The organism is Clostridium cavendishii DSM 21758 (assembly GCF_900141845.1).
In the GTDB taxonomy this organism is placed as follows: domain Bacteria; phylum Bacillota; class Clostridia; order Clostridiales; family Clostridiaceae; genus Clostridium_AG; species Clostridium_AG cavendishii.
The window spans coordinates 173,014-348,272 of sequence record NZ_FQZB01000006.1; the positions used below are offsets into that span (position 1 = coordinate 173,014).

Genomic DNA, 175,259 nt, shown 5'->3' on the forward strand with positions numbered 1-175,259 from the left:
TGCATTTAAAATTGTAAACCCAAATAAAGATACTAAGCCAATTAAGGTTATATTATCAATTTCAGGCTGTATGGTAGTAGGTATGGTACTATTTATGTCTATGTATGGTGCTATTAAAGCTGTTGGTTTTAGCAGTATGGCATTAAAAATTTATCCATCTTGTGTTATTAGAAACTTTATTATGGCATTACCACTTAACTTACTTATTGTGTCTCCTTTAGTAAGATTCTCATTTGGTAAAATGTTCGATAATTAAGCTTCGATAAAAATTATTCTTAATAAAAATATTACACTCAAAAAAAGGATCCACATTAATTTGTGAATCCTCTCTTTTATCTCTAGGAGATATCTTACTTATATATTTTAACTTGCTTTATATTGAACTGTAAATTTAGCCTTTTTGCTACCTAAGAATACTATTTTTCCGTCTTTAGGTAATGTAACTTTATTGCTACCTGTTACTAAAGAATCATTTATTAATGCACCATTGCTATCGTAAGCTACAAATGCAGCATTTTTAGGAATATCTACAGTGATTTCTTTGCCTGCTGACTCATCACTAATTTTGTACCATTCAGCATATCCATCTTTGTTGATTTGACATGTAAATTTATTATCTTTTGGTAAAGTTTTTATTGCAGCTTCTTCTACATAAATTTGATTATTAGAGCTTATATACTCAAAGTTATCCTTATTATAAAATTTATAATCGTGTTGATCTCTTGAAAGTGAACCAGGCCCATCTAATAAAGACAGTGCTAAATCTTTGTCTACTATTTTATCCATACCTAAGTATCCTTCAAATCCTTTTGCAAAGGTATTTTGTAATACTGGACTTTCAAGTATATACATGACTGAAGAGTACTTTTCATTTACTAAGTAATATCTTTTTCCTTCCCTTTTCTGCCAATCTTTAGCGATATTATCTTTTAATTTATTTAGTTCTTCTTTTTGACCTACATATGAATTCATTGCTGCTTGACCTAAATAAGGTAATGTTAAATAGGCAATCTGCTGCATATAAGTTTTTCCATTTGATTGCTTTACAAATTTTATGCCTTGTGAACCATCACTAGTTCTAAAAGTTCCATCTTTTGTATAAGCAAGAGTTTTTGTACCGCTTTGTGGCTCTTGAGGATTTGATATAATTAATCCTTCTGATTCATCAATTTTAGCATTAATGAATCCTGTACTCAATGCATACAAACCTTCATAGTTTTTAAGTTCTGAAGGAACAGCTACTTTTTCTGGTGCTGTAAAAGTTTTATCTGGTAAAATATCCTTAATCTCACCTTTTTCTTTTAATGCAGTAAGAAGAACTTGGCTAGCCATTACTTCATCGTAGAAACTACTTCCTCCAGAACTCACTACTGCCATTGCCATATTTTTTTCTGGTAAAACAACTAAATTGCTATGATAAAAAACAGAATCTCCACCTTTTGCTACTGCCTTAATATTATATTGGTTAAAAGGATAAAGATTTACACTATCCCAGCCTAATCCATAAGCTAGAGTATTGTCGCTATCCTCTGTCCAAATACCTCTTAAATATTCCTTATTTTCCATTGCTTTTATAGATTTTTTTGAAACAATTCCATTTGAATCTTTAGTAAATGTTTTTGCAAAATTACATAAGTCTTCTGCTGTTGAATAAAGGCCAGCAGCACCAAGAGCATTAAAGTTTTCTGCAGGTAAAGCATTAGATATTCCATTATGATATGCCTTAGCTAATTTATTTCTATCAAATTCATTAATAGGTGTCTTGGTGTTATTCATTTTCAAAGTATTTGTAATATTTTCAGCTACATAATCTGTATAACTAATACCTGTTACACGTTCTACTAATATTTCAGCAAGTGTAAATCCATCATTACAGTACACTGAATGTGCACCTGGGTCTGCCTTTAGACGTTGTGTTCTTAATTGCTTTATAAAAGTATCATGGGCATATGAAGAATTGTCGCCAAAAAGAAGTGTATTTGAAAAACTAGACCCCATTAAACCTGAAGAATGATTTAATAACATTCTAACTGTAATCTTTTTATACCTGTCATCTGCCATTTTAAAATCATCAACATATTCTGTAACTGGAGTATCAAGAAAAACTTGTCCCTCATCTACAAGTCTCATTATTGCTGTTGTTACAAACATTTTGCTTATCGAAGCTATAGAATACATATTGTCAGCCGTTACTGGCTTATTGTCTTCCCTTGAATATACACCAGAATTACCAGACAATACTATCTTGCCATTATCTATTAAAGCATATTGCACGCTTGTACATCCATAACCATTAGTTAAAAGCGAAGCTTTTTGTTCTGCAACTGCTTTTGTTTGATTATAATTAGATTCTAGACCATTTTTAAATTCGTTAATGCTTTTCTTATTTGATTTTTTATTTTTTTCTTCACCTTGTACATTAACATTTGATTGTTTAATTTTATTCGCATCGGGTATAATTATATCTTGTCCATCTACAGTTTTAAGTGGAAAGTTTAATATGTTTGATGGTTTCGCTTGTCCTGTTCCCAATGGCTTTTGATTTACAGCAAAAGCTTGCATTGATGACATACTCATTAAGATTGTCAACGTTACTGCAACTATACGTCTTTTCATTTTAATCTCCCTCTTTTCATAAAATATTTGGTTTTTTTATACATTTTATACATCTTATGTTATCATATATTATGTAAAGTTAAAAGAAAAAAACTATAATAAAAAAATAAGATAGACTTGAAGTCTATCTTATGAGTACTATATTCATTAAATTTTCTGAGTCAAAATTTGAGACTTTTTTGTTTTTGTTTAATACCTTTGCTAGTCTTTCTGCATAGCCTTTATAAAGCAAGCCAAATACTGAAAATACCTTACTACGAAATCCATAGTAAGGAGTTTTTCATCTTTTTTTATTAAATATTTAAGTCTTTGTCGTAAAACTCCTTAATAATACTTCTTGTTAAAACTCTTGACTATTTATTAGTGTGATTCCATTATCTTCGAATTTTTTCAAAACGCTATCCCATTTCTTTTCTTCAAGTAACACAATACCATCTTTAATAATTGAGACGTTATATCCACGTTTTAAAGCACCTTTTGCTGTAAAGTAAACGCATGCTGCGGCATCTAGTCCAACAAGATATAGTTCGTTAATTTGATGTTCATCCAAAAACATTTCAAGTTTATGATTAGTAAATGCATCTGGCATATTCTTTGTAAAACAATGATTGGATATGATGTTGATTCGCTTGTCAAACTCAGCTCCTGAATTTCCTTTGATTGCTGTACCATGACCAAAAAGTTTAGATATTGTCTTACCAACAAAACCATCAAATTCTTGACTAATATATACAACAACTATATCCTTTTTAGAAGCCTCATCTATCATATTATTGACTATTTTAATAAGTCTTTCTGAATCTTTATAAGGGAACGGAGGTTTTGCCTCCAATCCAGTATAGTCCTCTTGTATATCAATTACTAATAATGCCTTTTGTGGATTATCAAACTTTCTATTTTCCACGCTCATAATCTTCCCCCTTCTTATATATAACACAATATTTAACTGTATTATTTCTGCCTTTATTTATATTACTTGTGTTTAAAATATTTTATTCCTACTAATATTATCCCACGAATTTCCATTAATATAAATCTATTAACTCTTACAGAAGTAAAAATTATACAAACTTATTAAAAAAAACAAAACTCCTTACTACGAAATTCGTAGTAAGGAGTTTTTTATATTTTTAATATTAATTATCTAACCCATTAATCTTTTCTCTAAAATTTTGAAGTTCTTCTGCTACTTAAAAATTATTCAACAAACAAGCTTTCACGTTTATAGTCTGTGTATTCTGTACCCAGTCTTTCAAATAATTCTATTACTTTTAATTTTTTATCAATAATTGCTTTTAATTCTGAATCTGTTACACCAATAAGTTCTACAAACTGAACCTTTCCGTTTGGTGTTTCAATTTCTCCAAGCTTGTCTAACTTAGTAATAAATCCTGTAATCAATGACTTCCCTTCTGGATCCATACCAGTAGTTTGTCCTGTATATATGTATTCATTTGGATTAAAAATTTCACCCTCATTATAAGTTAATCTTGCTATTGCTTGTAAAATCCCACACATTCCTCTAATTCCTGCTTCTTCATCTTCTAAGCAGTCTTTTTTAATCTTTACAGTTAATTCAAATCCATATCCACTATATTCCTTATTTTCACTTTCTTTCTCATAAAGTTCTGATAAACCAAAAGTAACAAAGTGATAATATTCTCCACCATCATAAATACTTATACCATCCAAAGGATCATTCCCTCCAAGCATCCATGAAACAACAGTTCCATAATGTTTAGGATTAGTCTGTCCTGGATACATTTTTAGGCACGCATCTTCAATAGCCTTCCAGCCATCCATTACTATCTCATCAACCTCAGGTTCCTTCTCTTTTTCTTTTTTCGTGAACTTATCTAAAAATCCCATATTTATCTTCCTTTCAAATTATAATTTAATCCTATAAGTAAATTACACTTTCCTTTGAATCTTCAAGTATTTTATCAGCTATCTCTTCTGGTTCAGCGTTAATCATTACATACTGCAAAATATCACTTAATGGTAAACTTCTATGTAAAAGTTCAGTGTAATATTCAAATTCTACATCTTCACAATTTTTAAGGTGATTTTTTATAATACTTATAATTTCTATAATTTCATTTTTACTTAAATCTTTAATAAATGGAGGATTAGGAGTCAGTGCTTTTCTTGAAATAATATCTAACGATGTCCAGCCCCAATATTCAGCAAACTCAATCCCCTTATAATTTTTTCCTGTAATATGATTAAGTTCTAACAATTCATTTTGATAATCAGCTTCACCATTTTCAGCAATAAAATCAATTAATTGACTAACATATGCTATTTTACTTTCATCAAATCCTGGAAATTCTAATTCTTTTCGCATTTATTCTCCTCCCAAAATAGTCCTAGTATTCTATTAGATTATTGTCCCTTCAAAATGATCCATTTCATGTTGAATTATTTGTGCTGTAAATCCAGTAAATACTTGCTTCTGCTTTTTAAAATTTCTATCCAGATACTCCACTTCTATAACTTCATATCTCTTTGTTTTTCTAAAACCAATTAAAGATAAACAGCTCTCTTCTGTTTCATAAGCCTTTTCCTTCTTTAATATAACTGGATTCACCATAGGTACAATAAGGCTACCTACAGCAAATACCAATATACGCTTTCTTACTCCAATCATGTTTCCAGCAAGCCCAACACAATGCTCTAAATTTGCTCTTAATGTATCTATTAAATCGTCAATTACTCCTATATCAGCCTTAGTTGCCTCTTCTGATTTTTGTCTTAAAAACAATACATCTTTTACAATCGGTTTTATCATAATTTTTCCTCTTTTCTGCTTATATTTCCATAAAATAAGATATAATTTTAAAACTTACCCTATTAACTACTCTATCCCTAATTTGATTTAATACTTTAAAGAAAGTATTATTTATATTATTAACATTAACCCTTTCTTCACTATTGTACACATTTCTAACTTAAAAAAATTATAACATAACCTAATACTCGTTTTGAATTAATATTATTGATTGACACAAATAAAATTTAAAAAGTGTATTGCATAAAGTTATTATTCTTCTTAAACCCAAAATCTGTGTAAAGAAAAACTCCCATATCAGATGCAGTGATTTGAACTGTTCCACAACCATATTCTTTAGCTTCATTAACTACCTTGTTTAATAGTTCTTTTGCAATACCTTTTCTTCTATAGTCCATTAATATATACATACTAGATAAAAGTCCAATCTTTCCAGTTGGATTACTATAATATGGTGGTTTTTGAACAAATGACATTCCACTTGTTCCTATTATCTTGTCACCATCTACTGCAAGCCAAGAAACAAATGTACCATCTGCTAAGTGTCTTATATAATACTCTTTTAAATTTGGTTCTAAGTCTATAGTTGGTTCTGCCCCCTCTTCTTGTAGTTGAGCCATTCTCATTTTAATAAATTTAGGTAAATCATCCTGTGTCAATTTCCTATATTGTATTTTCAACTCCATCACCCCTATGAATTTTTTATTTCAAGTTTTAAGAATATATTTTTATGCGAAAATAGCTAGTAAAACTTTTATGATTTTACTAGCTGCTTTCACAATATATTATTCACCTTTTAAAAAATGCTCTTAATAAAATTGATACTCAGCTTTTTAAAAGACATTAGAATTTCCTATTATTTTTACCTTAACATATTCTGATTCTGCTATTTTCCCATTATATATTCATCAAATCCAGAATCTTCATTTTGCTCTTCTCTAATGACTTTAAAACCTTTCTTTTTATAAAACTTAACAGCCCTTTCATTTTCTTTATAAACCGCTAATTCTATTTTTTTATATTTATCACTTACATAATCAATTAATGTACTACCTATTCCCAAACCTTGATAATCAATATCTATAAATACTGCACCTATAAATTCATTATTTATTATACTTATAAATCCCCTAATATCTTTTCCATCATCATATACAAAGGTATCAGCCATAGGTATATACACATTTTTTACGACATTATAATTATTCTCCCAATATTTCTTATCAATAAAATCATGCGCTTTAATTGTACTTAACTTCCATATTTCCATGACTTTATCTATTTCTTCTTTCTTTAACTTTCTAACTATACACATAAAAACCCCTTATTTTCTACTATTTATTATTTTTCTGATAGTATGTTCTGATAAATAATATTTTTTAGATATATATTTTATATTATAACCATTTTGGTACATTGAAATTATTTGATTATTCCTTTCAAAGATAATTTTTTTTGCACCAGTCTTTTCTCCCCATTTTTCCCTATTATCATACTTTGGTATATATATTAAATTACCTTGTACATATTGTTGAATTTGGCATACCAACTCTTTAGGTAATACTTCTTCTGCATTTATATATTTCATATTTTAATTCTCCTCATAACAAGATTTATAGTAACTCTTTATGAGGTCACTTCTTTTTATAGCTATTCTTTTAAAGAGTACTACAATTTAAGGAAACTCCTTCTCATATTAATTCGAATAAGTATGTTAGCATTAGCCAAATTAAAATTTGTATGCTTACTTAAACGAAACTAAATATTACAAACATCAATTCACCTCCTAATTTATAAATCTACGACTATATTATATATTACTTTGGTCAAATTTAGTTAGTCTAAAACAATTATAATCATTTTCAACTTAACATTTTTTAGTTTTAATAGAATTACTTAATTATACGGAGCTTTAACCTATAGAAATAACCTTAGCTAAATGAAAATCAATAGCCAAGGTTAAAAACATCATTTATTTATGATATGGTTCATCGTATAGAAAATGTAAAACCTTTAAATTTATCTATTCTCTCAATGCTATAGTTGTTTTTCCAATATTCACATGTACAACGATTGTTATATTAATTGCTATCCTCATAATTACCATCTCCAACTCTATCAATCACCCTTTTATCCATTATCATAGAAACAATATATAACACTAATACTGGTGTTACTAATAACGAAGTATATGCTATACCAATACTTACTGAAATATTGGTAGCTATGACTCCTATAATGGGTCCACCTAAAATTTGACCTAATGCATTTATTTGTCCATTTATAGAAAGTATAGTAGCTCTGGCTTTATCATCTATATGTCCATTAAGCCATGCACTAAATATAGGTTCATTTATAGTTCTAAAGGTATTTGTGGCTAAATAAGCTGTTAACATTAAGCTAAAGTTTTTTGTAATAGCAAATATGAACATAAATGCTATATAAAATATATTTATACATAATAATAACTTTCCATTTTGATTTTTATCATCATCCTTAAGTCTCTTTGCCATAAAATGCATTACTATAGTACTCAATATCATTCCTGCAATTCCAAAGATTCCGAACCAAGTCACTGGTTTAAGGTTCCCAAGTTTAGGAAGCGTAGTGTCTTGCAAAAAATGTGCATTAGAAAGTCTATCGTAACCCTCACTTGATAATCCATAAAATAAAGTTACAGAAAGTAAAATCATAATTATAGATTTACTTTTTATAAATTTAAGACCAGATTTAAATGTATATCCCATCTTTTTGAATGTATTTAAATCCTCTGGCGCAGATGGTTTAAAATTATTTTCTGGCATATATAACACTAAAAATAATGCAAAAATTATAAATAAAACTCCACTAACTATAATAGGCAGTCTTACAGAAAAATTAGCTATTAAAGTGCTTAGTACTATTCCAATAACAGACCCTATCTGCCCTATTTGTGCTCCCTTTATATAAATTTCATCCAAATCTTTAGCTTTCTCTTCTTCCGCTATCCAAGCTTCAACAGCCCCACTGATAAAAGTAGAACCTAATCCCCATACAATCTGTGCTACAAGTACGAAAACGAAACTAGAAATAGCACCTTCTAAAATAAATCCTGCTCCTGTTAAAACTACACCAATAATAATAGATAGTTTACGGCTATATACATCTGCAACTATGCCTGTAGGAATTTCAAATATAAAGCATGCTGCCTCTAAAGTAGTTCCAACAAGTATAAGTTGAAGTGGATTTAAATGAACCTTTTCAATGTGATACACTATCATAACTGTAGCTGCTAACGAAAAACACATTGCTATAATTGCTGAAAATAATAAATAAATTTTATATGCTGAAAGTTTATTAACCATTAATCATCACTCTCCATTTTCTTAAAAGATTTTTTTGTTTCTCATAATTTTCAATTTCAAATATATAAATCATCATAATACTCTCCTTAAGTAAAAAAAGGCTATAAATGAACATAATAATTCATTTACAACCTTATAATCATATAACCTAAATACAAACACGAAATATAGAACTTTAATTTATATAGCTTGTCATTAAACTATTCAAATTAAGCTCTCATATCATATCTATAAGTAAAGCAAAATAGGCAAAAAAATACCGTGTTAAGAACACGGCTTTCCTATTATACAAATAAAGATGTAACATGCTCATTATAATACTGATTATTTTGAAGTACACAAATAAACATGGTAATATCAATATTTTTAATAATTGCTTCTACCATAAATAAACCTTGAATAACTCAAGATTCTCTAACGTACTTTTTAAAATAATCCTTATTCAGTTAGTTTAATTTAAAACTACCTCTTTTTGCATATTTACAACACCTTTACATTTATATTTTTCATGTTTATATTTTAGTATAATTACATTATATATAAATTTAACTTTTTTTCAATACTTTTATTTTTATATCCATTCAAATTTAAATGAAGATAATAAAATTGCTTAATGGTTGACAATTATGTTAATTTCATTAGTAGTTATGCAAATGGCTTCTATGATGGTTAAACAACTCATTATCATAAAACTTTTTAAATATAAAACTCCTTCCCACAAAAATTCGCAGGAAGGAGTTTCATAAGAATCTTAAAAAAATATACTTTTTAACCTAAACTTTCTCCATTTGTTTCTATAACATTTTTGTACCAATAAAAAGACTTTTTCTTGTATCTTTTTAGAGTGCCTTTTCCTTCATTATCTTTGTCTACATAGATAAATCCGTAACGTTTTTTCATTTCTCCAGTAGATGCACTAATTAAATCTATACATCCCCAAGTTGTGTATCCAATAACTTCTACTCCATCTATATTGATGGCATCTCTCATAGCTTTTATGTGTTCGTCTAAATAGCTTATACGATAATCATCATTTATATTTCCGTTTTCATCTATAACATCTTGTGCACCTAGTCCATTTTCTGCTACAAATAATGGCTTTTGATAGCGATCATATAAATTATTTAATGTGATTCTAAAGCCTAGTGGGTCTATCTGCCATCCCCATTCACTTGCTTCTAAATAAGGATTTCTTAATGTAGGGAATACATTTCCTTCTGTTAGCTTGCTTATTTCTGGATCTGCGCTTGTTAATTGGCTATTGTAGTAAGATAAAGATATAAAATCAACAGTGTGTGTTTTTAGTAATTCTTTATCTCCCTCTTCCATCTTAGGAGTTATTCCTTTGCGCTCCATTTCTTTTAAAGCGTAATTAGGATAGTAGCCTCTTGCTTGCACATCTATAAAGAAATACCCTTCTCTATCATTTTTATAAGCTTTCCAAAAATCATTTGGATTGCATGTGTTCGGATAGGTAGTTCCAGCTGCAATCATGCATCCAACCTTGTTGTTTGGATCAATTTCATGGGCAATCTTAGTTGCTATAGCACTAGCCACAAGTTCATGGTGTATTGCTTGATACTGAGCTTTTTCAAAGTCTTCCCCTTCTTCTGCTAGTACCCCTGCTCCCATAAATGGTAGATGTAAGATCATATTAATTTCATTAAAGGTTATCCAATGCTTTACTAGCCCTTTATAACGAGTAAATAATACCTTGCATAAATTTTCATAAAAACCTATAAGCTTTCTATTTTTCCATCCACCATATTCTTTTATTAAATGTATTGGACAATCAAAATGAGTTATTGTTACTAATGGCTCTATGCCATATTTCTTACATTCTTTAAATATATCTTCATAAAATTTTAGCCCTTCTTCATTTGGCTTATCTTCATCACCTTTTGAGAAAATACGGCTCCATCCTATGCTCATACGATAAACCTTAAAGCCCATTTCTGCAAATAAAGCAATATCCTCTTTAAATTTATGATACATATCAATTCCTTCTTTTGCTGGATAATAATATTTATCATTAAACTCTAACATTTTTATAGCTCCACTCATTACAGAAAAACGATCTTCTCCATAAGGAATTACATCAACATTTGCAAGACCTCTGCCTCCTTCATTGTATCCACCTTCACATTGATTGGCAGCAGTAGCTCCACCCCATAAAAAGTTTTCTGGAAATCTATTATTCTTCATTTAACTTCCCCACCTTCTAAAATATAATCGTAAGTAAATCTTTGCTATCTTTAGTTAATCCACTTTCTATAACATCAAAATATTGATCATGGTTTGTAACTATTACAGGTGTAACAGTTGAATAACCTGCTTCCTCTATTGCTTTAATATCAAACTCAAGTAATTCATCACCTATGTTAATATTATCTCCTTGTTTTATTTTAGGATTAAAATATTGACCTTGTAAGTTAACAGTGTCCATACCAACATGAATTAAGATTTCTACTCCCATGTCACTAGTTATTCCTATAGCATGATAAGTTGGAAATAAAGTTGTGACAATTCCTTTTACAGGTGATTTAACTAAACCTTTAGATGGTTTAATAGCCAATCCTTTTCCGATTATTCCTTGTGCAAATGCATCATCTGATACTTCACTTAGCTTAATAATTTCTCCCTCGATAGGCATTTTTAATGCTTCTTTTTCTTTGTTTACTTTTATTACTTCTTTTTTATCTTCTACTTTTTCTATTTCATCTTCTTTATCTTTATAGAATATTAATGTTAAAACAAATGCTATTACCATAGCTATAACTACACCAATTGCTCCTACAATAACACTATCCATATTTTTAGTTGCAGGGTTTATCATTGCTGGAAACTCAAATATTCCTAAACCACCAATTATAAATTCCTTTAAATCAGCATATCCATAGTATGCACCTGCTATACCTGAAGCAATACAGCTTATGATAAGAGGCTTTTTAAGTGGTAATAGTATTCCGTAGATAGCTGGTTCTGTAACACCGAAAACTCCTGAAATAGCAGATGGAATACATAATCTTTTTAATTTTTTGTCCTTTGTTTTAATCATTATTGCCACAACAACAGCAGTTGTTGCAAAAGTTGTTCCAAAGAACGGCATCATAACATTGTCATAACCTAAAGTTGATATATTGTTTATATAAACCGGAAGGAATCCCCAATGTATACCAAAGATAACTAGTATTTGCCATGTAAGACCTACTATAGCTCCTGCTATTAATGGTGAGAAACCACGTACAGCTATTATGCCATTAGTTACTATTGTAGATGCATAAGTAGCTACTGGTCCTATAACAATAAATCCTAATACTAATGAGAATAATAATGTTAACATTGGAACAAAGAAAAACTTAACTAACTCTGGTACAAGTTTATCAAATAATTTTTCAAATTTACTTGCAACAAAACATATTAAAATTACAGGTATTACTGTTGATGTATAATTCATAGAAATAATAGGTAATCCTAAAAACTCTAAATATACTGGTGAAGCAAAATTTGTGCCTTCAAATAATGTATATAAAGGTTTAAGTGCTACCGATAATGTGCCTTGTTGAATAGCTGGATAGCACAATACTATTCCTATTAATAATCCAACAAAAGGCTTTAAGCCAAATTTCTTTGCAGATGTATAACCTAATATAACAGGTAAATACATGAAAATTCCATCACCAATGGCATTTAAAATCATATAAGTTCCACTCTCAGCGCTGACCCAGCCTAATGCACTAAATAGAGCTAAAAATCCTTTTATCATTCCTGCTGCTGTTAAAACTCCAAGAATTGGTTGAAAAATTCCTGAAATAACATCTATAATTTTATCTAGTGGCTTATTACTCTTATTTTCACTATTCTTACTTGCACTTTCTGAAGAAATACCTGCAATCTCACAAACATCTTCATAAACCTTAGCTACGTGATTTCCAATAACAACCTGATATTGTCCTGCTGATTTTAATACTGTAACAACACCATCCATGCTTTTTAAGATATCATCTTTCGCCTTTGATTGATCTTCCAATTGAAAACGCAATCTAGTTACGCAGTGAGTTAAGCTTTGAATATTTTCCTTTCCTCCAACATTTTTAACGATCTCTTTTGCTAATTGTTCATACTTTCCCATTATTAATACCTCCATCAATTCATTTTTAGTAATTATGAAATATGAAGGTTTGGCCAACCTAATGTCACCATCCAAACTAAATAGTTATCTTTAATATACCTCCTTCTTGTATTTTTATTTATATTAATTGGTTTGTTTACTTAAAATTCTAGCAATGTGAATAGTTAAGTATAATTTCTCTTCATCAGAAATTATATAGCTATACTTTTTATAAATAAACTCACCAATTTTATTAACACATTTATATGACTCTTGATATTTTTCCTTGATGATATTAAGTAAACTATCATCACTTTCCTCATCAAAGGTCTTGCCAGTTACAAGCCTTTGTGCAAAGAACTTTATATGAGTTACAAATCTATAAAAATATACTGACTCTTCATCAAAAGTAATGTTTAAAGTATACTTAACAATGTTTAGTATCTCTTGAATAACCTTTGTTATGTCATACATATTTGTTATAGTTTCATCCATTAAACTATTTGCAATATGGATAGCTATAAATCCAGCCTCATCTTCTGGCAAATCAACCTTTAATTTGTCTGAAATTATTTTTAGTCCTTCTAACCCAACTGCAAACTCATCTTTATAAAATCTTTTTATGTCCCATAATAGAACATTCTTCATGTTGATACCTTCTAGATGTCTCTCTACTGCAGTCTGTATATGATCACTTAATGAAATAATCAAATTATCACTTAACCTTTTTTCTAATTTAAGCTTTGCATATTTAATAATTTCATCACTTAATTCAACATACTCTAAAGGCATATCCTTTAATAATTCTTGTAGCTTATTTGTCATGTTTTTATCGGATAAAGAAAAGACCTTATCTACAATCCCCTCATCTATTTCATCTCCAACACGCTTTTTGAATGCAAGACCTCTTCCCATGACAACTTGCTCCTCTTTATTTTCATCTAATATTACAACAACATTGTTATTTAGTATTTTGTGAATTATCATAAAACACCTCCTATGTAAAAAAACCTACGCACTATTAATTATAGTACCCCTGTACTATGATTAATATTACGTAGGTTTAGCTTGCTCAAACAATTACTATCCTATCTACTATTTATTTATATTATTATGATATCATATACAAAATTAAATTGCAAAGGTTTTCTCATATTAATTGTCAAGGTAACTTATACCATTATGTTTTTCTAAAATAAGTCATTAAGTAAACTCTTTTATAGTAAAACTCCTTACTACCAAATCCGTAGAGAGGAGTTTAGCACCTAAACCAGTATTCTTTTGCAATTCTTCTATTAAAGATTTTACTGTTAATGAAACACTATTTTGTTCCTTTTTAAGAAATTTGTACATATGCTATTCTCATAATCTACTCCAAACAAGATTTCACATAATCAACTGATACATCCATTCTTATAGCAGTTTCTTCAATTGATAGACCACTATTTAAGAATCGTTTGACAACCATTATAATATTTTCTCCAACTTCAATAATATGCTTATCAGGGTCATAGAAACGAATAACACGCTGTCCCCAAGAATGTTCTACCATAGTATGCACATAGTTAATACCCTCAATATTATTTATCTTTTTAATAAAATTATCAAAATCATCCTCTTCAAAATATAACTCTGTTACATTTCCACCAAAAGAAATTTCACTATCTTGCTTTTGAATAAAAGCTAACCAAGTATCTTTTGTTTGTAATGCAATTCCACCTGTTAAAGTTACATTTGCACCAAAATCAACGACAACCTCTAATCCAAGTACTTCATAGTAAAATTGCTTTGACTTTTCCATATTAGAAACAATTATCATTGGACTTAAAAATTTCATTGTAATCCTCCTTATTTTTAACCCAACTTAAATATGAATTTTTTCCAAAAAATTCAAATATCATTTTCATTACAATGCCCTAAAAATTAGAATATATCCCTACAATTCAAAAAGAGCATTTTCATAGTTTTGAACGTAATATTTAATATTCTTCCTTCCCTTTTTAATAACTGTATGCCCCTCTGATTCCAATTTTTTCTTCTGTTCTTCCACACCACCAGGATACTTTGGATTCAATTCTCCATTTGCTTTTAATGTTCTCCAATATGGTGTCTCATCGTCACTTCTTTGGTAACTTGCCCACGCTACTATAGAAGTAAATATACCTGCTGTTATAGGTTCGGTAAAGTCAGCACCACTTAACTTTGCGAAATATTCTCTAATACTTCCTACCGTAATCACTTTGCCATATGGTACTAATTTCATTACCTTATCATACTCAATAGGTGGAGCAAAATACATTTTGTTCCCACCATATTTTTCAATACTTTTAACATCAGAAATAATTTGAAACTTAGGCATATCCTTACTATCATTTAACATTGCATTAAAATCTTTTTTATCTTCATTTGCCATATTTAACACCTCCTAACTAAAGCATAATATATATAATTTTCCCATGCAATGAGACGATTAACTTTAAAATTTCTTTTCCTTTATTACTTTATTAATAAATATATTTACTAAGTTAACATCAAATTGAATACCAGCATTTTTTATATTTCTTCTCTCTTTAATCCTTTTGCATATCCCTCTTTCATGATGAGCTAAAATAAATTAGGAGATGTGTGAGAACTCATTTGAAGATTTTAATGCACCATTTATTACATACGATTCTTTATTTATATTCATTGCTACTAATCTACTCCAAACAAAATTTCACACTATCAACTAATATATCTATCCTAATAGGAGTTTTTTAATATCAAATATTAAACTTACTCTTTCCTCTAAAAATCCATAGTTCCTCTGAATCCTTCAAATGCTCTTCTATCAAACATTCACTTCCTTTATCTTCTGCATATTTCTTTTCCTCAATTGTTAAAGGAACCATCCATAAAATATTAACCTCATCTTCTCTATATAAAGGCAATTTAATATCAGGTACATACTCAAAACCCTTATTGTTTACTAAAAGAACATAAGGAAATTCAGCTAAATCAGATGATATTTGATTACATGGAATAGTATGACCATGTCCTAACCAAGTTAGATAAGTCCAAGGAAGCGTTGTTTGTGCGCTTATATAACTCAAAATACCATTTCTATTTTTATTTAAAAGTTCAGTTTCTATAACAAATCCAAGTTCAAAGCGCCTATGATATTTTGGTTCCTCAAAGTACATTTCAACCTTAGGTTGTGGTATTACTGATACACCCATTGTAATTATATATGTTAGATCATCTTTTTCAATTGTTACCATAGCTTTTGGTGGCCAATGTCCTCCATCAATAGCATAATACTTTTCATATTTTCCAATACTTTTTTCTATAGTGGCAAGGTACTCTGTTTGAATTTCTCCCCACGATTCATCATTCCAATTATCCCAAAACTCTTTCGCCTTGCGAACTCTCTCATATAACACATTTTCTGAAGAATTTCCAAGGGGCCAAGCAAATTGTGATTCTTCAACGCAATCTCTTGAATATCCTGAAAATTGCGGTCCTGCCCACCCTGGAATAACACTTAATATCTCATTATTATACAATAAAGCAGCTCCATCTCCCTCTTCAAACCACACTATCTCAAGTTTAGATGCATCTAATTTTTCTGCTCCATTTGGATGTGCACAATAATCACTTGGGAGCATAGGAGCATAGCCATTTTGCATAGCCTGAACATCCACTTCTTTTGGAGCCTTTTCATAGTTTCTAACCCAACAAGGATTCATAAACCTATCATTGGAATCAGATTGTCCAAATAAATAAAAATACACACATCTATTATCCTCTTCAACAATAGCTTGTATATTACAATTGGGAGAATTTGATTCTATTAAAACCTTAGGTTCTACTTTCTCCTTGCTAAATAAGTCCTTAATACCCATTTTACTCCTCCTTATATCACTAAAAATTATTCTTTTGTTTGTAATCTTTATATTCTAAAATAAACCTCATATACACCTTCTAATATAAACTAGTTCTTTATTCTATTTTTGTACTACTTTTAAATATACTCACTAAAGTAATTTGTATAATACTCCACAAAACTTTTTATTATATCTTCTCTATCCCTTGTATACTCATTTATCTCTCCATTTAAACTATGTATCCATTCAACATCAACCATACATCCTACATCCATATTGATACCATATTTAGCATCCTTTATTAAATTGCTATCTTCACTATCTCCTATGCAAAATAACATGCCACATAATACTCTTATATATTCACTACTTCCCTCTTGGTAATTCTGAATTTCTTCTAGTAGTAATCTTCTAATGTCATCCCTATCTATTTTTTGTGGTTGTAAACCATATTTCTGAATTAATTCAAACGCCCTTATTTCGTTAAAATCCATATCTTCCAAGACTCTTCCCCCTTATTTGTATTCCTATAAATAAATTCTACTTTTATCAAAAGTCTATAACTTTAATAAATTTTCTAATACCATCTACAGAAATTGTTTGTTTTCATTTTAATAACTATTTTTTGCTTTTAATAACCATTAATGTACAAACTACCAAAGTAGATGCCAAAAATAATATACTAATTAAATCTAAATAATTACAATATAATAACCAAGTAAAAAACTAAAAATTCCGTAGATGATAGCTATGGTGCTTGTACATTTTCCTGCCGCTATTCTCTAAAACTCATACCTTACATATTCACATTCACATGGATTACCAGCAGCTATATATATAGCTCCATCCTCTGGTATCATTATAAATGATGCTAATGTGACTGATGATACTTGATCCTTAGGATCAACGTGACGGCATATGGATTTTGGATTTTTCTCGTGATTTTCTAGGATTTTCTTAACTATTTCAATATTTATGTGTCCATAATTCTGATCCATTAATTTGCTAATCGTATCTAAACGATGGTAACTGTCTGGCTGTAATTCTGGTGCAGTATCCTCTTCCTTGAAACGTTCTGTAATATAATGATTTGAGTGCACCATCATATCCCTTTCTGGATACATAAGTTCAAAATCATTATGAATACTCTCAATCCCAAGCATATGTCCATTTATATCAGCTAAATGATAGTAGCCAAGACCACGGGCAACTTGTTTAAGTATCTCCATGGCATCATTGATGTTTCTCTCTCTCATTACTTTTGGAAGGTAACAGCCTACTGGAATATTAAATGAGTAATTTTTGCCTATAGTAGCATTTGCACACATACCCATTCCGGCAGATGAAAATATGAATTCACTAGAATTTGAAAAACTTAATATAAATTGCTTAATACCATTTTCATGATGAATTTTTAATAAATCTATTGGTGCTTCGGGAAGAAAATCTATATTTTGTCCTAAGATTGTTTTTCCATCTTGTGTTGCCTTTCCTGTTGCTGCAAATGAAGTACATAGCCCTGAAATATTATTATAAGCAAAGGTAAGCTCATTAAAGCACTTCTGAGTAAATATTTCTTCAAAACTAAGCCCAGTAGCATCAGCCTGCCCCCTCATTATTTCAACTAGATAAGGATCAAACTTTTGAACCGCAGGAAAAAACTTCATAGCACTTGTGACAATCTCTTCCTGTGAAGCTTTGTAGTAAAACTCCATAAAATTACTAATGTTTTCTGAAACTTTTAGGATACTCTCTTTACAGCCCTCACCCCATTGTGTGCCAATTTCATATGGAGTACCCTGACACTCAATAAGTTTAAACTCTTTAATATTCTTCATTATATTCTCTCCTTCCATATTTATATAATTTAGTTATGTATATAGTTTACTACTACTACCATAAAATGTATAACAAAAAATATTCTCCTAATTTAAATTCTAGAATCTTTTTCTATATTCTTACGTGATTATTAAATATTCTATTATAGAATAGGTTATCTCATCATCTTAATATCAATTAAAACTATTTATATCAATGTACTTAGCACTTTTTAATATGAAAAAGCCCCCAAATGATTCATAACTTATATAAATCACTTGGAGACTTATTATATTATCATTTCAACTTTCAACATTACCAAATTAAAGGAATCAAACGATAACGTATTTTTGAGCTATACTCTTTATATCCATTAAGCTCTTTTAAAAGAGTTTCTTCTTCATTTTTTATTCTAATAACAATTATAGGCATGATTAGAGCCATAGGTATTATAGAAAAATAGGAACCAAGTGCAAGTGGCATAAATAACATCATTATTATCATTCCTAAATACATAGGATGTCTAACTACTTTGTATGGACCAGATGAGATAACTTTCTGCTCATTTTCTACTTGTATAACAGTGGATGCATAACTATTTTCTTTGAAGACATAGAATATAAAAATATATGCTAAAAAAGCAATAATATTTGATAATATTACAAGCCATAATGGCTCATTTGACCAATGAAATCTAAAATCTATACCAGGTAAGATAAATCCAAGATAATATGCCTTAAAAAATAAAGGGGTTTTTTTACTTTCTTTTGCTTGCTTGGTATTTGTTCTCCTAGCTAGAAATTCAGGATTCCTTTTTATGAAATAGCCTGTAATAAAAAAAGTTATTATAGAAAACCCTAACCAAAAAATCCATGCTTGCCAAAATTTCATTGTGCCTGCTGGAAGAAATAAAATAATCCACATAATAATAGTAAGTATAATCGGAACTGTGAATATTTTCTTTTTTGATACATTATTATTCTCCAATGATATTACCTCCTGTAAATAAGTATATAAATTTTAGTTTGATTAGTACGAACTTACCCCTATGGATTTAGTGAGTAGGAGTTTCTTTTATTTATTATTTTCTGGTTCATAATTAAGATATTTTTGTATAAGCTTCTTATGTTTTATTTGAGCAGGTGAAAGAAATCTATTTGACATTTCATTAAATAAATTCTCATTAGTCTCTCCAAATCCACTCTTACCATATAACATTTCTTTTAGAAGAGGTTCCTTTTTTATAAATTCTGCACCTTCTCTTGCTAAAGCTTCAACTTCTTCATCATCTTCAGACATTTCTTTTAATTTAGAAAGACGTTTGCCAAACTCTAACGCTATTTTATATTGTTCTGGGTGCTCTTTGAAATGTTCTGCTATCTTTTTAAAATTTTCTTTATAATCTTTTTCCCACTTAAAATCATCCATAACACCAAAAACATTTCGTTGCTGATTATATAGTTCTGGAGAGGATTCTCTATACTCTTTAACTTGATTTGTATTTAATGTTTCTGTAATTACTTTAAACGATTCAGACGCAAAGGATGTTTCTTTAAGCTCTTCAACTTCTTGATTTAATAATGTTTCTATCTTAGATAACTGCTCCTCTATATTTCTTTTTTCAATTAGAAGTTCAGATTGTAATGATTTAAGCACTTCAACAATACTTCTACTATTTTGTGTATCTCCTAATATTTCTTTTATTTGCTTCAAATCTAGTCCTAAATGTTTTAAATGCTTTATGACTCTCATACGTTCAAGTTCTTCTGCACCATATAAACGATAACCACTTGTAGATCTTTTAGGCTCTTTCAATAAACCAATTTTATGATAATATAGAACAGTTTTTAATGTACTTCCCGTTAATTTAACAAAATCACTTATTAAAATTTTATTATTCATTATATAACCTCCATGAATTTATTTTAAACCCAACCCTAAGGGTTGAGTCAAAATAAATTTTATCAGTAATTTTTATCATTTTATGATTTGTTTTCTTTTTAATATAATTTTAATGGTTATAATTTTTTGAGATAAAACACACTAATATATTTATATTATTAACTTTTATATAAGGTTATATAATATTAGATAGATATACAAATATAAAAAAAATGAGAAGGATTATATCATCAAATGATAACCCTTCTACATCAATACACTTATATTTATATATTTTATCTTTTCCTTTTTTAGCTAGTCTTTTCTCTATAGCTTATCCAAAACACTAATTCCTTAATTTACTGCTATTCAGTTCATCTAGTATGTTTTAGCATAAACTACATTTGTAAAGTCACTACATACTTTTGTTTGGCCAACTACTCTATATGCTTTCACTTTGTAATAATAAGTGTTACCCTTTATTAATCCCGTATTTACAAAGCTTAAAGATGTTGTAACTTTCACTAAACTATACACTCCATTACTTGAAGTAGCTCTGTATACATCATATGCAGTTGCTCCTACTACTGGATTCCATGAAGTAGTTATACTAGTTGAATTTGTCCTTACTGCTTTACAATTTGCTGGTATTAATGGGACTACCTTTGCACTTACTATAGTTGCATAATTTCCATATATTTTTGTTTGTCCAACTAATCTATATGCTCTTATTTTATAATAGTAAGTTGTTCCTGTTACCAATCCTACATTATTATAACTTAATACAGTTCCTGTCACTGTACCTACTAATGAATATATTCCTGTATCTGATGTTGATCTCCAAATTTCATATCCACTTGCTCCTGGTACTAATCCCCAACTTGTATTAATACTATTATATGATGATGACACTGCCGGAACTACTTTAGGTACTCCTAATATTGGTTTTGCACCTACTATAGATGTAAAGTTACTGTATGCTTTAACATTTCCAACCATAGTATACGCTCTTACCTTATAGTAATAAGAAGTTCCTACAACTAACCCTGTATCACTATAATTTGTTGATGTTGTTTTTGATATTAAATTATAAGTTCCTGTACTAGATGTTGATCTCCAAATCTCATATCCACTTGCTAATGTTACTTGATTCCAGCTTGTACTAATAGCATCATATCCTGTAGATATTGCCTTTATATTTGTAGGTATAGCTGGATTAGTAATCCATTTTGCAAATAAAGTCATATTATTTGTAACTTTATCAGTTGTAAAATTCCATGGTGTTATACAAGCTAATTCCTTATACCATCCTCCAAAAGTATAACCTGTCTTTGTAGGTGATGTTGGTGCTGTTATTAAATTATTATTATCAACTTGTAAATTTCCTACAATACTTCCACCTTGGCTGTTAAATGCTACTGTATTTTTCGTTATATACAATTCTTGAAATGGTATAGAATTACTAACTGCATAACCTTGTGCATAAGAACTTGGTATTCCCTTTATCTTAAAATCTGAATTACAACTATTAAATGTTAAAAAACCAATACTAGTAACACTTTGAGGAATTGTTACTCCTGTTAAGGATGTACAATAATAAAATGCATAATCACCAATACTAGTAACACTATCTGGAATTGTTATATTTGTAAAAGAATAACAATGAGCAAATGCATTAAAATCTATGGTTTTAACAGTGTTTGGGATTGTTATATTTTGGAGAACCTTGCACATAATAAAGGCACGATATCCAATTCTAACTACACCATTTGGGATTGTTATATTAGTAAGAGCTGTGCAATTTTCAAATGAACTGTTACCAATATTTTTAAGATTACTTGGAAGTGTAACCCCTGTAAGAGCAAAACAATTGTAAAATATAAAAGTACCTGTATCAGTAAGATTATTTGACAATCTTACAATTGATAAAAGTTGACAATTATAAAACAAATAATTCCCTACACTTGTTACACTATCAGGCATTATTACAGACTTAAGAGATTTACAATCCTTAAATGCACCTTCACCGATGCTTGTTACACCACTTGGAATTGTTATACTTGCAAGAGAATTACACTCCAAAAATGCATAAATTCCAATACTTTTTACACTATCAGGAATTGTTATTCCTGTGAATGCTTTGCAATCTTGAAAAGTACAATTTCCTATATTACTAAGATTCGTTGGAAGTGTTATGCTTGGAAGCGATGTACAATATGCAAAAGCACTATCCCCTATACTTGTAACACTATTTGGTATTGATATGTTTACAAGAGACGAACAATAATAAAATGCAAAACCACCTATACTTGTAACAGTATCTGGTATAATTACATTAGTTAATGCCTTATTTTTAAAAGCATTATTTGCTATACTCGTGACAGTATGCCCATCTATTGAGCTAGGTATGGTAATATTTGTATCACTACCATTGTAACCTGTTATGGAATATGTTATTCCATCATCAGACTGCCAAGTAAAACCCTTTGCATCTGTACCTGTTGTCGTTGCAAGTGCAGGCATGACATTAAAGCTTAAAAATAAGCTTATAAAAACAAGAATTACTGATAGCATCCTTAATCTTTTGTTTTTCATATCTCTCCTCCCACCACAAAATAATAAATTTTTATTCTTTTACTTATAAATAAAATTATTACTATTATCGTATTTTCTATTTACTATTTGAAAATTTTCTCTTACCAATAGATAAAAATTATTCCAAATAAAATTTCATTTCAAATTAAACTCTTAACTTAATAATTATTTCATCATCACTTTTCCTTCTATATTTAAAATACTAGTTTTTCATCCAAAATGATTACCTACCAAAATTTTCATTGTTATTTACACCTTTAAGTTAGTTTTAAAATATATCTATTCTTTATTTCATCGAATTCATTAATTCAAAGAAATATTTAGGGTCTTGAGTTTTATAAACATTAAACCAAGCCTGTAATGTTTCTTCTTTAAATACATCTAACAATCTCAATACTTGCATAGTAAATTCTAATGGTGCTAGTCCAGATGAAGTAATTAAGTTTTCATCTGTAACTACTGATTCAAATCTATAATATTTTTCTCCAATATAATTAGGTACTACCATTTTAAGATATTCTAAATCGTTGCTTGTATGGCTTCTAGAATTTAATATTCCTCTCTTTGCAAGTCCTAATGTTGCTCCACAGATAGCTGCAACTAGATTTCCTTGCATTAAGGCTACTTTAACTTTTTCAAGCATATTATCATGGATTGATTCTGTCCATGTAAATCCACCTGGTAGAACTAAAACATCCTCATCTTTAAGGTTACATTCATCAATAGAGATTTCCGGTAATACTTTTAGTCCTCCCATTGTGGTGATAAAATTTTTATTATTTCCTACCGTAATTACTTGTACAGGTGGTATCCCCTTTTTAAAATATCTTCCTGAATTTAATTCTGCAGTTAAATAACCTATCTCCCAGTCTGCCATAGTATCAAAAACATAAAGATAAACCTTTCTTGTATTCATCAATATACGCTCCTTTTATATATTTTTTAAAATAACTTTACTAATTTCATATCTTATTATAAAAAAACTTCACTGACAGTCTTAGTCAGTGAAGTTTTTAAACTTTATAATATTCAATTAATCCTAGCAAATCTTCAATAATTTTTCCCTTTAAACTACTAGGTTCAATTACCTGAATCGATTTGCCATATGGTAAAAGTAATTGCGGTACATATTTATAAATTATTTCATCTTCAAGTAAAAACGTAACTTGATTTAAAGTTCGCTCTTTAAAATAATGTCCTAAAAACCAATGCCTACATAAATTATCTAATGCACTTGCTTTGCCACCAATAACTAAATAACTAAACTTTTTCTTCTCTTCTACTGATCCCATCAGATTTTGCATAAAGAATTTACTTGCTGAAAAATCTTGTAATTTATTGAACTTAAGCTTTGTCTGATTTATATTATAAATTCGATCTACTCTAAAACTACGGATTTCATTTCTCATATGGCAAAAACCTACTATATACCAATTATTACTCCAGTAAACTAGTCCATATGGATCAATAGTTCTACCCTTTGATTGTTCTTCCTTTTTTGTATGATATTCAATTTCTATAGACAAGTCATTTACTATGCTATCCTCTAGCTCTCTTAATAATGACTCTATATTAGGTTTCCCAACTGAACTTATTACTTCAACACCTTCTAAATACTGCTTGACTATCATTTCCTGCTCTTCATTTGAATACATTTTTAGCTTCGATGCTGCTCTTTCTAATGCCTCATCAAAAAAATATCCTGCCTCTTTTGCAAAAATAGTAGCTTGAAGTAGTGCTATTTGCTCTTCAACATCAAAAAACAGAGGTGCTTCAATAAAATTATTAAGCAAAGTGTATCCACCATTATGACCTGCATCTGCTATAATTGGTACTCCACTAGCTGAAAGTGTATCAATATAACGATAAACAGTTCTTATATTAATCTCTAACTTTTCAGATATTTGCTTTGCAGTAATTCTCTCTCCTGATTTAAGCATCCAAATAATTGCCATCATATTATCAATTTTGGCCATAGAATTTCACATCCCCATTCTATAATCTAGAATTTATTCATTATAATCTCCACTCTTATCACTTGATTTTTTAAATTTATTTCAGTTTACTACAATTCATTCAAGTCCATCATATATCTATACTGGTTATTTTCAAATATCTCTTTTACTGATTTCATCTGTTATTAGTGATTTTGAAATATACATGGCTTGTATTATATTCTTAAAACGATTGTAATGAGAGGTGCCTTCCACAAATTTTAGCTGTGCTTTTTCACATTTGCTAATAATTGAAGATACAGGGCGTAATGCTTCTATCAATTCTTCTTTTGTATATTTATCCGTAACATTTTCATCTGTAATTAATGATTTTGAAATATACATAGATTTTATCCTGTTCTTAAGAAGTGTGTGCTGAGAGGTCCCCTCTGCAAACTTGGGCTGTATTTTTTCACACTTACTGATAGTTGAGGATACAACTCGTAGCGCTTCTTCCAATTCTTCTTTTGTATATTTATCCATAACATTTCACCTCAAATTCATAATTTATATAGCTTGTATTATAATACAACTATCTCTAACCGAAAATAACTTACTGTCAAATTTCTATTTAGCAGTGAGTTTTACCACTAATTAATCTATATTTACACAAATCAATTAATAATTATTGTATATAATTATATCTTATACAAAATCTACTGTTTACTATAACATTTTTGGTTAATATTGTATACTAAGATTGTTCTTCCATTCTTATATTTGGTTTTATCATTTTAAGATTCAAGCTACTCCTTTTGAAGCAGCAAATCAAATTTTGACATGAAGTCCTTATATGCTTCCTTAGCTTCTCTTGGGTTATTTCCAAACATGCTTAGCACAAAATCACCCTCTATCATTTATGAATAAAAAAAACATTTGTTTTATATTATTTATATAAATAAAGGCGATTATTCTATTAATTATTAATCGTCCCCTCATTTTATAACAATTTAATATTTTGATAATATTGGGATAATAAGTATATTTTTATAAAATTACTATAATTATTTACCAAAAATGTACGAATATATAATTAAGCAAATTGTAAAACAAAAATCTTTTAAACAAGGAGGCAGTAATATGTCATTAGATATTCCATCATATTATTATACGGATGTTTCTAAACGGGTGAAGGATGAGAGCTGGGAGAGCATAAATGCTAAACTTTCTAAATCTGATTCTAATTGTATAAATGATATAAGTACTCGTTTAGATAGTTCAAAATGTATTGATTTACGCTCAAATAGAGGACAATCAAATAATCAGTTATCAGATGAAACAATTAAAAGAATAGAAGCTACTAAGAAAAATGTAGGCAAAATAGATTTAGCTGCCATTCAAAAAATCTGTCCTGAATATGAAACTACGGTTATGAATAAATCAGGTAAAGCACTTGATTATTACAACTTCAAAGACTGTATAAATAGTATGACGGAACTTAATGCTGAACAAAAAACTACACTTAGAAATGCCATAATTACTTCAACAGAATCTGTAGATGGCCAGCAACAAGATAGTACTACTTTTGGTATGCGTATTAGTCAAACTGATATGGAACTAAAATATATATCTAAAAAACTTGTACCTGAAAAATACCAGGATCAGTTTAACTCAATGGTGGATAAATATACAGATGAGTTAACTGACAGATATGCAAATCTCTTAGAAACTTTTGATACAGCCATTATGAAGACAACAGATCAAAGTCTTATAGCGAGTGGTTGGAAGGAAAAAGCAAAAGAATCCTTAGAAGCACTGAAGAATGGAACGGATTCATTTCATACATCTAAAAAATTCTATGATGACATTTATAAAAACGTAGATATAACAAACGATGATAAACTTAAAGAAGGATTATCATCAGTATATGATAATTTCATAAAAAATAATACTTCTTATATCAAAGCCACAGGGCCAGTAGATCAAGTTAGTTTAGTAAGAGAAGTTAAATATCTTAGTGAAAAATGGAATGCTGTGGTTGATGAAATGAATGGTTCTAGTAGCTTAAAATTTACAACTTCTTTAGATTGTGTTAGATAATGTAATTTTAATAAATGAATTAACTATTCAGTTATTAATAATTAAATTTATATCCATGATAAATTCGTGGATATAAATTTAATTGCTTTAACTGTGGGATAAAATGTATTATTAATAATCTCCCCATTAAGCCATAGTTTATGGCTTAATGGAGAAATAAATAAGAATCTTACCCTTAATAATTTTTTTAATTTTTTTAGCACACTCAATATTTCTCACTTACCATCCTCTAAAGCTGCTTAATAAACTTTAGATTTTAATATAATTACACTTATCAACTTAGTCAACTTGTTTACTAATGAAACCTATTACTTAATTGGTGAATATTGGTATAAAATCTTTCCACTACTATTTATAACTTTTACATAATTATCAAGTGAATAAATGGAAATTACATTACAATTTTTTACATCTACACATATTTTAGAATCTTTTATATAAATTTCTAAGTCCCAGGTTGGATATCCTACTAGTTCAGTCCAAGTAGGGTAAGGTGCAACACTTACATCTAAATTTCCCTCACTATTAGTCTTATAAAGTAACTTATAGTTCGGATCTTGTGTTACTTTATTAGATGGCGCTTTTGTACTTGTCGCTGGTTTTGCATTTGTAGCTGGTTTTATATTTACTGCTGGCTTTGTATTTGCATCTGCTACTGTTTTTTTATTTACCACTGGTTTTTCTTTTACTACTGGTTTTTCTTTTGTCACTGTTTTTTCATCTACCACTGGTTTCTCATCCGCCACTGGTTTTTCATCCGCCACTGGTTTTGTATCTACTACTGATTTTTCATCTACTACTGCCACTTTCTTTTGTTCTTCAACCTTATCTAGCTCTTGTTGTCTTAATTTTTCTTTATTTATGTCTTCCTGTTTTTGAATAAAAAGTTTCTTTTGTTTTATATCATTTTGTTGATATAAATTATATAGCCCAACCAAAGCTACTATAATTGTAAAAAATATTATTCCTAAAATAGATGTTTTTTTGTTAAACTTTAATCTTTTGTTCAAATTTAATCCCCCTTGGTAATCTATTTATACACTAACTATTAGTTATAATAACATCTATACTATTACTAGAACAACATATTTACCACTAAAATGCCAAGGTAATATTTGTACACCAATTAATTTTAATATATAAAATTTATTTTACTTCAATAATGGTGATACATTCCCTAAATAAAATATATCCAAAGTATGAAGAGCTCTTGTGCAGGCTGTATAGAGTAACAATCTATCCTCTGCATTCTTATACCTTAAGTCACTAGCATTATATATCATAACCACATCAAATTCTAACCCCTTAGCAAGATATGCAGGAATAACTAAAATATCAGAAGTATACTCATCATCCTCACTTACAATCATCTTAACATTAATTCTATCTTTCAAATAATTGTAGACCCTCTGTGCTTCGCAAGCATTTTTTGTTATTATTCCTATGGAATTATGCCCATTATCCTTATGGATTTTTACCTCTTCAACTATTCTTTCATTTATAGCTTCTTCATCTAGAAAACCAGTTAGTTTAGGACACTCACCACTTCTTTCCACGTATTCATCATGAATTTCCGCGCTTAATATTTTTCGTGAAAATTTAGTTATTTCCATTGTTGACCTATAACTTTTAGTTAAATTTATTATAGAAGTATCCTCAGCCTTTAGTATATTTACAACATTGTTATAACTTCCAACATTCATATAAGGGTTAATAGATTGAGATATATCACCAAGAATTGTTTTATTTGCTTTGTTAAATAATTGGTTGAAAATTTCATACTGTAATGGTGAATAGTCTTGAGCCTCATCAATAATTACGTACTTTACTTCTTCTGTTTTTGGAATGCCACCTACAGCCCCTTTTATAAATAATAAAGCTATCTGATCTTCATAATTTATCTTTTTAGCCTTTAAATTCTCTAGGGTATATCTTTTAATTTTCCTAATACTTTCATTATCATATTTAATATTCGCTATCTTTAAGAAGTCCTCTAATTTTTCATAAAAGGTTTTATAACAATCCATTAAATCAAATTTGGTTTTTTCCTCCACTTCATTAACTATAGCTTTAATTTCACCACCTACTAAAGCTTTACTTACTTTAATTATTTCATTCTTCTCTAAATATTCACCAGATTTTTGTACTTCTTCCACTGTCTTATCAACTAATCTTTTTTCATAAGGTTCTATAAGATATAAAATCCTTTGCTTTAGCTTTTCTAATTTTCTCTTAAGAGGTAAATTCTTATAGTCGTTATAAAATAATTCCTGTATTTCCACTTCCGAAATTATAACTTCACCTCTTAAAGTAATATCCCCAAAATCCCTACTCATTTTTTTTAAATGTTCTATATATACTTTTAATAAATCAACAAATTCCACAGAAGACTTAAATTTTAAGCTTTTAATCCTAACATCATAAAGTATCTCACTTTTATCACCAAAAATATTCTCCATCATTTCACAATAATCTTCCTTACCATCTACATCTTCTAGAACTTTATGCATATATTCTTTAAATGTAGTTTGCAACATATTATCTTCCCCAAGCTGAGGTAAAACGCTAGAAATATAATCATTAAAAATATTATTTGGAGAAAATATCACGATGTTTTTAGATGTTATAATATCACGATGCTTATATAATAAATAGGCAATCCTATGAAGAGCAACAGAAGTTTTCCCACTTCCAGCTGGTCCCTGAACAATTAAATTTTTATATTTCTCATTACGAATTGCCTTGTTTTGCTCCTTTTGAATTGTAGTTATAATAGCCTTCATTTTATTGTCACTACTTTTACTTAATATATCTTGAAGCACCTCATCATCTATTTTTATATTACTGTCAAACATATAATCAATCTTGCCATTACTAATTTTATATTGCCTTTTCATTGATATTTTTCCATTTATAATTCCTTCAGGACACTTATAATAAGCATCTCCAATTTCATAATCATAATACATACTAGAAATTGGAGCTCTCCAATCATATATAAGAAAATCAAAATCTTCATTAATTAAATTAGAAATTCCAATATAACATTTTTCAACTTTTTCTTCTCCCTCTTCCTTAAAATCCATCCTTGCAAAATAAGGAGATGAAATCATATTCTCATATTTGTCAACTAGTTTTCTTTCAAACTCATGGCTCCTTTTTTGAATTTTCATAGTATTAATAAATTGCATGAAATCTACAACATGTTGTAACCCATTTTCCACCGAAACAGCTCCAACATCTTCCCATAATTCTCTTTGTGCCTCAATAGCATCTTTTCTAAAATTATCCCTAGAATTTCTCTTTTCTTCTAATTGTCTTTTTACCTCCCTAAGTATCTTATCTAACCATTCTATTTCTACTAGCCATTCAGATTTATTTATTGACAAAATATCTCCTCCTTGTAATGAGCATTAGTATTGCTATTTTAGCATATACACCTGAAATTACTAGTCTATAATTATTGGGTTATATATGATATAATTAAAGTGTAGAGATAGTATTTTCACTTAAATACACATAAAAATAAGATAGACTCTTTAAAGTCTATCTATAATATTAAATCTCTTCAATTTTCCATCTACATCTTCATTCTTTGAAACATATGATCTCTGTATTAATAATACCTTTATAAATTTTTATAAGATAGAAATATTAATTAATTCAATAGCACCTGCTTTCTGTTTTCGATATTCCATCGGTGTCATATCGTATATCCTTTTAAACAGTCTATTAAAATGTTCCACACTTTGATAACCAACTTTCTCTGCCACAAGCTCTATGCTACTGTTATCATTTTTTAATAAAGAACATGCTTTATTCATACGAGCATTCATTACAACATCTTGAAAGGTCATGCCCGTATTATCCTTTATATATTTTGATAAATAAGGCTTTGACAAGAAAAATACCTTTGATAAATCATCCATTGTCACTCTACTATAATTTTTTTGGATATAATTCATTATATCAACTATTCGTTGTTCTTTTGCCTGTGGCATCTTTCTAATTTCTACAAGTTTATTTGTTGCTGAAACAAGAGCATTTACAGAAGCCTTTATAATATCTTCATCTATGCCTACACCCCAATACATAACATCATTTGAACAAATTCCTACATAAGCAACTGCCTTTGAAGAAGAACCTGTTGAAAGTGCATGTTCCTCATAAGAAGATACCTCATAAGAAGCACCAAAATACTGTTTGATAGCATTACTTACGGCATCTAAACGTCCATTTCCACTTGCTATAATTTTCTTCTCATCATCACCATATCTAATGGTAACCGTAGCTGTAATTCCATCAACTTGTTTATAATGAAATTCTGGAATTGAAAATACAGAAGCTTTATTTATATAGTTCTCTTCAAATATTTGATATATAAAATTTGGCTTTAACTCTTTATGTTGCCTATCTGAAATTCCCTTCATCATATAGCCAACATCTTCCCTCATTTTGTACGGAATAGACAACCCATAATTTTGTTTTAAGATATAAGCAACTCCACCTTTTCCTGATTGACTATTGATTCTTATTACATCTGACTCATATTCTCTTCCTACATCCCTTGGATCTATTGGCAAATATGGTACTGTCCAATTTCCACTACTCTTGCCTTCATCCCACCATGCCATTCCTTTTGCAATAGCATCTTGGTGAGAACCAGAAAATGCAGTAAACACCAAATCTCCTGCATATGGGGTACGCTCATGTACTTGCATACCTGTAAGCTTTTCATACTTATCACGTATTTCTCTAATATTGCTAAAATCAAGTTCTGGATCTACTCCATGTGTATATAAATTCATTGCTACTGTTACCAAATCAACATTTCCAGTTCTTTCTCCATTTCCAAATAATGTTCCCTCAACCCTTTGGGCACCTGCAAGCATACTTAATTCTGCATCACTAACTCCACTTCCTCTATCGTTATGAGGGTGTACGCTTAAAATTACAGAATCTCTATATTTTAAATGCTTATGAATATATTCTACTTGTGTAGCAAAAACATGAGGCATTGCTACTTGAACTGTTGTTGGAATATTAATAATTGCCTTATGGTTTTTTGTAGGTTTCCATACATCTAATATTGCATTACATACCTCAAGTGTATAATCAATTTCTGTACCATGAAAACTCTCAGGACTATATTCAAACGTAAAATCTCCTTCTGTTTCTTTAGCAAGTTTATTTAGTAATTTTGCTCCATCTACAGCTAAGTTCAAGATTTCTTCCTTACTCTTTTTAAAGACTTGTTCTCTTTGAGCTACTGAGGTTGAATTATACAAATGCACAATTGCATGAGGTACACCTTCTAATGCTTCAAATGTCTTTTTAATTATGTGCTCCCTTGCTTGTGTTAATACCTGCACTGTTACATCTTCTGGAATCATATTTTTCTCAATTAATGCTCTAAGAAAATTATATTCAGTATCTGATGCAGCTGGAAAACCAACTTCAATCTCTTTCATACCTATATCCACTAACATATTAAAAAATTCTAACTTTTCCTCTAAACTCATCGGCTCACATAATGCTTGATTTCCATCTCTCAAATCTACACTACACCATTGTGGAGCCTCATTTATATAATCTTTTTGTACCCAATCATAAGTTGCTTCAAGTGGCATAAAATATTGTCTTTGATACTTCTCTGCATTTTTCATAATTTCTTTCCCCCTAATATTAAATAATCTTTTAACATGAAAAAAATAATTTCACTTAAGGAACTAAAAAATACCTAGATAACCACAAAAAAAACGCCCCTATATGAAACCTTCCATGTTTCATATAGAGACGTAAATTTCTTACGCGGTACCACTCTACTTCATGACAACCGTCATGCACTCATCAGCACTAACATGCCTATCCCTTGTAACGGAGGGCCTCCGTCTTCACCTACACAACATTTCTGCCTTCGATTAAGATGCTCCAAGGCTAGTTCACTGCTTACCATCCACTATTTCACACCATCCAATAGCTCTCTGAATTCTGCCATGCAGCTACTACCCCTTTTCAACGCATTTTCTAACCTATGATTATTATAACAATTATTCAAAATACTTACAATGATTATATTTAATCATTTTTCTTGATGTATTTTAATATTCTCATATTTTAAGCCTTTAAAAATTAAATTTTTTATAAACTTCTACTAATTTCTCCATACATTTTTTTAATGCAAGCAATAAAACCACTTATTATATGTTACTATTATTTTTTGAACTTTATTTTAAATACATCATTTTTACATGTATTTAAACATTCACCACATTCAATACACTCATTTGTATTCCACTTATTATGCTTTACCATGTCAGCTACATCAAGACCCATTAAACAGCTCTTATTACACCTCTTACATTGAGTACATTTTTCACTTTTACACTCTATTTTAAAAGAAGGTAATTTAAGAAGGCTTCTTAACTTTATTCCTAGATAATTAAATATATACATTGGACAAATGTATCTACACCAAGTTCTCTTGCCTAATCCTATTGTTATTAAACTAATGAATCCAACTATTATATAATATCTAACTAAATCATGAAAGCTAGATACTGAGACTTTAGTATCTACCATATGATAAAATATTGATATTTTTTGAAACCCATACATTATTAGTGGTGCAAATATTAAAATTAAAAAAATACTTCCTGTCACCCATTTTAAATTAGGTAATTTACGCTTTAGCCTAGTAGTATTAGGAATCAATTCTTGGAGTGCTCCAAATGGACATATATAACTGCACCATACTCCTCCAAAAAATATTGCAATCAAAAACATTACTCCATAAATAATGTGCATACTTGTAAATGTATTTTCCAAACTTGATTGTACTATTAAAACTGGTGCAAAATAATTTAATGTAATTGGTAATAAAATAAAAGATAAAAAATTAATACTCTTTCTTAATTTCATCTAACCCCATCTCCTACTATTTTACTTTTTAATCATATCAGCACGTGCTCTCAAAAACATTAAATCATTAAGAATGATGAATTAATATAGGTAAAACTCCCTTAATTTTCGAAAAATTAAGGATAGGGAATATCCCCTATCCTTGTTAAACTCTCAATTGCATAACTTTTAGTTTTAACATCTACTAAAACCCTATTTTATATATAATAATTACTAAATTTAAAATATTGCATTACAATCTTTTCTACTTTATACTAAATATTGTATATATTGAAATTCATTTTATAACTCTGATGAATCATTTTATAAAAGCAATAAATATGAAAGGATGTTTACTAATGAAAGATATTTATTTAATATTTTGTGTTATTTCATTATTTGCAGGTGTATCATCTATTTCAATTTCTAGCTTTATATATAGCACCAATAAAAAGAAATCCCTAAAATTTTTTATAGCATTAAATATTTCTTTTTTTGCTATTCAGGCTGCAATAACATTAGGTTTATATTCAAAATGTGTAGAGGAAGTACGTCCTTCTGTAACTTTCCTATATAAAATTTTAGATTTAATTGGTACATCCTTTAGCTCTTTATTAGGTTTATTTTTTATACACTATCTCTTTGGTCTAAAAATAACAGATTTTAAAAAGAAAATATTTATTTCTATTTTTTTATTGCAATTTATAGGAATCTCTATATATTTTTTATTTACCATACACTACATTTTTATATTCCTAATACGAATTTTAATTACTTTAACAATCATCTATGAGATATTTATTGGCATAAAAAATTATGAGTATATTACAAATAAAGATTTAAAGCATGCTATAAAATCCTTTATCCTAATAACTCTAATATTTTTACCTTTTATAATATTTGAATCATATAAGCCATATATTAAAATTGCTCAAAATATAGATTTTTTAAAGATACTAGCTCTTCCTTCTTATTTTTTAGTAATTAATATTTTCACCCTTATATTTGTATTAAGATACTTTAATACTCCAGTGTTTATAGAAAATAATACGCTTACTGATTACTTTAAAAATAAATATAATATTACAGAAAAACAAAGTGAAATCATAGAGCTTATACTTGAAGGAGTAACCTATAAACAAATTGCCGAAAAACTTTTTATATCACCAAAAACTGTTGATAATCATATACAAAATATTTATAAAAAATTAAATGTTAATAGTAAAATGCAATTATCACATTTAATACGTTCAAATGAAAAATAAAATTCACAAAAAAATCTTACATTCTAAATTATTAATGTAAGATTTTATTTTTTACATTTATTTTGTTATTATCTTTTATAATACCCTTAGATAAAAAAAACATTAATTAAAAATATTACGTTCTCCTTATAAAAGCTGAAAAACATTGCTATCAGTTCTCTTTCCTTGATTTCATCATCAAATACTCTGTTATTCCATGCCTATATAAACTAGGTATCTCCCCTACTTGAACGTATCCAATCTTTTCATACAATATTTTTGCTTCTGGATTAAAGTCTGCAACTACTAAAAATAGTTTACTATAATCTTTAAAACACCTATCCTCAAAGAATTTTAATAATTCTTTACCTATTCCTTGATTGCGACTTTCCTTATTTACTGCAATGATATGAAGATAGGGGAATGAATGAAAGATTCCATCTAAAATGAACCATATGAATCCTTTACAATTCTGATCACCATCCATAGCAATATATATTTCTTTCTTAGCAAATCCTTCTTTTAATGCATTTCTAGCACTTTCTTTTTCAGAAAAATACCTTATCCCTAGTTCAGAATTTACTAATGCATCTTCACAATCATTTATATATTCTATACTTCCCTGCACTATTGTTATCTTCATATGACACCCCTACCCCAAATTTCGTTTAATTTATTAAATATATTTTACTGAATAAAAATCCAAATATATACTTGTATTATATTTCAACTATATTTCAAATACAAATATTACCTAAAACTGTAAACAAAAAACAGCATTAATACTTATTAATGCTGTTTTCACCTATTATTTATGATTTTTTATTATTTTTCGCCCTAAAACGAAACCCTTTTATACTAGTGATTTCTATTTTTTTATCTAATAGTAATAAATTTAGTTGGACATCCCCTATAATTAAATATTCTCTTTTTAATTATTTAATCCTACTCTCTTTAGTTCTCCTAAAAAACTTGCCCCATTCTGAGGCTTATCAACATTAAAATATTCAGCTATAGTTTGAGAAACATCTGATAATGTTTCCCTAGTGCCTACATTGCAGCCTTCAACACCTTTACTATATATTAAAAGTGGCACCCTTTCTCTAGTATGCTTACTATGTCCTATTGTTGGATCATTTCCGTGATCAGCCATAACTAATAAAATTTCCTCTTCCTTAAGTTCTTCAATTATCTTTTCTAAATAACTATCTACAATCTCAAGTTTAGATGCATACTTCTCTACATTTTCTTCATGTCCTGACAAATCAGTTTCTTGGATATTTGTACAAATAAATCCTCCGCTTTGCTGTTTTACTCTATTTAAAGTAATTTCCATAGCTTCCTTTGTATCTACTATTGGAATACTTTTGCCCAACGGATTCATTACTATGTCTGCAACCTTTCCTATTAAGCAAACCTCTATATTATTTTTTCCTAAGATATAAGGTATTTGCTCCTCATAATTTACCTTGTATCCTAAATGTACACAGCTATACTCTTTCTTGTATACCCCTGACTTTGGTGCATTTACTCCAATATATTTATCACCCTTTATTTCTATTGCATCAATTAAATCTTGCCTACTCACATTATGTCCACCAAATACTATAACTCTTGAAACATCTACAAGGCTTCTTACTATCTTCCCGATTTCAACTACTTCTTCAAATGTAATTAAATCTAATGCTGATGTAACATTATAAGCCTGTCCTAAATCCGTTTCAATATTATCAGCTATAGTTACAGCACCATTTACTAATAATAGTTTTCTTCCTTCTATAACTATATCCTCAACCTTATACATATTTTCTAAAAGTGTCCTCTTAATCTCATCTATTTTTTCACATATTGGCTCCATCTTTGGTTTCACAGGTTTACTTCCCATTATCTCTTGATGTCCCCAAAAAGTATCTGCTCCAAAATGAGTTAAATTTGAAGTTCCATAGTTAGCTTCACTATTCCTCTTCATTTTTAATGAATCTTTATTTATAATATTCATCAAACCTAACTTTTCTAAATTTTGAAGTTTTAGTTCTTTCTTATTTTCTAATATATGCAGGAAAGTATTTGAACCAACATCATTAGGTCTAACCTCTTTACAATCCTCCATATATCCTACACCAAACCCATCTAAGATCAATACTATAAATTTTTTATTCATAATTACACCACACTCTCTCCTAATGAATTATAAATACCTGTAATAGTAGGGTTATTCTTTGAAAGCCCCTCTATAATTGCAACCTTGCTTCTAGTTACAAAAATTTGGGTTCTAAAAGCCATAATGACAGTATCACCTATATTACACTCTTTACTCAATCCAATGTGATAATCAATACTTTCGAGAGATGGTAAGCTTGCACCACAAACTTCATAGTTTTCAGCACTAGTTCCAACTAATGCCTTCTGTAGATGTCCTCTTCTATAACATCCTCCTCCATAGCAATAAGCTAATCCTTCAAAATTATGAGATATTTCACTTACATATATTATAGAAGGAACCTCTTCAGAATTAATATTTGGTGTTGTTCCAGTTAAAGCATGCCCTGGCTCCCCCTGTGTTCCACCATATTTTTTAATACTTTCCATAGTTTCAATTGATGTAGCTGATGGCATATTTATTTCTCTTATATCTATATTTTTAGCTCTAAAAATCTCCTTACTCTTTAACAAAGTTTCTATATTACTTGTTGGTTTTACCTTTTTCTCATTTTCATTAAATAAGAAACATGGAAAACTAGTTATTCCAGCAATATCTATATTGGACAAATCCTTTGTTTCTTCTATTAATTCATTTATAGAATTGATTTTAAAACCACCTAATTGACCTGAATATAAAACATCATTTTCCCCAACAACCTTTATTAATATTTTCTGTACCTTCCCCAAATTTTTTGCTACTTCATTTATTTCTTTAATTTTTTCTAAAGAATATACTGTAACAAATTCAACTCCGTAGCTTAAAACCTTTCTTACTAAGGATTTTGGTATTTGAACTAAATGTCCTATATTATTTATAGGTATATTATTCTTCATCATAACTTCTGCTTCTTCAAAATCTACAACAACTGCTCCCTTATATCCAATCTCTAATAATTTTTTTGCGATATATGGATTTCTTCCAAACTGCTTTGTCATAAAAAATATATCTAACCCATTTTCATCAGCCTTCTCTTTAATTTTCTTAGCATTATCTAACAAAGTATCTAAATCAATTAAATATGTGTTTGGAAGAATGAGACCTTCTCTGTGATAATAAAAGCCTGCTTTAATTAATTCTGCGTTTCTTTTTCTTATACTTTCTATAAAAATTCTAATCACTTCCTCTCAAATAACAGTTACAAATAAATCATATTCAACATACATTTTTTTGTACATTGACTATAAATTTTTTTATCCTAATATTCGTTTAGGATTATCTACCATGAATTTATTTATTAATTTTTCACTAAGTCCTCCTTCTCTTAATAATGGTATAAATTTATTCATAACCTCAACATAACCAAATCCATTATTTCTCTTTAAATATGATACCCTCGTCACATCTTGAGATAACATTATTTTATCCTCATATCCTAATTTAACTAATTCAAATAATAACTTTGCCTTTGATTGATTTGATACATAACTTTCTTTTCCTATTGTATCAAATCCAATATTAGCCCCTGTTTCTAGTATTTTAACTATATAATCAAGATCTTTTACTAAGTCTACGTGTCCTATAAGTAATTTGTCCATGTCCATCTTTAAATTCTTAAAATACATAGCTTGCTCATATCCCATTGTTCCCATTTCACAATGAGTAAATATAGGAACACCTGTCTCTTTATGTGCTAAAAAAGCAGCTTCATAGACTTTTAAAGATACAGGGCTTATCTCATTTAAACTTGTACCAATTTCTCCAATAACACCAGCTTTAATTGATGTATCATCGATTCCCTCTACTATTTCCTTAATCATAATTTGAGATAATTCTTCAGCTGTTTTTGTAAACACGTATTCTGGATAATAAGGAATCGTATAAAAACCTGTACTTGCTATAATATTTATTCCAGTTTTTTTAGACACTTCTTCTAACTTTTTAACATCTCTACCCATTCCAATATTAGTAACTTCTATTATTGAATCTATACCAGAATCCTTAGCTAAAGCTAATTCAGAAGCCATAGTGCAAGTATCTGTTAAAGCTGAATCAATATCACCTCTAACACCTGTCAAATCAATAATTACATGTTCATGACAAAGTACATTACCTAATTCAAATTTATCTATTTTCCCTAAAACTGTATTAATCATATTCTCCTCCTATGCTACTGGTGGAACAAATAACCCTACATAATATAATAAATTTAATAGTACCCCTGCACCAATTGCGGCTGTTGGTCCAATTGCTAATTTCATAATTGGTCTTCCCATTGCCTCATTTGCAAAATATACTGCAGCTCCTATAAAGAATCCTGTTGTTCCTCCCATTTTCATAACTGCCATTATTGATCCAATTAACAGTGCAAATTCCATAACTGTAGTCATTGATGACCTTATATTATCAGATGCATCTCTTATTGATGGGAATTTTTCTAGTTGCTTTCCTATGATACCTAATGCATATACTTCTACAAAAATTATCAATGCTCCAAGTATACCTGCTACAATCCAGTTTGGAGAAAGATATGCTACTGGATAAACAAATGTTAAACCAGCTACTCCATATACTCCTGTAGCTATTGCAGTTGTTGCTATAAGTGGAATAAAACTTAATCCTCTCATAAACTCTGCAAAAGATGCTTGCTTTATTAATGTATTTGCAACTGATGGGTCTGTCGCTTTTAATGCATCAGCCATTGTATATATCGATACCTCTGAACCTGCAAGAAAATGTAGGTTACAAGCTATAGAAATTACAGCACCACTAAGAGCTAACCATATAACATTCTTTTTAATCCTTAAAATTCTTTCAGAGAATATATTATCCATCATCTCTTCATCTGTTTTATTTTTTCTATCCTTTGCTATTGCAAAACCTAAAAGTAACACTATACCAACAAATAATTCAATTGATTCTGGAAATATTTTTGTATTAACTGCAATTAATTGTCTTATAACTAAAGTAATAATTAAAGATATTATACCTTTTTTCTTCCCAAATTGAGTAAATATTGCTAGTACAGGAAATAAAGCAAAACCTGAAACAACTGGAGTAGACAATTCTCCCATTGCTCCTATAAAATCAACTGGTAATGATGTAAGTAATGTATTTACACCACCTAAACTAGTAACCACAAGAGCTCCCCAAGCAGCTCCAAATAATGGTGCAAGCCACTTTTTAGGTGCCATTATTCCTAAAATGTCAGTTGGTAAGAATAATAACCACGGATTTAAAATTCCAGTTGCTATAGTATGTGCAATACCTACAGAAGTTATAAATCCTACACTCAATCCAAAAGCTATTGATGATAATTCTGACCTTTTCATCCTCCCTTCTATATATTCTGGAATAATAGGCCTAACTCCATCATGGAACACGGCCATCCCCATATGCGATACAAATGCTGTCACTCCACACAAAATTGAAATTACTAAAAGTTGTGTAAAATTAATACCCATTTAGAATTCCTCCCCTTTTTTTATTTATTATTTAATAATATATCTACTAACATAGGTGCTCCTATGTCTATAGCCTCAATTGCCATCCCAAATACAATTTTTCCTGCCTTAACATGCTTTTCTATCTCTTCTTTCTTTGGTTGCTGACCATTTTTTGCAATAGTTACACACTTTGAAAATCCTATCATTCCAATTAAAATTGATATTGCAGCTCCTCCTCCACTATTGCATGCTCCAAAATAATAGTCTGCTTCCCCTGATTTTAGCATCTTAGCCCCAGCCATATCATTTGTTACAATTACTTGTACCTTATCTCCCCCAGCAGCTTTTATAGCTCTTTCCATTTCATTTTTGTTTAATCCACCTACAGCAATTTTAATCATTTTTTTAACCCTCCATTATTAATTTAGTATTGAACATAAATGTGTTACTATAAATGTCTCCTCCTCTAAAGGAAATTCTATATCTATAACACTGTTTAACGTTTTCATTATTTTCATAGCTTCACCATAATTTTTATCTTGTTTAACTTGTTCTATTATAATTTCGTCTAAAGATTCAATTGGTTCACCTTTATCCATTCTTGTAATAGCTGCTGATAAATGTGTAATAAACATCCCCCCATTTTCTTCATTAATCTCTATTCCATGCTTAGCTTTTAGTTCATCCACTGTCCTTATTAACTTATAATACACCTCCTTTGTTATTACTCCACTTTCTAAAAGAATATCTAGTCTTTGACTAATTTCCATATCTTCCTCCCATTGTACATTATTTTGTATATTGATTTTAAAAAATTAACCCTAATAGCTAGGGACAATTTTCTTATTAATAACTTTACTTTGTATACTTAATACTTCCTCAACATCTAAAAACTTAGATATAAATTTAATCATAGCCTTATTTTCTTTCCTCGAAATTATTACTGCTTCTCTATCTAAAAGGTTTCTCTCATGTAAATCTAATTCTACAGTCTTTAAGTCATCTTCTTTATTTATAACTTCATCAACACTCCAAATAGCTGCATCTATATAATTATTTTTTATATGTTCAACTATATGACTATACTTTACTTCTACAAACTCTACATCTTTATCCTTAAAGAACTCTTTAGTTAAATATTTCTGGTCATATGAGGTACTATCTAAACCAACCCTCATTCCCTTAGTGAATCCCTGAAAATCGTTTTTCACAATTAACGCATGACTATCAACATAGGATTCTTTTCCTAAACAAGCTACGATTTCAATTTCTTCGCCTTGATTTATATAATGATTTGCAGTAAGTTTTGATGTTATAGATAAATCATACCTACCTTCTTTAAGGAACTTTAATCTATTATCTGAGCCCCTCATAAAAGCTAAACTAAATGATACATGCTTATTTATAACATTATAAAGTCCAGTTGCCATACCTTCATACTTCTTTGTATATGGAAGTGGCATTACACAAACAATATTTTCTATTCCTGAAATCTTTAAAAGCTTTTTATGATCTATGAATCTAATAAATGTACCTAAATGTCCCCTAGGTTCTAATGTAATAGCTCCATTTTCTTGCAATGTCTTTAAAGCTGTTTGCACTGTCCCTCTAGCCATATTATACTTTTCAGACATATTCTTTACAGTCTCTATTCTGTCGCCAACATCTTTCTCCAAAAAATCTTTTGAAATTAGCATAAGCATAATACCCTGTTTTTGCATCAAATCTTCTTTATTTATCATCTTACCACCTTAATGTACATTTATTTGTACTTTCATATTATCATATCATTCTTACTAATACAATATCTTTTTAGAAAAATTTAATTATTATTTTTATATTTTATCTCTACATTTCTAATACCTGTTCTTTAATATATTAGATAACCTAAATGTTTTATTTACTATAGAGATATTCTTATATATTCTATATGTACACTAATTTAAATGTATAACTTCATTAATTATAATATAAGAACTAACTTCTTATATTATTTAAGGTTCCCTCTTATAAAATTGAGTATTTACAATTTTACTAAAAGAGAACCTATAATATCTAAACATCAATTAATTTGAGTTTACAATAATTTATGACCTTAACTATAGTTATAAAATTTTATCTAACCCATCTTCCTGTAAACAAGTCATTATAAGTTGACGCTATTTTTTCCCAAGTTTCTCTATTTACTATACCTGTCTTTCTTAAAGCAAAAATCTTTTGAAGTCTTCTAACATTTATTTCTGTTGCTTTATCAAAAATATTATCTATAGGAAGTATATTTATATTATAATTATTTTTAGCTAATACATTCATATATTCTTTTAATACACCTACATAACCGTTATTATCCCCAAGCCTTAATTCAAATGGGAATGGTAATAATATATCTGATGTGTTTATATCTCTTCCTGAATTTAAATTTAGATATACAAATACAATATTTCTCCATGTATTTATATCTACTCTCCCGGTTTGAGCTAATCTAAAGTTCTTTTGAAATATCAAAACTACATTTTGAGTTCTTCCATCATAGTTGCCATCAACATTTATTTCTGGTATCTGCTTATATGCTTGTGCTATTTTCATTATCATACTTTGCAGCCTTTTAACATCCTTATTAGACATTCCTTTTCTTAAAACATAGCCTGGATATTTAGTTAAATCCTCTACTGTATAGAGCTTAGTCAAATCCTGATAAGCCTCATATAAAGCATTCCAAACTTTTTCGTCTACTATTTCTTTAGGTTCTAAATTAAATTCTTTTTCAAACTCTAATAAAGCATCTATTGTTTTTTCATCGAATACACCATTGGTAGGATTATATTTTAATCCATATGCATTTCCTACTTCCCTTAAATACACTTGGAATTCCTTTACCTTGCTACCTTTAGATCCATACATTAATACTTCTGAAGGATATCTTCCATCATATAAGGTTTCTAATACATCACCTATAAATGCCTTTTCTTCTACTTCTTGATCTAATTCTGCCAGATTTTTCACTGCTGTATATATTGCTGATAATTTGTACCAAGTTGCTCTACCAACTATTCCATCTTGAACTAAATTAAATACCCTTTGAAATGTTTTGACTGAAGCTTCAGTTTGCCTTCCAAAGATTCCATCAACAGGATTAACTTTAGGTATTGCTGGATAATTTCTAGATATTCTATTTAATTGCTGCTGAACAATTGTTACATTTGAATTTATATCATATAGCCTTACTGCTGTTCCTGGATAAGATTCTACCATACCTGCAACAATTGTAGCTGTCTTCAGTATCTTATCATTTCCATAATAATATTGTAATATTTCAAATGCTGATTTACCTGCATTTGCTAAATCTACGGTACCCCATTGAGATAATCCAGGACATTTTACTGTTGTTCCATTACAATATTGAGTAAAATAAGGAGCTGTACTATTTACTATAGAAAAATACTCTGTGAACATAGTATCCACAATTTTACTTATGTTTTCAAATATATTTCTTCCATTAACAAAATATTGATCATAAGCTGTTGAATTTGTTATTTGGAAGGAGTACCCCTTACTTCTATACCATTCGGTATATACTCTATTCAATGCAAAAGTTATTTGAGCGTAGATATTTGCTCTTAAAGATTGCTCTGGCCATGTTGGATAAATCTCACTAGATGCAACATTTTTAATATAATCCACAAATCTAACAGTAACATTTTGTGCTGATGAAGTTGGTGGTCCTAAATGAACTGTAATATACTCTGGTATATAAACCTCTCTTAACACAAAAGGTTGAACTATAACACCAGTTTTTTGATCCCTATTTACATCTAATAATAATTGATGTGGTGGTATTACTATTTTTTCTTCTGAGGGATTAAAAAATGCCTGCACCTCATCTGGAGTCCTTTCATTTAAAGAAATATTTTGAATAGAAGTAGTTTCATCAAATATATTTACGCCAACTATTTGAACATCATTAAACCCATCTGCCTGTACTGATACATTATATCTTGCATAAGGTATTTTATCTTTAGGCATGGGTTCTAATGATAACTCTATATCTGGCGCCCATAATTTAACAATTGGACTTCTTCCACTTTGATCTACACCACTCTTGCTTTCAAATACAATTTCATCTGTACTAGTATCAGTAACAACTAATCTTGCATTTGTTACAGGTAATGCTTGCTGAGCAGTTGAAAGTTGAATTAATAAATATCCTGTTCCCATTTTTTTCTCACATTTTATTACTCTAATCATATTATATTCTTTTATGATTAGCCTGTTACTCTAAAAACATATCACTCCCTAAGGCTATATAATATGGCCATCTGACTACAACCTGGTTTAAGATATGACATTACATAATATATTGCCTGAAATTTATCTAATCCTAATACATCTGTAAAACCTTCAATTTCTTCATTAATTCCTGGACAATATTCATCAAACATCTTTACAATTTGTACCTTCTAATTCATAATAACAAGCTTTTAAGTTTTTCATAACTACATTTCTCCTTAACCTTATTTTGTAATATAAAGTTATCATTTTTGGAAAATGTATTCTTGATATTTTCTGCTATTAGTAATTTATATGTATAAATAATCTCTCTATAAATATATAAAAATTAACCATTAGTTAATTTAATCAACCTTAAAGAATATAAATCAATTATTATATGTAATTATGTACATATTATTAAAATAAATGTTATAATAGCATATATCTACATTGTAATCAATTACAATGTACTGATAATTTATACAATATAGGGAGGACTCTTATATGAACGAAAGGATTAATTCTCTTGTTGTAAAGAACTGTTTTGAAAAATAAGTGGAAAATTTTTGCGACACTCCCTAATAACTATTATCTAAAATTATTAAAAATTAACTTCATTCTCAAACTTCCATATTCTTCTCCATACCCCATTCTCCAACCAATACTTCCCTGTGGTATATTGGGATATTTTAACCACAAAGGTGCCCTTACTTTAAACTCCATACTACTTTCTCCTCAAAATAATTTATATATAAATTTTATCTATAATTTCGTATATCTTTGTTTTTATTACAACTTGCTTTCCAATTTAATGTCTTTAATAATTTAATGATAATTCAGTTTTAAATACTATCATAGCATTTCCAGAGATCTTAATTTCTACAGGTTCTTTATCCTCTATCTTTACTTCAACTTCAATAATACCTGATCGTTCTATAGCTTCACCTTGTTTTGCCTTAAATTTAAATAAAGAATTATTATGCTTAACATAATTATGATGAACAAGATATGCCCCTAAAGGACCATTAGCATTACCAGTTACAGGATCTTCATTAATACCTATTGCAGGTGCAAACATTCTGCCATCTATTAAAATATCACTATCCTGTGAGTTAACAGTAAAAATATAATATCCATTACATTTAATAATTTTGCTCAAATTAGAAAGTGCATCATAATTTGGTTGTAACTCATTTAAAGTTTTAATGCTTCTTATACCAACCATAACCTTAGAATGACCTGTTGAAACAATTTGTATTTTATAATTTTCAAGCAAATCATCATCTTTTATATTAAGTGCTGCTAGAAGTTCTGTTTTATTTTCACCCTCAATAATAGTTCCAAACTCAATTTTGCCCTGTGTCATAATAATTTTATAATCATTATTCTCTTTTACTATATCAACAGGCAAAATTCCGGCACCTGTCTTATGGTAAACCCTTGAAGAATCCAAATTATTTTCAATAGCACGTGCATAATGTGCGGCAACAGTAGCATGTCCACAGATTGGTACTTCAGTTGTTGGAGTAAAAAAACGTGTTTGAATCTCATACTCATTATTATCTGAAGAAAAAATAAAAGCTGTCTCAGAATTATTGAGTTCTCTAGCTATTTTCTGCATTTCATAATCTGTTAACCCATCAGCATTTGTTATAACCCCTGCTGGATTTCCTTCGAATTTTTCTTTTGTAAATGAATCAACTTGATATAACATATATTTTCTTGTCATAATCTGCCCCCTAGATATATTGTAAATTTATAGATTACCATTCATTTCATTAGTTTTTATTGATTGGCATCCAGCTATTGTATAATTAATTATAGTTTTGTTTGCTTCCATATACAAGTACACACTTTTTCAATAAGTTAGTCTTATATAATGCTCATATAATCTATTACAAATTCTTATTTAATTCTGTTACTTTCTTCTTCATATAGATTTTCTAAATAATAATGATCCTGTAACTTTCTTGTTAAACTATCCCATAAGTATATCCTTCTCTGAAGTTCTTTTCCAAACTCTACTGTCATTTTAGTTTTTAATTCACCTAGATGGTTTTCTCTTTCAAATTCTTCAAGACTTTTCATCTTTTTCGTTCTATAATCTGTCAACATAGAAATAACGTGCCTTCCATGTTCTTGCGACTTTTCTTCTAATTCAAATCTTATAACATTAATGAGCCCACATATTACAAAATGCTCTTCATAAATTCCTTTGCTACTATATGCCCTTAACTGTTTATAAAATTCACTTTTTAATTCCATCAGATACTGAACCCTATCTATGTCTTCAGATGGCGCATATTTTTTCACTAACCTATAGCCCCTCGCAATCCCTCCAATGCTTCTTATAGAAGTATTGATTAATTCAATAGCATCTGAAATATAATCTTTATTCTCAAATTCACTTATAAATTCCTCAAATTCTTTGATAAAATTTTCTATAAGTAAACCTTCCATTAATGAATCCTCTTCACTTATATTTTCACTTACCTCTCTTCTTAACTCCTCTCTCATTATAAAAAAATTGTATAACATATCTAATTCATCATCAGATATATTATCATCATTTATATTTAACACAAGTTCATTAACTTTTCTTATTAAATTTGGTTTTAGCTCTTCAATATTTTCACTATTTAGTTTATTTAATAAATCTTTTATTTCTCTATAGAACATAATCTCCTCCATGAAATTCCTTTATTTTGAGTTTTATTTTAATAAAAAGCTACTTTTTTCAAAATGTTTTTTTAATATTATATATTTCACAACATTTTAAAAGTGAAAATTAAGGGCACTTCATAATGAAGTCCCCTTAAAATATATCAAATTATCAATGCTGTTCTTTAGCATAGCCTATATTATTAATTATTTGATAACTATATTGAACGCAAGATTTGAAACCCAATGTGGAATTATTGCTCCATATAATGAATTTGTTTTAGCATAGATAAAATTTAATATGGTATGTGTAACAAAAAGGTCTATAAACCAAAAAATATTATTCGCTGTAAATTCTTTTAATGACATTCCCGAAACTATCATCCTATAAGGAAAGTGCATAATTACAAATAATAAACCTGTTACCACAATAGAAAGCCATTGCCTTTTCATAATTCCATAAATCCTAGTACTAATATATCCCCTAAAAACAACCTCCTCACACAATGCTACAAAAAAAAACTCAATAACATAAGTAAAAATTCTGTTTATATTAATTAATTCTTTCCCCTGTAGTAAATATGAACCACAGTTATTAAAAAAAAGAATACCAGCAAATAATGTACCTATACAAAAACTCTTTTTCCACTTGCCGTTATAAAGCCCTATGGTATCTAAACTTTGCTTTCTTAGCTTTACAAAAAGTATTGTTATAAGTACTAACAAACAATTGAGTATGCATCCTACTATCACAAAATTATCTTTTATATATTTCACTTTCATATCTACTACAGCAAGTATAGAATACATAAATATAAAAATTCCAAAAAGGCACAAAGCAAGTAAACCATCTTTTATATCATACTGATTTAAATTATTTTTATAAGTTTTATCATTTCTAAAAAAGTTCTTCATCTTAACTCAAATCTCCCATAAAAATTCCCCTTCACCTATTAATTTAAAATTAGTTTCCCATTCCATTATAACATATTTTGTAAATTTTTTATCATTTATGATAAGTTATTTTTATATATAAAAATAATCTTAACCAAGTAATATAAATGGTTAAGACTATAAAATTCATTTATTTATGATACACTTCACACTATCACTTACAAATACAAAAGTTTTATATTATTCTTCCATTAAGCTATATATAATATAGTAATATACAAAATATATTATATAATCTTTATCTTGAAATCACCTCTACACCTTCTTCAGTTACAAGAACTGTATGCTCCCATTGTGCTGAAAGAGAGCCATCTTCTGTAATAGCAGTCCATCCATTATCTTCATCTATAAATACCTCATAACTTCCTGCATTTATCATAGGTTCAATTGTAAATACCATCCCTGGAACTAAAATCATATCGGTTCCTCTTTTCCCAAAGTGATTTACAAATGGCTCCTCGTGAATATCTAATCCAACCCCATGACCTCCAAAATCTCTAACTACTGAATATCCTTTACTCTCTGCATATTCTTGAATTGAAGCCCCTATATCTCCTAAAAATCCCCAAGGTTTAACTGCTTCCAATCCTATTTCTAAGCATTCCTTAGCTACATTAACCAATTTTTTAGCCTCTTCACTTACCTCCCCAATCATAAACATTCTTGATGCATCTGAGTAATATCCATTAAATATTGTTGTTGCATCTACATTTATAATATCTCCGCTTTTAAGTATTACATCTTTACTTGGTATTCCATGACATACCTCATTATTTATTGATGTACAAATACTTTTAGGAAATCCATCATAATTGAGAGTCGCTGGTATTCCTCCATTAGATACTGTATAATTATATGCTAAATCATCTATTTCCTGTGTTGTCATACCCTCTCTAATGTTCTCGCTAATTAAATCTAGAAGGCCATTATTAATCTTTGCACTTTCCCTTATTCCTTCAATTTGTTTCTTAGATTTTATGAGTTTTCTGTTTGGTGTAATATATCCTTTGTTCCTTAAACTTATTAACTTTTCATCAAATTCTAAATGGCATTTCTTATATTTTAAACCACTTCCACACCAACAAATATCATTTCTACTTAACATCATAATAGCTTCTCCATTCATCTATGATTTGACTGCTCCACCATGAAAAAAGCATTCATAAACTTTGATATTATTAAAATAAATTTCCTCATACCCTTGGAACCACTCAAATTCTCCATTAATAATGCAATGATATTTATATTGACCTTTTTCATACATAATTGGTCCACGATAAGGATTCTCTTTAGGTACTAAACTTAAAACTTCCTTTAAAAATTTCCCTGAGAATGCATCATCTAAGATTCTACCTACATAATTCATTGACCATAATGGAATATCATTTTTCCACACAGCCTCTTCTCCTGAAAATTGTTCTCCCCCTAAATATGTGTCAATATACTTAAACTCATCTTCTACATATTCAAGATCATGTGAACTAGGCCTTGAAGCTTTACATTCTGAACCATTTCCAGCATATGTGGATTTCTTAGCCCTGCACAAAAAATCTATCAATTCTTCATTTATAATATTGACCTTACTAGATTCTATACACAAATGGCAATTTTCTTCATAATCATTAACTAATTTATCAATACTAACACTAAAAAAATCACTCAATGTAATTAGTTTTGCAATATCCGGATATGATTGTCCAATTTCCCACTTTGCAACTGCCTGCCTTGAAATCCCCATGATTTCAGCTAATTTCTCTTGTGATAATCCCCTTGATTTTCTTAATACTTGCAATTGTTCCTGAAAACTCATTCTCACTCACCTCTAAAATCAGTATACTATCATTATTAGTATACTTCTACCAACTGAATGTAGCAAAGTTGACAACTATAAGTAGCTTGCAAATAAAAGGGCATAATCTGACCTCTTATTTTATTAATTCTTTTTAATTTATTCAAAATATTATTAAATAGATAAGAGTTCATCAGTACAATACACCATCATCCCCACCCTTGTTTCAACTAATTATGCTTAACTTTACAAAAAAGCCAACGATATAACCTATGTATCATAATAAAATTTGTAAAGTATTAGATATATTGCAACTTTATGATATAATTCCACAGAATATACTTATTTTTAAGGGGGATGTTATAATGAAAACGTGGGAAATTGAAGCAGATGGAATAAAACATGAAATAAAATATAAGAAAGGTTTTACTAATAAAATTATTGTAGATGGAGAAACTCACAAAGTAAAATCTTCAAATATGTTTCTTAATGTAATTGATTATGAAATTTCTTTTGGTAGTACAAATTGTAATTTAGTTGTAGTTGGTACTAAAATTGACCTAGCAGTAAATGGTTCATTTCTTGGAAGCCATGAAGAATATAAGCCACTAAATGGTGTATCATCTTGGATTTGGATACTTGTAGGAATCAGTACATTAGGTGGTATGATACTTTCTGGAATAATTAGCCTTCTCATAGGACTTTTAATGAGTACACTTTATATTCAATTTGATTTAAGTAAAAAGAAAGGTGCTGTAATTGCAAGCTTTATTGCTTGTTCCATTCTACAAATAATACTTTTATTTGCTTTAGTTATTTTAAGAAGTTAGTTTTGGGAGTATAGAATTATGGATTCAAATAATATTACTAAATCAAATAAAGCAGTAGTAACTAATCAATTTCCAAGGAAAGGGAATGGTTTATCAATAACCTCCCTAGTCTTTGGCATTCTTTCTTTGCTATTTTGCTGGGCAGTTATATGTCCTATAATTACTGGAATTATAGGTATAATTATAGGAATTATTAGCCTTGTAAAAAAACGTGATGGTTCAAATCTTGCTATTGCTGGAATAATCACATCTATATTAGGTTTATTGATTGGTACACTTCTTTTACTACTAATAATACTTAGTGAAAAATTAATTTAACGTTATCTAACACATTTTGTAGTAAATGGTTATATATACTCAAAAAGAAATCATTTTTTCAAATTTATATACTCTTTCACTAAAAACAATTTTATTATTTTAAAAACCTACTGTAAAAAGAGTATATTAATTTGAATGATTTCTTATATGTTTTGCACCTAATATATTATATTTCTCATAAAAATGCTATAAGTTATTATAAAACTTCATCGCAAAACTATTTAGATATATCAATAACTGTAGAGTTTTTAGGTATTGATACATTTAAATATTCAGTACTTTTTATTGTAATTTAATATATAAGGAAACTGTATATTGGACATTTAATTGTGTTAAACTATAATTTGAGGTGATATAAGTGTCTATTCAAAAAAAAGATGAAAAATCAGAAAAGGAACTATTAGATGAAATTTATAACATTATAGGTGAATTATCAAATATAGAAATTAATTATTGTTCTTGGGATGAATTATCAAAAAGCGAAGTTGTTTTTAAAGCAAGAGAAATGCTTTTAGAGGGCTTTGTAAAAGAATTTAATGAAAAACAATAAACATATTTAATATTAAATATGTTTATTGTCTTATACAGGTAATCTTATAAATAACTCACCTATGAAAAACTCTTCTCTACTTTCCTCAAATATAAATCTAATATTATCAAAGAGTTGTTTCATATTAATAAAACCATATCCCCAATTAGGATTGGGATATTCGGTTTCCTCAAGTTTTATTGTTCCAGATATTAAATAAGTTTTTACTTTTGTTGCATATAAAGCTGTGTCATTTCCATTAACTATTCCCCATTGAAATAGAAGTGCTGTACAACCAGCCACAACAGCAGCAGCCACACTTGAACCACTTATAACTCTACTTTTACTATATATAGAAGCTGTAACAGCATTTATTCCTCCTGCAACTAAATCTGGCTTAACCTTATTATCCCTTGTGTATCCTTTTCCAGACTCAGGTACAACAGAATTATTGTTTTGATTATAAAATCCAACTGATATAGCATAAGATGAAGTTGATGGTATGGTCAATGTTCTATATGGATCTGGATTTAGAAATTTAGTATCTGGAGCTAAAAGCTCTCTTTGAAGCAGATAAGCATTATATTCTCCTGTTACAACAAGTTCCCCTATAAGCTTAAAAATCCAAATCCCCTCTTTTATATTTCTAGCATCAATGGTAATTTTTTCATCACCATTTAATACTTCTGGAATATCATATTTTATATTAATTACAGTCTCTTCATATAGGAACTTAATTGGATTTACTTTATTTAAACTAGGTGGTATTCTCTCAATTATTTCTCCTGATGGTGAAATAATTGATAAGGAAAATTTATCTGGCTTGTTAACCCAAATTTGAAAATTTATATTTTTTTGATCTTTAGATATCTTTAATTCAATATTTTTAGTATCACCCTTTTTTAATATTCGCCCTGATACATGTATATCTGTATTTCCCTGATTACCAGTTGGTACAACTACTGTTATTCCCTTAAATTTTGAAATTTCATCTATGTATCTTTCATTGACTGTTAATCCATCGTGTCCACCTTCATTTCCGGATAAAGGTATGAGTATTACTATAGGTTTCTTTACTCTAACTGAAAGATCATACAAATATTTTATTGCTAGAAATATAACAGTATTCGAGTAAGTAGGCACATCACCATATACCCCATAGCTATTCCTTAATGCTTCTGGACTAGGCCCAAGCTTTACCATAGCTAAATCACATCTTGGTGCTACTCCTGTAAGTTCTGGATTTACCCCTCTTGCTCCTATTATTGATGCCATACTAGTGCCATGACCTATTTGATCTCTTGAAGGAACTATATCATAAGGATTTTTTCCTTCACTTTTAGCTTTAATTGCAGCATTTATTTCCTCCCTAGTATATTCCGTTCCTACAAATTGACCCGCTGGTTTCTTATTACTTACAATATTTTGATCCCATATGGATATAATCTTTGAAGTCCCATCCTCATTAATAAACTCTTCATTTAAATAATCTATTCCAACATCTATTATACCTACAATAACCCCTGAACCATCTAAAGGCAGGTAAAAACTGTTATGAAAAATAGATGCCCCTGATGCATCTATTGGTGAGATATCACATAATGTATAAAGCGAATTAGGATTTACATAAACTATTACATCAAAAAGTTTATCAGTTACTTCATCTCTATCTCCTAATACTGCTAATATTGCATGATTTTTGTCTATAATAGCTACTCTCGCATTAGGAATTTTCTTTACTTCGCTAACTATATCTCCTTTATAATCAACTATTGTGTAAACTACATCTAACAATGCGAAAAATTGCTCATCTGATAAACTTTGTAGATTTATTTCTCCTCTATTATTAATATTAAAATCTTTTTTATTGTTTATATTAATCTCCTCCGAATAAATGTTTATTCATCATTTATAATATATTCTTTTACTAATATATATATTAGTTTGTAATATTCAAAAACACTATTACTTTTTAACTCGATATACCTATACATCTTCCTGCTCTTTAACTTTCATTAATAATATTGTTATATTATTATCTATAAATCTTTGCTCTTTACAATAGAAAAATTTAGTCTTTATATCCGTATTTGTTCTTATTATAGTTACTTCATTCTTATTACTTTCCATTAAATATTTTATATTAGCCTTATGTTCTCCTCCGTAAGTTATAATGAAGATATATTTATCTATTCCTTTAACTCCTTTAAGCTTAGCTATATCTGCTTTTATGTTGTTATCATTATTTTGAACCCATATTTTGAATTCAATTAAAGCCACTAAATCATTGTCTCTAAATAAACCTATATCTGAATGTAGATATCTAGCATTAGGATACGGTTCTTCCCAGGACACTCTCAAATCAAAGCTCTTTGAAAGCAATTTTTTAAATATTATATATACATATGTAGTTTCGTACATTATGCATATGCCGTTATGTTCTTTTTTATATAACTTTTGATTCTTTTCAAAAAGCTGATTTAGGATATCCTCTTCCTCTTTTATTGCCTCGCATGCATAATTAAAAAAATCGTCTATATACATAGCTATGCCCCCTATATTCTTTCACGATTAATTGTGTCACCTAGTAATGGTGTCCTCAATTTAGTTTGAAAATCAGAAGCGTATATATCCATTTTGGAAATATTACCCTTATTAGATATATTCTTCATTAATTTTCTTAGTCCTCTATTTGTCAATATAAAATCCATAAATTAATATTTTGGTAAATAAAATATCACACCTTCCTACGAATTTCCTAGGAAGGTGGACCTATCTTCTATCTACACTTATCAGGCTTAAAAAATTTACTTACTTTTCTAGCTGTGATTCTACCTTTACGTTTAAGCATACTTTTAATTATTATGGGCTTAAGTTTTTCTAGCTCTACACCCTCTTCGTCATATTTTCTAACAAGTGATATAGCACCAAATTTACATCTAGTTGTGCATGCCCCACAACCTATGCACATATATTCATCTCTAATAGTAGCTCCACAACCCAAACAACGTTCTGTTTCTTTTTTCATTTGCTCTTCTGTGAAAGTAGGTCTTAAATCTTTGAAGGTTTTTTTTGATTTCTTTCCATCTACATTAAGCAATCTTTGTCGCGGCATATTATTACAAATTTCAAGTTTTAAGTTTTCTTTGTCTAATTCATGATAAGCTCTTCTGTCACGGCCATTTACCAAGCTTTGTCCTGGTTGAACATAACGATGTATTGAAACTGCTGCTTCCTTACCCATGGCAATTGCATCTATTGCAAATCTTGGCCCCGTCATAGCATCTCCACCTGCAAATACATCTTTTTCTCCTGTTTGCAGAGTAAATGAATCTGCTTTAATCGTTTTATTTGGATTTAATTCTGCCTGACTTCCTTCTAAAAGCTTGCCCCAGTCTATTCCTTGTCCAACAGAAATTAATATATAGCTTGCTTTAACAACCTTAACTTCATTTTCATCAAACTTTGGACTGAATCGCTTGTTTTCATCAAAAACAGCGATACATTTCTTAAATTCAATTCCAACTACTTTACCATTTTCAGTTAGAATTCTCTTTGGTCCCCAAGAATTATTTATTTCTATATCTTCAACTAAAGCTTCTTCTATTTCTTCTCCTAAAGCAGGCATTTCTTCTCTTGATTCAAGGCAGAACATAGATGTTTTAGATGCTCCAACCCTTGTAGCAGTTCTTGCAACGTCTATAGCTACGTTACCTCCACCTATTACAACTACTTGTCCATCTAACTTAATGTTATTTCCTAAATTAACTTCACGTAAGAAATCAACTCCAGTCATAGCACCTTCTCCATTCTCTCCTTCTATACCAAGCATTCTTCCAACTTGTGCACCTATTGCAAAATAGAAGGCTTTAAAACCCTGAACTCTTAAATCATTTATACTTATATCTTCACCTACTTCTATACCAGTTTTGAATTCTACACCTAGTTCTCTTAATATATCTATTTCAGCATTTATTACATTCTTCTCTAATCTATAAGATGGAATGCCTAATGTTAACATGCCACCAAGCACTTTTTGTTTTTCAAATACAGTTACCTTATATCCATCAATAGCTAAATAATAAGCACAAGATAACCCTGACGGTCCTGCTCCAACAATAGCTATCTTTTTACCATATTCATGTCGCTTCTTTGGAATATAACGATGTTCAATTTTTAAATCCTGCTCTGCTATAAACTTTTTAATTTCATCTACAGCAACCGGTTCATCAATATCACCTCTTGTGCAAGCTGATTCACATTTTCTTGGACAAATACGACCACATACTGCTGGAAATGGGTTTTCATGCTTTATTAGCTCAAGTGCTTCTTTGTATCTTCCTTGAGAAGCAAGCTTAATATATCCTTGAACAGCTATATGAGCTGGACAATTAGTTTTGCAAGGACTTGTACCAGTCTTAACAACATTCTCTCTGTTAGTTCTATAATCAACATTCCATTTATCTGGGCCCCATTCAATATTGTATGGAAAGTCTTCTCTTTTCTCTTCTATAATTGGCGTTTTAGTACATAACTTTTGACCTAATTTTAAGGCATTAACAGGACATACTTCAACACATTCTCCACAGGCAACACATTTTTCTGTATCTATTTGTGAGATATAATTTGAACGTACAAAATCATTGTGTAAGAACATTCCTGCATTTCTAGTAGCTAGGCAAGAACAACCACAACAGTTACAAATTGCATGAGTTTTTCCTGAACCATCTGTGTTTGGTATTTGATGCATAAGTCCATTTTCTTCAGCCCTTCTTATAATTTCAAAAGCCTCTTCTCTTGTAATCTTGCGACCTCTCTCTGTACGTATATAATATTCAGCAGCATCTCCAAGTTGTATACACATATCTTCTTTTAAATGTCCACAACCTTCTCCCATGGCTTCTCTTGCTGTACGACAAGAACAATCTGAAACTGAAAAAACTGTATTTTCATTTAAGTATTTAGATATCTCTTCATAAGATGCCCTTCTTGTTTCTCCCTCAATAGCTGTTTCTATAGGAATTACACGCATAGGACCTTTTCCTACAGGAAAAATACCTGCAGCCATAGGTGCTTTTCTTCTTCCATATTCATCAAAAGCCTTGCCTATTTGAGTGAAATTCTCAATATTTTCTTTGTGTGGATGATTAACTATAAGTTCCATATGGCCTGGAACCCAAATTTCAAGCCAATATTTATCAACACCATCTTTGTTACCTACTAGGCAAGCACCTGCAATAGATAAATCCCATAGAATTTTTGATGTTTCTTCTAAAGACTTACCGCAAAGAGCTGCTATTTCCTCTGCGCTTTGTGGTTTACGAAATTCAAGACAAAGTGCTACTTCTGCCATTTCTTCTGTCACAACAGGTTCTAGCACTTTATATTCCGGATGGTTCTCAGTAATTTCTGACTTTGAACCACGTTTTGTCTTACTAATCTTATTTGCAAGTTCCAGTACTCTTTCTTTTGCCATATTTATTCCCCCTCAAGTAAAGTTATTATTCTAATACCTTCTCACATTTCATTCCCCTAACTGTCTTATATCATTTAACATTGTTTATTATCTGTAATCTTATATATTTTTATAGGAAGATTTGTTTTTTTATACTTATTAATTTTATATATAATTTAAAATAATACCTACATTGCTTTGATTTTACCTCTACTGAAACTTTGTTCAGCCCTACCAGTGTGTAATTGCCAAATATACCAGAAAGTATAAGGAATTATTAGTATAGCATTAACTATTCCCCATACATATAATACATCTTGATTCATCCATGTTGATGCATCCATTACGGCTGGGAATAAGTTAGGAAAACAAGCTCTAATTAATACATGAGCTGATAATGTATAAATACGAGCTGATATATATAATTCAGGCTTTCTCTTAATAATTGGATATATTTCTGCTGCCATTAGTATACATATAGAACTTGCAAAGTATTTACCAGTTTCACCATATACAAAGCATAGGTTCCAAGTTGTATATAAGAAATTCCACGCTGCAGTGGTATAAGCTATATACATACTCTTATCTTCTGAGCTTAACTTAAAGAACTTTCTTCCATTTGGAAATGGAATAGTAACACATAATAATAAGCCACAAAGTGCATTTGCATAATTTCCTAAAACAACATCTTTTAATGTAGCTTCAACAATATTTAAAAATAATACACAATATACAAACCAAACTATCCAGTCCTTCCTCATAAAGTCCCAAAACTTTCCTTGATACTGCTCTTGATTTGCTAAACGGAAGAATCCACCTATTGCAAGTGGAAGTATAGCACTAAAGGTTTTTGCCCATCGAAACCATCCTGTAACCCCTCCCATAAGCCAGATTGGGAAAGTAAATAATGCTGCAACCCAGAAGACAGCCGAAAACTTATAATGTTCCTTCATAAATTCAATCATAACTAATAGAAAAATAAAATAAACAAACATTGAAACTACATAATGCCAAACAGGAATATTCATAATATAAGTCCTCTCTTTCAAATCGTATTAACAAAATCTTCCTATGTTAATAGAATATTACATACGTTTATCAAAAACAACTAAATAATTAATCGTTTACAATATCTATCTTACATTTTCTTTCAATTTCTTCTAAATGTTAAGTTATATTCAATAGATTATATATCTAGAAATAATTTATATTTATTTAAATTTCATCAAAAGAAACCCTCCTACAAAACCAGTAGGAAGGTTTTCTATAATTTTATTTATATTCATTAATAATCATCCCTATAAATAACTCTTCATAGACTAAGATTATCTTTTGCAAACTGTTCTATGGTCCTAGACTAATAATTTTATGATATTAACTGCTTTCCTTATGTCTTCATCACTTGCATTAGATACACATAATCTTATGCCTTCATTATATTTAAAATCCTTAAGATAGCAATTTCTTGTACTACTTACTAATACCCTTTTATTTAAAAGACTTTTTTCAAGAATTTCTGAGGCTACTTCTTTTGTCTCTATATACGCATATAGACCAGTTTCAGGTATATAACAACTTACTTTATCCCTCAACTCTTTATCACATAACTTTTTTAAAACTTCCATTTTATTTCTATAAAATTCTCTTGTCCTTCTTACATGAAACTTATACATATTACTTTTTAAATAGATTTCAAGTGCCCCTTGTGTAAGTATAGATGTATTTAAATCTATACTGTATTTAAAATCTATAAATTTTTGTTGTAATTCCTTCGGAAGTATTATCATTCCTAATCTCAAGCCTGGAAGCAAGGTTTTAGAAAAACTTCTAATATATATACATCTTCCACCATTTGCCATTGCATACACTGAATCTGATTTTTTATTTAGTTCAAGATCTAGCAGATAATCATCTTCTAAAATATATACATCATATTTTTCTGCTAACCTAATAATCTCTTTTTTCTGTACATTACTGTAAGAAAAGCCAGTAGGATTTTGATATCTTGGCATTATATAAAAAAACTTTATATCACCTTGCTTAAATATTGTTTCTAGTTCATTTAAGTCTATACCTTCCTGAGTTCTCTTAATGCCAATAGCAGGTATTTTAGCATTTTCTAATATTTTTAGCATTACAGAGTAAGTAGGTTGTTCAAGTAGAACCTTTGATTTGCCTCCTGGAAAAGACATGGCACCAAGAATATATAAAGCCTGCTGAGAGCCATTTGTTATGAATATATTTTCTGAGTTAGTAAATATTTGAAAGTCCATTAAGTGTTTAACTAAAACATTAATAAGCTCAGGCATGCCTTTTGGTGAAGAATATTCAAAAAGTTTCTTTCCATAGATTGAGATTGCTTTATCCATACAATGATAAAAATCCTTATATGGATTAATTTTATCAGGTAGGTATATATTTAACATATCTATAATCTTTTTATCTTTATCTATCTTATCTTCATTTTTCATTACATAATAACCACTTTTGGAAACTACATAAATTAAGTGCTCTTCTTCTAGCTGCTTATAAGCTTTTACTATCGTATCAGTATTATAATTTAATTCTTTCGATAATTTTTGGATTGATGGCAATTTTTCTCCCGGTTTATAATTTCCAGAATAAATATTTTCTTTTATTAAATCAATAACCTCTTCATATTTATATCTCATGTCTTCCCCCACCTATACCGGTATACATTCAAATTTCTATAATAGTTTCTTCATTTTGTTTCCATTAAAATTATTATATCACAAACAAAAAGGAGTAATATAAAATGAACAAAATTCCATTTTCATATGATGAACTTAAAAATATTATATCAAAATTTCCAACCCCCTTTTATATTTATGATGAAAAGGCAATTCGTAAAAACGTTAGAAATTTAAAAAAGGCTTTTTCTTGGAATAAGGGTTATCATGAATATTTTTCAGTTAAAACTAACCCAAACCCATCTCTCTTAAAGATTTTTAAAGAAGAAGGATGTGGAGTGGATTGTGCATCCCTAGCAGAACTAATGTTAGCTGATTTATGCAAATTTTCAAATGAGGATATAATGTTTACCTCTAATGTAACAACCTCTGAGGAATATAAGTTAGCTAAAAATCTAGGTGCTGTCATTAATTTAGATGATACCTCGCATATTGACTTTTTAAATAATTGTGCAGGTATACCTGAAACTATATGTTGTAGAGTTAACCTTGGTGAGTCCATAAAATATCAAGATAAAGTTATTTTGAATCTTAAAGATAGCAAATTTGGCTCTACAAAAGAACAAATTTATGAAGGCTTTAAATCTCTTCAAAAATTAGGAGTAAAACATTTTGGAATACATTATCAATTTGGCTGTCATAAGAAGGATCCTAAATATTTTGAAATTAACACTCATAAGTTTTTTGAATATGTAGTAGAATTGTACAAAAACACTGGAATAAAAGTTGATTTTATAAACTTAGCTGGTGGCCTTGGTATTCCATTTCTAGAAGAAGATTCTCCTGCTGATATTGAAGAAATAAGTTATTCCATAAAAAAGTCCTATGATGAAACTATTGTAAGAGCTGGACTCGATCCAATTTCATTAGTCACTGAACTTGGAATATATATGACAGGCCCTTATGGATATTTTGTTTCCTCGGTTTTGCATATAAAAAACACCTATAAAACCTTTATAGGCCTTGATGCTTCTACTAATAGTTTCATGAGTCCTTTAAGATATAATAATTATTATCATATTTCTGTAATGGGCAAAGAAAATAACGAATGTAATCATATATATGATTTAACAGGCGCATTATGTGAAGACAGAGATAGATTTGCTACTGATAGACCTCTTCCTTATATTGAAAAAGGTGACATATTAGTATTTCATGATACTGGTGCATACAATTATTCTCATAGCCATAATTTCAATGGAAAACTTCGACCTGCCGAACTTTTGCTTTGTACAAACGGTTCAGTAAAAATGATTCGCCGTTCAGAAACACCAGATGATTATTTTTCCACTTTAAGATTTTGATACCATTTAGAATAAAGTTTTTAAAAATTTTATTGAACTTTCTGGTAGATATTTAACAAAACTTGAAAATATCATCCTTGTAACTCCCTTTGAAAGTTTATATATTAATATTGTCATATGATGTTTTAATAAAAAACGAAAGGGATGATAAAATGAAATCAACAGGAATTGTAAGAAAAGTTGATGAATTAGGGAGAATAGTAATCCCTAAAGAAACAAGAAAATTACTTTTTATTAATGAAGGTGATTCTTTAGAAATTTTTAAGGACGAAAATACTTTATTCTTAAAAAAGTATTCTCCTGGATGTAATTTTTGTGGAAATATGAAAAACCTTACTTTGTTTAAAGAAATTTATATTTGTGAGGAATGTAATAAAAATTTAAAATCATATTAAAGATTAAATTTTTAATAATTAATTTATATCATATTTTCTTTACTATAACATTCTAATACAGTTATAAAAGGCTAACTTAATATGAAATTCATAGTAAGTTAGCCTATCTGCTTTATTATACGCAAATTTGTGAATAACTACAATTGAACCATAATATGTTTCTAATGTAAAATGTAATAGTATACTTATATAATAAAACTTTAGTAAAAATAAACTATAGTATACAAAAATTGCATATATGGAGGATTTATAACATGTGTTTTAATATAATTGATATGAATACTTGGGAAAGAAAGGATTGCTTTAATCACTTTTTTAATAATGCAAAATGTACATACAGTATAACTGCTAATGTTGATATCACAAATCTTTATAATTACATAAAAACTAATAAATTAAGATTTTATCCTACCTTTACATGGATTGTTTCAAGAGCTATAAATAATCATCAAGAATTTAAAATGGCCTTTGATGAAGATGGAAGATTAGGCTTTTTTGATGAAATTGGACCGAGCTATTCTGTATTAAATGATAAAACTAAAGTAATGGCTGATTTGTATACATCCTTTAATAATATATTTTTAAACTTCTATGAAGATATATCAAATTCCTTAGATACCTATAAAAAAAATACTAATTTTACTACACAATTTCAAAATAACTTTTTCATTGTTTCTTGCTTACCTTGGTTTAGTTATACATCTTTTAATGTAAATAATGAAGGTAGTACTCCATTTTTATTTCCGATGGTAACATGGGGAAAATTCTTTGAAGAAGATGATAAGGTTATTATCCCATTAACTATTCAAGTTCATCATGCAGTTGCTGATGGATATCATTGTTCCTTATTCTTTTCAGATATAGCAAAAATAGTATCAAATCCAGAACTATATTTAAAATAAAATTATGTCTTATTTTATATTTTCAGAAAGCTTATCTCTTAAAATACTACTGCATATCAGTATAAAACACTTAATAAACAATAAGAAGTATATAAAAACAAACGGAATTTGCCTTCCTAAACAAAAAGTAGGAAGGCAAATTTTTAATATTTTTATTTATTATGATTTTCTCTTTCTAACTACAAAAAGTCCTGCTAATATTAGGATTAATCCTGTACCTAGTAATACATTTGTATCTATACGTGATCCTGTTTGTAATAAATTGTTTATTTTATCTTTATTATCTGATGAAGCAACTGTTTGTTTTTCCATTATAGCAAACTTAGTAAAATGTGGTGTGTAGTAAACAAATTCCATTGAATTTTTATCAAAACTTCCACCTAATTCTACCCATTCTCTTTTCTCTTCATCATAATAGTACATAGAAAGTTTGCCAGTATCTAAGTTTTTAAGCTCTTCACTTGTTAATTTTATACCTATCTTTACTTTTTGATTGTTGGCAAATGTGTGTATGTCTTTAATAAAATTATCTTTATTATCAAATAGTTTTACATTTAGTTCAAGTACTCTTAATATGTTACCTATATCATTTGGTAATTTTTGAAGCAATACTTTTTTAGTTTTTTCATCTATATTACTTTGTAATATCTTAACAGAATCTACTCCTTGCATATCTTGTGGAGTTATTATATTAGTTGGAACTACTAAATTAGCTATTTCATTTTTTATTACTATTGTATTTTTTCCACTAGTAAAATATCCAATATCACATTTAGTTTCTTTTTTACCTTTAGCCTCTGTAGCTACTGGAATATCATAAGTATATCCGGTATCGTATTTTGCAGTGACTACTAAATCACTTGTAATATTATCAAACTTTTTATCCCATGCTGAGAATTTATAGCCTATTCTCTTAGGATTTTCTGGAGCTACTGCTGGTTTTCCATATTCTATATTATCTTGATCACTGATTATTCTTCCATCAAAATCTTTAAATGTCACTTTATAATGATTAATTTGATATTTCGCATTAATCACCAAATCTTCTGTTACATTACTAGAATCCTTATCCCAACCTATAAAAGTATAGCCTTCTCTTTTTGGAGCTTCAGGTACAACTACCGATTTACCATACTCTACCCTTTGCTCTTCGCCTATTAAATTACCCTTATCATCTTTAAACTTTACTGTATAATAATTAATTCCGTATATAGCATTTACTATTAGGTCTTCTTTGACAACATTAAAAGCTTTATCCCACATAATAAAACTATATCCTTCTTTAATTGGTGCTGTAATCGCAGCTGCTGATTTTCCGTAATCTACTGTTTGCTCTTTACCTATTTGTCTTCCATCATAATCTTTAAATATTACTTTATAATGGTTTATTTCATATTTAGCTTTTACTTCTAAATTTTCTGTTATTACATTTAATTCTTTATCCCAACCTATAAAAGTATATCCTTCTTTAGTTGGTGCCGTAGGTGCAGTAACATTTTTACCATATTCCACTGTTTGCTCTTTACCTATTACATTTCCATCAAAATCTTTAAACGTTACTGTATATTTATTTATGGCATACATAGCTTTTACTTCTAAATCTTCTTTTACCTCATTAAATTCTTTATCCCATCCAATAAAACTATAATTTATTTTTATTGGTACTGTAGGTGCTACAGCTGCTTTTTTATAATCTACTGTTTGAGGTGTATCTATTATATTCCCAGCATCATCCTTAAAAGTTACTTTATAATGGTTGATATCATATTTAGCTGTTACCTCTAAGTTTTCCTTTATATCTTTAAAATCCTTATCCCAGCCTACAAAAGTATATCCTTCCCTTATTGGATTTGTTGGTGCAACTGCTTCTTTTCCGTATTCTATATTCTCTTGGGTACTAATTGTTTTTCCATCAAAATCTTTAAATGTTACTTTATAATGATTAATTTCATATTTAGCAGTAACTACTAAATCTTCTGATACATTGCTAAAATTCCTATCCCAGCCTACAAAAGTATATCCCTCTCTTGCTATTGATGTCGGTGCAACTGCCCCTTTGCCGTAATCTATACTTTGCTCAGTACCTAACTGCCTTCCATCATAATCTTTAAAAATTACCTTATAGTGATTAATTTCATATTGAGCATTTATTACTAAATCTTCTTTTACACTATCAAAAGCCTTATCCCAGCCTGTAAAAGTATAGCCTTCCCTTACTGGATTTGTCGGTGCAGTTGCTGATTTTTCGTATTCTATATTTTCTTGGGTACTAATTATTCTCCCATCAAAATCTTTAAATGTCACTATACAATGTTTTTCAACCTTTATTGCCAGATTTTGACTAACTCCTGCACTAAAATTAAATGTTAAATTAGTTGTTCCTACTTCTTGTTTTGCAAGATATTCTTTCTTTATAATTACTTTATTTCCACTTAGTTCGTAATCTATACCGCTTATTAATTTAGTTTGTCCATTTTGTATATCACTTAAATCATTTCCATTTAAAGTCATTACTGTTTCTACATCTTCTTGTGCTGAAAGCTTCTTATCAAAACTAGCAGTATTTGGACTTATTGTACTATTTAATGCTGCTGGTGTTGTATCATTAATATTAACTGAAATTGTCTGAGGCGTACATTTACTTAAATTCACTGTAAAATTAGTTTGTCCAGTAGGTAGTGTTTTTAAATATTCTTTTTTAAATGTAATTGTATTTCCACTAACAATATAATCAGTATTTTCTTTTAATGATATATCTCCATTTTTTATATTACTTAACACATCATCTACTATAATTTGAGTTGGAATATCAATCGCATTTGCAACATTTTTATCAAAATTTATCGTTGTTTTATCAATTGCAGGAATTCGTATATAAAGATATGGTCTATCCGATACATCATTTGACATTCCATATATGCACATATACTGCCCTACTAAAGATGAACTCATAACAAAACTACATAGCCTATCAGGCGTATAACTTTGCATTCTCACAAAGTCCTTTACATCAAAACTTTTCCAGTAATCTGATGTTCTATCGTCAAAGTAATTCCCAAAGATAGGAAAGTCTCTATTTATTGGCTTTGTATATCCAACCGTCCATGAATTATCCCTTGAACCATATAAATTATAATTAAATGCTACTCCTGGTGTTATAGCACTCCATGACATATTTGTTTTTATATTTAATGATGCATCAAGTATTTCGTATGGAATTACATTAAGGTTAAACTTCAAAGAACTTTCTGCACCATCACCCACATATAATTCATTATTTTGTGGACCATCTAAATAAAATCCTCCATCACTAAGTTTAACTATCCTCCTGTCCGGTGGTATAGTTGTTCTAACTATTACATTATAAAACTTTTCCTCTCCATTTTCTGATGTTACTGTTATTTTAATCGGATTATCACCTAAACCAACTGTAAAAGCCTTAGCTGTACCACTTGTATGAGGGATATCATTTATTTTAATTGTAGCAGTTGAGTCCTCAACTGTTGGCGTTAAATTTATACTTTTAGTGTCTTCACTTACATTAACTGTATAATCAGTTGTAGCTTTATTAAATACAGGATTTAAAGCTTGACCATCTATTGTAAGTGAACTTAAATTATTATTTATACTTGCAAGTCTAGACTTAACAATTTTATCTCCCATAGTAACATACATATCTCCATTACTATCCATATAAAAACCATAAGGTATACCTTGCATAGGACTCCATGAATATTTAAGTGAAAGATCTGGCCCATATTTATATATTTTATTATCTCTACAACCAATATATATATTTTTAGAAGAATCTACATATATAGCCGTTACACCATCCACTGTATCAATACTACCTTGAGCAACCCCATTAGTATCATACATATATACTTTCTTTAAATATTGCTCACCTACATATATTTTGTTATCACTCTTGTCCACAAAAATTGTAGCAGGATTATCACCACACTGCCATGATTTATTATAGTTTAAATCTGAAGTTAACTTTACAACAGATTTTCCACCTGTATTAGCAATATATACAGCTCCTGATGAATCAACAGCTACGCTATTAGGACTTGATAATTGGTTTGGAAATGAACCCCATGAATTAAAAGATGCTAAAAATGTACCATCACTTTTGAACTTCTGTATTCTATGCCCATTAAGCTCTGTAACATAAATATTATCTGAATCATCTACTGCGATTCCACTTGGAGAAATAAATTGTCCATTATTAGTTCCCTTGGAGCCCCATACTGCAATATGAGTTCCTGTAGGACTTATTTTATGTACTCTACTACTTGAATCCCACTGCTCCACAGTATAGAGATTTCCTAATGAATCCTTAGCAAGTCCATGAGGAGAAACAATATAATCATCCCCTGGTGCTTTTGTTGAGTTATGGTCATAGTCACTTTTCCCAAAAAATGTTTTATCAAATTTAGTTCTACTATCATTAGGATCTGCTACAGCATACACTTTGCTAGCTTCAAGATTAAATCCTGGTATAATTCCAATACACATATTAAATGTCAATAAAAATGCCATAATCTTTTTAAACACATTTTTCTTCATTTAATGCCCCCTTGTTAATATAAAATATTTTTTAAACAATATAAGTTTAAAATTCAAATTTAAAAGTCGATTTTTTGTTTTTTACAAAAAAACTTATGTTTCGACAAAATCGTTATAACCAATTATACTATGCCAAAAATTCAAAGTCTATAGTTTCTAAGACAACTTACTTTATTTATTCTACAAGTCCACTGAGCCATTGTAAATATTTACAGATTTTTATATAATAAAAACATTTTTTGCTATTTATAACTTTTCGATCCATGTTAATATAGCATATTTTTAATTATTTTTTATAAATAATTTCATGTAATTATCACTAAATATTTTTTTCATTTTTTGTTTTTTTATTAGTTTATTATAACTAAATAATATATGTAAAAAGTATCTATGTAGGAACTACAATATCTTTATAAAATCAAAATTACTATACCTTATAAACTTAATAATATTTTCTAACTAAATTTTATATAATTCCATATTAAATACATCCTATTTCTATAAAAACTCCATTGAAATGCTTTACTATAAATGCTAATATTTGTGTGAAAATTGGTATTTTAGATATTACTTTTAATGTTAGAAAGGGGGATAGATTTAATGAGAGATTGATGATTGTAATTCACCCTCATTAAAGATAGATAATGAATAATATTAATGCAGCATTAAAAAACATTCCTGAATGGAGGGATATTGATGGAATCACATATGAACCTTTAAATGGTGGTTTATCAAATGTTACCTATAAAGTAAAAGTAAACAATAAATTTTATGTATTAAGAATTAATGGTAATCAAAATGAATATCTAGATTTAAGCAGAGAAGAAGAACAAAATGCAATTATTAAAGCATCAAGATTAGGAATAGCTCCTAGTGTTCTTTCAACAATAGACAAAAAGAACTTTTTGATTACTGAGTTTATTGAAGGAAAACCTTTGAAATCAGAAGAAATACACAATACGTGCCTAATAGAAAAAGTTACGTCAACTCTTCAAAAAATACACTCGTTAAAAGGTATTGAAAGAAAATGTTCTCCTTTTGACTTAATCAGAAAATATTTAAGTGGTGCACAAGATTTAAAAGTAACTTTTCCAGATAACTTATATACACATTTAAAACGCATGGAAAAAATAGAGCTTCAAAGAAGTAAAGATAAAGAGAATATAAACAAGTATTGCCATAATGATTATCATACAGGATATAACATGTTATTAAACAAAGAAAAACTTACCGTCATTGACTGGGAGCTATCTGGTATTGGAGATGTATTTTTTGACTTAGCAACTATTTCTTCAGATAATAGATTTAGTATTGAAGAGGATAAAATTTTATTGAAGAGTTATTTTGGTGTTTTTGACAAAGAGCAACTTAGTATACTAAATGATATGAAGTTTATTTGTATGTTGAGGGAAGTAGCATGGGCACTAATTCATGAAGGAATGGACATTGAAAGAGTCAACCATAATATGAACTATTATGAATTTGCTAAAGGTGTTTTAGATAGATTATACCAAGGTATAGTAACATTATAGTGTCTAATTATTAATAATTAAGCTATTTTCCTTGCAAATGATATTTTATGTGATTAGAGTACTTGTCTTTTAAAATACTATTGCACAATATTATTATAAATCAATTAATAATTTAGAAAGTATATAAAAAATTAAATTTGCCTTCCTACACAATTCGTAGGAAGGCATCTTTCTTATTACCCTTATCTTAAATTATTTAACCCTTTTTCTTTTTCCATAAACTACAGCTAAAGTACCTATAGCCATTAGTCCAAGACCTGTTACAACTATAACTTTTGTAGCTACAGGACTTCCTGTTTTAATTATATTTCCACTATTTGATGTATTAGCTGTACTTGCTCCAGCCACATTACCATTAGAAGTACCATTTCCACCATTACTTGTAGATTCCTTAACACCTATTGTATACTTACTAAAATGAACTACATCAAAGCTATAAATTAAGGTATCTTTATCAAAGTTTCCATTATTTAAAGCAACCCATGTTTTATTTGACTCATCGTAATAAAATGCATTTAGCTTAGACACATCTAAATTCTTAGCTTCTTCTGGTGTTAATTTAAAGCTAAGTCTAACTGGTGTATCTCCAAAAGTTTTTATATTCTTTGTTGAGCCGTCTTTCATATTAGCTGTTAAATCAAAGTTGTATACTTTTCCTAAGAATTTAAATCCTTTATTTGCATCTTTTAAGTCTGTAACTTCTTTAACCTCTAAAGTTGTAGCCTTTATATTCTGATCATTTATTATTGAAATAGGCAATACTACTCCTACATTCTTTGAATTTAAAATTAGATTTTTATTATCTTTACTTAAGCTTTCAGAATTTATAATAACTTTAGAATTTGTAGCATCTTGTGCTTCAATTAATATATTTTCATAAACACTTTTTATTCCATCTATTTTAGCTTCTGCATCTTGTCCATTAGTGTTTACTACTATTAGTTGTTTTACCTCAAAATTGACTGTCTTAGTTGATACATTCTCAGCTTTATCCTTAACTGTTATTTCCAATTTATATTTATTGGCTACATCTATAGCAGAACCATCATATTTTTGACCATTCAACTTCATTTCTATAGTTGCGTCCTTGTCATCAGTAGTTACTATTGGTGTTACTTTAGCTTTATATATTCCACCATCTTCAACTCCTGAAATCTTTATTTCTGGTGCTACTGTATCTATTTCTACCTTAGAAATTGCTTCTTCACTCACATTTCCAGCATAATCTATAGCCCTTGCATGAATATCTGTTGAAGCCGCTACTTTTAATGGTTCAGTATATTTAAAGTAGTTCTTTCCATCAAAGCTATATTCTATTGAATCTAATTTAGTTTCATCAGAGGCTATAGTAGCTATTACTTCCCTGTTAGTTACTGTCTCTGGATTTAACTTTATAGTTGGTTTATTAGGTACTACCTTATCAAGAATTACATTTAAATCTTCTACATTAGTATTTCCAAAAAAATCTGTAAGTTCTATCTTAACCTTTGTCTGCTCTCCACTTAAGTTTATTGTCTTTTCAAAGTCTTTCTTTAATACGCTAGGATCTTGTGATGGATATCTATTATAATTAAAAATAATATCTCCATTTATTTTTAAAGTAAATCCATAAAGATTATCACTAGCTTCACCTTTTATAGTTATTGAATCATTATTAGTATAGATGTTTCCATCCTTCCTTATATTTACATTATTCAATTTTATATTCGGTAATTTAGAGTCAAACATTACTCTACTTAAGCTTTCATAAACTTCACCTGTTTCAGCTTTTGCATATATAGTTATTCTATTTGAACCTTGTACTAATTTAATGTCCTTTGAGAATGTTAAATCATCATTTACAGTTACATTCTCACCTGCTATCTTTAATTCCACTACCTTTTTATTAACAGTTCCTTTTACTGTATAAATATCATTTCTAGTATCTGTAGCAGGTACTACTTGAAATGCTGATAAGTTACTAAATTTTATAGCAAAAGGTTCTTGTACCTTTTCTTTAGTAGTTATTATATAGCTTTTCTTTGTAATATTTATGGCTTTATCTGCAGCTAGTACAGTTATAGTATCTAAATCATTAGTAAGATTTATAGTTGCTTCAAAACTTCCATCCTCTTTTACTTGTGGCTGACTTAAAACTTTTCCTGCAGCATTAACTATCTGAACTGCTAATAAATTTGTATCCTTAGCTGTACCTTTAAAAGTTAAGGTTTTTTCCTTTAAATAGTTATATTCGTTTTCTACAAGTTTAGGCTCATTTATTGTAAGTTCTGGGCTTACATTATCATAAGTGAATTTATAATCCTTTTTATAAATTTCCTTATCATCCTTACCTAAAGCCTTAACTTCCAAAGTATTTTCTCCAACCTTTGGTTCGCAAGAATAATTAAAATATTTCCCTTCTAGACTTATAGCTTCGCTGTTTATATATAGCTTTTCTACTGAATCAGCTACACCACCAAATATATTTAGCTTATTATCTATTAAAGCTTTTGAGCTTATGAATTGACCATCCTTTAAATTATTTATAAAGACATTTTCTATAGTACCTACTTTTAAATCTTTAGAATCCTTTCCTATATTGAAAGCATTATCTAAAGTTGATACCAATACATTATTTACTCCATTTTCAACAACATTTGTAACCTCTTGACTGTAAAGATCTTCTGCTTCTGCCACAGGTTTTCCTTTTATAACCTTTCCATTTATAAATACTACATTTGAGTTTACTCCACTAAAATCATCATTAGATTTCCATTTTAAAATATACTTATTATTAGCATCTTTATTAAGACTTACTATTTCCACTTTTGGAGCTACCGTATCTATTTTTATTGGTAACTTTATTGTCTGTTCTTTTGCATTTGGTAAGTCTACCTTTGTTTTTATTGTGTAATAATATTGACCATCTTTAACAGGTTCATAATTACCAGTAGCCTTGTTGTATATAGTTCCATTCCAAGATGCTAAGCTAAGTATTTTATTCCGCTTAGTTCCCTTAATAAATTCTTCAAATGCATTCTTCTTTATATTATTTTCTTTATAAAGATCCCTTATAGAATTTCCATTAGCATCTACTATATCTACATCTAATTCTTTAGCATTTCTTAAAAAATATAACGATGGTACAATTTTATCAAAATAATCATCACCATTTGGAGATATAGCTGCTATACCTGAATTAAAGAATGGTACTACATTGTCAGGATAAGTTGTAAGCAATAATGTTTGTCTAACCTTAGAATTAATATCATATGCTGGTGCATCTACTATTTGTTCTTTTGACCAGTCTCCATAATACCCCACAAATGGTATTGATAAATTTGGATTCTTATCATCCTTTGAATTAAATTTTACAAACCCTTCTATGAAATTATCAATCTTAACATTATCAGAAAGATTTAATTTAACTGTAACTTTAGCTTCTTCTCCTGCCTTAACTGTAACTTCTTTGTTACTAAAATCTAGATCTGCTCCATCAACTGTTATACCCTTTATAGCTCCTTTTTCATTTGTAATTTCACTTAAAATAGGTTCTTTATCTAATACATAGCTTGCATCTGTACTGCCATAATTTCTAAGAGTTAAAGTAAAGGTACTATTCTTACCTATTTCCCTAAGGGCCGCCGTAGGCTTTCCATCTGAATTTGTTAATATAACATTGTTGGTAACAGCCTTATCGAGCTGTAATAACCCCGCTCCTTGTCTTCTTGGCGAATAAGGTATTGTATTATTAAATTTATCCTTCATTGGAACTGCTGTATTTATAGCAGTATTTTTTGCAAAAGTTACAAGATTTCTCTTATCAACCTTAAGACCTCTCTTTTTGATAGACTGTATTATTAACGCTTCTCCACCTGCTGTATGTGGCGATGCCATGGAAGTACCACTCATATATTGGTAGCCATTATTATATGCAAGAGAATATATATCTCCACCTGGAGCTGTAATTTCTGGTTTTATGTCTAAACTAGGTGTTAATCCCCATGAACTATATTGAGACATATCATTTATATCTGCATTGTCAAAACTAGAAAGTCCTCCTTCTAATTCAAACTTGATTTTATTTTTTCCTGATTTCACAAGCTTAAATATTTCATTTCCATCACTCAACCCTACCATAAATCCAGGTACTTTTTCAGTTCCAAATGTACCTGCTACAGGCACATCACCCCCTGTTTCATGATTATAAAATACAATTCCTATAGCACCACATTTTTCTGCGGTTTTTGATTTATCGTCAAAGGTTATTCCACCACCTCTTTTTATAAGGGCAATCTTTCCTTTTAAATCCTTACCTTCAAAGCCTTTGCTATCACCTATTCCACAATCAACAAGTTCATTATAATTTTTAAATACATCTAATGAAGTCATTAAACCTTTTGCAGCACGTACAACTTTGGTATCTCCTTCTGCTGTGGTATATTTTATAGAATTAAATATAACCTTTGAATTTTCCATAGATGCTACTGTAAGTGCATCTTCACTTGTACCAGGAGTCCCAACAATACCTGTATCTTTCAGTCCTAGTAAATTTGCAGGCTGTCCCCATCCATCGCTAGTAGCTGCAGTTTGTGCATTTCCTGCTGATATAACACAAAGCACTCCATTATCAGTAGCATTTTTTACTGCTACTTGTACTGGCTCATCTTTGTCCATAAAACCACCAGATGAACCTAAACTCATATTTACAATATCAGCTCCGAGTTTAACAGAATCCTCTATTGCAGTAATCGTATCTTCATCATTAGCTCCATGATTTTCAGGATTACTTGAAAATACCTTCATAGCTAAAAGTTGTGCTTCTGGTGCTACTCCTTTTATAGCATTAAAAGCATCTATATCTTCATCATTTCCATTAGCCCCAACTATACCTGCAACATGCATGCCGTGTTGATTACCACTATCTGAAACCTCATTATTTCCATCCGCATAATTATATCCAAAAGGGATTTTATCTGTAAAATACTTTCCCTTTTTAATTTGCTTAGCTAATTTTTCTGTATCTTCTTTATGAAGTTTAATAGTATTTGTATTAATATTCTTAAAATCTTTGTGAGTATAATCTATACCTGTGTCTATTATTGATACTACTAAACCTTCACCTTTATAGTTATTATTCTTCCACACATTTACGGCTTTAGTTATTTGATCTGCAGAAGTCATATCTGGATAATAAACTCTAGCTTCTTTTACATTTTTAACACCTGAAAGTAGCCCTATTTTTTCTAAATCTCCCCTAGTTGCTTCTATAGAAAATCCATTTACTAAATAACCAAAGTTCTTTCTGACTTTAGTTCCAGTTATCAATTCAACCTGAGCTATTATATTAGCCTGAGCTGCTTTGACAGCTTCTTCTGATTGTCCAGATTTTATAGCAGGAGCATCTTCCAATTGAACTATAGCCTTTATCTTTTCTGAAACATTTAACTTTGTTTCATTAATGTCAGTAGGTGCTTTTACCCCCAAACTTTCAAGCACCTTATTATAATTTTCCCTCTCTTCTGCTTTCACTTGTTCACTTAAATTCTTAGTAAAAGCTTGTCTGATTTCTTCATCAGATATTGTTTTTTCAGTTGTAGTTACAGCCCCCGCTGCTACTGAAGAACAAAAACTGAAAGCAGTCATTAACGTTACGATTTTTAATTTTTGTTTTTTCATAACTCTCCCCCTTATACATTTTTTGGATATTAAACCTATATTATACTATTATTGTTTTTTTATCAATATGTATTTCATATTTTGTTTTTATTTATACTTGTTATATTTTTTTGTAATATTATCAAAATTTTATTGTTATTTTTATTTTATTGTTAAAATTATTTTTAACGCAATACAAGTTAGAAAATGTATAATTACATGGAATTTATCTCCATAAAAACAAAAAAATAGACACTAAAAACTCTAGTGTCTTATTTTGTATTCATAAAATATTATTAACCCATTTTGGTACTATATTGACATATTCTCACTATAATATAGATGCTTCTCAAAAAAATCACCATACTAACCTAAAAGTAAATCTTAATTATTGGGAATTACTATATTTACTTTGAAGCTTTTCTCATTAAAATCTATTCTTAAAGTTCCTTCATATTTTTCTATTACCAAATTATAACAATCCCATTTGTATAAGGTACAGTTTTTTATGCTTAAGATACATATATCTATATTTTTTAATTCTCAATTATAAAAGCATTAATTATAACACAAAAAAATCATATTATCTTTTCATAATATTTTTATTGTTATTTAATAATTATATATTGTTTTTCATTGTTATAAATGATACTATATAGTAAAAAGTAAAGGAGTGGTTGTTAAAGTGAAGGTAAAAAGACGCATAAGAATTATTATAGTTATCGCAGTTATAATAACTACATTTACAAACTTCTGTATATGCTATGGTAAACAATTCTTCGATAAATTAGACTTAGCAATAAATTGGAGTATTAATATACCTATGCCTCAAAATTCTACTACCATTTTTGCTTTTGATTTTAAAGAAGGTCAAGATTTTAAGATTTGGACTCTAAATGAAAAATCTATTAAGAAAATTATAAAAAACCCTTTATGGAATGAGATTAATAATTCTAATATAAAAGATATTAATAATAAATGTTTGAAATTTTCAAATCTACTAGATGAAAAAGAACAAGAAAAATATAAAAGTGCTGTTGGTATGGATGTTCTAAATGTTAAGACTGGACAATACTTCTTATATAAATCTCAAAAAAACAAGCCTGACAATTATATTTTTTTAATTTTAGATAAAGATAGAAATAAAGTATATTATATGTTGAACATATTTTAATAATTGCATTTGTTATTAGCATAAACCTGTAGGGTTCCTCCCTATGCCTACGATTACAAAATGAGCTGTATCTTTAGATACAGCTCATTTAAATTACTTTAAATAATGAAAATTTTAACCTCTACGATTTTTTCTTAATATAACTGCTCCCGAAATTATTGAGGCTAAAATTATAAAACCTATTGCTCCTTTTGCAGTCCCTGTTTGAGGTAATTTATTTATATTTTTTGATTTATCTCCTGTATTTTGTTTTTGAGTTCCTTCAGTTTTAGTGTCTGTTTGATTCTTTACCTCATTTTTATTTTTGTCATTTTGTTCACTATTTGCTCCATTATTCTCTGTATTTGGATTTTGCTCATTTGGTTTATTTTGTCCACCATTTTGATTTTCATTTGGCTTACTTTCTTCTCCAGGTTTTTGTTCGCCCTGATTATTATTGCTATTTTCATTACTTATAACTTCTACAGGAGGTTCTCCTTGTAGTGTAGCTGCTATAAAGGTGTTGTTTCCACTTGATATATATTTTTCATCTATAGTACTCTTAACATATAGCTTTTGTCCATCATTTTTAGCCTTATATCTTATTTCAAATACTTTGTATTCTGATTTAGCTTTATTTTCAAGTGAATCTATTTTTATCTCTGCACTATTATCACTTAAATAAGCACTTATAGATGCTTTAGCTTTATATACACTTGTGTATATTCTTAATACCCTTTCTTTAGTATCGGCTGGTACTGTTAAAAGATAACCATCACCTTTTCCTTCTAAAGATTTATCTTCTCCATTAAATACTAGTCCATATCGTGATTCATCACATTTAGTTTCATTAGTTCCATCTGACCATATAAAGTTTATCGGAGAATCTTTAAATATTGATATAGCATTCTTTTGCAAAGAGTCTAAGGTAATGTAATTTTTAGTATTTGCTTTTCTTTCTACTCTAATATTTTGTACCTTACCTGCTCTTATCCAATCTAAAGTTCCCTCTTTTGTAAGATCTACTACAGGTTCTGGAGCGTCAACCTTCATCTCTATATCTCCACCAGTTATACTCTTTGGTAATTCTATTTTTAAGTTTATAGGATTTGATTTTTCACTTTCTTTGTTACCTGCATAAGCATATACCTTAAATTCATAATTTACATTTGGATATAGCTTATCAAGACCTATAGTATATTTATTTGATTTTTTAGCATCTATTCTATTAGTTTTGTAGTTATTAGTTTTGTATTCTATTACATATCCTTCTGCATCTTTAACTTCATCCCAAACTACTTCTACCCCATTATCTTTTTGAGTAACTTCTTTTAATGTAGGTTTTGATAATTCTTGTGATGCAGCATCTTTTGTAGCTTCATTCTTTAGCTTTATTGTTACTTCTTTTGTATCTTTTGATACTTCTACAGTTCCTTTTTCGTTATCTAATTTACCTGTACTAACACTTTCTATATTTCTCTTTAAAAATGGCATTTCTAGACTTATATTATTTTCTGGATTATCTCCTGAAATAGAAACTTTTATTTCTTTTCCTTGTGAAGTCATATTGAAACCAATATGCTTATTGTTTCCTAGACCATAGTTAGATATTTTTATGTTTTGACCTTTTTCTAACCATTCTGTAGGAACTCCTCTTCCGATTATTACTTTTCCATCTACTTTTTCTGCTATTAGTGAATCAAATAATACTTTAGTATTTACAGCTTGTCCCCACATATGTTGGCAAGAACCACCACCACCTGGTGCATGCGATCTATCCCAAGGAGAAGAATCTTTTTTGTAGTTTATTCCTTCCCACCAACCAAAAGGACCACTCATTGTGTTATTTATCATAAACTCATAAGCTTTTATCCCTAGGTCTCTATATTTTTCACCAGCCAATCCTGCACTTCCGTAACCTGCATTATAAGCACTACTATAGATTCCATGAGGGTAACCCCCGAAGTTATATTTTTCTAATAAACCTTTAGTTCTATTAAATCCGTAAGTATAAGTGTCATCTATTTTTTCAAAACTTACACCTTCTTGATGTCCATTAAATAGATAGCCATCCCAAGCCCATCTTCCAAATAAGAACATTGAAGCCCAGTTAGCATCTCTAGGATCATCACAACGGTTGTAGTCGTTTGGTTCTACCATAGATACTGGAATATAGTTTAGTGAATATTTATTTATAGTTTCTGATAATGTTTTGTTTACTACATTTAATAGGTCATCATATTGTTCTGTTGCCCATTTTAATTCTTCTTTTTCGTCTAACTGTTCACAAACATATCTATAAGATAATAGACCAAAAAGTGCTGCCCAGTTATCTATAGTCCAATGACCTGTAGAGTCTATTGCATAAGTTTGCTTTATTATACCTTTTCCATTGTCTATTCTATCTGTTTCTATCTTATGTGTATTAGTTTTTATTTCATTGAATTTACTCTTTATATAATCTTTGTCACCTGTTTTTCTAAGGTAAATTGCAAATGGCCAACTATATTTCCATTTTGCATCATCAAATTGTAGTTGAGCTGGTAATGTTTCTAATAAATCTTTTGCTTCACTAAAATCTCCTAATGTAAATAATGTAGATACTATTCCTATGGTATCATGGTCATATACTTTATCGTAACCGTTTTCTCCGACATGAACAGCCTTACCATCCTTTATTATTTGTGTATAAATATACCCTGCTTTATATGCATTTATTAAGTCTTTATTTGGTAAGCTTTCTATTTTAGCTATCTTGTCTAACTTTCCATTCCAATAATTTTTCATATTGTCAAAGTGACTATCATATGAGCCTGCACTTGCTATTTCAGAATCCTGTGGCCATTCATAAGTTTTTCCAAATCTATCTGCACCTATTGCATAGTCTCTTACTATAGTTTCTCCAACTTTGATTTCTACTTTGTTTTTTGCATCATCATTTAAAGGTATCAATTCTTTAGATACTTCTGGTAGAGGTCTTGTTTGATTTGAAATATTTGTAACTGTATATCTTGAATAAGCTATTTCGTAATCATTACTTTTAATGTTTACCTTATCAGCAAAATTTTCAACCTTTACTTTGAAAGAGTCATTAGAATATTCACTTACAAAGCAAGGAAGATATTCTGAATGATTGTACCATTTAATTTTACTTGTTATATCTGTAAGACCAAATCTTACTATTAGGTTATTTTTATCTCTTAGTTTATAACTTCCATCTATAAAAGCTATTGGTGCGTGCTTGTCACCTTCCCATCCAAAGCTTGATACAAGTCCTGGATATTTTTTATCTGTATAATCTCCAGTAGTTGTTTCCGCTGCCATCGCTAAAACAGGTGGCACTTGAGTTATTAAAAATATAACTCCCATAATTAATGATAAAAAAGTTTTAATATTTTTCTTCATTGGATCACTCCCTTAAATGAATTTTTTTGCAAAAAATACTACAACATATTGATTAATTATTTAATTCTAAATCAACATGCTGTAGTAAAACAAAAGGATAATTGTGTTAGTTTGATGAATTGATTTTATTTGCTTTTTGCTGCTGCTTCTGTCATTTTTTCAGCCATTTTTTCTGGTGTTATGTTACCTAATGCTAGGTCTGGATATAATTTTGCAAATACATCCATTACAGTTGGATTTGCAGTATTATCTAAGTTTGAGTATTTGTGTTTAGCTTCTGAGCTAAGTTTTATTAAATCTACTATTAGAGGATTTTTCTTTTTGTAATCTTCACTCATTTCTACCTTATCAGTAAGTGGAAGAGCACCTGCTTTTTCAAGCATAACCTTTTGTGCATAAGCTCCAGTTTTGAACTTTAAGAACTTCATAGCTGCATCAGATTTAGCTTTATCGCTTGTACATACCATATAACCTATTTCATATTGTGAAACGATTCCGTCTTCTGGGTAAAGAGCAACTCCTACTCTATCAGCTAATCCTTCTTTTGATTTATCTTTATCTGAAAAATCTGGAGTCATCCATGGTCCATTTGCTATTATTGCTGCCTTTTCTTGAGAGAAGTTATTTGCAGCATTTGCATACATAGCTCCTATAGCATCTTTTGTAGTGTATTCTTTTAACATTTTTTGCATCATTGTAAGACCTTTGATTACAGATGGATTACTATAGTCAGCTGGTTTCATTGTATTCATAAATTTATTTCCAGATTCTCCATCAGTACCTATTATAGAACCTAATATAAGATTTGATGTCCAAGCATTTTCACCTGTCATTAATGCAAGTGGTGCTACGCCACTATCTTTAAGTTTTTGATTGTTTGACATGAATTCATCCCAAGTTTTTGCTGGATTAATTCCCGCCTTTTTAAACATTTCTTTGTTATAGAAATATCCTATAAGTTGGCGAGCATTAGCTATTGAATAAAGTTTTCCATCTCTCATATTTGCTTTAATAGCTTCTTCTCCGATTTCAGCTTTATAAGCTTCATCTCCATTTACAGTTGAAAGTAAATCTACTGCTTGACCATTTTTAATAGCCAAATCAATTATTCCATTTTTACCTTCTACTATGTCTGGTAATTGTTTTGAAGCTGCTAAGACTTTCATTTTTTCCACATAAGCTTGGTCACTTGGCAGTTCTTCTACTACCACTTCAATTTCATCACCATACTTTTTGTTAAATTCGTCTATTATTTCTTTTTCCGCAGCTGCTGAAGCATGTGCACCAACTCTATATGTTGGGTAAGTTATTTTTACTTTGTCCTTTTTTCCTGAAGCTTGTTCTGTTTTAGAACATGCTATAAAGCCAGATGATATAATACCAACAAGTACTAAAGATAATATTTTTCTGTATCCTTTTCCCTTCATTTTAAGATTCCTCCTTAAATGTTTTATTAAGCACAATCCTATTGTAAACCTTTTAATAAATAGCTTGAATGTAAAATCCGTACCTGTTATTGTATTAATTTTGCCTTTTTACAAGGTGCTTTCTTTAAAATTTCCTAAAATACTTAATTTCTTTTAATATTTTTTCTTTTCTTGTACTTCTTTGATTTTTATTATGATATATAAATTTTATTCAAAGAACATATTAGATTATAAAAAACTCCACATACTTTAATCTAAATCTTTATCCTACTTATTATAATCTAAAGGTATTATTACTTTAATATTAGTTCCTTTATTTATAACACTATCAATCTTTAACCCGTAATCTTGACCATATATGAGTTTTAATCTTTGATCAGTATTTTTAAGTCCTACTTTATCTCTTTGTGTGTTTCTTTTAGTAACATCATCTTCTGTTTCATTTATAACTTTATTTACATCAAAACCAATTCCATTATCTTTGATTTCAATGCATATACTATCCTTAACCCTGAATACATTAACTTCTACTATAAGTGTACCTATTGTCTCCTCTAAGCCATGTATTATAGCATTTTCAACTATTGGCTCTATTGTGAGCTTTGGAATACTTAATTCTAACATATCCTCTTCTTCAATATTTATTTTATATTCCAATCTTTCTTCAAATCTTACTTGTTGAAGATAAAGATAAAACTCTACATACTCTAGTTCTTGCTTTAATTTTACCTTAGCTGTTGAATCTGTGTATATACCTGCTCTTAAGAGAATAGTTAATGCATTTACCATCTTATATATACTTTCATCCTTGCACATTTTTGCCTTCATTTGTATTGTAATTAACACGTTGAAAAGAAAATGAGGATTCATCTGATATTGTAAAAACTTTATGTTCATTTCTTTTATTAATAGCTGCTTTTCATAAGTTTCTTTAATAAGATAATTAAGCTCATCAGTCATTGAATTAACTGCGCTACTAAGTTCATTTAATGAATCATCTTTATATGTAGGCATTTTTGTATTATATTTCTTATTTTTTATGTTATTTATACAAACTAATAAATCTTTAATAAATTTTGTAGACCTCAACATAAACATAACTACTATTGTTGTTAAAATTATTATTAAAAATAATGAAAAAGTAATAAAATAATTCATACTTTCAAAGATATTACTAACTACTTTTTCCCTAGGTACTGCCATCACAAGAGTTAGGCCATTACTTTCAATAGTTTTATATCCTACTATATAGTTTTTCTTTTCTATATTTACTTCTTTTATTTCCTTAAAATCAGCATTTTTTATAATATTATCATTTATCCTTTTACCTAAAATACTCTTATCCGTACTAGATAAAACTATACCACTTTTGTCGTAAATATATATATTAGAATTATTATAAGCTTTAAGATCTTCAAATTTATCTGCAATTAAATCTTCACTTGTAGCCACAATAAAGGTTATACTTTCCTTTTTATTATGTGGATTTTTAAGTCTTCTTATATGATATATATTGTTATCACATATCGTAGGTGGTACATCAAATATATATTCACCTGCTTTATCTTTTATATTTTCAAAAATCTTATCTGAAGTTATTTTAAACTTTTCAATAGGCATTTCTTTTGTAAATATATAACTTACACCCTTTTCATTTACATATGTAGATACTGTAGATATTAGCTTTAAATTCCACGCATTATTAAACAAAAGACTCCTTCTAAGTTCACTATCAAACATATTATCTTTTAGGTAAGCTTCTTCACTATTCTCATGAAAATATTCTGGATCTGTAATCCATTCTTTTACTGTATTGCTAGAAGTTAAACCTAACGTTGTGTAATTGATTATATTAAAAGAATCATTTAAATTTTTTGATGTATTGTTAATCATTAGAGATATATTGGAATAAGTATTTTCTAGCATTTTATTGTACATCCTAACGTACATAAAACTTCCAAATATAGTTAAAGACATTAGCATACTAGCAAATATATATATTATTATTTTATTTCTTACAGACATTTCTTTTAAGTAAGGTATATTTCTTTTTATCTTATTTTTAATTTTAGATACTCTTCTCATGTAATCACATCCAAACTTATTCTGAATTTTAAAATACTATTGCTTTAACTTATATTCCTTTGGACTACAACCACAATATTTTGTAAATACATGCGTAAAATAGGCTGGGTCATCTATACCAACCTGGCTCCCTACTTCAAATATTTTTACTGAAGGACGTTTTAGAAGTTTCTTAGCTATTTCAATCCTATATCTATTTAATGCATCTATTAAAGTGTCACCAGTTTCCTTTTTATAAAGTCTACTTAAATAGCTACTGTTAACATGAAGATGATTAGCTATTATATTTAGATTTATATTATTATTATAATTTTCTCTTATATATTTATTTGCTTCTCTTACTAATAAGCTTTTATTACTTTCACTATTTTTTACTATATCTAAAATATACTCAACTATAAAATAGCTTGTCTCAAATAAAGTTTGCATTGATTTACTTTCATTTACTTTTTTGTACATTATAGTTTCTTGCTCTTTTAAATCTTTATTTGCAATATTATTATTTTGGAAAGTACTTAGGTAAGAAGAGAACTGCACTATAATTTTTGTTTTAGCCTGCTCTAAAGATAAATTGGCTTTATTAAAACTATCAAAGATACTACTTAGTTCCTTCTTTATTTTTTCTAAATCCCCAGATATAATAATATCTTTTATATATTCAATATCATTAATATCTTTAACCGCAAAAGAAGCTTTCTTACTTCCCTTATAAATTTTATTTTCATAAACTTTAGAAAGGAACTCTAAAGCTTCTTTATAGGCTTCTGAAAGTTTATTAATTTGAACATATTTTTTACTTAATGCAAATTTTATACTGTAATTAGTGAATTGTTCCACCATGTTATTTACTTCTTTACATAGATTTTCTATATAATTTTGCCTAGTGAACTCATCATTATAATATAAAACTATTAAACCTAAATTCTTTTTAAAAATTATGTTTTCATATTCATAATCCTTAAAAACCATATTAATAAAGTTTTGTATTCCCCTAATTTCTTTGTATTCCTTTTCATTATCCTTATAAAAAAAACTAGTTAAACTAGTAAATTCATATGCTATTGCATAATAGCTCTTATTATTAAGGTTATACTCTACTAATTTTTCTTCTATTTCTTTTGCATCATGAATAATATCTTTAGCTAAATCCGCTAAAAATTTATATCTAAGATTTTCTTCATTCTCATTAACTATGCTTTTTAACGCTTCTATATTACTTTCCTTTCTTATCTCCTCTATAAGAAGCTTTTTTACTTTTTCTATAGCTCTTGGCAGTTCCTCTATAAAATCAGTTTTAACCACATATTCTGAGACATTGTGCTTAATAGCTAAATGAGCATTCGTAAAATCAGAATAAGCTGTAAGAAGTATAACCTTTGTTTTATCTTTGTTTAAATTAATATACTCCGCTAATTCTATTCCATTCATACCTGGCATTTTTATGTCTGATATTACTATATCTACCTCATTATTTTCTAAATAGTCTACAGCCTCTACTCCATTAGCACAATCTTTTACAATCCTACACCCTATTAACTCCCAATCAATAACTGATATTATTCCATTTCTTATATGTCTTTCATCATCTACTACTAGCACTTTAAACATTTACATTCCTCCTTTGCATAAAACTATCTGAATTTAGAATCGTTTGATAGCAAAACCTCCTATAGCAAATATTATACTATAGGAGTCCACTTTTTTATATCTATATAAATAGTTTTATGGAGTATTATGCTTCTTTTATAAATACATTATCTTTTAAAGCTTCAACTTTATAAGTTTTTTCTTGCCATCTTAATTTAAATTCTACTTTTGTCCAATCCTTTGGTAATTTAACCCTTGAACTTTTTACAGTTCCTTCATTTATAGCTGTATCTATCCCAGCTATTCCATTCATTATAAGTTGCCATAAGCAACCACAATTTGCAATATGAATTCCTTCTTCTGCCCCTTTAAGATCTGAATTAAAATCAAGATTTAAGGCATATTCAGTAAATTTATCTAAATGTTCCTTATCCTCTATCCAAGCCGCTACTATTGCATGGTTTACTGGTGATAATGAAGAATCGTGCGTTGTTATCGGCTCATATTTTCTATAAGTATTTAGAATTTGTTCCTCTGTAAATTCCCTTTTGAATAACATAGCTAAAGCCAATGCATCTGCTTGCTTTAAACATTTAGAACGATATAATTTTTCTTGTGTTACAAAAAATCCAAATGGCTTATTCTTATCCTTCCATAAACCATCTATATCTATCTCCGCATAATCTTCAAAATCTTCACTTTGTACTATATAATTTTCTTCTTTATCCACTATAACTTTCAGTTTACTAGCTATAATATTCATAACCTCTATTTCATCTTTTGATATATTTAACTTACAATTAAGCTTTTCATAAGCCAATTTATCCTTTTCCTTTACTATTTCTAAAGCTTCAATAGCTTTTTCTAGATTTAATTTTACCATTCTATTAGTAAAAGAATTATTTCTTGTCATAGCTGAATATTCATCTGGTCCCATGACATTTAACAAATCATATCCCCCAAATTTATTTTTATCAACTCTACTACACCAGAATCTTGCCGTTTCAAAAAGTATTTCCGTTCCGTAGTTTATTAAAAATTCATAATCATTCGTTGCTTTGAAGTAATGCCATATTCCATAAGCTATATCAGCAGTTATATGAATTTCATTATCTGCATATTCCCATAAAGAGCATTGCTCATCTCCTCTTATAGCTGATTGCCATGGATACCTAGCCCCTGGGCTATTATATTTTTTAGCATTTTCTTTTGCTCCTTGTAAGGTATTATATCTATACATAAGCAGATTTTTTGCAGCCTTAGGATTTGTATATATATAAAATGGAAGCAAGAATATTTCTGTATCCCAAAAGTATCTTCCATAATATGCTTCTCCTGCAAAGCCCTTTGCACATATTGCCATCCTAGGATCCTCTTCGTTATTACTTCTTAAAAGATGATATATTGAAAATCTTATAGCTAATTGATCTTTTATATTTCCTTCTATCTTGACATCACTTTCATTCCATTTTTTATTCCAAATCTCTTTATTTTCCCTATATAAAGATTCATAAGAAATATCTGCTGCATCTATTAAAATTAAAGCCCTTTTTTCTAAATCACCTTCTTCTAAATCTCTACTTGTTACTATTATTGAACGTTTTTCAAAACTATATCTCTCACCTTTTTTTATTTGTTTTATTCCTTTATATCTAATATCTTTTTCACCTTTTACTATAGAAAAATTCACATTATCACTACTTAATTTGCAAAGTTCCATAACATAATTTTCCACATCTGTCTTACACCTTAAAGAAATCATATCTGATATTATTTTGGTATTCATATCTACAAAGTGATTATATCCATTAGTAGTTACCTTACCATCTATTCCAGATAAAATCTCTAAATTAGAAGTTCCCTCTAATACCTCAACCTCTATCTTTTGAACAAATAGATGTTTTTGCTCCATACTAGGAAATCTATTATATCTGAATTTCAACTTACAACTATCAGCTTTATTAGTCCAAATAAATTCTCTTGTAAGTACCCCATCTTGTAAATCAAGTATTCTTTCGTATTCACTTATATTAGATAAATCCATATCAAGCTTTTCTCCATCCATTCTAAAAGAAAACTCCATAAAATATGGTAGATTTATTATAACTTCATTAAGCGCTGGATGATTTCCCATTATAGTAGGTATATAAGTCCCCCATTTAGATATTGGATTTTTTTGTATCTCTGTAGTTACGCTTTTAAAACTTCTTTCGTATAGCTCATCTTGTGTGGCTTTACTTAAGCCCTCTTCAAAACTTGCTCTAAGATTAAGGTATCCATTTCCTTGACAAAAAGCTCCTTCATAATATTTGTTTTTGTCTATATTAAAGCTCTTTTCATTTATAATCCAATTACTATTCATAATCTACCTCCCACTTTAACCCTTTACTGCTCCAGCTGATAAACCTGATACAACTTGTTCTTGTAGCGTAATATATACTAATATACTTGGTATGGTTACCAATACTACTGCTGCAAACATTGCACCATAATCACTAGCAAAAGCGCTCTTAAAGTAATATAGTGCTAATGGAAGTGTTCTATTTTCATTACCTGTAGTTAATGTCAATGCAAATTGGAATTCATTCCATGCTAATAAAAATTGTAATACTCCTGCTGTAGCAAATGCTGGTTTAGCTACTGGTAAAATAACACTTGAAAAAGTTTTAAAGAAACCTGCTCCATCTAAATATGCTGATTCTTCTAATTCCTTTGGTATTGTACGGAAATAACTCATCATTATAAATAATGTAGTTGGTAATCCAAATCCTGCATATACAATAATTAATCCAGTTAATGTATCATATAGTCCTGTCTTATTTACTGTTAAATAAAGAGGTTGTAAAAGTGCTGCACTTGGTATTAATAATGCTAGAGAGAACATAATCTTGAAAAATTTCTTTCCTTTGAAATTATGTCTTGCTATAACATATGCTGCCATACTAACAGTAACAAGGTTTAAAATAGTGCTTCCTATTGCTACTACGATACTATTAATATAGAATCTGCCAAGTGGAGCTATCTTAAAAGCTGTTATATAGTTAGACAACTTTAAACCATTTTTAAATCCACTAGTTGAAGATAAAATATCTGCATTTCCTTTAAATGAAGATATTAATACCCATATAAAAGGTCCTATAGACATCGCTATAATTGTAACTAAAAATATCCCTATAAGTGTTTTCTTTAAATGTTTCATTATATCCACCACCTTATTAGACTGCTTCGTCTGTTTTGTATATCTTGCTTATTATTCCTACTGCGATTAAACCTAATATTATAAGGTATACACCACCAGTATTTGCAAGACCAAAATTATTCTCTTTAAGAGCTGTTTGATAAATAAACATAGGCATATTTAATGTTTTATTTCCAGGCCCGCCTGAAGTAGTCATCATTATTATATCTAGCTTCTGAAGCATACTTGTTGCTGAAAGTATAGTTGCTGTTCCTATAATATTTTTAAGTAATGGTAGAGTTATCATTTTAATTATCTCAAATTCTGTCGCACCATCTACTCTAGCTGCCTCATAAATATCTTCTGGTATGGCTGCCATTTCAGCTAATACAAGTATTGCAACAACTGCTGCAAAAGGTAGCCAAGTTATAGTTACTGTAAAAAAAGATGTCTTAGGATCCATAAACCAATTTTGAGAGAAATCCGTAAACCCTAAAGCTTTTATAAGACTATTTACAGCTCCAAATTGTGGGTTAAATATACATAAAAAAAGTAAACCTAACGCTGCACTAGATATTATATTAGGTATCATAAAGGCTGTTCTTGCAAATTTAAAGTACCATTTCTTTCTTGCTAGTATTAGGGCAAATATAACCCCTATAGCCACATGAACTGTTGATTGTAATAGAATCCATATTACTGTATTTATAAGACTCTTAATAAAATCCTCATTTTTAAATAGTTCTATATAATTCTTAAGGCCTACAAAGTTAAGCTTAGATCCTATACTCCAATCTGTGAAAGAAGTTACTGCTAGTACTCCTATTGAAAAGGCGTATACAAATATGAATATAAGTGTTGCAGGAAGTAAGAATGCTGCTATCCATTTCTTGTTGTTCTTCATAAAACCACTCCTCTTATAATTATCTTCAAACTTATTGTAAACCTTTTAATTTTTTGTTTGAATGTAAAATCCATACCTGTTGTTGTATTAATTTTGCTTATTTAACCAATGTACTTTTTTATATAAAACATATAATAAATTTCTTATAATATTTTTTCTTTTCTTGTAAAATCTGTACTTCAAAAAAATATGCCTTCCTACGAACTTCGTAGGAAGGCATATTTTTCATTATGTAAAGTATGTTTTTATTCATATTTACATTTATTTTGAATTTATCTTTTCTAAATCCTTAGCTATCTTTTCTATATTTGCTATCTGTGTTTTAGTAAATTCATTTACTTCAGCTGTTTTATAATTTATACTACTAATTTCATTTTTTATATCCGCTAAAACTGATGGAATTCTCTCCGCAAGTATTTCACTATTTCTAGATAATTTTCTAATTTCACTTGCAACTACTGAAAAGCCTTTTCCAGCATCCCCAACTCTAGCAGCTTCAATAGATGCATTAAGTCCAAGCATATTTGATTGTGCTGATATATTTTTTATATCACCTATTATTGAATCTATTTCAGAAAGCTTCATTTGTGAGTCTTCTGCAGCCTTTGAAATATCTAAAATTTTTGCACTTAGATCTTGAGCTCCTAAACCTATTTCTTGCAAATTGTTTAATACATTTTTAACCGCTTGTATTACTTGTTCTTCCATATCAATCTAATTCTCCTTATGCTTTTTTACTTTTAAATATGTACTTATATTTTCGTACCTTTTCTTAATATATTTACTATTAGAGTCTCCATTATAATTATTTTTAATTCTTTAAAAAATAAGCCTATAAAAATTTCTTGTTTTCAAGGCATATTATTCATCGTTAAAGCTTCTATAACCTCATTTGCATAAGGAAATTTATATTAATTAGGACATTATATTAATTTTTACTACCTATCTATTAAATTTTCATCTGAATATTCATCTTTTAATATCATATATTGCTGCTTTATTTTTCTTATTATACTAAACGCAAACCAAATAAACAATAGAATTGATAAAAAAACTAATACTATTAATGCTATACGTGATTTTTCTGCTGGTATTACTTCTAATATAATAGAGATAGAAGTTATTAATCCAAAGCAACCAATTATTGATACTAATACCCCTCTTTTTATTGTGTTTCTCACTATAAGCGCTCCTTAGAAATTGATATGATTCTTTATTATAGTAGTATTTTCGTTATCTTTTTTACAATCTAAACCTTTTTATACTATTTTTAAGTTTTTTTCAAACATTTAATATAATACCATAATTTATTCACCTTTACTATCAACTTACCAATTAAATTTAAAACATATTTTTAATTATATTGTATTAATTAAATATTCATAAGTTCAATGTTTAATTAATACAATATAATATAAGGCTAAAAAACTATAATTTTTCTATTTAAAATAAAAAACTCTTGACTTTTTATCTTTATAGAGTTATAGTTAGCCCTAGAGAGAAATAGTATATCGACGCGGGGTGGAGCAGTTGGTAGCTCGTCGGGCTCATAACCCGAAGGTCGTAGGTTCAAGTCCTATCCCCGCAACCATAAAACACCTATACATTATGTATAGGTGTTTATTTTAATTATTTATTATATAACATATTTACTTGATATATGTCTCTTCTAATATATTTAATGTTCTATAAGCCTCGGCTTTTACCTCTTTGATTTTGTGTTTTTTTAAATCTTCTAAAATGTATATAACAGAACCGCCTTGCTCACCTAATCTTTTTATAACATTTGTTAATACTGAATCTATATTTTCTTCATATTTATCTAATATATGTTTATAATATGGAATTAAACTTTCATCTTTTATACCTTTTAATCCTTGCAAAGAACTATTTACTAATTTTATATTTTCAGATTTTAAAACAAATTTAAATTCTTCTAAGTATTTATATCTGTCTTTTGCTTTTCCTAGGAAATAAATAGCCAAGCCACTAAGCTCATCATTATCACTATATACCAATTTTTTATATTCTTCTGAATAATCCTTTTCTACTCTACTTAAAACATAATTCATATACTTCAAAAGTTCTTTATCTATAATATCTTGTTTTAAGAAGCAATTTTCTACTGCCTCTATAAAGCTCGAACTATCTTCTTTATAATACCAGTTGATTAATTTTAAAGCTATTAATACATCACCATAATCTCCTTCTAAATCTCTTATTATATATTTCTTAGCCTTCCCCTTTTTATGCTTTGCTAACATTTGAAGTGCAGACTTTGCTTCAGCATTATCTTCATTTAAATATATATTTTCTAAAAATGTTACAGTCTCATCAGTTATTTCTCTTAACTTTCCCATGCCATAAATAGCTGATACTCTTGTACTTTTATCTTTAGTACTATTATAAATACCTATTAATTCTTTCTCATTGCCACCCATGTTCGTTCCAAACCAAAAAATTTCATAGCCATTTATTATTTCATCTAACCATCTTTCATACCAGTCTATAAAATTACTTTCATAGGTAAAAAACGGTTTATTTCCATCATCATCTGTATATATTACTTTACCCTTATATGGCCCATTTAAAACTAACATCATATTATAAGTACAACCTTGAGTTCCTAAATAAAGAAGTCCTCCATAAACTTTATCATAACATTCATCTGAAAATTCATCATAATCTTCATCTGATACATCTTCACCATAAATAATATTAGTTATTTCTTTCCATTCCTCAGTTGTCATATCAGGTCTTAAAATACATTCTTTAGAAAGATTTTTATCAATCTTAGAAACATCCAATTTCTTTATACCATAATAAGGTCCTACCCCACCATTACCAACCTTAAGTATAAAGTTTCTATAATCTTTTGGTAATATAATGTTATTATTTTTTTCAAACCTTTCAACTTCTTCTAATGAAGCTACTTCTTTTAGTTTGAATTTATGCGCCTCAGCTCCAAAAATATCTATATTATATGGATTTTTTGAAGCCTTAATTATTTTATTTTTAATCCTTTGAGCCATATCCCAAGTTGTATCATACTTAACCTTATCTATGTCCCCTCTTCTAAAAAACTTACCAAATCTCTTTACCAAACTCTCCACCCCAAATATAAGTACTAATTATATATTTATATGATTTCTACCTAGTTTTAGTATTTTTTGTACAAACCATTTCCTTTTTGGAAGCATATTCAACATATTCTTCTATTTCATTTTCTTTATAAGCTCTTTTTATCTCTTGCTCATAAAATAATATTTCACCATAAATTGAATCTTCAATACTATTTATAATATACTCATCTTCTTTTTTAGTAAGATCTACTTTAATATGAAATACCTTGTCCTTTTTAGAATCTAAAATATATTTATCAAGCATTTCTTTTATCTTATTTTCAGATGGATTAATAATACTATTTCCGCTAGGTGTTTCTAGCTTTAAAATTTTAAAAATACTTTTTATATCTGAAGCTTTAAAACTACTATTACCATAATATTTTATTGCTTCTATAAAATACAATATAATTCCTATTTTAACTGGAGTACAAGATAATTCTGCTCTACTTCTTGTACTTAAGCAAAAGAATCCAAATTCATCATAATCAATACTTTCTAATATACTCATAAAATATCACCTTTCTTAACTTAGCTACTTAAATATAATTTTTTAACCTTTCCATCAAGGAAGACATTTGTTTAAAATAATATTTTTTTCATCAACTTTATATATATATAAATTTCTATCAATATATAGACTACACTATAAATTATAGGAATAATAAGTGCATTTAATGAAAAATATTTAAGACCTATATTAGAATTTATTATGTTATATGCAGGAGGTAGCATCCAAGTAATTACTTTAAAAATAGAATATTCTTTTATTAATGGCCCTTTAATAACTGCTATAAATGAAAGAAAAGACAAAATAAGTATTGCTTTATTTCTATTCCCAATAACTTTTGTTTGTATTATCATAGCTAATAATACTCCCATAAGCGCTACTAATGTTTGAATTATGAAACCTAAAATAACATCACTTGCTATAATACCATTTTGAAATTCAGTTCCACCCTTTGATATATTAATAATTATTGGCCAAATAGTACCTACTAAAGATAATATAATTCCTATAATCCACATAAATAAAATTTTTGAAAACCAATATATATTGTTGTTTTTTACTTTAAGAAATACTACTTGTTCTGTAATAGTATCTTGCATCTCACAGTAAACAAATCCTATCCAAGCCATTGTACAAAATACTAAATTAGCACTTAAACCTATCCCTGCTACAAAATATACTGAATCTGTACTATAAAAAATTACATGAATTAAAAGAAAAGTTGCGATTGGAACCATTAATTTATTACATTTTTTATTAAGCTTATAATTATATTTTAATAAAGCTATCAAAATACCCCTCCTTCAACTATTTAAAATATTTAAGTGTGTACCCGTCTTTTAGCATCTTTAAAAGTATTTCATTACTTTTACCTTCTTTTACTTCTAATTTTAAAGCATCATCTTCTTCATAACACTTTCCAATATCCTTAAGCTCTGATTGAAGGTTAATATTGATACTTTGCTTTTTGTCAAATATCATCAAATTATATTTACAAGCTTCTAATTTAATATTTTTGTCTTCAACTATTGTTTGATTTTCAATTCTAAGTATTCTAGTAGCTAATTGTTCTACTAAAAACATTTCATGACATGACATAATAACTGTAACACCTTGTTCTATTAAATCTTTAACAATACGAATGAAGTTTTTTTGTGAATTGATATCTTGCCCAGATAAAGGCTCGTCCAGCAATAATACATCAGGTTTTGTAATTAATGCTTGAAGCACATCTACTTTTTGTAATGTTCCCTTAGATAAATGCTTCATAGGAATATCCTTCATTGTTTCTAAATAAAACTTTGCATAAAGATCTTTAACCTTTGTATCATATTCCTCTTTACTTACTTTATCTATTTCTCCCATAGATCTCATATACTCTTCTATTGTTAAATCAAGCTTGGAATAATTTTCAGGTATGTAATTAAATTTTATATATCTATCTGCAATTATTTTTCCACCACTTATAGTTGTAAGTCCACATAGCATACGAAGAAAAGTGCTTTTCCCCATTCCATTATTACCTAAAATAGCTACACTTTCTCCTTGTTTGAATTCAACATTAACATTATTTAAAATTACTTTGCTTCCAAACTTCTTACTTAAGTTTTCCACCCTAATAATAGAATTCGTCATACTTTCCCCCTTAATTTACTGCTATAATATTTTAATCTTTCTTTTTTATCCTATACTTTCACTATATAATCACTCTTTAATACACCATAATTATACAACATTTACTAAAACCGAACAAAACTATTTAACCGCTTTTGTATCTATTGTTAAACTAATTTTGAAATTAATATTATGTAGTAAAAATATATTTCTTGACTTCCTACCTTTATTACGTTATAGTTAACCCCTAGACAAAATTAATATAATATCGCGGGATGGAGCAGTTGGTAGCTCGTCGGGCTCATAACCCGAAGGTCGTAGGTTCAAGTCCTGCTCCCGCAACCATAAAACACCTATACATATGTATAGGTGTTTTTATTACTTTTACAGATTACTTTAACGACTTATTATATATTTAATAAGAAATTCTAAACTATAAAAGTGCCTTCCTAAAAAATCAGTAGGAAGACACTAAAAATATATTAATCTAATCTTATTTAGTTGTAGCTTTTATTGCATAAAGACTTCCATCTGTACTTCCAAAATAAATAGTATCATCAACAATTATAGGTGTAGTATATATTGGTTTTTTCACTTCAAATTCAAATACTTTCTTTTTATCATTATTTATATCATATCCAAATATATGACCCGATGAGGAACTATAAACATCTCCATCTGCAAAATATAAAATGTTATCCTTTATAACTGGCTTTGAAAATATACTTACAGTTCCTATAAACTTAGAAACCTTATCACCACTATCATATTTAAATGAATAAACTTTATGATTATCAGAGCCTCCAACATAAATTATATCATCTTTAACTATCATATCTGCGGTTAACCAAGAGCCTTCTTCATCTGAAAAACTCCATTTTTCACTACCGTCCTTTAGACTATATGCAACCATCTTTGCATCTCTTCCTGAAAAATAAACATAATCCTTGTAAATAAATGATGCATGAACCATCTTTGAACCCATACTTTTATTCAATATGGTTTTTTGTGTATTTAAATCCATAGCAAAGCAATTTCCTTTAGAATCTCCAAAACATAACACATCTCCTTGAAGCGATGGTGTTGTTGTTATTTCTGAACAATTGCTTTCTTTGTATTCCCACACTAGCTTCCCATCTGTCTTATTAATACCATAAATAGTTCCTGCCTTACTAGTAAATATAATTAAATCCTTGTAATTAACAGCAGCGGGTGAATGATAATCATAAGTATCTATACGCTCTTTAACATCAAGCTTACTTGTATAATGCCAAATTTCTTTTCCAGTTGATGCATCTAACAAATAGCAAGTATTAGGTGTTGAAACTATAACATTTTTCTCACTAATAACAATATCTGAATTTATTATATTGTCAGTTTTAAACTTCCACTTTTCTTCATGTGTTTTTAAATCAACAGAATAGACTGTCTTAGCATTATTCCCAAATATAATATTATTATCTAAAATAACTGGTGATGACATAATAGCTGCATCTGTTTTAAAACTCCACAGTATATCTTTACTTGAATCTTTTGAACATCCTTGCAAGAATAAAATAGCTACAAATGATAAAACCAAAATAGACATTTTTCCTAATAAATTTTTCATTATCTTCCTCCAATTTATATATTTTTTCTAGATAATAAAATAATATAATAAAAGGAAACTCTATTCAATATTTTATCTATTCTGTAAACATTTTGTAATTTATTCGTTTCTTTTTTGTAACTTATCAAAAACTTAAAATTAAAAATAAAATATATTTTTTTTTAATTTTAATCCTTTATAAAAAAACTCCCCTATTGTTTAAAATAGAGGAATTTTTATATTTTTCAAATTTAAACTAAAAACAGCTATCAAAAGCTTTTTGTAATTCATTAATTGGATGTGCATGTTTAAAATACTTTGAGTTAATTGACGTAGCCATTATTCCACCAACTTTAGTTTCTACATCATACTCACCTAAAGCTTCATCTAAAAATAAATATGTTATTTGTCCCCAAAGATCTAATTCTTCCTCTTTATATTCCTTAAAAAATAATATTATACCTACTTTACTCGGATTATCCTCATAAAAAATAGCATAATAAACATCTTCAGGTTTTACTTTTTTCCCTTGAAAATCTAGCTCACTTAAAGTATCCCTTCTAGGACGATATTTTATAAATTCCCAGCTTCTAAGCTTTGGAGCTACATCAACCAAGTTTTCTACCTCATCAAAAGCCGATTTTATTCCTCCAGCACTTATTACTAACTCTCTCTTACCATTCTCTTTAATACAACTAATTTCAAAAGTTAAATTAGGATCTATCTCTTCCAATTCATAAGACAATTCATCAAATAATTCCTCCTGATGCTTCTCAAAATTGAATAACCTATCTTCATTCTCATAAAACCAACTCCAAAATCTTTCATATTTATCTTTAAAAAATGAAGTCATCTCTACTTAATCATCCTTTCTAATTTAAAAATTGTATTTTATGCTAATGTAAGCTTAATACAATAATTTTTTTCTAAATTATAAAATTTAATATAACATCATTTATTGTTATACAATTATAAAATAATATCCCTTTTTTAATAAATTAATACCTATTATCTATATTACCTCAATTAGTAAATGATGTTAGTACCAAAAATTAAAATATCTTTCTACAAAATTCTTAAGATGTCATTTTTAAGATTTAGAATTTATCATTACATATAATATTTTATTTTTTTATAAAGTAATTAATAACTTTATATTATATTAAACACTTTACACTATTTTACTTTTAAAGTAAATTTTATAATGAATAAAGATAAATTTTTAAAAGGGGTCAATATATTGAAAAAAACTGGTTTTAAATATTTTTTATGTATTTTATCAATTATTTCTATGGTAGCTAGTGGAATAGTTACGTTGTTGCTACCAGTTTTAAGTGGAATGTATAGTAAAATATTTAACACTCAAATAACTATGGATATAATCATTTTTATTTGGATTACTATAGTTCCTCTATATGCTATTTTAATTAGTTTTTACAGAATAAGCATACTACTATTAACAATGAAAGGTTTTGAAAATAGCACTATTAAACAAATTCAAATTGTAAAAATTGCTTCTGCTATCGAATTTATCCTATATATTTATGCTTGTATTAGATATAAGAATATATTACCGTTTATTATTCTTTGCGGAACTATTATTATATATCTTCTCTCTGCATTAATTAAAGAAATACTAGTCGATGGACAAAAGTATTATGAAGATAGTAATTTAGCTATTTAGGAGAGATTATGATTATTGTAAATTTAGATGTTATGATGGCCAAAAGAAAAATAAAGATGTGATAAATTATACTTAGAACTGAAAACAAGAGTAATATTATAATGGTAATTATTCCAATTTTGTATGTTATTCATATTGCTATATTTATAGTTCTTGGTTCAATGGGCAACCCTAATACTGGTAAATGGTTGGATTATTCAAATTTTGGAACTCAATCTGCTATTTCTATAGTATGCCTTATCTTAAATATATGGTTACTTCTTCCTTCCTCTAATTGTGAATCAGATTTCAAAATAGTATTGCTTATAATAAATATCATAGAGATAGTAGGTGTAATTACTATATTTTTATTACCAATGTGGGGAGAACCTCCTACAATTCAATTTTAAATACTTATTATTAATATCCTAAAAGGGCTTATTTTGTAAGGATACCTCTTATCAATAATAATAGGTAAGATTCTCCTTTACAAAATAAGTCCTTTTGTTATTATAAATTTTCTAGTAAAAATAAATTATATAATATTTTTTAACTCTTTTTTATTAATAAAAAAATATTCTATAACTTTAAAATATTATATTTAATTTAAGTTCCTATTTTGACTCGTTTATAACTTGAATAGCCTTTTCTAAAACTTCATCTCTGCCTTCTTTTATACCCTTTATTGTAGGATTAACTCCAATATCAGGCTTTACTCCAACCCTTTGAGTCTGTGTTCCATCAGCTTTACAAGCCCCCATAAGTGACATTGAAATAGAAACGCCAGGAAGTGGTATATATACAAATTGTCCAGTTACTCCACCTGAGTTACTGCCTATTATTACTGAATTTGGTGCAGTTCTTAATGTCATAGCTGTGAATTCTCCTTTACTTTCACAACCTTTATTCACTAAGATTGTAACCTTGCCTTTATAATAATTAGGATTTTCTTTTCCATTCATAGGAGGAGTCTTATACTCAATAAATTCTCCTGGATTCTTAAAATTAGGAGAAATCATATTACAAGGAAAATCAAATTTCGGTAAAAGATATTCATAAAGCATAAACACAGGAAATGCTGGATAATATCTTAAGTCTATTATTAACCCTTTTGTATTTTTAACATCTTGCATCATTTTATCAACTTCATTCTCTTCTAATGAAAATGGACAAATATAAGCTATACTGTCATTGTTCAATTTGTAAAATTTATCTTTAGGAGCCTTTACAGCCCTAAAGTCTTCAGTGCAATTAAGCTTATCTTTTAAAGTTTCATTCCCTCTTTTAAATTCTATCTGCACTTTATTTTTAGGTGATCTTAATATATATTCTGATACTACAGAAAAATTATCTTTTGTTCTTGAATAAGATAAATATTTTTCTTTTTCTTTTATTAATGCACTTATATCCTTATTATCTATTTTTGTTATTATATCCCCTTGTTTTACTACTGGGTTACTATCTATACATTTTACCACTTCTGTTACAACTACTTTATTTTCAATAAAATCAAGCTTTAATGGAAGCATATATTTACCAAAATAATTATATAAAAAATTATTATCGTCATTAAACATTACATGTGTATCATTAATATTGTGCATTAGTTCTAGAACATTTAATTTATAACTTTCTTCATTATTACATTTTATAAATTTAGGTATATATTCCTTAAGAACATCATCCCAATTTCTATCCATTATATCTCTATAAGCAAAAAAATACTCTACTATATTCCAACATCTAAATAAAGACATTAACTTATATCCATCATCTGTATATTTCATATTAGGATAATTTTTTTCGCCTTGAAACAGACCTTTTTCTATATTGCCATCAATATATTTGTGTGTTTTATAATTTCTTTCGCTTTTAGATACCTTAACTAACAAATCACTTAATTTATCACCTAATAATTCTTTATTTTCTATCCATTTTATATCTGGTTTTAATACAATTTTTCCATCTAATGGAGTTTGTCCTTCTGATATTTTTACATCACCTAATTTATTTATCCATTCATAAATAATATCATTAAATTCTTTATCATTCTTTGAAGTTAAAGCTTTTGGCATTATTCTAAATAATTCATCATCCCAATCCACATCCCCTGTTGCTATTTTCGGATGATAATACTTTACAAATCCCCATACCTTGCAAAGCTTGTACAAATCATTTTCTTGCTGCTTGGTAACCTTTTCAATTTTGATATTAGATCCATTGTCATAATTTTTATCATCCGCAAAAACATTAATAGTTGGTATACATGTAAATAACAATACCATTGTCATAATGAATGCTATAATCTTTTGTTTATTATGAGATTTAGAGTTTTTAATTAATTTCCTATTCATTAGAATTCCCCCTTAATCTATAAATATTTGGATTATATCTTAATCACTATTTTACCATATAAGTATTTTTATTCTATAGTTTTTTATCTAAATGTCAGAATGTTCTCTTAAAAACCTCTTTTTTTATAATTAAATATCAAACTCTCTCTAGAATTATCATAAAATATATTGTATAATTTAACTTGAGAGAAGTATATATTTACATATTTGGGGGTTATATGAAATCTTTTAGAATAATAGACCTACTTTTGAAATCATTATTTCTTCTATTATTTTTAATAATCTTGGTACCATTTCTTCCATATAAGTTTCAGCAAATACATAATACTAATCCAGATCAAACTAAGCTAAAATTACAACATAATCAAGCTATTGGTGGTCTAAGTGTTATTGAAGGTAATGATAAAATACAAGCTTATGTAAAAACTCAAAATCTTTCACCTACTAATAATAGGATTTACTTAACTGGCAACACGCCTTATAATGATTTATCTTTTTCTAAAAATGGTGTTCCTCTTGATACTACATTTATTGTTTATGGTAATTTTACGGATAATGCTCCAAATCATGAGACTGTCATTTTTGACGTAAAAGAATGGTTTCCAAATAGCGGCTACATATCTATAAAATATAGTAAATGGTGGAAAAATGTTAATATGGATTTTAACATTTTCATTAGCACAATAATATTAGTATTTCTTATATTAGTAGCATTTATTTCAAAACTAGTTATAAAAACTAAGCTAAAAAAGCACTAATCTTCAGAAAAGATTAGTGCTTTTTTGAATAAATAATAAACTTCCTGCTAACAATCTTATATCTGGTTATGACACTTCAGCGTAGCACCACTACTGTCGACAAACCGTAGGATAGATTTTAAAGTCGCACAGTAGTGGTAGCGTAGCGAATTGCGCGTAACCTGGTGATGTATGGCATATAAATCTCGACCTCGACGAAACATCGAAGCATAAAGGCCAGGAAGTTTACTACTAATATTCTATTATATATATATTATATATAATCCAATACTCTATTTCAATAATTTCCAATACAAAAATTTATACAAATTTCTTTATTTTATTACCTCCATAGCTTTTTCAATAATAGCTTTATACCTTTCGCCATTAACTGATCTTAACCACGCTACCTTACCTGATATTTCATTTACCAATTCATCTGGTATGTCTCCATTAATCTTAAGTTTACTTGCATTATGAATAGTAGCTCTTAAGTTTCTAACCCATTTTTTAGGTACACCAATTTCCTTATTATTTATAACAATACCAGTTATATATTGTCTATTATTTTTCCGTAAAAACTTTGTTTTTGATTTATTTATTTTAAAGCCTTCTTCAATTATTATTTTTGAGGCTAAGCCTAAAAACTTATTAATTTCTTTATTTTCACTCTCTTTATCTACTTTTTCTTCCTTAAATAATAATAATTTACTCTTATCCTCTAAACTAAAACTCATATCATCAGCATATCTAGTATATAAAAATCCATATTTAGAAGCTAAACCCTCTAGCCTCTTATCTAATCTCAAACAAAGAATATTAGTTATCATAGGGCTTGCAGGAGATCCTTGCGGCAGTACCCTTCTTGAAGTAGCAACATATTTCTTTTCACCTTTTACTTCTATCTCCATACGCTCACAATAAGTACAAAGAATTGCTAATAATGATGAAATATAACCTGAATAACCAAAACTCTTAAACATTCCTCTAACCCTCTCAAAGGTTATAGTTTGGAAAAAATCCTCAAGATCCATATTTATCAATAAATCTATTCCTGTACCATGAGCTAAAGCTCCAGTAATAACGGATTTCTCTTTTAGAAATCCATGAGCATTTTTGGATACTTCTAATTTACCTAAAATATCTTCTAAAATTCTCTTTTGAGAAAATTTTAATACACTCTTTGGAGCTGCAATATTACGAAGTTTACCATTTCTTTTTGGAACAATGTATCTATAATAATTATCACAAGTAGTTACATCCCTGTGATATGCTAAAAATCTTAATTGACTATAATCAAGCCTTAAAAACTCTGCCAACGCTTTATCATCTTCTATTATAGGCAATCCATTCTTTAATAATTTATCCTTATTGCTTTCTTTATCTTTAAGAAGATTAGAATATCCCTTACCTATAAATACAATATTTTCACTCTTTTTTTGTTTCCATATATTACTTCTTTTAATTCTTTCTTCTTCTTTTAACCTCTTTCTATTTTCTCTTCTTTCAATAGATTCCTTAAAAATTTGCTGTGCAACATCTAAACGAATTTTTTCATAATCCCAAGTTTCATCATATTTTTTCTTTAGCTCTTTAAGCTTATCATTAATAGTATCTTTTTCTTCATAAACCTTTGCTATATTATCTATTATTTTTTCATATTCCTTTAAAAGCTTTTTTCTTTTAGCATAAGATTCTGGCGATTCATTTTTCTGTATTTCATAAGGTGTTGGTAAATCCTTGGGCCAAAAACCATATTCCTGCATTTTTAAAAGTGTAAATTCCTTTTTACCTAATTTCCCTACCATGTCTCTATAATTTTCTCTCTTAGCACTACTACTATCCATCATAACAACATCTCCATAATATCCTCAATTCTATAATCTTTATTTGGTTCTAACTCTAATTTCAGGATTTTTGAAGCTGTTAAATATAACGCTAATATATGTGAACATGGTGCTGATATATTTCTAGGTCCTCTATTAAACTCACTACATTTACACTTTAAACTATTTATCTGACCATCTAAATCAATAATTATTTCTGTATTGGAAAGCTCATATCTTTTATTATATTCAGGCGTCCCCTGATAACGCCAATTTTGATACTTGCTATTTGGAATATTAAAAGATTGCTTAATTATAAATTCTTTATTTTCTGTAACACTTATGACTAAGTTTCTCATTCCTTGCTTTAACTTCTCATCAACTTCTAACTCCATAGATGTTGTTTCATATAATTCCTCATTAATAGGAATATTGCATAACTTTCTAAATCTAACAAGATTATTAGCTGCATCAAAATATCCTTCTCCACGCTTAAATAACATACCTATACCAGCTTTATTATTTACCTTTGAATTAGACTGTAATTTCTCATTTATAGATTCTATTGTTAATGCTCTCTCAGTTTTCATTAGCTTATAAACTTCACCATAGCTTCCATTACCAACAAAGCCAGCTAATATATTAAAAGCTGTTCCTTTTACCCAGTCATTTGCAGACCATGAAGAAAAACCAATGGTCATTTGCATACTTCCTAAATCCCCTATAATAAATTGAGGCATACCAAATCCTAATAATCTAATAGTAAAAACCTTCGCAATAGGTATTATTTTCTCAATAACAAGCCATCGTCTTCTTCCCCAAATCTTTTCTTCTCTTTTCTTCTTACCATTATATACAGCTCCAAGGATGATTTCTTTGCCAAAGGGTTCAAAAAGAATCCTAACTTGCTTCCCTGGTTCTAATATCCACTTCATATATCTAGGGCTTGATTTTTCCTTATTTCTTCTCAAGAATGAGCATATATCATACATATCTGTAGGTGATATTTCAATATCTATTCCTTCTAAACTTGAAGCTGATGAAACCTGATTAAAGCCTTTTATCCAAGTCTCAGGTAATTCTATTTTTTTCTCTACATACTCTGGCATTACCCCTGTATCTACTGTAAAACCTCCTGGATTTATAGCAAGCTCAACATTTGTATAAGTACGAAACCTTTCCATTTCTTTAGCTAATTTAGCTGAAAAATCTATATTGGTTGTTCCAAGCTTTGGCTCACCGACCAGATCAAACTCATCCATATCAATAGACAAACATCCATAAGTAGATTCATCTAATGAAAAAGCTTCAAAGGAAACCTGGTCTTTATGCACTGTTATGACTGGGTCTAGTACAAACCAAAGTGAAGTATCCCTATCTCTTATAAATTTCCAAAAATCTCTTTCTAACTTGTAATAATTCCTCCAAACATCATGCTCATCAATCTCTTTTTTAAGCTTACTTTTTACATCTATAAGCTTTCGAATTTCACTATCCTTTTCTTCTATTTCTTGCATAATTTCATTAATGCTCTGCTCCAAATTTTTTCTTACTTCTGGTAAATACTCTTGATGCAAAAGAACCCTTCTTTCAATTTCTTGATCAAGCCATGCAAAAAATTCAACCCGTTCTTTTTTCTGCTGTCTTGAATCTGAAACTACTATTTCCCTAAGCATAAGCATTGCATCTCTAAAAATTAGAGGATTCTTTAGTTTACCTACAAAAGATACTTGCTCTTCTCTAGATAGATCTGAACTAAAGCCCAAAACCATTCCATTCTCTTTTGGTACACACATTGATGGACTTGCATATTTATAATTAACCTTCAATTAAAGCTTCCTCCTTTCTAATCTTAGCTAAGGTAACTAATGCTTTTTCAGAATCCTTTATAATATTCGAGCCTCCAATATCCATAAGCATAGCTTTAATCTCGCCTGAATTTTCTCTATGGCTTATAACAAATTTAGGAAGTATATTATATATATTATCCTTACCTTTTGAAACTTTGTTAGGCAATAGTAACATTGTCTTTACATAATATATAAAAAGTTTTTGATTCTTATCTCCTAAATTCTTTAAAACCTTGTTGACCTTGTCTGATATATATTCTTTAACTTCTGTAGAGTTACTTTCAAGCATTTGAACTATAAATTCCTCTGGTATAACTTCTCCATATATTTCTTCTAACTTTCTAAGTCCAAAAGAATAAGCTCTTTTAACTGGAGAATCAATAATTAGCAGATGTAGCTTCTTCTTATCTTCCCCTTCTATTCTGTCGAATACCTTATAAGCTACATCATTAAGGTAAGCTACTTCTGATTCAAACATTATTAGTAGAGTCTTCTCCCTATCTTTTAATGTATTAATATTCCTATTTATAATGTTAAATAAAATATTAATAGTTGATGCTGTACCTCTTTCCAAAATACTTATTATCTCTGCATCAGTAGGTATTTTGTTATTCTTTATAGCATTTAAAAGAGAAAGTACTTCCTTACTTCTTGATGGGATAGTTTTATTAAAAAAAGTAATACTTATTTCTTCAATATTTTGCTTTAACATATCATAATCTACTGCAAATATAATAGCTTCTATAAATGAGCTTATCCACTTTGTCATTTTCACCCCATTTGCTAATATATCTACTAAGTTTGATAATACTTTTATTTGTTGTTCTTTTCCTAATTCCTTTACTTTATAACTTGAACTTAAGAGTATATCCATAGCCCCTTTTGAAATCTCTACTTTAGCTTTTCTATACTTATCTATACTACTTATAACGTAATCCACAAATTCCAAATAAGTAGCTCCTTCTAAATAATTTATACTACTTTCAAATATCTCTAGCCAATTATCAAGATTATCTAAAAATAATAAATCCGCTGTATCCTTTGCTGAAAAAGCTCCATTTGTATTTTTAAAATACTCCATTGCAACCTTGTTAAGTTCTTCATTTGATGCTCCAATTAAAGCAATCATCAAACTTGAATCAAAACTTTCAACTTTATTTAATTTATCTTTTAAAATTTTATTAAACATATTTGCAAGAGGCTTATAATAAACTAAACTTAACTCTATTAAATTTTTATACCCCATATTTTCTATGAATTCTGGCGCTTTAGGAGAATCCTTTAAAATATAATAGCAAGCTTTAACTATTACATCTAACTTTGAAATTGTAGCAATCTCAGCTACCACTTCTAAATTATCATCCCATATTTCTTTCTTAAACTCATATCTTCCTTTAAGTTTCATTAATTGATCATTATGAATAAATTCATATCTTTCTGACCAATTATTCCAACCTGTAGGTGCCTTTTCCTTAAAATCATCATATAAATAATGTTTTATAAACTCGTTAAATTGAAAATTCTTTGGAAACTTACAAAGATAATCATAATTATTATAACTACATAAAAGTAACTTCATTGCTTCCATAAACTTTTGAGGATCATTTATGCTATAATCATCAATTGCTCTTCTTACATATCTCTTAAAGTATCTTAAAGCTTTCCCTTTTTCACTGCCTTTAAAATAATAGTTAAGCCTTGGAGCATCTAGAAAATAAGCTATTTTACCCATTACATCAGCTAGTCCATAAATATCTGCCTCTTGTATGGTATCTTTAAACTCTATAAGCTTCACTTTTACACCATCATTATATTGACTTTTTTTATATCTTTGAGGAGCATCCGACCAAATATACTTCCTCTTTTCATAATCATAGTTGTAATAATAATCTTGTAATATCCCACTAGAAGCATACTTTCTATATGTCGCTCCATTAAGTATCTTCCCATCTGGCACTTCAGTACCATTTACTTTCATAAGATGAAAATCCATTTTTGACATATTATCATGTATCCATTTTATTCTTTCAGTTCTTAAATTATCATCCACAGAAGTTATATATATATCTACACATCGTTTCACTCCCTGTGCATAACTTTCTGAATCATACACAGCAAAATTTCTAGCCTCTTCCATTAAGGAATCATCTCTTCTTTTTGCAAATTCGAGAAACAACCCTGCTATGACTTCAGAACTTCCTATCTCTAAAATCTTATTATATACCTCCTTTGATGGATTCATATCCAAAAGCGCTTTTAAAGATTTCTTTCTAAGATAGAGGCTTGTATTACTTAAAATATTTATTATAAATTGTGAATAAGTTTCTAACTCTCCAGCAAGTTTTAAAATATCATCAGGATTACCTACTAATCTAAAATCAGAAAAATTTATATTCTTTTCTTTAACCCTTTGTACAATTTCATAATAAGATAGCTTTTCATAATAAGGCAAAACAATTTGCTTTTCCTCAGGTAAATTAACAAATTCCTTAACCTTATAAGCTTCATCTCTTTTCCAATAATAATAACAAAACTTTAAACCCTTTTTAAGATACATCTCTGCACCATTGTTATATGATTCATCTGAATTCAAATCCGCATCTTCATCCCATAGTATTTTTACAGCTTGAAAGGAAGTAAAATGTCCATTTTTTCCTCTAAATATAGCATAGCTTACATATCTAATCTCTTCTTCAAGTAAGTTATTCTTCGCTATTCCTTTACTATTCATATCTTTAAATGCATGCAATCCATAAAAAATAATTACGCTAGGATTATTATTCTTATCAACACCCCACAAAAGTTTTTTTCTAAATGGTCTATACTCTTTTTTCCATATTCTTTTTATAGACTTAGGCATTTTATATGAATACTCTTTATGTTCATCTGAAGTTACATCTATTTCTGCTTCTTTTCGAAATTTTATTAATGAAGAAATAAATTTAAAAAAGTTTTTTCCTGTTGAATTTGGCATATTCACAACCCACCCTTTAATATCTAGTGCTGATATAAATGCACCGATTTATTTTAATTATTATATATATTCTATATAGTTTATATATAATTCAAGAACACTCATAATTTCATTTCTTATTAGATAACCCATGTATAAAATAACACTTTTCACATATCATAAAATTGAAAGGTCGTGATATAATGAAAAAGTTAGTTATTTTCCTTACTTGTTTATGCTTATCATTTAATATTTATAACGTAGCTCCTTTAGCTCAACCTGCTACAAACACGATTAAAGAAGGTATTTATAATACCTCAAACTTAAATCTTATACAGGATAAAATTTATACTGTTCAAAACGTTTCAAAAGATCAAAATGCTCATATAATACTTTTTAACGACCATCAAGAAATAATACAATATATGAAATTATTACCTAATTCAGAAAAACAAAACTTATTACCTATAAAAGCAAACTACAGAATTGTGATAATAGGTAATGCAGATGTATTCTTGGCATAAGAGGTACTCTTTAAAGTACCTCTTAATTTATTTCTTATATAAAATCCCAACTTAAATATATTCTACCTCCTGATTGTATTATATATATTATCGCTACATAATGTACTATTCTTTATAAATATGTAAATTCCTTCAATAATATTTTAATTTAGACTAACCCTTATATTATATTAATAAGCAAATAAAAACTTCTATAAATTCTTTATATTTTTTAAGTTAAACAAGTTCTAATATTTAATATTAACAACCTCCAAATTCATCAATAAATAAGTGAAAATGCCCCTCTACATATTAATAGAAAGGCATTTCTTAATTTATATTTCACTATTAAAATAGTTATTTTTTTGACTGACTTATTACTTCAATGGCCTTTTCTAAAAGTTCATCCCTACCTTCTTTTATTCCATTTATTGTAGGTGTAACTCTAATATCAGGTTTTATTCCTATCTTTTGAGTTTGTCTGCCATCAGGATAATATATCCCTATTCCTGTCATACTAATATTAAGTCCTCCAGGTAATCTCATCCAAATAATATCTCCATCTGCTCCTACAGAATCACTACCTATGATTACAGAATTGGGTGCACACCTTAATGCCATAGCTGTAAACTCTGGCCTGCTTTGACTTTCTCCATTAAGTAGTATTGTAACTTTTCCTTTATAATAATCAGGATTATTATATCCTACAGTAAGGCTTTCTGGTAATGCTCTAAATTCTCCTGGATTTTTCAAACTAGCTACAGTTATATTGGTAAAAGGTTCTGCTTTTGGCATAAGATATGCGCCTAAGGTATATACTATAAAATCTAAAGGATAATATCTTAAATCTATTATTAATCCTTTTGTATCTTTAAATTTTTTCATAACATCATGAATTTCATTTATTTTTAATGAACCAGGACAAATATAACCTATATTATTGTCTATAAATTTATGAGATTTTTCTTTAACTTCAGTTTTACTATAATCATCAGTATATTGAAGTTTTTCTTTGAAAATCTCGCCATTTCTTTCTATTTCGAATTCAACTTCCTTTTTGTTACTTCTTAATAGGTAACTTGATAATTTTGAAAAATTATTCTTACTATTTGAAAAACTTATATATTCCTCCTTCTCTTTCATCAATTGAAATATATCTTTATTATCTATTTTAAGTACTATATCTCCATTTTTTACTTTTGTATTGCTATCTATATCTTTATTTACATTTGTTATAACCACTTTATTTTCTATTAAATCAATTTTTATTGGAGATATATATTCACCAAAATATTTATACAACATTCCCTTTTGATCTCCATGAAATACATGAGAATCTTGAATATATTTAGAAACCTTAACCATGCTTAACTTGTAACTCTTTTCATCATTTCCTTCTAATATTCGAGGTATAAATTTTTTCAAAACCTCATCCCAATCTTCATCCATTATGTCTCTATATGGGAAAAAATAATCCACCATATTCCAGAATCTGAATAGAGCTAATAATCTATATCCTGAATCTGCATAATTCATATTAGAGTAACTGTTCTCCGATTTAAAATTAGCATTTCCTAAATTCGGATTAATCTCCACATATCTATGTTTTTCATAATTTCTATCGCATTTAGATATTTTGACTAACAGATTACTTAAATCATCACCCAAAAATTCTCTACTCTCTATCCAAGAGGTATCTGGACTTAAGTAAATCTCCCCTTCTGTAGATTCATTTTGGGCAAAAATCTTTACATCACCAAACTTATTTATCCACTCATAAAGAACTTTATTTAATTCTTTATCATCCTTTGTATTCAATACTATTGGCATTATTCTAAATAATTCATAATCCCAATTTATATCTTCAGTTGCTATCTTAGGATGATAATATTTCACAAATCCCCAAACCTTACAAAGCTTGTACAAATTGTGAGATTGAATATTTGTGATTTTTTCAATTTTTACATTTGAACCATTATCAAACTCTTTATCTGTCGCTAAAACATTTAAATTAGGTATTGATAGAAACAGAAATACTAAACTTATAATAAATGCTATTATCCTTTGTCCTTTATTGAATCTTATTTTTTTATCCATAAAGATTACCTCCTTATTATAAAAATTATATTTCCTTCTTTAAGGTTAACACTAACAAACCTCAATTACAATATATATTACATTTATGTATGTTTATGGATATTAATAAGGCAATTTATTTTTTTAAAATATAAAATAAGTTTATTTTAATAATAAAATTGCTTATATATTATACTAAAAAGTTCAAATAATTAGATTAGTTTTTAATTATCATAATATATTTGTTCATATAAAAAGCATAAAAAATAGTGAGTAACTAATTACCCACTATTTTCTTATACTTAATTAAATTTTCTACTCTTTAATAACCAAATCCACATATGATTTTAATACATCCGGCTTATTAATTGCAATCTTCTTATTCCTATATTCTATAATACCTTCTTTTAAGAATTCGTTTAAACATCTAGTAACCGTTATTCTTGAACATCCTATGTTATTTGCTAATTCCTCATGAGTATATATATATTTTAATATAATAACTCCCTCACTATTAGGCTCTGTCATAGAAGCTAATCTCAATAATGCATCTGAAATTTGACCTCTTGAGTCATTAAAGACTGAATTTGTAAGTTGTAGCATAACTATTCTAAACTTTCTTGTCATACTATGCATGAAATATCTATATATTTCTGGCTCTAAGCTCAATTCTCTTTCTAAAACTTCTTTACTTATAATTGAAATTTCCACAGATTCTTTAGCCTTTGAAATTATTGAATCTACACCACCACAGAAATGAATCATTTCATTTAATATTTCTCCACTTCTAATATAATATAAAAACTTTTCATGACCCTTTAAACTAATAATACTTTGTGAAACCATACCACTTACTACAATTCCTAAATACTTTTCATAGTTTATATCTATTATCTCATTTCTTTTGTATTCCTTTACTTGCCCAAGTTTACTAAGTGTATTTAAAAAGTAATCTCTCATCATTTCTTGTCTTTCACAATTAAAGAACTGCTGATACATAGATTTCCTCCCACCCTATTTTATCTTAATGTAAATTTTAAATTATAGTCTAATTATATCACAAAAATTCAATACTCCTCATATACAACAAACTTATTTTTCTTCCTTATAATCATTTCCTAAAAAAAATGAATCACTTCTATAATATTTATTATAGAAATGATTCATTTATATTTTAACTTAAAATTCTTTTAAATTAGAATATCTTTCCCATAGCAACTTTTAAATCGTCTTTATTTGTAACTGCTGCCTTTATTGCCATTGTAAGCGCTTCTGTAATTTTTTCTAATTCCATAAATGGAGTATTAGGTTTATTCATTACTTGCATTGGTATGAAAGGTACATGTATAAAAGTTCCCCTTATATTCTTATATTTTGTATTAATTAAGTAAAGTAACCCATACATTAAATGATTGCATACAAAAGTTCCTGCTGTATTTGAAACAGATGCTGGTATATCTACTTTTTTAATTTCTTCAACCATTGCTTTAATAGGAAGATTTGCAAAATAAGCATTTTCTCCATCTTCAAAAACAGGTTTATCAATAGGACTATTTCCTTCGTTATCTGCAATCCTTGCATCATCAACATTTATTGCAACTCTTTCTATTGTTATATCAAATCTACCGCCAGCTTGACCTACACAAATTACTACATCTGGATTTTCTTTAACTATTGCTTTTTCTAATTCTATAATAGATTTATTAAATACTGTTGGTATTTCAACTTTTACTATTTCAGCACCTGAAATTACATCATCTAATCTCTTTACTGCCTCAAAGGAAGGATTAATTGCTTCTCCTCCAAATGGATTGAATCCTGTTATTAATACTTTCACGTTAATCACCTCATTATATTTATTATTTTCAAATTTTTTTATTAAAACGCCCAGAAATACATTAAAGCAATATGAGCTACAAGCATTACTAAAGCTACTGGCAATTGATATTTAATAATACCATTCTTTTTATCCTTCATTTCCAAAATAGCTGTTGGAACGATATTAAAGTTAGCTGCCATTGGCGTAATTAATGTTCCACAGAAACCAGCTGTAAGAGCAAGTGCAGATGCAATTACTGGATTTCCTCCTTGTGCAAATACGAAAGGTACCCCTACTCCAGCAGTGATTACCGCAAACGCTGCAAAAGCATTCCCCATAATCATAGTAAATATAGCCATACCAACACAATATGCTACTACTCCAAGGAATATATTGCCTTTTGGTATTGTGCTAGAAATTCCATTTGCAATTATGTTCCCAACTCCAGCAGCTGTAAATAACGAACCTAAAGCTGCTAGAATTTGTGGTAGGATACTAGCTGGACCCATTAATTCAAGGAATCTTCTTCCATCTTCTGCCATTTCAGTAGTTTTTCCTTTGGTTGCCCAAAGCCCTGCGACAGTTGATACAATTGTGGCTATTCCAAGAGCTACGAATGGTCCAAGTTCCTGTGACCAAAATTGAGCTACAATAAATGCTACAAAGCCCAATAATAAAGCTGGTATAAATATTTTATTTCCTATCTTTTGTGACATTTTTTCTTTAAATTCACTAGTTGATTCTTTAAACTTATTGAATTTTACTAGTTTAAAGGCAGAAAGTATTGCCATTATTAAAACTAAATATCCTATAACAGTATCATTTACAAAAATATTTTTATTACCCCATACCATTCCAATTCTACTAAAACTAAAAATAAAACCTACTATTCCCCAGAATAAAGCTGTTGGTATCCTTGAAGGATGATTTTTATCCTTTAAAGTTATGTACATTGAATAAAAACAAACAAGCCCACATGCAACATATAATAATTCTGTCATTGAATCCTTAAACATAAAAACCCTCCTTTATTTATTTTCTTTAGCCCTTTTATATTTTTTATTAAACTTTTTATCATAATAAAGAAATTGTATTGTACCTATTACCATTATAAGTATTGCCACAGGTAATGATGCCTTAGCAACACTAAGAGCGTCAACATTATAACCTTGCTCCTTCATAACTCCAACTATTAAAAGTACACCACCTGAACCAAAAAAGAAATTTTGTCCAAAGAAGTTACCATAGTTCTCAACAGCACCTTCTAAACCTTTTATAGTTTCATCATCCTCTTCATCAATTTCTCCATATTGATTCTTTGCAGCACCCTGTGCCATAGGAAGTATAAGTGGTCTAATAAATTGAACATGTCCACCTATTCTAATACTAGCCATAGCAGCTAAAGTTCTTATTACTAAATAAGCAGAAGTTAATTTTCCTACTGTTGCAGATTTGATTTTACCAATAAGATATGCAGCCCTTTCACGAAGACCATATCTCTCTAAAAGTCCAATTACAGGAAGAGAAATTATAAACAAAGACATATATCTATTGGTTACAAAAGATTTCCCTAGTATTGTCATAATCTCATTAAAAGACATTCCTGATACAAGTCCAGTTGTGATACCTGCAAAAACAACAACTGCAATTGTATCAAGTTTAAGTATAAACCCTATAACTATAATAGCTATTCCAATTAGTTTTATCATAAAACTACCCCCTTAAAATATACTTTTTAAATAATATATCAATTTTTTATCTTTTTATCTGTATCACAGGCTACAAAATATCAAAAGTTTATTTAATTTATAAAATAAATAAACTTTTGATAAAACTTAGTATGTATATTATGAGATTTATTACTAACAAATAAATGGTAATAATAATGTTTTCACTATAAATAAAAGATTCAAATAAGTGATGGAACTAGAACAAATAAAACTGTTACTTTAGTATCATTATTATTAATAAATCTATGATTAATTCTGGCTGGTATTCTAACAACATCTCCTTCTTCAAGTGGATAAATTTCATTTTCTAATTGAACAGATACTTTTCCATAAATAACCACAGCAATTTCTTCCTTATCCTCGTGTTCATAATGATTATCGGTAGTTGCTGAATTTCCATTGAGCTCCATAGTCAATAATTGAATATGACTTTTCATAAAATCAGGAGTGAGTATATCTTGAACAATATGGGATTTATCTTTCCTAAATATCTTTTTTCTATCATTTTTATGGGAAATTAATGTATTAGAATCAATATCATTCACAAACAGAGTATATAATGGAACATTCAAAGCTGTAGCTAGCAATTCTAAAACTGTTAATGATGGATTCCCATGCCCACGCTCTAATTGACTAATTAAAGAAGTACTAATACCTGAATACTCAGCAAATTCTCTTATTGTCATATTAGTATTTTTTCTATAATTTCGTATTGTTCGTCCTATTAATCTTAACTTCATTCTTTTAAATCCTTTCTGTTTATTAAAATAATCATTTATAAATAAAATATTTAATCCACTAAACTTTATAGACACCATATAAATACTGATTATAATATATATTATATTGTACAAATTTTATTATATTGTACAATATTAAAATATTTTATAATAGAGGTGAGAAAAATTTATAATTTTAAAAAATATCTTATTTTAATCATCGCAGTTTTTGCAGTATCAAGTTCAGCTATATTTGTTAAGCTAGCCCAAGCCCCTTCTATAATTATAGCTTTTTATCGATTATTTTTTACTACATTGATATTTTTACCTTTTCTAATACTAAATAAAAAATATATAAAAGAATTAAAAGAACTTTCAAAAAAAAATTGGATTGCATCAATATTATCAGGAATTATACTTTCAATACACTATTATCTATGGTTTGAATCACTTAATTATACTTCAATCGGAAGTTCTACTGTTATAGTTACTCTCCAACCACTTTTTGCAGTTTTAGGAGGTTTTATTTTTTTCAAAGAAAATTTTAATCGTAAATCAATAATTGGATGCTTTATTGCTGTTTTAGGAAGTATAATTGTTGGATTTAATGATTTTCAGGCTGGAGGAATAGCTTTATATGGAGATTTACTAGCTTTTATTGCTGCTGGAATTATTACTGTATACTTTTTTATTAGTCAATCGATTAGAAAAGATTTATCCTTAATACCATACTCTGTTATAAGTTATTTGAGCAGTTCTATTTTTTTAGGAATTATAAGTTATCAAAGTAAAAAAGCATTTTTAGGATATTCATTAAATACATGGCTTGCATTATTAGGATTAAGTATTTTTGCAACAATTCTTGGTCAATCAATATTTAATTGGTTACTAAAATGGTTATCTACTTCAATTATATCCATGAGTATTTTGGGCGAACCTATTGGTACCTTATTTCTTGCATTTATTATATTTAATGAAACTATTACTTCTAGGCAAGGAATCGGTATACTACTTATACTATGTGGACTATCATCATTTTTATTAGGAAAATCTAACTTCAAAATAAAAAAAACTTATACAAGAATTAATTCTGAATGATTACCTTTATTTTGTTTCTAATAATCTTATTAAAATAAATTTAGATTTTAAATTACAACATATACATTAGCTTTTTAAACTAATTAAATTATTATATAAGAAAATTCAATTCTTTTAATTTTATAATTATTAAAATAATGCAAATAATTCAAATAAATTAACAATTTATAAATTTATTTGAATTATATATATCCATCTTCCAATTCGAGTATTTTGTACAAAATACTATTGACTTTTACAATAAATGTTATAGAATATATTAAAGGGATAAAATTGGTTTACAAAAACCCTTTAGATTATATTGTAACGAAATTTTAATTATTAGTATAGAAATTTCAATAAAAACATAATATATTATAGACCTAACATTAGGTAGTTAAAAAATGTTTGTTTATTCAATCGAAAATATTAAATAACTTGTTTAAGATAATGACTTTTGAAGAGTTAGACAAAGAAGCAAAGTAGTATTGTAGGTATTTAAACAAGGTATTTATTATTAAATAAATATTTAATAGGAGGGTGTTTAAAATGACAAAGTTTTGGGCACAAGGTAGTTTAGTTAGGACAAAGGATAATGTAATTCTTAAAGTTGAGAATTCAGAAACACAAAGAATGTTTTTCACAGTAGTAGACAACAATGTAGAAGTTTGCGAACCTGTTGAAGAAAGTGATATCATGCAAGTATTAGGAACATTTAAAAGATACGCATTTCATAATCACATCACTTGTAATAGTCAAGTAGCTAGAGTGATTAGAAATAATTACGATAAACTAATTAAACATTGCGTAGCAAATTAATTTTTAGAAAATGTAGATGATATAGAGTAAAGTACATTAATACTTACTCTATATTTTTTTATACCACAAAAAAGCTTCCTACGAATTCGTAGGAAGCAATTAACCTTATTCTTTATTATATTTCCATCTAAATATTGCCTAGATTGAACTCAAAGTTAAGCTTATATAGTTAATATTATCTATAAAAAAAGCTCGTTTCAATATTAAATTAATTACTTTACAAATAGTTATGCTGAATACAAATTTATTCTCCTTATTTCAGAAAAGCCTTTTCATAGTCTTCAACAAACTTTTTTATCCCTGCATCAGTTAATGGATGCTTTATCATTTGAATTATTACTGAATAAGGAATTGTAGCTATATGACAGCCTGCTGTAGCAACATCTAATACATGCATAGGATTTCTAACACTAGCTGATATTATTTCAGTCTCTATTCCATGTACTTTAAATATTGTAACTATTTGCTCAACTAAATTTATTCCTGGATTTCCTATATCATCTAATCTTCCTAAGAACGGACTTACATAAGTAGCTCCGGATCTAGCTGCTAATAAAGCTTGAGTTGGTGAAAATATTAATGTAATATTTGTTTTTATTCCTTCTTGTGATAACCTTTTGGTTGCCTTCAATCCTTCTTCACACATTGGAATTTTTATAACTATATTTTTATGAAGTTTAGCTAATTCTCTTCCTTCTTTAACCATACCATCAGCATCTAAACTCATAACTTCAGCACTTATAGGACCATCTACAATCGAACATATTTCATTAATAACTTCTTGTAAATCTCTTCCCTCTTTCGCTATTAATGATGGATTGGTTGTAACTCCACATATAACACCTAATTCATTAGCTTTTTTTATTTCTTCTATATTTGCAGTATCCACAAAAATTTTCATAATTATATTCATTCCTTTACTAATATATTTTTTGTAAAAATAAATTTATTAACTCCTATTTTAAAGCTTTTTTAAATTTTTCATCTATAAATCTCTTAGATTCTTTTATTACTTCTTTCCAATCATCATTTCCTACATACCAAAATTCTAATGTATACTTTCTAACTCCAATATCCCATGAAGTTTTTATTATATTCTCAAAATCTACATGGCCTGTACCAAAAGGTATTTCACGAAACTTCCCTGGAACTGTTTCTTTTAAATGTACAGCTGCAGTATGTCCTTTTCCTGCTTTAAAGTCTTCTACTGTACTTGTATTATATGTTAAGGTTGCATTAGTTACATTTCCACTATCAGGATACACTTGTAGATAAGGTGAATCTATCATATCAACGTATTCCATAGCCTTTTTTACTGTATTCAAAAACTCTGTTTCCATCGTTTCGAATGCTAAAATCACACCTTTTTTTGCTGCCATTTCAGTAGATTTTTTAAGATTTTCTATGAAATATTGCTTTGTTTTTTCATCGCCCTCTTCATAGTAAACATCGTATCCTGCAATTTGGATTATTCTAATGCCCAAATCATACGCAAGATCTATAGCTTTTTCCATTATTTCTATGCCTCTTGCTCTTACTGTTTCATTTTTACTACCTAAAGGATATTTTCTATGTCCACTTAAACACATAGTTCTTATATGAACTCCACTTTCAAACATGGTTTTAATTAGTTCTAATCTTTCTTCTTTAGACATATATAATCTCGATAGTTTTTCTTCTGTCTCATCTATACTCATTTCAACATAAGCAAAACCACATTCCTTAGCACATAATAATTTTTCTCTCCAAGTAAGATGGTTTGGCATAGATTTTTCATATAATCCTAGCATATATCCATTCATAGCTGCACCTCTCTTTATCTATTGTCCATAATAAGCATTTGGCCCATGTTTTCTCATAAAGTGTTTATTCTTTAATACATCTGGCATAGGATTTACTTCATATCTTGTTAGTATTTCTGTATTCCAAGCCATCATTGCTATCTCTTCTAAAACCACTGCATTATGCACTGCATCATGAGGATCTTTTCCCCATGTAAAAGGTCCATGATTCTTAACTAATACTCCTGGTACATACCCTGGATTTAACTCTTTAAAACTATCTACTATAACTTCACCTGTGTTATATTCATAATTTGTTTCAATTTCTTCTTTTGTCATATCTCTTGTACATGGAATTTCACCATAAAAATAATCTGCTTGAGTTGTTCCATATGGCTTAATTCCTCTTCCTGATTGAGAAAATATTGTTGCCCATCTTGAATGCGTGTGTACTACTCCACCTATTTCATTAAACTCCTTATAAAGTCTTATATGAGTTGGTGTATCTGAAGAAGGTTTATATTTCCCTTCCACAACATTTCCTTCTAAATCAACTACAACCATATCTTCAGCTTTCATTTTTTCATATTCTACACCAGATGGCTTTATAACTATTAATCCTTTTTCTCTATCTATTCCTGAAACATTTCCCCATGTAAAAGTTACTAAATTATATTTTGGTAATAACATATTTGCTTCATACACTTCTTTTTTTAAATTCTCCAGCATTTTTTTCATCTCCTTTAATATATCTTTAGTTTTTGAATTTTTACTTAATAATTAAGAGTATGGAGTAATTTAACTATTTCCCCCATACTCCTTTAATTAATTATTAATCTGTTACAAGATATAGGGCTGCCTGTCCTATTTCTCTATTTGCTGATATTATAATATCCTTGTCTTTATCATTTATAACTGCAACATTACTTGGTCCAACTCCAGCTTCTATTACTTCTGTCTTGAATGTTAGCTTTTCTTTATCATCACATTGAATAATAAATAATTCTTTTTCATTTCTTCTATATCCACCTATTATTGTTGGAATCCCTCTAAGTTCTCCACCCCAAACAACATGTCCAAAATCCATTTCTTTGGGATATTTATATATAACTTTATATTCCCCATCAATTTTTTTATTTATTAAAAAATTGCTGCCATGAAACTCTTCTATTGTAATAAGTTCCACTTCACCATCACCATCTATATCTACAACTGCAATATCACTTGTTGGTCTGTTTAATATTTGCTCTACCTTCCACTCTTCATTATCTTCTTGTGGTGGTGTTACAACAAATACTCCCTCTGCAGAAGTTACAAGACCTGCCATAACTCCATTCCAAGTAGTTCTGCAATATCCATGGTTTTTGGTTAAACCTTCTTTTATAACTTTTAATTCAAATGGCTTATTTAAATCTTCTGGTATTTCTCCTATATATATTTTTCCTGGATCTGACCAATCATCTTTAAAAGCCTTAGTTGTACACAGTGTTGCTCCTAAAAAATAATTCTTACCATTAGCTTGTAATATATCAAATCTATGAACATAAGGTAATTTAAATAATTCTTTAGTTTCCCATTTTTCTTCTTCTGTATATCTTGTCCAAACTATAGTTGCATTCTCTGATTGAAATGTTGGGAAGAAGTTTTGAACTGATAAAAAGTCTCCATTCTTTCCAGGTACAGGGATCATAGACATGGTTCCTCCTGGTCCATCCCAAACAGTGCTTTGCTCAAAATCTGCTGATTCTTTGTAGCTATAGCAAGCTCCTTCACCTTCTGTTGCTAATAATATATATCTTTCACCATTTACTACAGTGCTACTTGTTGCGTAGCACCTGTGTAAATCTGTTAAAAACTTCTTTTCAAATTTCATACTATCGTCTCCTATAAGTTATTTTTTATCTATTACAAGTTCTTTTATTTTTGTTTCAATTTCTTGTTCTGATAAAAGATTCTTTAACCCAACAACTATTGTTCCACCTTCTTCTGCCCTAGCAAAGTTTTTCTTTAATGCTTCTGAACAAAATACTACATCGTACCCTGAAGCTTGAGTTTTTGCTTCTCCAATACTGCTATGGTGAATTGAAACTTGAACTCCTAATTTTTTAAATACCTTTTCTATCTTCATCTTTATTATTTGACTTGACCCCATTCCATTTCCACACGCTGCTATTACCTTTAACATTTTAAATTCCTCCTCTAATTTCCCCATAATTTTTATATTTCTACTTTCAACTTACTTTATTATGCTTCACTTATTTCTGACATATATGCATCATAGTCTTCTGCTATTTTGAAATATCCTTTTTTATTCTTCATATATTGAATTTGTGGTATAGCTAGTAATACTATTATTGATATTGCAACACCTACATATTGCATATTTTTCATAAGAACTCCTACAACTGGCCATACTGTTGCAAAATCAAAGTTTCCATGCCATCCACCATATTTAGCTAATCCAAAATAATATGCTGCAAAAGCTCCTCCTAAAACTTGTATTAAACCTGATACAAAAGGAATTATCATTGCTGCCCTTAATCCACCTTTTTTATTAGCAAATACTGCAAATGTTGCATTATCAAAAAATACTGGAACGAAACCTGTTATTATTAAAACTGGACTCTTAAATACTACTAATCCTATTATTGCTATAAATTGTCCTACTGCCCCAAATAAGAATCCTATTGTTACTGCATTTGGATGTCCGAATCCATAAACTGCAGCACAGTCTACTGCTGGCATTGAACCTGGTAATATTTTATTTGAAATCCCTTGGAATGATTCTGTTAATTCTGCAACGAACATTCTAACTCCAAGTTGTAATATACTTAAATAAACTGCAAAGTTTAATGATTTTTCCATTATATAAAACATAAAGTTTTGATTTTTAGCAAATCCTGTATCTATCTTATGCAATAGATCTGGTCCTAGAACTACCATTATTGCTCCAAAGAATGCCATCATTAATATTCCTGTTGCTACAACGTTATCACTGAATATTGATAAAAAACCTGGGAATTCTAAATCTTCAATAGATTTTTCTTTGTTTCCTACTTTTTCTGCTATTTTATCTGTTAACCATACACCAAACATTTGTTGATGTCCTATAGCAAATCCGCCACCTTCTGTTAACTCTTGACAAGCCTCTACTGTAAGATTAGCTGAAACTGCCCAATAAGTACCTAATAATAAACCTAACATAATAACTATTTTTATATCTTGTAATGCTGGAAATGCGAATAATACTAACCATAAAGCTGTTGATGATTGTTGAACCATTATGTGACCTGTAATAAATACTGTTCTAACTTTAGTGTACTTTCTAAATAGAACTAATAAAATATTACACATAAATGCTACTAATAAAACTACCATCATCATAGAAAAAGATCTGCCTGTATTTTCTATAGCTGATTGAGCTGCTGTTTGCCCAAAATAAGGATCAATAACTGCTGCGGAGAGATTAAAACGATCTTTAAGACCTGCTAATATTGGTCGGAAATTACTTACTAATCCTGAGGCTGCTACATTAAGAATTAAATAACCAACCGTTGCTTTTATAAATCCTGCAAAAGCTTCATATATAGGCCTCTTTAATAATAGATATCCAATTAATACTATGAATCCTATAAAAAATGCTGGTTTGGTTAAAATGTTAATTTGAAAAAAACTCCATACATCCATTAAAAAGTTCATCTTGATTTCCTCCTCTGTTTTTATTCTTAACGTTTACAATAATGCCATTAAATCTTCTACTTGTTTTGCTTTTAATAATTTTTCAACTTTTTCTTCATTTTCTATAAATCCAACCATATTGACTAGATTCTGCATGTGTAATTCATTGTTAGTTGATGCTAGAACAAAGAATAACTGTGCATCGTGCTCTGGATCATCACTAAAATGAACTGGTCTTTCTGTTTTCATAAAACAAATTGCTGTTTCATTAACACCTTTTCCCTCTTGAGCATGTGGTATACATATATTAGGTGCAATAACTATATATGGACCATGTTTCTTTATACTAGCTATAATTTCATCTACATAAAGTTTATCAACTGCATTTTGTTCAATTAGTGGCATACATGCTGCATGTACAGCTTCCTCCCAGTTGTCAAATCCCTCATGAAATGAATATCTTTTCTTTTCTATTAACTCTTTTAACATATTGTTTCCCCCTTGTATTAATAGAGGGCAACTACTTTGCCCTCTATTAAATTTTTATAAGAATGAGTTATATGGTAAATTTATTTCATTTGTGAAACAATCATCAAATCCTCTTGGATAGTGATATTCTATATTATCCTTATCTGTTGGGAATGTAAACTTACCTCCAACTTGCCATATGAATGGTTTAAATTTATATTGTAATCTATTTTTCTTCATATCATATAAAGCTAATATTTCATTTGTATCTGCTTGGAAGTTTGACCATATATCATGATGGAATGGTATTACTACTTTAGTATTTAAAGCTTCTGCCATTCTTAAAATATCAACAGATGTCATTTTGTCTGTTATACCTCTTGGATTTTCACCATAAGAACCTAACGCTACATCTATTTGATGATCATTTCCATGTTTAGCATAATAATTTGAGTAATGTGAATCTCCACTATGATAAAGATTACCACCTGGTGTTTTTATTAGATAGTTAACCGCCTTTATATCCATATTGATTGGCATTGTTCCTCTTAAGTCTCCATTTGGTGGACTTGTTATTAATGCTGTTCTATCAAACGCTTCTAATGCTATTATTTCTATATCTTTAACTTTTATAATATCTCCTGGTTTTACTACTATACATCTTTCCTTTGGTACTCCCCATCCAATCCACTTGTCTACGCAAGCTTGTGGTCCTATAAAAGGAACTGTTTCATCACAATTTTTAATAACTGCTGCTGCTACATTAACATCTATATGATCATTGTGATCATGTGTAGAAACTACTGCATCTATTTGCTTTATTCCAAATGGATCTAATACAAAAGGTGCTACTCTTAAATTAGGTTGAAGTTTTTTACCTCCACACATTCTAGCCATTTGATGTTCTGGATCGATATACGGATTTTTCATTGTCCTCTTTCCACTTCCACACCAAAAATCTATACATATATTAGTATTTCCTTCACTCTTTACCCATATTCCTGTGCATCCTAACCACCACATTGAAAATGTACCTGGTTTAACAACTTCTCTTTCTATCTCTTCATTTAACCAAGTTCCCCATTCTGGAAATGTATTAAGTATCCATGATTCTCTTGTAATATCATTTACTTTTGCCATTATTTACGCCTCCTAAGGTTTTATATTTATTCTTCTGTCTTTTTGTTCTTTTTGAACTTTTCGTTTGTTTATATTTATATATTACAATACTCATTCAAATAATTCAAGCTTTTTTAATCATTTTTTTATTTTTATCGTTTACATTAGTTTTTATTTGAACTTTTTGAACTTTTGTGTTAACATTTAAATATAAACTACAAAAAATATTAAAATAAATAGGAGATGTGATAAAATGTTCACCGCATGGTCATCATCTAAATTGAAAAAATATAAAAATCTAATAAACTATAGTCTTTATACCATGTTCTTTGTTTATATAATTTATCTTATTTTGAAAGAACCTAATGTTTTAGGTAAAATACCCTATTTTTTAATTTTACTTATATTTGGAACTTTAACTTTTTTAAATGAATACTTAAAAAGTCTATATACTAAAAGTATTCTTTTACTAACTGATAGTTGTAATCCAAAAGAAGGCTTAAAACTTATTAAATTAATTGAACGTTTAGATCTTTTTAAATCATATAAAAATTCTATAATAATTTTCAAATTACTTGCTTTAAGAGACTTAGGAAACATTGATGAATTATTAAAATATGCAAATTCACTAGATATAGACCATTTACATTTTAATAAAGATATTATTTTAATATATAACTATACTCTTTTTATGTCATATATAGATATAAAAAATGATGATAAAGTACTAACTTATTATAAAAATCTAATTTCCATAAAAAAAGAAAATAATTGTCCTAATTTATTTTCTTGGAGTGAACTAAATGGAATTTATCATCTTTATAATAATAATTTGATTGAATCCAAGAAACACTTTAACAAAGTTAAAACTAATGAAATGAATACAAGAGAAAGACTTCATTTCTTTTTTAACTTATCAAAGCTTTGCATTGCTCAAAAAGAATATGATTATTCTTTAAAATATTTAAACAATATTACTTCAATCGAAAATGATCTTTCAATAAATTGTGAAGCTCAAAGTATATTAAACTCTCTTTATAAAAACAAGAAAGTTTAATTATAAAAGTTCAATAAAACTCGATTACCATTGAACTTTTTGAATTATTATATTATAATAAATTTGCACTATTAATAAATAGAAAATATAAACAATACTATATTTAATTTCAATATTTTCTACAATTTACTTGAAAATAAAAGTTTTATAGACCTTATAAGACTCTAAATAGAATAGATTAATATATTAACCTATTTTAAAATAATTAATTATAAGTACATTTTATATAACTTTTCTAAATACGGGAGGTTAACTATGAACAAAAATGAAGAAATAACTCAAACTAAAGGTATTGTTTCCAATAGACGAAATGATATTTTATCTTACTTACAAGAACACAAAGTAGCTAAAACAAACGAGCTTTCAGAATTACTATCAATATCACCACTTACTGTACGTCGTGATCTTCAATCTTTAGAAGAAGAAGGTCTAGTTAAAAGATTTTATGGTGGGGTTTCATTAATAGAGAATCCTATTGTTACTTCAAGTATATCTAATCCACCAACAGTATCTTTAACAAAAAAAGCTTTAGCTAAATATGCGGCTTCTCTTGTAAATGATGGTGATACAATATTTATAAATTCAAGCTCTACAGCTCTTCTATTACTAGAATACTTAGATAAAAAACAAGTTGTTGTTGTAACTAACAATGGTAATGCATTAAAAAGTAAAGTAGGACCTAATGTAGAACTTGTCTTAACTGGCGGAGAACTTCATGGCAGAAAACGTTCAATGGTTGGCGATTTTGCTACACTTATTCTTTCAATGGTTACTGCTGATAAATGTTTCTTAGGTGTGAGCGGAATAAGTTCTGACTCAGGAATAAGTACTTCTGTTCTTAAAGAAACTCTTATAAACAAAAAAATGATTGAGCGTTGTAATGGTCCTATTTATATTCTTGCTGATAGTTCTAAAGTCGAAAAGCATCATAACTTTTCAAGTGGAGATATAACTGATATTTCACATCTTATAACTGATGACAATGTCTCTAATGACCAAATTGCAGCATTTAATTCAAAAAATGTTGAAGTTATAACAATTGATTGTAACGATAAGCAAGATATTTAAAAAGCAATATAAATTTTTTAGGGGCAGTTCACTATGAACTGCCCCTTTGTTTGCTAAATTTTAAATCTATCAACATTTCCCATAAGTTTTTTACTCATATCTGTTAATAAATTTAACGAACCTGATATTTCTTCCGTTGATTCACTCATTTCTTGTGTTGAAGCTGATATTTCTTCTGAAGATGCAGACACTTCTTCTGCTATTGATGAAGCACTTTCTAGTTTTCCTAAAATGACTTCTTTACTATTATTCAAATTTTCTACTGAATCAGTTGCAACACTCATTTTAGGGGTTATCTCATCTACTGCAACTGTTATTGTTTCAAAGGATTTTATTGCTGTATATATATTTCCTTCTTGATTCTTTAGTTCATCTTTAACAGTATCTGTTGTACCAACCATAACCCCAGTTTCTTTTGATATCTCAGATATAAGATTTGAAATATTCACAGAAGAATCTCTACTTTGTTCTGCAAGTTTTCTTATCTCATCAGCTACTACTGAGAATCCTTTACCTGATTCTCCTGCCCTGGCTGCTTCAATTGCTGCATTTAACGCTAGTAAATTTGTTTGTTCTGATATACTGTTTATAAGATTAGTTATTTCATTTATCTTTGTTACATTTTGTCCAACATTCTGAATTTTCACTATTAAATCATTAAAGGATTCATTAACATTTTTAACTGATTGTATAACATTTCCCATATCCTTGTTACTATTATCAGCCATAGTTTTTATATTGTTAGTATTTACATCAACTTCCTTTATTACATTAACTACACCATCTAGCTTTGCACTAAATTCTTGCAATATTCCTGTTATATCCACTAAATCTGATGCTTGTTCTACAGTTCCTTTTGCCACATCATTTGTTGCTACTGATATATTTTGGCTTGATGAATGAAGCTCCTGTGCAACTGTTGAAAGATTTTCTGACTGAACATCAATACTGGATGAACTTTCCTTTATATCATTAATCATATCAACCATCGATTTTTTCATAACATTTAGAGACTTAGCCATCTGCCCTATTTCATCTTTCCTACTTAATATTTCCTCCGAAGTTTCTTTGGATAAATCTCCTTCTGACATTGTTTTTAATTGTTCCATTGACATTTTTATTGGTTTTATTATAGTTTTTGATATAAGTGAAACTATAATTCCTCCTGATATTATGAATAGTACTGAAACTATGGCAATTCCTATTTTTAATCCCGTTACTTCCTTTAATATTTCGTCAGTTTCAATATCTAATGCAACTGACCAACCAGTATTTTTTACTGGAGCATAACCAACATAATCTGATACACCTTTATATGTATATTCTCCTACACCAGTTTGTCCTTCTACCATTTTCTTTTCTATTTCAACTATTGATTTAAGCTCTGGATCTTTTTTCACATCTTCTAAATCATTTGATTTGGATGTTACTAAATCTTTATCCTTATCAGCTATTGTAACTCCTGATTTATTAATCATAAATGCTTCACCGGTTTTTCCAAACTTAAATTCATCAGTATATTTACTTAATTCATTTCCTTCTCTAACAGCCGTTAATACACCTATTACCTTACCATTATTTTTAATTGGTACATTATAAAGCACTATAACTTTACCATCACTTTTACTAACTATAGGATCAGATACATTACTTGTTCCCGATAAAGCCTTTTTAAAACTTTCTTCCTCCTTAACATTAAATTCTTTACCTTCTGTATCTATTGCTTTTCCTTCAATGTCTTCTATTGTCATAGAAACATGTCCAGCTCTTTCCTTTTCAGCTAAAAGCACATCTAATTTTTCCTTTATAGGTATATTTTCATCTTTTAACTTTGGATTCTCAGCTAATAACTCTGAAACTTTTATTTGTATATTAATTTCTTTCTCTATGTTACCAGCTAATTGTTCAGACATCACTGGTAATGTAGTTTTCACAGTAGCTACTAAAGATTTCTTTGAAATATATAAAGCTATTAATGAAACTCCTGTGCAAATTATAACTATTAAAGCTATAAAACTCGTTATTAATTGACTTTTAATACTTCTAAATTTTAATTTTTTCAATTTAGTTCTCTCCTCTTATAATTTATTTTATCCCCTTACGTTTTCTTATTATCTTGACGCTTTTATACTATCATCATATTTCATATTTTTCTAACTTTATACAAATAAATTTATAGGCAAAAATTCAAAAAAACTTAAAATTTATCATTAATTTTAATATTTTATTTATAATAATTTAACAATTTATTATATTTACAAACAAATTCTTAAATCAATAAAGAAAGACATTAGCATAGGCTAATGTCTTTCTTCGTTCTAAATTTTAAATCTATTAACATTTTCCATTAATCTTTTACTCATACCTGTTAATGAATCTAACGAAGATGATATTTCTTCTGTTGATTTACTCATTTCTTGTGTTGATGCTGCTATTTCTTCTGAGGATGCTGATACTTCTTCTGCTATTGCTGAAGCACCTTCTACCTTACCTAAGATAACATCTTTACTTTCATTTAATATCTCAACTGACTCATTTGCAATGTTCATTTTTGGAGTTATTTCATCTACTGCCACAGTTATTGTTTCAAAGGATTTTATAGCTGTATAAATATTTCCTTCTTGATTCTTTAACTCTTCCTTAACAGTATCTGTTGTTCCGACCATTACTTGAGTTTCCTTTGATATCTCAGATATAAGATTTGAAATATTTACAGAGGAATCTCTACTTTGCTCCGCAAGCTTTCTTATTTCATCAGCTACTACTGAGAATCCCTTACCTGCTTCTCCTGCTCTAGCTGCTTCAATTGCTGCATTTAAAGCTAATAAATTTGTTTGTTCTGATATACTGTTTATAAGATTAGTTATTTCATTTATCTTTGTAACATTTTCTCCAACATTCTGAGTTTTTAATATTAAATCATTAAATGATTCGTTAACATTTTTAACTGATTGTATAACATTTCCCATATCTCTGTTACTATTATCAGCCATAGTTTTTATATTGTTAGTATTTACATCAACTTCTTTTATTATATTAACTACACCATCTAATTTTGCACTAAATTCTTGTAATATTCCTGTTATATCTACTAAGTCTGATGCTTGTTCTACAGTTCCTTTTGCAACATCATTTGTTGCTACTGATATATTTTGGCTTGATGAACTTAATTCTTCTGCAACAGCTGAAAGATTGTCTGATTGTGCATCGATGTTACCTGAACTTACTTTTATATCATTAAGCATAGAAACCACTGATTCTTTCATAACATCTAAAGCGTGTGCCATTTGACCTATTTCATCTTGTCTATCTAATATTTCTTTTGAAGTTTCTTCACTTAAATCTCCTTCTGAAATTGTCTTTAATTGTTTAACTGACATATTTATTGGCTTTGTTATAGTTCTTGATATAAGTGAAACTATAAAGCTACCAATTACTATAAAAATTAATGCCACTATTGCAATACTTATTTTTAAAGTAGTTAATTCACTTAATATTTCATTTGTTTCAATAGCTATAGCTATTGACCATCCTGTACTTTTTATTGGAGCATAGCCTACATACTTTGATTTACCACTATAGTTATATTCCCCTGATCCAGTTTCTCCTGCTATCATTTTCTTTTCTATATTAACTATAGATTGAAGTGCAGAATCCTTTTTTAAATTCTCGATATCATTATCTTGTGATAAGACTAAATCTTTATTGTTGTGTGCTATAGTTGTTCCTGATTTATTAAGCATAAATGCTTGTCCAGTTTTTCCAACTTTAATATCATTAGTGTGAGTACTTAATTCATTACCATCTCTTACAGCAGTAAGAACTCCTATAACAGTACCATTTTCTTTAATTGGAACACTATAAACAACTATTACCTTACCATCTACCTTAGATACTATTGGATCTGATATAGCACTTTTTCCACTTGCAGCTTTTTTAAAGAAATCTCTTTCAGCACTGTTCTCTTGTTTCCCCTCAATAGTATTTCCATTTCCATTAAGTTCTTCAAGGCTCATATCTATAAATCCTGTTCTTTTAGCTTCCTTTGTAAGTAATGCTAACTTTTCACTTATAGGAACATCTTTACTTATTATTTTTTCATTTTCGGCTAAAGTCTCTAACATACCAATCTGTACATTTAATGAATTTTCAACAGAACTTGCTGCTTCCTTTGCTACTTCTGGTAATGTAGTGTTTACAGTATTTACTAACGATTTCTGAGAAATATATAATGCAATTAGAGCAACGCCTACACAAATTGTTACTATTAGCGCTATGAAGCTTACCAGTAACTGGCTCTTCAAACTTTTGAATTTAACTTTTTTCATTTTTAATCCTCCCTATGTTTATCCTTTGTTCAACTTTATTTCTAATTAATTTTTTATAATAATTATTCACCTCAAAAAAATAAATTTTATCTATAATAAAAAATCCTCCCTTCTAATAAAAATCTTTTTTATTAAAATTTCCTTCTAATATTTAATTTTCGTGATATTAATTTTTTACTTAATCCAAAAAATTTATGTAATTTTATACATGAACTTAATATTATTGAATATATGATCTTTAAAAACACTTAGAACTGCAACAAAGAAGGATTTTTACATTTTCTGTATGTAAAAATCCTTTTCAATATTAATTATTAAATTTTAAATTTATTAACATTTTCCGTTAATTTTTTGCTCATACTTGTTAATGAGTCTAATGAAACTGATATTTCTTCTGTTGATTTACTCATTTCTTGTGTTGATGCTGCTATTTCTTCTGAGGATGCTGATACTTCTTCTGCTATTGATGAAGCACCTTCTATCTTTCCTAATATAACATCCTTATTTTCATTCAGCATCTCAACTGACTCATTTGCAAGGTTCATCTTTGGAGTTATCGCATCTACTGCTGCAGTTATTGTTTCAAAGGATTTTATAGCTGTATAAATATTTCCTTCTTGATTCTTTAATTCATCTTTAACAGTATCTGTTGTACCGACCATAACCCCAGTTTCTTTTGATATCTCAGATATAAGATTTGAAATATTTACAGATGAATCTCTACTTTGTTCTGCAAGTTTTCTTATCTCATCAGCTACTACTGAAAATCCTTTTCCTGCTTCCCCTGCCCTAGCAGCTTCGATTGCTGCATTTAAAGCTAATAAATTTGTTTGTTCTGATATACTGTTTATAAGATTAGTTATTTCATTTATCTTTGTTACATTTTGTCCAACATTCTGAATTTTTACTATTAAATCATTAAACGATTCATTAACATTTTTAACTGATTGTATAACATTTCCCATATCTTTGTTACTATTATCAGCCATAGTTTTTATATTGTTGGTATTTACATCAACTTCTTTTATTACATTAACTACACCATCTAATTTTGCACTAAATTCTTGTAGTATTCCTGTTATGTCTACTAAGTCTGATGCTTGTTCTATAGTTCCTTTTGCAACATCATTTGTTGCTACTGATATATTTTGACTTGATGAACTTAATTCTTCTGCAACTGCTGAAAGATTATCTGATTGTGCATCAATATTTGATGAACTTACTTTTATGTCATTAAGCATAACTATCACTGATTCTTTCATAACATCTAAAGCATTTGCCATTTTTCCTATTTCATCTTGTCTCTCTAATATTTCTTTTGAAGTTTCTTCAGTTAAATCGCCCTCCGCTATTGTTTTTAAATGATTCATTGATATTTTAATTGGACTAGCTATAGCCTTTGATATAAGCGAAACTATAATAATACCTAATGCTATGAATACTATTGCAGCTATAGCAATTCCTATTTGTAAACCCTTTAACTCACTTAATATTTCAGTTGTTTCAATTGATATTGCAACTGACCATCCTGTACTTTTTACTGGTGCATAACCTACATATTTAGATTTTCCTTTATACGTATATTCGCCAACACCGGATTCTCCTGCTACCATTTTCTTTTCTATTTCAACTATTGATTTAAGTTCTGGATCTTTTTTAACATTTTCAAAATCATTATCTTGAGATAATACTAAATCTTTATTAATGTGTGCTATTGTTGTCCCTGATTTATTAATCATAAAACCTTGACCAGTAATACCAAATTTAATATTCTTAGTGTAATCGCTTAATTGATTTCCATCTTCTCCAGACATAAGTACACCGACTATTTGATTATTATATTTAATAGGAACAGAATATAAAACTATAATTTTGCCATCAGTTTTACTTATTATAGGATCTGATGCATTTGGAGTTCCCGCTATAGCTTTTTTAAAACTATCTTGTTCAGCTACACTAAATGTTGCTCCATCTGTAGAATATAAGTTACCCTTAGCATCAACAAAGCTCATTCCTAAATGCTTTCCTCTTTCATTTTCTGGAATAAGGACTGATATCTTATCTTTAATTGGAACATTTGGATCTTTTAACTTTTCATTTTCTGCTACTAATTTAAGAACTTGTAATTGAGTATTCATTCCATTTTCCACCACTTGTGAAGCTTGTTCTGCTACTGCTGGTACTGTTGTTTGCACTGTTTTAACTAATGCTTTTTTTGAAATATATGAAGCCATTAAAGATACCCCTATACATATTACAGCTATTAGTGCCACAAAGCTTACTAGAAGTTGATTTTTAATACTTTTAAATTTCAGCCTTTTCATTTTTATCTCCCTTATTTTTATTAATTTATTTCTTATTTCTCCCAAAGCTTATATATTTTTATGCGAAAGCGCTTACTTTAGATAAAATTTATAGCATAACTCCTTTCGTATATTGTATGAAAATTTTAGATACTCATAAATTTATTATAGTGTTTATATTTTCGAATTTTTTTTATTATACTTAATATTTAAATAAATTTATAATAATCTTCATTAGGATCTGATACATTATTTACTCCTACTAACGCTTTTTTTTAATTATCTTGTGCTACTGTTGGTGGTAACGTAGTTTTCACAGTATTAACTAAAGTATTTTTGGGAATGTATCATAAAACCTTTCCTATATAATTTAATAGCCATTAAGTTAAGGACTACTAAGATTTACACTTAACTTAATGGCTATTTTTGTAATCAATTAAAAATTCTAATTATAAATATAGTTTCATAACATATTATTAATTTTTAACCTTATATAATTAAAAAATAAAATTTAGCAATTATATTTTTTTTAATGATTTTTTTCTTTCCTTAATGTAAATATACATTTTTCTATTTTCTCAAATTTTAAAGCTTAAATTTATATTATTTAAGCTTAATTATTTATAACTTTTATAGCCTGTTCTACTAATTCATCCCTACCTTCCTTAATTCCCCTTATTGTTGGTTTAACTTTAATATCAGGCTTTATTCCTATTCTTTGGGTTTGTCCTCCATCAGGATAATATACTCCCCCTCCACTTATTGATAAACTCATTCCTCCAGGTAAAAAAATACTAGTCACATCTCCATCAGCTCCTATGGAGTCACTACCTATAATTACTGAATTAGGAGCACATCTTAATGCCATAGCCGTAAATTCAGATTGACTTATACTATTCCCATTAAGTAGTATTGTAACTTTTCCTTTATAATAATCTGGATTATCTTTACCAACTTTAAAATCTACACTCTTAAATGTACCTGGTGATTTATAACCTGTCTTTGTATATTTACAAAAAGTGCTTTCCTTAGGAAGAAGATATTCCCCTAAACTATAAACTATGAAATCTGATGGATAATATCTCAAATCTACTATTAACCCTTTTGTATCTTTAAATTTTTTCATAATATCATGTATTTCATCTTCTTCTAATGCTCCAGGGCAAATATATCCTATATTATTATTAATAAATTTATGGGATTTTTCTTGTATTTCATAAATTTTTTGAACATCATCTATGCATTTAACTTTATCTATAAATGTTCTATCTCCTCTTTTTATCTCTATTTGCATTTCTTCATTATTACTTCTCAGTAAGAATCTATTTAACTTAAAATACTTGGTCTTTTCATTAGAAAAACTTATATACTTCTCTTTTTCTTTTATCAATTTAAATACATCTTTATTATCAACCATCGATATTATATCCCCTGGTTTTATTTGCATTTTATCCTCATACCCTTTAATTATACTTGTTACAACTAATTTACCTTGTACAAAATCAAACTTTAGTGGCGCATAATATCTTCCAAAGTAATTATTTATAGCACCGTCCATATCTTCAACATAGGTATGGGAATCGTGTATGCACTTTCCTAATTCCAAAACTGTAAGCTTATAAGATAATTGATCTTTACATTCTATAAACTTAGGTATGAATTTTTTTAATACTTTATCCCAATCCTTATCAACCAAATTTTTATAAGGATAAAAATATTCTACAATGTTCCAACATCTAAATAAACTTAAAAGTTTATATCCGTCATCACTATAACTCATATTTTCATAAAGTTGTTCATGTCCAAAAGTTGCTATACCTATTTGTGAAAACCAAACATAGTTATGCCAATTATAACTTCTATCAGCTCTACTTATCTTAACTAATAAATTGCTTAGTTGATCCCCTAAATCCTTATTATTCTTTATCCAATCTATATCTGCTTTTAGCAAAACATTTTCTTCTGATAAATTAGTATTTTGTGATATTTTCACTTCTCCTAACTTATTTATCCATTCATAAATATTATTATTCAGCTCTTTATCATTTTTAGCATTTAAAACTTTTGGTAACTCTCTAAAAAGTTCATAATCCCAATTTACTTCTCCACTTGCTATTTTAGGGTGATAATATTTCACAAATCCCCAAACCTTACAAAGCTTATATAGATTTTTTGTTTCCCTATTATCTAACTTCTCAATTTTTATATTTGATCCATTATCAAATTCCTTATCTTCTGCAAAAACATTTACTTTAGGGATAGATACTAGTAAGAATATTATAGTCATCATGAATATTAAAATCTTTTGTTTATTATATAATTTTAATCTACTGATTGAATTAACTTCCATTTTATCCTCCCCCTTTTAATAAAAATTAAAGATATCCTTTACATAATCTTACTACTTTAATTTACCATTTTCAATATCTATGCATATTTACATTATTCTTACATTTTTTTTGATTTTAACCATAAAAAGAGCACTAGAAAAAATCTAGTGCTTATTTTTTACTTACTATCACTATTTAAATATGCTGTTATAAACTCATCTATTTCTCCGTCCATAACCCCTGATACATTTGCTGTTTCAACTCCAGTTCTATGATCCTTCACCATAGAATAAGGATGAAATACATAACTTCTTATCTGGCTTCCCCAACCCATATCCTTAAGCTCTCCTGTAAGATCTTCTATTTTTTCTTTATGAGCTCTTTCCTTAAGTTCTACAAGCTTTGATTTTAACATCTTCATAGCAGTCTCTTTGTTTGAAAGCTGACTTCTTTCATTTTGACATTGAACTACTATTCCTGTAGGTAAATGTGTTATTCTTACTGCTGAGTCTGTTGTATTTACGTGCTGTCCACCTGAACCACTAGACCTATAAGTATCTATTCTTAAATCCACTGGATTTATTTCTATATCCTGATTTTCTGTAAGCTCTGGTACAACTTCAACTGATGCAAAAGAAGTTTGTCTTTTACCATTTGCATTAAATGGTGATATTCTAACAAGTCTATGAATTCCCTTTTCAGCCTTTAAATAACCATATGCAAATTCCCCTGCTACCTTTAAGGTCACACTTTTAACTCCAGCTTCATCACCTGGTAAATAATCCAAAGTTTCTAACTTATACCCTTTTTTCTCACACCATCGTGTGTACATTCTAAGTAGCATTCCAGTCCAATCATTCGCATCATCTCCACCTACTCCTGTATGTAGAGTAAGTATAGCTGTATTTGTATCATACTCACCTGAAAGCATTATTTCTATCCTAAAAGCTTCTATTAATTTTTCAGCTTCCTTAATTTCACTTATTATTTCTGAGACTGTTTCTTTATCATCCTCTTCCATAAGCTCTTTTAATACCTCTACATCATCAAGCTTAGTTACTAAGGAATTATATCTCTCTATTTTGTCTTTTAACCTTTTGGCTTCTTGGGTTATCTCTTGTGCCTTATTTATATCATCCCAAAAGCCATTTTCCTGCATATTTAATTCTAGTTCTTGAAGCTTTTTACTAAGACTTGCTAAGTCAAAGTGAAGCCCCCATTTCCTTTAATATATTTCTTAATCCTGCTAATTTCGAAAGCTGATTTTCTAGCTCCATTATCATATATTATCTCACCTCTATCGCGTTAAATAAATATCTAGATAAGTATAGCACTTTTTAATAATAGTATAAATATTTATTTAAAAAATAAACTCAAAATGCTTATATGCATTTTGAGTTTTATTTCAAAATTGAAAGTTCAATTATCACTCAACTCTCAACTTTTAATTATCTACTATCTTTCAATCAACTGTCCATTATCAATTACCTATTATAATTCACTATTTAACCCCATATATTTCATAATAAGCTTCAATCTTAGCTTTCATCTCATCATCTATTAACACTTGTCCATTTACTTCTCTATTATATAAATACTCAAGTACTTCTTTCATAGTTACTATAGCTGATGTTTTAAAACCATACTTTTCATTTATTTCACAAAGAGCCGTCTTCTCACCAGTTCCTCTTTCCATTCTATCTACTGATATTATAAGACCTACTACTTCTAAATCACCTTGTTCCTTTAATATAGGCATTGTCTCACCTATTGATGTTCCAGCTGTTGTCACATCTTCTATTATAAGAACCCTATCCCCTGTTTTAAGTTTACTTCCAAGAAGTATTCCCTTATCGCCATGATCTTTTATTTCTTTTCTATTAGAACAGTACTCAACCTCTATACCATATTTACTACTTAACGCCATTACTGTAGTTACACTTAAAGGTATTCCTTTATATGCTGGTCCAAATAAAACATTAAAATCCCCACCGAAGTTCTCCTTTATTGCTTCAGCATAAAATTCACCAAGTCTTCTTAACTGACTTCCTGTTTTATAATTACCTGTGTTCACAAAAAAAGGAGTGTTCCTACCACTTTTAGTAACAAAGTCACCAAATGTAAGTACGCTACACTCCACCATAAATTCAATAAAGTCTTTTTTGTATTGTTTCATAACTGTCCGCCCTCCAATTATAATTAACTAAAAATCCCTTTGATTTTTAAATATTATATACTATATTCTTGAAAATGTATATAATAAATTATTTTTTTAGTTTTTATATTATACTATTTAAAAATATAATTTTAAAATTTTACTCATCCCTAATATGATAGAGCATAAAATTTCATATAATTCTATTAAAAATCTCCTAATATCTAATATTTAATGTTAATTAATATTCATTATCAGATATTTTGTATTAGAATAAGAAAACATTAATATTAACTAATATATTTAATTTAAATTAACTTTTTTGACTATATTTAAAGTTTGTGTTTTTTTATCTTATAATAAATAATTTAATTATAGTTTTTTAACTTTTAAATGAACATCGTTCAGAGGAGGATTAATATGTTAGTTCAGATTAATAATTTAGTAAAAGAATATAAAGATTTTAAAGCTGTTGACCTTGATGTTTTAGAAATTAAAGAAGGAGAGGTATTTGGTTTTTTAGGTCCTAATGGTGCTGGTAAAACTACTACCATTAGCATACTTAGCGGTTTATATACTAAGTTTAATGGTTCAGTAAGTATTTTTAACAAAGACATACGAAAATATTCTTTTGATATAAAAAAGGATATGGGTGTAGTTCCTCAAGACTTAGCACTTTTAGAGGATCTTACTGCTGAAGAAAATGTTACTTTCTTTGCTAAACTTTATGGATTAAAAGGAGCAAAACTTAAGGAAGCTGTTAAAGAAACTTTAGAGTTTGTCGGGCTTTGGGATAGAAGAAAAGATTTTCCTAATAAGTTCTCTGGTGGTATGAAAAGAAGACTTAATATAGCTTGTGCTATTGTTCATAAACCTAGACTTATAATCTTTGATGAGCCAACTGTAGGTATAGACCCACAATCAAGAAATAATATTTTAGATACTATTAAAGAATTAAATAAACAAGGCTCAACCATTATATATACTTCTCACTACATGGAAGAAGTTGAAGCTATTTGTACTGATATCTGTATAATGGATCATGGTAAAGTTATAGCTAAGGGAAGTAAAGATGAAGTAAAAGCTTTAGTTCCAAAAGAAAATGGTGAAAAGGCTACACTTGAAGAAGTGTTTTTACATTTAACAGGTAGAACACTTAGAGATTAATAAAGGAGTTGATTTTATGAATTTTTTTACCATAGCTCGGTATAGAATTTTGCAATATTTAAGGGATAAGCAGTCTTTAATATCTATGCTTTTAATTCCTATAATCTTAATTTTAATACTTGGTAACGCGCTAAAAAATAGTTCTGATTTCTCAGCTCGTAAAATAGATAAGATTAATGTTATTTATCTTAATAGAGGAGAAGGTAAAAACAGAGATAATTTTAATAACTTCATTAAAGCAGATTATTTAAATAATATTATAAATCCAACTGAAATAAGCAACTTTGATGAAGGTAAGGATTTAATATTAAAAAGAAAATACGATGCTTTTATAATATATGATGAAAATATAACTGGAAAGCTTCAAGTAGTTGGTAGTGATTACAATGCTCTTGGAGTATCTATAGTACAAAATATAGCTGATAGCTATGCTTCTACTGGTAATACTTTTGAAGCTCTTCAAAAGATTAAAGCAAGAGATTTTAATTTTAGTAAAACTTCTAATATTTCTGATAATCCTGTAGCTGTTTCAGGCAAAAAGCCTGCCGCTGTTGATTATTATTCTATAACTATGCTTGTTATGATTATTTTATTTGGATCAATTTATGCAAACTTTGCTATAGATATAGATTATTATAGTGTAGTTGGTGGAAGAATGAAAACAGCTCCTGTGAAGCTTTGGGAGATATTTGTTGGTGAAGGTATAGGCTCCTTATTTACTCTTATGTGGCAAGCAATTATTCTTCTATTAGTATCACGTTTTGCATTTAATGTTAACTTCGGAGATTCAATTTTCGTACTGCTATTAACAGTTTTTTCATTAGCAATTATGTCTACTATGCTTGGAATATTAGCTTGTATGGCAACAAAAAAAGGTATGTCTGGACTTATTTTCTTAAATATATTAGTCCCTATATTAACTTTCTTAGGTGGTGGGTTTGTTAAAGTGAACTTTACAGGTTTTTTAGGAACGCTATCCCGTTTGACACCTAACTATTTAGCTCAAAATGCTATATTTAAAAACATTTATGGTGGCTCTACTAGTGAAATATATCTAAGTATTTTAGGGCTTTGGATTTTTACTTTCATATTCTTTATAGGAGCTAAAATCGTTGGAAGGAGGGATATAATATGACAATATTTCAAACTACCTTAAAAAGACTTATTCGTTCTAAAAGCAATCTTATCTTTTTAGTAGTTTTACCTCTTGTCTTTATGCTAATAGCTTTTTCTGGCTCGAATGGAACTCCTCCGCTTAAGATAGCTGTTGTAGATAAGGATAAGAGCGAACTTAGTCAAAGTATTATTAAAAATATAGAAGCAAAAAGTTCAGTAACTCTTGAAGATGAAAATAATATACAAAATAAACTTATAAATAATGATATAGATTATGCTATAGTAATTCCTGAGGATTTTTCAAAATCATTTATAAATGGAGATTCTATAACTCTTCAAGGCTTTGAAGCTAAAGAAGGAAATACCTCACAAGCTGTTAAACTTTCTTTAGATTCATATATGAATAACTTAAAATCTTTTGTTAAAAACTCTAAAGGAAATGAAGAAACCTTTTACAAGGCTTTAAAATATTATGAAAATGGTAGTTATAAAGTCTCTTATTTAAGTGTTGATAAAGGAGAAGGAAATAAAGCTAAAACTTTAGCTGCTATGGGTTTCATAGTTATGAATATGTTATTTTCAGCTAGCTCTGCAACTAACATTATTCTAAAAGATAAAGAAAAAAATGTCTTCACAAGACTTTTCACTACTCCTTTAAGTAGATTTAGATATGTTTTAGAAAGCTTGCTTGCATTTTTTACAATTACTGTGACTCAAGTTACTTTATATTTTTTAATGTTTAAATATGTGTTTAAGTTCAATTTAGGAGATACACCTTTAAATATTTATTTGTTATTTTTAATCTTTGGTATATTTACAGTATCTATGGGTGTATTTATAGCAACTCATTCTAAAAATTTAAGACAATCAGGCTCTATGAGTACTCTTATTAGCTTACCATTTGCTATGCTTGGTGGTTGCTTCTGGCCAAGAGATATAATGCCAGATATTCTGAAAAATATATCTAACTTCATACCTACAACGTGGATAAATACAGCCAATAGTGATGTGTTGTTTGGTTCTAATTTAGTTGATGTAAGCACAAATATAGCCTTATTATTAGGATTAACTTTAATACTTCTGGCTATGTCCTCTAATAAACTTAAAAACAACCAATAATAAAAGTTTTCAAATATCTATAATATAGAAAAAATTAGGGAAGTTACTCAGCTTCCCTAATTTTTATTTAATTTTAAATATTCATTCTCAATTAATTATAAATTTAAATTTTCTTTACATATTGTTTCTTTATAGTTCAATATACCTAAATTTATCATATAAATCTTGATTAGCAATACTTTATACTTTAAAATTTAAAATTTCTTCAAGGTTTCTATTTAAATATATTCATAATTTTACAAACTTACAAAAATAAATTATGATAGGTTATATATAGAACTAAAAATAATTAAATATTAACAGGAGGAATTATGGATAAAAGAGCTAAAATTTTAGTTGTTGAAGATGAAAATGATATAAATAAGCTACTTTGTAATTTACTAAAAAATAATGGCCATGAAACAAAATCAGCTTTTTCAGGAACAGAAGCTTTAATGTATGTACAAAATGAAATATGGCATGCTATTTTATTAGATTTAATGATTCCTGGTCTTAGTGGTGAAGATGTTATATTAAAAATTAGAGAAATTACAAATGCTCCAATAATAGTAGTAAGCGCTAAGATATCTAAAAAGACAAAATTAGAACTATTAAACAAAGGTGCTGATGATTTTATTTGTAAACCCTTTGATCCAGATGAATTAATTGCTAGAGTTAATTCCAATTTAAGAAGATATTTAGAATTTTCTATAGATAAAGAAAAACAAAAAAATATCTTAAGTTATAAAAACATTACTCTCGATATAGAAAGTAAAGAAGTAAAAGTAGGGCAAACTATTATTCCTCTCACTGCAAGAGAATTTGAAATTCTAAAATTATTCTTAACTAATCCTAATAAGGTATTTAGTAAATCTAATATCTTTGAAAGTGTCTGGAAAGAAGAATTTTTAGATGCTGATAATACTGTTAATGTACATATAAGCAGATTAAGAGCCAAATTATCTAGTGTAAATAATAATGAAGATTATATAGAAACAGTTTGGGCAATGGGCTACAAATTAAAAAAATAATTAAACTTATATTAAAAACTTAATACTTTTGAAAGACTTTAGTAAAGTTTTGTTATGAATCATTATTTATTATAAGGTTATAACTTATAAGGAGGTAATGAAATTGAATGAATATGTAATTTCAGCTAAAAATATTACTAAAATATACGGTAACCGTAAGGTTTTAGATAACCTATCCATAAATATAAAGAAAGGCGATATATATGGATTAGTAGGTAAAAATGGTGCTGGTAAATCAACTATGCTTAGAGTACTTACAGGTCTTTCAATACCTAATGAAGGGAACGTTGAATTATTTGGGCATACAGAACAATCTAAAATTAGAAATGAAAGAAAAAGAATTGGCACATTAATAGAAGCCCCTGCTATATACCTTAACATGACTGCAAAGGAAAATCTTGAGTTAATAAAAATTCAAAGAGGCCTACCAGGAATTAAATGTATTGAAGACACTTTAAACTTAGTAGGATTAAAAAATATTGAAAAGAAAAAAACTAAAAATTTTTCATTGGGAATGAAACAAAGGCTTGGAATTGCTATGGCATTACTAAATGATCCTGAACTTCTAATTCTAGATGAACCTATGAATGGACTAGACCCAATTGGGATAAAAGAAATGCGTGAACTTTTACTTAAACTAAATAAAGAACTAGGGATAACAATCATAATATCGAGTCATATCTTATCTGAGCTTACTCAAGTGTCTAATAGATACGGTTTTATAAATAACGGAAAGCTAATTAAAGAACTTACATCAAGTGAATTTTCTAATATATGTAGAAAATATCTTCATTTAAAAATAGGAAGTGCTTCTGAAGTTTCAGTTATTCTAGAAAATGAACTTAAAATAAAAGATTATGAAGTTTTACCAAATAACATCATAAAAATATATGATGAGTTTGATGGTGAAAAAGTTACTCTGACTCTCTCCAAACATAATATAGGAGTTAAGGAAATAATGCCGATAGATGAATCTCTTGAAGATTATTTTACTAAATTAGTTGGAGGACAAGATAATGAATAATTTAATTAGAGGAGAACTCTATAAATTCAAAAAAAGTAGATATATTATAATAACAATCCTTTTAACACTAGGTTTTGCAATTTACTCAAAAAGTGGTTTAGACTTTCATGTATTAAAACTAACTTTATATAGAAAATATGCGCCTATATACGGAATAGATTCTATATCATTTATATTTAATCGAATCAATTATACTATTTTTATTTTTGCATTATTAGCTGGTGAATTTATTGCTAAAGACTTTAATAATAGTAATATAACCAAAACCTTTACTTACGGTTATAAAAGAAGTACTGTTATTATGAGCAAATTAGTAGTCCTTATACCATTCTTTTTAATTTTGCAATTGGTACATGGAATTATATTGATTACCTATGCTTCGAAAACCAATGGCTTCTGTGAAATATTAGATTATAACACTATATTATATTTAGTTCGATTAATCGTTGTTGGATTATTATCTAACCTTGCAGTAATTTCTATTGTTACAATGTTTGCATTAATAACAAAAAATAATTATTATACTATTGCATTAACAAGTATATTTTTAATTACTTGTAGATTTCAGGATACATTTTTAGATTGTATACTACCTCATCTTGCTGCAATGAATGCTCTAGAACCTTTAGCATCTCAAGGCCAAGTTATAACAAGTATAAGCTTTTCAATTTTAACTTGCATATTAGCAATAGGTGGAAGCCTATTATATATAAAACGTAGCGATATTAGGTAATAGGTAAATTGTATACAATAAAATTTATACTATTAATCTTTATTTTATAACTTTATATTGAAGTAGGTGAATACATGAATTTATTAGCTATTATCTTAACAATTATCTTGATTATTATATTTTATATAATAATGATTTTAAAATTATTTTCTTATAAAAAACAGATACGAAATATTACAACTCAAATTAAAGAATTTAAAGAAAGAAAAACTAACAAAATAATTAGTACTGAAATATATGATAAAGATATAGATGAACTGTGTTCTGAAATTAACGAATATTTATTACTTTACAAAAAGAATGAGCAAGAAAAAATAATTTTTGAAAATACATTAAAACAAGGAACAGCTAATATATCTCACGATTTAAGAACACCTTTAACTTCAATAATAGGTTATTTAAGATTACTTAAAAATAATGAAATAGATAAAGAAGAAGCTTTAGAAATACTTACTACTAAATCAAACAAATTAAAAATACTTATAGATGATTTTTTTGAATTAGCTTCAATAGAAAGCGACGATTATGAATTAGATATAAAAAAGTTAAACTTAACTAATATAGTTAGAGACGAAACCTTATCACTTTATGAAGCTTTTAATGCAAAAGAAATAAACCCAATTATAAATATTTTAGATAAACCACTTTTTATAATGGGTGATATAGAAAGCTTAGAGAGAATAATAGGCAATTTACTTTCTAATGCCTTAAAATATGCAGAAAAAGAGGTATCTATAACTCTAAAAACTTCTAATAATAAAGCTATTTTAGAAATTTCAAATATATGTAAAAATATTGTTGAAGAAGATGTACTACATATGTTTGACAGATTTTATATGGCAGATAAAGTTCGAAAGGGCGAGGGTGTAGGTCTTGGTTTATCTATCGTAAAAAGTCTAATAGATAAATTAGATGGTACAATTACATCAGAACTTAAAGAAAATAAACTTTCTATAATATGCGAATGGAATTGTATAAAATTCTAAAAATCTTGTTTTATAATAAATAATCTCCTAGATAAATTCATCTAGGAGATTATTTATTATAAAATTGTATGAACCTTTTCAAAACCTTATTTATTATTAGCTATAAAAAATCATTGTAAAATATAATACTTTTCTTATTCTAATTTATTATTATTTTTATATGTAGCTTAATAATTATGTATTTTATTTTATTGAACCATTTTTTTCTGGAGATATTTTTATCTCTCCAGACTTTATTTTTGCGTATATTTCATTGACCTTTTTTATGGTATCAGCACTCAGATTTGGATTTTCTTTCGGTATACCTACACCATCATTTTTAATACTATACATTAATGTTTTTCCGCCTTGAAAATTTCCTTGAATTGCATCTTTAATAGCATCATATGTTGCATTACTTATATTTCTAATAGCTGAAGTTAGAACAATTGACTTATTCCCTAAGTATTTACCAAAATCATATTGATCTATATCTGAACCAACTACCCAAGCTTCTTTACCTGAAAAAGCTCTCTTTTTAGCTTCATTCATAGCTCCAAGCCCTGATTCACCAGCAGCAGCAAATATAACTTTAACACCTCTATTATACATTTCAGCAGCTAATTTTTGTCCTAAATCAACGTTATTAAATGCACCCTCATATGTGATATTCTCTGGTTTTAACTCCATTTTAGTTCCTAAATTATCATTTGCATATTTTATGCCCTGCTGAAACCCCCAATTATATCTTTGTATTGCTGGTATTTCTAATCCCCCTATAAATCCTATGTCTCCTTCTTTTAGTTGAAGTGAAGTTGCTATAGCTGCTAAAAAGCCAGCCTCCTGTTCTGCAAATAATATTGAAACTGTATTACTAGCAACATTCTCTTTGCCACTTTCTGATTTAGGAGTTGCATTTACTATAATAAATTTTATATTTTTATTTTTTTCTTGTTCTTTAAATACACTAGTTGCAAATCTAATTCCAGGAGTTACTATAAGATTATATCCAGAATCAATTAAGTTATTTATTTGCAAAGTAAATTGTTCTTCTGTTGCTTCTCTTGGTTTTAAATAAGTACTATCTAAATTAAATTCCTTAGCTGCCCTTTGTATCCCTTCCCAAGTACTTTGATTAAATGATTTATCATAAATAGTTCCTGTGTCTGTAACCATACCAACTTTAATCTTTTCTCCATTTGTAGGTTGAGCTTTCGCAGTATTAGAATAATTAGTAAACAAGTTAACTGCTATTGCCACCGAAGTTATTGTAGCTATAAATATTCTTCTATTCATACAAAATCCTCCTAAAAAACCCAATTGTATTATTATTTTAAGTATAAAAAATAATAATTAACCTTTCAGTCTTATTCATATACTAAGTTATCTATGATATATTTAATAATACTTTCTATGATTATATGCTGTTATACCTTTAGCAAAATTATTCATTAGATTTATCTTTAAATTAGTTTTTGCTAATGTATTTTTTATAATCAATTAAGTTTTTATAAGATTTTTATATCAATAAAGCTTTAATAATTTAAATGACTATCCTTAATAACTATTTATTCATATTTTAAATAAAAAACTCCTCCTTAAAAATAATATTCTATTGAATTTATTTTTAAGAAAGAGTTCTTTTTTCATTTTTACAAATTTATTTACAGAATTTTAAAAATTATATTATTACACTACTTCTCTTCCACAGCAGTTCTTATATTTTCTTCCGCTTCCACATGGACATGGATCATTTCTACCTGGCTCTTGTTTCTTTTTAACTGGAGCCTTTTTAACTGAGTCATCTGAATGATTGGTTACTATTTCTTCATTCTTAACCACTTGCTCTCTTTCTGGCTTATGCTCAACTTGAACATGGAATAAGAATTTAACAGTGTCAACTTTGATGTTATAAATCATTTCATCAAACATATTACTTCCTTCAAATTGGTATGCTTGAGTTGGATCTTGTTGTCTATAAGCTCTAAGACCTATACCTTGTTTTAAGTGATCCATACTATCTATATGATCCATCCACTTAGTATCAACAACTCTAAGTAGGATAACTCTTTCAATTTCTCTCATTTGTTCTTCGCCGAAGTTTTCTTCCTTTTCAGCATACATTTTTTGAGCTACTTCTAATAATTTATCTTGAATTTCTTCATTAGTTAATACTTTTAAATCATCTATTGTAAATGTATTGTGAGGTAAGTAGATATCTTCCAAGTATCCTATTAATGATTTTAATTCATCTAATAAATTGTCTTCTACACCTGATATATGTGAGTTAACAGCTGTAAGTATTAAATCTCTTATCATATCTTGAACTTGAGATTTTAAATTTTCCCCTTCTAGAACTTCTGCTCTTTGGTTATATATAATTTCTCTTTGCTTATTCATAACATCGTCATATCCAAGTAAAGTTTTTCTTATATCAAAGTTATTACCTTCAACTTTCTTTTGAGCATTTTCTATCGATTTTGTTACCATTCCGCTTTCTATAGCTTCATCTTCTGAAAGTCCTATTTTTTCTACTAACCCCTGAAGCTTTTCTCCACCGAATATTCTCATTAAGTCGTCTTCAAAAGATATATAGAATATTGATGAACCTGGGTCACCTTGACGACCAGAACGACCTCTAAGCTGATTATCTATTCTTCTAGACTCATGTCTTTCAGTACCTATAATCTTTAGACCACCAACTTCTACAACACCTTCTCCAAGCTTAATATCAGTACCTCTACCAGCCATGTTTGTAGCTATAGTAACCATTCCAAGTTCACCTGAATGTTCTATTATTTCAGCTTCTTGTTCATGATATTTAGCATTAAGTACTTGATGCTTAACTCCTTTTTTCTTTAAAAGACTAGAAACAAGCTCTGACTTTTCAATACTTGTTGTACCAACAAGAACTGGTTGACCTGTTTTATGAGTTTCTACTATTTCTTCAACTATAGCATTAAACTTTCCTTTTTCAGTCTTATACACTAAATCTGGCTTATCTATTCTAGCTACTGGTTTGTGAGTAGGTATTTGAATAACATCTAATCCATATATTTCTCTAAATTCAAGTTCTTCAGTTTGAGCAGTACCTGTCATACCTGAAAGCTTTCTGTACATTCTGAAATAGTTTTGGAATGTTATAGTAGCTAAAGTTTTTGATTCTCTTTCTACTTTAACACCTTCTTTAGCTTCAATAGCTTGGTGAAGACCATCTGAGTATCTTCTACCTTCCATAAGTCTTCCTGTAAATTCATCAACTATTATAACCTCGCCATCTTTAACCATATAATCTTTATCTAATCTCATTATATAGTTAGCTTTTAATGCTTGAGTTATATAATGTTGTAATTCCATATTTTCTGCATCTGCATAGTTATCTAAATGGAATGCCTTTTCTGCTTCTTCTACACCTTCATCTGTAAGCATTACTGCGTGAGCTTTTTCATCTATTGTAAAATGAGTTTCTACTGATAATCTCTTTACAAAAAAATCAGCTATCTTATAAAAGTCAGTTGATTTTTCTCCAGCTCCTGATATTATAAGAGGAGTTCTAGCCTCATCTATAAGGATGGAGTCAACTTCATCGACTATTGCAAAATTAAGAGGTCTTTGAACTCTTTCTTCTTTGTAAACTACCATATTGTCTCTTAAATAATCAAAACCAAATTCATTATTTGTTCCATAAGTTATATCTGAATTATATGATTCTCTTCTTTGGTCATTGTTTAATTCATGAACTATGACACCTGTTGTTAAACCTAAGAAACTATACAGCTGTCCCATCCATTCCATATCTCTTTTTGCTAAGTAATCATTTACTGTTACAACATGAACCCCATTCCCTGAAAGTCCATTTAAATAAGCAGGTAATGTAGCAACTAAAGTTTTACCTTCACCAGTTTTCATTTCTGATATTCTTCCTTGGTGAAGTACAACACCACCAATAAGTTGTTCTTTATAATGTTTCATACCAAGAACTCTAACCGAAGCTTCTCTACATACTGCAAAAGCTTCTGGTAATATATCATCTAAAGTTTCACCCTTTTGAAGTCTTTCTTTAAACTCAATAGTTTTTGCTTTTAGTTCATCATCACTTAATTTTTGCATTGTTTCATCAAGTGCTTCAATCTTATCTACTATTGGTATTACTCTTTTTACTTCTCTTTCGCTATAGGTTCCAAATATCTTATTTAATAATCCCATTTTTCTTCCTCTCAATTCTGTTTTGTTTCTTTAATTATCTATAAATTATACCATTTATTATTGCCTAATTTCAATAAACAAACACTAACATAATAAAACTTTTACATTATTGTATGTTATTTATGTTAATTTTTGTATAAAAATATGAAAAAGATAAGGAATTTATGAAATTTACTCTATTTACAATATTTTTAAAGATGTTTGTAATTAACTTTAAATTTATAAATTATTTTATACCACATCAAAAAAGCCTCCTAAAATTAGGAGGCTTAAATTTATTTCATTTCTGGCTCTATTAATCCATAGTGACCATCTTTTCTTTTATACACCACATTCATTTGATTTGTTTCCGAATCTTGGAATACAAAGAAATTATGTCCTACAAGCTCCATTTGAAGTACTGCTTCATCTGCTGACATTGGCTTAACATCAAATCTCTTTGTCTTAACTATTTTTCCTTCATTAACTTCTTCATCAACTACTTGAGCTTCCGTTACACTTGGAAATCTTAATGAATCATAATTATTTCTTTTTGCTAATTTTGTTTTTTGCTTTCTTATTTGTCTTTCTAATTTATTTTCAACTAAATCAATAGATTTATACATATCATCAGTAGTTTCTTCACCTCTAAGTACTACTCCATTAAATGGAATTGTCACTTCTATAGTCTGTCTATTCTTCTGTACACTTAAAGTTGCTTTAGCTTGTACATTAGGGGTAAAGTATTTCCCAAATTTAGATATCTTTCTTTCTACTGTTTCCCTTAAAGTTGGAGTTACTTCAATATTTTTGCCATATACTGTTACTTGCATAACGACAGCCCCTCTCTTGAATCTAAGAAACCTTTATTGAGTTTTTAGATTTTTTTATTGTTTGTTGTTGATTATATTTTACACTTTAAACGTTTAAATAACAAGTTGAATATTTTGAATTGACTGAAAATTTAATAAACTTTTCTTTATTTATCTCCTATTTTCTCTTTACATATCCTATTCTCATTTTTGCTATAGTAATAATATATGTATTATAATTATATACATACGCGAGTTTATTTGTAAAAGTAATACTACTGATACATATACTTGCACTCCAAATTTATATTTTTCACACATCAAAAAAGCTATTAGGATTTACCTAATAGCTTTTTTGAACTAGCTGACCTGGTCTTTGACCCCACACTCGCCTACTGGAGCTTTTGCTACCCGGACTCAACCTCTCACTACTAACCCTCTCAGTTTTCCTGGTAGGACTTACTTCTAAGCCGCACCATGCTCGTTAAAACTTTGTTTACCTTACGTGGATCGTTTCGCCTGCGACTGGCATCGACTTTCAACCACAGACCTAGCTCATATAATATTATATATAACTTTTCGCAACTGTCAATATTATTATATTAAATTTTTTATATTTTTTAATTTCAAAAACACATGCAGTAAGCGTTGCACCAGTTGTTACTACATCATCTATTAATAATATATTATTAACTTTTATATCTATATTAGATTTAATCTTAAAAGCTTTTTTCATATTTATGAAACGCTCTTCTTTAGTTAATCTTTTCTGCTCTTTTACATCCTCAACTCTGTCTAAAAGTTCTAAACAAGGTACTTTAGCACTACTTGCAACAATCTTTGCTAGTAGTTCGCACTGATTAAATCCTCTTTTTTTAAGTGCTAATTTTGAGGATGGTACATATGTTATTAAGTCTATATTAAGTTTCTCACTATTTATTTTCTCTATAAGCAAATTAGCTAAATATTCACCAGACTCAAAATTTTTATCGTATTTAAAACTTTTTATAAGCTTTTTTATAGTTTTTGAATAGTACCCAACACTATATGACTTTATACCATCTATAAAGTACGCTCCTTCTACCCTTATTATATTTTTTTTACATGAGGTACATAAAAAATCATCTTCAATTTCACTTTTGCAAGTTAAACATTTATTTAAACTTGGATATATTACTTCTTTTAAACATTTAAAAAAATATTCTACTATTTTAATAATCCGAAATCCCATGCTATTTTATTGAAGTTTCTAGCTATATCTTTTGAAGTTTCCATCTGCTCGGATACTTCATTTGAAACTAATAAAACTTCACCTGGTTTTGCTCCTCCCTTTGTTACTATTCCACAAATATATACTATAGTTTTATAATTAAACTTTTTATTATCTGCAAAATAAAGTATTGCATCCATATTCTTAATACTCACAAAATTATCACTATCTAAACAAGTTATAATCATAACTGGTTTATCTTTTATTTGTTCTAGTTTTTTAATGGCATGTAATTCTGCTTCATTTTCTATACTAATTACCTTTATATTATTAGAAACCTTTAATTTTTTTTCAAAATAATCAAATACCATTCTATTCTTAATAACATCTGGTGTATATATCACAACTTTTCTATTATTTCTCTTAAAAAAATTAAGATAATCATAAAGTAAATAAGGTATATCATTATTTAAGTCTATTCTAGTTGTTAAAAATCTAGGTTCTACAAAAGGGTTACTAGTTTCAAAATCTGGCGCTTCTATAACCTTTATATTATCAAATAATGGTTCTATAGAATAGATTAGAAGTTTTTTGGTTCTTTTATATATATAATATAAATAGTTTCTTATTTCTATTTTAGACATATAAGAATAATTACTTATATCATCATATATAACTAAATCATATTCTTCCTTTACCCTGCATACTTTTTCACAATCTACTAATTCAAAATTCTCAGTTATAACAAATACTTCATCTCTCATCATAGAGTATTTCTTTGTGCCATATCTACTTTTCATAAGTTTTATAAGTTTATTGCAAGCTTCTCCATCTGAGTTTATATAAAGGACCTTTTTATTTGACTCACAAAGCTCAGTCGCTAAGCTCCAAAGAGCTCTTATAGATCCATATGGTGGAGCTATTACATTTAAGATTTTATCCTTATCTTTAAAATACCATTCTTCAATAGAATTTGAAATATCATTATATCCTCTTGATTCTAACTCTACTTTCTCAAGCATAAAAATCTCCTCACTATATATAATTATTATAAAAATTCTAATTCAATATGTTTATAGAAGTAAATGTGAATAGCCAAATTAACACTTGGATTCTCACTTAAAAACTTCATTTGATATTATTTGCTCTATTCTCCACCTCAAAGATGAATATCTTTCAGTACTTTTTGTATTATCTACCATATATTTTAGTGCCCTAACCATACCAACTATAACTACAAGCTCTTTAGCCCTTGTTATTCCTGTATATAATAAATTTCTATTCATTAATAACGGCGATCCCATATAACTCGGCATAATAACTACAGGAAATTCACTTCCCTGACTTTTATGAATAGTTATGGCATACGCTAATTCCAACTCTTCTATATAATTAAAATCATATAAAACCTTACGTTCTTCATCAAAAATTACAGTTAACGTTTTTTCTTCTTCATCTATAGCTTCAATAAATCCCATGTCACCATTAAATACACCTATACCTTCATTATCCCCAATTCCAGCAACTCTAAACCAATTTAAATTATAGTTATTTTTTATTTGCATAACCTTATCTCCAACTCTAAAGGTTATATCTCTACACTGTCTTTCTTTTTTCCAAGGTTCCTTTGGATTTAAAATTTCTTGAAGTCTTTGATTTAAATTAACTACTCCTAAACTTCCTTTTTTCATGGGTGCTAGTATTTGTATACTCTTTAATTTATTCCAATTAGAATTAAACTTAGGCAATCTCGTATTTATAAGCTCTATTATTGTAGTCAATATATTATCCAAATTATCTTCATTAATAAAATAAAAATCTTTACCCTTTTCGTTCAAAAATGGCATCTCACCTTGATTTATTTTATGCGCATTAACTGTTATCATGCTCTCTTTGCCTTGTCTAAATATTTCCTTAAGCCTTACTACCTTTGTAAACTCAGAAGCTATTAAGTCATTTAAAACATTTCCCGGCCCTACTGAAGGCAACTGATCAACATCCCCAACTAATATAAGCCTTGTTCCTACCTTTATAGCTTTAAGCAATGTATTCATAAGATTTATATCTATCATGGATGCTTCATCTATAATTACTACATCAGCTTCTAGTGGCGTACTTTCATTTTTAGCAAATACCGATTCTTCCTCATCAGTTACAGTCATATCAAGTGTTCTATGAATAGTTTTTGCTTCTTTTCCTGTTGATTCTGTCATCCTTTTTGCAGCTCTTCCAGTAGGTGCTGCAAGCATAACTCTCATGCCGCACTTTTCAAATATATCTATTATACACTTAATTATTGTTGTTTTTCCTGTTCCAGGACCTCCAGTGATAATTTCTATTCCATAAGTAAATGCACCTATTATAGCTTCCTTTTGAGATGGTGCAAAAGTTATTAAGTTCCTCTTCTCAAATTGAGTTATTTCATACTCAATATCTATATTAGCATTTTGAAAGTTATGAATAGCTAAAGTTAATATTCTCTTTGTTATTCCAAGCTCCGAGTAATAATACGGCATAGTAAAAACTGCTTCTATGTCATCAACTCTTTCTAACTTTATCTTATTTTGCATAGCTGCATTCATTATATTACTCTCAACTATACTTGGTGCTACGGTTAATACTTCTGCCGCCTCTTCAATAAGTAAATCTTTTGGCATAAAAGTATTTCCATTTGCACAAAAATCATTTATAACATACTTGATTCCACTTTCTACCCTAAAAGGTGAATCTGCTTCTACTCCTATGGATCTTGCTATTTTATCAGAAGTTTTAAAACCAATTCCTGAAATTTCTTCACAAAGTACATATGGATTTTCTTTAACAGCATCTACAGAAACTGAACCAAATCTCTTATATATTTTTAAACACTGATTAGGCGTGACTCCATGAGCTTGGAAAAACATCATTATGCTTTTGAGCTCTCTTTGTGACATATATGATTCAATTATTAAATCAAGCTTCTTTTGTCCTATTCCTTCAACTTCTTTTAGTCTCCCTATATCATTGTCCAATATTTCTAATGTATTTTCTCCAAATTTTTTAATTATTTTTTTTGCAGTTATAGGTCCTATACCATAAATTAAACCTGATGATAGATACCTTTCAATTCCTTGAATTGTATCTGGCATAATCTCTTCACATTCTATAACCTTAAGCTGCTTTCCAAAGCTTTTATGAACTATCCATTCACCTTTTAACTTTAATTGCTGCCCCTCACTTATATACGGTATAATACCTACTATTGTTACAAGATTATTTAAAACTCTAATCTTTGCTACAACATACCCATTTTCATCATTTTTAAAAACTATGGCATCTACAATTCCTTCTATCGTCTCCATTTTATCTTACTCCATTGTATGATTTGAATAAAATCCCATTTATAATTATATCACATTTTATTTTTTCCAATATAATTCTTATATTATTTTTCTACAAATAAATATTAAATTTTTATTACACTTATACTATACTGCAACTTTGAAAAAATAAAAAGAGAAAAGCACCATATGTGCTTTTCTCCCTATAAATTTTATTTTTGTGCTTTAGGTTTAAAAGTCATTTCTAAGCTAGTCCTTGAATCTAATGTTATTTTTAAATCTCCAATTTCTTCTTTTGTAGTTGGAGAAATATTTCCTGAAAAACACTTATCAAAAAACTCTTCAAATTTTTTTGTTTCTATATTTGGTTCACATACATCAAATACTGCATCTGCATACTTTTTAAATTTTTTAATTTCACTACTACTAAATTTAACTTTTGTATAAGATCCATTATTTTCTTCTGTTCCACCTTGAAATTGAATTGAAACTTCACTAAGCTTACCATTTTCTTCATTAGATTTAGCACTAACCATACATTTATCTAAAGATTCTATATAAAAATACACATCATCTTCTTTGGTTTGCTTTGATTTTACTATACCTGTACTCTTCTTAGTCTTAGTTTCTAATTTTTTGCCTTTGAACTCCTTAATTTTTGTGCCATCTTCAATTGTTTCGTTAAAATAATTCTTAAACTCTTCGCCTGTGAATTTATAATTTTCACCATCAACCCTACTTTCTGTAGGCTTTTTTGATTTCGTTCCACAACCAGCTAATAAACATATAGCCAGGATGCTAATAATATAAAATTTAAATTTCTTTTTCATTTCAACTCTCCCTCTAATTGTTATTAAAATACTATTTTAATATTTTTCAAATATATACAAAAACCGTTTAACCATACCATATATTGTATCGAATAAATTTCTTTTATCTTAAATGTATACAAAAAATGCATACAAAAAAAGAAGTACTTGCGTACTTCCTTTTATCTCATAATCAACATTATTCTTTAGTACAGATTTATTTCATAAATACAAATCAAAATTTAAATTTGATTAATTCCAGCTTACTCATACCAATAAAATGAGTAGGAGTTTGCTTATCACTATAAATCTAGTTCTACTTCTACCCCATAATGATCTGATACTACATCTTTATTTGATCCATTAAATATAGTATAGGATGATTTTACCTTTAGCTCTTTGTTTACAAGTATTAAATCTATTCTAAGTTCATCCTTATTTTCATCCCAACCAGCTGCTTCTCCAATTAGGGTTACACCCCTATCTTTATTTTTAGCCATATTATAACTATCATATAAACCATTTTTAATTATATAATCATAACCTTCATCTTTTACAAAAGCACTGTTATTGAAATCCCCCATAAATATATTTAACTTTTTATTATCCATAGTTTCTATAAGCCTATCACACTGATATTCAAATGGTTCTTCACTATCTTTCCACCATCCTAAATGGCAAGAGTATATATCTATAAAATCTCCATTATAACTTATTTCACACTTCACTATTTTTCTAGTCTTCCAATAGGTTTGATCTTTCCCTTTTGAAATAAAGAAACTTTCTTTTTTAGTTATTCTATGCTTTGTAAGTATCGCTACCCCTTCTTCATAATTCTCATAACCTATATGTGAATAATCCCACACAAAACTATATTCAGTATTACCTAAATTTTGAATCTCCTCTAAAAGTTTAATCACAAAATTCTTTTCTTTTATATTTTCAAATTTTACATCTGATTTTATAAGTTGACTTACTTCCTGAAGTGCTATTACATCATACTCATTTTCTACTATGGTTTTTGCTATATGTTTTAACTTTTCATATTGATTTTCTTCCATCCATGAATGACAATTTAATGTTAATAGTTTCATTTTACATACCTAAGATATCTTGTATATTTGATTTTAACACATCTGCCTTTGGCCCATATATAGCTTGAACACCTTTATCCTTAACTATAAGCCCTAAAGCTTTAGCTTCCTTCCAAGCCTTCTCATCTGCAACTAAATTTAAATCCTTAACTGTTACACGAAGTCTTGTCATACAAGCATCTACATCCTCTATATTTTCTTTTTCTCCTAATAATGAGATTATCTTTACTGCTAATAAATCAGTATTTTCTACTGCTTCTTTTTTAGTTTCTTTTACTTCTTCATTCTCTGATTCTATATAGTTTCCAGCACGACCTGGTGTTGCAATATTAAATTTCTTTATTAACAAATTAAATACAGCAAAATTTAAACCAAAGAAAACACCACTTGTTATTACGAAATTTAGTATATCTCTTGTTAATCCACCTTTTACAAGCATAGGTGTACGAGTTAAAAATTCTATAAATCCAAATGAATGAATTCTAAGATTTATTATGTCTGCTAAAGCAAAAGCTAATCCTGTAAGTATCGCATAAGCCCCATAAAGAATTGGTGATACAAACATAAACATAAATTCTATTGGTTCTGTAACCCCTGTTAAGAAAACTGCTAATGCTGCTGAGAAAAACATTGATTTATATTTTGCTTTTTTCTCTTTGTCTACATTATGATACATTGCAAAGGCTACACCTATTAATGAAGCTGTTGATGTTATTACTTGTCCAACTTTAAAACGGGCTGGTACTACTGAACTTAATAAGCTATTATAGTCCGCTGTCTTACCTGCATCTTTCAAATTTATTAAATCTGTAATCCAAGCAAACCATAATGGATCTTGTCCTGCAACAGTCTTACCTGCATTAGCTCCTGTTAACATATGATAAACTCCACCAAGCTCTGTATAATTTATCGGAACTGTTATCATATGATGTAACCCAAATGGTAATAATAGACGTTCTAATGTTCCATATATAAATGGTGCAACTATTGGTGCTGTATCCTTAGATGTTGCTATCCATTTACCAAAAGAATTTAATGCACCTTGGAAAAATGGCCAAATTATTGATAATAAAATAGCTACTATTGTAGAACCTAATATAACCACGAATGGTACAAAACGTTTTCCATTAAAGAATGATAATGCATTTGGTAGTTTGTCATAATTATAATACTTATTATATAAACTAGCACCTAAAAATCCTGATATAATACCTATAAACACACCCATATTTAATGCAGGGGCTCCAAGTACTGATATGAAATAATTTTTTACTACTAGGCTACTTCCCAAAACTGAATTTACAGTTGCATCTGGATTTGAAAGCATGTCTCCTGAAATCCCAAATATTGCTCCTGTTATGCGATTTGTAAGTACAAACGCTAGAAGTCCAGCAAATGCTCCACCTGCACGTTCCTTAGCCCAAGAACCTCCTATTGCTACTGCAAAAAGTATATTCATATTACCTATTATAGCCCACCCTATATCTTCCATAACTCTTGCAATAGTATGTATAAAATTTGAATCAACAGTCATTCCTATTAATTTACCTAATGATATCATAAGACCTGCTGCTGGCATAACAGCAACTACTACAAGCAATGCCTTACCAAATTTTTGCCAAAAATCAAAAGATAGTAATTTTTTATCACTTTTCATTTTTTCCCTCCTACTTTCTATTGTTAATTAATATTGAATTTAAAATTAATTGCATTCTAACCATTACTCAACATCTTTTTACCGTGCAACCGTTTGCAAATTTAGGCAAAAAAAATTTCTTTTTTATTATTTTCATATATTTTATAAAAATTACTTACAAATAGCTTAATAAATTTGAATTTATTAAAATTGAAGCCCTTTTCATTTATGATTATATCATTATAATTTACTATTAACAATTAGATTATAAGCTTAATTTATTAAATTATTTTATATTTTCTCTGTTTTTCAGTTATATCTTACGCTTTTCTATAAATATCAGAGCAACCGTTTTCACAAATCATTAATTTATGCTACAAATTAGGCTCAAATTAAGAAAAATAAATGCATTTTGAAATTGACTACATCTCCATAAAACCTTAAAATATTAATAGGAGGTGTTGATTTTTATGTTAATTAAAAATTGTAATATTATATTCTTAAATTCAACTGAAAAAGGAAACGTTCTTATTGAAAATGGAAAAATCAAAGCTATAAACCCTACCGAAAATTACTCTGGTGAAATTATCGATGGCGAAGGATTATATCTTTCACCAGGATTTATAGATGTCCACATTCATGGGGCTGGTGGCTATGATACTATGGATGGAACTTTTGAAGCAATAAATGAAATCTCAAAAACCATAGTAAAACATGGTACAACTTCATTTACTCCTACAACTATGACTGTTGCAGCTAGTGATATAAGACAATCTATGTCAGTAATTGCAAAAGCAAAAAACGAAGGTACTGATGGTGCTAATGTTCTAGGAGCTCATCTTGAAGGACCATTCATAAGTCCTAAGGCTATAGGTGCTCAAAATCCAAACTTCTTAATGGCTCCATCTATTGAAAACTTTAATGAAATAGTTGGTGAATTTGAAGATTATGTAGTTTCTATAACCCTAGCACCTGAAGTAGATGGTGCTAAAGAGCTTACCAAATATTTAAGTGAGAAAGGAATAGTTGTTTCTATGGGACACACTAAAGCTACTTACGAAGAAGCTAAGCAAGCTATCAAGTGTGGAGCATGTCATTCTACTCACCTATTTAATGCTATGACTCCTTTTGCACATAGAGAAGCTGGTGTAGTTGGTGCTATTTTTGATAGTGAAATAACTACTGAAACTATTTCAGATGGTATCCATATATCCTACCCATCTTTAAGAGTTGCTTACAAACAAAAAACTACTGATAAAGTACTACTTATAACAGATGCTATGATGGCTTGTGGTATGCCAGATGGTGATTATAGTTTAGGTGGTCAAGATGTTGTGGTAGCTAATGGTGCTGCAAGACTTAGAACAGGCTCTTTAGCTGGTTCAGTGTTAACCTTAGACAAAGCTATAAGAAATGTTTATAAAAATTCTGACTATCATATACATGAAGTAGTAAAAATGGCTACTTATAACGGTGCTAGACACTGTAAAATTGAAGATAAAAAAGGTCTTATCAAAGAAGGCTATGATGCTGATTTAGTTTTATTTGATGAAGATATTAATGTAAAATACGTTATAGTTAATGGAAAATTAGTTCATAAAGCTTAATAACTTAGGCCAGTAGATAACCTATCTACTGGCCTTTTTAACGATTACTTACCTTTATTTCTTAAGTATTCTAGAGAATGTAACGAATGTCTTATAAGATGCATTATTATATCTTCTGTCTCATTATCTCCTATAAATCTATTGCAATACATATGAGTCAAACTAAACAAAATATTTGTTTTAGAATTCCATAGTCCTTCTCTTTTATCTACTTCTTTTAACTTTTCCCTATATTTATTCAAAGCCTCTTTTCTTATTTCAAATAGATTATGTATAAGTTCTCCATCTTCTATACTTCTTAAGCTCCTCCATTCATCTGCCGAGTTCGAAATATCCATCAAAAGTTTTCTATCCTTTTTAAATATTCCTCTATGTTTATCTTTATCAAATGTACTTTCAAACAATAATTTTTGATTTTCATAAGATAATCCTAATTCCTCTAATATATTTATAATATTTGAAACCGCTATATACTTAGAATCTAATTGTATTTGACCACTTCTTTTTAAATTTATTAAATTAAGAACTAATAAACTATCTGCATGGAAAATATCCTCTGCAAGTTCTATAAGTTCTTCTCCTCCATACCTTTCTGTTTCTCTATAATAAGTATCGAATACTACTTTTTTAAGAAGACCTTCTTCCCTTAAATGTTTAAACCAATTATTAATAATGTATATTGTTTTTCTATCAATTTTTTTACACTTTAATCTTAATCTTATATGTTTTTCTGGATCTGAATATCTTATAAAAAACAATTTTTCTATAATTCCATATTCCTTTAAATAATTATAAAAATCTAATAATTCGAATCCCAAAAATTCTTCTACCCTATTAGAATTTCCATATAACTTTATATATATCCATTCATCCCCTAAAAGCATTTGTCTTTTTTCACTTTGTGTCTCTAATTTACTCTGATTTTTTGAATAGTCATAGTTTGTACTAAATATATCTATCTCTTTTTTCTCTTTAATATAGTTTTCTTTATTTAAAACTAACGGTATTACAAATTCTGAAAAATATCCTCCATCTAAGCCTTTTAATAAAAGGTTGTCAATTCCATCCTCAACTTCATTTAAAACTATCTCTTTATCACCTTTTGATTTTAGTATTTTAAATAATTCATTAACATGAAGAAAGTTATCTAAATTTAATAACAATCTATTATCTCCCTCAGTTTGATATACATATTTAGGAATACTATAATCCTTTCTAAGAATCTCAAACTTCTTTCTAAAATCTTCAAACTTACTTTTTTTATCTAACTTTAAAGAAATCATTGAAAATTTCCACGTTGCAGGAATAAGCACTGTCCTTTTGTAAACTATCCTAGGTATATAACTAAAAAACTCAAGCCCATTTCTATAAATTTTTTCAAAAGTCTCTATTGTATTATCTTGTGAAATCTCTCTAAGAAATCTAAATATATTACTTCCTGCTAATATATTTAACATATGACTAGAAGTAGTTATAATTCTTTTATTAAGGCTTTTGCTTTTTATATAAAATCTTTGATTATAGCTATCTATTCCTATATATAAATCACTTATCTCTATTTTTTTCTTTTCACCACTATAATTGTCAGCTATAGCTATTTCATATTCTCTTGAGTTCCAATTCAATGTTACATTAGAGACACGTCCTTCTTGAGGTAATTCAACTATTTCTGCTAATAGATACCTATCACCATATATTTCATTCTCTACTTTATTTATTTCATTCATTTTTTCATATATATCATTTGGAAGTATATCTATAAACCTTCCAAATGTCCTGCCAGCCCCTGTAATTCCTGGATTAGGACCTATATACATCTTAAAATCACCATCATCTAAAGCTTGTGCGTTTTTAGCTGTCAAAAATACATACATATCCATCGACTTAGGCATTTTATCAAAAGTTATGTTTTCTAAATTTTCTCCTCCCATTATTTCTAAATCTTCTTCGCATAATATAATTTGAGCATCCTTTTTAAAAATACATTCTTCTACCTTTCTAACCATGTATGAGTTGAACTGCTTTTGTTCCTTAGTTAGCTCTCTAAAATTTAATTCCTTTCTACTATAAGGTGTAGTATATCCTGCAGGTGCTCCCAAACCTTTATCCTCATCTAATAATTCTATAACAGAAACTTCTCTATTCATTCCATAAAATTCTATAAATTCTTTTCTATAATCTTCTATATGCTGTGCTTCTCCAGTTTTCTTTGCTATTTTTATTAAAAATTCAATAACATCTATAACTTCTTCCTCTATTTCATTGCTTAAAACTATTTTATTCTTATTTATATTTAAATCAACTTGGATGTAATTACTACTTTCATAAATATCTTTCATTCTTTTTACTAATTCTTTATATTTGTCTACCCCATCTCCTATTGATAAATCATTATACTCATCTATCAATTGTTTAACTTTACATAATTTTATATATATATCTTTAGCCTCATCTATATTCTTTATTACGTCTATTAGATAATTAAATATATCACTATTTATAAGAGGCGTTCTTATATTCGTTATAATATATTCATTTTCTAAAAGTTGATACATAAATTCTTTTATTACGCTATCAGGTACTCCTGGATTTTTCTTAATCATTTTCTTTAAAATTTCATTAAACCTTCTAGGTTCTTTTAATTCTTTCATTATTAGTTTAACTGCAGGTGTCAATCTTATTGATGCATTTAAACTACTATTCTCTACATCATTATTTATTTGTCCATAATTACTTATATACGGAATATCTAATCTATTCCCATTATTAATTACAATAGGATTAGCCTTAATCATCAATTTATTTAAAATCTTTTCATCTTCTTCTAATATTCTCATTACTCCATAAAGCCATTCCATATCAGGTCTAGCCCTTTTTTTGTGCAACTTTATATCATTTATTGTTAGTTCAGTACTTTGTCCAAATTCTCCAATAGTTACTCCTGAGAAAAGCCCATAAGGAGTAGTTCTTGATGACATCCTTATAATATATTTTAATATAGAACTTAACACTTGATCCTTTTTATTCATATCCTTTTCATTATTCATTCTATCTATCGCTTGATCTAATGATGAACTAGATATGAGAATTGCTTCCTTAATCTCTGGAATATTAACTTTAGAAATTAACTTGTATTTAATTTCATCTATTGAAAGTTCATTATCAAAAATTTCTTTATAATTTTCAAAAGATAATATAGCACTCCTCATCATAAAAAATCCTAAAGTTTTATAATAGCTTTTAGTTTCTAAACAACTCATTTTACACCACCCATATAACCATATTACTTTTCATTTTAAATTTTATGCTTTATTTTGCAATCGTATCTTAAATTAATATATCTTAATTTATCATAAAAATTCTCATCCAATTTGTTTTAATAGGTTTAATAAAGGATAACAATATTAATGCGATACCAACAACTCCATCTAATAATCCCATACTATTTCTTTTCACTAATTCTAAATTGCCATTAATAGCGTCTTTTAAATCTATATCATAAAATCCTAAAAGAGATTCTTCATCAAAAAATCCCAAAAGTTTCTCAAGTATTTTTTCCCTACCAACATCAAATTTTATATTTCCAGTATCCATATACATAGCTTGTACAACTGCTAACAATCCCGCATACCCATGACAAAAAGTTGGTGAATTGAATCCCCACTCTTTTTCATTCATCTTACACAAACATTCTATTGCATTGATAGATATCTCCATTCCCTCTTCGTCCCCTACTACGCTACTAGATATATACATAGCTCTAGCTATTCCAGGTGTTCCATAGCACCAACTAGCTCTATTTGTTTTCTTTTGTCTTACTTCACCATCAATATATTCTTCAAAGCTTAATATTCCTGGCCAATATGTATCACCATTTTCATCCCTATATCTGAATCTCTTTAAATCATATAATATCTTACTAATACTTTCTTTCTGCCCACTAACTTCAATTCCTTCTTTTAGGGCTAAGGCTAGTATAGTCAATGGTCCTGTAATTCCATGAGCTAAACCTAAGTTAAAATTCCCTCGTTTATAATATTTTTTATCTGCATCTAATATTTGATTTTCAGAAGACACATACCAACCTGGAACTTTATGCCCATGTACTTCTATATCATCTGATAATTTAACAATATATTTTAAAATTTTTTCAATGCATATTCTAATGTAATCCTCATTTTTGAACAAAAGTAAATATCCAGTTACTCCAGCCAATCCTACTATAGTATCATAATCAGTAACTTTTACATTTTCTAAAGTAGATATATTATTTTCTATTTCATTTTGTACCAACTCAACAATCAATTCATTTAAACTATCAATAAATTTTTTATAATTTAATGTTTTTTCATATAAAAAATATACTCCAAACCCAACACCTACAATTCCTGAAAAAAGTGAGGAATTTAAAGAAGATGTACTATATAATTCTTCACGTATTTTCACCATATAATTATAATGTATTTCATCTAATAATTTTTTATCTTTTATAATCTCAAAACATTCAGCTAGTACCACACAAACGTTAGAATATATGTGCATTGAAGAATATTGATTTTCTATTACTTCTTTTGTAATGTCATCTAAATTATCAGGATTTTTAATAACTTTAATTATTTTTGAAATAGCTTCAATTATTTTCTTATTATTATTTTTAAATATTAGATTTTCCTCACAATGAAAATTTATATCAATATTATTTCTCATATTCACCTCTGCATATAATCTAATTAATTTAAATTAATTATTCTATATTTATAATACTTTAATCCATCCCAACTATCCAAAACTTAATTTTTTTATAATATTAAAATTATATTTACAAAATATCATTTGTTTACATATAGAAAATTTATCATTTAGTTTTACCTATGTCAAATATTAGTGATATTTAAAGTATTTTGGATTAAAATGAAGTATTTTATATTTAAAACTCATTTTTTGTAAATTTTAAAACTTTTTTGACATATTCTGAACTATACTTATTAAGCAAAATATGTTAATATTTAATTGTAAGAATATTAAAAATATTCCGAAAAAGGAGGGGGAACAATGTCAAAAAATAACGATTTCAATCTAGATTTGCAAAAAGTCAAAGTTGATAAAACAAAGAAGAATTCTGAACGTATCGGAACAGCTTCATTTATCACTGTTTGTAGTATCTGTAAATAATTTCTTTTTTAACACTGAACATAGAAAGTGAAGATTCTATTAAATTGGACTTCACTTTTTTGTTATTAATGATATATCTTAGGAGATAATATGAAAAAATTTTTAAGCCATAATAATGAAATAATATTACGAAAAGCTTGTGCTGAGGATGCTATAAACTTAAACAATTTTTTTAAAAGTGTAAGTTTAGAAACTAGTCATTTTGGTTTAGAACCAGATGAAGTTACTTTCACTAATAAACAACAAGAGCTTATAATAAATAAATTTTCGCAAGCTGATAATGCACTTTTACTTATAGCAACTTTAAATAATAAAATTATAGGAGCTTTATCATTTGGAGTTGGTCCTTCAAAAAAATTTCAACACGTTGGTGAATTTGGAGTAGATGTGTTAAAAGATTATTGGAATCTTGGAGTAGCAACAGAACTCATAAAACTTTTAATAAATTGGGCAAAAGAAAACAAATCTATATACAAGTTAAATTTAAGAGTAAGATCGGATAATGAAAATGCACTACATTTATATAAGAAATTAGGTTTTAAAGAAGAAGGTATTCTAAAAAATGAAATGATGTGCAACGGGGTACTATATGACTTAATTAATATGAGATTAATGGTAAACTAAACTTTTTTGATTATTCATATTATTTAGTAAATTTCCTCATATCTCATATTATCCTTAAACAGAATATGCTTAATATTTAATAATTAAGCATATTCTTAATAGCAAAATTTTTATACTAAAATAATCTTCACCTTAAAGCATAAAGATAATCATCTATATAGTCACCTATCCTATCTTTTATTAACTCTTTAGGTTTATTCTGAATTAAACCTTCCCTAATTTTTTTATATTGCATAGGCATATATTGATCTATTATAGTTAACGGAATTTCCACACTTTCTAAATTTTCAATAAGTATATTCATAGCCTTATTAACAGCTTCTGTTGGCATATAATATCTACATCTATCCGAATAACTATATCTCATTGCATATTTTATATCTTCAGCATCACCATGATAATGTTGCTTCCAATGAGTTGGTTCTTCTACCATAGATGTTTCTAATACATTTATAAAGTTTGATAACTTGATATCTGCTCTATATTTAAAAATTTCGTTTTCTATATGATTTAAAGCAAATAAAGCTTCTCTTAAACCATAAGTAAGCGCAGGTCCAACTTTTAAAATCGCTATTCCATCCTCTACCATTTCCTTAAGTTTAGTCTTAGTTTGATAATCAGTAGAATGTCCTTCGAATACAATTCCCTTTACGCCTCTTAATGAATTTACCAATTTTTCAGCCTTTTCTCTATTATATTCATGGACGCTTTCATCACCAAACTCAACCCCTGGTTGAACAACTACTCCTATTACCCTATTCCAAACTTCATCTATTCCTTTATCTTTAAACTCAGCCTTATAAACTTTAACAGTTTCCAAAAAGTCTTCTGGCTTAGTAACTTGTATTCCTTCCTCTTCATCTTGAATACCACCAGGTATAGGAACTTCACTTCCAACTATATATACAGGTGCTACTGCCATGCTGTTTCTTTCTTTTAATGCTTTAAAACTTTCCTCAGCAGTTTTACAAAGTTCTGCACCTCTTCTCGCGATAACTTCTGTAGCTAACTTTTTACTTCTATCATCATCTGCTAAATACATGCTTGTATCTAAATGTATCTTAGTAAAACCAGCCATAACATATTCTTTCACAAGTTCATGAGATTTTGCCATAGCTTCCTTTTCTGTTTCTTTAGACCAGGTTAAAGGTCCTAAATGATCTCCACCAAGTATTATCTTATCCTTATCAAAATTTATCTTGTCAGCAATATCATATACAAAATTCTTAAAATCAATAGGTTTCATGCCAGTATACCCACCATATTGATTAACTTGATTTGCTGTAGCTTCTATAAGTACATACTCATTAGTATTTTTAGCTCTTTCCATAGCAGCTTCTATAACATATTCATTAGCGCTACAAGCTGAATATATTCCCTTATGAATACCATTGTTTTGAGCTTCTACAATATCTAATAAATAATTTCTTTGCATATCTAAAATCCTCCTAACCTTTACATCATAACTTCTTATAAAGGTAATTTTTCTTATTAGTTTTTAAAATCCTTACTTTGAGAAAAACCTTATATATTAAATAATGGATAAACCAAAACTTAGTCTATCCATTATCTTATAAAGTCAATTATTAATATCTGTCATTACTTCCACAAACTAAAATTTTGTGTTTTACTATTTCTTTCATTGCTTTTTTACCTGGAGTCATATATTTTCTAGGGTCATTTGCCTTTGGATTTTCATTGAAATATTTTTTTACCGCATCTGAAAATGGTATTTTCAAATCAGTTGCAACATTTACTTTACAAATTCCAAGACTTATAGCCTTTTTAACTAATTCATCTGGAACATCTGAAGCTCCATGTAAAACTAATGGTACTGAAACTTCTTTTCTTATTTCAGCAAGTCTATCAAAATCAAGCTTTGCTTCACCTTTATAAAGACCATGAGCTGTTCCTATTGCTATTGCTAATGAATCTATACCTGTCTTTTCAACGAAATCTTTTGCTTGCTTAGGATTTGTATACATTGCATCTTTTTCATCTACAACTAAATCATCTTCTTGTCCACCTAATCTTCCAAGTTCAGCTTCAACTGTAGCATCATATTTATGTGCATAAGCTACAACTTCCTTAACAATCTCTATATTTTCTTCATAGCCTTCATGAGATGCATCTATCATAGATGATCTAAATCCTTCATCTATATAATGTTTAATTTCATCTACCTTTTCGAAATGATCTAAATGTATAGCTATAGGAATATCATATTTACGAGCTGCAACTTGAGCCATATTTACTATATAATCGCCACCTGCATATTCAATTGTAGATGGTGTTCCTGCTATAATTACAGGTGATTTCATTTCTGCTGCTGTTTCTACTACTACTTGGAATGTTTCTAGGTTATGGATGTTAAAAGCTGGTACAGCATAGCCTTCTTTTTGAGCCTTTAATAACATTTCCTTAGTTGATAATATATTTCTCATATTACTACATCTCCTTTTATTTAAATACCATCAGATTCGTCTTCAATTACTTCTCTTTTCTTATTTTCAAATTTAGCTATTCCTTCATTTCCTGAATTAATAGCAAAACTTGCAAGTTCATATAATTTCATACCATTGCTCATAAGTGCAGTTTCTAAAAGCATTGGTAAGTTAGTTCCTGAAATGACTTCTATATTTTTATTTGTAGTACTATTTTTAAGTAATGCAGCTACTCTAAAAGGTGAACCTCCGGCCAAATCACAAAGCATTAATACATCTGATTCAAAATTACTAACTGCAGTTACTAATTTTTCTTCTAATGTTTCAGTAGTATCTTGTTCTGTAAAATCTATACCTACTACGTTTTGTTGTTCACCTGCTATAAGCTTCATTGAGCTTAAAAGACCAGTTGCAAAATTTCCATGACCTGTAACAATTATTCCTACCATATGTTAAAATCTCCTTCCAAAAAAACTAATTAAATTTATGAATAGTAACGCCCTTAACTACTCTATTAACAGTTCCGTCTGGTCTAGGATTATCTGGTGATATTCCTAAATCTATTGATGAATATAGAGCATAAAGTTGTGCATAAAGTACATAATTTAAAGCTAAATATGCATCATCTAAATCTTCTGCTCCATTTAATGTTACATATTTATGTGAAAGATACTTTAATTCTTCCCTATCTTTATAGCTAAGGACAACTAATTTTTGTTCTCCTTCATCTGTAAATATTTCTTTAATTAAATCTTTATCATAATTGTAAGTATACTCATCATTTGATACTAATATAAATACTGTAGTATCATTATTTATTATTGATTTTGGACCATGTCTAAACCCTAATACTGATTCATGTACTGAAATAACATTTCCTGATGTTAACTCTAAATTCTTAAGTGCCATTTCTCTAGCTAGTCCCATTAATGAACCTGAACCTAAAAATACAACTCTCTTAGATTTAAAATTCATTACATCTCTCATCTCATTAAATTGTTCACTTAATATTTTTTCACCTTGTTTTGCAACTTCTTCTACCTTTTTATAATTTTTTTCTATATTTTCGATATCAAATGCAAGTAATGTTGTTAATAGCATGCAAGAGAATGAACTTGTCATCGCAAAACTCTTATCATTTGATTCCTCTGGCATTAGAAGTAAAAGATTTGATTCCTTTGTTCTTGCTCTTTTAGCTAATTCTCCTTCTGAATTACAAGTTATAATTACTTGGTATAAGTCATCAGAAAGTTGTTCAAATAAATCATAGGTTCCTACACTTTCAGGTGAATTTCCTGAACGAGCAAATGATACAACTATAGTTGGTGTTGCTTTTTCTATATATTGTTCTGGGTTTGATACTACATTAGTAGTTGCAACAGCTTCAACCCTTTTATTTAAAAGCTTTGACAAATATGGAGCTGCAGTATCCCCTACAAATGCTGATGTTCCAGCACCACAAAGCACTATTCTTATGTTTTCTTTATTCAACTTATCTTTAAAAAAGTTTTGTATTTTTTCCTTATTCTCCTTTATTATTTTGTAAGTTTCTAGCCACAATCTAGGTTGTTGATTTATTTCTGTAGCTGTATACTCACATTTTAATGCTTCAATTAAATTATTATCTATTCCTGATATCATAATAATCCTCCTCTATAATAAAATTTATGTGGTTATGTTGTCATTACCAGTTGTTTTAAAAAAAATTATTTTTTATTATTTAATGTTACTTTATATTTAAATTTATCCCCTCTTGCAACAGATACAGTATATTCAATTACTTTATCTCTTTCATAGGTTAATCTTTCTATTTTTAAACTTGGAGTTCCTTCAGTTACTCCTAAGTAATAGCTTTCTAATTTACTTGTTATTATAGGCTCAAAACTTTCTTCAGCCATAGCAATTGATACATTAAATTTATTCTTGAATATATCATACATAGCCTTTGTTTCTAAATCCAGCTTATTAAGCCCATCAAACCTTTCATAAGGCAAATATGATATTTCATATAACATAGGTATATCATTAGCTTTTCTTATTCTTGTTATCTTAAAAATCAAATCATTAGTATTTACATTTAAATTTTCTTTAATCTTTCCAACTGCCTCTATTATTTCAAATCCAATAACTTCTGAAATAGGATTTTTACCTAATTTCTTCATCTCTTCTGTAAATGAATAAAATTGTGCCAAATCTTGGTCTAATCTTTTTGGCGAAACAAAGGTTCCTTTTCCCTGAACTTTATATATATACCCTTCTTTTTCCAATTCATCTAACGCTTGCCTCACAGTTGATCTACTAACATCATAAAAGTCACAAATTTCTCTTTCTGATGGCAACTGTTCATTCTCATCCATTGAACTTTGTATTTTATCTATAAGTACATTCATAAGTTGTAAATATAACGGTGTTCTTGATTTTTTATTTATTGTACTCATTTCCTTAACCTTTCTTAAAATATATTATCTAAGAAATTATATCATATATTTTTTATATATTACTATAAATTTTACACTTTATTTTGTGTTACCCTGTAATATCTTACTACAGGGTAACACTTTAATTACTTTTAATTCAAAATACCCTATATTATCATTGCTGCATGTCCTAAAACAGCTAGCACGAATGTTAATATAATTAAGAATAATGGTGATTTACCTTTCTTTAATAAATAAAGCATAAAGAATACATAAGCTACTGGTAAAGCATTAGCTAATACCTTATCTAATATATCTTTTTGAATTAGAATTTTACTTCCATCACCTATTTGTGGCTCAGCAATTATTTTCAATTTAACAAATGTACTTGCCATTGCTCCAAGTATAGTTATACCAACTATTGAAGCTGCATGTGTTATTTTCTTAATTTGGTCTTTAAACTGACCAACTGCTTCTATACCTTTTTTGTATCCATATTTCATTAATCCAAATCTTAAACCAAAGTGTATTGCATTAAATAATACTAAGAATAATATTGGTCCTGCTATACTACCTGTTTTAGCTGATAAGGATACACCTATACTTGCACATATAGATAATGCAGTCATCCATATTAAAGAATCTCCTATTCCACCTAAAGGTCCCATTAAAGATACCTTAATACTTCTTATAGAATCTCTATCTATTTTTCCTTTTTCCATAGCTGTTATGATACCCATAATAAAGGTTACTAATACTGGATGAGTATTAAAGAATTCAGCATGATCTTTCATAGCTACTGCTAAATCATCTTTATTAGTATGAATCTTTCTTAAAGCTGGTAGCATTCCATATAACCAACCTGCTCCTTGATATCTTTCATAGTTAAAAGAAGCTTGCAATAATGTTGAACGCCATACCATTTTGTTCAAATCTTTTTTAGTTATTTCATTGCTTGAAACATTTTTAGATTCCATCTTCAAATTCCTCCTTTACAGCTACAGTTTCGCTACTAGAGCTTCCACCTTTATAATAGTCATATAATGCTACTATTAATGCACTTAATGTTACTGGTACTATATCGAAATGTGCATAAGATACTAATACATATCCTAGTATGAAGAATACAATATATTCTTTCTTAAGCATAATTTTAAGTAATACTGCTATACCAACAGCTATACACATACCACCACCAACTTGTAGACCTTCCATAAACCACGATGGTATCTTAGCTAATAATTCTGCTCCTTTGTCTGCTCCAAGATAAACTGGTATAAATGCTACTACAAAGAATAATACAAATAAGAATAACATTGTTAAATAATTTAATCTTTCTACACCTTTATAATCTGCATTTTCACACATCTTATCAACTTTAGGCATAAATAATGAATTTACTGTGAAGTATACACCTGAAACTAACAACTCAACTGCTACTGCAAATGGGAAAGCTACTGCAATTGCTTGTTCTGGTTTAAGATCTAAAATAAGTCCTGCACTTACTCCAATAACTCCTCCCATTACTATGTTTGGTGGTTGTGCTCCAGCTAATGGTACTAGTCCCATCCAAACTAATTCTAAGGCTGCTCCTATAATAATTCCTTGCTTAACATCTCCTAATATAAGTCCGATAACTAAACCTGTAACTAAAGGTCTATGAATATGAGTTAACCCGTCGAAATGATCGACACCAGCTATTCCAGCCCAAATAGCTATTAAAATTACTTGTAAAAACGATACGTGCATTTTTCCTCTCCCCTTTTCTGTTTATTTTTATCTTTAAATAAGCTTAGCTTACTTAAAATCAGGTTTAAATCTTATAAGTATTTATAAATATCTTCTTCTATTCTTTCTTCTGGAACTCTTCTTATTTCAAGTTCTACTCCTAGTTCCTTTAATCTTCTGAATGCCTTTAAATCTTCTTCGTCTACTGAAACAGTTGATGATATTTGTTTTTTTCCTTCGCTAAAGTGCATATTTCCTATATTAACCTTCTTTACAGGAACTCCACCCTCTACTAGCTTTACTACATCCTTTGGTGATCTACAAACTAAAAATATAAGTTGTCTAGCTGCAGCCTTTCCTATAACATTAATTGTTTTATCTAAAGTGAAGAATCTAGTTGCAATGACATCTGGAACAACCATTTCCATTAAATTTTGCTGAATAGGATCATTTGCTACTTCATCATTTGCTACTAATATAAGATTAGCTCCTAGTGCATTTACCCAAGTAACTCCTACTTGTCCATGTATTAATCTGTTATCAATTCTTGTCATTAAAATATTTGGCATAATCTATCTCCTCCATCAAACTTGTTATTACGTCTTGTACCAAAACCAACTGGTTCGTACCACACTTTTATAATACACCCCAATGTAAATGTTGTCAATACGTTTTTTTATCTTTTTATTGATATTTTTTATACTTTTTATGCTATATAGTGGTATAGTGGTAAGTACCACTATTTTGTTGCAAATATGTAATAAAAGCCTATTTCATTAAATAGCTAGTGTATAATTCAATTTTTGCAAAAAAATAATGAGCTATTGCGAACGGATTTCTAATCACGTAATCCAATAACTCATTTTTAATTTAAAATTTTCCATTTTAAATTTTAAATTATTCAATAATATTATTAAACTGCTCTTTCTTTTTTTGTAACTTCATATCAATATTACTTTTTTATCTATCAATAACATTTCTAAAGCCTTTAATTCTAATCTACATTTTTTGATTTTTTTACTCCACTTTCAATTTTCTTTTCTACTGAAATATCTGTGAATATATTATCAAAAAATATATCAAAGAAATAATATCTCTAATGAATAAATTAAAATTTGAATTCTCACTTAAAATCGCGTTCTATATCCACACTTTTTACACAGTTCTTCTACAGCTTCCCTTCTTGAAAATCCCTCTATTATATCCCTAGCCCTATCACTTTCAATTATATCTTTAAAGTCTTCTGATTTTATATTTCCTAAGTTTATAACACCTTCTCCATCAAGACAACATGGTACAACTGTACCATCTACTAATACAGCTATTTGAGTTCTCAACCCATAGCAGAAGCTTTCCCCTATATATTCTTCGTTGGTAAGCGCTGGCCATACAAATTCATGATCTTGATTTAAATAAACTTTTTCTGCTATTTTTATACCTCTACATTTAGGTATTTCTTCTTCAATTTTAAAATCTAATTTATATTCCTCTTCAAGTCTTCTTATTATATGATTATTCTTTTTCTTTTCAAAATTTAACTTATTCTCTTTTTCTAAATTCCAAAGTCTATAAGCTATTATTACATCAGAATCTTTCCTAGCTTCCTTTGCAAAAGCCAATATATCATCTATATATTCATCTTTACTTCCATTTTCCTTATTTCCATCAAAACTATGTAGTGAAAAATTTATCTGTCTTAGAGCCTTCTTACCTAATAACTTAGATGATGCTTTTTTTATAAGTGTCCCATTTGTGGTTATATTAACTTTAAAGCCTTTTTCATAGCTTATATCTAAAAATCTATCAATACTTTTGTGAAGCAACGGTTCTCCCTTTACATGAAAGTATATATATTCAGTATATGGCTTTATCTTATCTAATATATTGATAAAGGTTTGCTCATCCATAATTTCAGGTTTTCTTTTAGTCTGTGGACAAAACTCACAAGCTAAATTACATATATTTGTTATTTCTATATAGAATTTTTTAAATTCACTCATTTTTAAAACCTCAATTTCATTAAAACTTTATTTTACTATCATACATATAACATTAAAATTATTCAAGCCTACTTAAAAAAATACTACCTAATTTAAGCGGGAATCCAAATTTAAATTCGGTTTTCCGATATTTAGGTAGTATATTTCAAGGAATACTATTAACAATTATTTTATAATTAATCTTCACAACAAATTCAAATTTTAAAACTATACTAATATCAATTACTAGACCTTAATTTATATGTGAAAATAATATTCCTTATATTAATATTGAAAACTAACAGTACATTTTGTTCCTATTGATTTTAAAGCTATTCTTGAGTATTTAGCATGAAGTTTTTCATTATTCCCTCCCATAACCTTAGTTTCATTCATAATTAAATGAATTATACTATCACTAACATCTATGAAATCGTAACCATTGGAACTTATCTGAAGAGTCGCCTGAAGATTATTAGTTCCAAGATTTTTCAAATAATAACTATAGCTTTTTAAGTCCTGTATATAGATAGGCTCAGTTGCTTTTTCCTCTACATATATTATTTCTTCTTCATCTTCATAAAATATAGCAAGTATAGGCTTATTAATATCGTTTTCTTTACTATTAAAGGTCAAAAGCCCAGAATCATGACTTTTTAATAGAAAACAAGGTGTGAATATTTCACCATAATTAGGTTCTCTTTTGCTCCATTTCTTAACATATTCTGTTATATCCATACCTATATAGTTTTTAACATCCTTATATCCTACATTTATTATTTTTTCGCTATCTTTTTCAAAGGCTGGTGCTTCTAAGCTATTTAAAGTAGTTTCCTTAAAAGGTTCTGTAAGTCTTGCTGTTACTAATTGTTTTTTGCTATTATCTTTTAAAGCTATATTAGATAGAAAGAGACTGACTTCCGCATACTTTATGGTTGAGTTCACTGGAATTTCAGAAATATCAAATCTTACAATAGATGAATATGACTTTCCAACATTATCTACACCAACCATTAATAAAGAAGTTCCTTCATACCTAACTGCAGCTTCTACTGAACCCAAATTTGCATTATCTTGTATATAAGCATCTTCTACTGGATAAAAAAATTTAACTCTTTCCATATCCAAGCCTCCAAATTAAATATATACTATACTATTCATTTCACAACCTTTTTGTGCTTAATCTAAAAACAAGGCAACTCTTATGTCAATTTGTAGACTTCTACAATTATATCCTCATATACTTTTTAACAAGCTTATAAAAAAAGATATCAGTTAATAAAAAATTATCAACTGATATCAATGCTGAAAAGTTTATCTATTATATTCAAATTTAATAAAACAACTATCCTATATTATTTATACAAGATAGGCAGTTTAGTAAAGCAAAAATTTGAATTTTTTTATAAATATTTCTTTATAATTTCAACTTTATTTAATTGTTCCCATGGAAGATTTACATCCATTCTTCCAAAATGACCATACGCAGCTGTTTGTCTGAATATAGGCTTTCTTAGATCTAAATCTCTTATTATAGCTCCTGGTCTTAAGTCAAATTCTTTTTCTATTATTTCTACTATTTTTTCTTCTGAAATTTTACCTGTACCAAAAGTTTCAACTTCTATAGAAACTGGTTTAGCAACTCCTATAGCATAAGCTAATTGTATTTCTAGTTTATCTGCAACACCTGCCGCTACAAGGTTTTTAGCAACCCATCTTGCAGCATAAGCAGCTGATCTATCAACTTTTGTTGAATCCTTTCCTGAGAAAGCTCCACCGCCGTGTCTTCCATATCCACCATAAGTATCTACTATTATCTTTCTTCCTGTAAGTCCACTATCTCCTTGAGGTCCTCCAATAACAAATCTTCCAGTTGGATTTATATAATATTTAGTATTTTCATCTAAAAGATTAGCTGGAACCACTTCATTTATAACATGTTCCTTTATATCTTTTTCTATTTGTTCTTGAGTAGCTTCTGGACCATGTTGAGTTGATACAACTATAGCATCAATTCTAATAGGTTTATTATCTTCATATTCAACTGTAACTTGAGTCTTTCCATCTGGTCTTAAATAATCAACAATTTTGTTTTTTCTAACTTCTGTAAGTCTTCTTGATAATCTGTGAGCCATAGCTATTGGAAGTGGCATAAATTCTGGTGTTTCATTAGTTGCAAAACCAAACATCATACCTTGATCTCCAGCTCCTACTGCTTCTAATTTATCCATTTCACCTTTTTTTGATTCTAAAGCTTCATCTACACCCATAGCTATATCAGCAGATTGTTCATCTATAGTCGTCATAACAGCACAAGTTTTGTAGTCAAAACCTATTTTAGCTCTATCATAACCTATTTCTTTAACTGTTTCTCTTACTACCTTTGGAATATCAACGTAGCAATTAGTTGATATTTCTCCCATAACCATAACCATTCCTGTAGTTGTACAAGTTTCACATGCAACTCTCGCATTTGGGTCTTTTTCTAGTATAGCATCTAAAACGGCATCAGATATTTGATCACACATTTTATCCGGATGTCCTTCTGTAACTGATTCTGAAGTAAATAATCTTCTCATATTTTATTCGACTGCTTAAAATTTATAACAGTCTTCGCTCCCTTCTTATTTTTATTTATTTTTACAAGTATCCATAATTATTATTTTCATTTTTAATAATTATATAATACTTAAATTTAACAAAATTATTTTTAGTATATATGTTGTAATATGATTTCTACAAATTAAATTTAATATTACCTTTAAATAAGCTATAAAAACTTTATTTAAATAAATGTAGATTTAAAATTGCAATATATATATTATTAATTTAGTGTATATATTATAACTTAAAATTTATATTTATACTTCTACATAAACAAAAAATCTCTTCTTATTTCATACAAAATAAGAAGAGATTTTTTCTATACATCTCTCTCTTATCTTGCAACATATATACTACTAAACAGCTATATACTTGCAGGAATTGGCACCATAGTGATTTCTCACCGGTTGCCGGGTTTCGTAGGGCCCTATCCCTCCACCTCTCTTGATAAGAGTTTATTATTAAATTTTATTCTTTTTTAACTATTATTTTCTAAGTTTCATAAAAGAGACACTAAATTCTAGTGTCTCTTTTGGTGGAGGAGGACGGATTCGAACCATCGAAGCGAAACGCAACAGATTTACAGTCTGCCCCCTTTGGCCACTCGGGAACTCCTCCACATCATGGAGCTGGCAATAGGAATCGAACCTACAACCTGCTGATTACAAGTCAGCTGCTCTACCGTTGAGCCATGCCAGCATATTATTCACTTTTGATTAAAAAATTAAATGGTGGAAACAACAGGGATCGAACCTGTGACCCTCTGCTTGTAAGGCAGATGCTCTCCCAGCTGAGCTATGCTTCCATTTTAATGGTGGAGGAGGACGGATTCGAACCATCGAAGCGAAACGCA

At 28.5% G+C, this 175,259-nt stretch carries 140 protein-coding genes, 5 tRNA genes, 1 riboswitch and 1 other annotated feature (1 of these 147 running past the window's edge); of the genes, 30 read left to right on the forward strand and 115 right to left on the reverse strand.

Translation table 11 applies throughout. From position 1 onward, the window contains the following. Positions 1-256: the 3' portion of a DUF2798 domain-containing protein gene (locus tag BUB01_RS06575; protein WP_072985906.1), read on the forward strand. It extends 203 nt beyond the left edge of the window; 256 of the gene's 459 nt are visible here — the last part of the coding sequence; the start codon falls outside the window, past its left edge; it ends in the stop codon at positions 254-256. Positions 257-363: 107 nt separating this feature from the next. Here BUB01_RS06575 and BUB01_RS06580 read toward each other — a convergent pair whose 3' ends face one another. The 24 genes from BUB01_RS06580 to BUB01_RS06690 form a co-directional block, all read right to left on the reverse strand. Continuing rightward, positions 364-2,616 (reverse strand): serine hydrolase domain-containing protein, encoded by a 2,253-nt coding sequence (locus BUB01_RS06580; RefSeq protein WP_242958373.1) that lies wholly within the window; start codon positions 2,614-2,616, stop codon positions 364-366. Between the two features lie 340 nt (positions 2,617-2,956). After that, positions 2,957-3,526 (reverse strand): cysteine hydrolase family protein, encoded by a 570-nt coding sequence (locus tag BUB01_RS06585; RefSeq protein WP_072985908.1) that lies wholly within the window; start codon positions 3,524-3,526, stop codon positions 2,957-2,959. Positions 3,527-3,813: 287 nt separating this feature from the next. Continuing rightward, the gene (locus BUB01_RS06590; RefSeq protein ID WP_341422524.1) at positions 3,814-4,419 is read right to left on the reverse strand and encodes a suppressor of fused domain protein; all 606 of its coding nucleotides are present in this window, start codon (positions 4,417-4,419) and stop codon (positions 3,814-3,816) included. A 97-nt stretch (positions 4,420-4,516) separates the two neighbouring features. Next, on the reverse strand, positions 4,517-4,963 hold the full coding sequence (locus BUB01_RS06595) for a hypothetical protein (RefSeq protein WP_072985910.1): 447 nt from the start codon (positions 4,961-4,963) through the stop codon (positions 4,517-4,519). A 33-nt stretch (positions 4,964-4,996) separates the two neighbouring features. Then, the gene (locus tag BUB01_RS06600; RefSeq protein ID WP_072985911.1) at positions 4,997-5,407 is read right to left on the reverse strand and encodes a peptide deformylase; all 411 of its coding nucleotides are present in this window, start codon (positions 5,405-5,407) and stop codon (positions 4,997-4,999) included. Between the two features lie 227 nt (positions 5,408-5,634). Further along, positions 5,635-6,087 (reverse strand): GNAT family N-acetyltransferase, encoded by a 453-nt coding sequence (locus BUB01_RS06605; RefSeq protein ID WP_072985912.1) that lies wholly within the window; start codon positions 6,085-6,087, stop codon positions 5,635-5,637. Between the two features lie 206 nt (positions 6,088-6,293). Next, positions 6,294-6,722, reverse strand: coding sequence for an N-acetyltransferase (locus BUB01_RS06610; protein WP_072985913.1), 429 nt, complete (start codon positions 6,720-6,722; stop codon positions 6,294-6,296). 9 nt (positions 6,723-6,731) lie between these two features. Beyond that, positions 6,732-6,995 (reverse strand): CD3324 family protein, encoded by a 264-nt coding sequence (locus BUB01_RS06615; protein ID WP_072985914.1) that lies wholly within the window; start codon positions 6,993-6,995, stop codon positions 6,732-6,734. Between the two features lie 493 nt (positions 6,996-7,488). Further along, positions 7,489-8,751 carry a tetracycline efflux MFS transporter TetA(P) gene (gene tetA(P), locus BUB01_RS06620; RefSeq protein ID WP_072985915.1) on the reverse strand — a complete coding sequence of 421 codons (1,263 nt, stop codon included), beginning with the start codon at positions 8,749-8,751 and terminating at the stop codon, positions 7,489-7,491. Between the two features lie 768 nt (positions 8,752-9,519). Continuing rightward, positions 9,520-10,956 (reverse strand): 6-phospho-beta-glucosidase, encoded by a 1,437-nt coding sequence (locus BUB01_RS06625; RefSeq protein WP_072985916.1) that lies wholly within the window; start codon positions 10,954-10,956, stop codon positions 9,520-9,522. Between the two features lie 16 nt (positions 10,957-10,972). Then, on the reverse strand, positions 10,973-12,883 hold the full coding sequence (locus BUB01_RS06630) for a beta-glucoside-specific PTS transporter subunit IIABC (protein WP_072985917.1): 1,911 nt from the start codon (positions 12,881-12,883) through the stop codon (positions 10,973-10,975). A 123-nt stretch (positions 12,884-13,006) separates the two neighbouring features. Next, positions 13,007-13,849: a BglG family transcription antiterminator LicT gene (gene licT / locus BUB01_RS06635; protein WP_072985918.1), complete on the reverse strand. Its 843-nt coding sequence runs from the start codon at positions 13,847-13,849 to the stop codon at positions 13,007-13,009. 216 nt (positions 13,850-14,065) lie between these two features. Then, complete coding sequence (locus BUB01_RS23120; protein WP_159433213.1) at positions 14,066-14,215, reverse strand: hypothetical protein; 150 nt, start codon at positions 14,213-14,215, stop codon at positions 14,066-14,068. A 16-nt stretch (positions 14,216-14,231) separates the two neighbouring features. Then, on the reverse strand, positions 14,232-14,699 hold the full coding sequence (locus BUB01_RS06640) for a VOC family protein (protein ID WP_072985919.1): 468 nt from the start codon (positions 14,697-14,699) through the stop codon (positions 14,232-14,234). 99 nt (positions 14,700-14,798) lie between these two features. Beyond that, on the reverse strand, positions 14,799-15,275 hold the full coding sequence (locus tag BUB01_RS06645; protein ID WP_072985920.1) for an MGMT family protein: 477 nt from the start codon (positions 15,273-15,275) through the stop codon (positions 14,799-14,801). Positions 15,276-15,624: 349 nt separating this feature from the next. Continuing rightward, positions 15,625-16,746 carry a suppressor of fused domain protein gene (locus tag BUB01_RS06650; protein ID WP_072985921.1) on the reverse strand — a complete coding sequence of 374 codons (1,122 nt, stop codon included), beginning with the start codon at positions 16,744-16,746 and terminating at the stop codon, positions 15,625-15,627. Between the two features lie 119 nt (positions 16,747-16,865). Beyond that, complete coding sequence (locus BUB01_RS06655; RefSeq protein WP_072986040.1) at positions 16,866-17,222, reverse strand: hypothetical protein; 357 nt, start codon at positions 17,220-17,222, stop codon at positions 16,866-16,868. 288 nt (positions 17,223-17,510) lie between these two features. Then, positions 17,511-18,566, reverse strand: coding sequence for a C45 family autoproteolytic acyltransferase/hydrolase (locus BUB01_RS06660; protein WP_072985922.1), 1,056 nt, complete (start codon positions 18,564-18,566; stop codon positions 17,511-17,513). A 295-nt stretch (positions 18,567-18,861) separates the two neighbouring features. Further along, the gene (locus BUB01_RS06665; RefSeq protein WP_072985923.1) at positions 18,862-19,533 is read right to left on the reverse strand and encodes a methyltransferase family protein; all 672 of its coding nucleotides are present in this window, start codon (positions 19,531-19,533) and stop codon (positions 18,862-18,864) included. A gap of 87 nt (positions 19,534-19,620) precedes the next feature. Further along, the gene (locus BUB01_RS06670) at positions 19,621-20,448 is read right to left on the reverse strand and encodes a helix-turn-helix domain-containing protein (protein ID WP_072985924.1); all 828 of its coding nucleotides are present in this window, start codon (positions 20,446-20,448) and stop codon (positions 19,621-19,623) included. A 357-nt stretch (positions 20,449-20,805) separates the two neighbouring features. Beyond that, complete coding sequence (locus tag BUB01_RS06675) at positions 20,806-23,022, reverse strand: leucine-rich repeat protein (RefSeq protein WP_072985925.1); 2,217 nt, start codon at positions 23,020-23,022, stop codon at positions 20,806-20,808. Positions 23,023-23,308: 286 nt separating this feature from the next. After that, complete coding sequence (locus tag BUB01_RS06680) at positions 23,309-23,938, reverse strand: type 1 glutamine amidotransferase family protein (protein ID WP_072985926.1); 630 nt, start codon at positions 23,936-23,938, stop codon at positions 23,309-23,311. 97 nt (positions 23,939-24,035) lie between these two features. Then, positions 24,036-24,998, reverse strand: a complete 963-nt coding sequence (locus BUB01_RS06685) for a helix-turn-helix transcriptional regulator (RefSeq protein WP_072985927.1) — start codon at positions 24,996-24,998, stop codon at positions 24,036-24,038. Between the two features lie 132 nt (positions 24,999-25,130). After that, positions 25,131-25,499: a hypothetical protein gene (locus tag BUB01_RS06690; protein ID WP_072985928.1), complete on the reverse strand. Its 369-nt coding sequence runs from the start codon at positions 25,497-25,499 to the stop codon at positions 25,131-25,133. Between the two features lie 597 nt (positions 25,500-26,096). Between BUB01_RS06690 and BUB01_RS06695 the strand changes: the two genes are divergently transcribed. Then, on the forward strand, positions 26,097-27,056 hold the full coding sequence (locus tag BUB01_RS06695; RefSeq protein ID WP_072985929.1) for a hypothetical protein: 960 nt from the start codon (positions 26,097-26,099) through the stop codon (positions 27,054-27,056). A gap of 308 nt (positions 27,057-27,364) precedes the next feature. Here the strand turns inward: BUB01_RS06695 and BUB01_RS06700 are convergent, their stop codons facing one another. The 4 genes from BUB01_RS06700 to BUB01_RS06715 all read right to left on the reverse strand — a co-directional run bounded on the left by BUB01_RS06700 (position 27,365) and on the right by BUB01_RS06715 (position 33,977). Further along, the gene (locus tag BUB01_RS06700; RefSeq protein WP_072985930.1) at positions 27,365-28,066 is read right to left on the reverse strand and encodes a hypothetical protein; all 702 of its coding nucleotides are present in this window, start codon (positions 28,064-28,066) and stop codon (positions 27,365-27,367) included. A gap of 141 nt (positions 28,067-28,207) precedes the next feature. Then, positions 28,208-30,445: an RNA polymerase recycling motor HelD gene (helD, locus tag BUB01_RS06705; protein WP_072985931.1), complete on the reverse strand. Its 2,238-nt coding sequence runs from the start codon at positions 30,443-30,445 to the stop codon at positions 28,208-28,210. Between the two features lie 249 nt (positions 30,446-30,694). After that, positions 30,695-32,722, reverse strand: coding sequence for a 2-isopropylmalate synthase (locus BUB01_RS06710; RefSeq protein ID WP_072985932.1), 2,028 nt, complete (start codon positions 32,720-32,722; stop codon positions 30,695-30,697). A 123-nt stretch (positions 32,723-32,845) separates the two neighbouring features. Beyond that, positions 32,846-33,084, reverse strand: a binding site (T-box leader). Between the two features lie 185 nt (positions 33,085-33,269). Next, the gene (locus BUB01_RS06715) at positions 33,270-33,977 is read right to left on the reverse strand and encodes a 4Fe-4S binding protein (RefSeq protein WP_072985933.1); all 708 of its coding nucleotides are present in this window, start codon (positions 33,975-33,977) and stop codon (positions 33,270-33,272) included. Between the two features lie 338 nt (positions 33,978-34,315). Here BUB01_RS06715 and BUB01_RS06720 point away from each other — a divergent pair, with 338 nt between their 5' ends. After that, a complete protein-coding gene (locus tag BUB01_RS06720; protein ID WP_072985934.1) occupies positions 34,316-35,221 on the forward strand; it encodes a helix-turn-helix domain-containing protein in 906 nt (301 codons plus the stop codon). A 151-nt stretch (positions 35,222-35,372) separates the two neighbouring features. Here the strand turns inward: BUB01_RS06720 and BUB01_RS06725 are convergent, their stop codons facing one another. The 16 genes from BUB01_RS06725 to BUB01_RS06790 all read right to left on the reverse strand — a co-directional run bounded on the left by BUB01_RS06725 (position 35,373) and on the right by BUB01_RS06790 (position 50,480). After that, positions 35,373-35,843 carry a GNAT family N-acetyltransferase gene (locus BUB01_RS06725; RefSeq protein ID WP_072985935.1) on the reverse strand — a complete coding sequence of 157 codons (471 nt, stop codon included), beginning with the start codon at positions 35,841-35,843 and terminating at the stop codon, positions 35,373-35,375. Positions 35,844-36,131: 288 nt separating this feature from the next. Then, positions 36,132-37,361: a phosphopentomutase gene (locus BUB01_RS06730; protein WP_072985936.1), complete on the reverse strand. Its 1,230-nt coding sequence runs from the start codon at positions 37,359-37,361 to the stop codon at positions 36,132-36,134. Between the two features lie 2 nt (positions 37,362-37,363). Beyond that, the gene (locus BUB01_RS06735) at positions 37,364-38,521 is read right to left on the reverse strand and encodes a YhfX family PLP-dependent enzyme (protein WP_341422483.1); all 1,158 of its coding nucleotides are present in this window, start codon (positions 38,519-38,521) and stop codon (positions 37,364-37,366) included. A gap of 72 nt (positions 38,522-38,593) precedes the next feature. After that, positions 38,594-39,496, reverse strand: a complete 903-nt coding sequence (locus BUB01_RS06740) for a phosphotriesterase family protein (protein ID WP_072985937.1) — start codon at positions 39,494-39,496, stop codon at positions 38,594-38,596. 9 nt (positions 39,497-39,505) lie between these two features. Further along, positions 39,506-40,804: a YhfT family protein gene (locus BUB01_RS06745; RefSeq protein ID WP_200802850.1), complete on the reverse strand. Its 1,299-nt coding sequence runs from the start codon at positions 40,802-40,804 to the stop codon at positions 39,506-39,508. Positions 40,805-40,824: 20 nt separating this feature from the next. After that, positions 40,825-41,187 (reverse strand): DUF2620 family protein, encoded by a 363-nt coding sequence (locus tag BUB01_RS06750; protein WP_072985938.1) that lies wholly within the window; start codon positions 41,185-41,187, stop codon positions 40,825-40,827. Positions 41,188-41,205: 18 nt separating this feature from the next. Beyond that, entirely contained in the window at positions 41,206-41,556 is a 351-nt protein-coding gene (locus BUB01_RS06755) for a PRD domain-containing protein (protein WP_072985939.1), read from the reverse strand. A gap of 51 nt (positions 41,557-41,607) precedes the next feature. After that, positions 41,608-42,528, reverse strand: a complete 921-nt coding sequence (gene yhfZ, locus BUB01_RS06760; RefSeq protein WP_072985940.1) for a GntR family transcriptional regulator YhfZ — start codon at positions 42,526-42,528, stop codon at positions 41,608-41,610. A 373-nt stretch (positions 42,529-42,901) separates the two neighbouring features. Beyond that, positions 42,902-45,031: a peptidoglycan-binding protein gene (locus tag BUB01_RS06765; protein ID WP_242958374.1), complete on the reverse strand. Its 2,130-nt coding sequence runs from the start codon at positions 45,029-45,031 to the stop codon at positions 42,902-42,904. Between the two features lie 41 nt (positions 45,032-45,072). After that, on the reverse strand, positions 45,073-45,225 hold the full coding sequence (locus tag BUB01_RS22860; protein WP_242958375.1) for a hypothetical protein: 153 nt from the start codon (positions 45,223-45,225) through the stop codon (positions 45,073-45,075). A 418-nt stretch (positions 45,226-45,643) separates the two neighbouring features. Next, positions 45,644-45,778 carry a hypothetical protein gene (locus BUB01_RS22865; RefSeq protein WP_341422485.1) on the reverse strand — a complete coding sequence of 45 codons (135 nt, stop codon included), beginning with the start codon at positions 45,776-45,778 and terminating at the stop codon, positions 45,644-45,646. A 94-nt stretch (positions 45,779-45,872) separates the two neighbouring features. Continuing rightward, entirely contained in the window at positions 45,873-46,784 is a 912-nt protein-coding gene (locus BUB01_RS06770) for a PhzF family isomerase (protein WP_072985941.1), read from the reverse strand. Between the two features lie 176 nt (positions 46,785-46,960). Next, positions 46,961-47,734 carry a hypothetical protein gene (locus BUB01_RS06775; RefSeq protein ID WP_072985942.1) on the reverse strand — a complete coding sequence of 258 codons (774 nt, stop codon included), beginning with the start codon at positions 47,732-47,734 and terminating at the stop codon, positions 46,961-46,963. A gap of 189 nt (positions 47,735-47,923) precedes the next feature. Next, positions 47,924-48,631, reverse strand: a complete 708-nt coding sequence (locus BUB01_RS06780; RefSeq protein ID WP_072985943.1) for a CPBP family intramembrane glutamic endopeptidase — start codon at positions 48,629-48,631, stop codon at positions 47,924-47,926. A gap of 277 nt (positions 48,632-48,908) precedes the next feature. Next, positions 48,909-49,778 carry a methionyl aminopeptidase gene (locus tag BUB01_RS06785; RefSeq protein WP_072986044.1) on the reverse strand — a complete coding sequence of 290 codons (870 nt, stop codon included), beginning with the start codon at positions 49,776-49,778 and terminating at the stop codon, positions 48,909-48,911. Positions 49,779-49,796: 18 nt separating this feature from the next. Beyond that, complete coding sequence (locus BUB01_RS06790; RefSeq protein ID WP_072985944.1) at positions 49,797-50,480, reverse strand: DUF5680 domain-containing protein; 684 nt, start codon at positions 50,478-50,480, stop codon at positions 49,797-49,799. A gap of 344 nt (positions 50,481-50,824) precedes the next feature. Between BUB01_RS06790 and BUB01_RS06795 the strand changes: the two genes are divergently transcribed. The 3 genes from BUB01_RS06795 (at position 50,825) to BUB01_RS06805 (ending at position 52,157) form a co-directional block, all read left to right on the forward strand. Then, positions 50,825-51,289, forward strand: a complete 465-nt coding sequence (locus BUB01_RS06795; protein ID WP_072985945.1) for a hypothetical protein — start codon at positions 50,825-50,827, stop codon at positions 51,287-51,289. 18 nt (positions 51,290-51,307) lie between these two features. Beyond that, entirely contained in the window at positions 51,308-51,607 is a 300-nt protein-coding gene (locus BUB01_RS06800; RefSeq protein ID WP_072985946.1) for a DUF4190 domain-containing protein, read from the forward strand. Positions 51,608-51,965: 358 nt separating this feature from the next. Continuing rightward, entirely contained in the window at positions 51,966-52,157 is a 192-nt protein-coding gene (locus BUB01_RS06805; RefSeq protein ID WP_072985947.1) for a hypothetical protein, read from the forward strand. Between the two features lie 30 nt (positions 52,158-52,187). On the opposite strand, the gene BUB01_RS06810 is transcribed toward BUB01_RS06805, so the two are convergent. From BUB01_RS06810 to BUB01_RS06830, 5 genes are all read right to left on the reverse strand, one after another. After that, positions 52,188-53,930 carry a S8 family peptidase gene (locus BUB01_RS06810; RefSeq protein ID WP_072985948.1) on the reverse strand — a complete coding sequence of 581 codons (1,743 nt, stop codon included), beginning with the start codon at positions 53,928-53,930 and terminating at the stop codon, positions 52,188-52,190. 192 nt (positions 53,931-54,122) lie between these two features. After that, on the reverse strand, positions 54,123-54,680 hold the full coding sequence (locus BUB01_RS06815; RefSeq protein ID WP_072985949.1) for a hypothetical protein: 558 nt from the start codon (positions 54,678-54,680) through the stop codon (positions 54,123-54,125). 235 nt (positions 54,681-54,915) lie between these two features. Continuing rightward, a complete protein-coding gene (locus BUB01_RS06820; RefSeq protein ID WP_072985950.1) occupies positions 54,916-57,612 on the reverse strand; it encodes an FAD-dependent oxidoreductase in 2,697 nt (898 codons plus the stop codon). A gap of 167 nt (positions 57,613-57,779) precedes the next feature. Then, entirely contained in the window at positions 57,780-58,619 is an 840-nt protein-coding gene (locus BUB01_RS06825) for a hypothetical protein (protein WP_072985951.1), read from the reverse strand. A 324-nt stretch (positions 58,620-58,943) separates the two neighbouring features. Continuing rightward, entirely contained in the window at positions 58,944-60,263 is a 1,320-nt protein-coding gene (locus BUB01_RS06830) for an aminotransferase-like domain-containing protein (RefSeq protein WP_072985952.1), read from the reverse strand. A gap of 104 nt (positions 60,264-60,367) precedes the next feature. Between BUB01_RS06830 and BUB01_RS06835 the strand changes: the two genes are divergently transcribed. The 3 genes from BUB01_RS06835 (at position 60,368) to BUB01_RS06845 (ending at position 62,903) form a co-directional block, all read left to right on the forward strand. Beyond that, complete coding sequence (locus tag BUB01_RS06835) at positions 60,368-61,606, forward strand: diaminopimelate decarboxylase family protein (RefSeq protein WP_072985953.1); 1,239 nt, start codon at positions 60,368-60,370, stop codon at positions 61,604-61,606. A gap of 152 nt (positions 61,607-61,758) precedes the next feature. Next, positions 61,759-62,001: an AbrB/MazE/SpoVT family DNA-binding domain-containing protein gene (locus tag BUB01_RS06840; RefSeq protein ID WP_072985954.1), complete on the forward strand. Its 243-nt coding sequence runs from the start codon at positions 61,759-61,761 to the stop codon at positions 61,999-62,001. Between the two features lie 254 nt (positions 62,002-62,255). Continuing rightward, entirely contained in the window at positions 62,256-62,903 is a 648-nt protein-coding gene (locus BUB01_RS06845; RefSeq protein ID WP_072985955.1) for a CatA-like O-acetyltransferase, read from the forward strand. 159 nt (positions 62,904-63,062) lie between these two features. Here BUB01_RS06845 and BUB01_RS06850 read toward each other — a convergent pair whose 3' ends face one another. Further along, positions 63,063-67,475 (reverse strand): InlB B-repeat-containing protein, encoded by a 4,413-nt coding sequence (locus tag BUB01_RS06850; protein ID WP_072985956.1) that lies wholly within the window; start codon positions 67,473-67,475, stop codon positions 63,063-63,065. A gap of 644 nt (positions 67,476-68,119) precedes the next feature. Between BUB01_RS06850 and BUB01_RS06855 the strand changes: the two genes are divergently transcribed. Continuing rightward, positions 68,120-69,007, forward strand: coding sequence for a choline/ethanolamine kinase family protein (locus tag BUB01_RS06855; protein WP_072985957.1), 888 nt, complete (start codon positions 68,120-68,122; stop codon positions 69,005-69,007). A 192-nt stretch (positions 69,008-69,199) separates the two neighbouring features. Here the strand turns inward: BUB01_RS06855 and BUB01_RS06860 are convergent, their stop codons facing one another. Next, entirely contained in the window at positions 69,200-74,665 is a 5,466-nt protein-coding gene (locus BUB01_RS06860; RefSeq protein ID WP_072985958.1) for a S8 family serine peptidase, read from the reverse strand. A gap of 664 nt (positions 74,666-75,329) precedes the next feature. On the opposite strand from BUB01_RS06860, the gene BUB01_RS06865 reads away from it, so the two are divergent. Then, entirely contained in the window at positions 75,330-75,818 is a 489-nt protein-coding gene (locus BUB01_RS06865; protein ID WP_072985959.1) for a hypothetical protein, read from the forward strand. A 114-nt stretch (positions 75,819-75,932) separates the two neighbouring features. Here BUB01_RS06865 and BUB01_RS06870 read toward each other — a convergent pair whose 3' ends face one another. The 9 genes from BUB01_RS06870 to BUB01_RS06910 form a co-directional block, all read right to left on the reverse strand. Then, a complete protein-coding gene (locus BUB01_RS06870) occupies positions 75,933-79,202 on the reverse strand; it encodes a fibronectin type III domain-containing protein (protein ID WP_072985960.1) in 3,270 nt (1,089 codons plus the stop codon). A 125-nt stretch (positions 79,203-79,327) separates the two neighbouring features. Beyond that, entirely contained in the window at positions 79,328-80,629 is a 1,302-nt protein-coding gene (locus BUB01_RS06875; RefSeq protein WP_072985961.1) for an ABC transporter substrate-binding protein, read from the reverse strand. 267 nt (positions 80,630-80,896) lie between these two features. Then, positions 80,897-82,714 (reverse strand): sensor histidine kinase, encoded by a 1,818-nt coding sequence (locus BUB01_RS06880; RefSeq protein WP_072985962.1) that lies wholly within the window; start codon positions 82,712-82,714, stop codon positions 80,897-80,899. A 36-nt stretch (positions 82,715-82,750) separates the two neighbouring features. Further along, positions 82,751-84,322 (reverse strand): response regulator transcription factor, encoded by a 1,572-nt coding sequence (locus BUB01_RS06885; protein ID WP_072985963.1) that lies wholly within the window; start codon positions 84,320-84,322, stop codon positions 82,751-82,753. A gap of 124 nt (positions 84,323-84,446) precedes the next feature. Then, a complete protein-coding gene (locus BUB01_RS06890) occupies positions 84,447-86,663 on the reverse strand; it encodes a glycoside hydrolase family 65 protein (RefSeq protein WP_072985964.1) in 2,217 nt (738 codons plus the stop codon). A gap of 15 nt (positions 86,664-86,678) precedes the next feature. Next, a complete protein-coding gene (locus tag BUB01_RS06895) occupies positions 86,679-87,500 on the reverse strand; it encodes a carbohydrate ABC transporter permease (protein WP_200802851.1) in 822 nt (273 codons plus the stop codon). A 16-nt stretch (positions 87,501-87,516) separates the two neighbouring features. Further along, on the reverse strand, positions 87,517-88,383 hold the full coding sequence (locus BUB01_RS06900; RefSeq protein ID WP_072985965.1) for a carbohydrate ABC transporter permease: 867 nt from the start codon (positions 88,381-88,383) through the stop codon (positions 87,517-87,519). A 261-nt stretch (positions 88,384-88,644) separates the two neighbouring features. Further along, the gene (locus BUB01_RS06905; protein WP_072985966.1) at positions 88,645-89,091 is read right to left on the reverse strand and encodes a methyl-accepting chemotaxis protein; all 447 of its coding nucleotides are present in this window, start codon (positions 89,089-89,091) and stop codon (positions 88,645-88,647) included. 230 nt (positions 89,092-89,321) lie between these two features. Further along, positions 89,322-89,564, reverse strand: a complete 243-nt coding sequence (locus BUB01_RS06910) for a hypothetical protein (RefSeq protein ID WP_072985967.1) — start codon at positions 89,562-89,564, stop codon at positions 89,322-89,324. A 334-nt stretch (positions 89,565-89,898) separates the two neighbouring features. Here BUB01_RS06910 and BUB01_RS06915 point away from each other — a divergent pair. After that, positions 89,899-89,974 (forward strand) — tRNA-Met (locus BUB01_RS06915). 58 nt (positions 89,975-90,032) lie between these two features. On the opposite strand, the gene BUB01_RS06920 is transcribed toward BUB01_RS06915, so the two are convergent. The 4 genes from BUB01_RS06920 to BUB01_RS06935 form a co-directional block, all read right to left on the reverse strand. Then, entirely contained in the window at positions 90,033-91,487 is a 1,455-nt protein-coding gene (locus BUB01_RS06920) for an SMI1/KNR4 family protein (RefSeq protein ID WP_072985968.1), read from the reverse strand. A 46-nt stretch (positions 91,488-91,533) separates the two neighbouring features. Continuing rightward, the gene (locus tag BUB01_RS06925) at positions 91,534-92,016 is read right to left on the reverse strand and encodes a hypothetical protein (protein WP_072985969.1); all 483 of its coding nucleotides are present in this window, start codon (positions 92,014-92,016) and stop codon (positions 91,534-91,536) included. A gap of 71 nt (positions 92,017-92,087) precedes the next feature. Next, positions 92,088-92,807 (reverse strand): hypothetical protein, encoded by a 720-nt coding sequence (locus BUB01_RS06930; protein WP_072985970.1) that lies wholly within the window; start codon positions 92,805-92,807, stop codon positions 92,088-92,090. Between the two features lie 16 nt (positions 92,808-92,823). Further along, positions 92,824-93,651 carry an ATP-binding cassette domain-containing protein gene (locus tag BUB01_RS06935; protein ID WP_072985971.1) on the reverse strand — a complete coding sequence of 276 codons (828 nt, stop codon included), beginning with the start codon at positions 93,649-93,651 and terminating at the stop codon, positions 92,824-92,826. 248 nt (positions 93,652-93,899) lie between these two features. Here BUB01_RS06935 and BUB01_RS06940 point away from each other — a divergent pair. Beyond that, positions 93,900-93,975: transfer RNA gene (locus BUB01_RS06940), tRNA-Met, on the forward strand. A 148-nt stretch (positions 93,976-94,123) separates the two neighbouring features. Here BUB01_RS06940 and BUB01_RS06945 read toward each other — a convergent pair. Continuing rightward, the gene (locus BUB01_RS06945; protein ID WP_072985972.1) at positions 94,124-95,239 is read right to left on the reverse strand and encodes an outer membrane protein assembly factor BamB family protein; all 1,116 of its coding nucleotides are present in this window, start codon (positions 95,237-95,239) and stop codon (positions 94,124-94,126) included. A gap of 235 nt (positions 95,240-95,474) precedes the next feature. Beyond that, the gene (locus BUB01_RS06950; protein ID WP_072985973.1) at positions 95,475-96,071 is read right to left on the reverse strand and encodes a hypothetical protein; all 597 of its coding nucleotides are present in this window, start codon (positions 96,069-96,071) and stop codon (positions 95,475-95,477) included. Positions 96,072-96,458: 387 nt separating this feature from the next. Between BUB01_RS06950 and BUB01_RS06955 the strand changes: the two genes are divergently transcribed. Both BUB01_RS06955 and BUB01_RS06960 read left to right on the forward strand, forming a co-directional pair. After that, positions 96,459-96,902 carry a hypothetical protein gene (locus BUB01_RS06955; RefSeq protein ID WP_072985974.1) on the forward strand — a complete coding sequence of 148 codons (444 nt, stop codon included), beginning with the start codon at positions 96,459-96,461 and terminating at the stop codon, positions 96,900-96,902. A 101-nt stretch (positions 96,903-97,003) separates the two neighbouring features. Then, the gene (locus BUB01_RS06960) at positions 97,004-97,291 is read left to right on the forward strand and encodes a hypothetical protein (protein ID WP_072985975.1); all 288 of its coding nucleotides are present in this window, start codon (positions 97,004-97,006) and stop codon (positions 97,289-97,291) included. Between the two features lie 204 nt (positions 97,292-97,495). Here the strand turns inward: BUB01_RS06960 and BUB01_RS06965 are convergent, their stop codons facing one another. Beyond that, positions 97,496-99,235, reverse strand: a complete 1,740-nt coding sequence (locus tag BUB01_RS06965; RefSeq protein ID WP_072985976.1) for a S41 family peptidase — start codon at positions 99,233-99,235, stop codon at positions 97,496-97,498. Between the two features lie 218 nt (positions 99,236-99,453). Between BUB01_RS06965 and BUB01_RS06970 the strand changes: the two genes are divergently transcribed. Further along, positions 99,454-99,993, forward strand: a complete 540-nt coding sequence (locus tag BUB01_RS06970; protein WP_072985977.1) for a hypothetical protein — start codon at positions 99,454-99,456, stop codon at positions 99,991-99,993. 314 nt (positions 99,994-100,307) lie between these two features. Here BUB01_RS06970 and BUB01_RS06975 read toward each other — a convergent pair whose 3' ends face one another. From BUB01_RS06975 to BUB01_RS06985, 3 genes are read right to left on the reverse strand one after another with little or no spacing between them, the layout of a single operon-like run. Continuing rightward, positions 100,308-101,822 carry a reverse transcriptase family protein gene (locus BUB01_RS06975; RefSeq protein ID WP_072985978.1) on the reverse strand — a complete coding sequence of 505 codons (1,515 nt, stop codon included), beginning with the start codon at positions 101,820-101,822 and terminating at the stop codon, positions 100,308-100,310. Further along, positions 101,819-103,627, reverse strand: coding sequence for a hypothetical protein (locus BUB01_RS06980; protein WP_072985979.1), 1,809 nt, complete (start codon positions 103,625-103,627; stop codon positions 101,819-101,821). The genes BUB01_RS06975 and BUB01_RS06980 overlap by 4 nt, the downstream gene beginning before the upstream one ends. Then, complete coding sequence (locus BUB01_RS06985) at positions 103,617-106,622, reverse strand: hypothetical protein (protein WP_072985980.1); 3,006 nt, start codon at positions 106,620-106,622, stop codon at positions 103,617-103,619. The genes BUB01_RS06980 and BUB01_RS06985 overlap by 11 nt, the downstream gene beginning before the upstream one ends. 182 nt (positions 106,623-106,804) lie before the next feature. Here BUB01_RS06985 and BUB01_RS06990 point away from each other — a divergent pair, with 182 nt between their 5' ends. Continuing rightward, positions 106,805-107,125, forward strand: coding sequence for a hypothetical protein (locus BUB01_RS06990; RefSeq protein WP_072985981.1), 321 nt, complete (start codon positions 106,805-106,807; stop codon positions 107,123-107,125). Positions 107,126-107,461: 336 nt separating this feature from the next. On the opposite strand, the gene BUB01_RS06995 is transcribed toward BUB01_RS06990, so the two are convergent. From BUB01_RS06995 to BUB01_RS07020, 6 genes are all read right to left on the reverse strand, one after another. Then, positions 107,462-109,201 carry a S41 family peptidase gene (locus BUB01_RS06995; protein ID WP_072985982.1) on the reverse strand — a complete coding sequence of 580 codons (1,740 nt, stop codon included), beginning with the start codon at positions 109,199-109,201 and terminating at the stop codon, positions 107,462-107,464. A gap of 294 nt (positions 109,202-109,495) precedes the next feature. Next, on the reverse strand, positions 109,496-110,179 hold the full coding sequence (locus BUB01_RS07000; protein ID WP_072985983.1) for a Crp/Fnr family transcriptional regulator: 684 nt from the start codon (positions 110,177-110,179) through the stop codon (positions 109,496-109,498). A gap of 196 nt (positions 110,180-110,375) precedes the next feature. Then, positions 110,376-111,017, reverse strand: a complete 642-nt coding sequence (gene pcp / locus BUB01_RS07005) for a pyroglutamyl-peptidase I (protein ID WP_072985984.1) — start codon at positions 111,015-111,017, stop codon at positions 110,376-110,378. 41 nt (positions 111,018-111,058) lie between these two features. Continuing rightward, on the reverse strand, positions 111,059-112,015 hold the full coding sequence (locus tag BUB01_RS07010) for a DUF979 domain-containing protein (protein ID WP_072985985.1): 957 nt from the start codon (positions 112,013-112,015) through the stop codon (positions 111,059-111,061). A gap of 12 nt (positions 112,016-112,027) precedes the next feature. After that, positions 112,028-112,705 carry a DUF969 domain-containing protein gene (locus BUB01_RS07015; RefSeq protein WP_341422527.1) on the reverse strand — a complete coding sequence of 226 codons (678 nt, stop codon included), beginning with the start codon at positions 112,703-112,705 and terminating at the stop codon, positions 112,028-112,030. Positions 112,706-112,908: 203 nt separating this feature from the next. Next, a complete protein-coding gene (locus BUB01_RS07020; RefSeq protein ID WP_072985987.1) occupies positions 112,909-113,469 on the reverse strand; it encodes a helix-turn-helix domain-containing protein in 561 nt (186 codons plus the stop codon). 156 nt (positions 113,470-113,625) lie between these two features. On the opposite strand from BUB01_RS07020, the gene BUB01_RS07025 reads away from it, so the two are divergent. After that, positions 113,626-114,546 carry a DMT family transporter gene (locus tag BUB01_RS07025; RefSeq protein WP_242958376.1) on the forward strand — a complete coding sequence of 307 codons (921 nt, stop codon included), beginning with the start codon at positions 113,626-113,628 and terminating at the stop codon, positions 114,544-114,546. 528 nt (positions 114,547-115,074) lie between these two features. Then, complete coding sequence (locus BUB01_RS07030) at positions 115,075-115,344, forward strand: hypothetical protein (RefSeq protein WP_072985988.1); 270 nt, start codon at positions 115,075-115,077, stop codon at positions 115,342-115,344. A 253-nt stretch (positions 115,345-115,597) separates the two neighbouring features. Here the strand turns inward: BUB01_RS07030 and fsa are convergent, their stop codons facing one another. The 8 genes from fsa to ulaG all read right to left on the reverse strand — a co-directional run bounded on the left by fsa (position 115,598) and on the right by ulaG (position 122,411). After that, positions 115,598-116,245, reverse strand: coding sequence for a fructose-6-phosphate aldolase (fsa, locus tag BUB01_RS07035; RefSeq protein ID WP_072985989.1), 648 nt, complete (start codon positions 116,243-116,245; stop codon positions 115,598-115,600). Positions 116,246-116,300: 55 nt separating this feature from the next. Next, a complete protein-coding gene (locus BUB01_RS07040) occupies positions 116,301-117,146 on the reverse strand; it encodes an L-ribulose-5-phosphate 3-epimerase (protein ID WP_072985990.1) in 846 nt (281 codons plus the stop codon). An 18-nt stretch (positions 117,147-117,164) separates the two neighbouring features. Next, entirely contained in the window at positions 117,165-117,854 is a 690-nt protein-coding gene (gene araD, locus BUB01_RS07045; protein ID WP_072985991.1) for an L-ribulose-5-phosphate 4-epimerase, read from the reverse strand. Between the two features lie 103 nt (positions 117,855-117,957). Continuing rightward, positions 117,958-118,998: a hypothetical protein gene (locus BUB01_RS07050; RefSeq protein WP_072985992.1), complete on the reverse strand. Its 1,041-nt coding sequence runs from the start codon at positions 118,996-118,998 to the stop codon at positions 117,958-117,960. 18 nt (positions 118,999-119,016) lie between these two features. Then, positions 119,017-119,310, reverse strand: coding sequence for a PTS sugar transporter subunit IIB (locus BUB01_RS07055; protein WP_072985993.1), 294 nt, complete (start codon positions 119,308-119,310; stop codon positions 119,017-119,019). Between the two features lie 59 nt (positions 119,311-119,369). After that, positions 119,370-120,824: a PTS ascorbate transporter subunit IIC gene (locus BUB01_RS07060; RefSeq protein WP_072985994.1), complete on the reverse strand. Its 1,455-nt coding sequence runs from the start codon at positions 120,822-120,824 to the stop codon at positions 119,370-119,372. A gap of 33 nt (positions 120,825-120,857) precedes the next feature. Further along, complete coding sequence (locus BUB01_RS07065; RefSeq protein ID WP_072985995.1) at positions 120,858-121,292, reverse strand: PTS sugar transporter subunit IIA; 435 nt, start codon at positions 121,290-121,292, stop codon at positions 120,858-120,860. Between the two features lie 54 nt (positions 121,293-121,346). Then, a complete protein-coding gene (gene ulaG, locus BUB01_RS07070) occupies positions 121,347-122,411 on the reverse strand; it encodes an L-ascorbate 6-phosphate lactonase (RefSeq protein ID WP_072985996.1) in 1,065 nt (354 codons plus the stop codon). 232 nt (positions 122,412-122,643) lie between these two features. Between ulaG and BUB01_RS07075 the strand changes: the two genes are divergently transcribed. Beyond that, a complete protein-coding gene (locus tag BUB01_RS07075) occupies positions 122,644-123,447 on the forward strand; it encodes a hypothetical protein (protein ID WP_072985997.1) in 804 nt (267 codons plus the stop codon). Between the two features lie 255 nt (positions 123,448-123,702). After that, the gene (locus BUB01_RS07080) at positions 123,703-124,515 is read left to right on the forward strand and encodes a DeoR/GlpR family DNA-binding transcription regulator (protein ID WP_072985998.1); all 813 of its coding nucleotides are present in this window, start codon (positions 123,703-123,705) and stop codon (positions 124,513-124,515) included. A 53-nt stretch (positions 124,516-124,568) separates the two neighbouring features. On the opposite strand, the gene BUB01_RS07085 is transcribed toward BUB01_RS07080, so the two are convergent. From BUB01_RS07085 to pyrE, 6 genes are all read right to left on the reverse strand, one after another. Continuing rightward, positions 124,569-126,578: a methyl-accepting chemotaxis protein gene (locus BUB01_RS07085; protein WP_072985999.1), complete on the reverse strand. Its 2,010-nt coding sequence runs from the start codon at positions 126,576-126,578 to the stop codon at positions 124,569-124,571. Positions 126,579-126,833: 255 nt separating this feature from the next. Further along, the gene (locus tag BUB01_RS07090; RefSeq protein ID WP_072986000.1) at positions 126,834-128,843 is read right to left on the reverse strand and encodes a methyl-accepting chemotaxis protein; all 2,010 of its coding nucleotides are present in this window, start codon (positions 128,841-128,843) and stop codon (positions 126,834-126,836) included. Positions 128,844-129,157: 314 nt separating this feature from the next. Beyond that, a complete protein-coding gene (locus BUB01_RS07095) occupies positions 129,158-131,167 on the reverse strand; it encodes a methyl-accepting chemotaxis protein (RefSeq protein WP_072986001.1) in 2,010 nt (669 codons plus the stop codon). A gap of 592 nt (positions 131,168-131,759) precedes the next feature. Further along, the gene (locus BUB01_RS07100; RefSeq protein ID WP_072986002.1) at positions 131,760-133,496 is read right to left on the reverse strand and encodes a S41 family peptidase; all 1,737 of its coding nucleotides are present in this window, start codon (positions 133,494-133,496) and stop codon (positions 131,760-131,762) included. 158 nt (positions 133,497-133,654) lie between these two features. After that, positions 133,655-134,759, reverse strand: a protein-coding gene (gene prfB, locus BUB01_RS07105; protein ID WP_143152462.1) for a peptide chain release factor 2 whose coding sequence is annotated in 2 segments (ribosomal slippage) — positions 133,655-134,680 and positions 134,682-134,759 — 1,104 coding nt in all. Because the reading frame shifts where the segments join, the coding sequence is not laid out codon by codon here. A 218-nt stretch (positions 134,760-134,977) separates the two neighbouring features. Beyond that, complete coding sequence (gene pyrE, locus BUB01_RS07110) at positions 134,978-135,652, reverse strand: orotate phosphoribosyltransferase (protein WP_072986003.1); 675 nt, start codon at positions 135,650-135,652, stop codon at positions 134,978-134,980. 399 nt (positions 135,653-136,051) lie between these two features. Between pyrE and BUB01_RS07115 the strand changes: the two genes are divergently transcribed. The 7 genes from BUB01_RS07115 (at position 136,052) to BUB01_RS07145 (ending at position 142,786) form a co-directional block, all read left to right on the forward strand. Then, complete coding sequence (locus tag BUB01_RS07115) at positions 136,052-136,798, forward strand: ABC transporter ATP-binding protein (RefSeq protein WP_072986004.1); 747 nt, start codon at positions 136,052-136,054, stop codon at positions 136,796-136,798. Positions 136,799-136,814: 16 nt separating this feature from the next. Next, complete coding sequence (locus BUB01_RS07120) at positions 136,815-137,933, forward strand: ABC transporter permease (protein WP_072986005.1); 1,119 nt, start codon at positions 136,815-136,817, stop codon at positions 137,931-137,933. Beyond that, the gene (locus BUB01_RS07125; protein ID WP_072986006.1) at positions 137,930-139,033 is read left to right on the forward strand and encodes an ABC transporter permease; all 1,104 of its coding nucleotides are present in this window, start codon (positions 137,930-137,932) and stop codon (positions 139,031-139,033) included. The genes BUB01_RS07120 and BUB01_RS07125 overlap by 4 nt, the downstream gene beginning before the upstream one ends. Positions 139,034-139,344: 311 nt before the next feature. Further along, positions 139,345-140,043 carry a response regulator transcription factor gene (locus BUB01_RS07130; RefSeq protein ID WP_072986007.1) on the forward strand — a complete coding sequence of 233 codons (699 nt, stop codon included), beginning with the start codon at positions 139,345-139,347 and terminating at the stop codon, positions 140,041-140,043. A 103-nt stretch (positions 140,044-140,146) separates the two neighbouring features. Then, positions 140,147-141,067, forward strand: a complete 921-nt coding sequence (locus BUB01_RS07135) for an ATP-binding cassette domain-containing protein (protein ID WP_072986008.1) — start codon at positions 140,147-140,149, stop codon at positions 141,065-141,067. After that, positions 141,060-141,800 carry an ABC transporter permease gene (locus tag BUB01_RS07140; RefSeq protein WP_072986009.1) on the forward strand — a complete coding sequence of 247 codons (741 nt, stop codon included), beginning with the start codon at positions 141,060-141,062 and terminating at the stop codon, positions 141,798-141,800. Before BUB01_RS07135 ends, BUB01_RS07140 begins: the two co-directional genes overlap by 8 nt. A 74-nt stretch (positions 141,801-141,874) precedes the next feature. Then, complete coding sequence (locus tag BUB01_RS07145; protein WP_072986010.1) at positions 141,875-142,786, forward strand: sensor histidine kinase; 912 nt, start codon at positions 141,875-141,877, stop codon at positions 142,784-142,786. Between the two features lie 183 nt (positions 142,787-142,969). On the opposite strand, the gene BUB01_RS07150 is transcribed toward BUB01_RS07145, so the two are convergent. The 9 genes from BUB01_RS07150 to BUB01_RS07190 form a co-directional block, all read right to left on the reverse strand. After that, the gene (locus BUB01_RS07150; protein ID WP_072986011.1) at positions 142,970-144,061 is read right to left on the reverse strand and encodes a BMP family lipoprotein; all 1,092 of its coding nucleotides are present in this window, start codon (positions 144,059-144,061) and stop codon (positions 142,970-142,972) included. 393 nt (positions 144,062-144,454) lie between these two features. Then, positions 144,455-146,971, reverse strand: coding sequence for a preprotein translocase subunit SecA (secA, locus tag BUB01_RS07155; RefSeq protein ID WP_072986012.1), 2,517 nt, complete (start codon positions 146,969-146,971; stop codon positions 144,455-144,457). Between the two features lie 275 nt (positions 146,972-147,246). Further along, entirely contained in the window at positions 147,247-147,783 is a 537-nt protein-coding gene (gene hpf / locus BUB01_RS07160; protein ID WP_072986013.1) for a ribosome hibernation-promoting factor, HPF/YfiA family, read from the reverse strand. Positions 147,784-148,327: 544 nt separating this feature from the next. Beyond that, complete coding sequence (locus tag BUB01_RS07165; protein WP_072986014.1) at positions 148,328-148,993, reverse strand: ComF family protein; 666 nt, start codon at positions 148,991-148,993, stop codon at positions 148,328-148,330. Then, positions 148,969-149,994, reverse strand: a complete 1,026-nt coding sequence (locus BUB01_RS07170; RefSeq protein WP_072986015.1) for a hypothetical protein — start codon at positions 149,992-149,994, stop codon at positions 148,969-148,971. The genes BUB01_RS07165 and BUB01_RS07170 overlap by 25 nt, the downstream gene beginning before the upstream one ends. Before the next feature lie 93 nt (positions 149,995-150,087). After that, positions 150,088-152,313, reverse strand: a complete 2,226-nt coding sequence (gene recD2, locus BUB01_RS07175) for an SF1B family DNA helicase RecD2 (RefSeq protein WP_072986016.1) — start codon at positions 152,311-152,313, stop codon at positions 150,088-150,090. Positions 152,314-152,504: 191 nt separating this feature from the next. Continuing rightward, complete coding sequence (locus BUB01_RS07180) at positions 152,505-153,122, reverse strand: hypothetical protein (RefSeq protein ID WP_072986017.1); 618 nt, start codon at positions 153,120-153,122, stop codon at positions 152,505-152,507. Positions 153,123-153,403: 281 nt separating this feature from the next. Further along, on the reverse strand, positions 153,404-154,195 hold the full coding sequence (locus BUB01_RS07185; RefSeq protein ID WP_072986018.1) for an endonuclease/exonuclease/phosphatase family protein: 792 nt from the start codon (positions 154,193-154,195) through the stop codon (positions 153,404-153,406). 1 nt (position 154,196) lies between these two features. Beyond that, positions 154,197-155,852, reverse strand: a complete 1,656-nt coding sequence (locus tag BUB01_RS07190; protein WP_072986019.1) for a PTS transporter subunit IIBC — start codon at positions 155,850-155,852, stop codon at positions 154,197-154,199. Between the two features lie 449 nt (positions 155,853-156,301). On the opposite strand from BUB01_RS07190, the gene nagA reads away from it, so the two are divergent. After that, a complete protein-coding gene (gene nagA / locus BUB01_RS07195) occupies positions 156,302-157,438 on the forward strand; it encodes an N-acetylglucosamine-6-phosphate deacetylase (RefSeq protein WP_072986020.1) in 1,137 nt (378 codons plus the stop codon). 44 nt (positions 157,439-157,482) lie between these two features. Here nagA and BUB01_RS07200 read toward each other — a convergent pair whose 3' ends face one another. Both BUB01_RS07200 and BUB01_RS07205 read right to left on the reverse strand, forming a co-directional pair. Continuing rightward, a complete protein-coding gene (locus BUB01_RS07200) occupies positions 157,483-160,698 on the reverse strand; it encodes a lantibiotic dehydratase (protein WP_072986021.1) in 3,216 nt (1,071 codons plus the stop codon). Between the two features lie 82 nt (positions 160,699-160,780). Beyond that, positions 160,781-162,145: a lanthionine synthetase C family protein gene (locus BUB01_RS07205; RefSeq protein ID WP_242958377.1), complete on the reverse strand. Its 1,365-nt coding sequence runs from the start codon at positions 162,143-162,145 to the stop codon at positions 160,781-160,783. A 555-nt stretch (positions 162,146-162,700) separates the two neighbouring features. Here BUB01_RS07205 and BUB01_RS07210 point away from each other — a divergent pair. Next, positions 162,701-163,234 carry a GNAT family N-acetyltransferase gene (locus BUB01_RS07210; protein WP_072986022.1) on the forward strand — a complete coding sequence of 178 codons (534 nt, stop codon included), beginning with the start codon at positions 162,701-162,703 and terminating at the stop codon, positions 163,232-163,234. A gap of 127 nt (positions 163,235-163,361) precedes the next feature. Here BUB01_RS07210 and BUB01_RS07215 read toward each other — a convergent pair whose 3' ends face one another. The 14 genes from BUB01_RS07215 to BUB01_RS07280 all read right to left on the reverse strand — a co-directional run bounded on the left by BUB01_RS07215 (position 163,362) and on the right by BUB01_RS07280 (position 175,211). Next, positions 163,362-164,669 carry a class II D-tagatose-bisphosphate aldolase, non-catalytic subunit gene (locus tag BUB01_RS07215; protein WP_072986023.1) on the reverse strand — a complete coding sequence of 436 codons (1,308 nt, stop codon included), beginning with the start codon at positions 164,667-164,669 and terminating at the stop codon, positions 163,362-163,364. A gap of 151 nt (positions 164,670-164,820) precedes the next feature. Continuing rightward, positions 164,821-165,678 (reverse strand): tagatose bisphosphate family class II aldolase, encoded by an 858-nt coding sequence (locus BUB01_RS07220; RefSeq protein ID WP_072986024.1) that lies wholly within the window; start codon positions 165,676-165,678, stop codon positions 164,821-164,823. Positions 165,679-165,698: 20 nt separating this feature from the next. After that, positions 165,699-166,127 (reverse strand): PTS galactosamine/N-acetylgalactosamine transporter subunit IIA, encoded by a 429-nt coding sequence (gene agaF, locus BUB01_RS07225; RefSeq protein ID WP_072986025.1) that lies wholly within the window; start codon positions 166,125-166,127, stop codon positions 165,699-165,701. 25 nt (positions 166,128-166,152) lie between these two features. Then, entirely contained in the window at positions 166,153-167,319 is a 1,167-nt protein-coding gene (locus tag BUB01_RS07230) for an SIS domain-containing protein (protein ID WP_072986026.1), read from the reverse strand. Between the two features lie 65 nt (positions 167,320-167,384). Continuing rightward, complete coding sequence (locus BUB01_RS07235; protein ID WP_072986027.1) at positions 167,385-168,116, reverse strand: GntR family transcriptional regulator; 732 nt, start codon at positions 168,114-168,116, stop codon at positions 167,385-167,387. A 146-nt stretch (positions 168,117-168,262) separates the two neighbouring features. After that, positions 168,263-169,072: a PTS system mannose/fructose/sorbose family transporter subunit IID gene (locus BUB01_RS07240; RefSeq protein ID WP_072986028.1), complete on the reverse strand. Its 810-nt coding sequence runs from the start codon at positions 169,070-169,072 to the stop codon at positions 168,263-168,265. Beyond that, positions 169,062-169,844: a PTS N-acetylgalactosamine transporter subunit IIC gene (gene agaW, locus BUB01_RS07245; protein WP_072986029.1), complete on the reverse strand. Its 783-nt coding sequence runs from the start codon at positions 169,842-169,844 to the stop codon at positions 169,062-169,064. Before agaW ends, BUB01_RS07240 begins: the two co-directional genes overlap by 11 nt. A 71-nt stretch (positions 169,845-169,915) precedes the next feature. Beyond that, positions 169,916-170,392 (reverse strand): PTS N-acetylgalactosamine transporter subunit IIB, encoded by a 477-nt coding sequence (gene agaV, locus BUB01_RS07250; protein WP_072986030.1) that lies wholly within the window; start codon positions 170,390-170,392, stop codon positions 169,916-169,918. Positions 170,393-170,950: 558 nt separating this feature from the next. Further along, complete coding sequence (locus BUB01_RS07255; RefSeq protein ID WP_072986031.1) at positions 170,951-171,823, reverse strand: radical SAM/SPASM domain-containing protein; 873 nt, start codon at positions 171,821-171,823, stop codon at positions 170,951-170,953. Positions 171,824-172,087: 264 nt separating this feature from the next. Then, positions 172,088-172,924 carry a DNRLRE domain-containing protein gene (locus tag BUB01_RS07260; RefSeq protein WP_072986032.1) on the reverse strand — a complete coding sequence of 279 codons (837 nt, stop codon included), beginning with the start codon at positions 172,922-172,924 and terminating at the stop codon, positions 172,088-172,090. A gap of 281 nt (positions 172,925-173,205) precedes the next feature. Continuing rightward, positions 173,206-174,381, reverse strand: coding sequence for a methionine adenosyltransferase (gene metK, locus BUB01_RS07265; RefSeq protein ID WP_072986033.1), 1,176 nt, complete (start codon positions 174,379-174,381; stop codon positions 173,206-173,208). Between the two features lie 356 nt (positions 174,382-174,737). Then, positions 174,738-174,860, reverse strand: a riboswitch (SAM riboswitch). 79 nt (positions 174,861-174,939) lie between these two features. After that, a tRNA-Tyr gene (locus BUB01_RS07270) sits at positions 174,940-175,024 on the reverse strand. A 6-nt stretch (positions 175,025-175,030) separates the two neighbouring features. Continuing rightward, a tRNA-Thr gene (locus BUB01_RS07275) sits at positions 175,031-175,105 on the reverse strand. Positions 175,106-175,135: 30 nt separating this feature from the next. Continuing rightward, positions 175,136-175,211 (reverse strand) — tRNA-Val (locus BUB01_RS07280). Positions 175,212-175,259: the final 48 nt, after the last annotated feature.

Coding starts and splice junctions, on each gene's coding strand:
- BUB01_RS07260 (WP_072986032.1), bottom strand. CDS start 172,924: ATGGAAAGAGTTAAATTTTTTTATCCAGTAGAAGATGCTTATATACAA.
- secA (WP_072986012.1), bottom strand. CDS start 146,971: ATGGGATTATTAAATAAGATATTTGGAACCTATAGCGAAAGAGAAGTA.
- BUB01_RS06855 (WP_072985957.1), top strand. CDS start 68,120: ATGAATAATATTAATGCAGCATTAAAAAACATTCCTGAATGGAGGGAT.
- BUB01_RS06660 (WP_072985922.1), bottom strand. CDS start 18,566: ATGAAGAATATTAAAGAGTTTAAACTTATTGAGTGTCAGGGTACTCCA.
- BUB01_RS06710 (WP_072985932.1), bottom strand. CDS start 32,722: ATGAAAAATGCAGAGAAGTATCAAAGACAATATTTTATGCCACTTGAA.
- BUB01_RS06765 (WP_242958374.1), bottom strand. CDS start 45,031: ATGATTAGAGTAATAAAATGTGAGAAAAAAATGGGAACAGGATATTTA.
- BUB01_RS07055 (WP_072985993.1), bottom strand. CDS start 119,310: ATGTTAAAGGTAATAGCAGCGTGTGGAAATGGAATGGGGTCAAGTCAA.
- BUB01_RS06840 (WP_072985954.1), top strand. CDS start 61,759: ATGAAATCAACAGGAATTGTAAGAAAAGTTGATGAATTAGGGAGAATA.
- BUB01_RS07125 (WP_072986006.1), top strand. CDS start 137,930: ATGACAATATTTCAAACTACCTTAAAAAGACTTATTCGTTCTAAAAGC.
- BUB01_RS22860 (WP_242958375.1), bottom strand. CDS start 45,225: ATGTTTGATGAATATTGTCCAGGAATTAATGAAGAAATTGAAGGTTTT.
- BUB01_RS06815 (WP_072985949.1), bottom strand. CDS start 54,680: ATGTATATAGACGATTTTTTTAATTATGCATGCGAGGCAATAAAAGAG.
- BUB01_RS06785 (WP_072986044.1), bottom strand. CDS start 49,778: ATGATGTTAAGTAGAAATGATATTTGTTGGTGTGGAAGTGGTTTAAAA.
- BUB01_RS06610 (WP_072985913.1), bottom strand. CDS start 6,722: ATGTGTATAGTTAGAAAGTTAAAGAAAGAAGAAATAGATAAAGTCATG.
- BUB01_RS06750 (WP_072985938.1), bottom strand. CDS start 41,187: ATGATTAAAATTGCTGTAGGTGGATTAAACAAAAATGAAATGGAAAGA.
- BUB01_RS06655 (WP_072986040.1), bottom strand. CDS start 17,222: ATGGATTTTAACGAAATAAGGGCGTTTGAATTAATTCAGAAATATGGT.
- recD2 (WP_072986016.1), bottom strand. CDS start 152,313: ATGGAGACGATAGAAGGAATTGTAGATGCCATAGTTTTTAAAAATGAT.
- BUB01_RS06770 (WP_072985941.1), bottom strand. CDS start 46,784: ATGACAAGAAAATATATGTTATATCAAGTTGATTCATTTACAAAAGAA.
- BUB01_RS06960 (WP_072985975.1), top strand. CDS start 97,004: ATGGTAATTATTCCAATTTTGTATGTTATTCATATTGCTATATTTATA.
- BUB01_RS06640 (WP_072985919.1), bottom strand. CDS start 14,699: ATGAAATTTTTAAGTCCAATGATAATTGTTTCTAATATGGAAAAGTCA.
- hpf (WP_072986013.1), bottom strand. CDS start 147,783: ATGCAAGTAACAGTATATGGCAAAAATATTGAAGTAACTCCAACTTTA.
- BUB01_RS07235 (WP_072986027.1), bottom strand. CDS start 168,116: ATGAGTACAATAAATAAAAAATCAAGAACACCGTTATATTTACAACTT.
- BUB01_RS06875 (WP_072985961.1), bottom strand. CDS start 80,629: ATGAAGGGAAAAGGATACAGAAAAATATTATCTTTAGTACTTGTTGGT.
- BUB01_RS07185 (WP_072986018.1), bottom strand. CDS start 154,195: ATGAAACTATTAACATTAAATTGTCATTCATGGATGGAAGAAAATCAA.
- BUB01_RS07180 (WP_072986017.1), bottom strand. CDS start 153,122: ATGAAAAAGAAATTTAAATTTTATATTATTAGCATCCTGGCTATATGT.
- BUB01_RS06740 (WP_072985937.1), bottom strand. CDS start 39,496: ATGATTAATACAGTTTTAGGGAAAATAGATAAATTTGAATTAGGTAAT.
- BUB01_RS06870 (WP_072985960.1), bottom strand. CDS start 79,202: ATGAAGAAAAATATTAAAACTTTTTTATCATTAATTATGGGAGTTATA.
- BUB01_RS07205 (WP_242958377.1), bottom strand. CDS start 162,145: ATGAGAAATAATATTGATATAAATTTTCATTGTGAGGAAAATCTAATA.
- BUB01_RS06950 (WP_072985973.1), bottom strand. CDS start 96,071: ATGACTTCATTTTTTAAAGATAAATATGAAAGATTTTGGAGTTGGTTT.
- BUB01_RS06590 (WP_341422524.1), bottom strand. CDS start 4,419: ATGGATGGCTGGAAGGCTATTGAAGATGCGTGCCTAAAAATGTATCCA.
- BUB01_RS06900 (WP_072985965.1), bottom strand. CDS start 88,383: ATGAAGAACAACAAGAAATGGATAGCAGCATTCTTACTTCCTGCAACA.
- agaV (WP_072986030.1), bottom strand. CDS start 170,392: ATGCCAAATATTTTAATGACAAGAATTGATAACAGATTAATACATGGA.
- BUB01_RS06830 (WP_072985952.1), bottom strand. CDS start 60,263: ATGAGATATAAATATGAAGAGGTTATTGATTTAATAAAAGAAAATATT.
- BUB01_RS06905 (WP_072985966.1), bottom strand. CDS start 89,091: ATGGAAGAACAAGTAATACAAGCGGTTAAAAATGTATTAAACAATTTG.
- BUB01_RS07200 (WP_072986021.1), bottom strand. CDS start 160,698: ATGAGTTGTTTAGAAACTAAAAGCTATTATAAAACTTTAGGATTTTTT.
- BUB01_RS07010 (WP_072985985.1), bottom strand. CDS start 112,015: ATGTTTAAGGATTCAATGACAGAATTATTATATGTTGCATGTGGGCTT.
- BUB01_RS06935 (WP_072985971.1), bottom strand. CDS start 93,651: ATGACGAATTCTATTATTAGGGTGGAAAACTTAAGTAAGAAGTTTGGA.
- BUB01_RS07075 (WP_072985997.1), top strand. CDS start 122,644: ATGTTCACCGCATGGTCATCATCTAAATTGAAAAAATATAAAAATCTA.
- BUB01_RS06585 (WP_072985908.1), bottom strand. CDS start 3,526: ATGAGCGTGGAAAATAGAAAGTTTGATAATCCACAAAAGGCATTATTA.
- BUB01_RS07120 (WP_072986005.1), top strand. CDS start 136,815: ATGAATTTTTTTACCATAGCTCGGTATAGAATTTTGCAATATTTAAGG.
- BUB01_RS06670 (WP_072985924.1), bottom strand. CDS start 20,448: ATGAATAATAAAATTTTAATAAGTGATTTTGTTAAATTAACGGGAAGT.
- BUB01_RS06615 (WP_072985914.1), bottom strand. CDS start 6,995: ATGAAATATATAAATGCAGAAGAAGTATTACCTAAAGAGTTGGTATGC.
- BUB01_RS07100 (WP_072986002.1), bottom strand. CDS start 133,496: ATGGAAGTTAATTCAATCAGTAGATTAAAATTATATAATAAACAAAAG.
- BUB01_RS06595 (WP_072985910.1), bottom strand. CDS start 4,963: ATGCGAAAAGAATTAGAATTTCCAGGATTTGATGAAAGTAAAATAGCA.
- BUB01_RS06860 (WP_072985958.1), bottom strand. CDS start 74,665: ATGAAAAAACAAAAATTAAAAATCGTAACGTTAATGACTGCTTTCAGT.
- BUB01_RS06725 (WP_072985935.1), bottom strand. CDS start 35,843: ATGAAGATAACAATAGTGCAGGGAAGTATAGAATATATAAATGATTGT.
- BUB01_RS07230 (WP_072986026.1), bottom strand. CDS start 167,319: ATGATATCAGGAATAGATAATAATTTAATTGAAGCATTAAAATGTGAG.
- BUB01_RS07240 (WP_072986028.1), bottom strand. CDS start 169,072: ATGGAATCTAAAAATGTTTCAAGCAATGAAATAACTAAAAAAGATTTG.
- BUB01_RS07020 (WP_072985987.1), bottom strand. CDS start 113,469: ATGAAGTTAAGATTAATAGGACGAACAATACGAAATTATAGAAAAAAT.
- BUB01_RS06680 (WP_072985926.1), bottom strand. CDS start 23,938: ATGAATACAAGAAAGGTTTATCTTTATGTTTTTGATACTATGGCAGAC.
- yhfZ (WP_072985940.1), bottom strand. CDS start 42,528: ATGATAAATAAAGAAGATTTGATGCAAAAACAGGGTATTATGCTTATG.
- BUB01_RS06975 (WP_072985978.1), bottom strand. CDS start 101,822: ATGATGGATAGTAGTAGTGCTAAGAGAGAAAATTATAGAGACATGGTA.
- BUB01_RS06730 (WP_072985936.1), bottom strand. CDS start 37,361: ATGAATAAAAAATTTATAGTATTGATCTTAGATGGGTTTGGTGTAGGA.
- BUB01_RS06775 (WP_072985942.1), bottom strand. CDS start 47,734: ATGTTCTATAGAGAAATAAAAGATTTATTAAATAAACTAAATAGTGAA.
- BUB01_RS07165 (WP_072986014.1), bottom strand. CDS start 148,993: ATGGGATTTCGGATTATTAAAATAGTAGAATATTTTTTTAAATGTTTA.
- BUB01_RS06795 (WP_072985945.1), top strand. CDS start 50,825: ATGAAAACGTGGGAAATTGAAGCAGATGGAATAAAACATGAAATAAAA.
- BUB01_RS06745 (WP_200802850.1), bottom strand. CDS start 40,804: ATGGGTATTAATTTTACACAACTTTTAGTAATTTCAATTTTGTGTGGA.
- BUB01_RS06995 (WP_072985982.1), bottom strand. CDS start 109,201: ATGGATAAAAAAATAAGATTCAATAAAGGACAAAGGATAATAGCATTT.
- BUB01_RS07115 (WP_072986004.1), top strand. CDS start 136,052: ATGTTAGTTCAGATTAATAATTTAGTAAAAGAATATAAAGATTTTAAA.
- agaW (WP_072986029.1), bottom strand. CDS start 169,844: ATGCACGTATCGTTTTTACAAGTAATTTTAATAGCTATTTGGGCTGGA.
- BUB01_RS07140 (WP_072986009.1), top strand. CDS start 141,060: ATGAATAATTTAATTAGAGGAGAACTCTATAAATTCAAAAAAAGTAGA.
- BUB01_RS06800 (WP_072985946.1), top strand. CDS start 51,308: ATGGATTCAAATAATATTACTAAATCAAATAAAGCAGTAGTAACTAAT.
- BUB01_RS07090 (WP_072986000.1), bottom strand. CDS start 128,843: ATGAAAAAAGTTAAATTCAAAAGTTTGAAGAGCCAGTTACTGGTAAGC.
- metK (WP_072986033.1), bottom strand. CDS start 174,381: ATGAGAAGATTATTTACTTCAGAATCAGTTACAGAAGGACATCCGGAT.
- fsa (WP_072985989.1), bottom strand. CDS start 116,245: ATGAAAATTTTTGTGGATACTGCAAATATAGAAGAAATAAAAAAAGCT.
- nagA (WP_072986020.1), top strand. CDS start 156,302: ATGTTAATTAAAAATTGTAATATTATATTCTTAAATTCAACTGAAAAA.
- BUB01_RS07150 (WP_072986011.1), bottom strand. CDS start 144,061: ATGAATAGAAGAATATTTATAGCTACAATAACTTCGGTGGCAATAGCA.
- BUB01_RS06825 (WP_072985951.1), bottom strand. CDS start 58,619: ATGAATATTCCTGTTTGGCATTATGTAGTTTCAATGTTTGTTTATTTT.
- BUB01_RS06990 (WP_072985981.1), top strand. CDS start 106,805: ATGAAAAAGTTAGTTATTTTCCTTACTTGTTTATGCTTATCATTTAAT.
- BUB01_RS06945 (WP_072985972.1), bottom strand. CDS start 95,239: ATGAAAAATTTATTAGGAAAAATGTCTATTTTGGTTTTATCATTTGTA.
- ulaG (WP_072985996.1), bottom strand. CDS start 122,411: ATGGCAAAAGTAAATGATATTACAAGAGAATCATGGATACTTAATACA.
- BUB01_RS06880 (WP_072985962.1), bottom strand. CDS start 82,714: ATGAGAAGAGTATCTAAAATTAAAAATAAGATAAAAAGAAATATACCT.
- BUB01_RS07050 (WP_072985992.1), bottom strand. CDS start 118,998: ATGAAATTTGAAAAGAAGTTTTTAACAGATTTACACAGGTGCTACGCA.
- BUB01_RS06715 (WP_072985933.1), bottom strand. CDS start 33,977: ATGAAATTAAGAAAGAGTATTAATTTTTTATCTTTTATTTTATTACCA.
- BUB01_RS07000 (WP_072985983.1), bottom strand. CDS start 110,179: ATGTATCAGCAGTTCTTTAATTGTGAAAGACAAGAAATGATGAGAGAT.
- BUB01_RS06790 (WP_072985944.1), bottom strand. CDS start 50,480: ATGAGTTTTCAGGAACAATTGCAAGTATTAAGAAAATCAAGGGGATTA.
- BUB01_RS06675 (WP_072985925.1), bottom strand. CDS start 23,022: ATGAAAAACAAAAGATTAAGGATGCTATCAGTAATTCTTGTTTTTATA.
- BUB01_RS06885 (WP_072985963.1), bottom strand. CDS start 84,322: ATGTTTAAAGTGCTAGTAGTAGATGATGAAAGACATATAAGAAATGGA.
- BUB01_RS06625 (WP_072985916.1), bottom strand. CDS start 10,956: ATGAAGAATAATAGATTTCCAGAAAACTTTTTATGGGGTGGAGCTACT.
- BUB01_RS06720 (WP_072985934.1), top strand. CDS start 34,316: ATGAAAGATATTTATTTAATATTTTGTGTTATTTCATTATTTGCAGGT.
- BUB01_RS07065 (WP_072985995.1), bottom strand. CDS start 121,292: ATGTTAAAAGAGTTAATAGAAAAGAAAAGATATTCATTTCATGAGGGA.
- BUB01_RS07095 (WP_072986001.1), bottom strand. CDS start 131,167: ATGAAAAGGCTGAAATTTAAAAGTATTAAAAATCAACTTCTAGTAAGC.
- BUB01_RS07255 (WP_072986031.1), bottom strand. CDS start 171,823: ATGAGTGAATTTAAAAAATTCTATATAGAAATAACAAATATATGTAAT.
- BUB01_RS06780 (WP_072985943.1), bottom strand. CDS start 48,631: ATGAAGAACTTTTTTAGAAATGATAAAACTTATAAAAATAATTTAAAT.
- BUB01_RS06755 (WP_072985939.1), bottom strand. CDS start 41,556: ATGGAAATTAGTCAAAGACTAGATATTCTTTTAGAAAGTGGAGTAATA.
- BUB01_RS06970 (WP_072985977.1), top strand. CDS start 99,454: ATGAAATCTTTTAGAATAATAGACCTACTTTTGAAATCATTATTTCTT.
- BUB01_RS07210 (WP_072986022.1), top strand. CDS start 162,701: ATGAAAAAATTTTTAAGCCATAATAATGAAATAATATTACGAAAAGCT.
- BUB01_RS07220 (WP_072986024.1), bottom strand. CDS start 165,678: ATGAGAAATATATTATCAACTAAGGAAATGTTATTAAAGGCTCAAAAA.
- BUB01_RS07030 (WP_072985988.1), top strand. CDS start 115,075: ATGACAAAGTTTTGGGCACAAGGTAGTTTAGTTAGGACAAAGGATAAT.
- BUB01_RS06820 (WP_072985950.1), bottom strand. CDS start 57,612: ATGGCAAAAGAAAGAGTACTGGAACTTGCAAATAAGATTAGTAAGACA.
- BUB01_RS07080 (WP_072985998.1), top strand. CDS start 123,703: ATGAACAAAAATGAAGAAATAACTCAAACTAAAGGTATTGTTTCCAAT.
- BUB01_RS06890 (WP_072985964.1), bottom strand. CDS start 86,663: ATGAATAGTAATTGGATTATAAATGAAAAGAGCTTTAATATAGACAAA.
- BUB01_RS06985 (WP_072985980.1), bottom strand. CDS start 106,622: ATGCCAAATTCAACAGGAAAAAACTTTTTTAAATTTATTTCTTCATTA.
- BUB01_RS07170 (WP_072986015.1), bottom strand. CDS start 149,994: ATGCTTGAGAAAGTAGAGTTAGAATCAAGAGGATATAATGATATTTCA.
- araD (WP_072985991.1), bottom strand. CDS start 117,854: ATGCTGGAGAATTTAAAAAAAGAAGTGTATGAAGCAAATATGTTATTA.
- BUB01_RS06845 (WP_072985955.1), top strand. CDS start 62,256: ATGTGTTTTAATATAATTGATATGAATACTTGGGAAAGAAAGGATTGC.
- BUB01_RS06925 (WP_072985969.1), bottom strand. CDS start 92,016: ATGAGTATATTAGAAAGTATTGATTATGATGAATTTGGATTCTTTTGC.
- BUB01_RS06835 (WP_072985953.1), top strand. CDS start 60,368: ATGAACAAAATTCCATTTTCATATGATGAACTTAAAAATATTATATCA.
- BUB01_RS06650 (WP_072985921.1), bottom strand. CDS start 16,746: ATGGGTATTAAGGACTTATTTAGCAAGGAGAAAGTAGAACCTAAGGTT.
- BUB01_RS06580 (WP_242958373.1), bottom strand. CDS start 2,616: ATGAAAAGACGTATAGTTGCAGTAACGTTGACAATCTTAATGAGTATG.
- agaF (WP_072986025.1), bottom strand. CDS start 166,127: ATGGTAGGAATAATTGTTACAGGTCATGGAAATTTTGCAACTGGTCTT.
- BUB01_RS07060 (WP_072985994.1), bottom strand. CDS start 120,824: ATGAACTTTTTAATGGATGTATGGAGTTTTTTTCAAATTAACATTTTA.
- BUB01_RS06600 (WP_072985911.1), bottom strand. CDS start 5,407: ATGATAAAACCGATTGTAAAAGATGTATTGTTTTTAAGACAAAAATCA.
- BUB01_RS07190 (WP_072986019.1), bottom strand. CDS start 155,852: ATGAAAAGTGATAAAAAATTACTATCTTTTGATTTTTGGCAAAAATTT.
- BUB01_RS07145 (WP_072986010.1), top strand. CDS start 141,875: ATGAATTTATTAGCTATTATCTTAACAATTATCTTGATTATTATATTT.
- BUB01_RS06690 (WP_072985928.1), bottom strand. CDS start 25,499: ATGGATAAATATACAAAAGAAGAATTGGAAGAAGCGCTACGAGTTGTA.
- BUB01_RS06850 (WP_072985956.1), bottom strand. CDS start 67,475: ATGAAGAAAAATGTGTTTAAAAAGATTATGGCATTTTTATTGACATTT.
- BUB01_RS07130 (WP_072986007.1), top strand. CDS start 139,345: ATGGATAAAAGAGCTAAAATTTTAGTTGTTGAAGATGAAAATGATATA.
- BUB01_RS06645 (WP_072985920.1), bottom strand. CDS start 15,275: ATGGCAAATGAAGATAAAAAAGATTTTAATGCAATGTTAAATGATAGT.
- BUB01_RS22865 (WP_341422485.1), bottom strand. CDS start 45,778: ATGGAGTTTAAAGTAAGGGCACCTTTGTGGTTAAAATATCCCAATATA.
- BUB01_RS06685 (WP_072985927.1), bottom strand. CDS start 24,998: ATGGCCAAAATTGATAATATGATGGCAATTATTTGGATGCTTAAATCA.
- BUB01_RS06695 (WP_072985929.1), top strand. CDS start 26,097: ATGTCATTAGATATTCCATCATATTATTATACGGATGTTTCTAAACGG.
- BUB01_RS07215 (WP_072986023.1), bottom strand. CDS start 164,669: ATGCAAAGAAATTATTTATTAGATATTGTAGAAGCTCAAAACAATGGT.
- BUB01_RS06895 (WP_200802851.1), bottom strand. CDS start 87,500: ATGAAACATTTAAAGAAAACACTTATAGGGATATTTTTAGTTACAATT.
- pyrE (WP_072986003.1), bottom strand. CDS start 135,652: ATGAAACAATACAAAAAAGACTTTATTGAATTTATGGTGGAGTGTAGC.
- BUB01_RS06965 (WP_072985976.1), bottom strand. CDS start 99,235: ATGAATAGGAAATTAATTAAAAACTCTAAATCTCATAATAAACAAAAG.
- licT (WP_072985918.1), bottom strand. CDS start 13,849: ATGATAATTCACAAAATACTAAATAACAATGTTGTTGTAATATTAGAT.
- BUB01_RS06630 (WP_072985917.1), bottom strand. CDS start 12,883: ATGGGAAAGTATGAACAATTAGCAAAAGAGATCGTTAAAAATGTTGGA.
- BUB01_RS23120 (WP_159433213.1), bottom strand. CDS start 14,215: ATGTACAAATTTCTTAAAAAGGAACAAAATAGTGTTTCATTAACAGTA.
- BUB01_RS07040 (WP_072985990.1), bottom strand. CDS start 117,146: ATGAATGGATATATGCTAGGATTATATGAAAAATCTATGCCAAACCAT.